The organism is Streptomyces sp. HUAS 31, from assembly GCF_028198125.1.
Taxonomy (GTDB): Bacteria; Actinomycetota; Actinomycetes; order Streptomycetales; family Streptomycetaceae; genus Streptomyces; species Streptomyces chartreusis.
In genome coordinates, this window is the sequence record NZ_CP116353.1 from 5,009,725 (window position 1) to 5,236,535 (window position 226,811).

Consider the following 226,811-nt stretch of genomic DNA (forward strand, 5'->3'; position numbering starts at 1 on the left):
TCGCGCCGTTCCGCCTCCGTGCCCGGCGCCGTCCTGCCGAGCCTGCGGCGAAGGCCGCCGCACGTCTGCGTCGTCATCGACACCTCCGCCTCGGTCAGCGACGCCGAACTGGGCAGCGCGCTGCTGGAGGTCGCCGCGATCTCCCGTGCCGTGGGCGGGCGTCCCGACCTGGTCAGCGTGGTGTCGTGCGACGCGGCGGCTGGGGGCGTGCACCGGGTGTGCCGCGCCGAGGGGATTCCGCTGGTCGGGGGCGGCGGCACGGATCTGCGCGAGGGCTTCGCGACGGCGCTGCGGGCCCGGCCCCGCCCCGATGTGGTCGTCGCCCTGACGGACGGTCAGACCCCGTGGCCGAGCACCCGGCCGCCGTGCCGGACGGTCGTGGGGCTCTTCCCCCGCTTCCCGCGCTCGCACGGCCGCACGCGTGACGAGGACGCTCCCGAGTACGCGCCGGACACCCCGCCGGCCTGGGCACGGGTGGTCGAGATCGGGGCGGGTGCCACGGGCAGGTGAGACCTGGGTCCCATCGGGCGCTCGTACTCCCGGCGGACCCAGCACCCGCCCGTACTGCATTCTCAGTACCGGCGATTGTCGGCAGCCGCACGACGACACGGCACCCCCCTCCCCGAGAGCCTGGGCACACGTTCGAGTCCCAGATGTGGAGACCCCTTGCCGTGGCTACTTTCCTGTATCGACTGGGCCGTCTGGCCTTCCGGCGGCGCTGGTACGTCGCTCTGGTCTGGGCGGCCGTCCTGGCCGCCGTCGGCCTGGGTGCGCTGAAGGCCCCGGGCGCCGCCGACGAGGGATTCTCCATGCCGGGGATCGAGTCGCAGAAGGCGTTCGACCTGATGGAGGAGCGCTTCCCGGGGGCGACGGCCGACAGCGCGACCGCGCGGGTCGTCTTCGTCGCGCCGGGCGGCGAGAAGGTCACCGCCGCCGACAACAAGAAGGCCGTCGAGGAGGCCGTGGCCGAGCTGGCCGACGGCTCGCAAGTGGCCTCCGCCGTCGATCCGTTCCAGGCGAAGGCCGTGAGCAGGGACGGCACGACCGCGTACGCGACCGTCACCTACAAGGTCGCCTCCAACGACCTCACCGACGCCGGCCGCAGCCACCTGGAGAAGGCGCTCGACGACGCCCGCGACAGCGGACTGACCGTCGAGGCCGGCGGCAGCGCCATGGACGACGGCGGCGGCGCGGGCGGGGCCGCCGAGGTGATCGGCATGGCGATCGCCGCCGTGGTCCTCCTCGTCACGTTCGGTTCGCTCGCCGCCGCCGGGCTGCCGCTGCTGACCGCCGTCGTCGGCGTCGGCGTCAGCATGGCCACGATCCTCGTCCTGGCGGAGGCGCTCGGCCTGTCCACCACGACCGGCACCCTCGCGATGATGCTGGGCCTCGCGGTCGGCATCGACTACGCCCTGTTCGTCGTCTCGCGCTACCGCGAGGAACGCGCCAAGGGACGCACTCCCCAGGAGGCCGCCGGACTCGCCGCCGGCACGGCCGGCTCCGCGGTCGTCTTCGCCGGACTCACCGTCGTCATCGCGCTCGCCGGGCTGTCGGTCGTCGGCATCCCGATGCTCACCAAGATGGGCCTGGCCGCGGCGGGCGCCGTCGTCGTCGCCGTGTTCATCGCGCTCACGCTGGTCCCCGCGGTCCTCGGCTTCTGGCCCAACGCCGTGCTCCCGAGGCGGGCCCGCAGGAAGGGCCGTATCGAGGAGAGCGCCGACAGCAACGGCGGCACCCGCTGGGCGCGGTTCGTGCTGCGCCGGCCCGTACCGGTGCTGCTGCTCGGCGTCGTGGGCCTCGGCGCGCTCGCCGTACCGATGACACAGCTCCAGCTGGGCATGCCCGGCGACGAGGCGAAGGCGACGTCCACCACCGAGCGGCGGGCCTACGACGCGCTCGCCGACGCGTTCGGGCCGGGCTTCAACGGGCCGCTGACCGTCGTCGTGGACGCCAAGGGCGACAGCGACGCCAAGGGCGCCGTCACCACCGTCTCCGAGGAGATCGCCGGCACCGCGGGAGTCGTGTCCGTCTCCCCCGCCCGCTTCAACGAGGCCGGGGACACCGCCGTCTTCTCCGTGGTGCCGTCCACCGCGCCCACCGACGAGAAGACCAAGGACCTGGTGACCGCCATCCGGGACGAGCGCCCGGCGACGGAGGCCGAGACCGGGGCGACCTTCGAGGTCACCGGCACCACCGCGATGAACATCGACATCGCCGACAAGGTGCAGGCCGCGCTGGTGCCGTACCTGATCGTCGTCGTCGGCCTCGCGGTCGTGCTGCTGCTGGTCGTCTTCCGTTCGCTGCTCGTCCCGCTGAAGGCGGCCGCCGGCTTCCTGCTGTCGGTGCTGGCCTCCCTCGGCGCGGTCGTCGTGGTCTTCCAGCAGGGGCACGGCGCCGAGCTGCTGGGCGTGGAGCAGACCGGGCCGATCATGAGCCTGATGCCGATCTTCCTGGTGGGCATCGTCTTCGGACTCGCCATGGACTACGAGGTCTTCCTCGTCTCCCGGATGCGGGAGGCGTACGTCCACGGCGAGTCCGCCACACAGGCGGTCACGTCCGGCTTCCGGCACAGCGCCCGCGTGGTCGTGGCCGCCGCCCTGATCATGATCGCGGTGTTCGCCGGGTTCATCGGGGAGAGCGACTCGATGATCAAGATGATCGGCTTCGGGCTCGCCACCGCCGTCCTGCTCGACGCGTTCGTCGTCCGGATGGCGATCGTGCCCGCCGTGCTCGCCCTGCTCGGCGACAAGGCGTGGTGGCTGCCGAAGTGGCTGGACCGGATCCTGCCCCGCGTCGACGTGGAGGGCGAGGCCCTCAGCCGCGGGTCCGAGGAATCGGATCCCGCACCGGCCGACCTGGAAGTGGCGCGCACCTGATCCGCCCGTCCGCCCCCGGGGACCGTCCGTGACGAAGGACACGGGCGGTCCCGTCGGCCGTTCCCGGCCGGGGCGGACACCATGGACCCAGCCCACCGACCGGAGAGCACGATGACCACCACCCCGGAGCGGCGCTACGTGGACCGCCTCGACGAGTTCGCGGGCCGTCACCCCTTCGTCGTCGACCTGGTCCTGGTCGCGGCCCTGATGGGCTGCGCCACCCTCGGCGCCATGCTCACCCTGCCCGGCGCCGAACCGCCGGACCAGGACGGGACGGCCTCCTGTCTGCTGGGCGTCGCCTGCCTCGCCCTGCTGAAGCACCGCAGCCACCCGCGGTTGGCGGTCGTCGTGTCCGCGGTCTGCGCCGCGATCGTGGTGGCGTTCGGGTACCTGCTCACCCCCCTGCTGCTCGCCCCCGTCATGGCGGCGCTCTACTGGCTGGCCGTCCTGACCGACCGCAGGACCACCCGCGCCTACGGCATCGCCACCTTGGTGGCGGTGATCGTCGCGGCGGCCATCTCCGACTCCATGGAGCATGTGTCGCTGCTGCTCAGGACCATCGGCCCGTTCTTCTGGCTGCTGCTGCCACTGGCCGTCGGCAACATGACCGGGCTGCGCCGCGCCTACCTCAAGGCGGTGCAGGCCCGCGCCGAGCACGCCGAACGCACCCGCGAGGAGGAGGCCCGGCTGCGGGTCACCGAAGAGCGCATGCGCATCGCCCGTGAACTGCACGACGTCGTCGCCCACCACATGGCGCTGGCCAACGCCCAGGCCGGCACGGCCGCGCACCTCGCGCTCACCAACCCGGAGCAGACGCAGAAGATCCTCACCGACCTCAACGCCACCACCTCCTCCGCGCTGCGCGAGCTGAAGGCGACGCTGGGGCTGCTGCGGCAGAACGGCGACCCGGACTCCGCGCCCCTTGAGCCGTCGCCCGGACTGACCCGGCTGCCCGAGCTGGTGTCGGCCTGCGCGTCCGCGGGCGTCACCGTCACCGTCGCCACGGAAGGAGACCCGCAGCCGCTGTCCCCCGGCGTGGACCTGACCGCGTTCCGCATCGTGCAGGAGGCCCTCACCAACGTCACCAAGCACGCCACCACGGAAGCCGCCTGCGTACGGCTCGTCTACTCCGGCTCCCGCCTCCAGATCACCGTCATCAACGACGGCCCCGCCACCACCCGGGCCCTCCTGAACGGGACCGCGGAGAGCCACGGCTTCGGGGTCATGGGCATGCGGGAGCGCGCCCAGTCCATCGGCGGCGAACTCAGTGCGGGCCCCCGCCCCGAGGGCGGATTCGAGGTCACCACCGCCCTGCCGTTGCAGCCGCACGGCGCCGGGCAGCAGGAGGCGACGGCCTGAGCGGTGCGGACCCCGCGTGCGAGAATCCGCGTACACCCGTCCGCATCCGATCCATCGAGGTTCCCGTGACCAAGCCCGTCGCCCGCGAGCCGCTGCGGCGCAATTCGCGGGCCAACCGGGAGCGCATCCTCGCCACGGCCCGCCAGGAGCTCGGCCGCAACCCGGACGTCACGCTGGAGGAGCTGGCGCGGGCCGCGGGTGTCGTACGGCGCACCCTGTTCGGCCACTTCCCGGGGCGCGAGGCGCTGCTCGAAGCCCTCGCTCAGGAGGCGTCCGAGGCGTTGCGCAGCGCGCTGACGGAGGGGACGGCGTTCGCGGAGACCGAACCGGCCGAGCGGGCGTTCGCCGGGTTCGTGTTCTCGCTGTGGCCGGTCGGCGACCGCTACCGGCTGCTGCTGGCGCTGGCCAGGCGCGATTTGGGCGTGCAGCGGGTGGCCGAGGTGCTGGCCCCGGCCCGTGCGACGGCCACGGCGATCCTGGCGCGCGGGCAGCGCGACGGCGTCTTCCACACGCATCTGCCGGCCGAGGCGATGAGCGGCGGCCTGGAGGCCATGACGGTCGCACTGCTGGAGTCGGTCAACGACGGGCTGCTGGAGGACGACGGGACACGGGTCGCCGTCTCCCTGCTGATCGCGGCCGGCGTGCCGGAGGAGCGGGCGAAGTCCGTGGTCGAGGCGGTCGCGCCGGCCTTCGAGGCGGAGCGGGACGCGGCCGACGACTGAGCGGGTCGGGAGGACGAGCGGGCCGGGACGGGCGGCGGCTCGGCGCTGGGCGCGTCCCTTCCGGTGGGGCCCGATGAGCGGGGCCGTAGGACGACCGGAGCCGGACGCCGGAGCCGGACAGAAGGAAGGACGGTGCCGGGCGTCCCCTCCCGGCACCGTCCGGGGCCGTGCGCCGCTCAAGGCACGGCCCGTTCCGGGGTGGCTGTCGCTCAGGCGGTGCCCGTGCGCGCCTCCTGCGGCTCGGTCGACTCCGTCGACTTCTCTGCTTTCTCTGACTCCCGCGACCGCCCGGACTCATCGGTCGTGCCGGCCGCGGCCCGCTCCGGCCGCGCCGCCCTGCGGCCCGGCAGGACCGCGAGGACGATCAGCGTGCCGGCGGCCATGATGATCCCGCCGATCAGACTGGTTTGGGCGACGCTGTGCGCGAAGGCCTCGTGGACGGCGTCGACCAGGGCCTGGGCCTGCTGGGCCCCGCCCGCCGGGTTCTTCGCGACCTCCTGGGCCACCGCGAGCCCGCCGCCCACCGAGTCCCTGGCGGCCTCCAGCGCGGTGTGCGGGAGCTGCCCGCCGACCAGGTCGGTGAGCTTGTCGCGGTAGGCGGTGCCCAGCAGCGAGCCGAGGATCGCGATGCCCAGGGCGCCGCCCAGCTCCAGCGAGGTGTCGTTGGCGCCGCCGCCGACGCCCAGCTCGGACTCCGGGAAGGAGCCCATGATCGTGTCGGTGGCCGGGGACACGCTCAGCCCGATCGCGAAGCCCAGCATGAGCAGTGACGCCAGGAAGTCGGTGTACGTCGAGCCCGACTCGATCCGGGTGAGCAGCAGGACGCCGGCCGTGCCGATCAGCATGCCGGTGGCGACCATGGCCTTCACACCGAGCTTCGGCGTCAGCCGCCCGGTCACCGCGGCGCCGACGAACACGGCACCGGCCAGCGGCAGCAGTCGTACGCCGGTCTCCAGAGCGTCGTAGTCCAGCACGAACTGGAGGTACTGGGTGGCGTAGTAGAGCGCGCCGAACGTGCCGAAGAAGAAGAACAGCACCGCGAGCATCGAGCCGCCGAACGGCCGCTGGGCGAACTTGCGCACGTCGAGCATGGGGTGCGGGTGGCGCAGCTCCCAGGCGACGAAGGCCAGCAGTCCGACACCGGCGGCCACGGCCGCGGCGACCGGGCCGGGGCCCCAGCCGAAGTGCGGGCCCTCGATGGCCGCGTAGACGAGCGAGCCGACGGAGACGATGGACAGCAGACCGCCGACGTAGTCGATCCGGCCCATGCCCTGTGCCTTCGACGGCGGCACCAGCGCCAGCGCGCCGACGGCGGCGACGACCGCGATGGGCACGTTGATCAGGAAGGTCGAGCCCCAGGCGTGGTCCCCGAGGAGCCAGCCGGCGACCAGCGGGCCCACGGCGATGGCGAGGCCCGAGGTGGCGGTCCACCCCGTGATGGCCTTGGCGCGCTCCTTGCGCGGGAAGATCGCGACCAGCAGCGACAGCGTGGCCGGCATGACGACGGCGGCACCGACGCCCATGACCGCGCGGGCGGTGATGACCAGGGCCGTCTCGTCGACGAGGCTGCCCATCACCGAACCGCCCGCGAAGATCAGCAGACCGGTGACCAGCGCGCCGCGACGGCTGTACTTGTCGCCGATCGCGCCCAGCACGAGCATCAGCGCGGCGTACGGGACGGTGTAGCCGTCGATGACCCACTGGAGGTCGCTGCTGCTCAGGTTCAGATCCCGGGTCATGTCCGGCGCGGCCACGATCAGTGACGTGTTCGCCATGACGACGATCAGCAGGCTCAGGCAGAGCACGAGCAGGGCCCACCAGCGCCGGGTGTACGGCCCGGTCATCTTCTCGACGGGTGTGTTGGCAAGGAAGGGCACGGGGACTCCCAGGGGGCTGCGAGTTAATTGCACATCGATGAGCAGACTAGTTTCTTGCTCGCCGATGTGCAAATATCTCGGTCAGCCCCCTTGAACCCCTCCCCTCGTACCGAGGTGCCGCCGTGAGCAGCCCCACCGACCGGCCACCCGCACCACAGCGCCGCAGAACACGTGCCACGCGCGCCCGCATCCTGGACGCGGCCCTGCGGGAACTGGGCCGCAACCCCGACAGCAGCCTCGGCGACATCGCCGAGGCCGCCGGGGTGGCGCGGCGCACCCTGTACACCCACTTCGCGGGGCGCGCCGCACTGGTGAGGGGTCTGACCGAGGACGCGGTGCGGGCGATCGGCCATGCGATGGCCGACGCGAGCGCACCCGACGCCGGGCCGGGTTCGGGCCGCGGTGCGGGCGCGGGCTCCGGTCCTGGCTCGGCTTCGGGTCCTGGCTCGGCTTCGGGTCCTGGCTCGGCTTCGGGCCCTGGCACGGCCTCCGGTCCCGGCTCGGCCTCCGGCCCTGGCTCGGCCTCCGGTCCCGGCTCGGCCTCCGGCCCTGGCTCGGCCTCCGCCCTCGCCTCGGACCACGACCCCGCGAGCGCCCTGGCCCGCTTCGTCCTCACCCTCTGGCCGGTCGGCGACGCCTATCGCACGCTCATCGGGCTGGCCCCCCAGGACCTGGGCCCCGACCACCTGAGCGAACTCCTCGCCCCGGCCCGCGAGACGGTCGCCGGCATCCTCGCCGAGGGGCAGCGCCGGGGCGTCTTCCACGCCGTCGTCCCGCCCGGCCCGCTCAGCGCCGCCGTCGAGGCCCATCTGCTCGCCCTCCTCGGCACCGTCAACGCCGGGATCTGGGCCGACGACGGTTCGGGCGCCGCGACCTCCGCGCTGATCGCCGCCGGCGTCGACAGCGCCACCGCCACCGCCACGGTGCGCCGCCTGCACGACCCGGGCCGCCTCCCCGCGGCCCGCCGACACCACTGACCACGCCCCGAGGAGGGCAACTCCCATGCACCGGACGCAGTACGGACACGACGACCACGCCTATGACGACCACGCCTATTACGACCGTGGCTACGACGGCCACGCCTACGACGAGCACGCCGGTGACTACGAGCCCTCACGGGACGAGCCGTACCTCCCCGGGGCCCGACCCCGACTCCGACCCCGCCGACGACGGCTCGCCCTCGGCGCCGCCGCCCTCGTCACCCTGGCCCTCCTCCCCGTCGCCGTCGACCGGGTCGTCGCCGCGCGCATCGAGTCCCGTACGGCGAAGGCGTTCCAGCAGGGCATGGGCACGCCCGAGGCGCCGGAGGTCGAGGTGCGGGGCTTCCCGGTCGTGACGCAGGCGGCCTCCGGCGCCCTCCGCCATGTCGACATCACCGCCCACGACATACCGGCGCACGGCAGTGCCCGCCCGCTTCCGGTGTCCGAACTCTCGCTCCGCCTCGACGGGTTGACCAAGGCCGACGACGACAGCGAGGCCCGGGCCCGCAGCGCGCGGGCGAGCGCGTTCCTGTCGTACCCGGACGTCTCCGGAGCGCTCGGCCTGGAGATCTCGCAGGGTGACCGCCCGGGCCGGGTGAGCGCGGTCGTCCTGCTGCCGCTGAGCCGGCAGGTCACGGTGACCACGACCGTCTCGGCCGTCTCCGGAAACCGCATCGCCTTCGAGGACTTCGAGGTCACCGGCGGTTCGCTGCCCGCCGCCGGGAGCGCGATCCTCGACAGGATCTTCGAGCGGCCGATCCGGCTGCGGAACATCCCCGACGGCCTGCGACTGCGCTCGGTCACGACCACGGCGGACGGTCTGGACGCCGAATTCACCGGCCGCTCGGTCACGTTCCGGCCCGAGCAGGCGTGAGCGGCCCGCGCCGCCACCCTTGACCGGGTGGCGGCACGGTCGGCACTGTGTGCACTGTGGGAGCGCTCCCGCAAGCGCCCCCCTGCCGCTCCCCCGTCCGAAAGCGTGCCGCCATGCAGAGCCTGACCAAGCGCCACCTGTCTCCCGAGGACCTCGACGCCCTGCTCCTCGGTTCCCTCGGGAGCGGGTGTCGGCTGGAGGCCGAGCTGACCGACGGCTGGTTCAACACGGCGTACCGCGTCCGGCTCGACGACGGCCGCCGGGCCGTCGTGAAGGTCGCCCCGTTGCCGGACACCACGGTCCTGCGCTACGAGCGCGGCATCCTCGCCACGGAGGCCATGGTCTACCGCCGGATCGCGGGGCTGCCCGGCGGTGGCGTGCCGACGCCCGAACTGCTGCACGCGGGCGCGGAGTTCATCGCCGTGTCCGTCCTGGACGGCACTCCGTGGGACAAGGCCGGCGACGGGTTGCCCGCGGCCACGCAGCGGGCGCTGCGCCGTGAACTCGGCGCCGTCGCCGCCCGGCTGCACACCCTGGCCCCCGAGGACGGCCGGTTCGGCTACCCGGCCGCCGAGTCCGCGCTGTCCGCCCCGGACTGGCGGACCGCCTTCACGGCCATGGTCGACGCGCTCCTGGACGACGCCGAGCGCTGGCGGTCCCCGCTGGGCGTGCCGCCCGCCGACATCCGCACCCTGCTCGCCGAGGGCGCCGACGCGCTCGACGAGGTGACCGAACCCCGGCTGGTCCACTCCGACCTGTGGCCCGGCAACATCTTCGTCCACGTCCCCGGCGACGCGGAACGGCAGCCGGGGGACGCCGGTGACGCGCGGCCCCGCATCACCGGACTCATCGACCACGAGCGGGCCTTCTGGGGAGACCCGGCGGCCGAGCTGGTCTCCCTGGCCTACGGCGGCCCCACCGGCCCGGACAGCGACCTGGTCGCCGGCTACACCGAGGCCGGCGGCACCCTCGACTTCACTCCCGCGCTGCGGCACCGCCTGGCCCTGTACCACCTGTATCTGGGCCTGCTGCTGGTCGTGGAGTGCGGCCCGCGCGGCTACGGCTCCGACCATCTCGCGTACTGCCGCCGCACGCTCGACGACAACCTTGCCGGGGTGCGGGCGCTGGGGTAGCGCCGAAACCTTCGGGGGGTAGCCGCCGACCGGGGGGTTGGCGGCGCTCGGGTAAGAGGTGTGCTCACCTCGACGGAGTACCGTGCGGCGAGAGCAACCGGCGGGGCGTCCGCCGTCGCTCGCAAGGACTCGTAATGCCCGGAAGGACCCGACGCTGAACACCCCGCTCGCGGAGACCCTGTCCGTGGCCATGCTCGTGCTCGTGCTGGTCTGTGCCGTCGTCCGTCCCTTCGGCTGGCCGGAGGCCGTGGTCGCCGTACCGGCCGCGGCGCTGGTGATGGCCACCGGGGCGATCTCGGTGGGCGACGCGCTGGACGAGGCCGAACGGCTCGGACCGGTGATCGGCTTCCTCGCCGCCGTACTCGTCCTGGCTCAACTCTGCGACGACGAGGGGCTGTTCCAGTGGTGCGGCGCCTGGATGGCGCGTACGTCGGCGGGCCGGCCGCGCCGGCTGCTGGCGCAGGTCTTCGTCGCCGCGTCGGCGATCACCGCCGTACTGAGCCTGGACGCCACGGTCGTACTGCTCACCCCGGTCGTGTTCGCCACCGCGGCCCGACTCGGCGCCCGCCCGAAACCGCACGTCTACGCCTGCACCCACCTGTCGAACACGGCCTCCCTGCTGCTGCCGGTGTCCAATCTGACGAACCTGCTGGCGTTCGCGGCCAGCGGGCTGAGCTTCACCCGGTTCGCCGCGCTGATGACGCTGCCGTGGCTGGCGGCGATCGCCGTCGAGTACGTCGTCTTCCGCCGCTTCTTCGCCACCGACCTGGACGCCGGAGCGCAGGCCCCGGCCACCGGCGACGCCCCCGAACTGCCGCTGTTCGCCCTGCTGACGGTGGCCGGCACACTCGCCGGGTTCGTGCTGACCTCGGCCCTCGGCATCGACCCGGCCTGGGCGGCGCTGGCCGGCGCGACGGCGCTTGCGGTGCGGGCGCTGCTGCGCCGCCGTACGACGCCGAAGGCGCTGGTGAGTTCCGCGTCGGTGCCGTTCCTGGCCTTCGTGCTGGCGCTCGGGATCGTGGTCCGCGCGGTCGTGGACAACGGGCTCGACACGGCCCTCGGGAAGCTGATCCCCGACGGCACCGGGCTCGCGGCCCTGTTCGGGATCGCCGCGCTGGCCGCCGTACTGGCGAACGTCATCAACAATCTGCCGGCGGTGCTGGTGCTGCTGCCGCTGGCCTCCGGCTCCGGGCCCGGCGCCGTACTCGCCGTGCTGCTCGGCGTGAACATCGGACCCAACCTCACCTACGCCGGATCGCTGGCGACCCTGCTGTGGCGGCGTATCGTGCACGCCCATGACGCGGAGGTGGAACTGCGGGAGTTCACGCGGCTCGGCCTGTTCGCGGTACCGGCGAGCCTGTGCGCCGCGGTGCTGGCACTGTGGGCCTCACTGGCCGTGATCGGAGGAGGCTGATCCCATGGCGGTGGTCGTCTGGGTCGTCGAGGGCACCTGGCCCGCCTGTGTGGACGCCGCGCGTGCGCACGCCCCCGAGGACGCCGAGGTCGTCCTGCTGCACGTCACGGGGCACGATGTCGCGGACGCCGCGCACGGTGCGTTCGCGGGGCTGCTGGGCCGCGGCCACCCGATGGGGCACCGCCCGGCCGAAGGCTGGGGGAGTGATCCCGGCACGCGCGTCGAACACCTCGCCGCGGCCTCCGCCGAGAGCCTCCTGCAAGCGGCCGCCGAGCGTCTGGGCAGGCCCTGCACCCGCGTCGAGCGCACCGGCCGCGTCGAGCGTGAGGTCGTCGCCGCGACGGACGGCGCCGGTCTGCTGGTCCTGGCCCGTGACGGCGACCGTGCCCGCCTCGGCCCGCACAGCCTCGGCCCCGCGAGCCGGTTCGTCGTCGACCACGCGGCCTGCCCGCTGCTGCTGGTGTGGCCCGAGCCCGCCCCGGGCCTGACGACCATGCCGCCCCCGCCGCCGCACCACCGGTGAGGGAAGGGGCGGCAGGGGTAGGGGCGTTGCGGGTCAGCCCGCCTGCGACGGGGTCTGCTTCATCTCGTCGACCACGGCCCGCTTCATGATCGCGTTGGTGAACAGCACCGTGCCGGGCGTGATCAGGGCGTCGTCGCCGGTGCCCTTGCGGACCTGGACGGAGCGCTCACCGAGGAAGACATGGGTCTTCCGGTCGAAGATCCACTCCTCGCGCTCGCCGCTGGTCTCGTCGAGCCGGGCCACCGCGATGCCGTGCCGTCCGGCGGCGTCCACGGCGTCGTCGACCACGACCACACCGGGGATCTTCGAGGCGGCCTTGAACAGCGCCGGGTACAGGTCCGCCGGCGGGTAGCTCTCGATGAGCAGGTCACCGATGGTGGTGAACGCCTGCTGGTCGGGGGTGTTGCCCATCCCCTCGGTCTCCTTGTAGATCTTCGCGAGGAGCTCGTCGGGGTCGGTGGTGAGCTTGGCGAGGTAGTCGAAGGAGGGGGCGTTCAGCGTCGCCTCGGGGGTGTTGCCCTGCTCGTCGGGCAGGCTCAGGGTCTCGCCCTCGGAGCTGTCGTTGACGGCGGGGTCGATCAGCCAGCCCTCGGTGCCGTCGGCGGACTCCCACACCTGACGGGTGTGCAGGGCGTGACTGGCCAGGCTGGACTCGTCGCCGACGTGCTTCACGAAACTGTCGGCGGTCTTGGACTCGATGTAGATGAACTGCCCCGGCTTGACGTCCGGGTGGGAGGTGTCGGCCGCCGCCAGCGAGATCCGGTCGATCAGCTGGGGCACGCCCTTGGTGGTGGCCGTGCCGATCTTCGTCGTCAGCGCGGGGCCGGTGGCGACGCCGCTCTCCCTGACGCCGCCACTGCCGGTCTGCCACACCCCGGCGACGACCGCCGCGGCCACGGCGACCGCCGTCAGGGGCAGCGTGATCGCCGGGCGCGGGAGGCGCAGGCGGCGCTTCCGCGCGGGTGCCGGCGTCGCGGTGCGCTCGGGGCGCTGCATGTCGTGGATCTGGGCCATCAGACGCTCCTTGTGGAACTCGTGGCGGCCCGACGGCAGGTCACGCGCCGTTCCCGAGAGCAGTTCGGAGGTGCTCCGGTCGGTGTCGGCCGGGTGCGGCCGGGGCGTGTTCGCGTTCATCGGTGTCCCTCCTGTGCGGGCCGGATCACGCTCGTGTGATCACCTCTTGTCTGTCGGGCGGGCCTGCCGCCTTCCCGATTTCCACGAACTTTTTCGTACGGCGTCCCGGCCGCGGGGCGGGCCGCCGCGTCCTCGGCGTGTGCGCGCAGCTTCTTGCGGGCCCGGGACAGCCGGGAGGCCACCGTGCCGACGGGGATCCCCAGCGCCAGCGCGGCGGCCTCGTAGTCCAGTCCCTCGCCCAGACAGAGCGTGACGACCTCGCGTTCGGGTCTGCGCAGCTTGGCGAGGGCGGACAGGGCGAGCGTCAGCCGGTGCCGGTCGTCGACCCGGTCGGCGACCTCGTCGGCGTGGTCGGGCACCGAAAGCTCCGCCGCCGCGGCGGCGTTGGCGGCGGCCCGGTAACGCCGGTTGCTGCGGTACTGGTTGCGGGCCGTGTTGGTGGCGATGCCCAGCAGCCAGGGCCGCAGCGACCCGCCCTCGGCGTCCACCCGGTCCCGAAGCCGCCATGCCTCCAGGAAGGTCGCGGCCATCACGTCCTCGGCCACGGACCAGTCGGCGGTCAGCCGGAAGGCATGGTTGTACACCGCACGGGCGTAGCTGTCGAAGAGCTCCGCGAACGCGCTCGATTCCCCGGCCCGTACCCGGGTTCGCATATGAGTGCTCACTTCAATGAGCTGTCCGGCACCACGGGCCGACTTCCCGTGATCTGGGTCACAGCTGGTATCCATCCCGGGCGCTCGATCGGGGGCTCCGGAGCCAGGGCCTCAGGCCCGGCGCGCAGGGCCGTCAGGCCACATGACGTCCACGGGGAGACCGGCGTCGCGTGCCTCCAGGACGGTGTCCGCGGTCAGGTCCATGTGCCCGGTGACGGCGACGGGGGTCATGTCGCTCCTTCGGCGTCGGCGGGGCGCCGCCCGACGGCCAGCAGGTGAGAGCTTGCCGCCAGCAGCTCCGGATAAGGCTCAGCCATGCGGGCCGCGGTGAGCGCCGATTCGAAGAGCGCGGAGTTCCGGAAGTCGTCACCGGTGTTTCGTTCGGCCGCGGCGAGCATGGACCAGGCCGGGCCCTCGATGCCGAACACCGCGGCGGCGTCGAAGCCCGCCGCGGCCACCTCGTCGCGCAGTTGCTCGCCGCTGTGGAAGTAGGCAGCGGTGAACGCCTTCTTCCCGTCGTGAATCTGGGCGGCGAGGATGCCGCCGATGCTCCTGCGCATCGCCTCGGTGTGCAGGTGCGCGTAAGCGGCGTGCTCGAACAGGCTCGAGTACCGGTTGATGCCGGCTGCGGCCAGTACGCCGCCCGGCTTGAGCACGCGATGGGCCTCGGCAAGGGCCTGGTCGCGGTCGGCGCGCTCAAGAAGGTGATAGAGCGGGCCCAGCATGAGCACGACGTCGTAGGAGGCGTCTTCGGCGGTGAGCCGGCGGGCATCGCCGAGTTCGACGGTGGCGCCTGTCTGCTCGGCCTGCTCGATGTGTCGGGCGATCGGGTCGACGAGGTGCAAGGCGTAACCGGCCTCGACCAGCCATCGCGCGTGAGTCCCGGGTCCGCCGCCGATGTCGAGGACGCGGGCGGGCGGCGGAGGCAGGTACCGGCGGAGCAGTTCCTGCGTGCGCACCATCTCGAGCCGGCCGTCAGCCGTCTTGCTCAGCCGCTGGGCCTCGTCGATGGTCTCGGTGTAGAACCTCACGATCTCCGGAGCTACCTCGGGGCTCGTCATGGAGGGCATTCTGGGGGCTTACCGGTGGACCAGTCCAGTGATCGGAAGTGCGCACCGATGTCGTTGCTCAAGTACGAGCAGATTGCCGAGGACCTGCGGACCCGGATCGCGGGCGGTGAGTTCGGTCCCGGCGAACTGCTGCCGTCCGGCCGTGACCTGGCAGAACAGTGGAATGTGTCCAGGGCGACCGTGGTCAAGGCGTACGACGTGCTCCGCAATGACGGCCTTGTCGTCGCGCGCCAGGGCGCGGGCTTCATCGTGGCGGAGACACCGGTCGCGCGGCCTGCCGGTGGGCGCCGGGCAGGCTCCGCCCGGGTGTCGGGCGGCGCGCCTTTTCGGCGGCTGGGCGTACCCGACCGGGTCGTGCCGCCGGACCATGTGAGAGACGTCCTTGGGCTGAGCGCCGGCGCGACCGCATTGCGCCGGGCGCGGTTGGTCCTGCTGGACGACGGAACTCCGGGCACGCTGGTCACCGCCTGGTTCCCACCGGATATCGCGGATGCCGCTCCCCGGCTGGCCATGGCGGGCCCGATCGCCGAGGGAACGACCCACTACGTGCGGCGTGAAACGGGCCGCTCTCCTTTGGAAGGCGTTGACGTCAAGACGGTGCGACTGGCTGCCGCGGAGGAGGCGCGGCTGCTCGACGTGGACCAGCCGGTTGCCGTCTCTGTCGTGCTGCACACGGCGTATGACCAGGGTGGACGTCCGCTGGTGTGCGAGGAGGGCGTTACTGCGGCGCATGTGTTCGAGGAAACCGAGACGTACCCGATGGTGTAGTACCTCTCTCGATTCGCTTGACTGGACCGGTCCACCGGTCCAGTCTCTGGTTGTGCCGTGCTCGTCGGCCGCGTCTGCGGTCGCGCTGTGCCCGGCTGTGGAAAACGCGGGCCCCGGCGACCGCTGGCACGGTCCCGGGGCGTGGCCAACCTGAGAGAGCAGGTCGACATGACGAACGCTACTGTCCCGCGAGATTACGGGGTCAAGATGACGCTGCGGGTGTGCACCGTCAACCGTTTCGGCGCCGTGACCGAGGACCGGGGCACCGTGGAAATCCTGCACGACACCGAACCTCCACTGATGTCCCGGACCCTGCCCTGCGCAGGCTCCCGCTGCCGGACGGAACAGCCGGTGGTGACCCGGTGAGCACCGCCCATGAGGACACGGACACCCCGGCGCGCGGCCCTGCCGCGATGCGCGCCGCGGTGTCCTGGTTCCTCGACCAGCGGACGTTGCCGCGGCACGAGACGCTGAAGCTCTGGGACCAGGACCTCGCCGGCTTCCTTCGGCAGCTGATCCCGGCGATCGAGGCGCTCGCGGCGAGCCTGCCCCTGGGCGACGTGTCCGTGCGCGTCGCGTCGGTCGCCGTACGAGAGCGAGAGCGCGGCTGCACGAGCCGGAAGAGGCGGGCCTGCACGGCGAGACGGAGCGCGTGAAGCGGTCCGGCCGCATCCACGCCTCGTGCGCAAGCACAGGGCGTCCCCGCCGCTGACACCTCGCCGCCTGCCCGGCGCAAGGGCCCCGTGGCGACCACCGGGTCAGGGTCGCACCGATACACCCGTTCCGCCGGGGGACCACAGTCTCGGCGGTACGGGTTCCACAACTCCCGCCTCCAGTCATCGCCCTGGGCGGGCCGAGCCTGGGGCGGGTCTTCGTACGGCACGACAACCCAGAAGGGATGGTCCATGACCGTCGCACTCGAACTACCCGCGAGCACCGATACGCGGGATCCACAGGAACTTCTCAACGCCGTCGCGCCGCACATCTCGGAGCTGACGCTCAACGTCTTCGACTCCGGCATGAGTCTGTGGGACCGCGAGATCGCGTTGTTGCTGCGGGACCACACCATGGTGCGCGACATGGCCGAGCGGATCCTCGGCAACGCCGTCATGTACACCGTCGGCTGCATGGAACATCCCGAGGTTCACCTCGGCGTCGGCAAGCTCGTCGACATCGGCGTCCATCAGCTGATCCTCGACACACCCGTGTGGTGGGGCATCTGCCGTCTGTACAACGAGGGCGCCTACAAGCACCACGCGCCCTTCATCGCGCGTCGTCGCGACGGCTTGTGCCTGCGAACCGCGGACTACCTGAAGTCGATCGGCTTCGCCGTCGACGAGGAGCTGTGGGCCATCGACGGTGTCGACTGCTCGCCCTGCGGCAACAAGGTCCCTGACAGTCACTGAGCCACTACAGTCACCCCCGCCCTCGCATTCCCTGGAGGGCGGGGCCCGCGGCCGACACCACGCAGAGGAACACGCTGTGCCCGTACCGCACGACATCGCAGCCGAGACGGAACTCTGGGACGCCTTCGCCGAGTCCGCTTTTAAGGACGACGCCGAGCCGGTGTTCTGCTGGACCCAGTACGCCGGGCACGGACCCGGGCCGGAACTGCTCGGCAGCCCGCGCCGGGTTCTCGAGATCGGGTGCGGCACCGGGCGGGCACTTGCACACCTGGCCCAGCAAGGGGTCCGGGCCCATGGTGTCGATCTGTCCCCGGTCATGGTGAAGAAGACCAGCGAGAGGTGGGCCCGCACCGGCGCGACGTTCGACCGCGGCGAGGTCCTGGAGTGGCTCGCCGCGTGCGAGGAGACCTTTGACGCCGTGTACTCGATCTTCGGGGCGGCCTGGTTCACCGACCCGGGCCGCCTCTTCCCTCTCGTACGAGCCCGGCTTACCCCTGGGGGCCGTTTCGTGTTCTCCCAGCCGCCGGCGATTCCCGGAGCGTACGGGCCTCAGGGCATGTACAAGGGTGGCTTTGCCGGGAAGGCGATGTTCACGTACCGCTACAGCCACAAGCCCCGGGTGTGGGAGCGGCACCTGCTGAGCGCCGGCTTCGCCACGGCCGAAGCCGTAGTGCTGGACGCCCCGAAGGAAGGGCACATCGGCACGCTGATCGTGCGCGCCCGGGCCTAGCGCACCGAGGACGATTGCCAGGCACGGCCGCGGCAGCCATTCGCCGCCGCGGCCGGTGTGTCAGTGGACGAAGGGCCCGTGTGTCAGAGGCCGAACTCCTGGGTGGGGAGGCCGAGTACCGAGCATGCCTCGCGCAGGACCTGTTCCTCGGCCGGGGCGATGTAGCCGTCCGCGCCCGCCACGACGAAGCCGGTCTGTACGACCGCGCGGGCCTCCGTGGGCTTCTTCGCGGCCTTGGCGATCTCCTGGAGGGCCTCGGCCTTGCCCTGCTGGAAGTTGAAGGACATCTGGTCGACGTGCTTGTTGAACCGCTGGCGCAGCTGCTCGGACGGGAAGTTCTGCAGGACGTCGTTGTTCAGGATCAGCGACTCCACGTGCTGCCGCTCGGCCGGGTCCACGTTCCCGTCGGCGGCGGCGACCAGGGCGCACATCGCCATGCTGGCGTCACGGTAGGCGCCGCTCTTCAGCTCCGTCTTGAGCGAGGTGAGCTGGGACTTCAGCGTGCTGACCAGCTGGGCCTTGGATCCGCCGCCCGATCGTCCGTGTCCGCCGGAGCCCGTCCCGGGCCGCCCGTGTCCACCGGCTCCCCGTGCGCCCTGGGCCTGCTGCTGCAGCCCCTTGGCCTGGTCCTTGATCCGATCCCACATCGCCATCAGTGCCACCTCGGCTTCAGCCCGGTCGTTCCGGTAGTCCTCGTGCGCTTCGCGTGTCATCCCGCCAACGTCCGCCCCGCCCCAGGAGTTCCACCCCGTCCCGACGCCGTCCGGCCGCAGGAGGCGGCGGCTCTACGACCCCGGCGCGCGGAACGCGACCTGGCGGCGGGACGCCTCGTCGATCTCGTCGACGGTGAGCAGTGGCGTGGCCCGGGTGTGGAGGGCTCCGCTGGCCTTGACGGTGAGGCTGACGGCGGCCATGGACACCGGGTCGGGGAAGTCGATGATCATGACGAGGTCGTCCTGCCCGAACGCGAAGTACATGGCCTCGACCTTGCCGCCGAGGCCGCTGACGACCTGGTCCACGGCGGCGCGGCGGCCGCTCGCGCCCTCCTTGAGCAGCCCCTTGGTGCCCTCGGACGTGTAGGTCGCCTGGATGAGGAACTTCGGCATCGGGACGCTCCCTGCCCGTCGCTGGTCCGGTATGCGCAAGGGCCTTCCCGCTCCCGGACCGGCCGCCACCGCCCGCCCGTCAGGTTCACCCGTTGGCAGCCGCACCTCTTTCCAGGACCCCCGTCACCAGGTCACGGGCGTAGGCGGCGTCCAGCCCGTCGGGGCGGAACAGGACGCGGTACATCAGGGGCGCCACGACGCTGTCGATCACCGTCTCGACGTCGGGGGTGTCCTCCCCGCGGTCCTTCGCGCGGCCGACGATGACGTCGATCTGCTCGGCCGCGTAGGCGGAGCACCGGCCCGCGTTGCCGCCGTCCGGGTCGCCGAGCAGGGCGTCGCGGATGTGGGCGCGGCCCGTGGGGGAGGCCATCTCGTCCAGGAACTGCTCGGCCCAGGCCGCCAGGTCGGACGGCAGGTCGCCGTGCTCCCGCGGCGTCGTCTCCGGGCGCAGCCGCTCGACGGCGACGTCCGAGAGGAGTTCGTTCAGGTCGCCCCAGCGGCGGTAGATCGTCGACGGGGTCACTCCGGCGCGCTGGGCGACGAGCGGCACGGTCAGGGCGTCGCGCCCCACCTCGGACTCCAGTTCGCGTACGGCGGTGTGGACCGATGCCTGGACCCGGGCGCTGCGCCCGCCCGGGCGCACCATCTGTCTGCGAGCCATCGTCTCCACCTCGAACGACTTTTTTCCGGCCTAGATTCCGGCCCTTGTTCAGGCCACCGGCGCGAGCTCAGGGGCGGGCCTCGTCCGCTCGTACGCGTGCCCCACCCGCAGCAGCAGCGCCTCCCCGAGCGGGTGCCCGAGAAGCTGCATCCCTATCGGCATCCCGGCCCGGTCGTGGCCGACCGGCACGTTCTCGGCACCCACTTCCCGCCGCCCACGGCCGGCCGCGTGACCGTGGGCGGCGGCTGCCGACTGCTGCCCGTCGCGCCGTCCGTGCAGCCGACGGCAGCGGACGGACCCGGTCAGACCGCCGTCGCGTTGATCGTGACCGGGATGTTCCCGCGGGTCGCCTTGGAGTACGGGCAGATCTGGTGCGCCGCCGCGCCCAGCTCGCCGGCGGTCTCCCGGTCCACGCCGCCGAGTTCGAGGTTCAGTACGGCGGCCAGGCCGAACTCGCCGTCGTCGCCGTGGTGCAGGGTGACCTCGGCGGTGATGGCGGTGCTCGTCAGCCGCACCTTGCGCTCGGCGGCGGCGCGGCGCACGGCACCCAGGAAACAGGCCGCCCAGCCCGCCGCGAACAACTGCTCCGGGTTGGTGGCGTTGCCGGCGCCGCCGAACTCCTTCGGTATGGCCAGCGTCGTCTGAAGGATCCCGTCCTCCGAGCGGACGCGGCCCCCGTTGCGGCCCTCTCCGTCGACGTTCACCACGGCTGTGTAGCTGACGGCCATGACTGATCTCCATCTCGTAAGTTGATTGGTGCGTCACCGGTTCAAGCGGTGATGTTAGATCAAGCTAGCGCATGCCCAGCAGGATTTGCCATCGATCCTCAAAATTCGTCACCGTCTTGACTGGTGACGAAATCGCGTGTGAAAGTCAGTCGTCACATCAGCCGGTACACGCACCCCTTGGAGGACCCGCATGATCAGCAGGCGTAGCTTCGGCAAGGCACTCGGGTTCGCTACGGGCGCGGCCGCCGTGTCATCGGCCGGGCTGGGGAGTGCGCAGACCGCGTCCGCCGCATCCGGCGCGCCCCTCGGCACCCCCGCCGCGCACACCGGCTTCCCCCGGCTGAAGCAGGTCAGGGCCGGTCTGCTGGACGTCGGCCATGCCGAGTCGGGCCCCGCGCACGGTCCCGTCGTCATCTGTCTGCACGGGTGGCCGTACGACATCCACAGCTATGTGGATGTGGCCCCGCTGCTGGCCGCGCAGGGGTATCGAGTGATCGTCCCGTATCTGCGCGGGCACGGCACGACGCGGTTCCGCTCCGCCCGGACGTTCCGCAACGCCCAGCAGTCGGCCATCGCCCTCGACGTCATCGCCCTGATGGACGCCCTGAAGATCGAGAAGGCGGTACTGGCCGGCTTCGACTGGGGCTCGCGCACCGCCGACATCGTGGCCGCGCTGTGGCCCGAACGCTGCAAGGCGCTGGTGTCGGTGAGCGGGTACCTCGTCACCAACCGGGAGGCGAACCTGAATCCGCTGGCGGCGAAGGCCGAGTACGCCTGGTGGTACCAGTACTACTTCGCCACCGAGCGCGGCCGGCTCGCCATGCAGGACAAGGACCTGCGCCGCGACCTCACCCGGCTCGTCTGGGACACCGTCTCCCCGACCTGGGACTTCGACGACGCCACCTTCGAGCGCACCGCCGCGGCCTTCGACAACCCCGACTATGCGGCGATCGTCATCCACAACTACCGCTGGCGGCTGAGCCTCGCCGACGGCGAGCGCCGCTACGACGCACTGGAGAAGCGGCTCGCCGCCCGGCCGGTCATCGGGGTGCCCACCGTCACCCTCGACGCCGAGCGCGACCCCTTCACCGCGCCGGGCGACGGCGCCTCGTACCGGGACCGGTTCACCGGCGCGTACGAGCACCGCACCCTCGCGGGCGTCGGCCACAACGTGCCCCAGGAGGCACCCGCCGCCTTCGCTCAGGCCGTCATCGACGCGGATCACCTGCTGGGCAAGTGATTCAGGAACTGGAAGGGAGTCCGGTCATGGAGAACACGAACGGCATGGACAACGCCTCGGCGGCGCGCCGGGCACGGTTCGGCGCGCTGCCCGAGCGGATCCGCTACGAGGACATGGTCGAGGAGAAGGAGGCCACGCCGGACGACCCGGCGCGGTACACGCACGACCCGGAGGGGTCCTGGAGGTTCTACTCCTGCCTCGCCGTCGATCTGGGCCTGTGAGCGGCAGTGGTTGCCCGGGAGGGCGGTCACCGGTCAGAATGGTGATGTGAATCTCGACCATGTCTTCGTCTGCGGCAACCCGGCCCTCGACTTCGCGGCGACGCTCAGGGCACGCCGTACGGTGCGTTTCGAGATGTTCGTGACGCCGGACAGGCTGAACGCATGGTACGTGGAGTCGGGCCTCGTCGACGCGGTCTCCCCGGGCCGGGAGGCCGACGTCGAGCAGGCGAGGGCCGTACGGGAGGCCGTCTACGGGCTGATCACCGCCCGCCGGGTCGGTGAGGAGTACGACGGTGCCGCGCTGACCGTCGTCAACAACGCGGCCCGCAAGCCGCCCGCGGTGCCGCAGCTCACCCCGTCGGGGCGGTGGACGCAGGCGACGCCGGAGGAGGCCCTGTCGCTGGTGGCCCGGCACGCCGTCGAGCTGCTGAGCGGCCCGGACGTGCCCCTGCTCAAGGAGTGCGGCAACCCGGAGTGCACCCGCACCTACATCGACCGCTCGCGCGGCATGCGCCGGCAGTGGTGCGGGATGGAGTCCTGCGGTAACAAGATCAAGGCGGCTGCCTACCGCGCCCGAAAGAAGACTGCGCCGGTCGACTGATCCCCCCTCGGCCCGCGGCAGCGCCGAGCCCGCTCAGCCCTGCGGCGCCGCACTCGCCCTCAACTGCGCGATGGCGTTGTCCAGCGCCGCCCTGAGGTGGGTCGAGTCGCCGGTGGACATCATGATCGTCACGCCGCCCTGGATGCCCGCGAGCAGCGCCGCGGCCGTGCGGTCCACATCGAGTGCCGGTGACACCAGGCCGTTCGCCCGGAGTGCGCGGATGCCGTCCGCGAGCTGCCGCTGCCACTGCCGCATCAGCTCCGTGACGATCGCCCGCGCACCCGGGCGGGAGCGCCCGACCTGGAGGAACAGCGAGCCCAACGGGCAGTGGTCGCCCTGGAGTTCGTAACGCTCCACGACCACGTCCCGCCAGCGCTGCCAGGACTCCCACGAGTCCAGCTCCCCGAGGTGCGGCTGCTGGTCCGCAAGGACGCGGTCCGCCTCGAACCGGGCCACCGCCAGCAGCAGTTGGTCCTTGCCGTCGGGGAAGTAGTGGAAGAGCTGGCTCTTGCTGGTGCCCGTGCGGTCGCGGATGTCGTCGAGCGTGGTGAAGGCGACGCCGTGCTCGCGCAGCACCTCGGCCGCCCCCTCGACGATGCGGGCCCGGGTGGCCCGGCCTTTCGCGGTCAGTGTGTCCGTCATTCCGCTCAGCCTCCTGGCTCCCTCTTTCTGGACTTGCCGGTCCATTTTCCACGACGCACTGTTGGTCCGCACGTACACCGCCAGGCAAGGAGAGCTCGCCATGAGTGAACGACTGCGGAACAAGACGGCCCTGGTCACGGGGTCGACCAGCAACATCGGGCAGGCGATCGCCGAGGCGTTCGCCGCCGAGGGGGCCCATGTCCTCGTGTCCGGCCGCAACGAGCGGCGGGGAGCGCAGGTCGTCGAGGGGATCCGGACCTCCGGCGGCCGGGCCGACTTCGTCGCGGCGGACCTCGACGGCAGCGCGGAGGCGTCCCGGGACCTGGCCGAGCGGGCCCGCGCCGTGCTCGGCGGACGCATCGACGTCCTGGTCAACAACGCGGGCGTCTACCCGGCCCCGGACACCGCGGGCACCGACGAGGAGACGTTCGACCGGGTCTACGGCGTGAACGTCAAGGCGCCCTTCTTCCTCACGGCCGCCGTCGTCCCGGCCATGACGGAGGCGGGCGGCGGGGTGATCATCAATCTCGGCTCGTGGATCGCGCGCCTGGGCGTGCCCCTGGGTTCCCTGTACAGCTCCACCAAGGGGGCCGTGGAGACGCTGACCCGGGCCTGGGCCGCGGAGTTCGGCCCGCTGGGCGTGCGGGTGAACGCCATCTCGCCCGGCGTGATCCTGCCCCCGGCGCCGGAGGGCGGCGAGCCCCACCCCGGCGAGGTCATGATGAAGGGCACCCCGGCCGGCGGCGTCGGCACCCCGGCCGCCGTCGCGCACGCCGCGGTCTGGCTGGCCGGCGACGAGTCGGCCTTCGTGCACGGGACCGTGGTGGACGTGGACGGCGGCAGGACCGGGGTCGCCGTCATCGCCGCTTAGCGCGCGGACCCGAAGTACGACACCGGTGAGGAGTTCTGGGGCGACAACCCGCCCTTCCGCACCCCGGTGTTCGTCCTCACCCACCGCCCCCGCCCCACCCTCGTGAAGGAGGGCGGCACCGCCTTCACCTTCGTCACCGACGGCATCCACGACGCCCTCGACCGGGCGAGGGCCGCGGCCGGGGACCGCAACGTCGACATCGCGGGCGGCGCGGGCACCGTACGGCAGTACCTCGCGGCGGGCCTCATCGACGAACTCCAGATGCACGTCGTACCCGCACTCCTCGGCGAGGGCCTACGGCTGTTCGAGGGGCTCGGCCCCGGCCGCCGCGACCTGGAGCCGGTCAGGGTGGAGGCGACTCCCCTCGCCACGCACCTCAAGTACCGCTTCGTGCGCGGCTGAAGTCCTCAGGTCATCGCCGACGGGACCGCCACCCGCAGCGGGCGGGTGGCGGTGCCCGTCGGCAGGGCGTCCAGGTGGGGGCGCGTGCCGTCGTGGCGGTCCAGGTCGGCCCACCAGTCGGCGCCGTCCTCCAGGTAGCGCAGGAGGATGCCCTCGCGCAGGGCCCACGGGCAGATCATCAGGGACTTCACGGCGCTCAGCTTCATCGCGGCGTGGCCGATGATCGCGCCGGCCAGGCTCTGCCGGGACCGCGGGCCGGAGATGCCGGGCAGCGCGGCCCGCTCGTCGGCGGTCAGCCCGGACAACTGCTCGATCGCCCGGCGCAGATCCTGCCGGCGCACGGCGCGTTCGACGAACGGACCGTGCCGGCCGGGAGCTGCGCCGCACAGCCGCGCCAGTTGCTGGAAGGTGCGGGAGGTAGCGACGGCGGTGTGCGGATGCTCCCAGCGGATCCGGGCGGAGACGTCCCGCAGCTGGTGGCGCACCTTGCGGCGCACGGCGGCCATGTCGGCCTGCGAGGGCGGGTCCGCGGAGCCGAAGAACTCGTTGGTGAGCCGGTTGGCGCCCAGTGGCAGCGAGGCCGCGAAGTCCGGCGTCCGGCCCCGGCCGAAGGCCACTTCGAGGGAGCCGCCGCCGATGTCGAACAGCGCGAGCGGGCCGGAGCGCCAGCCCATCCAGCGCCGGGCGCCCAGGAACGTCAGCCGGGCCTCCGCCTCGCCCGGCAGTACGCGCAGGGGCAGGCCGGTGCGGCTGTGCACGGCTGTCAGGACGTCCGCCCGGTCGGGTGCGTCGCGCACCACGGCGGTCGCGAACGCCAGCGGTTCGGGGGCGTCCCACTGCCGGGACATCTCACAGGCCGCGCGGAGCGCCTTGACCAGACGGTCCGTGGCCTCTTCGCCGAGGCAGCCGTCGGCGCCGACCTGTTCGGACAGCCGCAGCTTCCACTTGGCGGTGTGCACCGGAAGCGGCACCCCGTCCCCGACGTCGCACACGGCCAGTCTGACCGTGTTGGAACCGGCGTCCAGCACACTTATTCTCATGGCTCCGGCGTACCCCGGACGGCCTATCTGATGCACCGTCAACGGGATGTCGCGCCCCGAGCGGTGTCCCTCGATGCCCTCAGTCCTCACCCCGGACGATGTTCCACTCGGCACTCGAACGGGCCGAGCGCGAGGAACCGCGGTCCTCGACGGGTGCGAGGCAGGTGCGTATCGCCTTGCCCTGCCGGCGACGGGCCGCCTTCGTCCAGCCCGTCTCGGGCACGTGCAGGACATCTCTCTTCACGGTCGGCGCGGTCACGGCGCTTCAACTTCTCTCTCAGTGCGAAGGGGCCGGTTCGGCCCCGATGACGCGGGGGCGGGTTCCCCTCGGCGCGGGTCGCAAAACATCCGGTCACCGCCCTCCGCTGTCCGACTGCTGTCAACCCGTGCAGCACCGTTGACACCCGGCAGCCCCGACCCGAGACTCATGGTCCGTCGTCTACGAAAGAAACTTCACCTAGCGAACAAGGACGCTGATGTCCCGCTCCCTCACACCTCCCGCGCCCCGTCCCCCGCACACCTTCCGCACCGTGTTCCCGGTCCTGGCCCTGTGCTGGCTGGCCGTGTTCTTCGACGGCATGGACGTCAACATCTACGGCGCCGTCATGCCGCACATGCTCGACGACACCGGCCTCGGACTGACCCCGGACAGCGCGGGCACCATCGGCAGCTGGACCACGTTCGGCATGCTCATCGGCGCCCTCACCGCCGGAAACCTCACCGACTGGCTCGGCCGCCGGCTGATGCTGGTCGCCAGCGTGAGCCTGTTCTCCGCCGGGTCCGCGCTGTGCGCGATGGCCGGCGACATCGGCCTCTTCGGCGCCGGACGCTTCGTCTCCGGACTCGGCCTCGGCGGGCTCATGCCGCTGTGCCTGGCCATGGTCCTGGAGTTCGCGCCGCCGCGCCGGGCGGCCCTGACCACCGGCCTGCTCATGACGTCGTACCACTTCGGCGGCATGGCGGCGACCGGCCTCGGCCTGACCCTCGCCCCGGCCGCCGGCTGGCGCTGGGTGTTCTGGGCCGGCGTGCTCCCGGCCCTCGTCGCCGTACCGCTGCTGCTGCGGCTGCTGCCGGAGTCGCCGGGTGTGCTGCTGGCGCGCGGCGAGCGGGACAAGGCCGACGCCGTCGCCGACCGCTTCGGGCTGCCCCGGCCCACCGAGGTCGCCGCCCCGGCCGCCGGCGCGGCGGGCAGGCTCGCCGCCGTACGGGAACTCTTCCGGCCCGAGTCGCGCTGGGCGACCCCGCTGCTGTGGCTGGCGTCCTTCTGCGGACTGCTGCTGGTCTACGGCATCAGCACCTGGCTGCCGCAGATGATGCGGGCCTCCGGCTACGGCCTGAACTCCTCCGTCAGCTTCCTGATGGTCATCAACGCGGGCGGCATCGTCGGCCTGCTGATCGCGGGCCGGGTCGCCGACCGGTTCGGCGCCGTACGCGTGTCGGCGATCTGGTTCCTCCTGACCGCCGCCGGCGCCCTGCTGCTCAAGGCCCACCTGCCGCTCGGCGTGACCTACCTCGTCGTCGCCGTCACCGGTGTCTGGCTGTTCAGCGCGCAGGTCATGGTCTACGCCGCCACCAACACCGTCTACCGCGACAGCGAGCGGTCCGCGGGCCTCGGCTGGGTCACCGGCGTCGGCCGTACCGGAGCCGTCGTCGGCCCCTGGCTGATCGGCGAGCTCGCCGCGAGCGGCAACGAGAGCTGGGGCTTCACCACCTTCGCCCTGGCCGGACTCGGCGGCGCGCTCGCGATCTGCCTGGTCCCGGCGGCCCGCAGGTTCGGCCGTGGCGGCACGACGGCTCCCGCACCCGTGACGGCCAACGCCGGGTCGTGACACGGGTGGTGGTCGGAGGGAGCGCCCGGTCCGGGGCACTCTCCCTCCGGCCGCCGCCCCCCGACACACTTCCCCTGGCCGCCGCACCTCCCGCGACACTTCCCTCCGGCTGCCGCCCCTTGCGCGACTCCCCACCGGCCGCCGCTCCTGCCGCGACACTTCCCTCCGGCTGCCGCCTCTTGCGCGACTCCCCACCGGCCGCCGCTCCTGCCGCGACACTTCTCTCCGGCTGCCGCCTCTTGCGCGACTCCCCACCGGCCGCCGCTCCTGCCGCGACACTTCTCTCCGGCTGCCGCCCCTTGCGCGACTCCCCACCGGCCGCCGCTCCTGCCGGGGTCACTCTCCCCGGCCGCTGCCCTTTCCCGGGTCACTCCCCCTTCGCCGCCCCGTCCCGCACGTCCTGCGCGGCAGCGTCCTTCGCCCCGCCCTCGGTCGCCGCCTCCCAGACCCCCGTGGCCACCTGCTCCGCGAACTCCGTCGGCGGCGGGTCGTTCGGCAGCTGGGCCGGGACGGTCGTGCCCTTCCGGGGGCCCGCCCGGTCGGCGAACAGGCTGACGGTCAGAGCGAGCCGGGGGTCGTAGCCGGTGGTCCACACGGTCCGCCGGGTGGAGCCGCCGCCCGCCCCGCCGGTGGTGAAGACCGCCGGCCCCACCGGAACGGAGCCGGCGCCCGGCTTCGCGCCGACGGCGACCGGCGTGGCCCCGTCCCCCGTCCGCAGGCCGGCCAGGAACACCTCCTTCTCGTCCAGCACCCGCGACACCTCGGGCCGGGCCCGGTAGACGGTGCGGCCCTCCCGCGTGATGCGCGAGACGGTGTACGGGGCGGCGTACCGGCCGTCCGCCGCGACCGTCGCGTACGCCGAGGCCAGGTTCAGCGGCGTGGGCGCCGCCGTCCGCAGCAGCCGGCCCAGCGGGTCGCCCACCTTCACCCTGCCGAACGGCTCCAGGGCGGTGCCGCCCTCCACCGCCCCGCTCACCGCGTCGTTGAAGGGCTGGCGGGCATAGTCCGAGCCTCCGTACAGCAGCCGTACCGCGCCGTCGCCGGGCACCATCCCCACCACGGCGGTGTGCACCCGCACCCCCCGCTCGCCGCCGGGACGGTCCTGCGCCAGCTGTGTGGCGCGGTCCTGGAGGGCCAGGTCGAAGGTGGTCGTCACGTTGTAGCCGCCGCTCGCGAGCTGGTCCTCGGTGATGCCGAGCCGGTCGGCGGCCTCCTTCGCGGCGACGTCGATCAGATACTGCCGCTGCCCCTCCGTCTCGCCCGGCGGATAGAACCGGAACGCCGGGAACCGGGCCTCGGCCCGCTGCTTCGCGGTGATCGCGCCGCTCGCCACCATCGCGTCGAGCACCCACTCCCAGCGGTCCGCCAGCTTGGTGGTGACCTTCGTGTCGGAGCCCGCCTTCTCGTAGTACGACGGGATGTTGACGATGGACGCCAGCGCCGCGCCCTGCGCGATGGTCAGGTCCTCGGCGTCCACGCCGAAGTAGTTGCGCGCGGCGGACTGGATCCCGGCCGCGCCCCGCCCGAAGTACACGGTGTTGAGATAGCCCTCAAGGATCTCGTCCTTGCCGCGGGTGCGGTCCAGCTTGATCGCGATGAGCGCCTCGCGGGCCTTGCGGGTCAGCGAACGCTCCGGGCTGAGCAGGGCGTTCTTCACGTACTGCTGGGTGATGGTGGAGCCGCCCTGCTGGTCGCCGCCGGTCAGCGTGGCCAGCGCGGCCCGGGCGATGGCCCGCGGTGAGATCCCCCGGTCGGTCCGGAAGGACCGGTTCTCCGCGGCGATCACCGCCTCCTGCACATGCCGGGGCACCGCGGACAGCGGGACGTCCTGCCGGTCGACCGGCCCGCGCCGGCCCAGATAGTCGCCGCCGGAGTCGAGGAACACGGTGCTCTGGGTGACGGTCTCGGGGTGCGGCTTCGGAATGGTCGTCAGCTGGTACGCCACGACGGCCGACGCGCACAGCAGCGCGACCAGGGCGAGGAAGGCGTACAGCAGCCGGCGCAGCCGCCTGCCCCGGGTGCGCCGGAACCTGATCCGCAGCGGGGTGCGCTCACGGTGCCGCCCGCCGGACGGGGACTGCGGTGTCGTCGTCTCGTTCATATCCGCCACCACTCACGGGCCGAGCGGGCGGCGACCTTGCCGGAGGCGTCGTACACCGTGACGATCCGCTCGTCGCTGCCGCCCCTGCCGAGGGAGAGGACCGCTTTCATGTCGTCGTCGGACACGGGCGCGCTCGCGTACCACAGGCCCCAGCCCGGACTGCCCGCCAGGACAAGGACCTTCGCGGTGCTCCTGCGGTCGCCGGTTCTGACCTCGACGCGGTCCGGTTCGCCGTCCAGCCCGTAGAAGACGCCCGACAGCAGGAATCCGCCTCTGACGCCGTCCATCCGCAGCGAGACGCCGGGTTCGTCGCGCGGTACGCCGGTGTCGTCCTGTCCGCCGGGGCCGACGGTGGGGACGGGCACCGCCCAGTGCGCGCCGTCGGCCGTCAGCCACACCCGCACGCCGTCACCGGCGGTCACCCGCTCGCCCGGCGCCACGACCCGCACCGGACTCGCCGCCCCGCCCTCGTCCCGCACCCCGTACGCCCCGTCCTGCTCCATGCCGGCGCCGATCCGGTCGGCGGCGAACAGCGCGCCGGGCACGAGGACCGCAGTGCACGCGACCGCGGCCACGGCCAGGCGGCGGCGCCCCAGCACCCTGCCTCGCGCCTGGGCTTCCGTCAGCGGCACCTCGCCCGGGACGACGTCCTCGGCGGCACGGGCGTACACCTCGCGCAGCCGTCCCGCGTCGGCGCCGGCCGCCCGCAGCCCGTACCGGACCTGGGCCCGCACCGCGCCCACCGAGCAGCCCAGCAGCTGCGCGATCTCCGCGTCCGTCAGCCCCTCCCAGAACCGCAGCACCAGCACGGTCCGCCGCCGCGCGGCCCGCCGTCCGCGCAGCCGGCGCAGATGGCCCCGCACCAGAGCGCGCCGGACGTGGAAGTCCACGTCGTCGCGGGGCACCCGGCGCCAGGACGCGCTCATCCGCGCCAGCGTTCTCCGCACCAGTTCCCGAGCCGCGGCGGAGTCGTCGGTGAGCAGCCGCGCGGTCACCACCAGCCGGGGCCAGTGGGCGCGGGCGTAGGCGGCGAAGTCATGGCCGGCGGGGAGTACGTCGTGGGTCGGGGGCACGTGGGGGGTCCTTCGGTCCGGGAACACGGTCGTGGCCGCACGCACGGGCGTGCGGCCTGGTCGGCACGGGCAAGTGCCCGCCCGTCCCGGTAGGTTGAGCAGCCGTCGGGCCGGCAACGCCGCGGATGTGGCCAACACCGCCTGCGGAAGAGGGAGCCGGGAACCCGTGTGCGCCGTCTTCCTGGTGGGGTTGTTGTCTCGCGTGGTGCGACCTGAGTGGATGGAGCGACCTACGGGACCTGTACGCACGGCGGAGGTGGCCGGGTTGCACGAGAAGACCGGCGAATCCGGTGGGGGCATGACCGACGAGGAGTTCGACGCGTTCTACGCCGCCGCGTTCCCCCGGCTGACCGGCCAGCTGTACGCCTTCACCGGGGACCACGGCGAGGCGCAGGACGTCGTGCAGGAGGCGTTCGTCCGGGCCTGGGACCGGCGCCGGCAGTTCCTGGCGGACAGCGCCCCCGAGGCATGGATCCGCACGGTGGCCATGCGCCTTGCGGTGAGCCGCTGGCGGCGGGCGAGGCGCTGGCTGGAGCTGGTGCGGCGCACTCCGCCACCGGATTCCACCCCGGGGCCGGGGCCCGAGTACACCGCGCTCGTCGCCGCGCTGCGCGAACTGCCGGAGGCACAGCGGATGGCGATCGTCCTGCACCATTTGTGCGACCTGAGTGTCGAACAGGTAGCCTCCGAGACCGGTGCCCCCGTGGGGACGGTCAAGGCGAGACTGTCGCGGGGGCGAGCGGAACTGGCGAAGCGTCTTGCGGGGGACGAGGCCGACGGGCCGGTCCGGAAGGAGAGCGGCCGTGTCCGATGAACTCTCCGCCGCACTGCGCGAGTTGGCTGCCACACAGGCGACCGCGCCGGTCGTCGACGGCGCCGGGATCCGGGCTCGCGCGATGCGCCGCAGACGCCGTCGCCGTACGGCCGTCGGCCTCGGCGCGGGGGCCGTGGCCCTGGCCGTCGTGGGCTTCGCCGTCGATCTGGACCTCGGCGGCGGGCCGGACGACACGCCCGCGAACCGCATCCCGCCCGCGGCGTCGCACTCCGGCTCCACCCCGCCGTCCACGGCGACACCGACGCCCACGGTGACCCCGACGCCCGCCGCCGGCACGCTCGACCTGCTCCGGTTCACCCTCACCGTCGACGGCCAGGACCTGCCGGTGGTGTCGAAGTACGCCGACAGGACCGGGTTCTCCGGGCCGCTGACGGTCGTCGCCAGGCACGCCTCGCGCGACCTGCCCTTCGAGGTGCGCACCAAGCGCCCGGTCAAGGTGAACGTGCCCTACGTGGTCGAGCTCCGGGACACCGAGGACCGGCCTTTCTACATCGGCGCCTTCACCAAGTCGCTGGCCGTGGGCGACTTCGAGCCCCGCAGCGACTGGATCGGTCTGGGGACCGAGGACGCCGAGTGGTTCTACGCCCGGACCCGAGTCGGCGACGCCCTCGCGGTGACGACCTTCGACTCGCCGGCCGGCACGCCCTCGGTCACTGCCCCGGACGCCACGTCGGGAGCGGTCCGGTCCCCGGGCGGTTAGAGGAAGGCGCCCAGACCGTCGAGGAAGCGGTCCACGTCGTCCTCGGTGTTGTAGGGGGCGAGGCCCACGCGCAGCGCGGGATTGACCAGCTTCAGCGCGGTGAACGGCTCGTACGCGTAGAACGACCCCGCCGGTGCCACCACACCGCGCCCGGCGAGATGCACCTGGGCCTCGCGCGCGTCGCGGCCCTCCAGGGTCATCAGCAGGGTCGGGGTGCGGTCGGGCGCCTTCGAGTGCAGGGTGACCGCGTCGCCCAGGGCCGCCAGGCCCTTCTGGAGCCGCGCCCGCAGAGTCCGCTCGTGCTCGTGCAGGGCGCCCAGCGAATGCGTCAGCCGCTCCCTGCGCCCGGTCCCGGTACCCGGGTCCATCGCGGCGAGGAAGTCCACGGCGGCGGTGGTGCCCGCGAGGACCTCGTACGGCAGGGTGCCGAACTCGAACCGCTCCGGCACGGTGTCCGGCGAGGGCAGCAGCTTGTCCGGGCGCACCCCGGCGAGGAGTTCGGGTGCCGCCGCCAGCACCCCGCAGTGCGGTCCGAGGAACTTGTACGGCGAGCAGACGAAGAAGTCGGCGCCGAGCGCGGGAACGTCCACCAGGTGATGCGCGGCATAGTGGACGCCGTCCACATACACGAGCGCGCCGGCCTCGTGGGCGCGGTCGGCGATCAGGCGCACGGGCGGCTTGGTGCCCAGCACGTTGGAGGCCGCCGTGACCGCGACCAGCCGGGTCCTCGGCGTCAGCGCCCGCTCGTAGGAGTCGAGGTCCAGCTCGGTCGTCGCCGGGTCGATCTCGATCCAGCGGACCGTCGCCCCGGCGCGTTCGGCGGCCTGCACCCAGGGGCGGACGTTGGCGTCGTGGTCGAGCCGGCTCAGCACGATCTCGTCGCCCGCCCTCCAGTCCTTGGCCAGGTGACGGGCGAAGTCGTACGTCAGCTGGGTGGCGCTGCGCCCGTGGACGACGCCGTCCGACGGCACGTTCAGCAGGTCGGCGCAGGCGGCGCGGAACCCGGCGACGGCGTGCTCGGCGTTGAGCTCGGACGGGCTGACGGTGCCCCGGTTGGACAGGGGCCCGGTGAGCGTCGCGGCGATGGCGTCGGCGACGGGCCGGGGGGTCTGCGTGCCGCCCGGACCGTCGAAGAAGGCGAGGCCGCTGTCCAGGGAGGGGAAGTGGGCCCGCAGGGCGGTGACGTCGATGGCCATGGTCTCGGCTTTCTGTCGGGCGGTGTTCCGGGCGTCGGGTGCCTTTACTCTGGCGGCGACCTCGCTGCACGTAAAGCGATGGATTCCGAAGAGAAAGTTCATGTCCCGTGAAGTCCTTCCCGTGAAGCCCCAGCCGGATCTGAAGCTCCTCGCGACCTTCCTGGCCGTGGTGCGCCGGGGCTCGATGGCGGACGCCGCGGCGGAACTGGGCTATGTGCCCTCGGCGGTGTCCCAGCACATCGCCGCGCTCGAACGCGACATGGGCGTCGAGCTGATCGTCCGCCGCCCCGGCAGCCGGCTGATCCTCACCGCGGCCGGCCGCTCCCTGGCGCGGGCGGCCGAGACGCTCTTCGACGCGACCGCCCGCTTCCAGGACGCCGCCCACGGCATCGCGAGCCGTGAGATCGCCGAACTGCGCGTCGGGATCTACCCGAGCGCGATGACGTATCTGCTCCCGCCGATCCTGGCCACGCTCAGGGACCGCCGGCCGGGGCCCCGGATCCGGCTCGTCGTCGTGGAGACCGACGAGGGCGTGCCGCGGGTCAGGTCGGGGGACATCGATCTGCTCGTCGCCTACCGCTATCTGCCCGAGGACCCGCCGGCCCCGTCCACCGCGCTGACCGTCACCGCCCTGGGCCGCGAACCGCTGCTCCTGGTCGCCGGTGCCGAGCCCGGCCGGCGGCGTCCGGTGGAGCTCGCCGAGTGCCTGGAGGGGGAGTGGGTCTCGGGCCATGTCCACAACCCCGACCGGCGGTTGCTGCTGCGCTGGGCCGGAGAGCTCGGGATCGCGCCCCGGGTGACGCTGGAGACCGACGACCTGCACAGCATGCTCGCGATGATCCGGGCCGGTCTCGCGGTGGGCCTGATCCCTGCCACGCTGCTCGGCCGGGGACAGGACGCCGGGGTCGAGCGGGTGGTCCTGCCGCCCGGCGTCGCTCCGCTGTACCGCGAGATCCTCGCCGTCGGCAGACCGGGCGGGCGTCCGCCGGTCGTCGACGAGCTGGTCACACTCCTGCGGGCGGCCGTGCGGGACCTGCGGTCGCGGCACTGACGGCGCCGCCACTCGCTAGTGCAAAGTTCATCCGGTGGGGCTCGCTCCACATTTCGGGATCGATTGTCAGGCCCGCCGAGAAAAACCACGCTCGTCCGGGGTCCGTGGGATCCGGACGGTACTGCTGCACCCGCGAACGCTCGCGTTGACTCAAGCGACGCCTATCACATGACGTTGCTCGCGTCGCCCCTCGAAGAAAACATTCCCGATCGTTCTGTCATGCAGCATCGCAGGTGACAGCACGCAGACCCTGGAGTAGCCTTCACGGCAGTCCGGCGGCATTCTTGTTGCTCTGCTTCACGGCAAAAGAGAAGTGGCACGGCGAGTGAGATCCGTATTCCAAGGAACAGCGCAGGTGGGAGCGTTGGCGATTTCTCGGGAGAGGATTCTGCAGTGGATTACACGGGGGAGGCTCTTGTTGATGAAGAGGGTCAAGCGGATGGTGATGAGATTCCCGGTCGGCAGTCCGAGTCGCGGCACGGTTTATCGGTTGAATTGAGTCCGGTCGAATCCGTCCCGACGAAATCGATCCGACCCGGTGACTCTCCCCGTCTGGAAGGGGAGGATCATTCGCATGCCCAGACTCTTGCGGATGTCGAACACTCGCTGCCGCCGATAATTGTGCACCGTCCCTCGATGCGGGTGATCGATGGATCACATCGCCTCATGGCGGCGTTGATGAAGGGCCAGGAGACCATTGATGTCCGGTTCTTCGAGGGTCCCGAGGAGCTGATGTTCCTCATCGCGGTGCAGGAGAACGTCACGCACGGCCTGCCGCTTTCCCGGGCCGACCGCGAGGCGGCGGCGCGCCGGGTGCTCGCCGCGCAGCCCCACTGGTCCGACCGGGCCGTCGCCGCGGTGACCGGACTCGCCGCGAGAACCGTGGCCGCGCTGCGCAGGACGATCATGGAGCGTTCAACTGCGAACCAGACGCAGTTGAACGTGCGTTTGGGCCGGGACGGCAGGTACCGGCCGGTCAACTACAGCCAGGGCCGGCTGCGCGCCAGCGAGGTGGTCGCGGCCTATCCGGAGATGCCGCTGCGTGAAGTGGCACGTCAGGCCGGTGTTTCGGTGGCCACCGCACGCGATGTCCGCCAGCGGATCCAGCGCGGTGCCGATCCGCTCCCGCCGAAGCTGCGCCTGGCCGGGCAGGATGCCGTGTCCGAGGACGAGGGCACACTCGAGCCACCTGCCGACCGAACGGTCGGTGAGCAGCAGTCCGCCGTCCGCCAGCGGCCGCCCGTCTTCGTGCCCGCCGACTGGCCGGTGCTGCGCGCCAAGCTGCTCCAGGACCCCCTGCTGCGGTACTCGGAATCGGGCAGGACCCTCTTCCGCTGGTACGACACGCACACGATCGGCACGCGGGACGTGGTGGCCGGCGTCGAGGGGGTGCCCCCGCACTGGGTCAATGAGATCGCGGCCGTGGCTCGATCCTGCGGGGAAATCTGGCTGAATATAGCGAGAGAGCTGGAAGGCCAACGAAGAGAGGCGTGATGCGCGCCCCCGGGGAATGCCGGTGGCCGGGACCCGAATAGGTTCCCGGCCACCGGCATTCTTATGCTCTCCTTGACGCTCGAACCGGGTCGTACGACGATTCTTTCGCCTCTCGCGAAAGGAAGGTCGTATGCCAAGTCTGACCCGCGAGGAAGCACGGGAACGCGGTTCTCTGCTTCTGGTCCGCGCCTATTGTGTCGACCTCGATCTGACTTCCGGATCGGACACTTTCCGCTCGACGACGAAAATCCGCTTCGACGCCCGGGAGCCCGGGTCGGAAACCTTCTTGGACATCGAGCCGAAGTCGCTTCGGTCCATCACGCTCAACGGCCGGGAACTGGATGCCGCAAAATTGTCGGACGGCAGGTTTCCGCTGACCGGACTCGACGCCGAGAACGAACTCGTCGTGGTGGCCGACATGAGCTACTCGAATGAGTGCGAAGGGCTCCACCGCTATGTCGATCCGGCCGACGGCGAGACCTATGTGTATTCCTTCGTCTACGTCGACAACGCGCCCCGCGTCTTCGCCTGTTTCGACCAGCCCGACCTGAAGGCCCCGTACGAGTTCGAGCTGACGGTCCCCGAGACCTGGCAGGTGCTGGGCAACAGCGAGGCCGCCCGGACCGGTCCGGGCCGCTGGCGCCTCACCGAGTCACCGGCGCTGGCCACCTATCTCACCGCCCTCGTCGCCGGGCCGTACGCCTCCTTCCGGACCGAGCACAACGGCATACCGCTCGGGCTGCACTGCCGGGCCTCGCTCGCCGACTCGCTGAAGACCGACGTCGACGAGGTCTTCGAGATCACCGCCCAGTGCCTGGACGCGTACACCGCGCTGTTCGGCGTGGGGCACCCCTTCGCCAAGCTCGACCAGGTCTTCGTGCCCGAGTTCAGCGTCCTGTCGCTGGACCACCCCGGCTGCGTGCTGCTGCGCGAGCAGTACCTGTTCAGCTCGGCCGCCGCCGACAGCGAGCGCGAGACCAGGGCCGTCGTCCTCGCGCACGGGATCTCCCTGCTGTGGCTCGCCGGACTGGTGACCAACGCCTGGTGGAACGACCTGTGGCTGGGCCAGTCCCTCGCCGACTACATGGCGCACCGCGTCACCAGCGAGGTCACCCGCTTCCCCGGGCCGCCCACGACGTTCGCCGCACGCCGCAAGGGCCAGGCCTATCTGCCCGACCAGCGGCCCTCCACCCACCCGGTCAGCATCGAGGGCCCCGACGTGCGCACGGTGCAGCTGGAGCTGGACCGGATCTCGTACTTCAAGGGCCACTCGGCGCTGCGCCAGCTCGCCGCGCACATCGGCGACGACGCCCTGACCGCCGGACTGCGGACCTACTTCGACCGGCACGCCTACTCCACCGCGACCTTCGCGGACTTCCTCGCCGCGATGGGCGAGGCGGCCGGCACCGACCTGACCGACTGGGCCGAGAAGTGGCTGCACACCCCCAACGTGAACACCCTCACCCCCGAACTCACCGTCGCCGACGGCCACATCACCGCCGCAGCCGTCCTCCAGGGCGCCCCCGACAGCCACCCGGTCCTGCGCCCGCACACCATGGACGTGGGCCTCTACTACGCCGACGACAGCACCACCGTCCGGGTCCGGATCGACGGCGCGCGCACCGAACTGCCGGAACTCGTGGGCCGCCGGGCGCCGGTGTTCCTCCTCCTCAACGACGGCGACCTGACCTACGCCAAGATCGGCTTCGACCCCGTCTCGCGGGCCGCGCTGCCGGACACGCTGCCCGGGCTGTCCCCGCTGAACCGGGCGATGGTGTGGTGCGCGCTGCTGCTGGGCGTCCAGGACGGGACGTACCCGGCCTCCGCCCATCTGGCCCTGGTGAGCGGCATGGTCCGGCAGGAGACCGAGCTGTCGATCCTGGCCGAGGTCCTGGAACAGGCCCGGCACGACGTCGCCGACCGCTTCCTCGCCCCGCACCAGCGGCCCGCCGCGACGGCCCGGGTCGCCACCGCCCTGCGCGAACGGCTCGCCCGCACCGACGCCGACGACGAGCGGCTGATCACCCTCTTCCGGGGGCTGGTCGACTTCACCGCGGACACCATGGAGCTGTCCGGCTGGCTGGCCGGCGACGGACTGCCCCCGGGGCTGGAGCTCGACACGGACATGAGCTGGCGCATCCGCTACCGGCTCGCCGTGCTGGGCGGGATGGACACGGCCGACATCGCCGCGGCCCTGGAGGCCGGACCGGGCGCCGTCGCCGAGCAGTTCGCCGCGAAGTGCCGGGCGGCGCTGCCCGAGGCGTCCGCCAAGGAGGCGGCGTGGCACGCGATCATGCGCGGCACGGACCTGTCCAACTACGAACTGTGGTCCCTGGCCGAGGGGTTCTGGCAGCCCGAGCAGAGCGCGCTGACGGAGCCGTACGTCGAGCGGTTCTTCCGGGACATGCCCGCCGCCGCCCGGAGCCGCGGCGATCTGGTGCTGGATCTGCTGCTGCGCTTCCTCTACCCGCGCTACGCCGCCACCCCCCGCACGCTCGAATCGGCGCAGCGGATGCTCGCGCTCGACGGGCTCCCGGTGACGCTGCGCCGCCGGGCCGCGGACCACACCCACGATCTGCGGCGGGTGATCGCGGCGCGGGCGGCACGGGCGGATGAAGGGTGACGACGTGAGGGTCGCGATCGTCGGCGGCGGGGTCGCGGGCGCCCTGCTCGCCTGGCGGACGGTGCGGGCTCCGGGCGGCGCGGCGGTGGACCTGTTCACCGACGGCACCGGGGGGCGGGCGGACGCCTCCAGGGTCTCCGGCGGGCTGGTGCGGGGGTTCGAGCCCACCGTGGCGGCGACCGGCCCGGCCGCCGAGAGCCTCGCCGAGATCAGGGGCAGCGACGTCCTGCGCGAGTGGTCCGGGTACCGGGAGACCGGAGCCCTGTACGTCCTGCCCGCGGGCGCCGACGCGCGGGAGCCGGCCGAGGTCGTGGACGCCTACCTGCCGGGCTCGGCCGAAGTCGTCGGCCGGGACGGGGTGATCGGCGCGTTCCCCTTCCGCACCCTGCCCGCCGGCTCGGTCGCCGTGGTGGAGCGGCACGCCGGGCACATCTCCCCGCACCGGCTGCGCACGGCGGCGCTGCGGGCGGCGGCCGGGGCGGGCGTCACCGTCCACGAGGCGCCGGTCGGCGAGGTGACACGGGACCCGGCGGTGCGTACCGCGGACGGCCGTACCCTGCGCTACGACCGCGTGGTCGTCGCCGCGGGCGCCTGGACGCCGAAACTGCTGGCCCGCAGCCGGCTGCCGGTGGCGGGGCTGCGCACCAAGCACATCCAGTACAGCCTTTGCGAGGCGCCGCTGGAGGGGCTCGGGCCGTTCGTCGACGAGAACTCCGGCCTGTACGGCAGGCCCCACGAGGACGGTGGCTTCCTGCTCGGGCTGCCCTCCGACCGGTGGGGAGTCGACCCGGACGCGACGGCCCCGGACGAGGCGCTGGCGCGGCGGGTCGCCGAGAGCGCGCAGCGGGTGTTCGGTGTGCGGGTCGCCGTGGGGCGCACCGTCTCCTCCTGCGACTGCTATCACGACCCCGCGGGGCTGGAACTGCGTTCTCTCGGGCCGGGTCTGCACACATTCACCGGGGGCAGCGGTGGCGCGGCAAAGACCGTTGTCGCCGCCAGCAGGAAGGCCGCGGCGGCGCTGTTGGCCTGACTTCCGTACGCGATATCGAGGCAGTCCGCAATGAGTGCGGGCCGGGAGATCTCCCGGCCCGCACTCTTTTTTTGCGCTTGTTCAACTTCCCTGATCTACGCGCGTTCAACTTAGGTTTTCCGTTCAACTCCGCCCGCCCCGAGCGCTGTTGATTCGGCCATCCGGACCCGCGAAGATTTCACGCGGCCGCAGGAATCGCAGCGAGAGAGAGATATCAATGGCGCAGCTTCCGCATGGCTTCGGAATTACTGGTTTCGGTTACTCCTTCGGGGCGGACCAGAATGTCGAAGAAGTAGCGGGAACTTATGTCCCCGACCCGGAACGCATTGTGCGGTGGGGTTACCACACCTTTCACCGGGCTCCCGACGACATCACCACGACCGACCTCGCGGCACAGGCCGCGCGTGACGCCCTGTCCCGCACCTCGATGACCGTCGACGACATCGACCTGCTGGTGCTGGCCACCTCCGAGCACCCCGAGTACCCGCACTGGGACGGGTCGGCGGCGCTGGGCCGGGCCCTGAAGATGGAGAGCCGGCAGACCCTGCTGCTGAACGAGGGCTGTGCCTCGGGCGTCACCGGACTGGGCATCGTCGCCGGGGTCCTCGCCGTACAGCCGGAGATCAGCACCGTGCTGTTCGTCGCGGTGAACAGGGTCAGCGAGTTCCACCGCAACCGCATGACGGTCAACAACGCGGTGCACAGCGACGGCGCCGTCGCCGCGGTCCTGCGCCGCGGTCACGAGCGCAACGCCTGGCTCGCCACCGAGCAGTTCACGATCCCGGACCTGTGCGACTGGTTCCGCACCGACTACGGCGGCGCGGTGGCACCCGTGCCCCCTCAGGGCTGGTCGAGCAGCACGGCGCCGGCCGGTCATGTGCGCGTGCAGGAGCACTTCCGCAAGGACCCCGCGCGGCTGCGCGAGTTCGGGCAGGCGGCCATCACCCGCACCCTCGACGTCATCGACGGGGCCTGCAAGCGGGCCGGGGTCGGCCGCGACGAGGTGCGGCACGTCATCTACATCAACGACCCGGACGGCATCGCCGACATCGCCGAGCCGCTCGGCGTGCCGCTGGAGCGCACCAACACCGAGATCGCGAAGGCCCACGGCCACATGGGCTCCGCCGACCAGCTCACCGCGCTCGGCGAGCTGATCGAGCAGGGCGTCGTCGCCCCCGGCGACCTGGTCGCGCTGACCGGGATCTCCATCGGGATGCGCTGGTACTGCTCCCTCGTCCGAGCCTGACCCGCGTCCCACAGGAAGGCATCGCACCGTGAGCGAGAGCGAGAACCCGGCGGCGGCGCTGCGCGCGGCCGTACGGGAACGACGCATGCCGGGCCACCGCACCCGCAGGGCACTGCTGGAGAGCGGTGACCCGGCCCTGGCCCGGCAGGCCGGCCGGATCCTGAAGGACCTGGCCGTGGACGGGGAACGGCCCCGCGAGGTCGACGTGGCCGTCCTGGCCACCTGCACCGTCGGCCCGTTCGAGCCCCTGCTGCGCGCCCAGTTGGTCGGTGCCGGACTGCTGCCCGCCCTGCGCAGCGCGGACTACGGCACCTTCGGCATGGCGCTGGCCACCGGGTCGTTCACCCGCGACGGCGACCCCGGACTGGTCGCCGTGCTGCTGGACGCCGGGTACTTTCTGCCGGGCGACCTCGGCGCCGCCGAGCCGGACGTGCTGGCGAAGTACGTGGACGCCCGGCTGGAGGAACTGCGCGGACTGCTGACCGGCGCCCTGAAGCACACGGCCGCCACCGTCGTCGTGCACACCGTCCCGCTGCCCGCCCAGGTCCGCAACGGGATCATCAGTGTGCGGGCCCGAGCCCAGGTCGCCCGCTCCTGGTACCGGCTGAACGCGGGCCTCCTCGCCCTCGCCGAGGAACACGACCAGGTGGTCGCCGTGGACCTCGTCGGCGAGCTGGCCGAGGCACCGGTCCAGGCGTGCGACGTACGGCTGCACCGGTACGGCGATCTGCCCTACAGCGACGACGCGTTGCTGCTGCTGGCCCGGCTCGTGCGCCGGGTCGCCCAGGCCCGCGCGGGGCTGTCCCGCAAGGTCCTCGCCCTCGACCTGGACAACACCCTGTGGGGCGGCGTCCTCGGCGAGGCCGGGCCCCAGGGCGTCCAGGTGGGCGGCCTGTACCCGGGCAACTGCTACTCCGAACTCCAGCGCACGGTGGCCGGGCTGCGCGAGCAGGGCGTCGTGCTGGTCCTGGCCAGCAAGAACGACCGGGACCAGGTGGAGAAGGTCCTCGCCGAGCACCCGGACGTGCTGCTGCGGCCCGAGGCGTTCTCCGCGCGGATGGTCGACTGGTCGGCGAAGGCGGGCAATCTGCGCCGGGCCGCCGAGGCGCTGTCCCTGTCGACCGAGTCGTTCGTCTTCATGGACGACTCCGACTTCGAGCGTGCCCAGGTCGGTGACGAACTGCCCGAGGTCGCCGTGGTCTCCGCGGCCGGTGACCCCGCCCACCTGGTGGACTCACTGCTGCGGCACGGCTGGTTCGACGTCATGGCGCTCACCGACACCGACCGCAAGCGCCCCGAGCTGTACCGCAACCGTGCGCTGCGCGGCGACTTCTCCTCCGGGTTCGACTCCTCGGAGGACTTCCTGCGGGCGCTGGACCTCAAGGTCGAGGTGACGCCCGCGACCGAGTACACCGTCGGCCGGATCGCCCAGCTCGCCGCCCGCACCAACCAGTTCAACCTCACCGGGATCCGCTACGACGAGGCGGCCACCCGGCGGATGAGCGAGGACGCCGGGCAGCTGGTGCTGTCGGTGTCGGTCGCCGACCGCTTCGGCGACGAGGGCATCGTCGGCGCCCTGTGGGTCGAGCGCACCCCCGACGTGTGGCGGGTCCTCAACCTCGTCCTGAGCTGCCGGGTGCTCAGCCGCGGCGTGGAGCGGGCGGCCGTCGGCCGGCTCGCCGACCTGGCCGCGCGGGCCGGTGCCCGCAGCGTCGAGGGGCACTACCGGCCCTCGGACCGCAACGGCGTCGCCGCGTACTTCTGGACCGGCGCCGGATTCACCCCGGCCGCATCCCCGCAGGAGACGGAGACACAGGTCTTCACCCTCGACGCGGCCACCGCGAAGGAAATCGCACCGGAATGGATCGCACTGAACGAAAGGAATGGATCCCCGCATGAGTGAAACGGGCTCGATCGAGGAGTCGGTGAGGGAGATCATCGCCGACGTACTGGGCGCCGACCCCGCGGACATCCCCGCTGACCAGGCACTGGCCGCACTCGGCTGGGACAGCATGAATTCGATGGAAGCCCTGGTGCGCCTGGAGAAAGAGTTCTCCGTCGATCTGGACCTGCGGTCCTTTCACGCCGCCTACACCGTGACCGACATGGTCGCGCTGGTCGAGAAATTCTAAGAATTCAGGGAGGGACCAATTGCGGCACCAGGAAGTCGAAGTCCTCGCCATCGGCGCAGGGCCGGCCAACCTCGCGCTCGGCATAGCGCTGGAGGAGCTCGCCCCCAAGGAGCTCGCGGCGGGCACACTGATCATCGAGCAGCACGACGACACCGTGTGGCAGCGCGGCATGCTGCTGCCGTGGACCCAGAGCCAGGTCTCGTTCCTCAAGGACCTGGTGACGCTGCGCAATCCGCGCAGTGAGTTCTCCTTCGTCAACTACCTCCACTCCATCGGCAGGCTCGACGAGTTCATCAACCTCGGCACGTTCACGCCGTACCGCTCGGAGATCTCCGGGTACCTCCAGTGGGTGGCCTCCTCGCTGCGCGAGGTGCAGGTCGAGTACGGGCGGCGCTGTGTGTCGATCGAGCCCGGCCCGTCCCGGGGCGGCGAGGTCGACCACTGGCTGGCGCGCACCGCCGACGGCGCCGTGATCTCCAGCCGCAACCTGGTGATCGGCGCGGGCCGGGACGCGTTCGTACCCGCCGAGCTCACCGCGCTCCCCGAGCGCCGCGTCATCCACAGCACCCGGTACTCGCACCGTATCGAGGCACTCGACCCGGGTGAGGTGCGCCGGATCGTGGTGATCGGGGGCGCGCAGAGCGCCGCCGAGCTGCTGTGGGCCGCCTACCAGCGGTTCCCCGAGGCGCAGTGCACGATGCTGATGCGCTCGATCGGCCTGAACGCCTACCAGACCAGCAAGTTCACCAACGAGCTGTTCTACCCGTCCTTCATCGACGACTTCTACGCCACCCGCGCCGAGACCCGCCGCCAGGTCCTCCGCGAGATGCACGTCACCAACTACGCCGGGCTCGCCCCGAACATGCTGGAGACGCTCTACCGCGAGATGTACCAGGAGCGCCTCCAGGGCACCGAGCGGCTGCGCATGCTCACCCTGACCGACCTGGCGGGCGCCCGCATGGACGGCGACGAGGTCGTCCTCGACACCGTCGACCGCAAGTCCGGCGAGCGCACCGAACTGCGCTGCGACGTCGTGCTGCTCGGCACCGGCTTCGTACGGGACATGCCCGCCATGGTGCGCGAGCTGGCCGTCACGACCGGCGCCGGCGAGGCGACCGTCGACCGCAACTACCGCATGCGGCTGCCCGGTTCGTACACCGCCAACTGCTACCTCCAGGGCGTCAACGAAGCCACCCACGGCATCGCCGACTCCCTGCTCAGCGTGCTCGCCAGTCGCTCCCAGGACATCGTGACCGACCTGCTGGCCCGCCGCGGCGCCGCGTCCGACGAGGCCCTGCTCGCCAAGGCCCTGTGACCGGGGCCCCGCCGAACCCGTCAGCGCACCCAGCGGCAGAGGAGACACACGTGACTCCACCCACGCGTAAACGCGCGGGCTTCCTGCGGCGGTGGCTAGGCCACGTCGCAGAGGGCCAGCCCGGCCCTGTTCAGGACGTTCGTCGCGCCGACGTGGTCCGCGTTCGCCGCGAACCCGCACGCCGTGCACTGGAACTTCGCTTGGGTGACACGGTTCTCCTTCGCGATGTGCCCGCAGGACGGGCACGTGCGGGAGGTGTTGCGGGGATCCACGGCGATAACGGTCCGACCGGCGCTTTCAGCCTTGTTGGCGAGGATCGCGAGGAACAACCCCCAACCCGCGTCGAGGATGCTGCGGTTGAGCCCGGCCTTGGCGGCGGCCCCGTTCGGGAGGAACGCGCCGTCGCCTGCGGGGGCGGGCTTGGGTGCGCGGGTCATGCCCGCCGTGTTCAGACGCTCGTGCGCAATGACGTCGTGGTCGCGCACGAGGGTGAGCGCGCTCTTGTGCGCGTGGTCCAGGCGCTGCCGCCGGATCTTGGCGTGCAGCTTGGCGACCTTCCGCGCGGCGGCCCGGTGGTGTTTGGTGCGCTGCCGCGTCCGCTTGGGGAACGTCGCGAGGTGCCGCTGTGCTTCGGCGAGTTCGTCGGTCATCTCTTGGAGGAAGCGCGGGTTGGCGACGTGTTCGCCGTCGGAGGTGGTCAGAAAGCGGGTGACGCCCATGTCGATGCCGACCACCGCGCCGGTGAGCGGAAGCGGCTCGGCGGGGATCTCGTCGCAGGAGAGGACGACGTACCAGCGGTTTCCTTCGCGCTTGACCGTGATCGTCTTGACGCGCCCCTGGACGGCGCGGTGCTGGTGCACGCGGATGTGCCCGATGCCCTGGAGGCGGACACGGGTGACGGTGTCGTGGGGGGTGGAGTCCCAGCGGCAGCCGTCGCCGTCCTTCGGGAAGGTCACGGTGTCGAAGTGCCCGACGCCCTTGAACCTGGGGTAGCCCGGCGTGAGACCGGCCTTGACCCGGCGGAAGAACGCGGCGAATGCCTTGTCGAGGCGGCGCAGGGTGGCCTGCTGGGAGGAGAACGACCAGCGGCCCTGGCGCTCGGGGTCGAACGCGCGGATCTCCTTGAGCTGCGCGGACTGGTCACCATAACGGACGGTGGTCTTCGAGGTGTGCCGCCAGGCGTCCCGGCGCTCCTGGAGGGCGGCGCTGTACAGCGAGCAGTGGTCCCGCAGCATCTCGCCCAGCCCGGCCGTCTGACTGGCCGTGGGGCGCAGGAGGAACTTGTACGCGCGGATCACCGCTCACGCCTCCGCTCGGCGCGGAGTCCTTCAGCGAGCAGCACGCAGGCGGCGGCGTTGATCGAGATGCCTACGCGATCGGCGTATGCCTCGATCTGCCGCTTCAAGTCCGGTGAGACGCGTAGGTTCAGCGACTCCCGGCGATCACCTCTCGCCACAACCAAGATGCTACCACTTTGTGATGCGCTGCAGCCCCGTGCACACCGTCAAGGTCAGAGCGGCGCTGAGAAGCAATTTCCCCACCGGCTAAAGCCGGTGGTCCCCTTGCTAGGAGATCTGATGGAAATCCGAGAGCTCGACCGGGACAACCTCGCACCGGACAACGGACTGCGCGCGCAGCGCCTGTTCCCCTGGCCGGCCCTGAACGCGCCCTTCGAGGGCTCCTGGTGCGTCGTGCCCCCGGGCGCGGCCTCCGGCCCGCACAGCCACCACGAGTACGAGGTCTGGATCGCGATGACCGGGGAGGCGGCGATCCTCAGCGAGGGGAAGAAGGTGCCGTTCATCGCCGGTGACGTCGTCCACTTCCGCCCCGGCACCCGCCACCAGGTCGTCAACGACTCCGACGCCGACTTCCAGATGTACGCGGTCTGGTGGGACGCCGAGCTGGCGGAGAAGTTCTCCGTCCGACACCGGGAGGAGACGGCATGAGCGGGCGCAGCCGGCGCCGCGCCGTCGTCGTCGCGGCGACCCCCACCCCCAACGGGGACCTGCACATCGGTCACATGGCCGGCCCGTATCTCGCGGGCGACGTCTACAGCCGCTACCTGGCGGCCGACGGCCGGGACGTGATCTACACGACCTGCACCGACGACAGCCAGACCTACGTCACCACCACGGCCCGCCGACTCGGCGTGTCCGCCGAGCAGTTGTGCGCCGAGTCCACCGCGAAGATCGAACGGAGCATCTCCGCGATGGGCCTGTCGATGGAAGGGCTGCCGCCCATCGACGACCGCTACCGCGCCACGGTCCTGGAGTTCTTCACCCGCCTGCACGAGACGGACCGGCTGCGCGAGCGGACCGTACGGCTGCCGTACGCGCAGGAGTCCGGCCGGTATCTGTACGACGGCCTGATGACCGGCAGCTGCCCGGTCTGCCTGACCGGCAGCGCGGGAGGCGTCTGCGAGGGCTGCGGGCACCCCAACAACGCCGACGAGCTGCTCGGCGCGCGCTCGGTGCTGGAGCCGGACTCGCCGGTGACCACCCGCGAGGTCACCATCCTGGTGCTGCCCATGGAGGAGTACCGCGAGCGGCTGACCTCCTACTTCGCCGAGCGCCTCGGACGCTGGCGGCCGCACGCCGCCCAACTGGTACGCGAGTTGCTGGCCCGGCCGCTGCCGGAGATACCGGTGACGGTGCCCGGCGACTGGGGCATCGCGGCGCCCTTCCCCGAGACACCGGGGCAGATCCTCTACCCGTGGGTGGAGGCCATGCCGGCCGTCATGTACAGCACCTGGTGGTCCGCGGACCGGCGCGGCGAGCGCACCGAGGCCGTCGACGACCTCTGGCGGGCCGGCAGCGGGACGGAGCTCGTGTACTTCCACGGGTTCGACAACGTCTACCACTGGGGTCTGCTCGACCTCGTGCTGCTCATGGCGCACGGCGACCGCTATGTGCTGCCCGAGGCCAACATCAGCAACGAGTTCTACGACCTGGAGGGCGAGAAGTTCTCCACCAGCCGCAACCACCTGATCTGGTCCGCGGACCTGCTGGCGGAGGTGCCGAGGGACCTCGTGCGCTTCTATCTGGCGCTGACCGCACCGGAGTTCCAGCGCACCGACTTCAGCACCGCCGCCCTCACCGAGGTGACCGAGCGACGGCTGATCGGGCCGTGGAACCGGCTGGCCGAGGCGCTGCACGCGCTCGCTCCGGCCGGTGCGGGGAGCCCGCTGCCGACCACCGCCACGGGCCGGGACCGGGCGGCCGGGATCATCGAGCGGTTCCGGCTCACCTATGAGCTGGACGGCTTCAACCTGGGCCGGAGCGCCGAGAACGTCGTCGCGGCCCTCGACCGGCTGGCGGCTGCGGCCCGGGAGCCGCGCGAGCGGGACGACGCGCTCGGCACCGGGGACCTGCTGCTGCAGGTGCGGGCGCTGCTGGCCTGCGCCGCCCCGCTGCTCATCGACGCCGCCGCCGAGGCGACGGCCGCGGGCGTGGACCTGGCGCTGGACGCCGAACAGCCCGAGAAGATCACCCCGTTCGCCCTGCCCCGGCTGCCGCGGGCCGCCCGGGCCGGCGCCGCACGCACGGAGGTGGCGGCATGAAGCTGCTCACGCTGGAGACGGTGCAGTACCTGAACTACTACCACGGCCGCTACGGGCAGGTGGAGGACCTGGGCGTCGACCTCTACGTGCTCAACGGGGAGGGCACGGACGACTTCTGGCGGGCGGACCGCTATCGCACGGCGGGCTCCCGGAAGATCGACGACATCGTCGACCGGGCCCGCGCATGGCATGCGGAGGAACGTTTCGACGGGGTGATCACCTTCTCCGAGTCCTCCGTCATCACCGTTGCCGCGGTCGCCGAGGCGCTGGGCCTGCCGGGCATCGGGGTGCCGGCCGCCGTGTGCAGCAGGAACAAGTACCTGATGCGCCAGGCCTACGAGCGGGCGGGCGCCCCGATCCCCTCGTACCGGCTGGTGGAGAGCCTGGACGAAGCGCTCGGGGCGGCGGCCGACTTCGGCTACCCGGTCATCCTGAAGCCGACCCTGGGCGCCGGCAGTCACTTCGTCTTCCGGGTCGACGGCCCCGAGGAGATGGCGCTGCGGCACGCCCAGGCCGCCGAGGGCATCCGTGACCTGTTCTGGGTCAACTCCGAGGCCGAGGGCGTGGACCTCGGCCCGAACGGACTGCTGGTCGAGTCCTTCCTGGACGGCCGAGAGTTCCTGATGGAGGCCGTCGTCTGGGACGACGAGGTCTACCTCGGCTCGATCGTGGACCGCATCACCGCCGAGGGCGGCACCTTCGACGACGACGTCCACCACGCGCCGACCTCGCTCGGCCCCGAGGACATCGAGAAGGTGCACCGGGCGGTGCGCGCCGGTGCCCACGCCCAGGGACTGCGGCGCAGCGTCATGCACGCCGAGGTCAGGTTCCACGACGGCGAGCCGCACCTGCTGGAGATCGCCGCCCGGGTCGGCGGCGGCGGCCTCGACCTCATCGCCCGCAAGACCGCCGACCACGACCCGATCAAGGCGGTGGTGGACATCGGGCTCGGAGTGCGCCCCGATGTACGGCACTTCACGCCGACCGGCGTCCACATCACCGCGATGTGCCTGATCAGCGAGGCGGGCGTGGTCGAGAAGGTCGACGTGCCGGCGGAGGTCGCCGAGTCCGACAAGGTCTTCCTGCTCAAGATCACGGCCCGGCCGGGCGACGTCATCCGCCGGCCTCCGGACGGCAACACGATCCTCGGCTTCCTGGGGACGACCGGCACCTCCCAGGAGGACGCGTTCCGCACGATGAACGACTTCGCCTCCCGGATCGAGGTGACGTTCCGGCAGCAGACGCCGGCGCTCACCGACGCCGCCACGGCCTCCTGACCTCGCACCGCCCGACCCCTCCCGCCCCCTTTCCGCGCAAGGAGAATCGACAGTGCAGCAAGACACCTCGTCCGCACGCCGGAACACCGCGGCCCCGGGCGGCCGCCCGGTCCGGACGGTGCGGCCCCGGCGCTATCTGATGTGCTCGCCGGTCCACTTCGACGTCGTCTACTCCATCAACCCCTGGATGGAGCCGGAGAAGCCCACCGACGCCGCGCTGGCCGTCGCCCAGTGGGAGCGGCTGCGCAGCCTCTACCTGGGCCTCGGCCACGAGGTCGAGCTGATCGAACCGGTCGCGGGACTGCCCGACATGGTCTTCGCGGCCAACGGCGCCACCGTCGTCGACGGCCGTGTGCTGGCCGCCCGGTTCCGCCACGAACAGCGCGCCGCCGAGGGCCCGGCCTACGCCGACTGGTTCCGTGCGCGCGGTTACGACGTCCACGACGCCTTCCACGTCAACGAGGGCGAGGGCGACTACCTCGTCACCGGCGACCGGATCCTCGCCGGCACCGGCTTCCGCACCGACCGGCGCTCGCACGCCGAGGCGGAGCACTTCCTCGGCCTGCCGGTGGTGACCCTGGACCTCGTCGACCCGCGCTTCTACCACCTCGACACCGCGCTGGCCGTCCTCGACCACGAGGAGATCATGTACTACCCGGCGGCCTTCACCGCCGAGAGCCGGGCGACCCTGCGCGAGCTGTACCCGGACGCGATCGAGGCGACCGAGGACGACGCGGCGGTGTTCGGCCTGAACGCCGTCTCGGACGGCCGGCACGTGCTGCTGCCCGAGCAGGCCACCCACCTCATCGACGCGCTGTGGGCGCGCGGCTTCGTGCCGATCGGCGTGGACCTGTCCGAGCTGCTCAAGTCCGGCGGCAGCTCCAAGTGCTGCACCCTCGAGATCCGCGACACGGAGCCGGAGGCCGGCACGTGATCAATTACGACGGACGCAGGTTCCGCCCCGCCGAGGCGGACGCCCAAGGCCGCACGGCCCTCTACCGGCAGGAGGGCGACCTGCTGTGGGGCACCTTCTCCGGCGGCAGGGCCCGGCGCGGCTCGCTGACCGGGGTGTGCGCCCCCGACGGCTCGCTGGACTTCGCCTACTCCATGGTCCTGGACGACGGCGAGGTCGTGTCCGGCCACTGCCGCAGCACCCCCGAGCTCCGCGAGGACGGCGGCATCGATCTGCGCGAGGAGTGGGAGCGCTTCGGCGCCCACGCCGCGAAGGGCGTCTCGTATCTGAAGGAGGTCAAGTGATGTCGTCGTCGACGGCCCCGTCGCCCACCCCCAGGAAGGGTGGCACGGTGACCTGGGCGTGCGCGCCCGGGTTCCCGCCCGCGGTGATCTTCCCCTTCACGCCCGCCGAGCGGATGGGGACCCGGAACATCTACGAGTTCCAGATGCTGATGTACCGGCCGCTGTACTACTTCGGCAGCCAGGGCACCCCGGACGTGGACTACGACCAGAGCATCGGCGAGCCCCCGCGGTGGAGCGAGGACGGCTTGACCGTCACCGTGAAGGTCAAGCCGTGGAAGTGGTCCAACGGCGAGACGCTGTGCGCGGACAACGTCCTGTTCTGGGTCAACCTGATGAAGGTCAAGGGCGACCGGTACGGCGAGTACGTCCCCGGCTACTTCCCGGACAACCTGACCTCCTACGGCAAACTCGCCGAGGACACCGTCTACTTCACCTTCGACAAGGCCTACTCGAAGAAGTGGGTGCTGATGAACCAGCTCAGCACCATCACCCCGCTGCCCAGGGCCTGGGACCGCACCGCGGAGGGGCCCGCGAACGCATCCGGCGGCGTCGCCGACGTACCCGCCGTCTACGACTACCTGATGGCGGAGCAGGGCGACATCATCGACGAGGGCAACGCGCACCGCACCCGATGGGCCGACAGCCCCGTGTGGAGCGTGGTCAGCGGACCGTGGCGGCTGAAGAGCTACACGCTTCAGGGCCTGGTCACCTTCGTCCCCAACGAGCACTACTCCGGGCCCAACAAGCCCTACCTGGACGAGTTCCGCCAGGTGCCGACGTTCTCGGACGACGAAGAGTACGAGATGCTCAAGGCCGGCCCGCACGCCGAGGGCGGCATCCAGGTCGGCTACCTGCCGCTGAGCTTCGCCTCGGAGCCGGCCACCGACCCCACCGTGGGCGGACCCAACCCGCTGGCGGACACCTACACGCTGGTGCCGCAGGTCGCCTTCTGCATCCGCTACTTCTGCCTCAACTACAACAACCCCACGGTGGCCGCGAAGATCTTCCGGCAGACCTACTTCCGGCAGGCCCTCCAGAGCACCCTCGACCAGGACTCCGCCGTACGCGACATCTACCAGGGCTACGCCTACCGGCAGAACGGCCCCGTGCCGATGGTCCCGGCGACCGACCTCGTCTCCCCGCGCCAGCGCGACGGGGCCTGGCCGCTGCCCTTCGACGTCGACCGGGCCCGTGAGCTGCTCGCGGCCAACGGCTGGGACACCACCACCACTCCGGCCGTCTGCGTGAACCCCGGCACCGGGCCCGGCCAGGCCGGCGAGGGCATACCCGCCGGCACCAAGCTGAGCTTCTCGCTGCGCTACGTGGAGGGGCGCCCGGCGCTGACCCGGCTGATGGAGAAGTACCGCAAGGACGCCGCGGCCGCCGGAATCGAGCTGCGGATGGAGGAGGTGTACGGCTCGGTGCTCGTCGCCGAGGACGCGCCCTGCGCCGCGGGACCGGACTGCCTGTGGGAGATGACCTGCTGGAACGGCGGCTGGGCCTACCACTACCCGAGCGGCGAGATCCTGTTCCAGACCGGCGCCGGCGGCAACTTCGGGCACTACAGCGACCCGCGGGCCGACCGGCTCATCGAGGCGTCCGTCACCTCCGACGACCTGGAGGCGCTCTACACCTACCAGGACTTCATCGCCGAGCAGGTGCCGGTCATCTTCACGCCGAACTTCCCCATCCGGCTCTTCGAAGTCGCCAACAACCTCGGCGGATTCGGGCCCGTGAACCCGTTCGGGATGATCAACCCCGAGAACTGGTACTACCGCGAGGACGCGTGACGTGAATCTGTCCGCGACTCCCGTGGCGCCCCTGGGCTCCCATGCGCTGCTGATGTTCCTGCTCCAGGTGGCGGTCCTGCTCGGCACCGCCGTACTCCTGGGCCGGCTCGCACAGCGGCTCGGGCTGCCCTCCATCGTCGGCGAACTCTGCGCGGGCGTGGTGCTGGGGCCGTCACTGCTCACCCCGCTGGCCCCCGCCTTCTCGGCCTGGCTGCTGCCCCAGCAGCCGGAGTCCATCCACCTGCTCGACGCGGCGGGCCAGCTCGGGGTGCTGCTGCTGGTGGGCATCACCGGCATGAACATCGACCTCGGGCTCGTCCGCCGCAAGGGCAGGGCCGCCGTCCTGGTCAGTACCGGCGGCCTCGTGGTGCCGTTCGCCGGCGGGGTCGCCGTCGCCCTGGCGATCCCGGCCGCCCTGCTCGTCGACGGCGTCGACCGCACCGTCTTCGCCCTGTTCGCCGGTGTCGCGCTGTGCGTCAGCGCGCTGCCGGTCATCGCCAAGACCCTGCTCGACATGGGGCTGCTGCACCGCAACATCGGGCAGCTCATCGTCGGCGCGTCCGTGGTGGACGACATCGCGGGCTGGCTGCTGCTGTCCGTCGTCTCCGCGATGGCCACCACCGGCGTGCACGGCCCGGACGTCGCCTGGTCCGTGGTGAACCTGATCGCGATGCTCGCCTGCGCCTGGTTCGTGGGCCGGCCGCTGGTCCGCCGTCTGCTGCGGTGGGCCGCCCGGGCCGGCAACGGCGAGTCGGTGCCCGCCGTGTGCACCGTGCTGATCGTCCTGGGGGCCGTGGCAAGCCACGCGCTGCGCATGGAGGCGATCATCGGTGCCTTCATCGTCGGTGTCCTGATCGGCTCGTCCGGGGAACTGGACCGGGAGCGGCTCGCCCCGCTGCGGATCATGGCCGTCACCGTCCTCGCCCCGCTGTTCTTCGCGACCGCCGGGCTGCGGATCGACCTGACCGCCATGGCCCGCCCCGAGGTCGCCCTCTCCGCCGTGCTGGTGCTGACGGTCGCGATCGTCGGCAAGTTCGCCGGGGCGTACGCGGGGGCCAGGGCCGGCCGGCTCGGCCACTGGGAGGCGCTCGCGCTCGGCGCCGGGATGAACTCCCGCGGGGTGATCGAGGTGATCATCGCGATGGTCGGCCTGCGGCTCGGGATCCTGACCACCGAGATGTACACGATCATCGTCCTGGTCGCGATCGTGACCTCCGTGATGGCCGCGCCCCTGCTGCGCATGTCCGTGGGGCGCATGCCCGTCACCCGCGAGGAACGGGTCCGCGAGCGCGTCATGGCCGGTGGCCCCGCGCCGGAGTCGAATTCCTGACGCATACGCACTGAATTTCCGCCGCTCCGGATTTCCCCCGGTGAACCGGCACTAACGTGAGGCCGACCCGTCCACCTGTGCGCGCTCGGCCACCCTCAACTCCTCGAAAGGCAAGGTGACATGAGAGAAGTGCAGAAGGCGACGGGAGAGCGGCCGCTGCTGCTCGTGGTGGCCACGGGCATGCGGACGTACCGCGAGTATCTGCTGCGCTCCATTCGCGGCGAGTTCGACATCCATCTCTTCCATGTGGACGAACCCACCTGGGAGAAGGAGTACATCTCCGGCTGGACGGTCCTGCCCAGCACCCTGGACGGCCCGGCGATGGCCCGCGCGGCCCGGGAACTGCACGCCGCGACGCCCGTCGCCGGTGTCCTGTGCTGGGACGAGGGACGCATCCACGCCGCCGCCTACGTCGCCGAGGCCCTCGGCCTGCGCAACGGCGAACCGGACGTGATCTGGCGGCTGCGCGACAAGGGCCAGACCAGGGCCGCCCTGGACGAGGCCGGCGTCGCCCAGCCCCGCTCCGTCGCGGTCAAGACGCTCGACGAGGCGCTGGCCGCCGCCGACCGCGTCGGCTACCCCGCGATCCTCAAGCCGCGCGGCCTCGGCGCCAGCCTCGGCGTCGTACGCGTCGATGACGCCGGCGAACTCGCGGAGAGGTTCCCCTTCACCGCCGGGATGAAGGGCCCCGACCCGGAGCCGCTGCTCTACAGCACCGATCAGCCGGTCCTCGTCGAGGAGTTGGTGACCGGCGAGGAGATCAGCGTCGACGCGGTCGTCCAGGACGGCAAGGTGGTACCGCTGTTCATCGGCCGCAAGGTCGTGGGCTATCCGCCGTACGCGGAGGAGATCGGCCACTTCGTCGACGCGGACGACCCGTTGCTCACCGACCCGCCGCTGCTGGACGCCCTCCAGGACACCCACACCGCGCTGGGCTTCCGGGACGGCTGGACGCACAGCGAGTTCATGCTGACCGCCGCCGGCCCGCGGCTGATCGAGGTCAACGGCAGGCTCGGCGGCGACATGATCCCCTACCTGGGCATGCTGGCCACGGGCATCGACCCGGGGCTCGCCGCGGCGCGCGTCGCCTGCGGCATCACGCCCGGCACCACCCCGGCCCACCGGCGGGTCGCGGGCATCCGCTTCTTCTACGTCGAGCACGACGACACCCGTATCGAGTCCGTCTCGTTCCACGAGGCGGGTCTGCCCGCCGCGCTCGAACAACTGGTGCCGGTGGCCAGGGCCGGTGCCGTCGTGTCCCCGCCGCCCAAGGGCACGGTCTGGGGGCGGATCGCCTTCGCCATCGCCACCGGCGGCGCCGTCGAGGAGTGCGGCGCGGCACTGGACGCCGCCGAGGCGGCACTGCACGTGCGCAGCGGTCAGGACGCCACCCATGCGAGAGAAGAGTGAACGTGCATGGCAACTGAGGAGAAGAAGGACGACAACGTGGCGATCTGGGCCACGTTCCGGGATTCGTCGGCGGCGGTGAAGACCATCCTCGCGGGCGTGCTGCTGAGCAAGCTCGGCGGATTCCTCAACGTCTTCATCGTGCTGTACCTGACCTACCGCGGTTACTCCGAGAGCGAGGCGTCCTACGCGCTGGGCGCCTACGGAGCGGGCGGCGTGGCGGGTGTGCTGCTCGGCGGCACCCTCGCGGACCGGCTCGGGGCCCGCAACGCGACGATCCTGGGTATGGCCGGCACCGCCGTGCTCACCGCGGCGCTGCTCTACCTGCCGAACTATCCGACGCTCGTCGTGGCGGTCGTCCTGGCCAGCCTCATGACCCAGCTCTACCGGCCGGCCGCCGCCGCGCTGCTCTCCGAACTCACCTCGGGCAGCAGCCAGGTCGTCGTCTTCGGCATGTACCGCTGGTGCCTGAACGTGGGCGCGATGGCGGCGCCCATGGTCGGCCTCGGGCTCTACCACCTCGACGGGGAGAGCTACACCCTGCTGTTCTGGGGCGAGGCGGTGATCGCGCTGGCCTACGCCGTCGTCGCGGCCGCCGTCCTGCCGCGCCGGGCCGTGCAGGGCACCGCTCAGGCGACCCCTGCCGAGGAGGAGAGCGGTACGGCGGGCGGCTACCGGGCGATGCTCCGCGACCGCCGGTACGTGCTCTATCTGGCGGCCACCCTGTTCAACGCGATCATCTACGTGCAGTACCTGTCGACGCTGCCGCTGGACGTCGAGGCCCATGACCTCGACCTGTTCTGGTACACGGCCGCGGTCTCCCTCAACGGCTTCATGGTGATCGCCTTCGAACTGCCGCTCACCAAGGTGACCGGGCAGTGGCGCACCAGGCTCGTCGTGGGCCTGTCCTTCGGACTGGTCGGCCTGGGCGTGGCCCTGTACGGCATGCCCATGGGCGCGGCCGTGATCATCGGCGCGACGCTGGTGTGGACCCTCGGCGAGATCATCGGCGGTCCCGCGGTGTTCGCCCACCCGGCGACGGCGGGCCCCGCGCACCTGCGCAGCCGGTACATCGGAGCCTTCCAGTTCATGCACGCGCTCGGCACGGCCATCGGCCCTGTCCTGGGCGGTCTGCTGTTCGTGCGGCTCGGCCACGACGTGTGGCCGCTGCTCGGTGTGATCGGGCTGGCCGCGGCGGGGCTGGGTGTCGCCGCGATCCGTACCCCGGCTCCGGAGCAGAGCGAGCCGACCGGCGAACCGGCCGCGCAGCCGGCCGACGCATAGCGGATTCCCCCCACACGAAACGGCCGCCGTCCCCGCGAGGGGCGGCGGCCGTCGTGCTGCCGTCGGTGCCGGTCAGCCGAGGGCGAGGCTCCGGGCGAACTCCTGGAGCGCCGGGCCCGGTACGGGGACCACGGAGGTCTGGTAGCCGGCGATCATCGGCGGCACCACGTCCTCGTACTTCCGCAGCCAGACGTCGGTGGCGTAGACGGACTGGGACAGCTCCACGCGCTCCTGTTCGGAGCGGAAGGCGCGCAGCAGGTAGTAGCCGTCCTCGTCGTTGAGGGAGGGGCCGCCCGCGAGCACGGTGATCCCGCACTCGCGCATGAGCGGCACCGTGCCCTCCTCGCTGATGCGGTGGAACTCCGGCCTGAGGCCCGGCTTCACGGTGAACAGCCGGATCTCCAGCAGCCATGGTGCGTCGGCGCCGCTCATGTCGTCTCCTTCGCTTCTCACTTGACCCGGACTCCGGCCTTCCAGACCCCGGTGATGTGCTCGGGCTGCGCGATGACCTCGATGTCCACGAGCGGGTCCTCGTCGAGGACCAGGACGTCGGAGTCGTATCCCTCGCGCAGCTGACCGGAGAGCGGTGCCTGCGGTCCGAGGGTGGAGGGGCCGATCGCGGTGCCGGACTCGATGGCGTCCAGCGGGGTCAGGCCGCACTTCACCAGCAGGGGCAGCTCCCGGCCGTTGCGGCCCCAGGAGTCGGGCATCTCGGTGCCGGTGAGCGCCACGTCGGTGCCTGCCGCGATCGTCACGCCCTGCTCGCGGGCGATGGCGACGGCCTCCGCGTGCCGGCCGGCCGTGGCCTGGAGCTTCTTCAATGCGTACGCCGGCAGCATGTGACCGTTGTCGAGGAGTTCCTGGAAGATCGTGCGGGTGGTGACGAGGATGGCGCCGCACTCGCGCATGGCCACGGCGGCCTCTTCGTCGATGTAGGTGCCGTGCTCGATGGTTTTCACCCCGGCCTCCAGCGAGGCCATGATGCCGGGCTTGCCGTGGCAGTGCGCGGCGACGATCCGGTCCGCCATCCCGGCGACCTCCACGATCGCGCGCAGCTCCGCGTTCGTGAACTGCTGGTGGATGGGGTGGTCGACCTCGGACAGCACACCGCCGGAGGCGCAGACCTTGATGAGTTTGGCGTTGCGGCGCAGCTGTTCGCGCGCGGCGCGGGCGCACTCGGCGGGCCCGTCGGCCAGCCGCAGCTCACCGCCGAGGTGCCCGAAGTCCTCCACCCACGACGTCGGATAGCTGTGCAGGTCGGCGTGGCCGCCGGTGGTGGAGAGCGTGGTGCCGGCCGGGTAGATCGAGGGGCCCTGCACGGTGCCCTCTTCGATGGCGCGGACGAGATGGATGCCGAGTCCGCCGGTCTCGCGCACCGAGGTGACTCCGGCGTTCAGCGCGTTGCGCAGGTCGGTGGTGATCCGGGCCGCCCGCAGGGCGATCGGTTCCTGGGGCAGCAGTGAGAGGTCGGCCGACCGCAGCCCCATGAAGTGCCCGTGACAGTCCCACAGTCCGGGCATCACGGTGCGGGCGCGGACGGTCTCCGCCTCCGGTGTGTCGGGGGCCTCGGCGAGAGGGCCGGCGTAACCGATGGCCTCCTCGTCGAATATGACGCAGCCGTTCTGAATCGGCTGGCCACGGCCGGGAATTAATTGTTCCGCTTCGATTCGCTGCAACATGCAAGGAGCAAATCAAAGTGGTGTTCCGGCGACAACAGGTGTTCGGGCGGGCCAAGTTGTCGCCTGCGGCCGTGCCGAATTCAGGGTGTCAGAACGGTCTGCGCGGCCTGGGAATTGCCGGCCTGTTGCGCGGCCCGGTGCCGGAACACATGGCGATATGTCTGCGGGGACACGGTGGTGACCCGGCCGAAGTGATAGCGGAGATTGGCGGCCGTACCGAACCCGGTGCTGCGCGCGATCTGTTCCACCGGCTCGTCCGTGGTCTCCAGCAGCTCCTGCGCGAGACGGACCCGCTGCTGGAGCAGCCACTGGAGCGGAGTGATGCCGAGCCGGTCCCGGAACCGCCGGGCGAAGGTGCGCTCGCCCAGGTGCGCGGCGCGTGCGAGCTGCGGCACGGTCAGCGGCTCGTGCAGCCGCTCCTGTGCCCATTGCAGGACCGGCGCGAGATCGTCGCTCGTCTCCGCCCGCACCACCGGCTTGGTGTACTGCGACTGGCCGCCCTCGCGGTGCGGCGGTACGACCATCCGGCGGGCCACCTCGTTGGCGACGGCCGCGCCGTGGTCCTGACGCACCAGGTGCAGACACAGGTCGATGGCCGAGCCGGTGCCGGCCGAGGTGAGGATGTCACCCTCGTCGGTGTAGAGCGCGGAGGGGACGAAGTCGACCTCGGGGAAGCGGTGGGCGAAGTCCCCGGCGTTCATCCAGTGCGTGGTCGCCGTGCGGCCCGTCAGCAGCCCCGCCGCGGCCAGGACGTAGGCGCCGGTGCAGATCGAGACGATCCGTCTGCCCTTGGCGTGCGCCTCGCGCAGCACCTCGACGAGCCGCGCGGGCGGGTCGAGCTGGACCGGCCGGGCGCACGCCGTGACGAGGATGGTGTCGGCGTCGAGCAGGTCGTCGAAGCCGTAGGGGGTGTGCACGGCCAGGCCGGTCGCGGTGCGCAGCGGACCGGAGGAGTCCCCGCACATGCGCAACTCGTACCAGGGGTCGATGAGATCGGAGCGGTCGGTCCCGAACACCTCGCAGGGAACGGCCAGTTCGAACGTCGGTGTGGCATCCGTAATGGCGAGCGCGATCACGTGGGGACGCATGTCGGTAATTTAGCGCACGATGTCAAAACTGCCGATGGTGCCGGTGAGAGCCCGCGGGCGATGCTGGCCGGCATGAGCGAAGCCAAGACAGAACCCTCCGGGGGAACCCTCAGCGCGGTCCAGGGCACCGCGATGTATGTGGGCGCCGTGCTCGGCACCGGTGTCATCGCCCTGCCCGCACTCGCCGCCGAGGCGGCCGGCCCCGCGTCACTGCTCGCCTGGCTGGCCCTGGTCGTCCTGTCGGCCCCCCTGGCCGCTGCCTTCGCCGCTCTGGGAGCCCGCTACCCGGACGCCGGCGGCGTCTCCACCTACGCCATGAAGGCGTTCGGCGAGCGTGCCTCCGCCGTGGTCGGCTGGTGCTTCTACCTCGCCGTGCCGCCCGGCGCCGCCGCGGCGGCGCTCTTCGGCGGCGCCTACGTCTCCTCCGCGGTGGGCGGCGGCACCACCACCACGACCGTGACCGCCGTCGGCCTGATGGTGGTCGTCACCGCCGCCAACTCGCTGGGCCTGCGTGTGACCGGGCGGTTCCAGTTCATGCTGGCCGGCCTGCTCGTCACGTTGCTGCTGATCGCGGTCGCGCTGTCGCTGCCGAAGGCGGACACGGCCAACCTCGAACCGTTCGCCCCGCACGGCTGGTCCGCGGTGCTGCCGGCGGCCGCGCTGCTGGTGTGGAGCTTCGCGGGCTGGGAGGCGATCACACACCTGGCGGGCGAGTTCAAGCGCCCGGCGCGGGACCTGCCCCGGGCCACCTACTCGGCCGTCGTGATCGTGGGCGGGCTGTACCTGCTGGTGGCCTTCGCCGTCATCGTCGTCCTCGGCGCCAAGGCCGCGGAGTCCGACGCGCCGCTCGGCGACCTGATGGCCGCGGGCCTGGGCGGCGACGCCCGCTACCTCGCCGCGGGCGCGGCACTGCTGCTCACCACGGGCGCCATGAACGCCTACTACGCCGGTGCCGCCAACCTCGGTGCCGCCCTCGCCCGGGACGGCGCGCTGCCCGCGTGGATGTCCCGGGGCAGCGTCGCCGGCGAGGTGCCGCGGCGCAGCCTCGCGGTGGTGTCCGGCCTGTCCTTCCTGGCCCTGTTCGCCGTGGTGGCCTCCGGCCTCGGCACCGAACCGCTCGTCCTGCTCACCACCGGCTCGTTCGTCGCCGTCTACGCGATCGGTGTCGCCGCCGCGGTGAAGCTGCTCCCGAAGGGCACCAAGGGCCGCGCCTCCGCACTGGGCGCGTGCGTCGCCGTCACCGCACTGCTGATCATGGCCGGTCTCTATCTGCTCTGGCCGCTGGCCGTCGCCGGCGCCGCCCTGCTCTACCTGCGGCTGAACCGGCGCCGCCGGGCCGGCGAGCAGGCGCGGGCCGCCGTGCCCGCGACACCGCCGCTGGAGACGGCCTCCGACGCCCGGGAATCCGGCTCGTGACGGCGGACGTCGCGCCGGCCGTGCGGTCCGCGCCGACCGCCCAGAGCCTGCGGGCCGCCGTGGTCACGTTCCTCGGACTGGACGCCGGCACCTCGGCCCCGCCCGCGCCGGCCTCGTACGAACCCCTCGCGCACGACGACCCCGCAGCCGCGCTGAAGTGGCTGAACTCCTGGGGATGCAGGATCCGTTACCCCCGTACCGGGGAGCCGGACCTCTTCGGCCCCGCCCTGCACGAGTGGACCGCGCGCTGGTACAAACTCCTCCCGGACCCTGGCACCCGGCTCGGCGAACTCACCGACGACGACATCGCGCCGCTCGGCGACTGCTACGCCGACCTGTGCGTACTCGCCGCCGGGACCCCGGGCCGCCCCCGGACCCTGGGCGCGACCGCCGCCTCGAAGCTGCTCCACGGCCTGCGCCCGTACTCCCTGGTCCCCTGGGACGAAGCCATCGCCCGCAAGCTGCACGGCGCCAGGGACGCCGCGGCCTACCTCTCCCACCAGCGCCTCAACCGTGACTGGGCCCGGCGCGTGCTCGCCGACAGCGGCCTGGACGAGGAGGCGCTGGCCAACTTGTACGGGTGTCCCGGCAGACCGCTTTCCAAGATGCTGGACGACTACGCGTACATCACATTGACCCGATCGGACACACGGTGATCCTTCGCATAGACCACATCGGGCTGGCCACCGAGGACCCCGAGGGCGTGGCCGCCTTCATGACCACGCTGGGCATGCGCAAGTACGACGAAGGGCATGCCGACGACTACGGAGTGGCCTGCGAGTTCTGGCAGTTCGGGGGCGGTCTCGGGAACCCGGCCGTGGAGATCGTCTCCCCGACCCAGCAGCGCTCCGCCATCGGCGGCCGTCTGGAGCGCCAGGGCCCGGGGCTGTACCACCTCGCCTTCGAGGTCGACGACCTGGAGAGCGAGACGGCCCGGCTGCGGAGCCAGGGCTTCACGGCGATCGACGCGGAGCCCTGCAAGGGCGCCCGCGAGGGCATGACCGTGGCCTTCCTGTACGCCCCGGCCCCGGCCAACCTGCTGCTCGAACTGGTCCACTACACACCGGACCTGGGGAGGGACGTGTGATCACCCTCGACGACGTCCGGGCGGCGGCGCTGCACCTGCCCCGCACCGAGGAGCACCTGATCCGGGAGTACGTGAAGTTCAAGGTCGGCCGCATCGTGTACGCCTCGGTCTCCCCGGACGAGACGACCATGGGCTTCGCGTTCCCCAAGGAGGAACGCGAGTCGCTGATCGCCGCCGAGCCCGAGAAGTTCCAGCTGCCGCGCACCTCGGACATGCGCTACAACTGGGTCCACCTGCGGATGCCGGTGCTCACCCCGCGGGAACTGGTCCCGCTGGTCCTGGACGCGTGGCTGATGGCGGTGCCCCGGTCGGTGGGCGACGCCTACCTGGAGTCGCTGCCCGCTCAGCCCTGACGGGCGGCGTCCTGCCGGCGCACCATCTCGTTGATCCAGTCGGGAGCGAACGGGGACGTGCAGCCCGGGGAGGTCGGGTAGTCCTTGAGCACCTCCAGGCGCTCACCGATGGCGAGGGCCCGGGCCCGGTGCTCGGGGTGCTCGATCCCGATCTGCGCCAGGCAGTGGTTCATCGCCCACTGGAGCCGGTCCGGGGCGTCCTTCATCTCCGCCTCGATCACGTCGAGCAGTCCCACGAGATCGAGGCCCGCGGGCTTCTTCGCCACGCGCTCGGTCGTCAGCGCCCAGCCGGCACTGGCGACCACCGGGTCCGGGTCGGCGAACCAGGCCAGGCGCAGCTCTTCGGCGTGCGGGTTCTTCTTCACGACGTAGTTCACGAGCCAGTCGTGGACCTTGGGCGTACGCGCCTCGCGCAGCATGACGTCCAGCTCGTCCCGCTCGAACGCCCGGGGCCGGCAGATCAGCAGCGCCAGCAGGCGTGCCGCGGTGTCCCCCGTCGCCCACAGCCGCCGGGCGAGTTCCTGCTGCGTCCTCAGCCGCTTGGCGACCGCCCGCAGCTTGCTGAGATTCACCCCGTGATCATCACCGTGCTTCTCGTTCACGGCCCGCACCTTGGGATCCTCCAGCCCGGCGAGCTCCGCCATCACCTCGGCCACGGTCGCCTCGGTCACCGTCGTCCCGGCCACGTCGGCCTCCTGTCGCTCGCGTGTGCTGCGGATGTGCCCCGCACGGCCCGAGCGTAATGTGGGCCGGGTACATCCGGACCGCGCCCGCAGGGCGTGAATTCGTAGGTCCCGGGTGGCTCCCCCACACACTTTTCCGTGGCCGGGGTGTGCCCGGACGAGCGGAGGATGAGCGATGGGTACAGTCACCACCGACGACGGCACCACGATCTTCTACAAGGACTGGGGTCCCCGCGACGGTCAGCCGATCGTCTTCCACCACGGATGGCCACTGAGCGCCGACGACTGGGACAACCAGATGTTGTTCTTCCTGGCGCAGGGCTACCGGGTCATCGCCCACGACCGCCGTGGCCACGGCCGCTCCACCCAGACCGCGGGCGGCCACGACATGGACACCTACGCCGCGGACGTGACCGCCCTCACCGACGCCCTCGATCTGCGCGGCGCCGTCCACATCGGCCACTCCACCGGCGGCGGCGAGGTCACCCGCTACGTCGCCCGCGCCAAGGCCGGCCGCGTCTCCAAGGCGGTCCTGGTGGGTGCCGTACCGCCGCTGATGCTGAAGACGGAGGCCAACCCGGGCGGCCTGCCGATCGAGGTCTTCGACGGCTTCCGCGAGGGTGTCGCGGGCAACCGGGCACAGTCCTTCATCGACATCCCCTCCGGACCGTTCTACGGCTTCAACCGCCCGGGTGCGAAGGTGTCGCAGGGCCTGATCGACAACTGGTGGCGACAGGGCATGACCGGCGCGGCCAACGCCCACTACGAATGCATCAAGGCGTTCTCCGAGACCGACTTCACCGAGGACCTCAGGCAGATCGAGGTGCCCGTGCTGGTCGCGCACGGCACCGACGACCAGGTCGTCCCGTACGAGGACTCGGCGCCCCTGACGGTCAAGCTCCTCAAGAACGGCACGCTGAAGACGTACGAGGGCTATCCGCACGGGATGCTGTCCACGCACCCGGAGGTCCTCAACCCGGACATCCTCGCGTTCATCCGTTCCTGACCCCGGCGGATCCGGACGCGTCGTCCGGCTCCCTCGCCCCGGACCGTGAGCGGAACGTCCGGCGGTAGGCGTCCGGCGGCACGCCCAAGGTCCGGTTGAAGTGCCGGCGCAGCGTCGTGGCGGTACCCATGCCGGTGGCCGCCGCGACGGCGTCGACCCCGTCGTCGGTGTTCTCCAGCAACTCCTGGGCGCGCCGGATGCGTTGGGTCAGCAGCCATTGCAGCGGGGTCGTGCCGGTCACCGCCCTGAAGTGGCGGCCCAGATGGCGTGAGCTCATCCCGGCCCGGCGTGCCAGGTCCGCCACGGTGAGCGGCCGGTCCAGCCGCTCGATCGCCCAGGGCAGCAGCGCGGCCAGCGGATGGTCGTCCCGGCTGGGCACCGGGGCGGCCACGAACTGGGCCTGGCCGCCCGCCCGGTGCGGCGGCACGACCAGTCGCCGCGCCACCGCGTTGGCGACGGACGAGCCGTGGTCGAGCCGGACCAGGTGCAGACAGAGATCCATCGCGGCGGCCTTGCCCGCCGAGGTGAGCACGCTGCCGTTGTCCACGTAGAGCACGTCCGGGTCGACGGCGACCCGCGGGAAGCGCTCGGCGAGTACGTCGGTGTGCGCCCAGTGCGTGGTCGCCCGCCTGCCGTCCAGCAGTCCGGCGGCGGCCAGCACGAACGCCCCGGTGCACAGCGAGGCCACCCGCGCCCCCGCCTCGTGCGCCGCCCGCACCGCGTCCACGAGATCGCCGGGCGGATCCACGTCGACGTCCACCCAGCCGGGGACGATCACGGTGTCTGCGTGCCGGAGACGGTCCAGTCCCTGGTCGGCCTCCAGCCGGAACCGTCCGACCCGCACGGCGCCCGTCCCGCAGACCTCGACGTCGTACCAGGGGACGCCCACACCGTCCGGAGCGGAGCCGAACACCTCGTAGGCCAGGGACAGTTCGAAGTGCAGCATGCCCTCGGTGACGGCCAGCGCCATCGAGTTACCCATGTCCGAAAGTGTACGGGGCTCGTCGTTCCGGACACTCACGAGGAGCCGCCGGCCCCCGCCAGGATGTCCGCACAGGACGAATTCAGCGGATCGTTTCGAGCACGGGGGAGAACCCATGACATCGGCATCGGCGTCGGCAACCGGATCGGCAGCGGGGACGGGGCGGACGGTCGCGGTGTTCGGCGCGTACGGCCACACCGGACGCTTCGTCGTGGCGGAGCTGCTGGAGCGCGGGTTCGTCCCGCTGCTCTCCGGCCGCGACGCCGACAAGCTGCGCGCACTGGCGGCCGGCGTTCCGGGCGCGGAGATCCGTCCGGCCCCGGTCGACGACCCGGCCGCGCTCGACCGCGCCCTCGCGGGAGCGGACGCCGTGATCAACTGCGCCGGCCCGTTCGCCCTGACGGCGGCCCCCGTGATCGAGGCGGCCCTGCGTGCCGGCATCCCGTACGTCGACGTGGCGGCCGAGATCGAGGCCAACGCCGACACCTTCGCGCACTTCGCGGACCGGGCCCGCGCGGCCGGAGCGGTGATCGTCCCCGCGATGGCCTTCTACGGCGGTCTCGGCGACCTCCTGGCCACCGCCGCGATGGGCGACTGGACGACAGCCGACGAGGCGACGATCGCGTACGGCCTGAGCGGCTGGCACCCCACCGAGGGGACCCGCGCCGCGGGCACGGTCTCCCGGGACCGCCGGGCCGGCCGCCGAGTCCGTTACACGGAAGGCCGGTTGGAGTACCACGACGGCGGGTCGACGCTGCTGAAGTGGCACTTCCCGGACCCGATGGGCACCAGGGAGGTCGTCGGGGAGTTCACGATGGCCGACGTGGTCACGATCCCCAGCCACCTCGCGATTCCCGAGGTGCGCACCCATATGGCGACCGAGGCGGCCAGGGACCTCGCGGCCCCGGACACCCCGGCGCCGGCCGCCGCCGACGACGAGGGCCGCTCCGACCAGACCTTCCTGGTCGACGCCGTCGTCCGCTCCGGCACCGCCGAGCGACGCGCCACGGCGAGCGGCCGGGACATCTACGCCGTCACGGCACCCCTCGCGGTGGAGGCGACCCACCGCATCCTCACCGGCCGCACCCGCGCGACCGGAGTGGCCTCCGCCGGCGAGATCTTCGACGCGCCGGACTTCCTGCGCGCCCTGTCCCCGCACATCTCCGTCGAACTGCCCGGGTTCTGAACCCTGGAGCGGGGGCCGGGAACCGCCCGTCCCTCACCCGGTCCCGTCGCGAAGGCCCTTGTCGATCTCGCCCAGTGCGCTGATCAGCCGCGTGTAGTCGTCGGCCGGCAGCGGCCTGACGAAGCGCTCCTCCACCACGTGCGCGTGCACGGCGGCCGCGCGCAGGAACACGGCACGTCCCTCGGCGGTCGCCTCCACCAGGGTCACCCTCCGGTCGCCGGGGGACGGCTCGCGGCGGACCAGGCCGGCGTCCTCCATGCGGTCGATGAGGCGGGTCGTACCGCTGCTGGTGAGCGTGAGGTCGTCGGCGAGCTGCCGCTGGGAGACCTCCTCGCCGGGCCGGCGGCAGAGCCGCATCAGCACCTCCAGCATGGTGTGGCTGATGCCGCACTCGCGCCGCAGCGCGCTGTCGATCCGCTGTTCCAGGCGGGTGGCGGACTTGATCAGCAGACCGAAGTCCCGCACGAGCTCGCTGCCGGCGGCGCGGGCGGCGGCACTGACGTCGGCTTCGTCGCCGGGCTGGGGCGTGGCGTCCATGACGGACCAGTTTACTGCCGGGTCACTTACTGCGCCCTCAACCACTCCTTTCTCAATTACTGAGCAATCAATTGCTGAGTAGTCACTGAAATTGTACGGTGAGGCCCTCCGCGAGCGAGAGGGAGTTCAGTGGATCTGCAGCACTGGCTCGGCCGAGCCACCCACGCGATACAGGACTGGGCCGACACCTTCGGCCCCTACCGGCCGCACCCGTCCCTCCAGGTGGACGACGACCGCTTCGGCGCGGTCTTCGAGGAGTTCACGGCCCGGCTGGCGGACAACTACCCCTTCTTCCACCCGCGCTACGCCGGTCAGATGCTCAAGCCCCCGCACCCGGCGGCCGTGGTCGGCCACCTCACCGCGATGCTGATCAACCCCAACAACCACGCCCTGGACGGCGGCCCGGCCACCGCGGCCATGGAACGCGAGGCGGTTGCCCGCCTGGCCACGATGTTCGGCTACGACACACACCTCGGCCACCTCACCACCAGCGGCACGATCGCCAACCTCGAAGCCCTCTTCGTCGCCCGCGAACTGCACCCCGGCCGGGGCGTCGCGCACAGCGCCGACGCCCACTACACCCACGGCCGCATGTGCCACGTCCTGGGCCTGACGAGCCACCCGGTCCGCACCGACGACCGGGGCCGGATGGATCTCGACGCGCTGGAGGACGTACTGCGCACGGGCCAGGTCGGCACCGTGGTCCTCACCACCGGCACCACCGGACTGGGCGCGGTCGACCCCGTCCACGAGGTCCTGCCCCTGGCCGAGCGCCACGGCGTCCGCGTCCATGTGGACGCCGCGTACGGCGGCTTCTTCACCCTCCTCGCCGGCGCCGAAGGCCCCGAGGGGCTGCCACCGGAGCCGTGGCGGGCGATCGCCCGGGCGGACTCGATCGTCGTGGACCCCCACAAGCACGGCCTCCAGCCCTACGGCTGCGGCGCGGTGCTGTTCCGTGACCCGGAGGTGGGCCGCTTCTACCTCCACGACTCGCCCTACACCTACTTCACCTCCACCGAGCTGCACCTCGGTGAGATCAGCCTGGAATGCTCCCGCGCCGGCGCCGCCGCGGCCGCCCTCTGGCTCACCTTCCAGCTCCTGCCGCCCACCTCCGACGGCCTGGGCCGGGTCCTCGCGGCGGGGCGGCGGGCGGCGCTGCGCTGGGCCGACCTGATCGAGGCGTCCGACGCCCTGGAGCTGTACCAGCGGCCCGAGTTGGACATCGTCACCTACTTCCCCGCGGTCGCCCCCGCGACCCTCACCGGCATCGACGCGGCCTCGGCCCGCATCCTCGCCGACGGCATGACCGGCCCCGACCCGGTCTTCCTCAGCACCCTCAGGGCCGACCGCGAGTCCTTCGCGGCCCGCCACCCCGGGACCGTCGCGGACGCGGACGGCGCCCGCATCCTGCGCAGCGTCCTGATGAAGCCGGAGTCCGAGGACCACGTGGAGCACCTGCACAACCGCCTCGAACGGCTGGCGGGTCGGGCCTGAACGCGCGCGTGGCGCCACCCGTCCGTGGAGGGGACGGGCAGCGCCACGCGGTGCAACCGGCGAGAACCTTCAGGTTCAGCCCGGGAAGGGCTTGCTCGCGTCGTTGTCGGCCTTGATGCAGGCGTCGAGCTTCCGCTGGAGCGCGGCCGCGTCGGCCAGCGCCTTCCTGGCCGCCGCGGTCTCCCCGAGCTGCTTCAGCTTCGCGGCCTTGGACTTGAGGCCCGCGATCTGCTGGCGCAGCTGGCCCTGGTTGCAGGTGACGGCGGCCTTTGCCGACGCGACGCTCTGGCCGGCCGCGGTGGCGGCCTGAGCGGGCATCGACGTGACGAAGAAACCGCCGATCACGGCCGCGGAGACGGCCAGCGCGGAAATGCGCTTGGTCATGAGTTGTTCCCCCAGATAGGGCTTGCAATGGTCGAAGTCGATCTTACAAACCCCTACTGGAAGGCGTTTCAGTGGTGGTGGCCCTGCCGGCCGAGCGTCTCCACGGGGTCCGCGCCGGGGCGCGTCCACTGCGGTACGGGGCGGCTGGTCGGCCCCCAGGTGGGGTTCCCGTCCGCGTCCGAGCGCCAGGTCCAGCACGCGTCACGACCCTCGGGCCAACCGTCGGGGTTGTCCTCCCACGCCTCGCCGCGGCCGTACGGCGTCATGTCGAGCAGGCCGAGGGCCGGGTTGACCCGTTCGTTGCCGCGGCCCGTCGTGGAGTAGGTGAGGAACACGCGGTCGCCGTCGCGCAGGTAGGAGGTGAGGAAGCCCATGTGGCCGCCGGCCGGACCCTCGACGCCTCGCACCGAGTACCAGGGCTCGGTGTAGCCCATGAACTCGACGAAGGCGGCCACCTCCTCCCATGGGCCGGTGGTCAGCACGGCGTACGAGACGCCGCGGGCGTTGAGATAGACGGCGTCCTTCAGGTGCCAGGCCGTGGTGGTGCAGCCCTCGCACTGGCCCTGGTGGGGTGCGCCGTCGTACCACATGTGCTTGTAGACCACGAGCTCGTCGCGGCCCTGGAACAGATCGAGGAACGGGACCGGTCCGTCGGGCCCGACGACCTCGACGGTCCCGTCGAACTCGACCATCGGCAGCCGGCGCCGGGCCGCGGCCAGCGCGTCGCCCTCACGGGTGTGGGCCTTCTCGCGGACCAGCAGCTCGTCACGGGCGGTCTGCCAGGTGGCCAGGTCGACGACGGGCGGCCGCCCGGGCCCAGTGGTGCTCGGATCGCTCGGCGTGTTCGTCATGACTTCCTCCGTGGTGTCCGCGTACAGGTCAGTGGAGGGTCGGCCGGTAGGTGAGCTCCTGGATACGGCCGTCGAGCGTGCGGTGCTCGACCAGCTCCAGGTCGAAGTCGGCCGCACCCCGGAAGATCGGGTCGATGCCGGTCCGGCCCGTGATGACGGGGAAGAGCGTCACCTGCACGAAGTCGACCAGCCCGGCGGCCATCAGCGCCCGGTTCATCGACAGGCTGCCGTGCGAGCGCAACGGCACCTCGGACTCCTTCTTGAGCCGGGCGACGACATCGACGGCGTCACCGCTCACGAGGGTCGCGTCCGGCCAGTCGAGGGGGCCTTCGAGCGTCTTCGACACCACCGTCGCCGGCATGTTCCGCATCCGGGTGACCCACGGGTCACGCACGGACTCCTCGGTGTTCGAGGCCAGGATCTGCACGAAGGCCCGGTAGGTGTTGGCGCCGAAGACCATCCGCTGCTCCGTGTCGTACAGCGCGAGGCGGTGTTCGAGCAGCTCGGGGCCCTGCTTGCCCCAGTATCCGGACCAGTCGGCACTGGCCGCGCCGTAGCCGTCGAGGCTGGAGAAGACATCGAAGGTGTACGTGGCCGTCATGGCGTTCTCCTCGGTGCGGTGGCTCGAGGCGGGTTCGGACCGGCGGTCTCCCGGGGTGGGTCTCGATGACCGTCACACCCATAGACCCGACCCGCCTCCGAAACTCATCGTTGTGCCCACCGCGCCCGGGGAGCGGAGCGACTCGCCCCGAACGCCCGGATCGGCCGAGGGCTCAGCGCACCGGGAAGCCGAACGAGTAGCCCTGCTCCTTGAGCCAGGGCAGGACCCGGCGCAGGGCCTCGACGGTCTGGGAGCGGTCGCCGCCCGCGTCGTGGAAGAGGAGCGTCGGCCCGTTCGGCAGTTCCCGCTGGACGGTGGCGACGATGGCGTCCGCGCCGGGCCGCTCGAAGTCCTTGGTGTCCACGTTCCAGCCCAGCGGGCGCATGCCCCGGTCGGCGGCGAGCTTGCGGCTGTAGGGGGTGAAGGCACCGCCCGGCGCCCGGTAGTACATCGGCCGTACGCCCCCGGACGCCTTGGTGATCATCCGCTCGGCGTCGAGGATCTGCTGCGACTGGTAGGCCTGGGTGTTCTTGTCCATGGCGGTGTCGTGCGACACCGAGTGGTCGCACAGCCGGTGCCCCTCCGCGACCACCCTCTTCACGAGGTCGGGGTGGGCCTGCGCCTGCGTCCCCACCATGCAGAACGTCGCCTTCACCCCGTACTCCCGCAGCACGTCCAGCACTTGGGGGGTCCAGTTCGGGTCGGGGCCGTCGTCGATGGTGATGTTGACGCCGCGCGCACCCTTGTCCGAGGCGTGCACGATGCTCACGTCGACCGGCTTGACCGCGGGCGCGGCCGACGCGGACGCCTTCGGCGAGGAGCCGCCCGCGGCACCGGCCTGCGCGGTCCACACCGAGGCACCGGTGGCCAGCACGGTCACCCCGAGCGCCGCCCCGATCAGCTTGCCGTACCAGCCCCGCCCACCACCGTGCCGCGCCATGTCCGCCCCACCTTCGCTCAGTTCATCGCCGATCCCCCGGCCGCGATGCGACCACCTGGCAGGACGAGCGAAATCGGCCCCGGGATCCGTCCGTTACCGATCAAGGACAATTCCGGGGAGGTTCGCGGACAACCTGACGACGGGACCCCGGAAAACCAGCCGTGTCCGGTCAGCTGAAGGGGACGGCGTCGGTCGGGGCGGTGTGCCAGTTGGTGACGACCGGCTTGTCGACGGTGATGGTGCCGACGGGCAGGGAGACGGGGTCGGGGTCGTTGTCGCCGACGGCGACGATGATGCTGTCGAGCTCCTTGCCGCCGTCCGTGTTGGTGGACTTGGGGTTGACGCCGGCGTAGGCGGCGGTGCCGCCGCTGAGCTTGATCTGCTCGCCCACGGACTGCTCCACGGGACCGGCCTGGGTGCCGTCGGAGCCGAAGGCCACGGTGGGGAGTTCGGCGGGCAGGTAGCAGGTGATGCCGGGCTTGGCCTTGGCGATGACGAGGATGTATCCGCCGGCCTGGGTCTCGGACCTGGTGCTCCAGGAGATGTCGTTGGCGCCGCAGCTCTGCTCGACCTGCTCGCGCCCGCCGTTGCCGGTGTCGACGCCGGACCCGGCCCCGTCATCGGTCCCCTTGCCCGAGCCGCCGTCGCCCTTCGCGGTGTCCTTGCCGCCGCCCGTGCTCGACGAGCCGGACGAGGAGCCCGAGTCACCGGCCTTGCCGGGGGAGGAGGAGGACCCCTTGGCGGCACCGGTGTCCTTCGTCGCGTCCGAGTCCTGGCACGCCGTCATCAGCATGGCGCCGCCCACGAGGGCCGCGGAGACGAGGAGGGCCTTGCGACGGTTGCCGAACATGAAATCCCCTTGGTGATCGGTTGGTTGAGGCCGAAGCGGTTTCGGCGGCTCGGTGCTGCTCGATCACTAGGAAGGCGTCGCGAGCCTGGGGGATCCCGGTGCCTTCGTTCCAGGACATCGCTGTCACAGAGTGGTGACATGATCACGAAGGCGTGGCTCGCCCGACTCAGTCCGTCGGTGTGCCGGTCAGGTCGTCCAGTTCGGCGGCGAAGAGCAGCGCGGGGTCGAGCCCCATGCCGGTGAACTGGCCCGCGAGTTCCAGGGACAGCACCCCGTGCAGCCGGGTCCAGAAGGTCAGGGCGCGGTGGAGGGCCGCGGGCGGAGCGGGATGGTCGCGCGCCCAGTCCCGGTGACCTTCGAGGTGCGCGTCGAACGGCGTCGCCGGGCGGTCCGCCGGAAGCGCGGCGCAGGCGTCGAGCAGCGTCGCCATGATCTCCGACGAGATCGCGGTGGTGTCGTCGGGCGCGTGGTAGCCCGGGACGGGCGTGCCGTAGATGAGGAAGTAGCGCTGGGGGTCCTTCAGGGCCCACCCCCGCAGTGCGTGCGCCAGCCCGGACAGGTCGGCACCGGCCTCCGCGGCGGCGCGGAAGGTGTCGGCGAGGCTTCGATACGCGTCTCTGACGAGCTCGGTGATCAGCTCGTCGCGCCCGCTGAAGTACCGGTACAGCGCGGGTCCGCTCATGCCCATCTGCTTGGCGATCGCGTTCAGGGAGAGCGCGGAGGCGCCGGCCGTGGCGATCTGCTCCCACGCCCGTTCCTTGATCTCCGTACGCACCTGGGCGCGGTAGCGCTCGCGCGGGGTCTTCGCTTCCGGGTTCACCATAGTTAGAGGTTATCACTGAAGTTATTGACACTCTCGAACTCATCGAGTTATAACTTCTAACGAACGCGAAGCCGAGTAACCCAATGGCCCTGTGGAGGTCGTCGCCATGAACACCGAAGGACTCGTCGAGGTCGTGCTGCCGGGCAAGGTCGAGCCCGAGGGGCTGCAGATCCGGCACGGGGCGGTGCCCACCGCGGGCCCCGGCCAGGTCGTGATCCGGATGGAGGCGACCGGCGTCTCCTTCGCCGAGCAGCAGATGCGGCGCGGCCGCTACTACGACCAGCCGCCCTTCCCGTTCGTGCCCGGCTACGACCTCGTGGGCACGGTGCTGGCGACCGGCGAGGGCGTGGACCCGGGCCTGGCCGGCACCCGGGTCGCCGCGCTGCTGAAGGTCGGCGGCTGGGCCAGCCATGTGCTCGTCGACGCGGCGGACGTGGTGCCGGTGCCCGCCGGGATCGGTGCGGCGGAGGCGGAAACCCTCGTCGTCAACGGCATCACCGCCTGGCAGATGCTGCACCGCAAGGCGCGGGTCCGTGCCGGGGACACCGTGGTGGTGCACGGCGCGAACGGCGGTGTCGGATCGGTCCTGGTCCAGCTCGCCCAGGCCGCGGGTGCGCGGGTGATCGGTACGGCGTCCGAACGCCACCACGACGCCCTGCGGGAACGGGGAGTCGCGCCCGTCGACTACCGCGCCGGCGATGTCGCCGCCCGCATCCGCGAACTCGCCCCGCGCGGGGTGGCCGCCGTCTTCGACCACGTCGGCGGCCGCGGCATCGTCGACTCCTGGCGGCTCCTCGCGCCCGGCGGCACGCTCGTCTCGTACGGCAGCGCCTCCACCCGGGACGACGAGGGCTCCAAGCAGTGGCCGGTCCTCAAGCTCCTCTTCCGGGTCTGGCTGTGGAACACCCTCCCCAACCGCCGCAGCGCCTACTTCTTCAACGTCTGGGCCGGCCGGGCCCTGGCCAAGAACCGCTTCCGCGCCCGTCTGCGCACCGACCTCACCCAGGTCTTCGCCGCCCTTCAGCGCGGCGAGGTCAGCGCCCAGATCGCCGCGCAGCTGCCGCTCACCCGCGCCGCCGACGCCATGCGACTGGCCGAGTCCGGCACCGTCGCCGGAAAGGTCGTCCTGAACCCGTAACCGGCCCGCCGGCCCTGTTCGTACCCACCACCGAGAGGAACACCATGTTCGCCCACAGCCCTTCCGCCTCCTACTCCCGGCAGCCGCGCCGCTCGCGGGCCCGCACGGCAGCGGTCACGGTCGCGCTCGCCGTCACCGGCGTCCTCGCCGGGACCGTCCCGGCCGCCCAGGCGACGCCGCAGAGCACGACGTCCCGGTGCGGCGGCCGGGGCGTCGACGGGGACGTCGTCATCCGCTACGAGTCCGACATCGTGATCAAGGCGCCCCTGAGCAGGATCTGGAAGCTCCAGACCGACGTCGAACGCTGGCCGTCCTGGCAGCCCCCGGTCACCACGGCCGAACGCCTCGACCACGGCCGCCTTGGGCCGGGGTCCCGGTTCCACTGGACGACGCCCGCGCCGGCCACCCCGACGACCCCCGCGACCACCCTCTCCATCACCTCCACCGTCCAGGAACTCCGCCGCAACGACTGCGTCCTGTGGAGCGGCCCCGCGATCGGCGAGGGCCTGCGCATCGACGAGGGCGTCCACCTGTGGACCTTCCGCAAGGTCAAGGGCGGCGTCCAGGTCCACACGGAGGAAACCTGGAGCGGCGACCAGGTCGAGTCGGACATCCCCACCGCCACAGCGGCTCTGGGCACGGGCCTCGAAGCCTGGCTCCAGGACCTCAAGGTCGCCGCCGAGTCCCCCACCACCTGACCGAAACACCCCTCCCGACCACCAAGAAGGCCCAAGTCTCCGGGACTTGGGCCTTTTGCTGCTCGGCGCATCGCGGTTTCGTAGGGTCCGATCACTAGGGACCGGCTCTGGAGGGGCGTTGGCTGTTCCGGCGGCTTGGAAGCGTGTCGTGCGCGTGATCGGGGGCGCAGCCCTCTCGTCGCCGAGGGCGTGGGCGGTGACTTGTTGGCTTTTCTCGGTTACGGAGGCTGGGAGTTGCGTCGTCCCGCCAAGCCGGGGCGACGCGGCCGCCACCACGCTCACCGTGGCCGTCGTATTCGTTGCCTACGCCTCGTCCTGCAATTGCTCCTGACCATTCACCGCAGCGCGCTCATCCCCTGCCACTCGCTCCAGGAGACATTCCACGCGCCGAAGCCGTTCCCCGGTGCGACCACTCCCTTTGTGTCCTTGCCCTTGATCTCGAAGGGGTCGCCGGGGTGGACCTGGGCGTAGAACCAGGACGCGTTCGCGTCGCTCATTCCTATGCAGCCGGAGCTGTGGTTGGAGTTGCCGAAGTAGCGGGCGTTCCAGGGGGCCGCGTGGGCGTACATGCCCGACCAGGTCAGGCGCATCGAGTAGTCGACCATCTTGTCGTAGGCGTCGGCGAGGCCCACCGTCTCGGAGTTCATGTTGATCGTGCCCTCCTTGGCCATCAGCACCGCGGTCCCGCGCCAGGACCGCTTGTCGCCGCCGGGCGTGCCGCCGGAGACGGGTATGCGGCGGACCGTCTCGCCGTCGCGGACCAGGGTGAGCCGATGGTCGTCGAGGTCGACCTTGACGATCTGCCGGGCGCCGATGGTGAACGTGGTCGTGTAGTCCCGTACGAACCAGCCCCCGGCCGCGCCCGAATCGGTGCCGTTCAGGCGGGCGTTCAACGTGACCTTGGTCCCGGGCTTCCAGTACTCCTTCGGCCGCCAGTCGACCCGGTCCCGGCCCGACCAGTCGCGCATCCAGCCCCAGGAACCCTCGGTGTCGTTCGAGGTGGTGATCTTCAGCTGCTTCTCGACCTCGGCCCGGTTCTTCACCGGATTGTCGAAGACCAGGGAGATCGGCTGGGCGACGCCGACGGTGGTGCCGGTGCCCGGCCGCCAGTCGACCTTGTTGACCTTGCCGGCCTCGGCCGTCGTGAAGGCGGCCCTGGTGCTCTTCGCGGTTCCGCCGTCGCTGCGGGTCGCCGCCGTCACCGAATACGCGGCGCCGGGCACGGACTTGCGGTCGGAGACCCACGAACGACCGTCGGCGGCGACCTTGCCGGCCAGCCGGTGTCCCTCGCCGTCGGTGACCGTCACCGAGGTGAGCCTGCCTCCCGAGGCCGTGACCTTCACGGGCTCGCCCGCCGTGACCTTCTCCCCGCTGGGCGTGACGGTGACCGTGACCGGGCGGTCGTCGGCACCCGGCTTCTCCCCGGCGCCCGACGAACCGGGCGAGCCGGACGAGCCCCCCGACGAGCACGCGGCGAGCGGCGTCAGCAGCGCGGCCGCGGCGCCGGCCACGACGGCGGCCCGGACGCGGGCATGGATAACTGCACGAGAGCGCGACAACAGAACCTCCGGAGAACTGGAAAAGGAACATGAACGGGAACGGGCCGGACCAGTCGGCGATGTCGTGACTGTAGAGCCGTAAAACCCGAGGTCAGCCGCCATAGGGCTATGTGACGGCGACTGGTGAGGAACGGTCATGGTCCGGTCACATTCGCCGGACGCAGCGGTCATGGGCCGCTGTGAATCTCCTGAGTGTCCCCGCGACAGGCCCGGGGAGAAGGAGAGGCTCAGACCGTGTCAGCGCTGCTCGTTCCGCCCAGCCGCTCACGCCCCGCCCCGCAGCCGGGCTTCGCTCTGCGCACCGTCACCGCGGAGACCTACCGTGCCTTCCTCGCGACCCCCGCCGGCGCGGCACTCGGCGCCGGATTCCTCCAGTGCCCCTCCTGGGCCGACGTGAAGGAGGGCTGGCGCGCCCGGCTGATCGGCTGGGGACCCGACCCGGAGGCCGGGCAACTCACGGGCGTCGCACTGGTGTTGCTTCGCCAGTTCCCCGGCACCCGCAAGTACTTCGCCTACCTCCCCGAAGGCCCCGTCGCCGACTGGAGCGACCCCGACCTCGACGGCTGGCTCGACCCGCTCCTGGAACACCTGCGCGGCGCGGGCGCCTTCGCCGTACGCATCGGCCCGTCCCCGGCCTACCGGCGCTGGGACGCCGCCCGGCTGAAGTCCCTCACCGGCCCCGGCCGGCGCCTCGGCGACGTCCTCGCCAGCGAGGTCGACCCGCTCGGCACCGCCGTGGCCGAACGGCTGCGCGCCCGGGACTGGCGCCGCTGCGGCGGAGACGGCACCGGCGAGGACGGCGACGCCCAGCCCCGGCACGTCTTCCACGTGCCGCTCGCCGGACGCACCACCGAGGACCTGTGGTCCGGGCTCAACCAGGAGTGGCGCCGCAATGTCCGCCGGGCCCAGAAGGAGGGCGTGGAGATCGTGGTGGGCAGCGCGGCCGAACTCCCCGAGTTCTACCGGCTGCTCGGCATCACCGAGCGGCGCGACGGCTTCCGGCTCGGCCGCTCACTCGCCTACTACGAGCGTCAGTACGCGGCGCTCAACGCAGAGGAGCCGGGCCGCATGAAGCTGTACCTCGCCCGTCACCGGGGCGAGATCCTGGCCGCCCACACGCTGATCACGGTGGGCCGCCGTGCCTGGTACCAGACGGGCGCCTCGGCCGACCACCGCCGCGAGGTCCGGCCCTCCAACGCCCTTCAGTGGCGGATGCTGCTGGACGCCCACGCGCTCGGCGCCGACGTCTACGACATGCGCGGGGTACCCTCCACTCTCGATCCTGACGAACGTGCGTACGGACTGCTGCGCTGGAAGCTCGGCACCGGGGGACAGGTCGTCGAGACGCTGGGGGAATGGGAGAAACCGTTGGGCGGCAGCGCCAACCACACGCTTTACCGCGCCTTCCAGGCGTACCTGAACCGCCGATGAGGCAGACCACGATGCCGGCGGGTACGAAGACGAAGACCAAGACCTCCACCGCCCGCGGCAGCGCCGTCATGGCCGCCGGCTCCCTCGTCTCCCGCGCGACCGGATTCGCCCGCTCCGCCGTCGTCGCGGCGGCGATCGGCACCATCGGGCCGGTCCCCGACGGCTACGCGGTCGGCAACGCCCTGCCCACCATCGTCTACATGCTGCTCCTCGGCGGCGCGATGAACGCCGTCTTCGTCCCCGAGCTGGTCAAGGCCGCCAAGGAGCACGACGACGGGGGCGTCGCGTACACCGACCGGCTCGTCACCGTCTGCGTCGTCGCACTGCTGGCGATCACCGCGACCGCCGTGTGGGCGGCACCGGCGATCATCGACGCGTACACCGACTACACCGGCGAACAGGCGGCCATGACCACCGCGTTCGCCCGCTACTGCCTGCCCCAGATCTTCTTCCTCGGACTGTTCACGCTGCTGGGGCAGGTGCTCAACGCCCGCGGCAGGTTCGGCGCCATGATGTGGGCGCCGGTCCTCAACAACCTCGTCGTCATGGCCGTGTTCGGCCTCTACCTGGCGCTGGCCATGGGCGGCGGCGACACCCTCACCGCGACCGAGACCGCCGTGCTCGGCTGGGGCACCACCGCCGGAATCGCCGCCCAGGCCCTCGCCCTGGTCCCCGCGCTGCGCGCCGCCCGTTTCCGCTGGCGGCCCCGCTTCGACTGGCGCGGCAGCGGACTGACCCGCCCGCTGCGCTCGGCCGGCTGGCTGGTGCTGCTGGTCCTGGCCAACCAGGGCGCCTACTGGGTCACCACCCGGCTGGCCACGACCGCGGGCCTCGACGGCGGCCCCGGCTACGGCGCGTACAACAACGCCTATGCCCTGTGGGTCGTACCGCACGGCATCATCACCGTCTCCGTGGTGACCGCGCTGATGCCCCGGATGAGTGCGGCCGCCGCCGACGGGGACACCGCCGCCGTGCGACGCGACGTCTCGCACGCCCTGCGCGTCAGCGCCTGTGCCGTCGTACCCGCCGCCTGCGCGCTGTTCGCCCTCGCCCGGCCGATGATGGCCCTCGCCTTCGGATACGGCCGGACCAGCGCCGCCGACACGGCCGCCATGGCCGGCATTCTGATGGCCTTCGCGCCGGGACTCGTGGCCCTGTCCGGCCAGTACGTCCTCTCCCGCGCCTTCTACGCGCTGTCCGACACCCGTACGCCGTTCCTGCTCAACCTCGTGATCGTCACCGTCAACGCGGGACTGTCCCTGGCCGCCGCTCATCTGCTGCCGGCCCGCTGGGCGGTGACGGGCATGGCGGCGGCGTACTCACTGGCGCTGTGCGCGGGCTGGGCGCTGACCGGCCGGGTGCTGAGCCGCCGGCTCGGCGTCGTACGGCCCCTGCGGACGTCCGCCGCGGGCGCCCACGCGAGGCTGCTGGTGGCCGCGGTGCCCGCCACCGCGCTGGGTTGCCTCGCGGCGCTGGGAACCGCGGCGGCGGGGCCGGTGGTCTCCATCGTTGCCGGCGCGACCGCCGTCGTCCTCACCTTCGCCCTGCTGGCCCGTCCGCTGCGGCTCGCCGAACTCGACGCGCTGCTCGCCGGCGCCCGCCGCAAGCTGACCCGCACCCGTACCTGACCAGCACCACCACTGACCCGTACGCGCCCCTTACCTTCACCGAGGGAGAACCGCCGATGTCCCGCGTGCTCCTCATCGAGGACGACCCTTCCGTACGCGAGGGGGTCGAACTCGGTCTGCGCCGCCGCGGCCACGAGGTACGGGCGGCCGCGACCGGCGAGGCCGGCCTCGCCGCGATGGCCGAGTTCCGCCCCGATCTGCTGCTGCTGGACCTGATGCTGCCCGGGATGAACGGCGTACAGGTCTGCCGTCAGGTCCGCGAGCACAGCCAGCTGCCGATCATCATGCTCACCGCGCGCGGCGACGACTTCGACGTGGTCATCGGCCTGGAGGCCGGTGCCGACGACTACATCGTCAAGCCCGCCCGCACCGAGGTGATCGAGGCCCGGATCCGTGCCGTGCTGCGCCGCCTGGACGACGGCGGCCAGGGCCGCGCCGCCATCGAGGTCCACGGCGAGCTCACCGTCGACCGGGTGGGACTGACCGTCGCCAAGGCCGGGCGCCCGCTCGCGCTGGCCCCCTCGGAACTCAAGCTCCTGCTGCACCTGTCCGCCGCCCCCGAGCAGGTGTTCAGCAGGCAGCAACTGCTGGAGCACGTGTGGGACCACAGCTACCACGCCGACGCCCGGCTGGTGGACGCCTGCGTCGCCCGCCTGCGCGGCAAGATCGAGGACGAGGCCGGCAGCCCCCGCTACGTCCAGACGCTGCGGGGCTTCGGCTACCGCTTCGGACCGCTGTGATCCGCGGTCCCCGGTCCGGCCGAGGACGGGGCGGTACGACCGCCCGCGAGCGACGGGGCGGTACGACCGCAGGCGAGCGGTCCGCGTTCCGGGCGTTCGGCCTGCGCACCCGCCTCCTGCTGGCCTTCCTGCTGGTCGCCGCCGTCAGCGCCGGCACGACGGCCGCGCTGACCTACCGCGAGGCGCGCAACGCGGTGCTGAAGACCGCCCAGGACACGGCGGTCGCGTCGTTCCGTGAGCAGGTGCAGCAGACGGGGTTCGGGCTGCCCGTGCGGGAGACGGGCGGCGGCCTCCAGGAAGTCCTGCGCGACGTCGCCCGCAAGGCCAAGCCGCACCCCTGGGTGGTGTTCGCCGAGTACGGCTCGGTCCGCGCCTCCTCGGGCGAGAACCGCGTCTCCACGGTCATCACCCCCGAACTGCGCCGCGCCGCGCGGGCCAACCCGCACGGCGCCTTCGAGCGGGTCGTCAAGGACGGCGTCCCCTACCTGACCATCGCCATGCCCATGGTCTTCAAGACGGGCCCGGACAGCGAGCTGCCCAGCGGACTCGTCCTCTACGCCGTCATGCGGATGACCGACGAACAGGTCAACGTCGACGCCCTCCTCATGGCCGCCCGGGACGGCGCCCTCCCCGGCCTCGCCGTCGCGCTGATCCCCGGCCTGATCGCCGCGCGCAGCGTACTGCGCCCGGTGCGGGAACTGCGCCAGGCGGCCCGCAGCATGGGCAGCGGCAAGCTCGACACCCGCATCCGGGTGCGCGGCAGCGACGAACTCGCCGACCTCGCCCGCACCTTCAACGAATCGGCGGCCCAACTGGAGCAATCCGTACGTGAACTGCGCGAGGCCGAGGCCAGAGCGCGCCGCTTCGCCTCCGACGTCTCCCACGAACTGCGCACGCCGCTCGCCGGAATGCTCGCCGTGACCGAGGTCCTAGACGAGGACGCGGACGACCTGGACACGGACACCGCACGGGCGGTCCGCCTGGTCAGCGCCGAGACCGGGAAGCTCGCCGTACTCGTCGAGGACCTGATGGAGATCTCCCGCTTCGACGCCCGCGCCGCCGAACTGAACGCCGACGAGGTCGACGTGGCCGAGACCATCCGCAAGACCCTCGACAACCGCCACTGGACCGACGCGCGCCTGCGCACCGAACTCCCCGACGGCATCCGCGCCCGCCTCGACCCCCGCCGCTTCGACGTCGTCATCGCCAACCTGGTGGGCAACGCGCTGCGGCACGGCGGCGCACCCGTGGTGATACGGCTGCGCACCGAGACCCGCGCCGAGGGCGCGCCCGTGCTGATCACCGAGGTCATGGACAGCGGCCCCGGCATCCGCCCCGAATCCCTCCCGCACATCTTCGACCGCTTCTACAAGGCCGACGCGGCCCGCACCCGCTCGGCCGGCAGCGGCCTGGGCCTGGCGATCACGCTGGAGAACGTGAAGCTGCACGGCGGAACGATCCGCGCCGGGAACCTGCCCGGGGGCGGTGCCGTCTTCACCGTGGAGATACCGCTGCACGCGGAGGGGGCCGGGGGATGAGGCGTGGCCGGACGCGCCGGTTTGCGGTGGCCGTTGCCGCCGCGGTGGCCGTACCGATGCTCGGGGCCTGCGGAATCCGGGGGACCGACGTCATCGAGGCGGGCGGCCCGGCCAGCTTCCAGGCGTTCCTCAACCGCGAGACCGACATGCTGCTCTTCTTCCGCGCCTCCGGCGGGGGCCTGGCGCCCGTGATCCGAACGGTCGAGTCCTCCACCGAGTTCGGCGACGGCTACTCCGAGTCGGGCTCCGGAGACGCCGGGGAGGACCCGATCCCGACGGAGAAGGTGGTCCTGGCCCTCCTCAGCGGCCCCCGGACCGAGGACAGAGCCGCCGGCCTGACCAGCACCCTCCCCACCCCCCGCCGCGGCACGACCATCGAACTCGACCGCTCCCGGGACGACAGAATCAAAGCCGGCCTCCCCTTCGCCCTGGCGCCCCTGGACAGCACGGCCGTCCGCCAGCTGACCTGCACGATCGCCTACGGAGAGGAAGCCGACGGCGACATCGTGGTGGAACTGACGGGCCAGGACGGAACATCGAGATCCGGCACCTGCGGACTGGACCCCGACGCCGAGACGGCACCCGAGGTGCGGGCGCCCGCCGAATGACGGGCACCCGCGTGCATGCCCGGTCTCAGCCGAGAGCGGGGTAGTCGGTGTAACCGCGGTGGTCGCCGCCGAAGGAGGTCGCGCGGTCAGGGGTGTTGAAGGGGCCGCCGGCGCCCAGCCGGGCGGGCAGATCGGGGTTGGCGAGGAAGAGGCCGCCGTAGGCGATCAGATCGGCGGTGCCGTCCTCGACGAGGGCGAGCGCATCGGGTCCGGTGGGCTCCATGCCGGTGAAGGGGTTGCGGATGAAGGTCCCCGGCCACGCCTTGCGCAGCCGCACCATCAGGTCGCGCACCTCGGGTGCCTCCATCTGGTGCAGATGGACGAGGCCCAGCGGGGCGAGTGCGTCGACCAGGGCCTGAGCGATGCCGGCGGTGTCAGGGTGCGCGTCAGGGCGCGTCAGGGCGCGTCAGGGCTACGGGAGAAAGCCGTGTCGCCGGCCGTGGCCACGATCGCGTCCTTGACGAGCAGGACTCCAGGCGGAGTGCCCTGCGCCTTGTCCCCGGGATCGTCCAGCGCGGATGTGCGCCAGACCTCCGCCCCGGTACGGGCGTCCAGGGCCAGCAGACGGCCGAAGCGGTTGGAGAAGTAGACCCGTTCGTAGGTCTCCGAGAACGCCGGCGCGGACAGGCTCTCCATGTCCGTCGACTTGTGCCAGAGCTGCTTGCCGCTGGTCGCCGACACCGCGGTGATCGAACCGTTGGCCCGCACGAAGTGGACGACGCCGTCCACGAGGGTGGCCGCACCGGTCAGCGGGCGGACCAGCGGCGTGCGTCTGATCTGCCCCGTTTCAGGGTTCACCCGCAGCAGCGCGTTGTACGGCCGTTCGTAGCCGGATTCATAGACGTCCTTCGCGGTCTGGGGGGCGAGGAACAGGGGCTGCCCGTCGACGGCACCGAGCGCTTGCGCCTTCTTCGGCAGTGTGGCGATCTCGGTCAGGCTGCCGCGGCCGAGTCTCATCAGGTCGACAGGGGCCTGGCCGGGCTCGGTGGCGGCAGTGCACAGGGCGTAGGGCGTGCCTCCGAGCACCGACGGGGTGCAGTACTCGTCCAGCGACGGCGCCTGCCACAGCTCCTTGCCGGACCGCCCGTAGGCGACGAACGACGAGTGGTCGGAAGACAGGGTCAGCAGTCCGCCGTCGTACAGGATGGCGTCCTCGGACTTGCTGATGTCGCGTTGCCACCGCCGCTGCCCGGTTTCGGCGTCGAGGGCCACCACTCGCCTGATCGAGTCGTCCGGATCCTCGTACACGTAGACCAGCCCGTCGCGTACGCCGATCGGCTGCACCCCTTGCGGGCGGGTCCCGGTGCGCCACAGGGTGCGGCCGGAGGCCGTGTCGATCCTGGCGACCGTGAAGCCCGTCCCGCCGCAGAACAAGGCGTTCCCGCCCGTCACGCAGCCGAGGGTCTGGTAGTCGAGCGGGACACCCTTCGCGTCGTGGCGCAGGGCCGTGCGCCACGGCCGCCAGCCGTCGGGCAGTGACGCGCGGCGCTCGGGGGACGCGGCCGTGGTGGTCGTGTCGTCGCCGGACACGAATGCAGCCGCACCGACGCTCAGCCCCGTGACGGCCAGCGCGACGGCGAGCGCGGCGAGCAGCACCCGGGGGCGGCGTGCCCTGCCGGTGCGGGTCGCGGCGCTCGCGGCTGCGGTGGCCGTGCCCCAAGAGGCGGGCCGGGGACGGGGTTTCGCGGAGTCCGTGGTCCTCGGGGGCGCGACGGCGTCGGATTCCGGCAGCGCCCGGAGCACGCCGTGCAGATCCGCCAACTCCGGCCGCGCGGACGGGTCCTTGTCGAGGCAGCGCTCGACGACGGCGAGGAGCGGTCCGGGTACCCCGTCGAGGTCCGGGGGCTCGTGCAGGACCTGATAGCCGGTCATGTAGGGGCTGTCGGAGTCGAACGGCCCCGTGCCGACGGCCGCGAACACCAGCAGCGACCCCAGCGAGAACACGTCCGAGGCCGGGGTGACCTCGCGCGGGGAGGCCAGCTGTTCCGGCGACATGAAGGGCGGGGTGCCGATGATGCGCCCGGTCACGGTGAGGCTCTGGTTGTCGGAGGCCCGGGATATGCCGAAGTCGATGACGCGGGGCCCGTCCTCGGTCATCAGGACGTTGCCCGGCTTGAGGTCCCGGTGCACCAGGCCCGCCCGGTGGATGTCGCGCAGCGCCTCGGTGAGGCCCAGCCCCAGCGTGCGCAGTTCCCGCAGGTTCAGCGGGCCGTCCTTCTCGACGACCTCGGCGAGGGTGGGCCCCGGCACGTACAGCGTCGCCATCCACGGCCGGTCGGCGTCCGGATCGGCGTCCACGACGGGCGCGGTGAACGCGCCGCTCACTCTGCGCGCGGCGGCGATCTCCTGCCGGAAGCGCGTCCGGAACTCCTCCTCCTGGGCATACGACTCGCGTACCAGCTTGACCGCGACCTGCCGCCCCGAGGCGGAGACTCCCAGATAGACGACACCCATGCCGCCCGCCCCGAGCCGGCCGAGCAGGGTGTACCCGCCTATGGACTCCGGGTCCCCGGTGCTCAGGGGCGTCATCGCCGATCATCCTTCCCAGCGTCGGCCTGCCTCACGGGGATCAGCGTAGGGCCTGCCGTCCCGGAGACGGAGGGGCACCTGCCGTGCATCGGTGTCCGTGTCCCTCCGCCTTCGCCGCTCGGGTCAGGCCGACGCCGGCGCCGCCTTCCTGACGTGCAGCACATGGCCGTCCAGCGGCAGCGGCGCCCGGTCCACCAGGGCGAGTCCGGCGTCGGCGAACAGCCTGCCGTAGTGGTCGGCCTGCCGTTCGCGCCCGCCGACGTTGCACATCATGTGCAGGTCCCAGGCGGTGGCCAGCGATACCGAACCGTCCGAGGGAAGCACTCGCTCGACGACCAGCAGATCGGCGTGGCCCGGCATCGCGCGGGCGCAGTGGCGCAGGATCTCGCGGCAGCGCTCGTCGTCCCAGTCGTGCAGGACGCGCGACAGGACGTAGACGTCACCGCCCGCGGGCACGTCCGCGAAGTCACCGGCCAGGAAGGCGCATCGAGTGCCGTGGCCGGCCTCCTCCAGCCGGTGGCGGGCGGCCTCGACCGCGTGCGGGCGCTCCAGCAGGATCCCGTTCAGGCGCGGGTGCGCGGCGAGGACACGGCCGAGGAGTTCCCCGTTGCCGCCCGCGACGTCGACCACGGTGGCCCCGCCGGGTGCCTTGGCCGCCGCGGTGAGCACCGGGTGGGTGGGGACCGGGTCGAACATGGCGGACCCGGCCGCCATGGACTGGTCGAAGAGTTCCGCGAGTCGGGGGTCACGGGCGAAGTGGTCGAAGTGGTTCTCGCCGAAGAGGTGCTCGAAGGCGACCTGCCCCGTGCGCACGGTGTGCCCGAGCCCCGCGAAGGACTGGTAGAACGGGCCGCCGTACATCAGCGCCAGCGCCCGCATCGACCCCGGGGCGTCCGCGCGCAGCAGTGCGCCCGGCGCGGTGAGCCGGAACCCGTCGCGGCCCTCCGTCACCGCGCCCAGCATCACGAGATAACGCAGCAGGGTCGCCAGGTTCCGCGGCTTCGCGCCGACCTCCCGCGCCAGGTCCTCGACGCCGATCCCTCGCTCGCTGTCCAGGGCGTCGGGCACCCGCAGCTGCGCGAACGCGGCCAGCGCCTGCGTCGTCCACGCCCCGGTCAGCAGGCGAAGGAGCGTTTCGGCGGGTTGCCGTGCGCGATGCTCGTCGAGGTGGGCGGAGAGTACGTCGCGGTGGTCGCCTGGGACGTACAACTCCACGCGCCGGTAACCGACCTTGGCCTCGTCGGGTGCCGCGAAGTAGAAGACCGTGCCGTTCTCGTGCGGGTTGTAGCCGCCGCCGTCCGGGCGGGCCCCGTAGCGCGCGAAGGTCGCGCACAAGCCACGCAGCACCAGCGGGTCGGGCACCGGCACCTCGAAGGCGACGTGCGCCTCGTGCTGATGCTCCCGCTCGTGCGCGGCGATCGAGTCCAGGTCCGACCCCGGCGGCACGGTCAGCGCGAACACCTCGACCATGCGCTGCGCCCCGTCCGCGCCGGCCACGGCGGGGCGCAGGATACGGACGTCCAGTTCGTCGGCCCGTCGCCGATGACGCTCGGCCAGCCGCCCGCGTACGACGACGCTCGGCTGCGCCGGCAGGGCCGCGGGAAGCCCGCAGTCGGCGAGCATGGCGTCCAACTCCGCCTCGTCCGACGGAAGGACGAGCAGCGCGGCATGGGAGAAGCGGCAGTGCTCCACGAGCGTCCGCAGCTCCGGACCGTCGAGTCCGGGCAGCAGCAGCGGGAGCAGCGTGGCGGTGTCCTGCTCCTTGACGAAGTCGACCGTCGCGAGCAGGCGGGACGTGTCGCCCGACAACGTCGTGATCATTGCGGGGATCCTCATTCGGGTGTGCGGATGACGCAGGGGTGGGGAGAGAAGTGGGACGGGCGGAAAGTGGGGCCGGACCTCAGACGCCGACGTAGTGCTCGGCGAACCAGTCCTGCCGGCTGCGCGAAGTACGCAGCGAAGTGATGCGGGAGCGCCGCAGCGAGTTGTGGAACGACGCCGTGCCGTCGGAGCCGGACGGGCCGTGCAGCAGCCCGATCATCCAGTGCGAGAACTCCTGCGCACGCCAGATGTACGACAGACACTGCGCCGAGTAGGCGTCGAGGCCCTCGGAGTCGTCGTGGACGAGGGCGTCGATCAGGGCGCGGGCGAGGATCGACGCCTCCAGGACCGCGAGGTTGGCGCCCTTCGCCGCGGACGGGCTGATGAGGCCGGCGGCGTCGCCCACCAGGAACAGCGAGCCGTGCCGCAGCGGTTCGAGCACGTCGGACTCCAGGTCTACGACGGCTCGCTGCATGACACGGCCGCGGTGCAGCGGGCCGTACTGGGCTGTCCGCATCCGCAGCTCCAGTTCGTCCCAGATCCGCTCCTCGGACCAGGCGTCGGCCGGCGTGCCGCGCTCGCACTGGAGGTAGTAGCGGGTGACCTCGCTGGTCCGCGCCATGTGCCCGGCGAAGCCCCGCTCGTGCACGGCGTACCCGACGGCGTCCAGACTGGGCGGCGCCTCGGCGAGCAGCCCGAGCCAGGTCACGCCGTGGTCGCAGTGCTGCCGGCGCACGGAGCCGGCCGGCAGCGAACGCCGGGCGACGCCGTGCCGCCCGTCGCAACCGGCCACGTACCGTGCCCGCCACTCGCCGGGCCGCCCGTCCGCCTCGCGCACGGTCACGGAGGGCCGATCGGTGTCGGCGTCACGGACGGCCACGGCCTCGGCACCGAATTCGACCTGCCCGCCGGCGGCCAGGAACCGCGTCAACAGGTCGGTGACCAGCAGCTGTTGGGGATAGACGGTGTGCCGCTCACCGCGCCCGAGCGTGCTGTAGTCCAGCCGGAACCGCCCGTCCTCGGTACGGAACTCGCAGGTGCTGTGCGACTGTCCGTGCCGGTGCAGCCCCTCGGCGAGCCCGTGCCGCTCCAGGATCCGCACGGTGCCGGCGGCCAGGAACCCGGCGCGCGCCCGCGTCTGGATGTGCGCGCGCTCGGCCCGCTCCAGGATCACGCAGTCGATCCCACTGTCCTGGAGAACATTCCCCAGCACGAGCCCGGCCGGTCCGGCCCCGAGGATGACCACATCGGATGCACTCCGGGTCTGCCTGTCTGTCACGAAACGGGATAATAGGTCGCGTCAAGTGGCCTACCGTACCGAAATCACCTGATCGGGGAGGGTCGTGGCAGTGCGGTGGGGCGTGAGGGCGGGGGAGCGCGCTGCGGGAAGCGCCGCAACTCGTGAACGGACGGGAGTCTGAACCGAGTTCGCGTCAGGACAGGACCTGCACCGCGTAGAGGAGGCCGACCCCCGTGCCGAGCCCTCCCGGCAGGGGTCGTAGCGCGGTCTCGGCAGGCGCGGTTGCGGATGGGTGCCCAGGGCGGCCGGGCCATCACGGCGACGGGCAGGCCCAGGCCGACCAGGATCGGGCCCGAAGTCGAGCCGCCGCCGATGCCGTAGATCCCGCCGACCACGCCCACGACGTGGTGAGCGGCCCGGTCGGGCCGCCGTTCCCGGCGTACCGGATCAGTGCGCCGGGGCCGGCCACCACGTTGCAGAGGCTCAGTACCCGCGAGGAGTGTGCCGTCCATCGGCCGGGGCGTCCATCGGCAGCCCGGGTCAGCTCCGGCAGCCGCACCCCGAGTCGGCCTTGGCCTCCGCCACCGTGGTGGAGGGGTCGGTGGCTCGTTCGTCCGACGTGCAGCAGGCGGTGACACCGCAGCAGGCGTCCGTGGCCGCGGCCGAGTCGCCGGGGTCATCCTCGACGGAGGGCTTGACCGCGCGGACGATGGCGGAATGCATGCCGTCGGCGACGGGGTGGGTCGGTGTGATCTCGACCCCGGTGAACCCGGCGGCCTCCAGCCCTGCCCGGTACTCGGCGAAGGACAGCGCGCCGGCGATGCAGCCGACGTAGTCGCCGCGTTCGGCGCGCTGTTCGGAGGTGAGGGCGTCGTCGGCGACGACGTCGGAAACGCCGATACGGCCGCCCGGCTTGAGCACGCGGAAGGTCTCGGCGAAGACGGCGGCCTTGTCCACGGACAGGTTGATGACGCAGTTGGAGATGACGACGTCGATGGTGCTCGCGGGCAGCGGGACGGCCTCGATGGTGCCCTTGAGGAACTCCACGTTGGTGGCACCGGCCCGCGCGGCGTTGGCCAGGGCGAGGGCGAGCATCTCGTCGGTCATGTCGAGCCCGTACGCCTTGCCGGTGGGGCCGACGCGGCGGGCGGAGAGCAGTACGTCGATGCCGCCGCCGGAGCCGAGGTCGAGGACGCGCTCGCCCTCGCGGAGCTCGGCGACGGCGGTCGGGTTGCCGCAGCCGAGGGAGGCGGCGAGGGCCTCGGCGGGCAGCGCGTCGCGCTCGTGGGCGGCGTACAGGGTGGAGCCGAAGTTCTCGTCGACCTCGACGGGCTGCGGCCCGCAACAGTCGGTGCCGCCCTCGGTGACCTTCACGGCTGCGGCGGCATAGCGCTGCCGGACGGTTTCACGCAGGTCGGTGGTCTGCTCGCTCATAGCGTCGCTCCTTGGAGAGACGGGGCACGGTGGCGCCCCGAACGGCCTGTATTGAAGTTCGTTGATGCAACCTTGCGCCTTGTATCGAAGGATGTCAACATAGAGAAATGTCGAAACAACAGCTCGAGGTGCTCGGCCAGGACGGCGGCTGCTGCGCCGGAGTGTCCGAGGCCCCTCTCGACGACGAGCGGGCGGCCGAACTCGCCAAGGTCTTCAAGGCCCTGGGCGACCCGGTCCGACTGCGCCTGCTGTCGATGATCGCCTCGCGAGGAGAAGGCGGCGAGGTGTGCGTCTGCGAGCTCACACCGGCCTTCGACCTCTCCCAGCCGACGATCTCCCACCACCTCAAGCTCCTGCGCCAGGCGGGCCTGATCGACTGCGAGCGGCGGGGCACGTGGGTCTACTACTGGGTCCTGCCGCCCGCTCTCGACCGGCTCGCGGCGTTCCTCACGACCCCGACTGCGGCCGAGGCGCCGGCGCGAGCGGGTCTCCGGGCCGCGGAGGCTCTCGGGTGAGCGCATCCCAGGGCCGCGAAGACCCTCATGTGACCGCATCCCTGGGCCGCGAAGACCCTGACGTGACCGCATCCCTGGGCCGCGAAGGCCCTGAGGTGACCGCATCCCTGGGCCGCCGTGCCTTGGCTGAGGCCGTCGGTTCGGCGGCGCTCGTCGCGGTGGTGGTCGGTTCCGGCATCCAGGCCACCGAGTTGTCGCAGGACGTCGGCGTGCAGCTGCTCGCCAACTCGCTGGCCACGGTCTTCGGCCTGGGCGTGCTCATCCTCCTCCTCGGCCCTGTCTCCGGCGCGCACTTCAACCCCGTCGTCACCCTCGCGGCGTGGTTCACCGGCCGTCGTGCGGGCGAGGGACCAACCGCCCGTGATGCGGCCGCGTACGTCCCCGCCCAGATCGGGGGCGCGGTGGCGGGCGCGATGCTGGCCGACGCCATGTTCGGCAAGCCCCTGGTGCAGTGGTCGACACACGACCGCTCGGCCGGCCACCTCCTGCTGGGCGAGATGGTGGCCACCGCCGGCCTCGTCCTCCTGATCTTCGGCCTGCCCCGCGCGGGCCGCGCCCACTTCACCCCGATCGCGGTGGCGTCGTACATCGGGGCGGCGTACTGGTTCACGTCCTCCACGTCTTTCGCGAACCCGGCGGTGACGATCGGCCGGACCGTCACGAACACATTCGCAGGCATCGCGCCCAGCTCGGCGGCCCCGTTCATAGCGGCGCAGGTGGTGGGCGCCGCAGCCGGACTGGCGCTCGCGGCGGCTCTCTTCGGCCGCCCGACTCCAGTGCGGGCCGATTCCCGGACCTCAGCACAGGCAGACGCCGAGGCCGTTCACGACAGCTCCGATCTCCCCGCGCCCACCCTCCCCTGACTTCGACCCTGACCCACTTCAGGAAGACGCCACCATGAGCAGCAGCCCCGCCGCGGACCGCCCGGCCCCCGCCCGCCCCTCCGTCCTCTTCGTCTGCGTCCACAACGCCGGCCGCTCCCAGATGGCCGCCGCCTTCCTGACCCACCTGGCGGGCGACGCCGTGGAGGTCCGCTCGGCCGGCTCGGCCCCGGCCGAGACGGTCAACCCGGCCGTCGTCGAGGCAATGACCGAATCAGGCATCGACATCTCCACCGAGACCCCGAAGATCCTCACCACCGAGGCCGTCCACTCATCGGACGTGGTCATCACCATGGGCTGCGGCGACACCTGCCCCGTCTTCCCCGGCAAGACCTACCTGGACTGGAAGTTGGACGATCCGGCAGGCCAGGGCGTCGACGCCGTACGCCCGATCCGCGACGAGATCGAGAACCGCGTGAGGGGGCTGCTCGCCGACCTGGGTCTGACAGCGCGCTGACCAAGACGTGATCTCGTAGGGGGCGGCCGGCTTGGAGTCGTTCCCCCTTGGCATCGGCTTGGTCGGGAACGAAGAGATTTGAGTACGACTTGTCCGGTCGGTGGTGGCCTTGTGCGGTCACTTCGACGCCCTCAGCCGGGGACGGGAAGTGCTCTGCGTGGGACCGGCAAATCAGGCACAGGGAGGCGGCGGCCCGGAAACCGCGCCATGGCTCTGACCGGCACGGATGGCCGGGCGATGAACGGCGGACGGAGCCGGGTCCCACCGGACTCCTTTGATTGTCTCGGCCGGACGGCGAGTCCGGCCTGACGCACGGGTGCACACCCAATTGACGAGGCACGCACCCGACGGTTCCCCGACCGCATCGGGACGTACCCACGTTTGGCCGATGACCGGATGCGGGAGCTCGGTGAGTTGTACGCGCACCCTTGTCGAGCGAGCCGGCCCGACGTCTGCACAGGCGCCTGCTGGGAGACCGCACCGACGCACTCGGCGTCACTCTGGTCGACCGCGGTGACGTTGAGACCTACCGGGTGCTGCCGGCCTGGGGTTGGAGCTGTCTGTCGGCCGAGTACGGCAAAGCCTCCCGTTTCGCTCCACGCCGCCTCCTGGTGCTCCGCTGAGGGCGGTGGGCATGCCGCGCCCACCGCAAGTGGTGCGCCACACGCTGCCGTATCCCTGTCACCGTCCGGCGGCTGCCAGCAGCCGGGCGGCTGTATGGGCGGGTTCCCCGGGCGGGACGACCAGGAGTACCCAGTGCTCCGCGGTGTCGCAGTCCAGGGTGATCGTGCGCGCCTCGTCGGCCGATCCGGTGCGCTCCACTGTGATCACGCGGCCGGGTGCCATGACCGTTTGTGGTGCGTCGGGCCATTGGGCGGCGTCCACGGTGACGCGTACGGCCGTGCCTCGATCCAGCTCCAACGAGGCGACGAGCGAGGGAAGCTCCAGCTCCAGCGCGTCGCAGCGAGGCCACCAGGCTCCGTCCAACAGGCCGTGGCTGACGCCCTGGTTGAGGGTCAGGCGGGGCAGAGGCATGCGATAGGTGTGCGCGTCGTCCGCCGACGCGGCCTCGGCCGGGGTACGGCTGGGTTTCATCGTGCGGTCCCGTCCCGGGAGCCGATGCCGGCTGCCCGTCGCGTCATTCGCCGGGAACGGCATCGCCGGGCGCGTTGCGCGAGAAGCCCTCGGTTTGTCCAGGCTACTCCCGGTCTGAGAGTGCCGCCCGGGAGCCCGTGACGTCGCGTGCGCACCATCAGGCCCCGCCAAGTCGCCCTCCGGTGTGAGGAGGGCACCCTCGCGTTGCCTGATGGCAGCTCGTCCGGCACGTTGGCTGAACCGGAGAGGCCTGGACCGGGCCAGTCCCCAGGGGACGTTGCTGAACCGGCCTTGCACACCAAGTCCCCTGCCTGGCCGAGAGCACACTTTCTGGGCGCGGTTCTCTCAGATCTTTCTGATTCTGCCGCGCGAGCCGTGTGCGGGGCGGATCACCGGCGGCCGGGTGTACCGGTGATCATGACCGATGGGCGTTCGGTCACCGGCCTTCCAGGCGATGGTCGTCGACGGCCCCCGGCTCGGTCGGGCGGGCTCGGCCCGCGCTCGTGTCGATGAGGATCTGCACGGCCTGCTTGGGGTTGTCGGCACTGACTGCTTCGGCTATCGCGGCCCGTGCCGCGTCGGGAGGCGTGTCCGGCGGTACCACGAGCAGGGAGAAGTAGTCCTGGTCTCCGCGGGTCACGAGCGCGGTGTCGTCGCCCTCGGAGAAGGAGTCGATGTGCACGACACGGTGGTCGACGGTCATCCGCGTCGGCATCTCGTCCCAGGCCCCGGTGTCCAGGCCGATCCGGGTGACCGGCCCGAGGCGCTCGGTCAGTGCGCTGATCAGGCCGGGCAGTTCGGTGGCGAGATGCCTCGAACGAGGCCACCACGCACCGTCGAGAATGCCTTGGCGGTCGTGGGTGGTGGTGAGCCGCAGGAGAGCCGTTCCGGGGCGCACCGACTCGTGTACGCCGTCCGTCAGGAGCCTTTCGGGATGCGAGGTAGGGGAGTCCGACATCGCGCTCACCTGCCCTTTCGCGTGGGCCGAGCCGTCGGCTCGCGGTGCCGACGGTGGCCGAGCGGCTGTCCGGAGGAGAGTGTCCTGCGCCCTGACTCTCCTGCTGTTCACGCTACTCCTGCCGGTCTCGGCCGCGGTCGTCCACTGCCGCGGTCATGAGCGGCTCGGCTTCTTCGGCGGTGGTGTCGGGTGGCACGACCAGCAGGTCCCAGCGGCCGTGGCCGGGGGCGAGCAGGACGACGGTGTCCGGCGCGTGCGGTGCGACGGCCCTGCGCAGCCGTACGACCTGGTTGCAGACGAACATGCGGCCGGGTGCCGCGGACCAGGCCCCCGAGTTCACCGTGACACTGGCGATGTGTCCCCAGCCGCGCGGCAGCGCCGCGAGCAACGGGGGAAGCTCCGCCAGGAGATCGTAGGAGTGGGGCCACCACGCGCCGTCGAGGCGGCGGGGCAGGGTGCTGTCGGGGGCAAGGCGCAGCCGGAGGAGGGGATGAGCGGGCGGCGCGGGCGGGCCTGTGGTGATCATGAGTTTCCTTCGGTGGGCGGACTTGCTCCGCGGGCGATCCCCGCCGGGCACGGCGGGCGGTGCGGCGGTCCGAGGTGGGCGTGCTCCGCGGCCCGCACCGGCCGAGGTGTGCGAGGACGCGGATCGTGGTGGGCCGACGGGGTCGGCCCGGCCGGGTGCCCGGAAGCCGGGACTTGGCGGCGAACAGAAAGGGTCGCCCGCCTGCGGCAGGTGTCAGACGGTGCCGCGTACGGATCGAGGGCGTCGAGGGCGGGCAGCGGAGGCTGTCATGGTGCGGCACCTGTCCCGGGCGTCGAGCCGCCCCGGGTGTCGTCGTGCGCCGGGAGCGAAACCGGTCCGGTCACCGGTATGCGGTGGGCCCTCGGTCATTTCACCCTACCGGGTGTGGAGCGAGAAGGCGGTCACGGACCGTAACAGTTGTTGAAGAAGGAAAGGCCGGCCGAAGGGTACGACGGTGCACCGCCCTCGCTTTCCCACTGCTCCACCTGCTCCTGCTCCCAGCCGGTGCCGTCCTGGTCGTGCCGGCTCTGTTCGGCCGCGACGAGCGCGCCCGCCGTGAGGCTGAGCGCGGGGTCGGCCGCTGCCGTCATCAGCCGTGCGGCCGAGGCCGCACCCGTCCCGGGCGGGACGACCAGCAGGTCCCAGCGGCCGACACCGTGGGAATAGAGCCGGATCGTGTACGGGTCGAACCTGGACGCGAACCACGCGGCCCTCACCGTGTGACCGGTGGCAGGCGGCGCGCAGGGCGTCTCCGGCCAGGTGCCGCTGCGCACGGCGGAACTTGTCACTCTCCCCCGCAGTGCGTCGAACGCGTCGGTGAGCATGGGCAGTTCGGCCATCAGATCTCGGGAACGGGGCCACCAGGCACCGCACACGGGGCCGGGCGGAAATGTCGGCGGACGCAGCGTGAGCCGGGCGGGCAAGGAGGGGGAAGAGTGTTCCCGCTCGCGGGTCGCACGGTCATCGGCGTGCGATTCCATGTCGCGGTCCTGTCCCCGGATCGCCTTGCGACGGACCGGTGCCGTGGTGCGCCAGGAACGACGCCGACGCGGCGCGGGCGTACGGGGAACTCCCGGTGCCCGACACGCTACTCCGCCCCGGCGTTCCCGGACCGGACGGCGGACGCCGCGTCCGAGTATGGCGGAAAGCGGGCCTTCCCCCGGGGGTTCCCACCCTGGGGGAAGCGGGCCTAGGCTGTCGCCGTCCGGCCGTGGACCAGGAGTCCGGCGGAACGTACACCGTTCCGGCAGTCCATGTGCCGGTTGCTCCCCGGCATACCGGGCAAGGACCGATTCGCCGCCACCGCAAGACAGTTGGCCCTGGCTTTCCTCGCCCTCCGGCAGCCGGCTTCGGTCACCTTCGCCTCCCCTCGTCGCGAGATCCGCGCGGTGACCTCCCGTCTGCCGTCGTGGGTCCGATGTGGGGCACAAGGCTCCCGACCGCGCGCCCGAGAAGGGGGGAGCGGCCGCCAAGGGAGCCTCGGGCGGCCGCCGTCGGGGCCGGACGACCGGCGGCGGCCGTCGGAACAGGCACAGGTGACGAGGATGACAGCCGCGGGAAGGGCCGTTCCCGCACCGGTGAGAACACGAGGCGGGGCGGCGGGAGCCCCCCCCCACGGTCCTCCGTCCGAGGGGCGGGCCGACGGGGAAGGACCCGTCGGCCCGGCATGATCCGTTCCGGGTACGTCCGCCGTACGCTCGCGAGCTGCGGAGCCGCCGGCGTCCGCGGGCCCGGGCGTAGGCTGAAGGCACCGAGGGTTCCTCGCGCGTCGGCGCCACACCGGCGCCGTTCTCGGCGAGCGACGACGCCGGGCCGGACCCGTCCGGACTCGGGGCAGGGTCCTTCCTCATGACTGTGAACGTGCCGGCCCGGCCGACGACCGCGGACCCGGATCCGGCGCCGAGCGCCGTTCTGAACCCGACGCCTCCGGAAGAGACCGCCCCGCCCAGGGGCCGTAAGGGCCCGTCGCCCCTGGCGGGCGAACGCCTCCGCGCGCTGACCCGCCTCCAGGTGGAGGACCATATGCCGGAACTCGGCGACCTCTTCGCGCAGACCTCCGGCGGCGAGCCATGGGCGTGGAACTGGGCCCGCTCCGCCTTCCTGGAGCGGCTCGCGACCGACGTACGGCGACCGGGATTCGCCCTGCTGACAGCGGAGACCACGCTCTCGTCCGGTACCACGCTGCTGACGGGATGCGCCCACGGCTTCCCCGTCAGCAGCGACGGGCCCTGGTGGCAGGGCCTGGACGGATACCTGCCGCGCGGCCTGCTCCGTGTCGCCGCGTCGGGGAGGCTCTTCGCGATCTCCGAGATCCTCGTCGGGCACCGGGTGCGCACACAGAACCAGAGCCGCGACTGGAATCTCGCCCGGCGCCTGCAGAGACGGCTGCTGGCCGACCACGCCGCCGCGCTCGGCGTCATGCTGGTGAAACGCACCGATATTCGGACGATCAAGGCGCTGCGGTCCTGGGGATGGCAGTACGCCCTGGCGGACGTGGCGGACGCACGGGGGAGGCCCCTCTTCGCTCCTCCCAACCGAATTCTGGTCCTGCGGTGAGGGTGAAGTCGACCGGGGGGGGGGGCGAGCGGCAGAGAGCATCTGTGTCGGCGACGGCAGGATTTCCGGCAGGACGACTAGAGTTCTTGTAAGGGGACCCGCTCCCCTGGTGCGGGCCGCGACTTCGGCGGCCCGCGGGAAGGCGCAGATGCCCTCGCAGGACCGGCCGCATGCCGCCGACCGGCTCGACGACGACAACCACCCGGCGTACACCATGGGCCGTGCCGCCGAGGTGATCGGTGCGACGCCAGGCTTCCTCCGGGCCCTCGGAGAGACGGGGTTGATCACCCCGACCAGGTCGGAGGGTGGCCACCGCCGCTACTCGCGTCATCAGTTGCGACTCGCCGCCCGGGCCCGCGAGATGGTCGATCAGGGAACGCCGATCGAGGCGGCCTGCCGGATCATCGGCCTTGAGGACCGGCTGGAGGAGGCCCTGCGCGCCAACGCGGAATTGAGCCGTCCGGAAGAGCGGGCGGACAGCGGCGGCGCGTAAAAAATGTGCCGCCGCCGGAGCAGGAATTCAATCAGCTTCGCAAGAGTCTTTTCCATGCATCCGGCAGATGGTTTTCCGACGGTTTCCACTCATCTTTTTTGCAATGCATTTCGTGCTATTCTGAAAGTGAATTGCAGTTGTGGTTGCCGTTTTCCGGATTCTCGGGCGGGTGATCATCGCGGCGATGAGGGGCCCGCGAGGTGCGGGTCTCCAGCACTGTCCCAGGAGAATTGACATGACCACCGGCACTGTTAAGTGGTTCAACGCGGAAAAGGGCTTCGGCTTCATCGCGCAGGACGGCGGCGGCGCCGACGTCTTCGCCCACTACTCGAACATCGCCGCCCAGGGCTTCCGTGAGCTGCAGGAAGGCCAGAAGGTCTCGTTCGACCTCGCGCAGGGCCAGAAGGGCCCGCAGGCCGAGAACATCGTTCCCGCCTGACACCCGCGAACGACGCGTCGAGCGCATGCGAAGGGGCCCGCACCTTGGGTGCGGGCCCCTTCCCTTTCCGGCAACGGATCCCCCGAAGGCACCCGCCGCTGAATCACCCACCCCCGACTTCTGGTGAGGCACCATGCGCTGCGTGATCGCCCGATATCCCTTCGACCTCTTCAAGGCCGATGTCGAGACATCGATGGAACGCGTCCGGCCCGAGCCCGTCACAGGGGTCGGCGTCGTCATCGAGGGCCGCGTGTTTCCGGTCAAGCAGGTGGGTGAGGTGATCACAGGCCAGGACCGCCGTGACTTCACCACCGGTGAGGTGACCAGGGCGCTGACCCGCCTCGGCTTCGCCTGCCGTGCCGCGCCCCCGCAGTCCCCGCCCGCCGCCGGCCCGTTGTACGGACGGCGTCTCCTGTGGGGCGGCTGACCGACCTGGAATTCGCCGGGTCACAGCGCCGGCATGCGCACGGCGAGCAGAGCCACGTCGTCGGTGCTGCCGGGCGGCATACGGGCGAGCAGCTGGTCGCACAGTGTGTCCAGCGGTGCGTCGGCGAGCGCGAGGGCGTGCCGGCGCAGCTGGTCCAGGCCGGTGTTGAGGTCGCTGCCGGGACTCTCGATCAGGCCGTCGGTGTAGAGCAGCAGGGTGGCACCCGGCGGCAGTGACTGCGTGGCGTTCGGCCGGCCCGCGCCGGTGCCCAGGGGGACGGGGGCGCCGAGGACCAGTCCCTGTCCGGCTTCGAGGTACCGCGCGTCTCCGCCGGGGGTCAGCAGGAGGGGCGGCGGATGTCCGGCGCTGGTCCACCGCAGGGTCCACGGTCCGGTGTGCGGGTGGCCTTCGACCCGAGCGAGGACGAGCGTGGCCATGGGAACCGTGGTGATGGCGGGCATGGCGTCGTCGAGGCGGTCGACGACGACGCCGGGCGGTCCGGTGTGGTCCCAGGCCAGGGACCGCAGGATGCCGTGCAGTTGGGCCATCCCGGCGGCCGCGGTCAGGTCGTGGCCCACGACGTCGCCGATGACCAGCGCGAGCGTGCCGTCCTTCAGCTCGAAGGCGTCGTACCAGTCACCGCCGACCTGGGAGCCGGCCGGGGCGGGCTGATAGCGGGCGGCCAGCCGCAGACGGCCGGGCTGGGGCAGCGGAGCCAGCAGGTTGCGCTGCATGGCCTCGGCGACGGCGCGCTGGCGGCCGAACCGCCGTGCGTTGTCGATGACCAGACCGACCCGGCGGCCGACGTCGCTCACCACCGCCAGGTCTTCGGTGTCGAAGGGGTGCGCCGGGTCGGTGCGCACCAGCGTCAGGGCGCCGGTGATCTGCTCCCTGGTGCCCAGCGGCACCGTGATGGCGGACGTCGCGTGCACCGTCCGCAGGAAGTCGCCGTGGACGGCGGCCAGGGGAGAGCCGGGCGGTGCGGCCGTCTCCGCCTCGTCCCGCTCTCCCAGCAGCACGGGATCACCTCCGGCGAGCACCTGGACCAGAGGTGAGCGGTCTGCCTCGCTCGTCCCGGGAAGGCGCTCGCGCCCACCCTCCAGCGCGGCGACCCGGCCCGCGGGTCCGGTCACCGCCATCCGGTGGACCTGCCCGGAACGGGTCCGGAGATCCACCGCCGCCCAGTCGGCCAGGCGGGGAACCAGCAGGCCGCACAACCGGGCGAGGGCCTCGTCGGTCTCCAGGGTCTGCCCCAGTACGTCGGTGATCTCCGCGACCAGAGTCAGCCGCTCGTTGAGGTCCTCCAGAGCACTCGTATAGGCCGCACGTTCCCGGCGCGCGCTGCGGTCGGCCGTGATGTCGGTGAACAGCACGGCCATGCCCTTGAAGGAGCCGCCGTCCGTCAGGGGAGAAGCGGACCAGGAGATCGTGACCAGACGACCGTCACCCCGCAGATAGCGGTCCCCCTCCCCGCGCGCGGCGACCCCCTCGGTCAGCGACTGGAGCAGCGGGCACCGCTCTCGCAGGAGCGTGCCGCCGTTCGTGTCCCGGTGCAGCAGCTCGTGCGCGTCCTGCCCCCGCGTCGCAGCGGCGGTTCGCCCCAGCAGCCGTTCGGCGGCCGGGTTGACGGCGAGGATCCGTCCGGCCGGATCCACCACCATCAGGGCTGTGCTCAACTGCTCGACGACCTGTTGCCAGAAACCCGACTCGGCCGCCGCCGGCCGCGATCGCTCCTCACCTCTCGCACCGGGCTCCGCATCCTCCACCATGCCGCCCTCCAGTCATGGCGGCCTCCCACCGAAGACCGCGGGCGCGTCAGCATCAGGGGCTCTGACACATCCCTGATCCGATGGTCTCCTGACAGGAACCCGCTCGCATGGCCGGAACGAGAACCCGGTCGCCCGCCTCCGCCGCGCCGCCCGCCTGCGCGTTTCCCCGGGTGGTGCAACGGCCCCGGCGTCGGCGTGCCCCGGTCAGCCCTGGTCCTCCTCCTCGGCCTCCATGAGCCGTATTCCCTGATGCGTCAGCATGACCGTGGCGGGTGTGTCTCCGTGGGCCCAGCGGACCGTGACAAGTCCTTCCTCCACCAGATAGGTGCAGGCCGCGGTCAGATCCTGCTCGGGGATCGCCAGATCGTCACGGAGCTTGGCCCCGGAGGCGTCAGGGAGGCCGCTGCCCTCCATGCCCTCGTACAGGGTCTTCATGATTGCTTCGCGGTACGTTTTCCGCTCATGCAGTGTTGCCATGGTCGCCGCCACTCGTGCCAAGCTCAGAACCCGTCGCCCCAGGCAAGGAGCAGGCCACAGGTCACCGACTGACTCCCGGAATTCACTTTACTCCCGGCCTTGCCATGAGGACCTGCCCACGAGCGGCTCACGAACCGTGCCCCCGACCAGCGGTTTCGTCAGGGTCTGCCTATGTCGGCACGGTGCCGGAAGACCGGGTCATCGCATGCCGGAATTCCGGCCGCCCCCGGGACCTCACAACCCCACAGCGTGCGGCTGCTGCCGGCCGTGTGACGAGAGGGTGCCGTCGACACCGTCCTTGCCGGCGCTCACCCTGCTTCCACGGCGGGCCCGTTCCGCCGTCATGAGCTCGGTCGCGGTCACCGGCGGGCCGGTGTCCGCGCTCGCGGTGGCCATCAGCCGGGCGGCCGAGGGGGCGTCGGTCTCCGGGGGGATCACCAGGAGGTCCCAGCGGCCCGCCGTGTAGGACAGCAGAACGATCCCGTGCGGATCCAGCTCAGAGGTGAACCAACCGACCTTCACCACATGGCCGTTGACGAGGATTCTGGGCGGGAGGATCGGCCAGTGGCGGGGGTTGACCGCGATACGGGTGATCCGTCCCCACAGCGGATCCAGCACGTCCGCCAAGGCGGAGAGTTCGCTCGGCAGGTCACGTGAACGGGGCCACCAGGCACCGTCCAGTTCGGTGAGCCCTGCGGAAGGGGCCTTCGACCGCAGCGCGAGGCGTGCGGTCGGGACGCGGAAGGGAACGGCCCGCAGCGGGGGATGAGAGGTGGTCGCGGACATGGTGCAAACCTGTCTCCGGACTCCCGCACGGGGGCAGCGGCCCGGTGTTGTCGCGCACCGGGAACGACGCCGGCATCGGAGCCGATGTACGAAATACTCCCGATGGGTTCACGCTACTCCCCGAAGGAGCCGAGCGGACCGGACAGTGCGCGCAGGAAATTGTTCCTCGGCAGTCGTCGGTCGGCCCTTTCTTCTGTCTGGCGAATACCTGCTCGTTCGGACCGCTGCCTCTGGGACGAGAGTCCCCGGCAGGGGCGCACGGGACCGTTTCTCCGTCGGCCGTCCGATCCGTTGGGCATTTCCGAGGAGTATCCTTAAATCACCGAGGATATTTCGTGCACCGGCTTCCAGGCTCGTGTCGTTTTCGGCGATCGAATACGCCGGGCCGGTTGCGGCCGGCCCGGGGCAGGGTTCGCGTCATGACTGCGACCATTCCCCTCCCGCCGACAGCCGAAGCCGATGACCATTCGTTGTCCTCGTCCTCTCTCCGTCTGTCGCTGGCTCCCGCCGGTCCCGCACCGGCTCTGCTGGACGGCGCATGGTGGCCCCGCTCCGGCGATCTCGGGGCCGAACTCCCCTCCCTGGCCGCCGTACTGGATCCGTTGTGGGGGCGGATCACCCGGGTCACGGTTAATCCCACCCACTGGCCGGTCGTTCCCCGCAAGGTGCCTGTCGCCGGGCACATCGTGAAGGTGGGCTGGTTCCTGTCCGAGCAGGACCCGCACGAATTGCTCCTGCTCTCCTACCGCACGGGCCGCTGGAACCTCCTGGTGGTCCCGCCGCAGACGACCCCTGTCTCGGCCGCCTGGCTGATGGCCGCCGCGAGCGACCCGCTGGGCACGTCGACCGCGAGCGGGCTGATGGAGGAGGCGGCGCGCCGTCGGACGCTGTACGAGGCCGACCGGACCGTGGAAGCGGTCTGGGACTCCGAAGGAGGCCATGAGGCACGCGATCCCGCCGCACGTCCCAGGATCCCGGGCATGGCCGCCCCGACGGCACATCAGCCGATGGGGAGGTGAGGACCGTGGAGACGTTCGTGACCGCGATCGTGGTCCTTGCGATGATCGCCTTCGGGGTGCTTCTCATCCACATGCTCAACTCGCAGCACAGTGGCCGCATGACCGCCTTCCATTACGGCCGTACCGGGATGCCTGCCCCGGGCCCGGCCCCGTCGGCTCCACGGAAGACCCACGGCCGGGTGGGATTGAGCCGCACCGCAGGCCGCCCCGACCGTCGCGACGACGACTCCCACGGGCCGAGCCGACCGAACCAACGGCATCGCCCGAACTGACAGCACCGCCCGCAGCCCAAGACCCCGGCCGCAGCACGATGCCCGCCAGGCGCGGACCTTGCGTCCGACCCGGTGGCGCATCCCGACGGCCGATCCGTCATCCACCACCGTGCTCGCCAACCCAGGCTGCCGGACCGGCCGTTCACCCGTCACTGCACCCCCCGTATCGGCGGCATGCCGCGAGAGCCGAACCCGGACCCGACTCGGCCCGACCACGCTGCGCCCTGCGACGGGTACTTCGTACGTCAAGAACCGAGGAGCCATGCCCCTTCCACAACTGAACATCCACCGGCACGACCAGGCCACCCGCGCGTTGATCACCCTCGCTGGAGAGATCGACCGGGCCACCGCCCCGCTCGTGCTCGCCGCAGTCACCGCATGTCTGCGCGACGGCATCCACATCGCCGACGTCGATCTCACGGCGGTCACCTTCTGCGACGTCGGCGGACTCAACGCCTTCCTCACGGCATCAGGGCTGGCCGCCGATACCGGAACGACCCTGCGGCTGCACCACCCGCCGCCCAGCCTGGTCCGCATCATCGAGATCACCGGCTCCGGATTCCTGCTCCACGAGTTCCGGGCCGTTCGACCACTGTCACCTCGCATCCCCGCCGCCGTCGGCGGTGCGCGGTGACGGCCCCGCCACGCCGTGGGCAGCCAGGCAGTGCGGCAGGCGCACCGACTCCCGCCCCCGCGGTACGACTGCGCCGGCTGAACCGCTGGCAGGCGGAGACCCTGCGGGAGGACCTGGCCGACCTGTACGTGGAGTCCTCCCACGCGCAGGCGGGCCAGGAGTACCGAGGCCGGGAGGCGTTTCTGCGCCGGCTCACCGGTGACATCCGGCGGGCGGGATTCGCCCTGTTGATCGCAGAGGACAGTGCCTTCGCCGGGTGTGCCTACGGGTTCCCCGTACCGCGCGAGGGGACCTGGTGGAGGGGGTTCGACGGAGTCCTTCCCCAGAGCGTCGAACAGCTCACCGCGTCCGGCCACGTCTTCGCGATCACCGAGATCGTGGTGCATCCCCACACGGACGAACAGGACCTCGCCCGCCGGCTCCAGCAACGCCTGCTCGCCGACCACCACGCCTCGCTCGGGGCGACGCTGGTCGACCAGGCCGACGTTCCGGCCTGCGACGCCTTCCGGTCGTGGGGGTGGCAGGACATCGGGGCCATCCGCCGGCCGTCGGATTCCACGGTCCCCCGGCCAAGGGCGCCTGTGCCGCTGCGGGCCATGGTCCTTCCCCTAGGCCCACGCACGATTGCCCGCCCGGACGGCCTCGCTCATGAGAACCGCACCCAACGTCCCGACTGACGACCAGCCCGCCACCGGGCCGGGCCGGCTGGACACCACTCGCCACGTCGGCGCTGCCTCAAGGTCCCGTCCCGAGATCCTCCGGCGACGGCGGTGGCGCGGCCCACTCCACCCGGCGGGCGCGGCTGTCGCGTGCGGTGCTGCGAGGGCGCTGACCGCTTGGACCCGGGAGGCGTCGGGCCGCATCACCTGCCCCGGTTCGGCGCGCCTTCACCGCCGGCTCAATCGAGGGTGGCGAGATGATCGGCGTCGCCGCCTCGCCACTCGACCAGGAAGATGGTCGCGTCGTCACTCGTACTGCCGCCACGTTCCTGCTTCAGGGCGTGGGAGAGTGCTCGCACCACCGCCCGTACCTCGTTGCGGTCGCGGAGGACGCGGTTGGTCCACTCGACGAGCTGCTCCTCACCGAATTGTTCCCCGCCGGTCTTGTGCTCCTCGATCAGGCCGTCGGTGAAGCACAGCAACCGGTCCCCGGGTTGCAGCATCCGCTCGCTGACCACCGGCTCCTCACCGCCGAAGCCGACCGGCAACGTGGTCGGGCTCTCCAGCCGGTCCACCACAGCGCGGTCACGGATCAGGAGCGGAGCCGGGTGGCCGGCGTTGACCCAGTGCAGCCGGCCTGTGGCGATGTTCAGAACCATCATCTGTGCGGTGACGAAGTGGTCGTGGCCGAACTGCTCATTGATCGCCCTGTCCATGAACGCGTAAACCTGGGACAGCTCGGTATTGGCCCGTCGCGTGTGGCGATAGGCGCCGATGGCCACCGTCGCCATGGTCGCCGCGTCCAGCCCGTGGCCCATCGCGTCGATCATGGCCATGTGGAGGGTGTCGCCGTTGAGGGCGTAGTCGAAGCTGTCGCCGGCCACGTCGTAGGCGGGCTCCAGGATTCCGGCGACCTCGACCTGCGGAACAGTCATCGACAGCGGGGGCAGCAACGACCACTGGATTTCCGCGGCCACGCTCATCGGGGCGCTGCGGCGGGCCTGGAAGAACAGGTCGGTGTAGGCGTCCTTGGTGACGATCATGTCCGCGACCAGACCGGCGAGTCTGCGGAGCAACCGCCGGTCGTCGTCATCGACCCTGTCCAGGGTGACGGCCATCGCCCCGATCTGGTCGCTGCCGTCCAGCAGTGGCAGGTACATCCGCACGCTGCCGTCCTGCGGCACCTCTACCGTTCTGCGGCTCAGGAACGCCTCGCCGGCCGGGGAGTCCTCGACCGTCTCGGGGCTGCCGACCCTCAGCCTCCGGCCCGGGAGCGGCACCAGCAGGACCTGTTCGTAGTCCTGCAGGAGGATGGAGACCTCCCGCCCCCCGACCCTGGCCACCTCTTCCGCGACGAGTGGGGCGATCAACTCCGGCGGCATCTCGTGGGCCCGGTCCAGCAGCACCCCCAGCAGTCGTTCGCCAAAGCCTTCCGACCGGTCCAGCCCGATCCTGTCCGGCTTTCGCCCACTGTCCGTCATTGCTGTGCTGCTTTCCTCGTCCCGGGCGCATGAAGAACCGCAGCCGGTGCGGGCGGTACCGGCCGGAACGGCGCCTTCAATATCCCGACCACATGCCCCGCCGTAACGCACAGCCGACCTGCTCGGATCAAACCGGCGGTCAACGGTGATCAGCGTGAGCCGACGCGCGCCGACCGGCACAGGCTTGCATCGCCGACCGTGCAGCGAGCCGATTACGCCACAGGCGGCATGTCACCCCCAAACGCCTGTCGCCACAAGAGGCTTGGGCCGACGGCTGCTCCTGGCGCAGGATCGTTCCGTTGCGGCTGAGGTGGCACATCTGCGGCAGAGCGAATCCGTCGGCTGATGATCGACCCGCCCCGCACCTGGTACAGGCCCGCGGACCCGTAGGTCAGGGTCCCCCGGGAAACACGGAGGCGACGCCCCAACGGCCCCGGCGTATGCACACCGGGGCCGCCCTTCCGGGCCCTGGCACGTGAGAGTGCACTGGCCCGCTTGTTATCGTATGCCTGATAAGCATGAAATATCCGTGCATCTTCCCGGCGCATCAGCAACTCACCGCGGCTGTCGTGAATGCCGGCGCGGGCGTCGACGCAGAGTAAAGGCGCAGGCCAGCATGCCGAGGCCCCAGGCGATCAAAAGGGCACCCCACAGCGGCATGGTCACCTCTGGGATGAGAAGTCGGATCTCGACGCTCGTGCGGTTCTCGAAGATGAAGACCAGAGCGATCGCGGTGATCAGAACGAACGGTATGAGGCGGCGGACGCCGGGGCGGGAAAGGAACGGCGTGTGAGCCTTGTGATCTGTGCCGGTCTCGGCCATGGGGTGCCTCTCCATCACGTACCCGTGAATCCAGCGTCCTCTTCTCCCGCGCGGCGTGCCACCGAAGGGACGGTGCCGAGCAGGACGACGCCCATGCCGAGGCTGGTCAGGGGGCCATGGCCGCTGCTGTAGCGCAATCCGACGGTGACGGTTCTGGCACGGGTATGCAGCCCTCGGATGTCTCGGGGCCGGGGGCGCTTGGGGCCATGAGCGGCTCGCTCGTGGTCAGTTGGCCGGCAAACCCCGTGGTGCGGATCTGGTGCTGGCGCGCCTCCGGCACGCGCCGCACGGGCAGCGGCGGAAACAAGAAGACCCAGGTCGCCGACCTGGGTCTGAATCATGGAGCGGGTGACGAGAATCGAACTCGCGCTCTCAGCTTGGGAAGCTGATGTTCTACCATTAAACTACACCCGCGTAAGACGCCCGATTCGGCGTGATCCGGAGTCGGTGTCCGATTGCCTGGTCACTGTACCTCATCACCGGCCCCCGGCGCTGAAGCCGCGGGGCCTGAGTGCTTTTCAGGGGTGGGATCCTGGTGTGGGGCACCGGAGTTGGGGCGTACGGTGGAGACGTCGGAGAGGGTCCGCGCCGGGTCGGAGTGCCGCCTGGAGGGCCGTCCCTTTGATCCCGTAATGTGGCCTCTCGTCGTCAGGCAGGCAGCAGCCAGACGCGGCTCTTGGGGAAGGGACTCTAGGACTTGATGGAGCGCACCGTCGTCCGTTGTGCCGATGGGCACGTGTTCAGCACCGCTTCGTTCCCGATGCAGCAGGCCGAGCGCCTCGGCCCCGGCCGGCTCGTTCGATGTCCCCGCTGTGCCCGGCTCCGCAGTGTGGTGCCGGTGCAACTGGAGAAGCAGTAGCGGAGCGGACGCACACGCAGTACCAGCAGTGACAGCCCGGCGCGCGGGCGGCGCGATTGTCGTCGTCCCGCGCGCCTTGCGTATCCTCGGGGCGTGCTTCTCTCAGACAAGGACATCCGGGCCGAGATCGACGCCGGGCGGGTACGGATCGATCCCTACGACCAGACCATGGTGCAGCCGTCCAGCATCGACGTACGGCTCGACCGGTACTTCCGGGTGTTCGAGAACCACCGGTACCCGCACATCGACCCCTCGGTCGAGCAGGCGGACCTCACGCGGCTCGTCGAGCCCGAGGGCGACGAGCCGTTCATCCTGCACCCCGGGGAGTTCGTGCTCGCCTCGACGTACGAGGTCATCACGCTTCCCGACGATCTCGCCTCGCGGCTGGAGGGGAAGTCCTCGCTCGGGCGGCTCGGGCTCGTCACCCACTCCACCGCCGGGTTCATCGACCCCGGGTTCAGCGGGCACGTCACCCTGGAGCTTTCCAACCTCGCGACGCTCCCGATCAAGCTCTGGCCCGGCATGAAGATCGGCCAGCTGTGCATGTTCCGGCTGACGTCGCCGGCCGAGTTCCCGTACGGCAGTGAGCGCTACGGGTCCCGGTACCAGGGGCAGCGCGGGCCCACCGCCTCCCGGTCCTTCCAGAACTTCCACCGGACCCAGGTATGAGCGCCGGCCAGGCACGCGAGAACCTGACCTACGAGCGGTTCGGCGTCGCCGTCCGTGAGCTCGCGCAGGCCGTCGCCGACGACGGGTACGAGCCGGACATCGTGCTCAGCATCGCCCGGGGCGGCGTCTTCGTCGCCGGCGGGCTCGCCTACGCCCTCGACTGCAAGAATCTGCATCTGGTGAACGTCGAGTTCTACACGGGTGTGGGGACCACGCTCGAGATGCCCGTCATGCTCGCGCCCGTGCCCAACGCGATCGACTTCACCGACAAGAAGGTGCTGATCGCCGACGACGTCGCCGACACCGGCAAGACGCTCAAGCTCGTCCATGACTTCTGCGTCGAGCATGTCGCCGAGGTGCGGTCCGCCGTGATCTACGAGAAGTCCCACTCGCTCGTGAAGTGCGAGTACGTGTGGAAGCGCACCGATGAGTGGATCAACTTCCCGTGGAGTGTCGAGCCCCCGGTGGTGAAGCGGGCGGGGCAGGTTCTCGACGCCTGAGTCGAGCACGTACGGGAAGGCCCCGGCGGGAACGCCGGGGGCTACCGGCTGTCGTCGTCCGCCGTGTGGGACGACGGCTCCTCCGGTTCCGGGCCGAAGGCGTGGTGGCGCAGGCCCTCGATGTCGGTCACCACGATCCGGGATCTCGTCGGGGCGTCGCCGAGGAGCCCCAGCGCCTGTAGTTCCCGTACCCGCCGGCCTGCCGCCTCCCGGCCCATGCCCAGCCAGTCGCCCAGGTCCTCCTGCGTCACCTGCCTGATCTCGATGCCGAGGGCGGTGGTCTCGCCCTCCGCCTCCGCCAGCCGTAGCAGCAGCCGGGCGAGTCTGAGCCTGGCGGGAGCGCACGCGACGACGACGCGGTGGTGGTCGGACTCCTTCAACCGCGCGCACACGGTCATGAGCACCTTTCGCAGGATCCCCGGATGCTCGGCGAGCAGTCCTTCGAACGTCTCCCGCCCGTACCAGCGGATGTACGTCCGATTCAGCGCCGTCACCGTCGCGTTGCGGGGGCCGTTGTCCAGCAGGCCCATCTCCCCGATGAGCTCGCCGCGCCGCCGGGAGGCCAGATAGGTCGTGCGCTCGTTCTCGCCGTGCCAGAGCACACGGCATGCGCCGCTGATGATCAGAGCGACCCGGTCGGCGAGGTCGCTCTGCCGGAGGATCGTCCCGCCGGTTTCGACCGGATCCCGCGGGGCTCGCCCGACCTGCTCCATCGCCTTGCGTTCGTCGCCGTCGAGGGTGTCCCAGAACGTCTTGTGCCTCACACCGGGAGCGTCCCAAACTCGGGCCTCCTTACGAGGCAGTTGCATCCTTTTGGCCACCTTGGTGCTGCTCTTATGTGCCTTGCAGACACATGAGTAGACAGGTATGACAAATGCTCGAAGAACGGGAGCCGCCGCGTGGTCCGGATCCACGCCAGGGACAGGACGCACGCGGCGCGCAGAACCGGGTGAACATCCGGTCCGGGGGCAGTACGACCATCAGTGGCGGCGCGGTCGTGGCCGGCGGTGACGCCCATGTCGGGGACGTCGTGCACGGCGACAAGATCACCATCGTCGAGAAGGCCAAACAATGGGCCTTCGCGAACCCCCTGTTGGCGGTCGGCCTGGCGATCGTCGTCCTGTCCGGTTCGATCTGGACCGGCGTCTCCCTGGGCTCCGACCCCGCGGTCGACGTGTCCGTGGTGGAGGAGCCCGGACTCCCCGGTGCCCTGCACACGGTCGAGCAGACCCGGCTCGCCGAGCGGCTCGGGGACGCCGCCTCCTGGTGCCACCTCGTGCAGCCCGGCGACAGCAGCTGTGAGACCACCATGAACTCGGCGTTCGCCGCGAAGTCGCAGTCGTACCGGGACCGCGTCGAGGAAGTGGGGCTCGGCGAGCCGGAGAAGATCGACTCCGGCGCCCAGGTCGCGCTCAGCTGGCAGGGCATCAGCCAGGGCACCGCACGGCTCGTCCAGGCCGGCGGGCGCTGGCAGTTGAACACCTCCGACTACGGGCTGCTGAAGCTCTGCGGCGCCGGGCTGTTCCTCTCGCTGGTCGACGCGAAGAGCCAGGAACTGAAGTGCGGCATGTTCCAGCTCCCGACGTCGTAGCCGGCCACCCGGACCCGTCGGGCGTTCCTGCCGCCGCTCGGTCGGCCGGTCGCCCGGACCCGTCGGGCGTTCCTGCCGTCGCTGCGTCGGCCGGTCGCCCGGACCCGTCGGGCGTTCCTGCCGCCGCTCGGCCGGCCGGTCGCCCGGACCCGTCCCGCGTCCCCGCCGTCGCTGCGTCGGCGGCCCGGACCGCTTCGGTGCCCCTGCCGCCACCCCGTCAGCCGTTCGAACCCTCGGGCGCCCCCGCCGTCGCTCCCTCTGTTGCCCCACCCCAACTCAGAAAGTGAAATCCGCCGTGTTCCCCCATGCCCAGCATGTGCCTTTGCTCTTCGCCGACATCAAGGGATTCAGCTCGCGCAGCGACCGTGACCAACTGCGCAGCCGCGAGGACCTCTACGCCGAGTTACGGGCCGCCTTCACCGACGAGTTGTGGCGGCTGTGCCCTCAGGAGGACCGGGGGGACGGCGTGTTGCTGGTCATACCGCCGGATCTGCCGGTGCAGGCCCTGTTCACCGCTGTGCTGCCCCGGCTGGAACAGGGGCTGGGCGGGAGACGGCGCAGCGACCCGCTGCTGCGGCTCAGGATCGCCGTGCACGCCGGGGCCGTCCATCGCGACGGTCACGGCTTCGCGGGGAACGCGGTCAACCATGTCTTCCGGCTCTGCGACGGCGAGCCGCTGCGGCAGGCGCTCGACGAGGCCGCGAGCGACACAGCACTCGTGGTGTCCGAGGTGATCCACGACTCGGTGGTGCGGGCCGGTCTCCCGGGAGTGGAACCCACGACGTTCCATCCGATCACGTTCCAGGTCAAGGAGACCCGCGCCAGGGCGTGGCTGCACGTGCCCGGCGACAACGCCTGCGCGATGCGGATCGCCCGCGAGTCGGCGGCCGGGACGGACGAGGGGCGGGACCGGGACGGGCGCGGCGGGGTGTCCATCAGCGCCGGGCACAGCGTGCACATGAACGGCGCGGTCGTGGCGGGCGGCGACGCCCGGGTGAGTTCGCCGCCCGCCCCGCGTTCGCGCCGGTGGCGCGGCGGGCGGTGACGGTCACCGGGCCGGGGGGTCGGCCCGTGACGGGACGCGAGAAGTAGCAGGCAGTAGCAGAGAGAGGGGGAGGCGGATGACTCGCCGAGCCGGGGGTCCACGACGGATCGCCGCAGCCGTGGTGGCCGTCGGGCTGATCGCACTGACCACCGCCGGGTGCGCCACGGGGCCGACGTCCAGGAAGGAGGTCTGTGAGCGGTACGACTCGCTGAGCGACCGGATCGGCATCGGCACGGTGTTCGGCAACCCGGTGTTCTGGGCGGCCGGCGAGCTCGCGGACGTGGCCGACCGCTACGAGGGGCCGGAGGACCTCTCGTCCGACGCGGAACGGCTGGACTCCATCTCGGACGCCGACGAGACCTCCCTCCTGGAGCTGAGCGAGGCCACGGAGAGCGTCGCCGCGCTCTGCGGCCATCCGCTCGGGATGGGCTCGACCCGGCCCTTCGGGTGAGCCACGACACACGGATCAGTTACTTGGCAATGGCCGGGAGCCGGTGACCGCCGTGCTCCCGGCGCGGATCGAACAGTGAGGACGGGCAGCCGGGTGAGCGTGGAAAAGGTGTTGATGGGGGCGGGCACGGCCCTGTTCGTGGTGATGGCCGTGCTGCTGAAGGTGGGCACGACGAGCATGGGTCTGTTCGTCACCTACGGAGTGCTCGCGATGATCGGCGCGGGCGCCGCACTCGCGGGCAAGAAGCTGCGCGACCAGAGCCGCGGCCGGTGAACGGGACGTCGCCCGGCACGACGGACGGGATCTCCGGAACGCTGATGGGCGTACTGGCGCTGGTGGTCCTGGTGATCTTGGCCGTCCTGTGGGGGAAGCTCAAGGACTACGGCCGCGCGAAGGCCAAGCAGCACGTGTTCGCCCGGCGTGACCACCGGGACGGGCAGCAGCTGGTGGCCGAGGAGCTGCACTTCACCCTGGCGGCCGACCCGGGGCGGATCCGGGACGTGGTCCTGTCGTCCGTGCGGCTCGCTCCGCAGTGTCCGGCGGTCCTGGCCGACGCGTACGTACTGGAGGCGTCGGACTCCGAGGTGGTCGTCGCGTACGGCAGTGCCCTCTCGCGCCGGAACTTCACCGCGTCGCTGCGGCTGAGTCCGGCCGGGGCCACGGGCGATGCCGGGCGGGTGGACGCGGTGTGGGGCATCCGTACCTGGACGCTCTCGGACGGGGTCACGGACGGTGTGAGCGTCATGCGCCGTCTGCGGGAGGACGTCGAGGCCGCCCTGCGGGGCCTCGACCCGGGCCTTCACCGCACCGTCCGGCGCACACGATGAGAAGAGGCCCCTGCCGCACCGGCAGGGGCCTCTTCCTCCGTGGACCGCCGTCCGCTAGAACGTGCCCAGCTTCACGATCGACAGCAGTGCGATCAGCTGGATCGCGCTCGCCCCCAGGGCCTTCGGCCACGGGAGGTCGTGGGACTTGGAGACCATCAGGGTGAGCAGGGCGCCGCCGGCCACCCAGGTCGCCCAGCCGAGGGCCTGGACGAGGGTCGCGTCGCCGCCCGCGAACATGGCGAAGACCAGGCGGGGGGCGTCGGTGAGGGACATGATCAGCATGGAGAGGCCGACGGTGGGCTGCCAGGCGCCGTCGCCGCCGAGCTGGCGGGCCATGGTGTGGGTGACCACGCCCAGGACGAAGGCGGAGACCGCCATCGCGACCGCCGTGGTCAGGACGATCGGGACCGCGTTGGAGAGGGTCGCGTTGATCGCGTCCTCACGGGCCGTGTCGAAGCCGAAGACGGCGAGCAGGCCGTACAGGAGCGTCACGATCAGGGCCGGGCCCCACATCGTGTAGTCCCGCATCTGGAGGAAGGTCTGCGAGGGGGAGAGGATGATGCCGCGCAGCAGGGCCTTCCAGTGCAGACGGGGGCCGATGGGGCCGGCCGGGGCCGAGCCCGCCCGGTAGGTCCCGCCCTGGGTGTAGGGGTCCTCGCCGACCGAGAAGGCCTGGGTGTGGCCCGGGTTGTTCGCCGCGTACGGGTCGTGGGCGCCGCCGGGGCCGTGCGGGTGGTCACCGTCGCCGAAGTACTCCGGCTCGCCGTGCCCCCCGTGCCCTCCATGACCACCGTGGCCGCCGCGACCGCCATGGCCGTAACCGCCTTGGCCACCGCCCCTGTTGGCCTGCGGCCAGCCGCCACCGCCGCCGCCCGGGCCGCCGTACGGCTGCTGCGGCGGCGGGGGATAGCCGTACGACTGTCCCTGGGGCGCCTGCTGCCCGTACGGAGGTTGTTGGGGGCGCGTCTGCGGGGTGCCGTTGTTCCGGCTGCCCCGTCCGATCCTGAATCCAGCCACGTCTTCGAACGTACCTGGTCCCGGAGATCGGTGTGCCGGGCCCTGCGGTCAGGGCCCGGCTTTGCGGCCGACCTGTGACATCCCCTAGGGGGTGCGGCGGCTCTCCTGCGGGTGTCCCGTCGGGGTTCCGCCGTACGGGGAGGGCCGGCCGGGTGGATCAGGATCCTGGTCCTGATCCGGGTCGGGATCAGCGCAGCATTACCTGGCCCAGTCGCAGATAGCCCGACGGCAGGCCCAGTGAGCCGGGGCCGAAGCTGATCGCCTTGCTGGTGGTGATGCCGGAGGCGGCGCCGCGCAGATTGTAGATCGACCCCGCCGGGTGGTTCTCGCCGTCCGCGCCGACGGACAGGTCGGCCCTGCCGTCGCCGTTGACGTCGGACAGGCGTACCGAGGCGCCGAAGCGGTCGGCGGTCTCGGCGGTGCCCGGGACGCCCGCCGTGTTCTGGGTGAAGGACTGGGCGCCGGTCGCGGTCAGGCCGGCGGCCGAGCCGCGCAGCACCGTGACGCTGCCGGCGATCTTCGCGGCGCCGATGGTCTCGTGGATCGTGCCCACGGCCAGGTCCGCGTAGCCGTCGCGGTTGATGTCGGCGATGGACAGGGCGTTGCCGAACCAGTCGCCTTCCTCGTCCGAGCCCGGGACGCCGGGGGTGTCCTGGGTGATCGTGGCCTGCGGCGAGGTGCGCACGCCGCTCGCGCTGCCGAGGTAGGCCCTGACGACGCCGCCGAGGCTGGTCGCGCCGTCGTCGCCGAACGTGGAGGCGACCACGTCGGCGTAGCCGTCGCCGTTGAGGTCACCGACGGTGGCCAGCTCGTAGGCGCCGTTCTTGAGGAACGCCTGGCGGGTGAGGCCGGAGGCGGAGCCCAGGTAGACGAAGGTGCCGTCGTCGTAGGTCTCTGCCTGGGTGCCGCTGACGACCAGGTCGGCGGTGCCGTCGCCGTTCACGTCACCGGCGGCCAGACTCTGGGAGCCGTAGATGGCGCCCGTGTACAGGTCGGTGGAGAGCTGGTAGCGGGACGCGGCGCCGGAGGCCTTGAGGAAGCCGCCCTTGTGGATCCAGATGTCGCTGCCGGTGCTGCCGACGGCGAGGTCGGCCTTGCCGTCCCCGCTGAAGTCGCCGACCGCGAGGGACATGCCGTACTCGTCGTGGGCCGAGGTGGCCGGGTCCGGGACGACCTGGCCGCCGGACAGGCCGCTGCTGCCGCCCCAGACGATCACGACGGCGCCGGCGTCGGCGTTCTCGCCGGTGGAGGCGACCACGAGGTCCGCGTAGCCGTCCCGGTTCAGGTCGCCGGAGGTCAGGGCCTGGCCGAACTCGTCGCCCTGCTCGGCGGTGCCGGGGATGCCGGCCGTGTTCTGGGTGATGACGGTCCGGCGGGTGGCGCTGATGCCGTTCGCGGAGCCGTAGTTGACGACGACCGCGCCCGCGTCGGTCTTGCCGCCGACCGGGGTGTACGGGGCGGCGGTGGCCAGGTCGCGGTAGCCGTCGCCGTTGAAGTCGTCGGCGTACTTGGCGGGGGCCGCGGCGGCCGGTGCGGCGGTGAGCAGCGGCGCGGCCGTCAAGGTGGCGGCGACGGTGGCCGTGGCCAGGGCCAGTGATTGGAGGCGGTGGCGGTTGCTGTTGCGGTGGTGCCGCAGCATGTGGGGTTCCTCCCGCGATGGTGTGGGTGGGGTGGGGGCGCCCGCCACCCGCGCGTCCGTGTGTCCGCGCGGGTGGCGGGCAGGGGGTCAGCCCGCCAGTACGTCACCGAAGTAGGTGAGGCCCGACGGACCGCCCAGCGTCGTGCTGCCGAAGGCCTTCGCGCCGGTGGCGGTGATGCCGGAGGAGCTGCCGCGCAGGGCCCAGGCGGAGCTCGCGCCGTCGTTCTCGCCGCGGGCGCCGGAGATCAGCTCGGCGCGGCCGTCCTTGCTGACGTCGGTGAGCAGCACGGAGTGACCGAAGTAGTCGTACGACTCGGCGGTGCCCGGCACTCCGCTCGTGTCCTGCGAGAACGCCTTGGAGCCGGTGCCGGTCAGGCCGGAGGCGGAGCCGCGCAGGATCACGACCGAACCGGCGTCTGTCTTCCCGCTCAGGTCCTCGTTGGCTACGCCGACCGCGATGTCGGCGTAGCCGTCGCCGTTGGTGTCACCGGCGTCGAGGCTCCAGCCGAAGGCGTCGTTGCGCTCGGACGCGCCCGGCACCCCGGTGGTGTCCTGGGTGAAGCGGACGGGGGTGCGGGTGCTCAGGCCGCTCGCGGCGCCGTACGTCACGGTCACCGCGCCGCCGGAGCCGCCGTTGGGCTCGTCCGTCGACTTCTCCATGAAGTTGCCGGTGACGATGTCGCCGTAGCCGTCCTTGTTGACGTCCGCGATGACCGCCGCGTAGCCGCCCGCGACCTTGCTGGACGGCGTGAGGCCGGTCGTCGTTCCCTTGTACAGGACGCTGCGCGTGCGGTAGCCGCTACTGATCTCCTCCTGGCCCATGACCAGCAGGTCCGACTTGCCGTCGCCGGTGACGTCACCCGCGACGATCTGGTCGGTGTTGATGCCGGTCTGCTCGGAGGTGTCGATGCCGACGAGCCCCGTGGCCTGGCCGGTGCGGGTGATGGGGCCCTTGAAGACGTTCAGCCCCGGGAAGGCGTTGTTGGCCGCCGCGAGGTCGGTGTCGCCGTCGCCGTCGAAGTCGCCGGTCGCGACGGACCAGCCCAGCTCATTGCGGTTCTCGGGGAGCGGGGAGGAGATGTCGGTGCCGGACTTGATGCCGGTCGCGCCGCCCCACAGCACCGTCAGGGCGCCGAAGTCGTCGGTCGAGCCGATCCGCTCGGAGTGCACGCCGACCACGATGTCGGTGTAGCCGTCGTCGTCCAGGTCGCCGGTGGTCGCACGGTCGCCGAAGTAGTCGCCGCTCTCCGGGACGCCGGGGATGCCGGCCGTGTCCTGGCTGATGATCTGCCGCTTGGTGGTGTCCAGGCCGCTCGCACCGCCGTAGACGACGGCGACGTAGCCGGCGTTGCTCTTGCCGGCGACCTTGGCGAGGGGCGCGGTGATGACGGCGTCGCGGTAGCCGTCGCCGTTGATGTCGCCGGCCAGGCCCGAGGGCGCGGCGGCGGCGTTGGTGGCCGGGAGGGCGGTCAGCAGGCCCGTGGTGAGGGTCGCCGCGAGCAGCAGCGTGCGCTTGCGCAAGGTGAAGTCCCTTTCGGAATGCCGGAGATCAGGAGTTGAGGGCCGTGCCGTAGCCGGGGCCGCCCGCCGTGGAGACGCCCGTCGTCGCCGGGCCGAAGCTGATCGCCCCGCCCGTCGTCACCCCGCTCGTCGCGCCGCGCAGCGACCAGACGGCGCCGTCGCCGTTCTCGCCGGTCGCGGAGACGGTGAGCTCGGCGCGGCGGTCGCCGGAGTGGTCGGCGAGCAGGACGCGGGCGCCGAAGCGGTCGTTCGCCTCGGAGGTGCCGGGCACACCGGCCGTGTTCTGCGTGAAGGACTGGACGCCGCTGGTGCGCAGGCCGGACGCCGAGCCGTACAGCACCGTCACCGAGCCCGCGCCGGAGTTCTCGCCGGACGCGCCGACGGCCAGGTCCGCGTAGCCGTCGCCGTTGACGTCCCCGAAGGAGACGCCGCTGCCGAAGCGGTCGCCCGTCTCGGCGGCGCCGGGCACACCGGCGGTGTCCTGGGTGAGGACGAGCGGGGCGCGGGAGGAGTCCCGGCCGTCCGGGCCGCCGTACACGACAGTGACCTTGCCGCCTTTGGCGCCGGCCGGGTCGGCGGAGGTCTCGCGGTCGTTGCCGACGGCGATGTCCGCGTACCCGTCCTTGTCGATGTCGCCGATCGCGGAGACGTATCCGGCGGGCAACGTCTGCATCCAGTCGGTGTAGTTGCCGATGCTCGGATCGGTCACCAGGTGGGTGATCGCGGCACCGTCGCTCTTGCGACCGTGCACGACCAGGTTGGTGTGCCGGGCGGCCGTGACCGGCCCGACGGACAGGGACGTGATGCCGTACGTCGAGGAGTACGGCGCGGGGAAGCCGGCGCCGGAACCGCCCTGGGAGGAACTGGTCCTGGTGAACGGGCCGTTGATGAAGCTGAGCTTGAAGGGCCCGTTGGAGCCGACCACGATGTCCGGGTCGCCGTCGGCCTCGACGTCGCCGGCCGCCAGGGACTGCCCGAACCGGTCCGCGTCCCGCTCAAGGAAGTTCGGCACCGAACGGGCCCCGGACAGACCCGACTTGGTGCCCCACACGACGACGGCATAGCCGTCGTTGGTGTCCCCGTCCACGTCCTCGCCGGGCGCACCGATCAGCAGATCGGCGTAGCCGTCGGTGTCGAGGTCGGCGGAGGCCACGGCGGTCCCGAAGACGTCGTCGGCCTCCGCGGTGCCGGGGACGCCGGCCGTGTTCTGGGTGATGAGGGTGCGCGTGGCCGTCTGCAGGCCGCCGGTGCCGCCGTACACCACCGACACGGCACCCGCCTTCGCCTTGCCGCCGACGGTGGCGCCGGGCGCGCCGATCGCGAGGTCGACGCGGCCGTCGCCGTTGAAGTCGTACGGCTTGGCGGCCGTCGCGGCGTGCGCGGCCGGGGCGGTGAGGGCGAGCGCGAGCGGGGTGAGGGCGGCCGCGAGGAGCGTGCCGGTCAGTCGGCGGTGCGTCACTGGGCGATCACCGAACCGAAGTAGTACGTGGACTTCAGGGAGACCGCGGCGGCGGTCAGGCCCTGGGCGCCGGACGTGGTCAGGCCGGTGGAGGAGCCGCGCAGGGTCCAGACGCCGCCGGAGCCGTTCTCGCCGTCGACGCCGACGGTCAGGTCGGCCTTGCCGTCCTTGGTGATGTCGGTGAGGTCGACCGCGGAGCCGAAGCGGTCCCAGGACTCGGCGGTGCCGGGGACACCGGCGGTGTTCTGCGTGTACGACTTCGAGCCCGACGTCTTCAGACCGGACGCCGAGCCGAACAGCACGGTCACCGAGCCGGCCTCCTTCGCCGTGCCGATGTCCTCGCCCGGGGCGGCGACCGCGACGTCGGCGAACTTGTCGCCGTTGATGTCGCCGGTGCTCAGGAACATGCCGAAGCCGTCGTCGGTCTCGCCGGAGCCGGGCACGTTCGCGCTGTCCTGGTGGATGACGGTCGGCGTCTGCGCGGGGTCGGGGCCGTTCGGGCCGCCGTACCAGACGGTGATCTGGCCGCCCTTGTGACCGCCGGGCTTGTCGCTGTTCGGGTCGGAGGAGTCGCCGAGGACGAGGTCGCCGTAGCCGTCGCCGTTGATGTCGGCGATGGAGCCCGACAGGCCGTCCGCGTTCGGCAGATTCGTGAACTTGTAGCCGCTGGTGGTCCAGCGGTAGTAGTCGACCTCGCCGCCGGAGTCGCCGTCCACGCCGAACGGGTAGACACGCTCGGCCGCCCCGTCGCCGCTCAGGTCGCCCGCGATCACGTCGTAGGTGGTGCCGAGCTCGCCGACCCGGTAGTTGCTCAGCGGGCCGTTGGCGCGGGTGAAGGGGCCCAGGTACAGGCGGGTGTGGTTCTGCCCGGTGAGGGTGACGTCCATGTCGCCGTCGCCGTCGAAGTCCCCGGTCGCGGCGCCGCGCGAGAAGCCGCCCCACTCGGAGAGCCCGGACGGCTGCGGCAGGCCCTTGCCGCCGGACAGGCCGGACTTGGAGCCCCACAGCACGGTGCCGGCGCCGACGCCGTCCCGGTCGCCGACGGTCTCGCCGGAGGAGCCGACCACGAGGTCGGAGTAGCCGTCGCGGTCGAGGTCGGCGGTGGCCAGGGAGGAACCGAAGAGGTCGCCCTCCTCGGCGGTGCCGGGCACGCCGGTGGAGTTCTGCGTGATCACGGCCTTGCGGGTGGCGGACACTCCGGTCGAGGAGCCGTACAGCACGACGACGGCGCCTGCGCAGGACGCGGAGCCGACGGTGGTGCACATGGCACCGACAGCGACATCGCGGTACCCGTCGCCGTTGAAGTCGCCGGCCAGGCCCGAGGGCGCGGCGGCGGCGCTGTTGGCCGGGAGAGCGGTGAGCAGGCCGGTGGTGAGAGCGGCGGCGAGGAGGAGGGGGCGCTTGCGCAAGGTGGGTGCTCCTGGGAGGAGGGGCGCGCCCGTTGCCGGTGGGGGCGGGTCCGGGGTGCTTCGGGTGTCAGGGGGCCGGGCCCGTGCGGTGACGGGCCCGGCCGGGTCGTGCGGTGGGTGGTGCGGTGGCTCAGTCGGCGAAGTTGGCGCCGAAGTACGGCTTGCCCGTCGTCGAGACGCCCGAGTTGCTCGGGGCGATGGAACGGGAGCCGGTGGTGATGATCTTCGAGCCGTTGGAGGGCAGGTAGGTGACCCCGCCGTTGCCGTCGTTCTCGGCGGAGCCGGCGATCAGGTCGGCCTTGCCGTCGCCGGTCACGTCGTCGAGCTTGACGTCCATGCCGAACATGTCGCCCTTCTCGTCGTTGCCGGGGACGCCCGCGGTGGACTGCGCGAAGGACTGGGTGCCGGAGGTGGTGTTCAGGCCGGAGGCCGAGCCGTACAGGACGGTGACCATGCCGGTGTCCGTGGCGCTGCCGATGTTCTCGCCGGCGACGCCCACGGCGAGGTCCTGGTAGCCGTCGCCGTTGATGTCGCCGAGGTCCAGTTCGTAGCCGAAGTAGTCGTTCTTCTCGGCCGTGCCGGGCACGTTGCCGGTGTTCTGGGTGATTCCGGTGGTGGAGCCGATGCCGCTCGCGGCGCCGTAGGTGATCCACACCTTGCCGCCGTCCTCGGCACCGGGGAAGGTCACGCCGTCGTCGGCCTTGTTCCAGTACATGCCGGTGACGATGTCGCCGTACCCGTCGCCGTTGACATCGCCGATCCCGGTGATGACGCCGCCCTTGAGGGGCCGGGCGTCGCCGGCGGACAGGCCGCCGTCGGTGCCGGGCACGAGGTAGTTGGTGTTCCAGCCGTACTGGGTGTCGGTCTCGTAGCCGTCGACCACCATGTCGGTGCGGCCGTCGCCGTTCACGTCGCCCGCGTGGAGGTTGAGCGGGCCACGCGCCGAACCGCCGGACATGATCTGGGGCTTGACGGTGTAGCGGCCGCCGAGCGCGGTGCCGGAGGTGTTGAAGCCGCCCTTGAAGACGTAGATGGTGCTGGAGGTGCTGCCGACGGCCAGGTCGGTCTTGCCGTCGCCGTCGAAGTCACCGGCGGCGAGGTTCTTGCCCCAGGCGTCGTGCTGGGTGGGGGCCGGGTCGGCGACGGTGACGCCCTTCCCGGTGATGCCGGAGGCCGAGCCCCACAGGATGGCCAGGCCGCCGCCGTCGACGTCGCTGCCGACGTCCTCGCCCCCGGCGCCCACGGCGATGTCGTCGTAGCCGTCGCCGTTGAAGTCGGCGTAGGCGGTGTCCCAGCCGAAGCGGTCGCCGGCCTCGGCGGTGCCGGGGGCGCCGGTGGTGTTCTGGCTGATGGTGTGGCGCTTGGCGGACGAGACGCCGGTGGCGGTCCCGTACAGGACGATGAGCTGGCCGGCGTCCTTCTTGCCGCCCACGTAGGCGCTGTCGGCGGAGAAGGCCACGTCGCCGATGCCGTCGCCGTTGAAGTCGGCGTGCGGGACGGTGGCCGAGTCGGCGGCGGTCGCCGGCGAGGCGGCGAAGCTGAGCAGACCGCCCGTCAGCGCGGCAGCGGTGGCCGTCGCGAGGGCGAGTCGCAGCTGGTGCTTGTGCATGCGGGTTCTCCTGCTGCATGCGGGGATGCCTGGCCGGCATCCACAGTCGGTGGGGTGCGACCGGCGGCGTTCTCCGGGAGTTGTCCTCGGGTTCACCGGGCGGTCGGCGATCAGGAGACCTGCGATGGGGCGGAAGGGTTGTACGTGAGTTCGAGAAACTTTTGAGGCGGCTGCGGGTATCCGGCATTGATGCCGATACGGCACTTAAATCACCTGTGGTTGCACTCGCCGCGGCCCGTGCCGGAGGCGAAGCCCAGCCAGGTGTGCCGGTTGCCCCACCAGCACCAGCCGACCTTGGGCGCGTCGCGCCGCTCACGGCCGTCGCGACCCGTGCCGTTGCTGATCCAGATCGCCGGGGTACGGGCGTCCAGCGTGCCGTTGGCCTTCCGGAGCCGGGAGCCGATCGTCATGAAGCAGTGGTTGCGTTCCAGAGCCGCGGGCTGCTGGAGCACCCAGTGGATGCCTTCGCCGAGCACAAGGGGAGTCCGCCCCTCTCCGGCGAGCGCGGGCAGCGCCTCCTCCGGACTCCAGTTGGCCATGCGGTCACCGCGGTCCAGGCCGGTGACGACGTAGAGGGCCGAGTCGGGCAGCTCGACGCCGGCCGGGGCGAAGTCGTCGACGTCCGGCATGTCTACGACGACGAAGCCGGGCTTGTCGCCGCGGCGGAGCAGAGGGGTGAGGGCGGAGGCGGGGACACGGTCGGGGTGGACGGCGAGAAGGGCGTCGCCGCAGCCGGGTCGGCCGGGGCCGCTGCCGTCGCCGGGGCCGTTGCCGGCGCTCGCGCTTCGGGCGTAGGCCCGGATCTCGTCGGCGGGTATCCCGGCGAGCTCGGGCACGCCGAGGGCGATGAGTCGCTCCGCCTGGTCGGTGAGCGGTGGGAGAGCGGGCAGGGCGGCGTTCGACGAGGTGTCGGGCAAGGCACTCCTTGGTCGGGGCCGGTGAGTGGAGGTCGCGTGGGGCCAACGCGGTGTCCGTGCCGAAGGTTCCCGTTCGGGATGTGCCACCCCGCTGAGCGGCCGACATGTGTTTCGTGTGGATTCCGTGACCCCGGACCGGCCCCTTTGCCCTCCCGTGGCATGATCGGGCCGATTCGGCCGCTGGCTGCAATTTGCCGGTGCGACCGCGAAGCGGGAACGGGGAGGACGTGCGTGGGAGATCACTTCAGGGTCGATATCGAGCAGCTTGCCGCCTTCACCAAGGACCTCGACGAGGCCGGCGAGTCCCTTGAGCAGGTGCGAACGGCCCTTGGGCACGTGCGGGCCGACCAGCTCGGGACCGCGGAGCTGGACGAGGCGTGCGACGAGTTCCAGGAGCGCTGGAAGTACGGCGGCGAGCAGATCGCGGAACGCATCGGCAAGCTCACCGAGGGCCTCCGCAAGAACACGGACAACTACCGCGAAGTGGAGACCTCCCTGGAGGAGAGCTTCAAGCGGGCCGCGGCCGCGGGGAAGTGAGCACGATGGCCCAGAACCCGTATCCGCACCTCGGCTGGAACCCCGTGCCCGGCGAGCCCGGCGAGGTCGAGAAGCTCCGTACCCAGCTGGTGAATTCGGCGAGCGCGCTCCGGACGGCGTACCGGAAGATCGACAAGCTGCTCGGCGAGTCGAGTTTCTGGGAGGGCGACGCCGCCGCGGCCTTCCGCGAGGCCCTCGACGGCGATCTGCCGAAGTACATGAAGGACGCCCACAGGTCGCTGACCCAGGCCGCAGGTCACCTCGGTACCTGGCACGGCGGGCTGACCGGCCGACGGGAGCTGGCGCACAGGTACGACGTCGAGGCGGGCGAGCACAGGAGCGCGCTGCGGGCCGCCAACTCCCGGCACGAGAAGGCCAGGCAGGACCCGGACCTCGGGCTCGCGGAGCAGGCACTCGACGAGGGCCCCGAGCCCCGGGCCGCGCAGACCCGGCTGACCGCGGCCGACGCCCGGCTCGGCGAAGCCGTCGCCGCCGTGCACAACGCGCAGGCCGCGCTGGACGAGGTGATGCGCAAGGCGCGGGAGCTGGAGGGGACGCACGAGGACCAGGCACGGGACCTCGCGAAGAAGCTGAAGGACGCCACGCGGGACCTGGCGCCCGAGGAGCCGGGCCGGCTGGGCAAGGCCCTCGGCTGGATCGGGGACGACCTCACCGACACCCTGAACACGGTGGCGGCGGTGTCGGGGTTGCAGGCGCTGCTGTGCACGGGACCGGTCGGGATCGCGATGCTGCTGACGTCAGGTGCGCTGAGCCTGGCGACGACGGGTTCCCGGCTCGCCGACCCCGAGGTGCGGGCCTCGCTCGCCGACGGGTTCACCGAGGGCGAGCTCGACGCGGACTTCTGGGCGAACTCGGCGTTCCTCGCCGGTGACGCGGTGGCCGCGGTGCCGGAGGTGCGGGCCGTGAGCCGCGGTCTCCGCAGCGCGGTCAAGTCGAAGAAGTACGCCTCCCGGGCCGCGAGCGCCGGGCAGTTCCTCGGCCGATTCGCCGACGACTCCGTCACGGGCGGGAGCCGGACCGCGCGGCCCGGTTCCCTCGACCCGGCCGGATACCTGGTGGTCAGGGCCGCGGGCGGCAGCCGGACGGGCAGGGGCCCTGTCCCGCCTGCCACGGGTGTGGTCATCGCCGGCCACGGACCGGCCGGCGAGAACGTCGACGCGTCGAAGAGCGACGGCGACAGGAGCACGGCCACCGGCGGAGCCGCGGCTCGCACGGGCCTGTTCGACGGCCCCGGCGCCCGAGGGATCGTCGGCGACGTCGCGCGGGTGCTGCGATGACGGAGATGACGGAGAAGTCCGCCGAGGTCCCGAGGCGCCTGTTCATCGACGACTCGGCCAGGGATCCGAGCTCGATGATCTGGTACGCGCTGCCGGGCGGGTTCTTCGACGTCCCCGTCGACGCGCTCGACCCCGAGCCGGGCTCCGGGCAGGAGGCCCACCTCGATCAGGCGCTGGCGCTGGTCCTCGACCTCGCGCCCGGGGACCGGCGTGACCGGTACGCGGGCGCGCTGCGGGACGTGCGGTTCATGGCCGGGCAGATGCGGAGCGAGGGCGTCATCGGCTGCTCGCTCGGCATGCACTACGCGGACGACGGATCCTCCGCCTCGTCGGTGTTCACGGTGGCGCTCACGGACATCGAGTGGGCCCCGGCCAAGGTCACGGCGGTGCGCGCGGTGTCGCTGCGCGAATCCGCCGAGAACGTGGCGCTGTTGACACTTCCGGGCAGCCGCCCGGCGGCGATCTCCGACACCGTGATCACCATGCCGGCCCTGGAGGGGGTGCCCAGCCACGAGGTCTACCAGTGCAACCTCTACATCCCGGCTCCCTCGGGCACACAGCTGGGCGTCCTGACGCTGAGCACCACGGCCGTGGGTTCCCGGAAGCACTACCGCGAACTGATGCAGGGCATCGCGCACACGGTGTCCTTCCACGATCCACTCCCCGAGATCGAACGCACCGCACGCGACGACAACGCCACCGGCCCCGACGGCGGCGCCATCGCCTCTGACTTCGGCTGACCGGAACGGGCACATGATCACGAACGGCGCGTCCTCGCCGTCCATTCCTGGCGTCGGCAGCAGGGGGCCGTGCGGATCGACCAGGGCAAAGCGGTCTTTGTGCGGCCTGACCCCGACCGTCCGGAGAAGACGGCATCGCTGAAGCACGCGGCCGTCATGTTCGGGTCCCGGACCCAGCAGGCGCTGAAGGACGACGACGAGGAGCTCTGGTACGCGGGGGACCCGCGCACCGCCGCCCGCCGCAACGGCCTCAGCCCGGAGGCGCGTCGACGGGCTCGGGCGATCGGCGCGCGGGTCGGACCAGGGCCTGCCTGCCGGACACACGCCCTGCCGGACACACGCCCTGCCGGACACGCCCTGGCGGGCCCGGCCCGCCAGGGCTCAGCCGGTCAGCCCCGCCCCGAATCCGCCGTACGTCCGCGGCTGCCCCAGGCTGCCCGGCCCGAACGTCCGTGACCCTGTGGTCGTGATGCCGGTCGCCGAACCCGGCAGGGCGCTGAGCGCGCCGACGCCCTCGTCCTCGAAGCCGGCCGTCACCGTGAAGTCGGCGTGGCCGTCGTCGTTGACGTCGGAGAGGACGGTGTCGGAGCCGAAGTAGTCCGTGGGCTCGCCCGTGCCGGGGACGCCGGCCGTGTTCTGGGTGAAGGTGCGGGCGCCCGTGCGGGACACCCCGGTGGACGCGCCGTTCATGACGATCGTCGCACCCGCGTCCTCGGTCGTGCCGAGGTCCTCGAAGACGACGCCGATGGCGAGTTCGCCGTACCCGTCGCCGTTGACGTCGGCGATGGAGACAGAGCTGCCGAAGCCGTCGTTCGCCTCGTCGGCGCCCGGAACTCCCGCGGAGTCCTGGGTGAGGTCGGCCATGGGTGCGTCACCGTTGACCGGGCCGCCCTGCGAGCCTCGGATGACGACGACCCTGCCGCCGAGGCTGCCGCTGTGGTCGTTCTCCGCCGTGAAGACGTTGCCGAGGGCTATCTCGTCGTACCCGTCGCCGTCGATGTCGCCCAGGGCGATCGACGTGCCGCCGTGGAGGATGCGGGGGACGGTCGTGTCGGGGCCCGAGGGCGAGCCCAGGTACGCCACACCCTTGGACCAGCTGCCGGACGGGTCCGTCGTGCGGTCGGTGCGGTAGGTGAGGACGAGGTCGGCGCGGCCGTCACCGTCGGTGTCGCCCGAGTCCATGGCGTCGATGGCGTATGCCTGTTCCGGGACGTCGATGCGCTGTGCCGCGCCCGTCGTGCCGTCGGTGCCGAAGCCGCCCTTGATGACGTACGCGTGCGCCTCTCCCGTGCCGACCGCCAGGTCCGTCCTGCCGTCGCCGTCGAAGTCGCCGGCGGTCAGGAGCTTGCCCCACTCGCCGTGTGCGGCGGGCGCGGGGTCGGCGACCTCGGTGCCGTTCGCGAGGCCGCCGGCCGAGCCCCACAGGATCGTGACGGAGCCCTCGCCGCCGTCCTCGCCGGCCGCGCCGACCGCGAGGTCGGTGTAGCCGTCGCCGTTGAGGTCCGCCACTGCGAGCGCGGAGCCGAAGGAGTCTTCTGTCTCCACGGTGCCGGGGACGCCGGGAGAGTCCTGGTTCACAACTGTGCGGCGGGCCGGGTCGATGCCGTTCGCGCCGCCGTACAGGACGGCGGCGTAGCCGGCGAAGCCCTTGTCGCCGAGCTTCACATAGGGGGCGGCCAGGGCGACATCGCCGTAGCCGTCGCCGTTGAAGTCCGCTTTGTACGGGCGGTTTCCGGGCGCGGCCGACGCCGGCGCGGTCACGAAGGTGAGCAGGCCGCCGGTGAGCGCGGCGGCCGTGGCCGTCGCGAGCGTCAGTCTTGCCGTGCGGGGGTTCGGCTTGGGCATTCGGCTTCTCCTGTGGGGGAGTTGATCGATCCGGTGATCAGGAGACCGATCGGCGCCCGGCATGGTTGTACGCCCCGAGCCCTCGCCCGCCGGGACTACTTCACCAAGAACTCCGGGACTACTTCACCAAGAACTCCGGGACTACTTCACCAAGAACTCCGAGCTGGAGAACGTGACCGACGGCTTCGCTGTCACCAGGCCCTTCTTCGTTCCCGGATACACCGCCACCGTGTCCTCGGTCTCGCCGATGTACGTCCGTACCACCAGGTCGGCGCGGCCGTCGTCGTTGAAGTCGGCGGTCGTCACGACGCGGGTGGTGCCACGTGCGGGCGGCTGGACGGTCACCATGCCCGTGGTCGTGAGTCCGGCCGTGCGGCCGTGGAAGACGCGCAACTGGGAGCCGCTGGAGAGGAGTTCGCTCAAGCCGTCGCCGTCGAAGTCGGCCGCGTCGAGCTTGGAGCCGGGGGACTGAAGGGTCCCGCGTGCGGCCGTTGCCGTGACGTCGTAGCGCAGGGACGTTTCGCCCATCGTGCCGACCGCCGCGTCGAGCGTCGCCCTGCCCTTGCCGAAGGCGCCGAGGGCCACGTCGATGCCTGCGGGGAGGGTGGCTCCCGTGCGGGTGGGGCCGGCCGGACCGCCGAGGACGATCGCCGAGGTGCCCCGGCCCTCCGCCGTACGGACCACCAGGTCGTCGTATCCGTCGTCGTCGACGTCGGCCGCCGGGCCCGTGGGGACGTTGCCGGGGGCCTGGATCGGGGCGCCGGCCTTGCGCGGGCTGCCCTTGCGGGTGAACGGGCCGCGCAGGAAGCTCAGCCGGCCGCCGGACGCGTGCACGACCAGGTCCTGCGCGCCGTCCCCGTCGAAGTCGCCGCACACCGGCTGGTCGGGCCAGTCGTTGCCGAAGCGGGCACCGTCCGGGATCGCGAGCTTGACCGCCTGGCCGGCGAGGCCCTTCGGGGAGCCGAACAGGAGCTGGAGCGGCACCGGCGGCGGGCCCTGCCCGTCAAAGGGCGGGTCGGTGGACACGACCAGGTCGGTGAAGCCGTCGCCGTCCAGGTCGCAGGTCGTCTCCGCGTCGAAGACGGCCGGACGCTGCCCCTTGGTCGGGGCCGCCTGCCGCCCGGGGCTGAGCAACTGCCGGGCGCCCGGGGCAAGTCCGCGCTCACCGCCGTAGACGATGCCGATGCCCGCGTCGTCCGCGTGCGCCTGCGCCTTGACCAGGTCGTTGAGGACCAGGTCGCGACGGCCGTCGCCGTTGAAGTCGTCGGGGGTCTTGCTGCCCTTGCCCTGCGGGACCGGAAGAAGGGCGGGGGCGTCGGCCACCTGGACGGGTGTGTGCCGGGCCGGCTCCGCGTCGTCGTGCGAGGTGGGTCCGCAGGCGGCGATCGCGAGGGCGAGTGCGCCGAGGGTGCCGGTCAGGGCCGCCGTACACTTCCCGCTTCTTCGCGCGCGCACCGCTCACCTCGTCGACATCAGGGGAAACAACTGGGTAATGATGCACGCGTTCGAGGGGTGGCGACAGCCCTGTGCCGGGGTGCGCGGGCCATCGGCCGAGGCGTAACCGCCCAATTGGTTTCAATCGATACCGTATCGATTGAATGGACAGCGGTAATCTGGCCACATGACCGCCGACGTTCCGCACGCAACCACCGCCCCGCGGGCGACCGACCGCCCCGGTGACACCTCACCCTTCGCGCTCGGCCTGCTGCTGCGCCGGGCGCACTGGCGGGCGCACACGGCGATGACGGAGGCGCTCCGGCCGCTCGGCATCGAGCTGCGTCACTTCTCCGTACTGATCGTGCTCGTCAACCGCGGGCCCACGATGCAGCGTGATCTCGCCGCGGCGACGGGGACCGACAAGGCGGGGATCATGCGGGTCGTGGACGACCTGGAGCGCAAGGGGCTGGCCGTGCGCAAGGCCGTGCCGGGCGACCGGCGGGTGCGGCAGGTGGAGATCACGCCCCGGGGCGTCGAGCTGTTCGACGCGGCACACGCGGCGGCCGAGCAGCCGGCCGAGGGCCTGGCCGCCGTGCTGGGACCCGGTGAGACCGAGCGACTGAGCGCGCTGCTGACCCGGTTCGCCCACCCCGAGGGCTGACGACGAATTCCGAGAAGACGTACGCCGTGTGAGACCTGAAGGCGAGGTCCCGCACGGCGTACGCGTGCGTCGAGTCACGCGGCGAGCCGCTCCGCCAGCTCCTTCGCCTTGCGGGCCGCCTCCTCGAATGCGCGCCGGCGGGAGGTCTCGTAGAGCGGGATCAGCTCGGCCATGGCCGGGTTGCGGGGAGCCATCGTCAGCTCCGGCACGATGAAGTCGAGGTCCATGCCGAGAGTGCGCCCGAGGACGGCCTCCAGATAGTTCCGGACGAACTCGAAGCCCTCGCGAGGGGTGCCCGGCGCGTAGGACCCGCCGCGGCTGGCGATGACGGTGACCGGCGTGCCCTGCACGGAGGAGCTCTCGCCGCTGGTGCGGCCGGGCAGGAGGACGTTGTCCAGCCAGGCCTTCAGGGTCGAGGGCACCGAGAAGTTGTGCATGGGGGCGCCGATCAGGACCGCGTCCGCCCGCTCCAGCTCCTCGATGAGCCGCACCCGCTCGCCGAACGCGGCCGCCTGCTCCGGGGTGCGCTCGTCCGGAGGGGTCTGACCGGCCGACCAGCCCGCGGCGGTGATGTGCGGGACCGGGGCCGCGGCCAGGTCCCGGTGGATCACCCTGCCCTGCGGGTGCTGCTCCCGCCAGGCATCGAGGAAGGCGGCGGCGACCGCACGGGACGAGGACGCTTCGCCGGGGAGCACGGACGAATCGATGTGCAACAGCGTGACCATCGGTTTTCTCCAGGAGGTCGGCGCCCAACGGCCGGGCCGAGGGCGTGACTTGTTATCAACCATAGTTTAACTCGCGATGGTATCGATTGATACCATCGCGGATGCAACGATGATAGCCATGCTGAGCAAACGGAGGCGGAAGACCTTGGACGTCTACGAAGCGGTCCGGACCCGGCGGGCCGTACGCGGGTTCACCGACCGGCAGGTCCCTACGGAGGTGCTGGAGCGCGTCCTGGCCACGGCGGCCTGGGCCCCGTCCGCGTCCAACCTCCAGCCGTGGCACGCCTATGTGCTGACCGGTGAACCGCTGGCCGGGCTCAAGAAGCGGGCCTGCGCCCGCCTGGCCGCGGGCGAGCCCTGGGACGAGCCGGAGTACGAGCAGTACCCGGCCGACCTGAAGTCCCCCTACCGCGAACGCCGGGCCGCCTTCGGCGAGCAGCGCTACGGCGCGCTCGGCATCCCGCGCGAGGACATCGAGGCGCGGCAGCGGGCCGCCTCCGCGAACTGGGACTGCTTCGGCGCGAGCGCCGCCCTGTTCTGCTACATCGACCGCGACCTGGGGCCGGCCCAGTGGTCCGACCTCGGGATGTACCTCCAGACCGTGATGCTGCTGCTTCGCGCGGAGGGGCTGCACAGCTGCACGCAGATGGCGTGGGCGAAGTACCACAGGAGCGTCGCGGAGGTCCTGGTGCCGCCGGACGACCTCGTCCTGTTCTGCGGCATGTCGATCGGCTTCGAGGACGACACGGTCCACCACGCCCGCACAGGCCGGGCGCCGCTCGAGGAGACGGTCACGTTCGTCACCGCCCACTGACGTGCTGATGTAACGGCTGCTACATTCCAAAAGGTGACTGCGATGGAGTACGGCGGCGGGGGCGACGACGCGCGTGACGGAACGCGCTGGATCGTCCTCGTCGTCAGGGTCCCGGCCGAGCCCTCCCGGCACCGGGTGGCCGTCTGGCGCGAGCTGCGCAAGACCGGCGCGCTCTCCCTCGGGCAGGGGGTGTGGGCCGTACCGGACGTGCCGCTGTTCGCCGACGGGATCGGCCGGGTGCTGGAGCTGACCGAGCGCGCCGGCGGCGAGGCCGTCTCGCTCGTGGCCACCGGGCGGGGCAGTCAGGACGGGCGGCGGCTGCGTGCCATGTTCACGGCCGCCCGCTCCGCCGACTGGGCCGAGTTCATAGCCGACTGCGGCAAGTTCGAGGCGGAGCTGGCGAAGGCCTGCGGCGGGGCCGCTGTCGGAAACAGTCGCATCGCCAAGTTCACGCTCGCCGAGCTCGAGGAAGAGGAACAGTCGCTGGAGCGGCTGCGCCGCTGGCACCGGGACCTGACCGCGCGGGACGTCTTCGGCGCCCCCGAGGCCGCCGAGGCCGGCGAGCGGCTCAAGGCATGCGTGGCCGCCTGCGAGGACTACGCCGAGCGGGTCTTCACCGCACTGCACCAGGTGCCGGAGCAGCGGATGCCGGAAGAGGGCAGGCGGGAGCCCGGGGAGGAGTCCGGCCGATGACCACGACCCGGCCCCGCGAGGCGGCCCCGCGTGGCGGCCCCGGCCGCGGCAGCCTCGCCGACCGGATCGGCGCCCGCCCGGTGCTGCTCGGCGGACTGATCGCCTTCGCCCTCGCCACCCTCACCCACGGCTACGCCGCCCTCGCCCTGCTCATCGCCGTCGGCCCCGTCCTCGCCCTCCTCAAAAGCGCCCGGAACACCGCCGAGAACACCGCGTAAAAGATCTTCTGAATTTCTTCGGCAGTCCCGGTCATTGGATCTTCCAGATAATCACCGTTGACGCGTATTCCCCCGAATGCCAGATGTCCGGCCCAGTGTTGTGCTCGTTAGGTGAATGTGACGTGGCGGGAAAAACATGCGGCTGAGGACAGTTCTATGAGCCCGTTCCGGGCAGCTGATCGGACCACTGCGGAAAGCATCACCGGGTGCTCTGATCTGCTCGAGGACTTCCTCAGAGCGATCAGCCGGATGGAGAGTGAATATCTCCGTGCGGCTCTGGAGGGGGAGAAGATCTAGAAATGAGGTCCGACTATGACGCGGTAGAGCAGCAGCCTCATTACGCTCAGCGGCTCGACATGCAGAACCTCTGGCAGGCCCCTGAACAGGGGATCTCCCCGTCGGGTGGCTGGGATCTGGACGCGGAGCTGGCTCACATGCTGAGCACGACGCAGGGCCTGGATCTCGCCGATCTCGCGCCCCCTCCGCCGCCGCCCCCGCGGAGCGACGACAGGCCCCCGCCCCGCCCGGTCCATCGGAAACGACCTCAGACGGGCGCCCGGGTCTTCGGCGGAAATCCGAAGATCGTGAGCGTCTCCGTTCTGGTCACGTTAATCACCTTGTGTGCGGTGACGATGCTCACATGGTCCATCTCGTATTCGTACGATCAGCTTCGCGACATCGCGCTTCTCGTCGTTTCGGAGAAGCTGGCGCAATGGTGGCCGCTGACGGTGTACGGACCCTGGCTGCTGGCCGGCCTGTCCATCCTGCGGGCCTCCGTCCAGCGCCGTACCGCCCGGCGGTCCTGGGCCGTCATGCTGATCTCCTCCGGCACCGCGGTCGCCCTGTGCATCGGCCAGTCGGCGGACTCCCTGCTCGCGATGGTGATCGTCGGAATTCCCCCGATCACCGCCCTGGTCTGCTTTCGCGAGCTTGTCGGCCAGTTTTCGACGCGCCCCGGCCCGAAGCACGCCGCCGACACGATGAACAACCCCAAGCAGCCCAAGTCGTAGACCGCCGCCCGGGGTTCCGGGACCCGGGTCCGGTCAGGACCGGTACGGCTGCTGAGGCTGTCCGTACGGCTGCTGACCCCCGGGGCCCCCGGCGGCGGCCTGCGCCTGGAGCTGCTCGGCCTGTTCCTGGGGCACCTTGTGCTCCGCACCGCAGAAGGTGCACTGCGTCGCGTACTTGGTCGAGACCGGGAACAGTGGCACGAAGAACAGCGTGAACTTGGTGACGCGCTTGCGCAGCGTGTGCGCCGCGGGGTTGCCGCACTGACCGCACACCAGCGTGAGTATCGCGAGCTGGTAGAGGTAACCCTTGGTGCCGAAGATGATCACGCGGTGATCCTTTCCGATCAGTTCCTGCCTCAAGCCTGCCTCACGACGACGCCCCCTGTCCCGTGTCGGGGGCAGGGGGCAGGGGGCGTCGGACGCAGGGCCGTGACGGCTACTTCACCGGCTCGGGCTCCGGCTCGTTCTCCGTCTGCGCGGTGTCCTCGGGGTCCACCGGCGTCCTGACCGACTCCAGCAGCAGCTGGGCGACGTCGACGACCTGGATCGACTCCTTGGCCTTGCCATCGTTCTTCTTGCCGTTGACCGAGTCGGTCAGCATGACGAGGCAGAACGGGCAGGCGGTGGAGACGATGTCCGGGTTCGTGGAGAGGGCCTCGTCGACGCGCTCGTTGTTGATGCGCTTGCCGATCCGCTCCTCCATCCACATCCGCGCACCACCGGCGCCGCAGCAGAAGCCGCGCTCCTTGTGGCGGTGCATCTCCTCGTTACGGAGGCCCGGGACGCTGGCGATGATCTCGCGCGGCGGCGTGTAGATCTTGTTGTGCCGGCCCAGGTAGCACGGGTCGTGGTAGGTGATGATGCCCTCGACCGGGGTCACCGGGACCAGCTTGCCCTCGTCCACCAGGTGCTGGAGCAGCTGGGTGTGGTGGATGACCTCGTAGTCGCCGCCGATCTGCGGGTACTCGTTGCCGATCGTGTTGAGGCAGTGCGGGCAGGTGGCGACGATCTTCTTCGCCGTGCGCGGCTTCTTCGACTCGGGCGTGACGTTGCCCTCGTCGTCCATCTCCTCGCCGAACGCCATGTTCAGTGCCATGACGTTCTCCATGCCGAGCTCCTGGAAGAGGGGCTCGTTGCCGAGGCGGCGGGCGGAGTCACCGGTGCACTTCTCGTCGCCGCCCATGATCGCGAACTTCACGCCCGCGATGTGCAGCAGCTCGGCGAAGGCCTTGGTGGTCTTCTTGGCCCGGTCCTCAAGGGCGCCGGCGCAGCCCACCCAGTACAGGTACTCGACCTCGGTGAGGTCCTCGATGTCCTGGCCGACGACCGGGACCTCGAACTCGACCTCCTTGAGCCACTCCAGGCGCTGCTTCTTGGCCAGGCCCCAGGGGTTGCCCTTCTTCTCCAGGTTCTTGAGCATCGTGCCCGCCTCGGACGGGAACGCGCTCTCGATCATCACCTGGTAGCGGCGCATGTCGACGATGTGGTCGATGTGCTCGATGTCCACCGGGCACTGCTCGACACAGGCGCCGCAGGTGGTGCAGGACCACAGGACGTCCGGGTCGATGACGCCGTTCTCCTCGGCGGTGCCGATCAGCGGACGCTCGGCCTCCGCGAGGGCGGCCGCCGGGACGTCCTTGAGCTGCTCCTCGGAGGCCTTCTCGTCGCCCTCCATGGTCTTGCCGCCGCCGGCCAGCAGGTACGGCGCCTTGGCGTGCGCGTGGTCGCGCAGCGACATGATCAGCAGCTTGGGGGAGAGGGGCTTGCCCGTGTTCCAGGCGGGGCACTGCGACTGGCAGCGGCCGCACTCGGTGCAGGTGGAGAAGTCCAGCAGGCCCTTCCAGGAGAACTGCTCGACCTGGGAGACGCCGAAGACGTCGTCGTCACCGGGGTCGGTGAAGTCGATCGGCTTGCCGCCGGAGGTCATCGGCAGCAGGGCGCCGAGGGCGGTGGAGCCGTCCGCGTTGCGCTTGAACCAGATGTTCGGGAAGCCCAGGAAGCGGTGCCAGGCCACACCCATGTCGGTCTTCAGCGAGACCACGATCATCCAGATGAACGAGGCCGCGATCTTCAGGGCGGCGAAGAAGTACGTGAGGTGCTGGAGCGTGGAGACGTCCATGCCCTCCAGCCAGTGCACCACCGGGTACGAGATGAAGAACGAGGCCTCGTAGCCGTCCACGTGGTGCTGCGCGCCTTCCAGCGCGTGCAGCATGAAGATGCAGACACCGACGATGAGGATGATCGTCTCGACGAAGTAGGCCTGGCCGGTGTTCGAGCCCGCGAAGCGGGACTTGCGGCCCGCCCGTCCCGGCCGGGACAGCTGCCGGATGACGACCAGCGTCGCGATGCCGACCACCGTCATGGTGCCGATGAACTCGACGTAGATGTTGTACGGCGCCCAGTCGCCGATGATCGGCAGGATCCAGTCGGCCTTGAAGAGCTGGCCGAAGGCGTTGACGATCGTCAGCAGCAGTGTGTAGAAGCCGATCGCGACGAACCAGTGCGCGATGCCGACGATGCCCCAGCGGTTCATCCTGGTGTGCCCCAGGAACTCCTTCACCAGGGTGACGGTGCGCTGGTACGGGTCGTTGGTCCGCAATCCCGCGGGCACGGGCTGGCCGAGCCGCATGAAGTTGAAGATCTGGAGGAGGGCGCGGCCGAACAGTGCCGCGCCGACCACGATCAGGACCAGCGACACGATGATCGCGGCGAGTTGCATTTCGGGGCTCCTCGGGCCTGCGAGGCGACATTACTAAGCGGTAACTTATGCAGTCCTCTGAGACTACCCGCATCCTCGGTCGCACTGTAGCCAGGCGCGGGGTGATCTGAATCGCTGAGGCTTGCCTTAAGTGCGCATCGGGGTTCACTTCCGAACGAATCGTGTTACTCATCCCGAAATGGTATATACGCCACTAATCTAGGCCCGTGCTTTACGGGATCGCCGCCGCCACCACCGCCCTCGTCGTGACCGCCCTCCTCGCGATGCTGCTCCGCCTGCCCGCCCTGCGCTTCGGCATCGTCGACCGCCGGCGGCAGCGGCCGCTGCCCCTGCTGGGCGGGGTCGCCGTCGCGCTCGTGACCTGCCTGGTCGCCGCCGCCGGCGAGTGGACCCGGTTCGCTCCGCTGGGCTCCGAGATCGGACGCCTGCTGATCGCCGCCGGCGCCGTGGCCTGCCTCGGGCTGGTCGCCGACGTGCGGCGGGTCAAGGCGCGCTTCCTCGTCGGCGGCACGGCCGTCGCGGCCGCCTGCGTGGTGCCGTACGGCGACACGGGCATCCTGCTCGGGCTGGTGGCCGTCGGCTGGATCGTCCTCGTCGCCGTCGGCTTCAAGGCGCTGGACCACGCGGACGCCCTGGTCGGCACCGTCGGGGTGCTCACCGCCTTCGGCGTCGGCATCTGCGCGGCGGCCGAGGTGATGGACGAACTGGCCGTGCTGCTCAGCGTGCTGGCCGCCGCCCTGACCGGGTTCCTCATGCACAACTGGCACCCCGCGCGGATCGGCCTCGGGGCCACCGGCTCCCTGTTCGTCGGGTTCGTGCTCGCGTCGTCGGCCGTGATGACACGCGCCGGCCACGATCCGGTGTCGAGCGCGGGCGTGCTCTACTCGCTCACCGCCCTGGCCACCGCCGACGTCGTACTGGTGGCGCTGTCGCGCAGGCTGGCCGGACGCCCGCTGCTGCGGCGCGGACCCGACCATCTGGCCCACCGGCTGCGCCGCGTCGGGCTCACTCCGCAGGGCGTGACCGTACTGCTGGGTGTCGCGGCCTTCTGCGGGGTACTCGTCGGCGTCCTCGTGCACATGGGATGGATGGCGCGCTCAGGGGCGTTCTGGGTGGGGGCGGTCGCGCTGGTCGCCGTGTTCGCGCTGCTGCACATCAAGACCTACGGGCCTCGGCGTCAACCGAGGGTTCCGGTGCAGGACTCCGCGAGAGCCTCCGACCGTGTGGCGTCCTCGCAGGTCGGAGCCCCGTTGCGTGTAAGAAACGGATAAGAGTTGAGCGGGGTCGACTCAGCTCTGTTGACCCATATCGAGCCGTCGTGCACACTTGAGTCCGTTCCACTCAAGTCAGCTGGAGGAATCAACCATGGCACGTGCGGTCGGCATCGACCTGGGCACGACTAACTCCGTCGTCAGCGTTCTGGAGGGCGGCGAGCCCACCGTCATCACCAACGCCGAGGGTGCCAGGACCACGCCGTCCGTCGTCGCCTTCGCGAAGAACGGCGAAGTGCTGGTCGGCGAGGTCGCCAAGCGTCAGGCGGTCACCAACGTGGACCGCACCATCCGGTCCGTGAAGCGCCACATGGGCACCGACTGGAAGACGGAGCTGGACGGGAAGCCGTTCAACCCGCAGCAGATGTCCGCCTTCATCCTGCAGAAGCTGAAGCGGGACGCCGAGTCGTACCTGGGCGAGAAGGTGACCGACGCGGTCATCACCGTCCCGGCGTACTTCAACGACTCCGAGCGCCAGGCGACGAAGGAGGCCGGCGAGATCGCGGGCCTGAACGTCCTGCGCATCGTCAACGAGCCCACCGCGGCCGCGCTCGCGTACGGCCTCGACAAGGACGACCAGACGATCCTCGTCTTCGACCTCGGTGGCGGCACCTTCGACGTGTCCCTCCTGGAGATCGGCGACGGCGTCGTCGAGGTGAAGGCCACCAACGGTGACAACCACCTCGGTGGTGACGACTGGGACCAGCGCGTCGTCGACTACCTGGTCAAGCAGTTCCAGGCCGGTCACGGCGTGGACCTCAGCAAGGACAAGATGGCCCTCCAGCGCCTCCGCGAGGCCGCCGAGAAGGCCAAGATCGAGCTGTCCTCGTCCACCGAGACCTCGATCAACCTGCCCTACATCACCGCCTCCGCCGAGGGCCCCCTGCACCTCGACGAGAAGCTCACCCGCGCGCAGTTCCAGCAGCTGACCGCGGACCTCCTGGAGCGCTGCAAGACCCCGTTCTTCAACGTCATGAAGGACGCCGGTGTCTCCATCAACGAGATCGACCACGTCGTCCTCGTCGGTGGCTCCACCCGTATGCCCGCCGTCGCCGAGCTCGTGCGCGAGCTGACCGGCGGCAAGGACGCCAACAAGGGCGTCAACCCGGACGAGGTCGTCGCCATCGGCGCGGCCCTCCAGGCCGGTGTCCTCAAGGGTGAGGTCAAGGACGTCCTGCTCCTCGACGTCACCCCGCTGTCCCTCGGCATCGAGACCAAGGGCGGCATCATGACCAAGCTCATCGAGCGGAACACGACGATCCCGACCAAGCGGTCCGAGATCTTCACCACCGCCGAGGACAACCAGCCCTCCGTGCAGATCCAGGTCTACCAGGGCGAGCGCGAGATCGCGGCGTACAACAAGAAGCTCGGGATGTTCGAGCTGACCGGTCTGCCGCCGGCCCCGCGCGGTGTCCCGCAGATCGAGGTCGCCTTCGACATCGACGCCAACGGCATCATGCACGTGACCGCGAAGGACCTCGGCACGGGCAAGGAGCAGAAGATGACCGTCACCGGTGGCTCCTCGCTGCCGAAGGACGAGGTCAACCGGATGCGCGAAGAGGCCGAGAAGTACGCGGAGGAGGACCACGCCCGCCGCGAGGCGGCCGAGTCCCGCAACCAGGGCGAGCAGCTCGTCTACCAGACGGAGAAGTTCCTCAAGGACAACGAGGACAAGGTCCCCGGCGAGGTCAAGACGGAGGTCGAGGCCGCCGTCGAGGAGCTGAAGACCGCGCTCAAGGGCGAGGACACCGCCGAGATCCGCACCGCCACCGAGAAGGTCGCCGCGGTCTCCCAGAAGGTGGGCCAGGCCATGTACGCCGACGCCCAGGCCGGTCAGGCCGCGGGCGGTCCCGAGGGTGCCGCCGGCGCCAAGGCCGACGACGACGTCGTGGACGCCGAGATCGTCGACGACGAGCGCAAGGACGGTGTCGCGTAATGACGGAGGAGACCCCGGGCTTCGAGGAGAAGCCCGACGTCCCCTCCGGCGCGACCCCTGACGACGCCGAGCCGAAGGCCGCCCCTCAGGAAGGGGCGGCCCCGGCCGGGGACGGAGCAGCAGACGCCGGTCTGGTGGCCCAGCTGGACCAGGTCCGTACGGCGCTCGGCGAGCGCACGATGGACCTCCAGCGGCTCCAGGCCGAGTACCAGAACTACCGCCGCCGCGTGGAGCGCGACCGGATCACGGTCAAGGAGATCGCCGTCGCGAGCCTCCTGACCGAGCTCCTGCCCGTGCTCGACGACATCGGCCGCGCACGGGAACACGGCGAGCTCGTCGGCGGGTTCAAGTCCGTCGCGGAGTCGCTGGAGACCGTCGCGGCCAAGATGGGCCTCCAGCAGTTCGGCAAGGAGGGCGAGCCCTTCGACCCGACGATCCACGAGGCGCTGATGCACTCCTACGCGCCGGACGTCACCGAGACGACCTGCGTCGCGATCCTCCAGCCGGGGTATCGCATCGGCGAGCGCACCATCCGCCCCGCGCGGGTGGCCGTCGCCGAGCCCCAGCCGGGCGCGCAGACCGTCAAGGACGAGTCTGCCGCCGAGGCGGCCGACGACAAGGAGAGCGGTGGCCCGGACGAGGGCTGACGTTTCAGACACGATGGGGAAGGAGGGACGTCGGGGATGAGCACCAAGGACTTCATCGAGAAGGACTACTACAAGGTCCTCGGCGTCCCCAAGGACGCCACCGAGGCCGAGATCAAGAAGGCGTACCGGAAGCTCGCCCGCGAGTTCCACCCGGACGCCAACAAGGGCAACGCCAAGGCGGAGGAGCGTTTCAAGGAGATCTCCGAGGCGAACGACATCCTCGGCGACCCCAAGAAGCGCAAGGAGTACGACGAGGCACGCGCCCTCTTCGGCAACGGCGGCTTCCGTCCGGGGCCGGGCGGCGCGGGCGGCGGTTCCTTCAACTTCGACCTGGGCGACCTCTTCGGAGGCAATGCGCAGGGCGGGAGCCAGCAAGGAGCCGGCGGCTTCGGCGGCGGACTCGGTGACGTCTTCGGGGGCCTGTTCAACCGCGGCGGTGCGGGCACCACCCGTACTCAGCCCCGGCGCGGCCAGGACATCGACACCGAGGTCAGCCTCAGCTTCACCGAGGCGATCGAGGGTGCGACGGTCCCGCTGCGGATGTCCTCGCAGTCGCCGTGCAAGGCGTGCGCGGGCACCGGCGACAAGAACGGCACGCCCAGGGTGTGCCCGACCTGCGTCGGCACCGGCCAGGTGGCCCGGGGTTCGGGCGGCGGCTTCTCGCTGACCGACCCCTGCCCGGACTGCAAGGGGCGCGGCCTGATCGCCGAGCACCCGTGCATGGAGTGCAAGGGCAGCGGCCGGGCGAAGTCGTCGAGGACCATGCAGGTCCGCATCCCCGCCGGGGTGTCGGACGGTCAGCGCATCCGGCTGCGCGGCAAGGGCGCGCCGGGCGAGCGTGGCGGCCCGGCCGGCGATCTGTACGTCACCGTGCACGTCGACGCCCACCCGGTGTTCGGCCGCAAGGAGGACAACCTCACGGTGACCGTCCCCGTGACGTTCACGGAGGCGGCCCTCGGCGGCGAGGTCAGGGTTCCCACCCTGGGCGGACCGCCGGTCACCCTGAAGCTGCCGCCCGGCACGCCCAACGGCCGCACCATGCGGGCGCGGGGCAAGGGCGCGGTCCGCAAGGACGGCACCCGCGGAGACCTGCTGGTCACCGTCGAGGTGAGTGTCCCGAAGGACCTTTCGGGGAAGGCTCGTGACGCGCTTGAGGCGTATCGCGAGGCCACCGCGGGCGAGGACCCGCGGGCGGAGCTGTTCCAGGCCGCGAAGGGAGCATGACGGAGATGGACGGTCGTCGACGCGGTGACAATTTTCGCGGGCCTTACGAACTGACCGAGGAAACCCCGGTCTACGTCATCTCGGTGGCGGCCCAGCTCTCCGGCCTGCACCCGCAGACACTGCGCCAGTACGACCGTCTGGGCCTGGTGTCCCCGGACCGCACGGCCGGCCGCGGCCGCCGCTACTCGGCCCGCGACATCGAACTGCTCCGCCAGGTGCAGGCGTTGTCGCAGGACGAGGGCATCAACCTGGCCGGCATCAAGCGCATCATCGAACTGGAGAACCAGGTCGCCGCGCTCCAGTCCCGGGTGGCGGAACTCCAGTCCGCCCTGGAGGGCGCGGCGGCGGCGATGCAGCAGCGCGAGGCGGCGGTACACGCGTCGTACCGCCGCGACCTGGTCCCGTACCAGGAGGTGCAGCAGACCAGCGCGTTGGTGGTCTGGCGCCCGAAGAAGCCGAAGGACTAGACGGCCGCGCACGGAAAAGGGGCCCGGAGAATTCTCCGGGCCCCTTTCCTGTGCGGTCGGTGGCCGACCGTCAGCGGCCGACGAAGAACTCCAGCGAGGTGCTCTGTGTGCCCTGGCGGCCGTACGCGTCCACGGCGTACACCTCGGCGATGCAGGGGCCGTTGTAGGGGGCAGTCCAGGAGAGGGACCCCGTGGTGGAGAACCGGGTGCCGCTGCTGCCGCAGGCGCCCGAGATCTCCCAGGAGTAGCCCTTCAGGACGCGTGCCTCGTCGCCCGCGCCGGGGGCAGCCGTGACCTGGATCGGACTGCGCGCCGGTATGCCCGCGGTGACGAGGGTCAGCTTCGGCGCGGCCGGTCCGCTCGCGGTGGCCGGTGTCAGGCGGTCGACCGTGGTCTCCGCGGAGGGCGCGGAGTCGGCGTCCTGGGCGTCGGCGGAGGCCACGTAGTAGTACGCCTTGCCCTTCGGGGCGGAGGTGTCGGCGTACGACGTGCCGGACGTGGTGCTCAGGAGGCTCCAGGCGCCGGTGGGGGTGGTGCGGCGGTAGACGCGGTAGCCGGTGACCCCGGCGTCCTCGGCCGCGGTCCACGCCACCTTCGTGGAGGCGTCGGCGGCTGTGCCGGTGAGACCCGTGGGGGCGGCGACGGCCGATGCCACGGGGCGGGTGACGACCGCGGAGTCGGAGACCGGGGCGGTGTTCCCGGCGGCGTCGACGGCCACCACCTCGTAGTTGTAGGCGAGGCCCGCGGGTGCCACGGAGTCCGTCCAGGACGTGCCGAGGACGATCTGCGGGCCGTCCATGTCCGACTGGCCGCCCTCCGCGCCCCACACCAGGTAGTGGTGCACGTCCTTCGACGTCGAGGCCTTCCATGTGAGGGCGTTGCCCGCCGTCGTCCCCAGCGCCGACACGGTCTCGACCCGCACCGGGGCCGTCCGGTCGACCGTGGCCACGGCCTGGTCGGTCGTACCCGACGAGGAGTTGCCCGCCTTGTCGTAGGCGCGGACCTCGTAGTAGTACGTGTCGCCGGTCAGCGGGAGGGTGGCGTCGGTGTACGTGGTGGAGGTGGTCGTCGCGAGGGGCGCGCTGCCGAAGGAGGCGCCCTTGAGGCGGCGGTACACGCGGTAGCCCGCGAGGTCCATCTCCGGGCTCTTCGACCAGGTCAGCTTTGCCTTGCCGGTGGTCGTGTCGTACGTGACCTTCGCACCTGTGGGGGCGAGCGGCTTGACCTTGTCGACGGTCGCCGTGGTCCTCGGGGTGTAGCCGAACTTGACGCGGGCGCTGCCTGTCCAGTTCACGTAGTCGATGCGCAGGGTGTGCTTGCCCGCGGGGACGGTCACGTTGACGGTCTTCGAGACGGTCGTGGAGGTGTTCTTCCACAGGTCGACCTTGCGGGAGCCGTCGAGGTAGACGCGGATGCCGTCCAGAGCGGAGGCGGAGAGGGCGAAGGGGCCGCCGGAGCCGAAGTCGCGGGTCAGGGTCCAGCGGACGGCGAAGTTGTCCTTCGGGAGGCCCGTGGCGGGGGCGTTCGTGCCCCAGTTCTGGTCGATCGCGGTGTCGCAGTCGGTCTTCTTCGGCGTACCGGAGAAGGCCGTGTTCGCGAAGAACTGCCGCTTGAAGACCGGTGAGTTGCAGGTCACGGCGGCGGAGGCGGGCGTGGCCAGGGTGGTGAGCAGGCCGCCTGCGGTGGCGAGCACGAGGGCGGTCGCGGTGGCCGCGGTCGTGCGTCTGGCTGGGGTCATGGGGTCCTCTGGAATCTGAGACTGGACGGCGCGGTGGTGCTACCAGGTCTCCTCTGGGGGAGCCACCGGTTCCGTCACGGTGACGTACGAGAAGTCCTCACCGCTGAGGGGGAGGGAGTTGCCGGCGGAGTCCTCGGCGACCACGGCCCAGCGGACCTCCGTGCCCGTGGGGTTGAAGACCTCGTGGGAGTAGTACAGCGGCTCGTCGCGCCAGGTCTGGTGGACTTCCTCCCACTCCTCGTACTCCCACGCACCGTCGACGAGCTGGCCGCGGTAGACGCGATAGCTGTCGACGTCCTCCTCGGAGCTGGGCTGCCACCGCAACTCGATGTCATAGCCGTCCATGGCGCCGCTGAGCCCACTGACGGCCGCCGGGGCCAGACCGGTCGCCGGGGCGGTACCCGTCGCCGGCGCCGACGCGGTGGACTCCTGGCCCAGGGTGTCCACGGCGGTCACGGTGTAGGCGTACGAGGTGCTGTGCCGCACATCGTTGTCGGTGTACGAGGTCTGCCCGGCCCGGAGTTCCTCGACGAACCGGCCGTTGCGGTAGATCCGGAACCTCGACAGGTCCTCGGTGACGGGCGTGGTGGCGGGCTTCCAGGTCAGCGCGACGCCGCCGCTCGTCGTTGTGGCCGTCACACCGATCGGCGCTGAGGGCGCCCAGTCGCCCCGTGCGACATACACGCCCGGCGATTTCGCGGACGCGTTGCCGACGGCGTCGACGGCCGTGACCCAGTACGAGTACTCCAGGTTCTCCCTGGCCGTGGTGTCGAGCCAGGAGGTGGCCGTCACCGTCGCGACCCGCACGACAGGATCCTCGCCGTCCCACTCCCAGCGCCGGTGCACCAGGTACTTCGTCGCCCCCGGAACCGCGTTCCAGGACACCTTGATTCCCGGCTGGGCGGAGGTCGCGGCGACGCCGGAGGGGGTCGCCGGCGCGGTGCGGTCGGGGGTGCTGACGGGCCGGTCGGCGGTGCCGGTCGATTCGTTGCCGGCCCTGTCCACCGCCCGGATCTCGTAGTAGTACGTCTGTCCGGTCGGGGGCGGGGTGTCGGTGTACGAGGTCGCCGTGGTGGTCGTCAGCTTCTTCCAGGTGCTGGTGTCCTTCAGGCGGCGGTACACGCGGTAGCCCGCGAGGTCCATCTCCGGGCTCTTCGACCAGGTCAGCTTTGCCTTGCCGGTGGTCGTGTCGTACGTGACCTTCGCGCCCGTGGGGGCGAGCGGCTTGATCTTGTCGACCGTTGCCGAAGTCCTGGGGGTGTAGGTGAGCTTGACGTTCGCGGCTCCGGTCCAGTTCACATAGTCGATCCGCAGCGTGTGCTCACCCGCCGGGACGGTGAGGTCGACCGTCTTCTTCGCGGTCGTCGACACGTTCTTCCACAGGTCGACCTTGCGGCTGCCGTCGAGGTAGACGCGGATGCCGTCCTGGGTGGAGGCGGCGAAGGTGAACGGGCCGCCCGAGCCGAAGTCGCGGGTCACGGTCCAGCGGACGGTGAAGTTGTCCTTCGGGAGGCCGGAAGCGGGGGCGTTCGTGCCCCAGTTCTGGTCGATCGCGGTGTCGCAGTCCGTCCGCTTCGGTGTGCCCGAAAAGGACGTGTTCGCGAAGAACTGCCGCTTGAAGACCGGCGATGCGCAGGATACGGCGGCGGATGCGGGGGCCGTCGAGAGCAGGGTGCCCGCGGTGGCGAGCACGACCGTCGCCGCGGCCGCGGCGGTCGTGCGTCTGGCTGGGTTCATTCGATCCTCTGGTCGAGTGCGGGACGGCGGTGGGCGCCGTCCTCATCTGGACCCGCGAGGAATGGGGTTGGTTGTACGGATCTTGGTCGCGCGCCGGATCAAGGTTTGGTGACGGGGTTGTAAGGGGTGTTTGGAGGCGTTCCGCTCCGTCTTCACATGATCAGCGGAGCGTGGTGTTGCGCACTCGTTAAGTGATTCCGCTTGACGCTGGGGGCCGTCGGCGCGTTGGCTTTTCAGTCATCTGGGCGCGTTGGCGCGCCCGTGTCCCGATGGCACCAGAAGTGAGCTTCTCTATGCGTCCCTTGCGCCCCCTGCGCCGCACCGCCACCGCCGTGGCCGCCGCGTCCACGATGACCCTCTCGCTGGCCGCGTGCGGGGCGCTGGGCGTCACCGGGGACAGCAGTGAGGCGAGTCCGACCAAGGGCAACGACGTGACCGTCGGGCTGCTGCTGCCGGAGACGGCGAACACGCGCTACGACAAGTTCGACTACCCCATCATCAAGAACAAGGTCGAGGAGCTGACCGACAAGCAGGGCAAGGTCGTCTACCGCAACGCCGACGCGGAGGCCTCGAAGCAGGCGGAGCAGCTCCAGCAGATGATCGACGACCAGGTGGACGTGATCCTGCTGGACGCCGTCGACTCGCACGCCATCGCCGGCGGTGTGAAGAAGGCCAAGGACGCCGGGATCCCCGTCATCGCCTACGACCGCCTGGCCGAGGGACCGATCGACGCGTACGTCTCCTTCGACAACGAACTCGTCGGCGAGGTCCAGGGCCGCACGCTCCTGGAGGCGATGAACCCGGTCGACTCCTCCGACAAGATCGTCATGATGAACGGCTCGCCCACCGACCCGAACGCCAAGCAGTTCAAGGCGGGCGCCATGTCCGAGCTCAAGGGCGCGGTGGACATAGCCAAGTCCTTCGACACCAAGGACTGGAAGCCGGAGAACGCCCAGGCCAACATGGCCGAGGCGATCAAGGCCGTCGGCGTCAACAACATCAAGGGCGTCTACTCCGCCAACGACGGCATGGCCGGCGGCATCATCAAGGCGCTCCAGGCGGCCGGCGCCGCCGAGCTGCCGCCGATCACCGGGCAGGACGCCGAACTGGACGCCGTGCAGCGCATCGTGGGCGGCGAGCAGTTCATGAGCGTGTACAAGTCGTACCCGCAGGAGGCCGAGAGCGCCGCCGAGATGGCCGTGGCGAAGGTCCAGGGCCACGACATCCAGTTCGACTCGCTCACCCAGGACCAGGTCGACAGCCCGACCGACAAGGACATCCCGGCGCTGCTGGTCCCCGTGGTCGCCCTGACCGAGAAGAACATCAAGGAGACCGTCGTCGCCGACGGGATCTACACGGTGGGCGACATCTGCACCACCAAGTACAAGGCGGACTGCAACTCGCTCGGGCTGAAGTAACGCCAGTAGCACCTTCACCGCGTCAAGTGCCGCCGGGGCCGGGCCCCGGCGGCACTTGGCCGTTCGCGCACCGTCCGCCGGCCGGGCCGTACCGGTCGCCCGCGCGTTGACGTCGTATGCGATTTCTTGTTCGCGAACTCCCCCGGGGACGCCCCGCCCTTCCACGTGCCCGCCAAGGGCCGGAAATGCACCATCAGCTTGTTGCAAGTCGACGTGCGGAGGCCCGTTGATAACGGGGCGAACCGGTATCTTACGGCGGCCGTCCCGGTAGGAGCCGTGTTGCGGAGCAAGGCCGGTCCGCGCATAGTTGCGCTGCGGAAGCGCGAGCGAACCGCGGGGCCGACACGGCCGAGCACGATGGGTCCGTCGACCAGGCCCCGCCCGGCCGGTGTGTCCCGGCAGGGGTGTCGACACCGCGCTCCGGAGGCGAGCGAGCCGGCGACAGAGGCAGGAACCGGGGGTGGATGGGCGATGGCCGGGCACGGGGCGCAGGAGCATCCACACGGTGCCGACCGGCTGTGCGAGGCCGGGGACCGGGTGTACTCCCGGGCCGTACGACGCGGCCGTGTGCCGCGCCACGACGCGGATCCGGTGCCCTGCCTGCTGGAGTTGGCGCTGCTGCACCCGGACCCCGACGACATGGACTGGCTGGTGCCGACCTCCCCGCAGGAGGTCATGACGCGGCTGCTGCGCGGGGTCTACGACGAGGTCAGCGCGAGCCAGCGGCGGATGGGCTCGGCGGTCGCGGCCTTCGAGTGGTACTCCGCGCTCGGCCCCCAGCCGTCACCCGCGTCCGGCACCGACACCGCCGTACCGGCCTCGGCGATCCGGGTCCTGGAGGGCGACTCGCGCATCCAGGGCGCGTTGGACGAGGCGACGCAGGCGTGCACGACCGAGGTGCTGACCGTGCAGCCCGGTGGCATCCGGCCCGAGCACGAGCTGACGGAGGGCCTGCACCGGGCGATGGCGCTGCGCGGGCGGGGCGTGCGGATGCGCGACCTGTACACGCATGTCGCCCGGCACGGCCAGGGCCTGCTCAACTACCTGGAGCTGATGGGCGATTCGGTGGAGGCCCGCACGCTGGACGAGGTGATCGACCGGCTGATCCTCTTCGACCGCACGGTGGCCTTCATCCCGGCGAACGCCGACCGCACGCTCGCCCTGGAGCTGCGGCATCCCGGGCTCGTGCACTACCTGGTGACGGTCTTCGAGCGGCTGTGGCGCCTGGCGATCCCGCTGACCGCACCGCTCCCCGACACCGGCATCGAGGGCATCTCGCACCGCGAGCAGTCCATCGCCGCGCTGCTCGCGGAGGGGCACCAGGACGCGGTCATCGCGGAACGCCTCGGGATAAGCGTGCGCACGTGCCGCGCCCACATCGCCCGCCTCTCGGAGACACTGGGGGCGGCCAGCCGTACCCAACTCGGGGTGCGGATAGCGCAGGTGGGGCTGGACCGCTCCCGCGTGTCCTCGTCGGAGGCCGCCGTGATCAGGGTTGCCGGGGTGCCCGGGATTCCTGGAGGGCACGGGGTTCCTGGTCAAGAATCCCCGACCGGCCGATGAGATAGCCGAGTTGGGCCCGGCTCTCACTGCCCAGCGTCGCCGCGAGCTTGGCTATGTGGACGCGGGCGGTACGGACGTTCATCCCCAGGCGGTCGGCTATGGAGGCGTCGGTGTACCCCTCGACCAGCAGGCTCGCGATCGCCCGCTGGCGCGGGCTGACCCCGTTCAGGGTCGGCGGCTGGACGGCCTCGGGGTACATCGGCGTCGCCAGCCGCCACAGCCGGTCGAACGTGGTGGCCAGGTAGTGCAGCAGCGAGGGGTGGCGGACCTCCAGCGCGAGCGTGCCGGCCTTGTCGGCGGGGATGAAGGCCACCGTGCCGTCGATGAGCAGCAGCCGGTCGGTGACCTCGTCGAGGGTGCGGGCCATGACGTCGCCCCGCAGCTCCTCGTAGCGGGCGACCACGGCCGGGGAGTGCCGCTGCGTGTGCTGGTAGAGGGCGCGGATACGGCCGCCGCGGTCGAGCAGGGCCTGGTCGCGCTCCAGAGCGACGGCACGGGCCGCCTGGGCGTGCGGGTCGTTGTAGCGGACGTTGGGCTGGATGCAGAGCAGTTCGCCCGACGCCTGCGCCATGGCCTCGGTGATGGCCTGGTTGATCCGCTCCCTGGGGAGCACATGGACGGCCGGGCTGTCCGTGGCCGCCGTACGCCTGCCGTCGATCTGCATCAGCTCGGCGAACGAATCCGCGAGCAGCTCCTCGCGCCGGCGCTCGCTCGCGATCCGCTCCCCGGACGCGCGCAGCAGCCGGTGCAGGGCCACGGCGGGTGCGACCGGCTCCAGCCGGTCCGGGTCCTCGACCGTGGGCTGGAGCAGTCCGAACTCGGCCAGGCACGGCGCGCCGTCGGCGTCCCGCGTGGGCACGCGTCCCTCACGCAGAGCGCGGGCGTACAGGTCCATGCCGGCCTCGCACAGCTCCTCCACCGCGTGCGTGTGCCCCTGGGTCACAGGTGGCCGTCACCTCCCGACGACTGGTCCGCCTCCAGGATCCCCGACTGCGCGATGAGGTAGCCGAGCTGGGCCCGGCTGCCGCTGCCCAGGGCGGAGGCGAGCTTGGCGATGTGGGCCCGGCAGGTGCGCACGTTCATGCCCAGACGCCGGGCGATCGCCTCGTCGACGTGGCCCTCCACGAGGAGCTTGGCGATGGAGTGCTGGATCTCCGTGATGCCGTCGGGTGCCGTCTCGTACGGCGCGTGCTCGCTCAGCGGTACCGCGCGGCTCCACATGAACTCGAAGACCTTGATCAGGTAGCGGATCAGCCCGGGGTGGCGCAGTTCCAGGGCGACCTGCTGGTCGTCCCGGGTGGGGATGAAGGCGACCGACTCGTCGCAGATGATGAGCCGCTCCACCAGCTCGTCGATGGTGCGGTACTCCACCTTGCCGTTGGAGAGCTGGGCGACGTAGGCGAGCTTGCCCGGGTTGTAGCGCACGGTGTGCTGGTAGAGGGTCCTTATCCGCACACCACGTTCGATCAGCGGCCGGTCCCGCTCCAGGCCCTGGAGCAGGCTCTGCTCGGAGATGCGGTTGCTCGGCTGGACCGTGAGCATCTCGGTCTGGCACTGGGCGGTGGCCAGATTGAGGGCGGCGTTGATCCGCTCGCCGCCCTCCAGCACGGTGATGGAGTGCGTGCTCCCCGTCACCTGGGTACTGAGGTCCATGAAGGGCTGGAGTGCCTCGGCCAGCTCCACCGACAACCGCCTGCGCTCGGTGATCTCCCGCTCGATGGGATTGAGCCGCTGAGCCAGCGCGACCGAGGCGGGAACCGGGATCAGCCAGTTCGCGTCGTCGGGGTCGGGGTACAGCAGGGCGAACTCCATCAAACAGGGGGCCGCCTCCGCCTCCGCGCGTGCGATACGCCCCGTGCGCAGCGCGTTCGCATAGAGACGGCCACCTTGCGCGCACATCTCGGTCATCGCATGGGGATGTGTCGCTTTAGTCGGATTCGCTGCCAAATCTCCACCCCCCAGGGTCCTGAACATGCAGGAACATGATGCACCGATCGTGTGGCCATGAAGTGCCCGAATGAGCCATCGTCTTACTCGACGGGGGAAGAGGGGACCTTCAAGTGAGGACGAAGCCGACTATGCGGAACAGAATGCTTCGCTCGATTCTTGTCGCCGCCTTCTCCACCGTTGTGGCCGTCGGAGTCCTGAGTGGCCTCTCGGAATCGAAGAGCGACAGAGCGGACAGCAGCTGGCCGACCGGGGTCAAGACGGTCACGATCGCCGGAGACAGTTCCTGGCCGACGGTCGCGCAGAAGAGCAGCGGCGGGCAGGAGTAGGCATGACCACCCCACCCGACGACCGCTCCTTCCGCCGCGAAATGGCCACCGCCTACCGCTCCGGCTGGCACTTCATCGACCTTGTCACCGCGATCCCCCACCCCGGTGACTCGTTGATGGTGACGGTGTTCGGAGAGCCGGTGGTCGTGACGCGGGACGAGGACGAGGACGTCAGGGCGTACCGGTGTCTGCGGCGGCCTCGGGGGGCGCCGCAGCCCGTCCGGTGTGCCGTCCGGTATGGAATGATCTTCGTCAACCTCGACCAACGAGACCACCGGCTGGTGGAGCCGGAGGCCCCGGCCCCAAGGACCATCTCAGCCACCCCCCGCAGTGCCTGACGCGATTCCCCCGTCGTAACAGATCGCTCAGGTGCTTCCCCCCGCAGCGGCGTCACCGTGACCTGAACACGGTGACGCCGCTGCAGTTTTACGGGGACATTTCCCCGTATCCGCCCGTTCCGCGGTGGCTGAAACCGGGCGACCGGTATCCGGCCACCCGAGCCGCCATCCGAGCCGTCACTCGCGCCCGCGCCCGCCCCGCCGTCCGGCTCCGGGGCCGGCGCCCCTCGCCCGCTCACCCGCGCCCCATGGCCCGGGTCAGTTCGATCTCGATCACTACCCGGTGGGGATTGGGTGCCGGAGTGCGGCCGTAGCGCACCGCGTACCGTCGCACCGCCTCCGCGACCCGCTCCGGCTCCGCGCTGACCCGCGCCCGCCCCTCCAGCGTGGCCCACCGCCCGCCGTCCACCTGGCAGACCGCGACCGTCGCCCCGTCGGGGCCGGCGGCCAGTACATGGCCCACCTTGGCGCTGGACTTGTTCGTGATCACCCGAGCCAACCCCGCCTCGGGGTCGTATGTCACTCCGACGGGTACCACGTGCGGGGTGCCGTCCGGGCGCAGGGTCGTGAGGGTGCACAGGTGCCTCTCCTGCCAGAAGGTGAGGTACGGCGCGTCCGGCGCGGCGGGATCCTGGGGGTATGCGGCCATGGCCCTGGAACCTAGTCGCCCCAAGCCTCCCCGCACTACCTTGAGTGGAATAGACTCAACTTTGTGTACGCTGACTCAGTCAGTACTGAGCGCCGCTGACATCAGGAGGAGAACGGACACGTGGACGCAGAGCTGACCAACAGGAGCCGGGACGCGATCAACGCGGCCAGCAACCGAGCCGTGACCGAGGGCCACCCGGATCTCACCCCCGCCCACCTGCTGCTGGCTCTGCTCCAGGGCCAGGACAACGAGAACATCATCGATCTGCTGGCGGCCGTCGACGCCGACCAGGCGTCCGTGCGGGCCGGCGCCGAGAAGGCGCTCGCCGCGCTGCCCAGCGTCACCGGGTCCACCGTGGCACCCCCGCAGCCCAGCCGTGAGCTGCTCGCCGTGATCGCGGACGCCCAGACCCGGGCTCAGGAGCTCGGGGACGAGTACCTCTCCACCGAGCACCTCCTCATCGGCATCGCCGCGAAGGGCGGCGCCGCCGGTGACGTGCTCACCCAGCAGGGCGCGAGCGCGAAGAAGCTGCTGGAGGCGTTCCGGAAGGCCCGGGGCGGGCGGCGCGTGACCTCCGCCGACCCCGAGGGGCAGTACAAGGCGCTGGAGAAGTTCGGCACCGACTTCACCGCGGCGGCCCGCGAGGGCAAGCTCGACCCCGTCATCGGCCGCGACCAGGAGATCCGGCGGGTCGTCCAGGTGCTCAGCCGCCGTACCAAGAACAACCCGGTCCTCATCGGTGAGCCCGGCGTCGGCAAGACCGCCGTCGTCGAGGGGCTCGCCCAGCGGATCGTCAAGGGGGACGTGCCCGAGTCGCTGAAGGACAAGCGGCTCGTCGCGCTCGACCTGGGCGCCATGGTCGCCGGGGCGAAGTACCGCGGCGAGTTCGAGGAGCGGCTGAAGACCGTGCTCGCGGAGATCAAGGACTCCGACGGGCAGATCATCACGTTCATCGACGAGCTGCACACCGTCGTCGGCGCCGGTGCCGGCGGCGACTCCGCCATGGACGCCGGCAACATGCTCAAGCCCATGCTCGCCCGCGGTGAGCTGCGCATGGTCGGAGCCACCACTCTCGACGAGTACCGCGAGCGGATCGAGAAGGACCCCGCCCTGGAGCGGCGCTTCCAGCAGGTGCTGGTCGCCGAGCCGACCGTCGAGGACACCATCGCGATCCTGCGCGGGCTCAAGGGCCGCTACGAGGCCCACCACAAGGTCCAGATCGCCGACAGCGCGCTGGTCGCCGCGGCCGCCCTCTCCGACCGGTACATCACCTCCCGCTTCCTGCCCGACAAGGCCATCGACCTCGTCGACGAGGCGGCCTCCCGGCTGCGCATGGAGATCGACTCCTCGCCGGTCGAGATCGACGAGCTCCAGCGGTCGGTGGACAGGCTGAAGATGGAGGAGCTGGCCCTCGACAAGGAGACCGACGCGGCCTCCCTGGAGCGTCTGGAGAAGTTGCGTCGCGACCTCGCCGACCGGGAGGAGGAGCTGCGGGGCCTGACCGCCCGCTGGGAGAAGGAGAAGCAGTCCCTCAACCGCGTCGGCGAGCTGAAGGAACGGCTCGACGAGGTGCGCGGCCAGGCCGAACGCGCCCAGCGCGACGGCGACTTCGACTCCGCCTCCAAGCTGCTCTACGGCGAGATCCCCGCCCTGGAGAAGGAGCTGGAGGCCGCCTCCGAGGCCGAGGAGGAGGCCGCCAAGGACACCATGGTCAAGGAGGAGGTCGGCTCCGACGACATCGCCGACGTCGTGGGCGCGTGGACCGGCATCCCGGCCGGCCGGCTCCTGGAGGGCGAGACGCAGAAGCTGCTGCGCATGGAGGACGAGCTGGGCAGGCGGCTGATCGGCCAGCAGGAGGCCGTCCAGGCGGTCTCCGACGCCGTACGCCGCACCCGCGCCGGCATCGCCGACCCCGACCGCCCCACCGGCTCCTTCCTCTTCCTCGGCCCGACCGGCGTCGGCAAGACCGAACTCGCCAAGGCCCTCGCCGACTTCCTCTTCGACGACGAGCGGGCGATGGTCCGCATCGACATGTCGGAGTACGGCGAGAAGCACAGTGTGGCCCGGCTGGTCGGCGCGCCCCCCGGGTACGTCGGCTACGAGGAGGGCGGCCAGCTGACCGAGGCCGTGCGCAGGCGGCCGTACAGTGTCGTGCTGCTCGACGAGGTGGAGAAGGCGCACCCCGAGGTCTTCGACATCCTGCTCCAGGTGCTGGACGACGGCCGGCTCACCGACGGGCAGGGCCGTACGGTCGACTTCCGCAACACGATCCTGGTGCTGACGTCGAACCTGGGCAGCCAGTTCCTGGTCGACCCGATCACCAGCGAGCAGGAGAAGAAGGAGCAGGTCCTGGAGGTGGTCCGCACCGCCTTCAAGCCGGAGTTCCTCAACCGGCTCGACGACCTGGTGGTCTTCTCCGCGCTGAACAAGGACGAGCTGAGCCGGATCGCCCGCCTTCAGATCGACCGGCTCGCCAAGCGCCTCGCGGAACGCCGGCTCACCCTGGAGGTCACCGACGCGGCCCTGGCCTGGCTCGCCGACGAGGGCAACGACCCGGCCTACGGCGCCCGACCGCTGCGCCGCCTCGTCCAGACCGCCATCGGCGACCGCCTCGCCAAGGAGATCCTGGCGGGCGAGGTCAAGGACGGCGACACGGTCCGGGTGGACGCCTTCGGCGACGGCCTGATCGTGGGACCCGCCACCGGCAAGACGCTCTGACGCCACGCCCGACGGCCCGCCCCGGAATCACGGGGGCGGGCCGTCGCCGCTCAGAGGGTGAACGCGGCGAAGCGCACGAGTGCGGTGCCGCCGTCCTCGTACTCGACGTCGACCCGCACGGCGTGGGCGTCCACGGGCGGCTCGTGCCCGGTGACGTCCACATCCAGACAGAGATCCACGTCCGAGCCGGCGCAGAACTGCGTTTCGGGCGCCCCCGCGTCCGGATACGTGGACGTGAGCCACTCCCGGACATCGGCGCGCGGCATCCGGAAGGCGGCGCTGTAGTGGATGTCCTGGAAACCCTGCACCTCGCACGCCCCGACGGCCTGCGCGCCGTCCGGCAGCGCGGCCCCGCCGAAGCGCAGGGCGTCCGCGCAGGGGACCTTCTCGGGGCCGGAGCGGGACAGCTCGTCGTCCGACACCACCCACACGGCCACCATGGCCACGAAACCGGCGAGCAGCAGCGCCGGCACGGCCGTGATCGCGGCGACGATCCACCATTTCGTAAGGCCGCGAGCCGCCCCGGCCCCGCCCTGTGTTCCGGACATGTCCCCACCCTCCGTGCGCGGTCCGTCGCGACAGGCCAGATCCTGTCAGCCGAGGGCTGACAGGGCCTGTCCGGGGTTGCCACCCCCCTCCCCGCATGGGGGAGGATGGCGGAATCCGTACGAAGGGAAAATCACGGTGAGCATCGACCCGTCCTCGATTCCGAACTTCGGGGGCCAGCAGCCGCAGCCCGGGCCCCCGCCCGGCCCCGTTGTCCCGGATCAGGACCTCGTGAAGCAGCTCCTCGACCAGATGGAGCTGAAGTACGTCGTCGACGACGAGGGTGACCTCGCGGCGCCGTGGGAGCAGTTCCGTACGTACTTCATGTTCCGCGGCGAGGACGACCAGCAGGTCTTCTCGGTGCGGACGTTCTACGACCGGCCCCACAAGATCGACGAGAAGCCCCTGCTCCTCGAGTCGATCGACGACTGGAACCGCCGGACCCTGTGGCCCAAGGTCTACAGCCACACGCACGACGACGGCACCGTCCGCCTGATCGGCGAGGCACAGATGCTGATCGGCACGGGCGTGAGCCTGGAGCACTTCGTCTCGTCGACGGTCAGCTGGGTGCGGGCCGCCATCGAGTTCGACAAGTGGCTCGTCGAGCAGCTCGGCCTTGAGCAGGAGGTCAACGACGCGGAGAAGCCCGAGGACGACGAGGAGTAGTCCTCGACAAGCAGGAGCCCGGCCAGGGCACCGGCCGAAACGGCCGGGTGCCGGGCCGGGCTCACGCCGTTTTGGGCGCCCGTTCGAGTGCCCGCCGCGCTACATGGCCCGCAGCCGCTTGGCCGCCTCCTCCAGCACCTCCGTGCGCTTGCAGAACGCGAACCGCACGAACGGCGCCCCCGCCTCCCGGTGGTCGTAGAAGACCGCGTTCGGGATGGCGACGACCCCGGCCCGCTCCGGCAGCGCGCGGCAGAACGCGAAGCCGTCGCTCTCGCCCAGGGGGCGGATGTCAGTGGTGATGAAGTAGGTGCCGGCGGGCCTGAACACCTCGAACCCGGCCTCCGCAAGCCCCGTCGCCAGCAGGTCCCGCTTGGCCAGCATGTCCTCGCGGACGGCCGTGAAATAGCTGTCGGGCAGCGCGAGCGCCTCCGCGACCGCGTACTGGAACGGCCCCGACGAGACGTACGTCAGGAACTGCTTCGCCGACCGCACCGCCGTGACCAGGCCCGGCGCCGAGGTCACCCAGCCGACCTTCCAGCCGGTGAACGAGAAACTCTTGCCGGCCGACCCGATCGTCACCGTCCGCTCGCGCATGCCCGGGAAGGTCGCGAGCGGCAGGTGCTCGGCGTTGTCGAAGACCAGGTGCTCGTACACCTCGTCGGTGACCACCAGCAGATCCCGCTCGACCGCCAGCTCGGCGATCGCCGCCAGCTCCGCACGGGTGAGGACGGTGCCGGTGGGGTTGTGCGGGGTGTTGATCAGCAGCAGCCGGGTGCGGTCGGTGACGGCGGCGCGCAGCTCGTCCAGGTCGAGCCGGAAGCTTCCCTCGTGCGGGCGCAGGGTGACCGGCACGCGCGTGCCGCCCGCCATGGCGATGCAGGCCGCGTAGGAGTCGTAGTACGGCTCCAGGGCGATGACCTCGTCGCCGGGCTCCAGCAGCGCCAGCAGGGTGGCCGCGATGGCCTCGGTGGCGCCCGCGGTGACCAGTACCTCGGTGTCGGGGTCGTACGACAGCCCGTAGCGCCGCTCCTGATGCGCGGCGATCGCCGTGCGCAGCTCGGGGACGCCGGGGCCCGGCGGGTACTGGTTGCCGCGCCCGTCGCGCAGCGCCCGCACGGCCGCCTCACGGATCTCCTCGGGCCCGTCGGTGTCGGGGAAGCCCTGACCCAGGTTGATGGACCCCGTACTCAGGGCCAGCGCGGACATCTCGGCGAAGATCGTCGTCCCGAACTCGGCGAGCCGGCGATTGAGCAGCGGGCGGGAGGAGGAGGTCATGCGCGCCATCCTCCGCCCAAGCTCTGGAGTTCCTCAACTCTGCTTTGGGCAGTGAGACCGCCGGGCATCTCACTGCCACGCACCGAGCGGGAGGCGCCCACGGGGGGACGCCCGGGTCCGCTTCGGGGGAACGGAAGGAGGCTGACGCCATGGTTACAGGGTTTGTGGTGGCGCTGGTCGCAGTGGTCTTTGTGGTGATCCTCGTGTCGGCCGCGCGCAGCGGCGCACGGTCGTCCCGTCGTACCCACAGCCGCAGGGGGAGCAGCTCGCACAGCAGCGGCGGCAGCTGGTGGGCCGGCGGGGGCGACAGCGGATCGTCCTGCGGAGGTGGCTCCTCCTCCTGCGGCGGGGGCTCGTCATGCGGAGGCGGGTCGTCGTCCTGCGGAGGGGGCGGAGGCGGATGCGGTGGCGGAGGCAGCTGACACGGGGCAGCTGAGCTCCCCGAGCAGGGGGAATCGCATCCGCGTGGAGCGGGGCCGGTGCCTGGGACCGGTCCCGCTTCTGTGCGTCCGGCGCCCGCATCGGTGTGCGAGCGCCAGCGCACCGGCGTACGCCCCGTGCCCATCGGCGTACGCCGGAGTTGAACAGTTGAGCTGATAAGCCCTCTGAGGGATGGAAACCCTACGAACTTGGGTAAAAACACTGTGTCGGCGCCACAGTTCATGATTCAGTGAATTTCGCCGACGCAGCCCATCGGACGTCCCGCGGACACCCATCTGACCTGCCGATCAATGAGCTGACCGGGCCGACCTCGCAGCGTCGGCCGGGGCGCGCCGGAGCCCCACCCTCCCTTTGTTCGCGTAGCGGAGCCGACCCATGCTCACGACCCTGAACACCGCCTACACCGACACGCGCGCGGCCGACCTCGCCTGGGCCCTGGGGCGGGAGCCGCTGCCCGCGCTGGCCGCCCTCGACCTCGAACTGACCGGCACGAAACTTCAGTTACGACTGCTCGGCGCGTCCCACCAGGTGCTGTTGGAGGAGGAGCGGGGCATGTGCTCGGAGACGGTGGCCTGCATGCCCGGCAGCAGCACCCCCCTGCCCCTCGGCGTGGCCAAGCGCACGGACGACTGGGAGTACGAGTTCGCCGCCCGCGTGGAGATCCTCTCGCCCGGTCAGTTCGCGGGCCGCGCCCAGGAGTTGCTGGCACTGGTCGCCGACCATCCGCACGGCCTCGCCGGTGTCTTCCCCGGCAGCCCGCACGCCTTCACCGCGCTGCTGGCCCAGCACCACGAGGGGCAGGTGCACTGGCGTACATGGCACGCGTACCCGCAGGAAGGGCAGTTGGTGTCGACGCGTACGAGGGTGGGCGTACGGGTGGCCAAGGGTGCGGCCCGACGGCGGACGGCGCCGTTCAGACCGTCGGGGGTCTGACTGCGACGCAAACGTCCGCCGCCTCAACAACACCCGTGTGGGTGACGAAGCGTGCCCGTGCCGTAACGTACCGTCGGCAACGTGATCGAGCCGCACGCCCCCGCCCCACCCGGCACCAGGCCGCCCTGGGCGGGTCCCCCGCGGCTCCCGGTCCGGCCGGGCACCGGGCGATTCCTGGTCCTCGCGGGCGTCTTCGTGTGTGCCGCCTGCGGACTCGTGTACGAACTCGAACTCGTCGCCCTCGCCTCCTACTTGATCGGTGACTCGGTCACCCAGGCCTCCGTCGTGCTGTCCGTCATGGTGTTCGCGATGGGCATCGGCTCCCTCGCCGCGAAGCGCCTGCGCCCGCACGCCGCGGCCGGCTTCGGCGCCATCGAGGCCGTGCTCGCCCTCGTCGGCGGGTCCAGCGCGCTCGCGCTGTACGCCGTCTTCGCCTGGACCGGCGACTGGGGCGGGATGTGGGCACACGGCCCGCGCGCCCTGCTCGTCGCCTTCTCCCTCACCATCGGCCTGCTCATCGGCGCCGAGGTGCCACTGCTGATGGAGCTCATCCAGCGCATCCGGCGCCAGGACGCGGGCGGCGCGGTGGCCGACCTGTTCGCCGCGGACTACGTCGGCGCGCTGGTCGGCGGCCTCGCCTTCCCCTTCCTCCTGCTGCCCCTGCTGGGCCAGTTGAGCTCAGCCCTGATCACCGGCGCCGTCAACGCCGTCGTCGGCGGCGCGCTCGTCCTCGGCCTGTTCCGCGGGGACCTCAGCCGCCGCGCCCGCTGGCTGCTGGTGATCGCCAACATCACCGTGCTCGGCATCCTCGCCTCCGCCGCCGTACTCGTCGACGACTTCGAACGGGCCGCGCGGCACGCGGTGTACGGGCGGGACGTACGCGTGGCGATCCAGACGGACGTCCAGGAGGTCGTCATCACCGGCGGCACCGACGGCCGGCCCCTCGACCTCTTCCTCGACGGCCGGCTGCGGGTCGGCGGGCGCGACGCCCGCCGCTACCACGAGGCGCTGGTCCACCCCGCGATGAGCGGCGAGCACACGCGCGTGCTCATCCTCGGCGGCGGGGACGGGCTGGCGGCGCGCGAAGTGCTGCGCCATCCCGGGGTGCACCGGGTCGACGTCGTCGAGGTCGACCCCGAGGTGGTGCGGCTGGCACGCGAGGACCCCGCGCTGTCCCGGCTCAACGGGGACGCGTACGGCGACCCCCGCGTCCATGTCATGACCGATGACGCGTTCCGGTGGCTGCGGCTGGCTCCGCCGGAGACGTACGACGTCGTCATCTCCGATCTGCCCGACCCCGGCATCACCGCCAGCACGAAGCTGTACTCCCAGGAGTTCTACGGCCTCGCCCGCCGCGCCCTGACACCGCACGGGCGCCTCGCGGTGCACGCCGGGCCGGTGTCGTCGCGGCCCCGTGTCTTCTGGACGGCCGATGCGACGCTGCGTTCGGCCGGCCTGCGCACCGCGCCGTACCGCGTCAGCGGCCGCGACTCCGGCTTCACGGCCGGCCCCGACCGCTCCACCCGCCCGACCCGCGCACCGCAGGACTGGGGCTTCATCCTGGCGGCCCGGGAGGAACGGCCGGTGCTGCGGCTCGGCAAGGGGGAGGGCGCACCGCGCCCGGAGACCCTGACCCAGACGGGTCTGACGGCGGATGCCAGGGCAGCGGAGGGGACGAGGATCGGAGGGCTGGGCGCTTCCACGGTGCTGCATCCACGGTACTGAGCGGGGGCGGGCGGCGGCGGGGAGTGGCGGGCGCGGCGAGGATACGCCCGGCGGGCGGGTGTCCGGTGAGAATCCAGGGATGTGTGGGTGCGGTTCACGCCATGCTGGGTAGGCTCGATCGGCATGGAGCATGAGGTGTTCGTTCCGGTTACGGCGGAGCGGCTCAGGGAGGTGCTGGCCGATCCCGTGCGGGTCGCCCGGGCGGTCCCCGGGCTCCAGCAGGACGCCGGGGCCGAGCCGGTGACCGGGCGGCTGAAGGTGCGCGTCGGCGGTCACACCATCACCTATCGCGGTGCCGTTCGGATCTCCGCCCGGGAGGACGGCTCCTACGCCGTCGCGGGCGACGCGACCGAGGCGCGCGGGAACGGGTCCGTGAAGCTGGCGCTCACCCTGCGGGTCGCCGAGGCCGAGGGCGGGGCCACGCTGCGGTTCGAGGGGACCGCGTCGGCCGACGGGCGGGTCACGGAGTTCTCGGCGGAGGCCGTGGGGTCGGCCGTCTCCCGGCTGCTGAATCGGTTTGGTGGGCAGTTGGGGGTGGTGGCCGGGGAAGGCGCGGCCGCGGCGGAGTCCGGGCCCGAGTCGGGGCCCGACGCGGATGTCGAGGCCGTTGAGGAGGCCTTGGCGCCCGGGGAGTTCGAGACTCGGGTGACCAGTGACTTCGAGACGACGCCGGATGCGGATGACGCGGCCGTGCCGGAGCCGGGGCGCGATGCTGCCGCCGGTGAGGCGGACGGCGCGGACGACGGGGCCGAGTCCGGTTCCGTCTTCGACAGTGAGGTGCCGCCGCCGTCGTTGGATCCGCGGGCCGAGGAGGACGACTCCGAGGACGCGGACGAAGACGGGGAGGATTCGCCTGTGGCGGAGGCCGCGCATGCTCGGCGGACGATGATCGGGCGTAGTGCGGAGGAAGTGGATCACGCACCGCCGCGGGGGCGGTACGCGCCTGTCCCGGCGCCGCAGACCGTTGCGCCGAACTCGACGCTTCGGTGGGCCGCGCCTGCGGCGGCGCTGGTGCTGGCTTCGGCGATCGTGGTGGGGCGGATGCTGCGGCGTCGGCGCTGAGCGATCGTCCCAGTAGGGTCTTCCCGTGAGTAACGAACACATCACGCTGACCGCGGGTGACGCGGAGGTGGACGTGCTGCCGGGGAACGGCGGGCGGGTCGGGGGGCTGCGCGTCGGGGGCACCGAGTTGCTGCGGCAGGGGGAGCGGTTCGGGTGCTTCCCGATGGTTCCCTGGTGCGGGCGGGTCAGGGACGGCCGGTTCCTCGACGGCGCCCGGGTGCGGCAGATGCCGCTCAACGCCCCGCCGCACGCCATCCACGGCACCACCCGCGACGGCGCCTGGAAGGTCGCCCGGGTCGCCGACGGGGAGGCCGTGATCACGTACGACCTGGTCGAACCGTGGCCGTACGCCGGTCGTGTCACGCATGTCGTCGCGCTCACGCCGGACAGCCTCAGTCTCACCATGTCCGTCGAGACGTACGAGGACTCCTTCCCGGCGCAGATCGGCTGGCACCCCTGGTTCAACCGCAACCTCGGCGGCGAGGGTGCCGAGGACGTCCGGCTCGACTTCAGCCCCGCCTGGCAGGAGGAGCGCGGGGACGACCACCTGCCCACCGGGAACCGCGTCGAGCCGCTGCCGGGCCCGTGGGACGACTGCTTCGGAATGCCCGACGGCGTCGACGTCACGCTCACCTGGCCGGGGCGGCTGGAGCTGAAGGTGAGCAGCCGCGAGGAGTGGGTCGTCGTCTACGACGAGCAGGAGGCCGCGGTCTGCGTCGAGCCGCAGACCGGGCCGCCCAACGGACTGAACACCCTGCCCCGCCTGGTCACGCCCCTGGAGCCGCTGGAGGCCACGACCGTCTGGAGCTGGCGGCGCCTCTAAGCTGGGCGGCATGACTGACGTACGTGGCGAGCTGCTGAACCAGATCAAGGACAAGGCCGTGGTGCACGGCAAGGTGACCCTGTCGTCGGGGCTCGAAGCCGACTACTACGTCGACCTCCGGCGCGTGACCCTCGACGGCGAGGCCGCTCCGCTCGTCGGGCAGGTGCTGCTCGATCTCACGGCGGAGCTGGAGTTCGACGCGGTCGGCGGGCTCACCATGGGCGCCGACCCCGTCGCCGCCGCGATGCTGCACGCCGCCTCCGCGCGCGGCAGGCGGCTCGACGCGTTCGTCGTCCGCAAGGCCGCCAAGGCGCACGGGCTGCAGCGCCGGGTCGAGGGGCCGGACATCGCCGGGCGCCGTGTCCTCGTCGTCGAGGACACCTCCACCACCGGCGGCTCCCCGCTCGCCGCCGTCGAGGCCGTGCGCGAGTCCGGCGCCGAGGTCGTCGGTGTCGCGACGATCGTCGACCGGGCCACCGGCGCCGCCGAGAAGATCGAGCAGGGCGCCGGAGTGCCGTATCTCTTCGCGTACTCCAAGGACGAACTCGGCCTGGACTGACGCCGGTCCGCACGGGCGCCCGTCTCGGCTGGTGACAGGCGCTCGGAGCATCCTGGTTCGTCTGGAAAGATGGGGCCGACGATGACGTCGCATCCCTAGGTCTAGGTCAGGGCCGTAAGCCAGAACGCCGTACGCAGTACGCCGACCCGCACACTCCAAGGAGCGGACAGATGCCCATCGCAACCCCCGAGGTCTACAACGAGATGCTCGACCGGGCGAAGGCAGGCAAGTTCGCCTACCCGGCCATCAACGTGACCTCCTCCCAGACCCTGCACGCGGCCCTGCGCGGCTTCGCGGAGGCGGAGAGCGACGGCATCATCCAGATCTCCACGGGTGGTGCGGAGTTCCTCGGCGGCCAGCACAGCAAGGACATGGTCACCGGCGCCGTCGCCCTGGCCGAGTTCGCGCACATCGTCGCCAAGAAGTACGACATCACCGTCGCCCTGCACACGGACCACTGCCCGAAGGACAAGCTCGACGGGTACGTACGTCCGCTGCTCGCCGTCTCCGAGGAGCGCGTCGCGCGCGGTGAGAACCCGCTGTTCCAGTCGCACATGTGGGACGGCTCGGCGGAGACCCTCGCCGACAACCTCTCCATCGCGCAGGAGCTGCTGGAGCGCGCCCGCGCCGCGAAGATCATCCTTGAGGTCGAGATCACCCCGACCGGCGGTGAGGAGGACGGCGTCACGCACGAGATCAACGACTCGCTGTACACGACCGTCGACGACGCCATCCGCACCGTCGAGGCCCTCGGCCTGGGTGAGAAGGGCCGCTACCTGCTCGCCGCGTCTTTCGGCAACGTCCACGGCGTCTACAAGCCGGGCAACGTCGTCCTGCGTCCCGAGCTGCTGAAGGAGCTCAACGAGGGCGTCGCCGCCAAGTACGGCAAGCCGTCCCCGTTCGACTTCGTCTTCCACGGCGGCTCCGGCTCCACCGAGCAGGAGATCGCGACCGCGTTGGAGAACGGCGTCGTCAAGATGAACATCGACACCGACACCCAGTACGCCTTCACGCGTCCGGTGGCGGCCCACATGTTCCAGAACTACGACGGCGTCCTGAAGGTCGACGGCGAGGTCGGCAACAAGAAGACCTACGACCCGCGCACCTGGGGCAAGCTTGCCGAGGGCTCCATGGCCGCGCGCGTGACCGAGGCCTGCGGCAACCTGCGTTCCACGGGCACGAAGATCAAGTAAAGCGAGATCCACGACGAGCCCGGTGCCACGGCACCGGGCTCGTTGTATATCTGGGGCATGCCCGATGTCAGGTTGGCCTCGCCGCAAGGCAAGTGGATCCTGCTCACCACCGTCCTCGGCTCCAGCATGGCGATGCTGGACTCGACCGTCGTCAACGTGGCCCTCCCACGCATCGGCGAGGACCTCGACGCCGACCTCGCCGCGCTCCAGTGGACCGTCAACGCGTACATGCTGACGCTGGCCGGGCTGATCCTGCTCGGCGGCTCGCTGGGCGACCGCTACGGGCGGCGCCGGGTCTTCGTCATCGGCGTCGTGTGGTTCGCCCTGGCCTCCCTGCTGTGCGGGATCGCACCGAACGTCGGCGTGCTCATCGCCGCCCGCGCGCTCCAGGGAATCGGCGGCGCCCTGCTCACCCCGGGGTCGCTGGCGCTGATCCAGGCGTCCTTCCATCCCGACGACCGGGCCCGTGCCGTAGGGATGTGGTCCGGGTTCGGGGGCATCGGGGCGGCCGTCGGCCCGTTCCTCGGCGGCTGGCTGGTGGACGGGCCGGGCTGGCGCTGGGTGTTCCTGCTGAACGTTCCGCTGGCGCTGCTGTGCGCGCCGATCGCCGTACGGCATGTGCCCGAGTCCGGCGACGGGACCAAGCACGGCCGCTTCGACGTGCTCGGTGCCTTCCTCGGCGCCGCGGCCCTGGCCCTGGTGACGTATGCGCTGATCGAGGCCCAGCAGGTCTCGGTGACCGTGTGGATCACCGCGATCGCCGGCGTGGCGGCCGCGGTCGCCTTCGTCTACGTCGAGCGTCACCGGCCCGACCCGATGATGCCGCTCGACATCTTCCGCTCCCGCCAGTTCACGGCCGTCAACCTCGTCACGCTCTGTGTCTACGCGGCCTTCAGCGGCTTCTTCTTCCTCGCCGCGCTCCAGCTCCAGGTCGTCTCCGGCTACTCGGCGCTCGGCGCCGGTACCGCCCTGCTGCCGACGACCGCCCTGATGCTGCTGTTCTCGGCCCGCTCGGGCGCCCTCGCCGCCCGGATCGGCCCGCGCATCCCGCTGACCGTCGGCCCGCTGCTGTGCGCGGCCGGGATGGTGCTGATGCTGCGGGTGGGCGAGAACGCCACCTACGTCACCGATGTCCTGCCGGCCCTGCTGGTCCTGGGCCTCGGCATGGTCACGCTGGTGGCGCCCCTGACCGCGACCGTCCTCGCCTCCGTCGACACCGCCCGCGCGGGCCTGGCCAGCGGCGTCAACAACGCGGCGGCCCGGGCGGCGGGCCTGGTCGCGGTGGCCGCGCTGCCGCTGCTCGCCGGAATGGGCGAGGAGGCCTACCGCTCGGCCGACGCCTTCGACGCCGCGTTCGACCGGGCGATGCCGATCTGCGCCGGGGTGCTCGTCCTGGGCGCGCTGATCGCCTTCGCGACGGTACGCCCACTGCCGCCGGACTGCCGCAAGCCGGAGTGCCTGCACCACGGCAGCGTGACGACACCACCGCTGGAGGGCGTGCGGAGCCGGGGGCGGCTGGAGGTGGACGGCAAGGGGAGTGGGGGAGGCTGAGCGCCGGTCCAGGTAATTCAGCCCGTTCTGGGGGTCCCCCCTGCTCGTAGAGCTTGGGGGAGTTTGAGGACGAGGCCGTTCAGGCCGATGCGGGGTCTGGGGCGGCAGCCCCAGGAGGGCGAGGTCGAAGGGGCGGTGCCCCTGGGGGATGGGACGGGTAGGGGCGGCGGGGGCGAGGAAGGCCCGCCGTCCCGCAAGGGCGCCCTCGAGCTGCCGTACTCCTCCCATGGGCCAGACTGGACCTCATGGCCATTCACGAAGACCTTCTCGGGGGACCGCCCCCGACCCACCTCCCCGACGACCCCGAGCCGCGCGAGCTGCTCGCCGGCGGCACCGCCCCCGCGGATGTCGCCGCGAAGTACCCGACCTCCTCGCTGGCCTGGGCCCAGCTGGCCGACGAGGCGTTCGAGCGGGGCAGCGTCGTGGAGTCGTACGCCTACGCCCGTACGGGCTACCACCGCGGCCTGGACGCCCTGCGCCGCAACGGCTGGAAGGGCCACGGCCCGGTCCCGTGGGAGCACGAGCCCAACCGCGGCTTCCTGCGCGCCCTGCACGCCCTCGCCCGCGCCGCCGGCTCCATCGGCGAGCAGGAGGAGTACGAGCGCTGCTCGCAGTTCCTGAAGGACTCCTCGGCGACCGCCGCCCAGACCCTGGGCTAGCGGCGCGGCTCCGCGCGTGAGGCCCGCCCGCCGATGTGACCAGGCGGGCCTTGCGCCACCCGGGGCGATCCCTGAGGATGCCGGGTGGGGACCGGGGCCCCTTTGCCGATAACGGCAGGGCGGACCGCTACCCGAAGTTACACAGGAGACAGCAATGTCCCAGCAGGCTCACCGGTCCGCGGAGACACCCCCGGAAACCTCCCCGGAGACTCAAGAGCCCGAGACCCCCAATCTCGACTTCGCGGGCACCACGCCGTACGAGGACTACGTCAAGGCGGATGTGCTCACCCACCTCCAGCACACCCTCTCCGACGACCCCGGAGAGATGGTCTTCCTGGTCACGACCCAGGTCATGGAGCTGTGGTTCACCGTCATCGTCCATGAGTGGGAGACCGCCGCGCGGGCGCTGCGCGAGGACCGGCCGGGCGTGGCGATCGACGCCCTGAAGCGTTCCGTCCGGGAACTGGACGCCCTGAACCACTCCTGGAAGCCGCTCGGCCAGCTCACGCCGGCCCAGTTCAACGCCTACCGCAGCGCCCTCGGCGAGGGCTCCGGCTTCCAGTCGGCGATGTACCGCCGGATGGAGTTCCTGCTCGCCGAGAAGTCCGCGTCCATGCTCGTCCCGCACCGCGGCGCCCCGCGCGTCCACGCGGAACTGGAGAAGGCGCTGCACGAGCCCAGCCTCTACGACGAGGTGCTGCGCTTCCTCGCCCGGCACGGCTGCGCGATCCCCGAGGCGGTGCTCAAGCGCGACGTCTCGCGCCGGTACGACCCCTCGCCGGAGGTCGAGGCCGCCTGGACGGCGATCTACTCGGGCGACCAGAACTCCGAGCTCGCCCGACTGGGCGAGGCCCTCACCGACGTCGCCGAACTCGTGTGGCGCTGGCGCAACGACCACCTGGTCGCCACCCGCCGCGCGATGGGCGCCAAGGCCGGCACCGGCGGCTCGGCCGGTGTGGCCTGGCTGGAGAAGCGCGCGCAGAAGAACGTCTTCCCCGAGCTGTGGACGGCGAGGTCCCATGTCTGAGCTCACGACACGGGCGGGGGCGCTGGACGCCGCCGACGAACTGGCCGGCGTCCGCAAGCAGTTCGTGCTCGACGAGGTCGTCTACCTCGACGGGAACTCGCTGGGCGCCCTGCCCGCGAACGTGCCGGGACGGGTCGAGGACGTCGTACTGCGGCAGTGGGGCCGGATGCGGATCCGCTCCTGGGACGAGAGCGGCTGGTGGACCGCGCCGGAGCGGATCGGCGACCGGATCGCTCCGCTGGTGGGCGCGGCGCCGGGCCAGATCGTGGTCGGCGACTCCACAAGTGTCAATGTCTTCAAGGCACTTGTGGCCGCCGTACGCATGGCCGACGCGGACCGCGACGAGATCCTCGTGGACGCGACGACCTTCCCCACCGACGGCTACATCGCCGAGTCGGCGGCCCGGATGACCGGCCGTACGCTGCGGCCCGTGACCCCGGCCGAGGTGCCGGGCGCCCTGAGCGACCGTACGGCCGCCGTCCTGCTGAACCACGTCGACTACCGCACGGGCCGGCTGCACGACCTGCCGTCCCTGACCGCCGCCGTGCACGCGGCGGGCGCGGTGGCCGTCTGGGACCTGTGCCACAGCGCGGGCGCGCTGCCGGTCGGGCTCGACGAGCACGGGGTGGACCTGGCGGTCGGCTGCACCTACAAGTACCTGAACGGCGGCCCCGGTTCACCGGCGTACCTGTACGTCCGCCGGGACCTCCAGGACCGCTTCGACTCCCCCCTGCCCGGCTGGAACTCGCACGCCGAGCCCTTCGGCATGCGGCCCGCCTTCGAACCGGCGGCGGGAGCGCTGCGCGGCCGCGTCGGCACGCCCGACATCCTCTCCATGCTCGCCCTGGAGGCGGCGCTGGAGGTCTGGGACGGGGTGCGGATCGAGGCGGTGCGGGCCAAGTCGCTGGCGCTGACGGACTTCTTCCTGGAGTGTGTCGCGGCGTATGTGCCCGAGGGGCGCGTGGAGTCGGTGACGCCGGTGGCGCACAGCGAGCGCGGCAGCCAGGTGGCGCTGCGGTGCGCGGATGCCGGGGACGTGATGAAGCGGCTCATCGAGCGGGGGGTCGTCGGCGACTTCCGGCATCCCGATGTGCTGCGGTTCGGTTTCACGCCGCTGTATGTGGGGTTCGCGGATGTGAAGCGGGCGGCTCGGGTGTTGGGAGAGGTCTTGCGCTGACGTCGGGGCCGGTCGGGCGACGCCTTCACAGGGGTGCGGGGCTGTGTCGAAGCAGCCTTGAGACGGCATGCCACGGCACTCCCTGCGGAGCGCCTACGTGACGTACACCCCCGCCACGGCAGCCGCATGCGCCGCCCGCGCGGCGCGCTCCGCGGCGGGGGTGTCGGGGATCTCCCCGGTCGTCAGCAACTGGTAGTAGAGGGGCGCCGACACCGCCCGTACGACCGCCTCGGCGTCCGTACCGGCGGGGAACTCCCCACGGGCCACGCCCTGTTCCACGCACGGCGACCACTCCGCGACCCGTACCCCGTAGAACCGCCGCAGCGCCTGCGCCGTACGCGCGTCGCAGGTCGCGGCGGCGATGACGGCACGGAACAGGGCGCCCTGCCGGGAATCGGCCAGCGTGCGCCGCACCAGCGCCGCGTTGGCCCGCAGGTCGCCCAGCGCGGAACCGGTCTCCTCGCGCGGCAGCGACTGCTCGGCCATGTCGTCGAGCAGGTCGGCCACGAGCCCCGTCACCGAGCCCCACCGCCGGTACACGGTCGTCTTGCCGACGTCCGCGCGGCGGGCGACGTCCGCGAGGTCGAGGCCGTCGAATCCCTGCTCCGCCAGCACGTCTCCGGCCGCCTCCAGGACGGCCGCACGGACACGCGCGGTACGCCCTCCGGGACGGACGGTGCCGGGTTCGGCGGACATATCGGCCTCCTTGGTGCAGGTGTGCGCCGTGGCGTGATCCACGGTTCCAGCGTAACGAAACGGCAGGACCGTTTAACCCTCACCGAGCGTGACATCCGCGTGTCCGCGCACGTGACGGGCCTGGTACCGTCCCCGCCAACGGCCGAAGTCGCACATGGTCCGCACCCTGTCTCCTCTTTCGCCCGCCATCCTGTCCTGCCCTTCCCCCCACCCCGCATTCGTCCAATTCCGTTTCTTCGCTGAGAGGTTGGAGCATGCCGGACGACGCCGCAGCTGCCCGGGACGCCGCCGAGGAGCAGTCGGCCTTCTCCCACCCGCCCGTCGATCCCGACGCCATTGCCTCCTACGGTGACCATCCCGACCAGGTGATCGACTTCTACGCGCCCCGCGGTGAGACCGCGCCGGGCGTCCTGGTCCCGCTGGTCGTCCTCCTGCACGGCGGGGCGTGGCGTGCGCCGTACGACCGCCGGCATGTCACGCCGCTCGCGGACTTCCTCGCGCGGCGGGGGTTCGCCGTGGCGAATGTGGAGTATCGGCGGGGGGCGGAGGAGGGGGCGGCCGGGGCGGGTGGGTCGGGTTCGGGCGGTGCCGGTGCGGGTGCCGGTTCCGGCTCGGGTGCGGGTGCGGGCTCCGGTTCCGGTGCGGGCTCGGGTTCCGGTCCGGGTGCGGGCTCGGGTTCCGGTCCGGGTTCGGGCTCGGGTTCCGGTTCGGGTTCGGGCTCGGGTTCCGGTTCGGGCGAGGGCACTTCGGTGGCCGGTCGCTGGCCCGGGACCTTCGACGATGTCGCCGCCGCTCTGGACGCACTGCCCGCGCTGGTACGGGAGGCGCTTCCGCCGGCCGACGCCCGCCGGATGGTGCTCACCGGCCACTCGGCCGGCGGCCATCTCGCCCTCTGGGCGGCGGCCCGCCATGTCCTCCCGGCGGACGCCCCCTGGCGCACCGACAGGCCCGTGCCCCTGCGGGGCGTCGTCGCCCTGGCTCCGATCGCCGACTTCACGGTCGCCGACAAGCTGGACGTGTGCGGGGGTGCCGCGCGGCAACTGCTCGGCGAAGGCGAGGAGTTCGCGGAACGCCTGCCGTACGCCGACCCGGCCTTCCTGCTCCCGACGGGCATCGCGACGACGATCGTCCAGGGCCGCACCGACATCGTGGTCCCGCCGGCGGTCGCCGAGTCGTACGCGGACGCGGCGGCGAAGGCGGGAGAGATGGTCGGTCTGACGCTGCTGGAGGACGTCGGCCACTTCCCGCTGATCGATCCGGCGGCGGATGCCTGCGCTGTGGTGGTGGAGGAGATCGCACAGCTGGCGTGGTGACGCCTTGGGGCGTTTCTTTGGGGCGTTTCTTTGGGGCGTCTCCTTAGTCGTCCTGGTGACCCCTCATACCCGTAGTACTTGAGAGCTACGTTGCAGGTGAGCTCCCTGGCGTGACGCGGACGACCATGCCGGATCCGTAACTTCCCAACCAGGCAAGCCCGATGGCCGGGCGGACTGGGAGGGAAGACGACCATGGGGCGTTCGACGGGGGCCGGCGGGCTTGGGCCGGGAGAGGCGGGTCCGGGGCAGCGGCGTCCGGGGGAGGCGTTTTCGGGGCAGGCCTGTCCGGGGCAGCCGAGTCCGGGGCCGGCGTGTCCGGGGGAGCCGAATCGGGGGGAGCGGAGTCCCCGGCAGGCGAGTCCGGGCGGGGCAGGCGCGGACGGACGAGAGGGCGGGCGGAGCAAGAGCCGCCGTACACAGCGATGGCGCCGGGCGCTGCTCGCCGGGGTGATCACCGGTGCCGTGGTCCTCCCGCTGTCCGGTGCCGCGCGCGCCGAGATCCCCGCGCCGCCCCCCGCCGTTCTTTCCCCGGTGACGGCGGCGACGCTGGAGCAGACCTACGAGGCCAACCGGGCCAACGCCGCCGAGGCGTCCCGCATGGCCGCGGAGTACGGCGACCGGGAACGCGCCGAGGCGGACCGCGAGATGGCCGACCCCTCCCGCCGGTTCCTCTCCTTCGACGGCCGTGGCTTCGGCCTCGCGACGGAGGTCTTCGGCGACCTGGCCCACGCCGACCGCATCGCGGTCCTGGTCCCGGGCTCCGACACGTCCATCGACACCTACGACCGCTTCCGTGACACCGCCCGCGCCCTCCACCAGCGGCTCACCCGGGAAGCCCCGCAGGGCACCCGCACCGCGGTGGTGGCCTGGCTCGGCTACCAAACCCCGGGCACGGTCAGCACGACGGTCACGACGACGGCCCGAGCCGAGGAGGCGGCCCCGGAACTACGGGATTTCATACGGCAGTTGCGCGCACTCACGGCCGACCAGGGGAACGGGGCGGCCGGCGAGGGGTCGCGTACACCCGGGCAGAGACCACGCATCTCCCTCCTCTGCCACTCCTACGGCTCCGTGGTCTGCGGCCGTGCGGCCCCCGGTCTGGACGTGGACGACATCGCCCTGATCGGCAGCCCCGGCACCGGCGTGGACACCGCCGCGGCCCTGCGCACCCGGGCCCGCGTCTGGGCGGGACGGGGCGGCGACGACTGGGTGGCGGAGGTACCGCACGTCCGGATCGACGTCCTCGGCACGACCGTCGGCTTCGGCACCGACCCGATGTCCCCGTCCTTCGGCGCCCGAGTCTTCGCGGCGGGCGACGGCGGCCACAGCGACTACTTCCGGCCGGGCTCGCCGTCCCTGGCGAACCTGACCCGCATCGTGCTGGGCGAGACCTCGGAGATGACCCATGACTGATCCGACGCGGGCCGCCCGCCCGAAGGGCATATGGAGGGGCATACGTTGGAGCGCCGCCCAGGTCGACGCCGCAACGCCGGCCGACCGGGACCGGGCCGTCGACGCGCTGCGGGCCTTCGCCATCCTCGGCGTGGTCCTCGGGCACTGGCTGGTCACGGCCCTGGTCGCGGACGGCGACGGAGGCGGCCTGCACACCGCGAGCCCACTGCACCACATGCCCTGGCTGGCCCCGATCTCCTGGGCCTTCCAGACCCTCGCCGTGTTCTTCCTGGTCGGCGGCCATGTGGCGACCCACGGCTACACCTCGGCCCGTGAACGTGGCACCACGTACACGCAGTGGCTGGCATCTCGGCTGTCCCGTCTGTTCAGACCGGTGGCGGCCGTCCTCAGCCTGTGGACGGTGGCATCGGTTCTCCTCCTGCTCTCGGGCACGGAGACGGACACGATCCGCACCCTCCTCAAACTCGCCCTGTCCCCCTTGTGGTTCCTCCTCGTCTTCGCGGCGCTGACGGCGGCGACACCACTACTGCGCCGCCTCCACCCGCTGTGGCCGCTGGCCGTCGTCCTCCACGTCGACCTCCTGCGTTTCGGCCTCGGCGCCCCCGACTGGGTCGGCTGGGTGAATCTGGCGGCGGGCTGGATGGTGCCGTTCACCGTGGGCGCGGCCTGGACCCGGGGCGAGTCGGAGCGCCGGAGGGCGGGCTGGATCCTGCTGACGGGCGGTACCGCGGCGACGGCGGCGCTCGTCGTCCGGGCGGGCTATCCGGCGTCCATGGTCGGCGTCCCCGGCGCCGGAGTCTCCAACCTCAACCCACCGACGCTGGCCGCGGTGACCTTCGGCCTGGCCCAGTGCGGCCTGGCCCTGCTCCTGCGGGAGCCTCTGCGCCGCGCGATGCGCCGCCCCCTGGCCTGGGCCGCGGTGGCCCTGCTCAACCTCTCCGCGATGACGATCTTCCTCTGGCACCAGACGGCCCTGATGGCCACCACGGCCACGTCCCTGACGGCGGGTCATCTACCCGGCCTGCACACCGCACCCGACAACCTCGCCTGGGTGGCGGCCCGCCTGGCCTGGCTCCCCGTCTTCGCGGCGGCACTGGCCCTGTGCTGGACCGCATTCCGCTCCTACGAACAGGGCCCCCGCCGCCCGAAGGGCCACGCGTCCCGGGTGGTCCTCACCCACCGTTCCCACGAAAGCCACAAAACGAAGGCCCAGAACCATGCTTAGGGTGACCCACGTGAACGAAGAGGAGGCCGCAACCCCCCGACCGGTACTCGCCGATGGCGCCAAGCCCCCACAGGGGCCACCCGCACCCGACGACGATGCCCGCACGAAGCAACCCCTTCGCACCCGCCTTCGCACCCACCTCCGCAAGCCCTTCGGCACAACCTGGCTCCGCTGTCTGACGATCCTCCTCACCGTCTGGATCGCCCTGGGCGTCTCCCTCGCCGGCGGCAACGAACTCAGCGCCGACTACGACCTGAGCACGGCCCACGGCCTGGTCGCCGGCTTCTCCCTCGGCCTGACCCTCGTCCTCGCCCTGTGGCGCCCCACCGAGGCCTGGGCCCTCAACCTGTCGGCCGCCGCAGTCATCGCCCTCGTCGCCCGCCCCCACCTCATGGAGACCCCACCGCCCGGCCCCAACTGGCCCTGGAGCACCCCCGCGGTACTCGCCCACGCCACGGCCCTGCTCCTCCTGGCCCTCCGAGTCCGTACCCGCACCGCGGTGTCGGCGCTCGCGGCGACGGCCCTCGTCACGTTCCTCCTCCAGGGCGTCATAGGAGGCCAGCGCTACTCCGGCACCGGCACCACGGCAGTGGCCGTCTTCGCGGTGGCCGTCCTCGTCGGCACCGCACTGCGCGGCCGCAAGGAGGCCCGCACCCAGCTCGTCGAGCAGGAAACCCTCACCGCGTCCGAACGAGCCCAGCGCACCCTCCTTGAGGAGCGCAGCCGTATCGCCCGCGAGCTGCACGACGTGGTCGCCCACCACATGTCGGTCATCTCCATCCAGGCCCAGGTGGCGCCACACCTCGTCGAGAACCCGTCAGAGGAGCTGAAGGAGAACCTGGAGGGCATCCGGCAGAACGCCCTGGACGCCCTGACCGAACTGCGCCGAGTCCTCGGGGTGCTCCGCTCGGAACACCCCGACGTCCCGGACGTGTTCGACCCGACGGGTACGGACGCCGGCGCCACCGGAGCCCCGCACGCGCCTCAGCCCACGCTCGACCGGCTGGAGGCGCTGGTGGACAACATCCGCGGCGCCGGGCTGGAGGTGACCCTCGACATCACCGGGCGACACCGCCCGCTGACACCCGGCGTGGAGCTGTCGGCGTACCGGATCGTGCAGGAGGCGCTGAGCAACGTCCTGCGGCACGCCCCCGGCGCGACCGCCCGCGTCTCCGTCGCCTACGAGCCGCGTGCCGTGAGCCTGCGGGTCGTCAACTCGGCGCCGCAGCGGCCGGCGCCCCCGTCGCACGGCGCGGGCCACGGGCTGCTCGGCATGCGGGAGCGGGCCTCGATGCTCGGCGGCTCCCTCTCGGCGTACCCGGCACGGGAGGGCGGCTACGTGGTGAGCGCCTACCTCCCGGCACACTCCCGCATCGAAGGCCTCGCCTACGACCCGATCCCCCACGCCCCCAACCCCCCGCACCCCGACAAGGACGGCACCGCATGACGAGCAGCCCCATCCGCGTAGTGATCGCCGACGACCAGCAGATGGTCCGGCAGGGATTCTCCGTGCTGCTCAACACCAAGCCCGACATCGACGTGATCGGTCAGGCGGTGGACGGCCTGGACGCGGTCGTGAAGGTCGCCGAGCTCGTGCCGGACGTCGTCCTGATGGACATCCGCATGCCGGAGCTCGGCGGCATCGAGGCCACCCGCCGGATCACCACCGCGACACCGCACATCAAGGTGCTGGTGCTGACGACGTTCGACCTCGACGAGTACGTCTACGAGGCGCTGCGTGCGGGTGCCTCCGGCTTCCTGCTGAAGGACGCCTCCGCCGATCAGCTGGCCGAGGCGGTACGGGTCGTGGCGGCCGGCGACGCCCTCCTCGCACCGGTCGTCACCCGCCGTCTGATCGCCGAGTTCGCCCGCCTGGACGGCCGGCCGCGTGCCCCGCTCAAGGAACGTGTCGGCGACCTGACCGAACGCGAGACGGAGGTCCTCGCCCTGATCGCGCAGGGCCTGTCGAACGCGGAGATCGCCGAGCGCCTCGTCGTGGCCGAGCAGACCGTGAAGACCCACGTGAGCCGGATCCTGGTGAAACTGGGGCTGCGGGACCGAACGCAGGCGGCGGTGTTCGCCTTTGAGTCGGGTGTGGTGCGGCCCACGGGCTACTGACCCGGCACCGGCACGACCAGCGGTGATACCCGTAGTACCTGAGATGGACCCGCAGGAACCCCTCTCCATGGGGACGACCGCGAGACCCCTCGACGCCTACCGTTCTGTACGTGACCGAGACGACTCAGATGCCGACCCCGCCCCCGGGGGACGCGGCCAAGCCGCGCAGCCCGGAGTTCCGGCTGGCCGCGGACGCCCTGCGCGGGCTGCGGCAGGACCTGTTCCACGACGCCTTCGCCTACCGCCCGCTGCCGCGCAGGGGTGTCGACGGCCCCGTGACCCGTCGGCTGCCGGGCCGGCTGCGCGAGTACGCGGCCTGGCTGCCGCACGCCCTGCTCGTCGGGGTCGCCCTGCTCACGCTGCTCATCGCGACCGTCGACACCGGCGGTGCGGCCCTGGTGCTCGGTCCGATCGCCGTCATTCCGATCCTGCTGACCATGATCAGGCCGGTCGGAGCGTTCTGGGCGTCGATGGCGGCCACCCCGCTCACCGTGCTCTTCGGCGGCTCGATGGGCGACTGGCCCTGGCCGCCCGCGGCCTTCGTCTGCCATCTGACGGTGCTGACTGTGGTGGCGATACGCACCCGGCCGCGCACGGCGGCCTATATGTGGGCCGTCACGGGGGCGTACGGCTTCCTGGGGGAGGTGGTGTTCGGTCCGGGTCACTACTACGGCACCAACACCGGCCCGATGATGGTCGTCTCCGCGCTGTTCCTGCTCGTCGTCGCGGTCTGGCACACCCGCCGGGAGGCCCGTCAGGAGGTGACCGCGCAGCAGACGGTGACCGCGCACGAGCGCTCCCGGCGCACCCTGCTGGAGGAGCGTACGAACATCGCCCGTGAGCTGCACGACGTGGTCGCCCACCACATGTCGGTCGTCGCGATCCAGGCGGAGGCCGCGCCCTACCGGGTGGAGAACCCGCCGCCGGAGCTGGAGCGGGCCTTCGCCACGATCCGGGAGAACGCGGTGGCGGCGCTGACCGAGCTGCGCCGGGTCCTGGGCGTGGTCCGCGCCGAGGACTACGAGGCCCCGGAGGCCCCGCAGCCCACCCTCGCCGACCTGGAGGCGCTGCTGGCGAACGTGCGGGACGCGGGGCTGGACGTGGAGAAGGCGGTCACGGGTGCGGCCCGTGAGCTGCCGCCCGGGGTGGAGCTGTCGGCGTACCGGATCGTGCAGGAGGCGCTCAGCAACAGCCTGCGGCACGCGCCCGGCGCGTCCGCCCGGGTGGAGGTCGCCTACGTCCTCGGCGGTCTCGGCCTGCGCATAGTCAACGGCCCGCCGCCCGCGCCCGACCTGGTGAAACCCTCACCGGGCGCCGGGCACGGCATCACCGGGATGCGGGAGCGGGTCTCGATGCTGAACGGCGAGATGACGGCGGGCCCGGCGCAGGACGGCGGCTATGAGGTGACGGTGTTCCTGCCGGTCACCACGACCTCAGAGGACGGATCATGACCATCCGCGTGCTGATCGCGGACGACCAGATGATGGTGCGCGAGGGCTTCTCGGTCCTGCTCAACGCGATGCCGGACATCGAGGTCGTCGGCGAGGCGGTCAACGGACGCCAGGCGGTGGACCGGGTCCGTGAACTGGCCCCGGACGTAGTGCTGATGGACATCCGCATGCCGGAGCTGAACGGCATCGAGGCGACCCGCGAGATCGTCGCGGCGGACGGCGCCGCCAAGGTGCTGGTGCTGACCACCTTCGACCTCGACGAGTACGTGTACCAGGCGCTGCGCGCGGGAGCCTCCGGCTTCCTGCTGAAGGACGCCTCGGCGCGCCAGCTCGCCGACGGTGTGCGGGTGGTGGCGGCCGGCGAGGCGCTGCTCGCCCCCTCGATCACCAAGCGGCTGATCACGGAGTTCTCGAAGATGTCCGACTCGCCGCGCCTGATGCCCTCGGCGCACGCGGCGTACGGGGATCTGACCGAGCGGGAGACGGAGGTGCTGGTGCTGATCGCGCAGGGCCTGTCGAACTCGGAGATCGCCGAGCGGCTGGTGGTCGCGGAGTCGACGATCAAGACCCATGTGAGCCGGATCCTGGTGAAGCTGGGGCTGCGGGACCGTACGCAGGCGGCGGTGTTCGCCTACGAGGCACGGCTGGTCACGCCGGGCTGAGCCGGCAGGCCCTACGGTGAGGGGCATGGAACAGCGCATCACACTGATCACGCTGGGAGTCTCCGACCTCGCCCGGTCGAAGGCCTTCTACGAGGCCCTGGGCTGGCGGGGGCAGGAGGTCGAGGAGACCGTCTTCTTCCAGGCGGGCGGTCTCGGTCTGGTGCTGTGGGGCCGGGGGAAGCTGGCGCGGGACTGCGGTCTGGAGCCGGGTGCGGTTAGCGGGTTCGGCGGGATCGCCCTCGCGCACAACGTCCGGTCCGAGGCGGAGGTGGACGCCATCCTCGCGGTGGTGGAGCGGGCCGGCGGGACGGTCACCAAGCCCGCGGCGGTCAACGCGATCGGTTTCTACTCCAGCGCCTTCGTCGACCCCGACGGCCACGCCTGGGAGGTCGCCCACAACCCCGGCTTCCCGCTCGCCGAGGACGGCTCGGTCACCCTTCCGGACTTCGGCACCGCTTAGGCCCCTGGTCAGACCGGGGGAGGCCGGGCTAACGTCCGGACATGGCAGCTCCCTCCGCCCTCGCCTTCGACCCGTGGGACCCGGCGTTCCTCGCCGACCCCTACCCGGCCTACGCCGAACTGCGGGCCCGGGGCCGGGTGCACTACTACGAGCCCACCGACCAGTGGCTGGTCCCGCACCACGCGGACGTCTCGGCGCTGCTGCGCGAGCGCAGGCTGGGGCGGACGTACCAGCACCGGTTCACGCACGAGGACTTCGGGCGGACGGCGCCGCCGCCGGAGCACGAGCCGTTCCATGTGCTCAACGATCACGGGATGCTCGACCTGGAGCCGCCGGACCACACCCGCATCCGCCGGCTGGTGTCGAAGGCGTTCACGCCGCGCACGGTGGAGCAGCTGAAGCCGTATGTGCGGCGGCTGGCCGGCGAGCTGGTGGCGGGGCTGGTCGAGGCGGGCGGCGGTGATCTGCTGACGGACGTCGCGGAGTCGCTGCCGGTCGCGGTGATCGCGGAGATGCTGGGCATTCCCGAGTCGGACCGCGGGCAGTTGCGGCCGTGGTCGGCGGACATCTGCGGGATGTACGAGCTGAATCCGTCGCCGGAGACCGCCGAGAAGGCGGTGCGGGCGTCGGTGGAGTTCTCGGACTATCTCCTGGAGTTGATCGCCGCCCGCCGCAAGGAGCCGGGCGAGGACCTGATCTCCGGTCTGATCGCGGCCCACGACGAGGGCGACCGGCTCACCGAGCAGGAGATGATCTCCACGGCGGTCCTGCTGCTCAACGCGGGCCACGAGGCCACGGTGAACGCGACCGTCAACGGCTGGTGGGCGCTGTTCCGCAACCCCGGTCAGCTGTCCGCGCTGCGCGCCGATCACTCCCTGATCCCGTCCGCGATCGAGGAGCTGATGCGCTACGACACCCCGCTCCAGTTGTTCGAGCGCTGGGTCCTGGACGAGATCGAGATCGACGGCACGACGATCCCGCGCGGTGCGGAGATCGCCATGCTCTTCGGCTCCGCCAACCACGACCCCGAGGTCTTCGAGGCCCCGGCCGCCCTGGACCTGACCCGCACGGACAACCCGCACATCTCCTTCAGCGCGGGCATCCACTACTGCATCGGCGCCCCACTGGCCCGCATCGAACTGGCGGCATCCATGTCGGCACTCCTGGAGCAGGCACCGACCCTGAGGGCGGCGGCGGACCCCGACCGCAAGCCGAACTTCGTGATCCGGGGCCTGGAGGGTTTGCGCGTCGAGCTGAGGTGATCACCCGTTCGGCTGATCGCTGAGCGAATCCCGATCGAGGGCAGTCGGCGGCTCGTCATCCTGGTGCATGCCTGCGAAGGGAGGCACCATGACGGTTATGGCAGAGCGTGCGTCGTCTCAGTTGTCGGTGGACATGTTCGAGCGGATCACCGAGTTCGCCGAGCGGGAGGACGAGACCGTCAGGTTCGAGTTCATCGACGGACGGATCGGGCTCCAGAAAGTGACGAACGGCAACCACGGCGCGATCACCATGTGGCTGATCCGGCAATGCATGCGTGCCAGGCCCGAGCTCGACCTCAATCCATTGCAGGGTCTCAAGGTGGAGGCGTACCGCCAAGGGCGGGCTCGACCTGACGGGGTGCTCGCCCCGGTTGATCACTTCGTGGGCCAGGGGGACTGGGCCGATCCCCACGGCGTGTTGATGGCGGTCGAGATCACGTCGTACGACTCGGACACACACAACCGCGACCGGGTCGAGAAGCCTCGCGCGTACGCCGAGGCAGGAATCCCGGTCTATCTGCTGATCGACCGGGACAACCTGTCCGTCCTCGTGCACAGCGATCCGGACCTGGAGGACGGCTACCGGGACATCCATGTGGTCAGGCTCGGCGGCAGGGTCGCCCTTCCCGACCCGGTCGGCATCGAACTCGACACGGAGGAACTCAAGCTGTACTTCGACTGACCCGGATCAGGTCGTCATGTCCCGGCGCCGCAACCCCGCCAGCCCGGCCGCGACCAGTGCCGTTGCCAGCGCCAGCAGGATCAGTACCGGCGACCACTCCATCCCGCCGCCCGGCAGCTTCGGCAGGTGTCCGAACGGGGACAGGTCCAGTACGGCCTGTGGCACGTCCAGTGCCGGGCCCACCCAGCCGATCAGCAGGACCGCGCCGGCCACCGCCCACGCCGCCGTCGCCGCCCGCGGGAACAGGCCGTACAGCAGGACCGCCAGGCCGCCGACGACCCAGACCGCGGGGAGCTGGACCAGGCAGGCGCCCAGGATCGGGCCGGTCTCCTTGCCGTAGCCGACGGCGAAGCCCAGGCCGGCGAGGAGCATGATCAGGGCCGAGCCGGCGAAGGCGATCACCAGGTGACCGGCCGCCCAGCGCAGCCGGCCCACCGCGTTGGCGAGGATCGGCTCCGCCCGCATCGAGGTCTCCTCGCCGTGCAGCCGCAGGACCGACGCCACCACGTACAGGGCCGCGATCAGGCCCAGCATGCCGACCATCGACGCCAGGAACGCGTCCGTCAGCCCGTCCTGGCCGCCCATGCGCTCGAAGATCCGGCGCGCGTTGTCGTTGTCGCCGACCAGGTCGGCCACCCCGTCGGTCAGCCCGCCGTAGACGACCCCGGCGAGGAAGAAGCCGATGCTCCAGCCGAGCACGCCGCCGCGCTGGAATCGCCAGGCCAGCGCGCCCGCCGTGCCGAGGCGGCCGAGCGCGGGGCCCGGACGGGCCGGCAGGAAGCTCATCCCCACGTCCCGGCGCCCGGCGAGTTCGTACGCCACCACGCCCTGCACCAGGGCCGCCCCCGCGAACAGCAGCAGCACCCACCAGCGTTCGCTCGCGAACGGCCGCAGGTTCTCCAGCCAGCCCAGCGGCGACGCCCACGTCAGCGCGGACGAGCCGTCGTCCGACGCCGAGTCGCCGGCCGCGCGCAGCACGAACGCGGCGCCCAGCAGCCCGGCCGTCAGCCCCCGCGCCAGCCGGGCGCTCTCGGTGAACTGGGCGACGATCGCCGCCAGCGTGGCGAAGACCATGCCGACCCCGGCGAGTCCGAGTCCGAGCGCCAGCGCCCCCGTGGCGCCCTGGCCCGCGAGTCCGGCGGTGACCAGCAGGGCCAGTACGGCGTTCGCGACCACGGCCGTCAGCAGGGCGGCCGTCAGGGAGGCCCGGCGCCCCACCATCCCGGACGCGACCAGCTCCTGACGGCCGCTCTCCTCCTCGTCCCGGGTGTGCCGTACGACGAGGAGCATGCTGACCACGGCCGCGAGCGCACCGGCGTAGACGCCGACGCGCCAGGCCGTCAGGGCGCCGATCGAGTCGTCGAAGACGGGGCCGATCAGCGCGCGGAAGGAGGCGTTGGTCGCGGTGTCCTGCACCAGGTTGGCGCGGTCGGCCGGGGTGGCGTACAGGTTCTCCAGCGTGTTCGGCATGGAGAGGATCATCAGTGCGTTCACCGCCACCCAGACCGGGATCATCACCCGGTCGCGGCGCAGGGCGAAGCGCAGCAGGGTTCCGGTGCCGGCGAGCTGGCGCGAGCCGCCGGGCCGTACCCCGAAGGCGGTGGCGGTCATCGGGCCGCCACCTCGTCCGTGTCGGCCTGGTAGTGCCGCAGGAACAGCTCCTCCAGGGTCGGCGGCGTCGAGGTCAGCGACCGTACGCCGGACTCGCTGAGCGAGCGCAGGACGGCGTCGAGCTTGTCGGTGTCGACCTGGAGGCGCACGCGGTGGCCCTGGACGTCGAGGTCGTGGACGCCGGGCAGCCGCGAAAGCCCGTTGGGCGGACCGGCCAGCTCGGCGGTGACGCTCGTGCGCGTCAGATGCCGCAGGTCGGCCAGTGAACCGCTCTCGACGGTACGGCCCTTGCGGATGATGCTGACCCGGTCGCAGAGCTCCTCGACCTCGCTGAGGATGTGCGAGGACAGCAGGATCGTCCGGCCGCGGTCGCGCTCCTCCTCCACGCAGCGCTGGAAGACCTCCTCCATCAGCGGGTCCAGGCCCGAGGTCGGCTCGTCGAGGATCAGCAGGTCGACGTCCGAGGCGAAGGCGGCGACGAGGGCGACCTTCTGCCGGTTGCCCTTGGAGTAGGTGCGGCCCTTCTTGGTGGGGTCGAGTTCGAAGCGTTCGACGAGCTCGGCGCGGCGCCCCGCGTCCAGTCCTCCGCGCAGTCGGCCGTAGAGATCGATGACCTCACCGCCCGACAGGTTCCGCCACAGCGTCACGTCCCCCGGCACGTAGGCGATCCGGCGGTGCACCTCCACCGCGTCCGTCCAGGGGTCGCGGCCGAGCACCTGGGCGCCGCCGGAGTCGGCCCGCAGCAGGCCGAGCAGGACGCGGATGGTGGTGGACTTGCCGGCGCCGTTCGGGCCGAGGAAGCCGTGGACCTCGCCCGTCTCGACGTCCAGGTCGAGGCCGTCCAGGGCGTGCGTCTTACCGAACGACTTGTGCAGTCCGGATACCTCAATGGCGGGGTTTGCCTGCGTCATGGTTCAGAACGTACGCTTCTTTCAGAAATTTGTGAAGTTAAGGAAGCGTATAAATCATGCATAGACTCGGGGGCAGCGCGCGAGCTGGGCGGACGCAGGGGAGATGATCTACGAATGATGGAACCGAGTGCGGCGGGGCGGGACCCCGAGGCGGTGTCGAAGTTCGTGGAGGCCTTCGCCGCGCAGCTCGTCGAGGCCGGGATGCAGCGCATGGCGGCACGGGTGTTCGCCGCGCTCCTCGCGTCAGACTCCGGCACCATGAGCTCCGCCGAACTCGGCGAACAGCTCCAGGTCAGCCCCGCCGCGATCTCCGGCGCGGTGCGCTACCTCGCCCAGGTCCACATGGTCTCCCGCGAGCGCGAACCGGGCTCACGGCGCGAGCGCTACCGGGTGCACAGCGACCAGTGGTACGAGGCGCTGACCAACCGCGACGCCATCCTCAGGCGCTGGGGCCTGACCCTGCGCGAGGGCGTCGACAGCCTCGGCCCGGCGACCCCGGGCGGGCAGCGCATCGCCGAGACGCTGGCCTTCTTCGAGTACCTGGAGGGCGAACTCGGCAAGCTGATGGAACGCTGGCGCGAACACCGAGACAAGACCTTCGGTCCGAGCGCCCCGTAGAACCTCACCGGCCCGGCAGCACCGGCCAGGGCATCCGGTAGCGCCTTCCTCGGCCCGGCGGCAACCGGCCACGGCGTCCGGCAGAGCCTTCCTCGGTCCGGCGGCAACCGGACAGGGCGTCCGGTAGAGCCCTCGCCGGCCTGGTGGTACTGGCCAGGGCACCGGGTGTAGCCGTTAGCGGCCTGGTGGCACGGGCCCGAGCGCCCCGTAGAACCTCACCGGCCCGGCAGCACCAGTCGCAGTGCGCCCTCGCCCACCGTCCACGTCCGTCTGCGCACCGGACCGGAGACCGCCGTGTCGGCGCGGTAGCGGAAGTGCGCCCCCGACACCGTCACCGTGCGGCCCTCGGCGCGCAGCGGGGACGCCTCCGCGCCCACCGACACCGGTCGTACCTCCACCTCCGCCAGGCCCGCGATCCCCGGCGTCACCGACACCGCCTCCACCGGCTGGTCGAGATCCACCAGGGTCGCCCCGTCGACCTCGACGCGCAGCCGCGACGGTCCGGGGGAGGCGTCCGGGGACGGGCCCCGCGGCGGCACCAGCGTCCGTACCAGCGACTGGCACGTCCGCAGCCACGGCCGTCCACCCGGGCCCACCGCGGTGGCCCCGTCCGGCGCGGCCGGGTCCCGTATCGGAGGGATGCGCAGCCCGCCCAGCACCACGCCGTCGCTGTCGTCCACGAGCAGGTCCAGGCGCCGCTCCACGCCGTCCAGCACCGCCCGCGCCGCCGCGACCGCCCCTGTCGGCACCCCGAGGGATCCGGCCAGCGACAGGGCTCCGCCGACCGGCACCACCGACAGCGCGCATTCGGCCAGCTGCCGCTGCCGGTGCAGCAGCGCCACCGCGCGCGTCAGCGCCCCGTCGTCGCCGACGACCACCGGCCGGCGCGACCCGCGCTTCGCCAGTGCGCGGGCGAATTCGTCCGGACCCTCCGGCAGGCACACTTTGGTCACCGCACCCGCGCTGAGCACGTCTTTCGCGATCCTGACGGACTCGCCGTCCGTCCTCCGGGCGATCGGATCGATCACCACCAGCAGCTGATCGGACATCGCGAAAGTCGCCACCTCGGCCATGCCTCGCTTCCTCGGGTAGCATCTTTGTGCAAGAGCCCCTTGCGCTATTGCGCCAGGGGCTTCGTCTATTCCGGGGCCATCCGGTCCGACGGTTCGCGGCCAATGACGGTCGCAGCCGGTAGTGGTGCACGCGGCGGCATACCTTACGCGTGCGCCCCTGACCTTGGACATGCCCCGCCCGGAAGGGGTGTACGCGCGTGCCCGCACTTGTGCTGCTCGGTGCTCAGTGGGGTGACGAGGGTAAAGGTAAGGCCACTGACCTGCTCGGCGGATCCGTCGACTACGTGGTCCGCTACCAGGGAGGCAACAACGCCGGCCACACCGTGGTCGTCGGCGACCAGAAGTACGCCCTCCACCTTCTGCCCTCCGGCATCCTCTCCCCGGAGTGCACTCCGGTCATCGGCAACGGCGTCGTCGTCGACCCGTCGGTCCTGTTCTCCGAGCTGAACGGGCTGAACGAGCGAGGCGTAGACACGTCCAAGCTCCTGATCAGCGGCAACGCACACATCATCACGCCGTACAACGTCACCGTGGACAAGGTGACGGAACGCTTCCTCGGAAAGCGCAAGATCGGCACCACCGGGCGCGGCATCGGTCCGACCTACGCCGACAAGATCAACCGCGTGGGCATCCGCATCCAGGACCTGTACGACGAGTCGATCCTGACCCAGAAGGTCGAGGCGGCTCTCGACGGCAAGAACCAGCTCCTGACCAAGGTCTTCAACCGCCGCGCCATCGAGACCGGCAAGGTCGTCGAGGAACTGCTGTCCTACGCGGACCGGCTCAAGCCCTACGTCGCCGACACCGTCCTCGTCCTCAACCGGGCGCTGGAGGACGACAAGGTGGTCCTCTTCGAGGGCGGCCAGGGCACGCTCCTCGACATCGACCACGGCACGTACCCGTTCGTGACGTCGTCGAACCCGACCGCGGGCGGTGCCTGCACCGGCGCCGGTGTGGGTCCCACGAAGATCAGCCGGGTCATCGGCATCCTCAAGGCCTACACGACCCGGGTCGGCTCGGGCCCGTTCCCGACCGAGCTGTTCGACGAGGACGGCGAGGCGCTGCGCCGCATCGGCGGCGAGCGGGGCGTGACCACCGGCCGTGACCGGCGCTGCGGCTGGTTCGACGCCGTGATCGCCCGCTACGCGACCCGTGTCAACGGCCTGACGGACTTCTTCCTCACCAAGCTGGACGTCCTGACCGGCTGGGAGCAGATCCCCGTCTGCGTCGCCTACGAGATCGACGGCAAGCGCGTCGAGGAACTCCCGTACTCGCAGACCGACTTCCACCACGCGAAGCCGATCTACGAGACCCTGCCGGGCTGGTCCGAGGACATCACGTCGGCCAAGTCCTTCTCGGACCTGCCGAAGAACGCCCAGGCGTACGTCAAGGCGCTGGAGGAGATGTCCGGCGCCCCGATCTCCGCGATCGGCGTGGGCCCGGGCCGGGACGAGACGATCGAGATCAACTCGTTCCTGTAGTCCCGCAGTTCTGCACGGTGTACCGCGAGCGGAGCCAGGCGGCTCCGCTCGCGGTACACCGCTTTCACCGCCTCCCGGTTTCCCCGCCCCGGGCACCCTGACATCTGTCAGTACCGGCCCCGACCGTCGGCTCCGTACGGTTCCCGGCGGAAAGGGGAAACACACATGAGGCATTCTCTGAAGGTCGCCGCCGCGACCATGGGATCCACCGTCATCGCCGCCACCGGCCTCGTCTTCGGCACGGCCGGCTCCGCCCACGCGACCGGTCATGGTCCGGGCAACTACGGAGTCTGGGCCTCCGGCGTGAACGTCCGGGCCGGTGGCGGGGAGCAGTGCTATCTGTACCCGTCGGCCGCCAACTGCCCCGACATCCAGACCACCGTGAGCAATCCGACCCAGGTGTGGGTGTACTGCCAGCAGGAGGGCGCGCAGAGCGTCGGCGGCAACCCGTACTGGGTGTGGGTGCTGACCCCGAGCGGCCACCGGGGCTACATGGCCAGCTACTACATCGACAACGTCACCAACTCGATCGACGGCCTCGAGCGCTGCTGACGCAGCCATGACGACGTCCGCGCCCGGCCGGAAGCATCCGACCGGGCGCGCGTGAAAGGAGATGGCGTGGCCGACCAGATGGTCGTCGAGGCACAGAAGTTCATCAATTCCTACGACGTTGCCGGAATCCCGAAAGTGGAGGAGAACGGCCGCACCGGCTGGGCCGTGATGTTCGCCCTGACCCGGGCGCTCCAGTACGAGCTGGGCATCACCTCGCTGTCCGACAGCTTCGGCCCGACGACGCTCGCCACGCTCCAGTCCCGCCACCCCGTCATCGGTGCGGGCACCGGGCACGAGAAGATCCTCAAGATCGTGCAGTCGGCCTTGTACTGCAAGGGCTACGACGGAGGCGGCATCGACGGCACGTACAACAGCTCCGTCGCGGCGTCGGTCCGTGAGCTGACGCAGAACATGGGCGTCGACGGCGTCTTTCCGGACGGTGTGTCGCCGAAGGTGTTCAAGGCGCTGCTCACCATGGACGCGTATGTCGTCATCGAGGGCGGCAGCGAACTGACCCGCGCGGTGCAGCAGTGGATGAACGGCCGGTACGTGGGCCGCCGCAACTTCTTCATCGTGCCGTGCGACGGTCACTTCTCACGGGACGTGCAGAAGGCACTCATGTTCGCGATCCAGTACGAGATCGGAATGAGTGACGACGTCGCGAACGGGGTCTTCGGCCCCGGCACCCAGCAGGGCATCAGGAACAACCCCTTGTCGGAGGGCTCCTCGGGGACGTGGGTGAGTCTCTTCACCGCAGCCATGATCTTCAACAAGCGCGGCGGGGTGTTCTTCGACAGCCACTTCGACGCCGACCTGGCGATCCGCGTGCGCAGCTTCCAGAACTTCGCGAAGCTCCCGGTCACCGGCCGCGGCGACTTCCAGACCTGGGCCTCGCTGCTGGTGTCCACCGGTGACGCCACCCGCCGGGGGACCGCGGCCGACTGTGTCACCGAGGTCACCGACGCGCGGGCGGCGGCGCTCAGGGACGCGGGCTATCAGATCGTGGGCCGCTACCTGTCCAACGTCCCGGGCACCTCGCTCGACAAGAAGATCAAGTCCGGCGAGCTGACCCGGATGGCCTCCTACGGTCTGAACTGCTTCCCGATCTACCAGACCTGGGGCGGGGAGGCGGCCTACTTCCACCGCGAGCAGGGAGTCGCCGACGCGTTCGCCGCCATCGAACAGGCCAAGCGCCACGGCTTCAAGCCCGGTACGCGTATCTACTTCGCCGTCGACTTCGACGCGCTCGACCACGAGGTGACCGACAACATCCTTCCGCATTTCCGGGGGATCCGGGACATCATGAACGAGCACGGCCAGGGGTATCTGACGGGCATTTACGGACCCCGGAACGTATGCAGCCGGGTCGCCGCCGCAGGCTGCACCTCGGCGAGTTTCGTGTGCGACATGTCCACGGGCTTCTCCGGGAATCTCGGCTATCCCCTGCCCAGTGACTGGGCCTTCGACCAGATCTCCACGATCTCGGTGGGATCGGGCAGCGGTCTCATCGAGATCGACAACAACATCGTGTCGGGCCGTGACGCCGGCCAGAACTCCTACAGCCCCGAGCACATCACCGGACAACTGGACGTCGATATGGACATGTCCAGGCGGGGCTCCCTGCTCGCGGACGTCCAGTCGTATCTCCTCAACAGCATGGGCGTACCGGAGAAGGGCGGAAACCAGGGCGCCCAGGTTCTCACGTACCGCACCACCACCGAGGCGTTCGACATTCTGATGCGCTACGACGGGCTGGTCACCCAGCTCGCGCGCACCTTCAGAATGCGCAAGGCCATCATCCAGAGCCCGCTGCTCTGGGAGATGCGGATGTACAACAGCCTGGACGTCGTCGGCGACGAGGCGGTCATCGACCATTACGACGGGACAGGGCTGAGTACGAAGAACGACTCCAGCACCGGTCTCGCGCAGATCTTCGGGGCCACCGCCATCCGCGGCCGCAACCACTGCATCCGGGCGGGTCTGATCGGCGGCACCGTCATGGACTCCGCCAACGAGAACGATCTGTGGAACGTCTGGCAGAAACTGCACAACGACCACGACTACAACGTCAGCACAGTGCCCGCGGTCCTGATCGAGGGCGCCAACGACGTCGGCGTTCCCCGGCCGTCCATGTTCACGGCCGAGGAGGACACCCGCCGCACGCTGGCCCGCTACAACGGCGATGACACGGAAGGGCGGGCCGAGGCCTACGGCACCGCGATGCTCGGTCTCCACCGGGTGTTCGAGAAGTACAACGCGCCCCTGCGCGGCCTGTGACTCATTCTCAGAGAGGACGGACGGGCATGACCGTCTCATCCATACGTCTGCCGCGCCGATCCGTACTGCGCACAGGCGTCGGCCTGACCGCGGCGGCGGGCCTCGCGACGCTCGCGGTCCCCACCCCGGCGTCCGCGGCCGGGTCCGCATCCGGACGCCCGACCAGTGCCAACGGCTGGCAGACGGAACCGGATGCCGACGAGTCGGGAACGATCTGGACCCGCCAGGTGCCGGGCAGTTCGGTCTCCGTGGCCCTGCGGCTCGGTGAGGCTGCCACCGTGCTCATCCATGTCATCCGGCGCTACCACTACGAGGTCGACACTCTCGCCCACGGAGAGGTGATCGGCTTCCGCCCGGCGGACAGGAAGCTGAAGGGGTACGCGACGAACTACGCCTCGGGGACGGCGGTCGCGATCCGCCCGACCTGGTACCCGGTGGGCGCCAAGGGCGGTCTCTTCCCCCACCAACTGGCAACGGTCCGCGACATCCTCAAGGAATGCCAGGACGTGGTGGCCTGGGGCGGCGACTACCGCCGCCCCGACGAATCCCACTTCCAGATCGACGTGCCCCCGTCGGACGCCCGCCTGAAGCGGCTCGCGGACAGGATCCGCGGCTGGGAGGACATGCCCGGCCAGGGAGCGGGGACGCTCGGCCTGGGCGCCTGACATCACGTCGGCCAAGTCCTTCTCGGACTTGGCCGACACGATCGAGACCGACTCGTTTCCCGTAGGACCCGCTCGCGCGGGCCGGCTCACTCCGTGCGCAGCGCCCTGGCCGGGTCCGTCCTGGCCGCCCAGCCCGCCGGGAGCAGGGCACCCGCCACCGCGATCGACAGACCGCCCAGCAGGAGCAGGGCCAGGACCGGTGCGGCGTAGACGGCGATGTACGAGCCGGGCAGGTTCATCCCCACCGCGTCGCCCATCAGCGGCGTCACGTAGTGGTGCAGGGCCACTCCGAGCGGAATGCCGGTGACCGAGGCGAGCAGGCCGATACCGGCGACCGACGTGAGGACCATGCCCACGGTCTGGCGGGGTGTCATGCCCAGGGACTTGTACACGCCGAGGTCGTGGACGCGGTCGCGGGTGTCGAGGACGACCGTGTTGAGCACCCCCAGGCCCGCGACCGTGACGAGCAGCAGGGTCAGCATGCCGATCAGCGCGTCCATGGCCGCGATCACGCTGGAGGAGTCGTCGCCGCCCGGGTGGGCGTACGCGCCGATGGCGTCCAGGGTCTCGTTCAGCGAGTTCAGGTAGGCCGACTCGGAGGTTCCCGGGTCCGTGTCGACGTGGAACCGGGTCGGCTCGGCGTCCAGGCCCAGGGCTGCGAGGGTGGTGGCCGGGGTCAGCAGGGTCATGCCGTCGTCCTCCGTGAAGAACGCCTCGCCGACGATGCGGACGGTGGTGCGGCGGCCGGCCTCCGTCAGGGTCAGACTGTCGCCGACCGTGATTCCGGCGGCATGCAGGAAGCGCTCCGTGACCACCGCCTGGCCGGGGCCGGTGAGCCAGGTGCCCGAGACCAACTCCGGGGCGGCCCAGGACGTGTCGCCCTCGTACGCGGTCACGGTGGTCCGGCCGGTGACGCCCGACGCGCCGACCTGGGCCTGGGCGGTGCCGTAGAAGCGCCGGGTCCCCTCCTGCGCGCGCAGGGCGGCGGCGACCTCGGCCGGGTCGGCCGCCGGCTTCTCCGGCTGACCGGGGGCGCGGACGACCTGGGCACCGGGCGGACCCTGCCCGCCGCCGGTGTCCACGACGACCGGAGCGGTGGAGTCGAGCATCCGGTTCGACTGCACCGCGCCGAGCGTCAGGGCCAGCCCGACCGCGAAGGTGACCGTGACGGCGGCGAAGGCCACCGCGGCCGCCGTCGTGAGCGAACGCGCGGGGCGGGCGAAGGGGTGCGCCAGACCGAGACCGACCGGGCGCGGCAACGGCAGCCGCCCGGTGAGCCGACGGGCCACGCGCCCCCGTGCGGTGCCCGCCGCACGCCCCACGGAGATCGCCTCCACGGTGCGCAGCCGGCCGGCGCGCAGCGCGGGCACGAGAGCGGCGACCGCGACCAGCGCGAGGGCGACGGCGGGTGCCGCCACGTCGACCCACCACGGCACCGAGGCGGGCGCGCCGCTGTAGACGTCCTCGACGTCACCGAGGACCGGGCCCGCCAGCACGTTGCCCAGGGCCACACCCAGGGCGCAGCCGAGCGCGGCCGGGACCAGTGCCTGGGCGACGTACGCCCGCACCACCTGGGCCGGAGTGAAGCCGAGGGACTTGAGGATGCCGATGCGCCGGGTGGCGGCGCCCACCGCGCCGCTGACGACGATGCCGATGATCAGCACCGACATGGCCAGACCGAGCACACCGAAGGCGGCCACGAAGGGCACGAACGCCAGCGCGTTGGCGAGCTGTTCCTGCCGGACGACGAGGTGGGACCGGGTCGCGGTCAGCGCGCCCGAGGGCACGGCGGCGGCGATCGCGGCACGCGCGGTGGACAGCTGCGCGTCGGTGCCGGCGTGCCGGAAGCGGTAGAGCATCTCGTACGTGGGAGCACCGGACTTCGTGGTCAGCGCCTCGGCCTGGGCGGGGGTCACCCACGCGTCGGTGGTGCCGGTGACCGACCGGGCCAGACCGACCACGGTCAGCGTGGGGCTGCCCGGCAGGTCGGGGAAGGTCAGCCGGGCGCCCGGCCGCAATGGTGAGTCGACCTCGGCCAGCACGATCTGGCCCGGCCGGGTCGCCCAGTCGCCCGCGACGAGTTGGAGCCGGTCGACCGGCCCGAGACGGTCCGCGCGTCCGGCCACGGTCAGCGCGGGCAGCGTGACACCGGCCGGGATCGCGGCGGACGCCGACACCGTGCGCGGGCGCAGTTCGAGAGTCCGGAAGGGGCCGGCCGCGGCCGTCACGCCGGACGCGCCCGCGGTCGCGGCGAGATCCGACTCGGTGACCTCGCCGCCGTCGAACTGCGCGGCCAGATGGGCGCCGCGCTGCTCGGCCATCGCGTGCTCGAACGGCGCCCGGGACGCCGTCAGCACCCCGGCGGCCACGACGGACGCGGTGACCGCGACGAGCGTGGTCAGGATCATCACCACGGTCTGCATCCGGCGCCGCCCCACGCCCGCGCGCACCACCTTCCCCAGGGCGCTCACCGGGCCACCGCCGGTGTGCCCCGGACGTCCTCGGAGTCCCGGACGATCCGCCCGTCGACCAGCTCGATGGTGCGGCTCGCACAGGACTCGGCGAGCCCCAGGTCGTGGGTGACCAGCACGATCGTCTGCCCGTCCGCGTTGAGCGCGGTCAGCAGCTGCCGTACGTCCTCGCCGGAGGCGGTGTCCAGGGCGCCGGTCGGTTCGTCGGCCAGCAGCAGCGCCGGACGGTTCATCAGGGCGCGGGCAACCGCCACCCGTTGCCGTTCCCCGCCGGACAGCGTGCCGGGGTGGGCGTCCGCGTGCCGGTCGATGCCGAGGTGGGCGAGCAGGTCGGCGGCGCGGCGGCGGGCCTCGGCGCGGGGGGTGCCGGCGAGCTGGGCGGGCAGCAGGACGTTGTCGGCGACCGTGAGGTCCTCCAGCAGGTTGAAGAACTGGAAGACCATGCCGATCCGTGCCCTGCGGTACTTCGCCGACGCGGCCTCGCCGAGCCGGTCCACCCGCTGCCCGTCGACGGTGACGCTCCCGCCGCTCGGCCGGTCAAGGCCCGCGATCAGGTTGAGCAGCGTCGACTTGCCGCTGCCGGACGGCCCGAGGACGGCCAGCGCCTCCCCGGCCCGCACGCTCAGGCTCACGCCGGCCAGCGCCGGAGGCCCTTCCCCGTACGTCCTGCTCACGTCGCGGATGTCGATCACAGGTGGTGCGGTCGTGGTCATGGGCCCTCCCCGGCCGGCGGTTGACGGTTCGGCGCGACGCTAGGGGCGGGGCCGGGTCCGGGGCGTCGCCCGCGGCGGCGAGAGCGACTGCCGTGCCGGGGCGACGTGGCGGGAACGTCATCCCTGAGATGTACGAGGAAGATGTACGGCCCGTCAGCGGCGGTCGGCGGCGGGAGGGATGTGGCCGCGCCGTGCCCTTGCCAGACTGGGCCCATGAGCGGGGCGGCCGGGACAGCCGGGGTGGTCGGGCGGGCAGGCGTATCGCGGTGGAGGGCCGTCGGCACGGCGCTGCCGCGGCCGTCGCGGTGGATGTGGACGGCCGACGCGGCCCTCGCCCTCGTCCTGGCCGTGTGCACGGTGAGCGCCTCGCTGGATCAGGACGCGGCGATGAAGGTTCCGCAGCTCGGCGTGGGGGAGACCGCTCCGCCGCCGCCCGGGCCGCCGGCCGTGCTCGTGGGCCCTCCGGCCGACCCCCGGGAGCTGGCTCTCGCCGCCCTGACCGCGTTGCCGCTGATCGTGCGCCGGCGCTATCCGCTGGCCGCGTTCTGGGCCGTGCTCGGTGTGACCCTGGTGTTCGGCCAGCGCTCGGGCGCGACGGGCGCGACCGTGTACACGTTCCTGTCGTGCGTGGTCGCCGCCTACAGCGCCGCCGTGCACAGCCCGCGCCGCGTTCCGGCGCTGGTCGGTGTGGTTCTCGGCGCGGTGCTGATGGCGGTGTTCCACGAGGAGTACTTCCCGTACTTCACGCCGGGCTTCGTGCCGTTCCTGGTGCTGCTCGGCGTCGGACTCGGGGCGAACGCGATCCACACCTGGCAGCAGCGTGTCCGTGACCTCCAGGAACAGCAGGAGACCGCCACCCGTCTCGCGGTCGAGTGCGAACGGGCCCGCATCGCCAGGGAGTTGCACGACGTCGTCACCCACAATGTGAGCGTGATGGTGATCCAGGCGGGGGCGGCCCGCAAGGTGATGGACGCCGCGCCCGACCGGGCCCGCGAGGCGCTGCTGGCCGTCGAGGCGGGCGGGCGCACCGCGATGGCCGAACTGCGCCATGTGATGGGCCTGTTGACCATGGACGGGGACTCCGGCCCGGACCCCGCCGCCGATGCCGGCCTGGCACCGCAGCCGGGCCTCGCCCAGGTGACCGCGCTCGTGGACCGGGTCCGCGCGACCGGCGTCCCCGTCGAACTGACCGTCACGGGCGCGCCGGCACCGCTCGTCGCCGGCGCCGACCTGGCCGCCTACCGGGTGGTGCAGGAGGCGCTGACGAACGTCGTCAAGCACGCCGTCGGGTCGAGCGTGCGGGTGACCGTCGGCCACACGCCGGACGCCGTGCACGTGGAGGTGTCCGACACCGGCGGCACGGCCGCGACCCCGGCCGGTCCCGGGGGCGGCCGGGGCCTGCTCGGCCTGCGCGAACGGCTCGCCGTCTACGGCGGCACGCTGGAGGCGGGCGTACGGCCTACGGGAGGCTTCCGGGTGCGCGCGGTCGTACCGGTTCAGAAGCCGGTGGAGGGGGTGTCGTGACCGACGCGCCCCGCGTGGTGATCGCCGACGACCAGGCCCTCGTCCGCACCGGCTTCAACATGATCCTGACCGCCGACGGCATCGACGTGGTGGCCGAGGCGGCGGACGGCGAACAGGCGGTGGCGGCCGTCGAGCGCACCCGCCCGCACCTCGTCCTCATGGACATCCGGATGCCGGGCCTCGACGGTCTTGAGGCCACCCGCCGGATCCTCTCCGGCACGATCCCCGACCCGCCCCGCGTCCTGATCCTCACCACCTACGACCTCGACCGTTACGTCTACGCCGCCCTCACGGCGGGCGCCAGCGGCTTCCTGCTGAAGGACGTCACACCGGAACACCTCGTCGCCGCCGTCCGGCTGGCCCGCTCCGGCGACGCGCTGCTCGCCCCGGCCATCACCCGCCGCCTGGTCGAACGCTTCGTCACCCAGGACACGGCGACCGCCGCCCTGCACCGGGACCTGGCGGTCCTGACACCCCGCGAACGTCAGGTCCTCCAGTGCCTGGGCACGGGCCTGAGCAACGCCGAACTCGCCTCCCGCTTCACCCTGAGCGAGGCCACGGTGAAGACACACGTGGCCCGCATCCTGTCCAAGCTCCGCCTGCGGGACCGCGCGCAGGCGGTGGTGGTGGCCTACGAGACGGGCCTTGTCACCCCTGGGGGAGACCCGAGGTGAAGGCGGCCCAGGCCCGACCGGAGACGGTGAGGTTCGGGCCGTCGGGGTTCTTGGAGTCGCGTATGTGGATGGTGGGGGCGGGGTGGGGGCTGGGGGCGACTTCGAGGCAGTTGCCGCCGCTGCTGTCGCTGTAGCTCGACCTGAACCAGCGAAGGCTTCCGGTGCCGGTCATCGTTCCTCTCCCGCCAACTGCTCGATGAAGGCCAGTGATTCGTCGGGACTCAGGGCCTGTGAACGGATCCTCGCATAGCGCTGTGCCAGTGGGGACACCTCGGTTGGATCGCTGACCAGAATGCCTTGGTCCTCTACTTCCAGGTAGATGACGTGCTGATGGTCCTCGGTCTCCACGAGCTTCATCGGGCCGCAGGCGCCTGCATACGTTCCACGCAGTCCACGCTCCAGTGGTAGGACCTGCACACAGACATTGTCCCGCCGGGCATCTTCGGCGAGGGCGCGCAGTTGCCCGCGCATGATCGCCCAGTCGCCGAACGGCCGCCGCAGCACGCCCTCTTCAAGGATCAGCTCCACCATCGGAGCCGGATCACGGTCGAAGAGCGCCCGGCGAGCCACCCGCGCTTCGACCAGTTCCTCTCGCTTCCGCTCGGACACCGGCGGATAGCCGCCGCCGATCAATGCCCGCGCGTAGTCCTCCGTCTGGAACAGCCCGTCGACCACCAGCGTCTCGTACGAACAGATGGTGACCGCCCCGGCCTCCAGCTCCGAGAACCCCCGGAAACGGGCGGGGTATTTCTCCAGCAGTATCCATTTGCGGGCCTTCTCGAAGACTCCGAGCCCACCCCCGATCTCCGCCTCCAGCTTCACCAGCATCTGATCGCTCGCGGGCTGCGCGCACGTCTCCATCGCGCTCACCGCCGCTGCCGTGTACCCGAGCTTGTCGCCCAGCTGCGGCTGGGTCAGCCCGTGTTGCTCCCGCAACGCCTTCGCCAGGGCGGCGACCAAATGGGCCGTACCGCCTGCCTCTGTCTTGTTCTCCGCCCGCGCCATTGCGGTCACCTCCGAACTCAACCGAACTCAACCGGTCACAACTCGCGGACGCCGGTCATTAACCGTGTTCAACCAGCGACTCAGAGTTATGGATCACGCTAGCTCTGCCCACTCAGACTGACCCCGTGAATACGCAAAGTGACCTGGCCTGGGTCCCGCCGGACGGTGTTCAACTCCGCAAGGCAGGCGTCCAGTTCGACGCGATCAGGGTCGACGGCGAGGAGGGGCGGGACGTCGCGGACCGGCTCGCCCGCATGACCGGCGGTGATCCGGGGCCGATCGTCGAGACGGCGACGGGGCGGCGCGGCGTGTACTTCCTGGTGCCCGTCGGCAGTACGTCCCACCGCGCCTGGCTCGACGGAGTGACCCGTTTCGTCGCCGGTCCGGGGCATGTCTCGTACATCCCGGTGCCGGCCCTCAATGGCCTGACCTGGCCCTTGAGTTGGCGCTACCGCCCCACAGCCCCCGACCGCCTGGTCCATGCGCTGCTGCTGTGCACCGCCTTGGGGTCGCAGCAGTGAGGGACGACCTTTCGGCGCGTGCCGGGCGGGTGTCGCCGGTGGTGGGTGCAGTCGCGGCGGCGCGGCTGCTGCTCACCTTCGGGGACTACGACCGGCGCCTCACGCTCGACGGAGCCGAGGCGCTGCGGCTCGCGCCGCTGGTGGAGGCGTGGTGGCGGCGGGGGGCGAGCAGTGCCGAGGTGCGGGCGGCCGTGACGTGGGGTGCGCCGCGGACACACCGGTCGGCCTTCGGCCACATCGAGGCTCGGCTGCGGGAAGGGTTCCGCCCTTCGGGGGTGCCAAATGCTGCTCCCGTCAAGGCAGTTGAAGTTGATTTCCGTACGTCGGGCGGACGTGTCCGGCGGTTCCTTCGAGAGAAATGGAGCGTGTTCGATGACCGTATTACTGGAGCGGCCTGAGATGGTATACCGCCGGTATACTCTGCTCATGGCTGACACCACGATCAAGGTCGACCCCGCCGTTCGCGACCGGCTGCAGGAGCTGGCCCGGGAGCGCGGGATGAGCATGCGGGACTTCGTGGCGGAGCTGGCCGGGGCCACGCCCACCAAGGAAGAGCTGCGGAAGCGGTACGAGGAGACCAAGGCGTACGTCGAGGAGCACTTCCTGGGGCGGCCGTACACCGAGGAGGACGAGCGGGCCGGCGAGAAGCTGTGGGCGGACCTCGAAGCCGGGCGGATCGGAGAGGTCCAGTGACGGACGAAGAGAGGTATCCGCTGCCGCGCGCCGTCATCTTCGACGACACCGCCGCACTCGCCCTCGGCGCGGGGAACAGCATGGCCTCGCGGCTGGTCGTCGAGGCGGAGAAGGACCCGGCGCTACGGGTCTACATCCCGGCACTCAGCCTCGCCGTCGCAGAGCGTGAACGGGCCGGGGTCGCCGAGCACCTGGGTGCACTGCCGTCGGTCAATGTCGAGGCGCTCGACTTCTCGGCAGCTGCTGCCGTGGGCAAGCGCCTGCGGACGGCCGGTGTCGACGACGAGGGCAAGGACGAGCCGGACTGGAGCGGCGCGCAGGTGCTCCATCTCGCGCTGCCCACGGTCGAGTGGCCGCGCGGACGTCCGGTCCTGACCAGGACGCCGACCCGCTACCGGGGTACGGGCATCCGCACCATCCGTATCGTCGAGCAGCACTGACGAGTCCCGCAGGGGGGCGCCGGCCAGGTGTCCCCCCTTGCGCCCCGCCTCCGATGGAGTACTGAGCGGGCGGCGCCCGCGCGGCGCCCCTAGCGTGAGATCGCAGGGGGCGACCGGAAGAAGGTGAACGTCGTGCGTGTACTGCTTCAGGCCCATCTCGACACCGAGAAGACGAACGAGCTCATCCGCAGCGGCAAGATGCCCCAGGTGATGCAGGAGATCGTCGGGGCCTTCAAGCCGGAAGCCTCCTACTACACGGCCACCGGCGGGGTCCGCACGATGTTCGTGGTCTTCGACATGCAGGACTCCGCCCAGATGCCCCCGCTCACCGAGCCGCTCTTCGAGAAGTTCGGCGCCGAGGTGGACTACACGCCGGTGATGAACGCCGACGACCTCCAGAAGGGGCTGTCCCAGATCAAATAGGTCAGCTGAAGACGATCATCGAGCCCTGCGCCAGACTCCGGGTCGCCGCCGCGTGCAGGCCCAGCCAGACGTGCCGTTCACGGGCGAAGGGGCTCGGGTCGTAGGGCGCGGCGACGGCCGGTTCCTCCAGGGCCGTGGGCGCGAGCGGGGCCTGCGGCGCGGCCGGCGGGTTGGCCGGGTCGATGCCGATCACCGGGGCCACGAACTCCAGCTCGCGCAGGAGCGCCTGGGCGGAGCCCAGGGGGCCGCCGCCCGCGAGGAGTTCGTCGTTGGAGAGCGGACCGGGGAAGTCGACCGGGACGTAGGCGCCCGCGTGGTCGTAGTGCCAGACCAGGTGCGACTGCTTGGCCGTCGACTCGAACATCTCCAGGAGCTGTTCGTAGTCGCCGCCCAGTTCGTCGACCGGGGTGACGGCGAGCCCGCAGACCTGGAGCAGATAGGCACGGCGCAGGAAGTGCAGCGCGTCGTAGTCGAACCCGGCGACCGGGGCGACGTCGCCGGACAGGCCCGGCATGTACTGGTACACCGGCACCGGCGGCAGCCCGGCCTCGGCGAGCACCTTGTTGTATTGCGCGAGTTCCTCGGCGAACGGATTGTCGGGGGTGTGGCACAACACATCGACAAGCGGTACCAGCCACAGGTCACAGGCCAAAAGAGGGCTCCTCGCACAGCTCGGCGTAGCACGTCGGTCAGGGCAGGGTAATCGGTGCGGCGCGAGGACGGGTCCCCTCGTGCAGGTCCCATACCCATACTCCGCCGACCCACTTACCGGACTCGCCCAACAGCTTTTCCACGGTCGCCCGCAGGGCGGAGTCGTTCGGCTGCGGGGCCAGGACCAGCACGCCCGCCTTCCAGTACGCCAGGTCCACCCGCGCCTGCTCGCGCCAGGAGTCGTTGACGGGCGGGATCACGCCCGTGTTGCGCACCTCACGCAGCAGGTTGGAGGTGAAGCGGGGCTCGGCGCCGTAGGTGCCGACGCGTTCGTCGCCGTAGGGGCCGTTGAAGTAGCCGCCCGGCAGTCGGAAGCCGAGGCCGGCCTCGGTCTGCCAGTGCAGCGCGTCCGCGTCGGAGGGGTCGGGCAACGGCACCGGCACGAGCGAATCGCCCTCGCGGACGTACGACGTCCAGGTCCCGTCCGTGATGAAGCGCGGCACCTCGGCACGGTCGACGGCCCTGAGCGGGGCCGGGATCAGCGGGAGCAGCGCGAGCGCGACGGCGAGCAGGCCGGCGTACCGGATGGCCGGGGGCCGTACCGCGAGCAGCCGGTCCACGGCGACGGCGAGCAGCATGCCCAGCGCGGGCGCGCAGATCATCGCGACGCGGCTCTCGATGACCGCCTCGAACAGCGGCTTGTCGGCGAGGAGTTCCCAGGGACCTGGGAGGACGACGCCGGTCAGCGGGATGCGGAACTCCCGCCCGAGGGACAGGAAGGCCGCGGCCACCGCCGTGAACGCCAGCGCTGTGACCGGGGCACGCTTCCGGAGCAGTACGACGATCGCGAGGGCGAGCAGGGCCAGCGGCCAGCCGTAGAAGGCGTTCTGCTCGGTGGTGTTGAAGGCGAGGGCCTTCGCGGTGTCGGCGTCGCCCGCCAGCCATGAGCGCTCGGCGAAGGAGAGCAGGGCGAGCGGGCTGTTGAAGGAGCGGGGGTTGTGCTCGATGTCGGTGTAGCTCTGCGGCCCGGCGAACTGCCACACCAGCGGATAGACGATGAGTGGGAGGCAGACGGCGGCGCCGATGAGGACGCCCCGCAGCAGCGGCCGCCAGGCCGCCCGTGCCGCGTCCCGGCGCAGGACGGCGTAGGCGGCCGCGAACAGCAGCATGCCCAGCGCCGTCAGCAGCAGCGGCTCCTCGCCGAGGAAGACCTGGTAGGCCGCCATCAGACCGAGGACCACGCCGTCCCGGACCACGCGGGTGCCCGCGCACAGGCGCAGGGCGCGGTCGATGATCAGCGGGACCATGAACAGCACCACGAAGTTGGGGTGCGCGTGGGCGTGGCTGACCATCGGCGGCGCGAACGCGGCCAGGGCGGCGCCCAGGAAGGCCGCGACCCGGCTGCGGACCAGGTACTTGACGATCAGCCAGTACCAGGCGGCCGCGGTGGCGGCGAGGCCCAGCGTCATGACCAGGCTGAGGGTGACCGCGGGACCGGCGGCCAGGGTGAGGGGCGCCAGCGGCACGGACATGCCGAGCATGACCGTGTTGGCCATGAGGTTCACGCCGTCGGGGAAGCCCTGGAGGTCGGTGAAGAGGGGGTTGCGGAAGTGGGCGACGTTGTCGGCCGTGACCGCGAAGAACCACTCCCACTGGTTCTGGTCGCGCAGCGAGTCGGGGAGATAGCGGTCGGCCGGGGCGAAGAAGCGGCCGGAGTACAGGGCCACCGACATCAGCAGGAACAGGAAGGGCGCGAAGACGTCGGCCGGGCGTACGGAGCGGGCGGCGATGCGGGTGATCTCGGTCAGTGCGCGGACGTAGTCGAGGGGGCCGACCTTCGAGCCGGGCCGGTGGGACCAGCGGACGGGGACCTCGGCGACGGACAGCCCGGCGTCGCGCAGATGCCGCAGCACCTCCACGTCTATGCCCCAGCCGTTGACGCGGGAGGCGGCGTACGCCTCGCGGGCCCGGTCGCCGTCGTAGAGCTTGAAGCCGCACTGGGTGTCGTGGATACCGGGCAGGGCGGTACGGCGTATGAGCGCGTTGCCCGCGCGGCCCAGCAGTTCGCGCACCCGGTGCTGGCGGGCGCCGATCGTGGCGCCGGGGACCGAACGGGAGCCGATCGCCGCGCAGTCGCCCTCGCCGAGCGCCTTGTCCAGCCGCTCCAGTTCCTCGATCGGCGTCGCGAGATCGGCGTCGGTGACCAGCACACGGCGCCCGCGGGTGACGGCGACACCGAGGCGCAGGGCGTGGCCCTTGCCGCGGTTGCCCTCGCCGGTGACCAGGCGGAGACGGGGGTCCCGGCGGGCGGTGACGAGATCGCCGGTGCCGTCGGTGGAACCGTCGTCGGCGACGACGATCTCCCAGGAGCCCCAGCGGGGTTCGTCCGCCGACAGGTGGTCGGTGAGGGCGTCGAGGGTGGGGGTGAGACGGTGTCGTTCGTTGTAGGCGGGGATGACGACGGAGAGATCGGGAGCCTCGGGCAGACCGGGAGCCTCGGGCAGGTCGAGGAACTCCGGCAGGCCGGGTTCCTCGGGTCGGGCGGGGGTGTTCGTCGGCTCCCGCTCGTGGCTCACCCGGCCGCCAGTCGCTCGATCAGCGCGACCGAGTCCGCGTCGTGGGTGGCGATGATCTGGCGGGCCGTGGGCAGGTCGCGCTGCATCAGCGCGTCGACCAGATCGGTGTGCCGGGCCCACAGATGGCCGCGCAGATCGTCCAGTCGGCGCAGGTACTGGACCGCGCAGACCCAGGACTGCACCCGCAGCCGGTGCAGGAAGTCGGCGAGGTAGGGGTTGCCGAAGAGGGCGCCGAGCTCACGCCAGAAGCGCAGGTCGTAGCCGATGAGGACGGTGAGGTCGCCGGCCGTGGCGGCGCGCTCGGCCTCCTCGGCCCGGCGGCGTACGCCGACCACGGCGGCGAGGACGCGCGGGTCGTCGGGGTCGCGGTGGCCGGCGCGGTCGGTGGCCAGGACCTGGAAGATGCCGTCGGTGACCAGGCCGCGGGCCTCGACGATGTTGCGGTAGTCCGCCACGGAGTACTCGTGGACCCGGAAGCCGCGGTGCTGGTCGGCCTCCAGCAGCCCCTGCGCGGCGAGGTCGACGAGTGCCTCGCGGACCGGGGTCGCGGAGACGCCGTACTGCTCGGCGATCTCCTTGACGGTGAATTCGCGGCCCGCCTGGAGCCGCCCGGCGAGTACCTCGTCCCGCAGCGCGTCCGCGATCTGCTGGCGCAGGGTGCTTCGCGTGACCGAGCCGTTGCCGCCGGTGCCGGGCATGGTCGGGGCGTCTCCCGTCGTCGCGATGAGGTGGCGTGCACGTATATGTCTACGAGCACGCCACCTTAGTCGTTCGGATTTCGGGTGACCTTTCTGCGGCGACCTCGATCTTCCGCCTCGCCGGACCTACTCCGTGTACTCGTCCGCCACGGCGAGGGCGGTGTCCAGGGCCGCCAGTCCTTCCTTGAGCTCCGCCTCACCGACGTTGCAGGGCGGCACGACATGCGTGCGGTTCATGTTGATGAACGGCCACAGCCCGGCGGCCTTCGCGGCGGCGCCGAACGCCGCCATCGGGGCGTTCGCCGCACCGGCCGCGTTGTAGGGCACCAGCGGCTCCCGGGTCTCCCGGTTCCGCACCAGTTCGAGCGCCCAGAACATCCCGACGCCCCGCACCTCGCCGACGGACGGGTGCCGCTCGGCGAGCTCCCGCAGCGCCGGGCCGACCACGTCGGCACCCAGCCGCGCGGCGTTCTCGACGACGCCCTCCTCGGCCATGACCTGGATCGTCGCGACGGCGGCGGCACAGGCCAGCGGGTGGCCCGAGTACGTCAGACCGCCGGGGTAGGGCCGCTTCGCGAACGTCTCCGCGATCGCGCCGGAGATGGCGACGCCGCCCAGCGGCACGTATCCGGAGTTCACGCCCTTGGCGAAGGTCATCAGGTCCGGCGTCACGTCGAAGAGGTCCGCGGCGAACCATTCACCGGTGCGGCCGAACCCGGCCATGACCTCGTCGAGGACGAAGACGATCCCGTACTTGTCGCAGATCTCCCGGACCCCGGCGAGGTAGCCGGGCGGCGGCACCATGATCCCGGCCGTCCCCGGGATCGTCTCCAGGACGATCGCGGCGACGGTCGCCGGCCCCTCGAAGGCGATAGTCGTCTCCAGGTGCTCCAGCGCCCGCGCGCACTCCTGCTCCTCGGTCTCGGCGTAGAAGCGGGAGCGGTAGAGGAAGGGCGCCCAGAAGTGCACGACACCGGCCGCGGCGCCGTCGGAGGCCCAGCGGCGCGGGTCACCGGTGATGTTCACGGCCTGCTGGGTGCCGCCGTGGTACGACCGGTACGCCGACAGCACCTTCGGCCGCCCGGTGTGCAGCCGGGCCATCCGTACGGCGTGCTCGATCGCGTCGGCGCCGCCGTTGGTGAAGAAGATCTTGTCGAGGTCGCCCGGTGTCCGCTCGGCGATCAGCCGGGCCGCCTCCGAGCGCGCCTCGACCGCGAACGCGGGCGCGAACGTCGTCATGCGCGCGGCCTGTTCCTGGATCGCGGCGACGACCTTGGGGTGCTGGTAGCCGATGTTGGTGTAGACGAGCCCGCTGGTGAAGTCGAGGTACCGCTTGCCGTCGTAGTCCCAGAAGTACGACCCCTCCGCACCGGCGACGGCGAGCGGGTCGATGAGTTCCTGGGCGGACCAGGAGTGGAACACATGCGCACGGTCCGCGGCCTTCACGGCGGCGCCGACCTCGGGATCTGGCTGAGGGGTCATGCGCCCGAGGGTAGGGAGCGGCGACCGGGAGGCGGTATCGGCGTCCTGTCTGCGGTCGGCGGGTTTCCGCGACAGGTTGTCGACGTGGGCGCACAACTTCATTGACAGCAAGCTGTCCAAGTGTCAGGATACTGTCATATCGAAGAGCGACGCCGAAGCTTCTAGGGGGAAGCCATGAACAGCAAGCCCGTGCACCTCGCCGTCTACGACACCTTCGCCGACTGGGAGACGGGGCACGCCACCGCCCACCTCGCCCGCGCCGGCCACGACATCCGCACCGTCGGCCCGGCCACGCGGCCCGTGCGGAGCATCGGCGGACTGAGCGTCCAGCCCGACCTCGCGCTGGACGACGTACGGCCCGAGGACAGCTCCCTGCTGATCCTCCCGGGCGCCGACCTGTGGGACGCGGGCGACGAACTGGCGCCCTTCGCCCGCAAGGCCCGCGAGTTCCTCGACGCCGGTGTGCCCGTCGCCGCGATCTGCGGTGCCACCGCCGGCCTCGCCCGCGAGGGACTGCTCGACGACCGCGCCCACACCAGCGCCATCTCCTTCTACCTCGCGGCCACCGGCTACGGCGGCGGCGAGCGGTACGTCGACGCCGACGCCGTCACCGACGGCGCGCTGATCACCGCAGGGCCGACCGAGCCGGTCGCCTTCGCCAGGGAGATCCTCCGGCTGCTCGGGGTGTACGAGGGCGAGGTGCTGGACGCCTGGTACCGGCTGTTCCACGACTCCGACGCGGCCGCGTACGCCGTACTGGAGAAGGCGGGAGCGGCGTGAGCCGGGAGCGACAGGACCTGCTCAGCCGCAGCGCGCTCGGCGTCTTCCGGCTCAACGGTCAGTTCCTCGGGATCGCCGAGGAACTGGCCCGGCCCTCCGGTCTGACGGCGGCCTGGTGGCAGGTGCTGGGCGCGGTGCTCGGCGAACCCCTGCCGGTCTCCGGGATCGCCCGCGCGATGGGCATCACCCGGCAGAGCGTGCAGCGCATCGCCGATCTGCTGGTGGACAAGGGACTCGCGGAGTACCGGCCCAACCCGGCCCACCGCCGCGCCAAGCTCCTCGCGCCGACGGACGAGGGGCGGGCGGCGATCTCCCGGATCGACCCCGGTCACGCGGCCTTCGCGGAGCGGCTGGCGGAGGCCATGGGGGAGGCCGAACTCGCCGACGCCGTAAGGGTTCTGGAACGGTTGTCGAAAGTGCTCGACCAGATCACCGTTCCTGTTACGGAACCGTAGGCACCGCCCCGCTCACCTCCATGTATGCCGCACTATCGTGGGGCCGACGCATAGGCGGGGGCTGGTTGGGGGCGTGCGATGGAGAAGCTGGGGCCGGGGGATCCGCAGCAGATCGGGGTGTATCGGCTGCTGGCGCGGCTGGGTGCGGGCGGCATGGGGGACGTCTATCTCGCCCGGTCGGATCGCGGCCGCACGGTCGCCGTGAAGCTGGTGCGGCGGGAGCTGGCCGCGCAGGAGGAGTTCCGGGCCCGGTTCCGGCAGGAGGTGCAGGCCGCGCGGCAGGTCGGCGGGTTCTGGACCGCGCCGGTGCTCGACGCGGACACCGAGGCCGACGTGCCCTGGGTCGCCACCGGGTACGTCGCCGGGCCCAGCCTCCAGCAGGTTGTCGGCCAGGACCACGGGGCGTTGCCCGAGCGGTCGGTCGGCATCCTGGCGGCGGGGCTGGCGCACGCGCTCAAGGACATCCACGCCGCGGGGATCGTGCACCGGGATCTGAAGCCGTCGAACGTCCTGGTCACCATCGACGGGCCCCGCGTCATCGACTTCGGCATCGCGCGCGCCCTGGAGACCGTCGACGAGAGCGGGCTCACGCGCACCGGCGCGCTCGTCGGGTCGCCGGGGTTCATGGCGCCCGAGCAGGTGCGCGGCGACCGGATCACGCCCGCGTGCGACGTGTTCTGCCTGGGCTCGGTGCTCGCCTACGCCGCCACCGGCCGGCTGCCCTTCGGGTCCGTCGACAGCGGCCCGCACGCCGTGATGTTCCGGATCGCCCAGGAGGAACCCGACCTGGAGGGCATGCCCGAGGGCATCGCCGAGCTGGTGCGGGACTGTCTGCGCAAGGACCCCGGCGCCCGCCCGACGCTCGACCGCGTCCTGGAGCGCACGGGGGCCGAGGACACCGTCTCCGACGGCCGCTCCCGCGACCCCTGGCTGCCGAGCGCACTGGTGGCCCAGCTGGGACGGCATGCGGTACGACTGCTGGACGCGGAGAACCCGGTGAGCGGTACCGGGTCCCGGCCGCCGACGAACCCGCCGGGCTCCGGCACGCCGGGTTCGGCCGCGCCGGTTCCGGGTGCGCCGGGTTCCCGAGGCCCGGGTGCCGGTGCCCCGGTATCTGCCGCGCCGGGCCCTGGTGCCCCCGGCGCCGCCGGTGCGGCGGGCTCAGGCGGTGCGGCGGGCGCAGGCGGTGCTGGTTCCCCTGCCCCCGGCTTCCCTGCCCCCGGTTTCCCCGCTTCCGGACCTCCCGGCCCAGGTGTGCCCGGCTCCCATAACCCGGCCTCTGGAGCCCCTGGTTCCGTGGAGCCCACCCCCGAGCACGCCCCGGCCGCCCCGCCCACGCCGCCGGATCAGCTGCCCACCATCGCCGCGACCGGGAACGGCCCGACCCCGCCGCCGGGCCCCGGCAGGCCCCCCGGCGGTGCCTTCGGGGACGCCGCCGCTCCCGGCAGTGCCCCGGCGCACCCGGCGTACGGGTCGCCGCAGCAGCATCCCCAGCAGCACCCGCAGCAGCCGGCGTACGGCTATCCGCAGGCCGGGCCCGGCGGGCCCTACGGAGCCGCTCCCGGGTACGGGGCGTACGGCCCGAACCCGAACTACCCGAGCCCGAATCCGGCGTACGCCACCACCCCGCCCTACGGCCCGCCCGGGCCCTACCTTCCGGCGCCGCAGCCCGAACCGCCCCGGCGCAGCGGGCGGTCCACGGCGGCGCTGGTCGTCGTCGCGCTGGTCGTCGCGCTCGGCGCGGGCGGCTCGGTGTACGCGCTGATGAGCGGCGACAACGACGACTCGGCCGGTGGCGGCCCGACCGAAAGGCCCACCGCCACGTCCACCCCGACCGACTCCCCGACCTCCGACCCGACGACCCCCACCCCGTCCCCGACCCCCTCGGCGTCCGCGGACGGCACGATCCCGGCGGGCTACCTGGGCACCTGGACGGCCACCATCGACAGCGGCACCGGCGAGAACACCCGCCGGCTGACCATCCGGCAGGGCGAGGTGGGCGACACGGTCCTCTCGCTCGTCGCCGACGGCCCCGCCGGCAACGGCACCTACCACTGCGAGTTCGAGGCTGACCTCTCCGCGGCGCCGGGCGGCGACGGCCCGTTGCGGATCGGCCCGTCCACCGTGACCGTGGGCGAGGCGCCCACCTGTTCGCCGGGCAAGGCCACCGAGATCACGCTGCTCCCCGACGGCAGGCTGGAGCGGGTGACAGTCGGCAGCGGCGAGAGCCTGACGTACGACAAGCAGTGACCGACCTGGCTGACGCCAGGGGGCGGATGTCGGGCGAGGCACCCTTGCCGTTGGTTGCCATGTACACAACCATTGCGGGGTCGGCCGGCATCGGCAGCACCGGGAGGACCCATGCGCCCCAGCCCCACCAGACGAACGGTCCTGACGGCCACGGCGGCGGGCGCGGCGGCGCTGACGGCGACCGGCACGGCCGAGGCGGCCCCCGCGTCGGCGGACCGCCCTCCGGCGACGGCCCAGCGCCCCAGCCGTGAACTGCGCGCCCTCCTGCGCGAGATCGACGCCGCCCGCATCGAGGCCACGGTCCGCAGACTCGTCTCCTTCGGCACCCGCCACACCCTCTCCGTCCAGGACGACCCGGACCGGGGCATCGGCGCGGCCCGCGACTGGCTGCTGGCCGAGCTGAACTCGTACGCGGCGGCCTCCGGCGGCCGGATGACGGCGGAACTCCAGTCGTACGTCCAGGAACCGGCGCCGCGCATCCCCACCCCCACGAAGATCGCGAACGTCGTCGCGACCCTGCGCGGGTCTGTGACCCCGGAGCGCGTCTACGTCGTCTCCGGGCACTACGACTCCAGGGTCACCGACGTCATGGACGCCACGTCCGACGCGCCGGGCGCGGACGACGACGCCTCCGGGGTGGCCGTGGTCCTGGAGCTGGCACGGGTGATGGCCAGGCGCCGCCCGGCGTCGACGATCGTGTTCGCGGCGGTGGCGGGGGAGGAGCAGGGCCTGTTCGGATCGGCGTACCTGGCACAGCAGTTGAAGGCGGCCGGCACGGACGTCCAGGGCATGTTCACCAACGACATCGTCGGCAGCGCCACCGCGGACGACGGCTCCCGCGACCCGTACGCGATCCGCCTGTTCACCGAGGGCGTCCCGTCCTCCGAGACCCCCGAACAGGCGGCGCTGCGCCGCTCCGTGGGCGGCGAGAACGACTCGGCGACCCGGCAGCTGGCCCGCTTCGTGCGGGACGTGGCGGACAACGACGCGACCGGCATGCGGGTGCGCGTGATCTACCGCCGCGACCGCTATCTGCGCGGCGGCGACCACATTCCCTTCCTGGAGCGCGGCTACCCGGCCGCCCGCTTCACCGAGCCGGCCGAGGACTTCGCCCACCAGCACCAGAACGTCCGCGTCGACGACACCGGCAAGCAGTACGGCGACCTGCCGGAGTTCTGCGACTTCCCCTTCACGGCACGCGTGGCCAAGGTCAACGCGGCCGCCCTGTGGACGCTGGCCCAGGCCCCCGGCACCCCGAAGAACCCGCGCGTCATCACCAGCAACCTCACCAACTCCACCACTCTGACCTGGGCCAGAGGCCCGGAACCCGACCTCGCCGGCTACGAGGTCGTCTGGCGCGAGACGACGTCCCCGGAGTGGACCCACGTCCTCCCGGTCGGCGACGCGACGACCCACGAGGTGGACCTGTCCAAGGACAACGTGTTCTTCGGCGTACGAGCGGTGAACCGATCGGGCCTGCGCAGCCCGGTGGCCTTCCCCTCCCCGCAGTCGTGAGCGCGGCGGGCGCTCCTCAGCGCGGCTCGGGCGGACGCTGACGCGGCATGTTCGGGCGGGTGCCGTTCGTCGGGGGCACCGCGAAGCGGCCGAGCGCCGCGGTCGCGTCCGGGCGGCTCGCGCCGGGCACCGCCGACTGGATGCCCAGGGGCGCGGACCCGGTGCGGAACTCCACCATCCAGTCCGCGGTCTCCGCCCGCATCAGCTCGGTGACGTCCTCGGAGAACCGGCGCAGCACGGCCAGGCAGCGCTCGGCGGCCTCGCCGGCCGTGCCCTCGGCCGGGCCGAGGACCTCGCGTACGTTCTCCGTCGCCCAGTCGAACTGCAGCATCTGAAGCCGCCGCTGTACGGCCTGGGCCGTGGCGACGTCCCTTATCCACCCGGACGTGATCCCGAAGAACCGGTCGACCGCCACACAGGCCACGGCGATCAGCAGCGCCAGATACCCCCAGGGGGCCACTCCGCTCACGACGCCCGTCAGGTCGAGCAGCGGCAGCGCGGCTCCGACCACCGCCCCCGCGGCGGCCCCGCCGCGCAGCGCCCGGGCCCCGCGCCGCTTCCACACCCGGTCCGCGAGATACCACGCCGCCGTGTTCAGCGCCCCTCGCTCCACCCACCGGTACAGCTCGTCCAGCCGTACCGCCGGCTCCCCCCAGTCCCCGTGGGGGAACGCCCGCCCCGTCAAGTCGCCCGGCCGCAGCCCGGCCGCCCCTTCGCCGCCCCGCCCGTCCTTCGGCGACCTGTCGGGCTGCATCTCCGGCTGACCCACCCGGCACTCCCTACTGTCACGGTGCGTGACATCACGTACGACATACGACGTGGATGCGACCCCCGCAGCGCACGGAACGTCACGCAACACCTGAGGCTGACGCGCCGGACCCTTCCTACCGCCCAATGGGTGGCGAAGAGATGCCTTTCGCCTCTTTTCCGCCCGGAAGTGGGCCTTGATCAGGTATAGGACGCCCATTCCTCCGGGTTCTCTCTCACTCGAAAGAGTGCTGGGGCGACGGCCACGCAGACCACGTAGGCTCGTGCTGAACGGGAAACGCGTACACACGCAAGGAGCTGATCGTGATCCCCGGTGGTGGCCAGCCCAACATGCAGCAGCTGCTCCAGCAGGCCCAGAAGATGCAGCAGGACCTGCAGCGGGCGCAGGAAGAACTGGCGCAGACCGAGGTCGACGGACAGGCGGGCGGCGGCCTGGTGCAGGCCACTGTCACCGGCGCCGGCGAGCTCCGCGCGCTGAAGATCGACCCGAAGGCGGTCGACCCCGAGGACACCGAGACCCTCGCCGACCTGATCATCGCGGCCGTCCAGGCGGCCAACGAGAACGCGCAGAACCTCCAGCAGCAGAAGCTGGGCCCGCTGGCCCAGGGCCTGGGCGGCGGCAGCGGAATCCCCGGGCTGCCCTTCTGACGCTCCGGGCGTTGCCCGCCTCGTCTTTCTAAGAGGGGGCACCGCCAACTACCGTACGTACCGTAAGGAACCCCAGGAAGGACGGCAGTCCGTTGTACGAAGGCGTGGTTCAGGACCTCATCGACGAGCTGGGTCGGCTGCCCGGCGTCGGTCCCAAGAGCGCGCAGCGGATCGCCTTCCACATCCTCCAGGCGGAACCGACGGACGTACGGCGCCTCGCCCAGGCCCTCATGGAGGTCAAGGCGAAGGTCCGCTTCTGCGCGACGTGCGGGAACGTCGCGCAGGAGGAGCTGTGCAACATCTGCCGGGACACGCGCCGTGACCCGGCGGTGATCTGCGTGGTCGAGGAGCCCAAGGACGTCGTGGCGATCGAGCGGACCCGTGAGTTCCGCGGCCGCTACCACGTCCTCGGCGGCGCGATCAGCCCGATCGAGGGTGTCGGACCGGACGACCTGCGTATACGAGAACTTCTCGCGCGGTTGGCCGACGGGACGGTCACGGAGCTGATCCTGGCCACCGATCCGAATCTCGAGGGCGAGGCCACCGCCACGTACCTCGCGCGCATGATCAAGCCCATGGGCCTGAAGGTCACCCGCCTGGCCAGCGGCCTCCCGGTGGGTGGCGACCTGGAATACGCGGACGAGGTCACCCTCGGCCGCGCCTTCGAGGGGAGACGACTCCTAGATGTCTGACGCCACGCTGCACGCGACCGGCCAGAACCCGGACGACTTCGCGGTCCAGATCGCGGACCAGATCGAGAGCTTCCTGGTCGCGGTGACGGAGGTCGCCAAGGGCGACGAGCCGGGCTCCACCGTGCCCTTCCTCCTCCTGGAGGTCTCTCAGCTGCTGCTGGCCGGCGGCCGTCTCGGCGCCCACGAGGACATCGTCCCCGACGAGCGCTACGAGCCCGACCTGGGCCCCGAGGCGGACGTGGACGAGCTCCGCGAGAACCTCGCCCGCCTGCTGGACCCGGTCGACGTCTACTCCGAGGTCTTCGACCCCTACGAGCCCCGCAAGGCCCCGGTCCCGGCTCGGATCTCCGACGACCTGACCGACGTCATCACCGACCTGCGCCACGGCATGGCCCACTACCGCGCGGGCCGCACCGCCGAGGCCCTGTGGTGGTGGCAGTTCTCCTACTTCTCCAACTGGGGCTCGACGGCGTCCGCGACGCTGCGCGCGCTGCACTCCGTCCTGGCCCATGTCCGCCTGAACCAGCCCCTGGAGGAGCTGGACGGCCTGGACACGGACCAGGGCGTGATGGGCGACGAGACGCTGGAGTTCGAGGCCGGCAAGGTCATGCAGCAGGAGATCGGCGATCAGCTGGGACTGCGGACGGCGAAGTAACGCCGGCCTCCCGCCGCAGCTCGGTCTCAGATCCGTACGGCCGTCCCGGTCACGCCGATCCCGGTGCCCGGCCCGGCCGGAATGGTGACCGTGATCGTGCTCGGCCTGCCCATGTCCACGCCCTGATGGATCGTCACCGTGGCGGGCGTCGCGACGAGTTCGAGCTCCCTCAGGTAGCCGCCGAACGCGGCCGCCGCCGCGCCCGTGGCCGGGTCCTCCACCACACCGCCCGGCGGGAACGGGTTGCGGGCGTGGAACACCGTCGGGGACTCCCGCCAGAGCAGGTCGACGGTCGTCCAGTCCTCGCGGGCCATGAGCGCGGCCAGCGGCTCCATCGCGTAGTCCAGGTCGGCCAGCCGCTCCCGGGTGGCGGCGGCGAGGATCGGGTGCCGGGCGCCGGCGAAGGCCACGCGGGGCGGCAGCGCCGGGTCCAGATCGGCGGCGCTCCAGCCGAGGATCCCCAGCAGCTCGGCCAGGTCGGCGTCCGCGAGGGGCTCCGTGTGCGGGGCCACGCTCACCAGGGTCGCCGTCAGCGTGCCGTCGGCCGTCCGGTCGGTGGTCACGGTGACCGGGCCCGCCTTGGTCCGCAGCAACAGCTCTCCGGTGCCGTGAAGTTCCGCGTGGGCGACGGCCGTGGCGATCGTGGCGTGGCCGCAGAACGGCACCTCCGCGAGGGGGCTGAAGTACCGGACGTCCAGCGTGCCGTCGTCGGCCGGCACCACGAACGCCGACTCCGAGTAGCCGACTTCGGCCGCCGTCGCCAGCATCTCCTTGTCGTCGACACCGGTGGCGTCGAGCACCACACCTGCCGGATTGCCCCCTGCGGGGTCGCTGCTGAAGGCCACGTAGCGCGAAATCTCCATTCGTGGACCGTAACCGCGCGCCGGGAACGGGGCGAGGGGATTACCCGGGACCGGGCGAGGTCCTTGCCGGGCACGGGGAGCCGGTCCCGGAAAGGTGACGCAGGTTACACAGAAAGACCCCGGTAGTCGCGTAATGCACGGGGGACTCGTGCCGTCTCACCGGCACAACGGCCACACCGGGCCGCTGCCCCCGCCCCGAATCGGAGCCCGCCCATGCACGTCACCCTGGAGCAGCCGACCGGCGCCCGCCTGATCACCGCCGGCCAGGAGATCGCCCTCCCGGCGACCCTGCGCTACACCTCCGGCGACCCGCTCGCCGTGCACCTGGACTTCCCGGCCCACGCCACCCTCGACGGCGAGGCCGCGACCTGGACGTTCGCCCGTGCACTGCTGGACGAGGGGCTGCGGGCCCCCGCCGGGCTCGGCACCGTGCGGGTGCGGCCGTGCGGGACGTCCCACACCTACGTGGAGTTCCACATGCCTCAGGGCGTGGCCAGACTCCGGTTCGTCACCGCGGACTTGAACCGCTTCCTGACCCGCACCTACACCGTGCTGGAGCCGGGCGAGGAAACCGTGGGCGCGGAACTGGACCGGGGCCTGGCGACGCTGTTCGGCGGGCGGGTGTGATGTGCGGTTTCCGGGGAGCCCTCCGTCGTACCGCCCGGACTGCCCCATGATGAGCCCATGGCGACTCGGTCAAGTGCATTGGTGTGGACGGGAGTCGGGCTCTGCGTGGCAGGGGCCGTGGGGTTGATCGTCGGCGGTGTGCTGGATGTCGACGCCGCGGACCCCTGGGCGAGCGTGGCCGGGGGAGCGGCGGGGCTGATCGGGCTGGCCGTGACGCTGTACGCCCTTCTCGGCCCGGACCGTACACAGGCCGCTGGGGTGACCGCGAGCGGCGCACGCTCGGTCGCCGCCGGCGGCGGCATCGGGTCCGTGGCGACAGGCGACGGGGCCACGGCCGGCCCGCCGCCGACGATGCCCGCCTCGCCGTCCCGGCCGGCGAGCGGTCCCGTCACCGCCTCCGGGGAGCGGTCCGTCGCGGCCGGGGGCGACATCGGTTCCGTGTCGACGGGGGACGGCGCGTGAGCGGTGTGGTGGGCCCCGGCACGCTCACAGGCCCGCCAGGCCCTTCGCTGTCGTGACGACCCCGCCCGTCAGTGCCAGCGCCAACACCACCAGCCGCGCCCGCTGTTCGGGCGTGCGGCCGGCGAGCCAGGCGCCGATCACCCCGCCGACCGTCATCGCCGCGATCACCGTCCCCCACCGCGGGGCGCTCAGTTCCGGTACGCCGTTCGCGGCCAGCGAGAACGCGTTGACGACCGCTCCGTAGAACTGTGCGTTCGGTACGAACTCCCTGACCGTCCAGCCCGCGTTGACCGCGTACAGGGACACCGGCGGGCCGCCCACCCCGGCGGCCGAGTTCATGAAGCCGCCGACCGCGCCGGCCGCGACCGCGCCCTTCGTGCCGCGCAGGGCGGGGACCCGGGCGCCGCGCAGGACCAGCAGCACGGCGAGGGTGACGAGCCCGCCCATCGTCAACAGGAGTACCGGCTCCGGCAGTCGGTGCGTGATCCAGGTGCCCGCCGGGACCGTGCAGGCGGCGGCCGCGCACAGCGGGACCATCGCGCCCGGCCGCACCCGTCGCCAGCCGCCGGCCAGGCCCACCACGCTGATCGCGCCGCACGCGCAGTTGGCGAGGACGACACCCTCGGCGGGGCCGAGCAGCAGCACCAGCGCGGGGACGGCGACCAGTGCGAAGCCCATGCCCGTGAGCCACTGGACGGAGGATCCGAGCAGCACGATGCCCGCCAGCAGCGCGTCGCCCGTCCATCCGCTAGTCACGGCTCGGCATCCTCACCCGCGGCCGGGGTGCAGCGGGCTGCACCCCCTCTCCGGGAGCTCATTACCTCGTCGCTGACCTCGGGAAACGGAATCGTTGAATTGGAGCGGTGTTGTCCCCGGCCTGTACGTCCGCTGTACGGGCCCTAACCGGCCCGCGGCGAGTCTGGAGCCACTTGAACCAGACCTGTACGGGAGATGCGATGACTCGTCGTTCCATCAGCAAGCGCGTGGCCGTTGTCACCGCCACCGCCGTGATCGCCGTCGGCACGGTCGCCGCCGGTGCCGCGGTCGCCGGGCCCGGCTGGAGCGAGAAGAAGCCGAACAAGAAGGAGATAGCCGGCCTGTTCGACCAGTGGAACAGAGCCCTCGCCACCGGTGACCCGGAGCAGGTCGCCGACCTGTACGCGAAGGACGCGGTGCTGCTGCCCACGGTCTCCAACAAGGTCCGCGTCGACCGCGCCGGAATCGTCGACTACTTCGAGCACTTCCTCGCCAACAAGCCGGTCGGCACGAAGATCGAGACCCACGTCAACGTCCTCGACCGCGACTCCGCCATCGACACCGGCGTCTACGAGTTCGCGCTCACCGACCCCGCGACCGGCGAGAAGAGCACCGTCGAGGCCCGCTACACCTACGCCTACGAGAAGCGCGGCGGTGAGTGGTTCATCGTCAACCACCACTCCTCGAAGATGCCCGAAGGCTGATCGCCACCTTCAGCCCGCCCCGGGGAGCGTCCCCGAGCGCCACGGTCCCGCCGTCGTCGGTCACCAACTGCTTGACGACGGCGAGGCCGAGGCCCGAACCGGACCTCCCGGTCAGCCCCCGGCCGCGCCAGAACCGGTCGAAGGCACGGGACTTGTCGGCGTCCGGCATGCCGGGACCCTCGTCGAGGACCGAGAGCACCACCGAATCGCCCTTGGGCTCCACCTGGACGGTGATCGTGCCACCGTCCGGTGACACCTCCAGGGCGTTGGAGAGCACGTTGTCCAGCACCTGCTCCAGATGTCCGGGAGAGGCCAGCACCAGCGGCCGGCCGTCGGTACTCGCGGTCAGCGCGATGGTGACTCCGCGCTCGTCGGCGGCCGGCCGCCACACGTCCAGCCGCTCGCGCACGATGTCGACAAGCGCCAGCGGTTCCGCCGCCGTCACCTTGGCCTCCGCCCGCGCCAGCACCAGCAGCCCGCTCACCAGCCGGCTCATCCGCACGACCTCGGCCGTGGCCTGCTCCACGTCCTCCTTGACGAAGTCGTCGTCGACCCCGTCCGCGATGTTGTCCAGCGACAGCCTGAGTGCCGTGAGAGGGGTACGGAGTTGATGCGAGGCGTCGGCCACGAAGATGCGCTGCGAGGCGACCAGCGTGTCCAGGCGTTCCGCGCCCTGGTTCAGGGTGCGCGCCAGCGTCTGCGTCTCCGGCGGGCCCGTCACGGGGGAGCGGGCGGTCAGATCGCCGTCGCTGAACCTGCTCGCCATGTCGTTGAGCTGGCGCAGCGGCCGGGTGATACGCCGTGCCGCGGCGGCGCCGATCACGGCGGCCACGGCGAGGACGGCCACCGCGAGGACCGCGCGGAAACCCCAGATCGTCCACAGCCGTTCGGTCAGGTCGTCCGTCGAGTACACGATGCGGACCGCGCCGACGACCGGGCCCCGGTTGCGGCCGTCGAGGTCGACCGCGCTGGAGCGGGCGGGCACCGTGACCTTCAGCTCCGGCCCCCAGATGAAGGAGGAGCCCCAGTCGGTCGTGGACCTGCCGTCCTCAAGGGCTCCGGTCAGGGCCGCGTCCCGCTGCGGGCTCGGCAGGCCGGTGTCGCAGCGCCCGGTCGTCTCTACCTGGCCGGGGGTCTGGCCCGCGTACGCCCGGGCCATCTCGTCCAGGGCCGCGCACGAGGGGGTGTTGCCGTTGCCGAGGAGCAGGGCCATGGTGTCGGCCTCGCGCCGCACGGAGTCCGCGGTGTCGCCCCGTAGCTGGTCCGTGAGCGTGAAGGCCACCGGCACCGTGAACAGGGCGATCGCCACGGCCACCAGCAGGACGTAGCTGCGGATGAGTTGGCGGATCATGACGGGCCGCTGCCGTCGCCCCGGTCGGCGCCCACGACCTCCAGCCGGAAGCCGACCCCGCGCACCGCCTCGATCGTCACGGCCCCGGCGAGTTTGCGCCGCAGCGCCGCCACATGCACGTCGAGCGTCTTGGTCGGGCCGAACCAGTTCGCGTCCCAGACCGCCTCCATGATCTGCTCGCGCGACATCAGCGCCCCCGGCTCCTCGGTGAGGAAGGCCAGCAGGTCGTACTCCTTGGGCGCGAGCGCGACCTCCTCGCCGTCCAGCCGGACGCGGGCCGCCTTGCGGTCGACGGTGAGACGGTCGCCGTAGCGGTCCGGGCCGGTCCCGGCGGCCGTACGAGGCCGGCTGCGGCGCATGACGGCCCGTATTCGGGCTATGACCTCGCGGACGCCGAACGGCTTGGAGACGTAGTCGTCCGCGCCGAGTTCCAGCCCGACCACCCGGTCCGTCTCGTCGCTGCGCGCGCTGATCACGATGATCGGCACGTCACCGCGCTCGCGCAGCGCCCTGCAGACGTCGAGCCCGTCGGTGTCGGGCAGCCCGAGGTCGAGGAGCACGACGTCGTAGGGATCGCTGTGGCTCAGCGCCGCGCCGCCCGTCGTCACCCAGGCCACCTCGAAGCCGTAGCGCAGCAGTCCTCGCCGGAGCGACTCGGCGACCGGTTCGTCGTCTTCCACCAGAAGTACGCGCACACGCCGAACCCTAGTGGTTGAAACTTAAAGACGACCGGCCGTCGAGCCAGTGAGCAGGGGTTTCCCCGGTTTCGTCAGGTTTTCCCGACAAACGGGGCTACCACATGACCGGCAGCCGCTCCGGGATCCGCTTCATGAAGCCGGTGCGCCACACCAGTTGCTCGATCGGCACCGCGAGCCGCAGCCCGGGCATCCGCTCCAGCAGCGTCCGCAGCGCGATCTCGGCGTGCCCCCGGCCGAGGGCGGTGGCAGGGCAGTAGTGGCGGCCGCCGCCGAAGGAGAGATGCGCGGTGGCGTTCTCCCGGGCGAGGTCGACCCGGTGAGGGTCGGGGAAGGCCGCCGGGTCGAAGTTCGCGCCCTCGACGAGGACCAGCACCAGCTCGCCCGCCTTCACGTCCACGTCGCCCAGCCGCACGTCCTCGGTCGCCAGCCGCGGCAGACCGTCGCCGATGGACAGATTGATCCGCAGCAGCTCGTCCACGGCCGCGGGGATCTTCCCGGGGTCCGCGACCAGCTCGGCCTGGAGGGCGGGGTGCTGGATCAGCGACACCAGCGCCATGGTCAGGAAGCCCGAGGTGGAGATGACCCCGGCGCCGAACATCGTCACCCCCACCGTCGCGAGCATCTCGTCGGTGAGATGGCCGTACTCGGGATCGGCGCGCAGGGCGGCGAGCTCACCCATCAGGCCCGTCGTCGCCGGGTCGTCGAGGCGCTCCGTCATGAAGGCGATGTCCCGGTCCCAGTTCAGCCGGGCGCCCGCGACCGGGCAGGCCGAGTTCATGAACGCGATGTCCAGGCTCCGCATCAGCCGGGGCGCGTCCGAGGCCGGGATGCCGAGGATGCGGCAGTGCATGCCCGCCGAGTACGGATCGGCGAAGCCTGCCCGCAGGTCGGCCGGAGCACCCTCGCGCATCAGCCCGTCGACGAGTTCACCGGCACAGGACCGCATCCACTCCACCAGGCCGGGGCTTTTGGGGTTCAGCGCCTTCAGTACGGCCTTGCGCAGCCCTGCGCCGGTGATGTTCCCCATGTTGTTGACGACCTCGGGCGGGATCGTCAGCGCGTACTGCCGGGGCACGCCCGGCGCGGAGGTGTCCTTCAGGCTGAAGCGGGGATCGTCGAGGACCTGCTTGCACAGGGCGTACGACGACACCAGCCACGCCTCGTCGCCGGCGATGGTGCGCACGCGGCGCACCGGCCGGTCGGCGCGCAACTCCTCCACCTCGGGCGGGAGCTGGTCGCCCCGCCAGGAGAACGGGAAGTCGAGGGGGGTCTCAGTGAGCATCTGCGGTCTCCTCGGCGGGCGTGACGATGGCGTGCCCCTGGTTGCGGGAGGCGCGCAGTCCGGCGCCGCGGGAGTAGAGCAGCTCGGCCATCGGCAGAAGCTGGTGATAGCAGTTGAGGGAGGAGGGGACGCCGAGGATGGCGGGGGTGTCCAGGAAGAGCGGCGCCTCGGCGCAGACGTAGGAGAGGCAGACCTCGCGCTGGGCGGCGGTCGCCCCCTCGGCCCGGCCGGTCAGAAAGGAGTCGACGAGTTTCTCGCAGGTCGTGCGGAACTCGTCGTCGGTGGCGAGGCGGGCCCGGAGCCGGTCGTGGATCTCGCGGTAGGCCGCGTTGCCGTGGAAGTCGGACATGGCGTGGGCGTGCAGGCGGCCCCCGCCCGGGTCCGCCGCCCGGACGGCGCCCAGCACCTTGGCGCGCACCCCGCGCAGGTTCTTCACCGCCTTGCGGCGGGCGTCGTCGGGCGGATAGCCGGACGCCGCGTACATCTCGGCCACGTACAGGTCCGTGTAGACGAAGTCCACCCGCTCGAACAGGGCGAGGCCCCAGCGGGCCAGGTCATGGACCCGGTCGGCGGAGAAGTAGCTGTTGCCCGGGGAGACACCGATGACGGCGTGGTCGCCGGCGTCGCGGATGACCTCGCAGTGCGGGGTGAAGGGCCTGATCTCGAAGAGGGAGCCGGCCGTGGAATCCGTATCGGCCTCGGCTGATGTGACGTGCTGGATCTCGGAAGCGGTCGCAGTCGTCAAAGGAGGAGGATCCTTCGCGTCGCAAGTCCCGATGGAGCCTTGTGCCCCTGGTGTGGCGACGACGACGCGAAGTTAGCGGGCGACTACGGAGAGCGTCAATGGCCATTTGGCGGCCCACGCCACCCGCGAGTGACCTGCCCCACTTTCCGGAGTGCGGGGCTCCCCACCGGGCAGACACGACCCCGAGCGGCCGAATCTCACCATCTGGGAACCCCAAGGTCGAATTCGGACGCTCGGTAAACTGAGCCGACACACACGGACTGAGCGAGGAGCGCACGTGGGCCTTGTCGTGCAGAAGTACGGAGGCTCCTCCGTAGCCGATGCCGAGGGCATCAAGCGCGTCGCCAAGCGGATCGTGGAAGCCAAGAAGAACGGCCACCAGGTGGTCGCCGTGGTTTCCGCGATGGGCGACACGACGGACGAGCTGATCGATCTCGCCGAGCAGGTATCCCCGATCCCTGCCGGGCGCGAGCTCGACATGCTGCTGACCGCGGGAGAGCGGATCTCCATGGCCCTGCTGGCCATGGCGATCAAAAACCTGGGCCACTCCGCCCAGTCGTTCACCGGCAGCCAGGCAGGTGTCATCACCGACTCGGTCCACAACAAAGCCCGGATCATCGACGTGACACCGGGCCGGATCCGTGACTCGCTGAACGAGGGCAACATCGCCATCGTCGCCGGGTTCCAGGGCGTGAGCCAGGACTCCAAGGACATCACCACGCTGGGGCGCGGCGGGTCCGACACCACCGCCGTGGCGCTGGCCGCCGCCCTCGACGCCGAGGTCTGCGAGATCTACACCGACGTCGACGGCGTGTTCACCGCCGACCCGCGCGTGGTCAAGAAGGCGAAGAAGATCGACTGGATCGCCTTCGAGGACATGCTGGAGCTGGCCGCGTCCGGCTCGAAGGTGCTGCTCCACCGGTGTGTGGAGTACGCCCGTCGTTACAACATCCCGATCCACGTGCGGTCCAGCTTCAGCGGGCTTCAGGGCACGTGGGTCAGCAGCGAGCCGATCGAGCAAGGGGACAAGCAGGTGGAGCAGGCCATCATCTCCGGTGTCGCGCACGACACCTCCGAGGCCAAGGTCACGGTCGTCGGTGTGCCGGACAAGCCGGGCGAGGCCGCCGCGATCTTCCGCGCGATCTCCGACGCCGAGATCAACATCGACATGATCGTGCAGAACGTGTCCGCAGCCTCCACCGGTCTGACGGACATCTCCTTCACGCTGCCGAAGTCCGAGGGCCGCAAGGCCATCGACGCCCTGGAGAAGAACAAGGCCGGCATCGGCTTCGACTCCCTGCGCTACGACGACCAGATCGGCAAGATCTCCCTGGTCGGCGCCGGCATGAAGACCAACCCCGGTGTCACGGCGGACTTCTTCAAGGCGCTGTCCGACGCGGGCGTGAACATCGAGCTGATCTCCACCTCCGAGATCCGCATCTCGGTCGTCACCCGCGCCGACGACGTCAACGAGGCGGTACGCGCCGTGCACTCCGCCTTCGGCCTGGACTCCGACAGCGACGAGGCTGTCGTGTACGGGGGCACCGGGCGATGAGCAGGCCTTGCCGTCACCTTCCCGTCGTCCGCCCGGAGGGCGGGCCCCGCGGCGTCTGGTGCGTGCGATCGCAAGGCGCCGGAGTGCCCGCGTGGCGGAGCCACGTGGGCGGTTCGGCAACGCGGCGAGCGTGCGTGCCAGACGCCGCGGGGCAGGCGGGAAGGTGACGGCAAGGCCTGGACCGACGCTCGCGGTCGTGGGTGCGACCGGAGCCGTCGGCTCGGTCATGCTCCAGATCCTGTCCCAGCGCGCGGACGTCTGGGGTGAGATCCGTCTGATCGCCTCGCCGCGCTCGGCCGGCCGAAAGCTGGCCGTGCGCGGCGAGGAGGTCGAGGTGGTGGCGCTCACCGAGGAGGCCTTCGCCGGGGTCGACGTCGCGATGTTCGACGTCCCCGACGAGGTGGCCGCCCGCTGGGCGCCGATCGCCGCCGCCGCGGGCGCGGTGGTGGTCGACAACTCGGGCGCCTTCCGGATGGACCCGGAGGTGCCCCTCGTCGTGCCCGAGGTCAACTCGCACGTGGTGCGCAGGCGCCCGCGCGGGATCGTGGCCAACCCCAACTGCACGACCCTCTCGATGATCGTGGCGCTGGGCGCGCTGCACGCCGAGTTCGGCCTGCGCTCCCTTGTGGTGTCCTCCTACCAGGCGGTGAGCGGGGCCGGCCGGGCCGGCGTCGACACCCTGCGCCAGCAGCTGTCCCTGGTCGCCGGTACGGACCTGGGGACCAGCCCCGGTGATGTACGGCGGGCCATCGGCGAGAACACCGGCCCGTTCCCGGAGCCGGTCGCGCTGAACGTCGTGCCGTGGGCCGGGTCGCTGCGCGAGGACGGCTGGTCCTCGGAGGAGATGAAGGTGCGGGACGAGTCCCGCAAGATCCTCGGCCTGCCGAAGCTGCCGGTCGCGGTGACCTGTGTGCGGGTGCCGGTGCTGACCGGGCACTCGCTGACCGTGCACGCCCGCTTCGAGGGCGAGGTCACCGTCGCCAAGGCCCGCGAGATCCTGGCCACCACCCCGGGGGTCGTGCTGTACGACGACCCGGGCGCCGGTGAGTTCCCGACGCCCGCCGATGTCGTGGGCACGGATCCGACCTGGGTCGGCCGGGTGCGGCGCTCGCTGGACGATCCCACGGCGCTCGAACTCTTCGTCTGCGGGGACAACCTGCGCAAGGGCGCGGCCCTCAACACCGCCCAGATCGCGGAGCTGGTGGCGGCGGAGTTTTCGTGAGACTGCCGGTGCCGCAGGAAATCCCCTGGGCTGCGACGGATTCGTTTGTAGGATCTGTGTGAAGAATGTGAGCTGAACGATGGTCCGGACCACTTGAACCGGACCGGGTCGGCATCCGAAGATTTTTCTCCCCGCCTTCTGCAACCGCTTGCAGGGCGGGGAGCGTCTTTGCGGTCGCCCTTATGGGCGTGGAGACGCGTTTTTTCTGGCGTGGGGACGCCATGAGCTGGGCGTGGGGACGCCCGTTCATGTGGGACATAAGGGAAGAGCGGGTAGGCATGTGGGCGTTTGACGCACAGTCGGTTGTGCTGCCTCGGGTGAGAGGAGCTGCGGACGTCGGCGCAAAAGTGACGTCCGGCACGTACAACCCTCTCGGGGGTACGCGTGTCCAACAGGCGTGGCAGAGGTACTCGACTTCAGTGCGGCGACCCGCGGTACGGCCCTACGGCCGCCCCGCCGGCCCGTCAGATCACGCATGCCCGGTGCGCCCGGCGGCATGCCGGTGATCGCGCCCATGCCCGCAGCGCGGCCCACCCGCATCCCGAGTCAGCGTGACGGTGCCGATCACGCCGAGAACACCGCGGCGGCCGGCACCACCGTCGATCACCTCACCGAGACCTACCGGGCGCACTACCGCTCCCTGCTGGGTCTCGCGGCCCTTCTCCTCGACGACACCGCCTCCTGCGAGGACGTCGTCCAGGAGGCGTTCATCCGGGTCCACTCCGCGCGCAAGCGGGTGCGGGATCCGGAAAAGACACTGGCGTATCTGCGCCAGACCGTCGTGAATCTGTCCCGCTCCGCCCTGCGCCGCCGCATACTCGGCCTGAAGCTGCTGTCCAAGCCGATGCCCGACATGGCGAGCGCGGAGGAGGGGGCCTACGACCAGCTCGAACGGGACTCCCTCATCAAGGCGATGAAGGGCCTTCAGCGCCGCCAGCGCGAGGTGCTCGTCCTGCGCTACTTCGCGGACATGACCGAGGCGCAGGTCGCCGAGACGCTCGGCATCTCGCTGGGCTCGGTGAAGGCGTACGGCTCGCGCGGCATCGCGGCGCTGCGGGTCGCCATGGAGGCGCCGGCATGAGCGGGGACCAGGACGAGCGGCGGGAGCCGGCGGAACTGCCGGACAAGCAACAGCCGAAGCAATCGCACGCTGGGAACGGAACTGTGAACCACGGCCCCGACGACCAGGGCCCCTCCGGGCTCGACTCGGACGAGCTGGTACTGCGCCGCTTGCTGCACGACGCGGTCCAGGAGATGGAGCCGCGCGACGGCACCCTGGACCATCTGCGCCGGGCGGTGCCCGCACGCCGGGCGCGCAAGCGTCAGGCGCTCGTCGGCATGGCCGCCGCGGCCCTCTTCGTCGGCACCGCCGTCCCGGCGCTGGTGCATGTGTCCAACGCCACCGACGCCAACGTCAACTCGTCGAACGCCGGTCACGGTGAGCAGGCGCAGGGCGGCGTCGGCCAGGGCAAGGAGACGGAGGGCGGCCAGAGCACCTCGGGCGGCTCCTCCGGCAAGGCCCAGGACCAGGGCAAGGACGGCGACAAGGACGAGGACAAGGGCTCCGGCACGGGCCCGGGCAGCGGCTCCGGCAGCCCCGACGGCCCCCAGGCCACCACCGCGGCCGGCGTCGCGGCGTGCACGGTCAACCAGCTCGGCACGTCCGGCGGGGCCTCCGACGCCCCCGACACGGCCGGCGCGGTCTACGGCACCTTCCGCTTCAGCAACATCTCCGCGGCCGACTGCACGGTGAGCAGCCCCGGCACCGTGAGCGCGCTCGCGGGCGGCGCGGCCGACCAGGCGAAGATCACCCCGATCCGGCACACCGCCGGGGACGCGGCGGCCGGACTGCCCGACCCGTCCCAGGAGCTGACCTCGCTCATCCTCAAGCCGGGCGAGTCCTACGCGGTGAAGTTCGCCTGGATACCCTCGGAGACCTGTCCCACCACCGGTGACAACACCGGCGGCAGCACGGGCGGCGGGGAGCCCTCGCCCGACCCGACGCCGACCGACACCACCAGCGGCAGCACCGATGGCACCTCCACCGGCGGCGACACGGGGACCTCCACCCAGCTGCTGACCGAGGACACCACCCTCGACGGCAGCGTCACGATCGCCAACACGACGGAGGCGGGAGGCGCGACGGCCACGGTGGTCGTGTCCAACGCCTGCGCGGGGACGGTCTACTGGACGGGCGTGCTGGCGGGGGCGTGACCGCTCCGTCGCCGCCGCCTCGCGACCTCTTCGATCACACGCCGGACGGGCTGGAGACGCGTTCCTCGTCCGGCGTCAGCCCGAGCTCCGCGTCCCGTACGGACTCCACCTCGCGGCGCAGCAGCCGGAACCACATGAAGACCACGAAGCCGGCGAAGACGAACCACTCGCCGGTGTAGCCGAGGTTCTGGAACGCCTTCAGGTCCAGGCCCGTGTCGGCGGTGGCGGCCGCCGGGACCGCCTTCATGCCCGCATCGGCCTTGGCGAGGGTGATCCAGGCGTCGTAGACGTCGTACGACACCAGGTTCACCAGCGACGCCGCGCTGATCGCGCCCGTCTGGCCGGACGGCAGGCCGCCCTGCGCGGGCACGCCGTTCTCCCCGGGCTGCTCGGAGGCCTGGAGCGCGCCGGTGACCTCGACCTCGCCCTTGGGCGCGGCGGGGGCGTCGGCGCGGTCGGCGTCGCCCGGCAGCCAGCCCCGCACGACCGGCAGGGCCTTGCCGGTGTCGGTGCGCAGCAGCGTCAGGACGTAGTAGCCGGGCTTGCCGTCCAGCTCGCGGCCCGGCACGAGCAGCTGCTCGGCGTACCGGCCCTCGGCGGTGGCCTGCCGGCCCGCCGTCGCCTTGTCCACCGGCAGCAGGTCGGCGAGCGGCCGGGCGGCCTCCCGCTTGTTCTCCGCGGCCTGCTCACCGGCGTTGCGGTGGTCGTCGACGCGTGCCTCGAACCGGCTCAGCTGCCACGACCCCATGAACACGCAGAAGGGGATGGCGAGCAGCACGAAGACGTTGATCCCCCACCAACGGGGCGTCAGCAGAAACCGGTACACGCGATTAAAGGTACGGGGCTGCCCGGAAGGTCCCGCTCGCGGGGGTCAGTACCGCCAGGCGTCGGCGCCGGTGCCGGCGTCCGTGCCCGTGGGGACGGTGGGGTGCGAGGGCGGGAAGTTATCCACAGGCTGGGGACCTCGCCAGCGGATTGTCCGCCGGGCCAGGCACTATGGGGCCATGACTGAGAGCCACGGGTCGGATTCGCCCGATCACCAGATGCAGGACAAGGCCATGCCGGACTGGGAGAAGCGCTTCCGGGCGCCTCGGGTGTCGCTGCCCGACTGGGCGGAGGACGCACCGGACCGCTCCTTGTTCGTGTCGAACGCCACGGGGACGTACGAGCTGTACGCCTGGGACCGGGCGACGGGCGAGCAGCGCCAGGTCACCGACCGGCCGAACGGCACGACGGACGGCGTGCTCTGCCCGGACGGCACCTGGATCTGGTGGTTCGACGACAAGGACGGCGACGAGTTCGGTGTCTGGCGCCGGCAGCGTTTCGACGGCGGCGAGGACGAGCTCGCGGCGCCGGGCCTCGACCCGTCGTACCCGGCGGGCCTCGCCCTGGGCCGGGACGGGCGGACGGCGATCGTGGGCCGCTCCACCGACGAGGACGGCACCACGATCCATCTGGCCCGCGCCGGGGAGTCCCCGGTAGAGATCTACCGCCACCGCGAGTCCGCGGGCGTCGGCGACCTCTCGCACGACGGCACGCTGATCGCCGTCGAGCACACCGAGCACGGCGACGCGATGCACTCGGCCCTGCGCGTCCTGCGCCCCGACGGCACGGCGGTCGCCGAACTCGACGACACCAAGGGCGGCACCGAGGAGCTCGGCCTGGAGGTCCTCGGCTTCGCCCCGGTGGACGGCGACACGCGGCTGCTCATCGGGCATCAGCGGCGGGGCCGCTGGGAGCCGCTGGTGTGGGACGTGGCGACGGGGGAGGAGACCGACCTCGCGCTCGAGCTGCCGGGCGACGTGAGCGCCGAGTGGTATCCCGACGGCACCGGTCTGCTGATCGTGCACAGCTTCGAGGCGCGCAGCGAGCTGTTCCGGTACGACCTGGCCCGCCGCGCGGCGGAGCGGATCCCGACCCCGGCGGGCTCGGTGTCCGGTGCGACGGCCCGGCCGGACGGCAGCGTGGAGTACCTGTGGTCGTCGGCCGCGGAGCCCTCGGCGGTGCGCTCGACGACGGGGCGGGTCGTGCTGGACCCGCCCGGCATGAAGTCCCCCGGCTCGGTCCCGGTCGAGGACGTGTGGGTGGAGGGCCCGGGCGGCCGTATCCACGCCCTCGTCCAGCGCCCGGCGGGCGTCGAGGGGCCGCTGCCCACCGTGTTCGACATCCACGGCGGCCCGACCTGGCACGACAGCGACTCCTTCGCGGCCGGCCCGGCGGCCTGGGTGGACCACGGCTACGCGGTGGTCCGCGTCAACTACCGCGGCTCGACGGGCTACGGCCGTGCCTGGACCGACGCGCTCAAGCACCGGGTCGGCCTGATCGAGCTGGAGGACATCGCGGCGGTCCGTGAATGGGCGGTCACCTCCGGCCTGGCCGACCCCTCCCGCCTGATCCTGACCGGCGGTTCCTGGGGCGGCTACCTCACCCTTCTCGGCCTCGGCACCCAGCCGGACGCGTGGACGGTGGGCATCGCGGCGGTCCCGGTCGCCGACTACGTCACCGCGTACCACGACGAGATGGAGGCCCTGAAGGCGATGGACCGCACCCTCCTGGGCGGCACCCCGGAGGAGGTACCCGAGCGCTACGACGCGTCGTCCCCGCTCACCTACGTCGACGCGGTCACGGCCCCCGTCTACATCTCGGCCGGTGTGAACGACCCGCGCTGCCCGATCCGCCAGATCGACAACTACGTCAAGCGCCTGGAGGCCCGCGGCGCGACGCACGAGGTGTACCGCTACGACGCGGGCCACGGCTCACTCGTGGTGGACGAACGGATCAAGCAGGTCGGCCTGGAACTGGACTTCGCGAACCGTCACTTGAACGGCGAGTAGGGCGCGCGGTTCCAGCCCGTCCGGCGTTTGAGGACAAGGCCCGTCAAGGGCCGGTGCGGGGGTTCGGGGGCGGCAGCCCCCGGAGACCGGCCGGGGTCGAAGGGGCAGCGCCCCCGGGGATGGGACGGGTAGGGGCGGCGGGGCGAGATGACCCCGCCTAAGCCCCCGCCCGCTCCCGGGACCGTCTGCCCAGCAGGTCCGCGAGTCCCTGCCGGGTGGCGGCCAGTACGACGCGGTCCTCCCTCTGGAGGACGTAGTTGTCGGGCAGGTCCCACACCCACCCCGTCGGGCCACCCGCCCGGGTGTCGTCGTAGGCCTCCTCCGTCGCGGGCTCCTCGCGTGCCGCGCCGTCCCGGCGTTCCTCGGCGGGCGTGCGGTCCAGGGCCAGTACACGCCAGGCGCCGGGGCGGAAGGCCTGTCCGACGGTGCGGTCCTCCAGCTGGGGATGCCCGCCCACGTCCACCGCGGCGAACAGCAGCACCCGCCGCTCCACCGGGATGGCGCCCAGGATCTGCCGCCCCATCATCGCCCCGGCGAACGCGGGCGCGGCGAGATGGGTCACGCTGCGGCTGCGGGTGGAGGCGTAGGGGTGGGCGGCACGCAGGGTGCGGTAGACGGCGGTGGCGAAGTCGTCGTCGTAGAGGCGCAGCACCACGCGCAGGTCGGGGCGCACGGAGCGGGCGTACAGCGCGGCTTCGAGGTTCGTGGTGTCCGCGCTGGTCACCGCGAGGAGGGCGTGCGAGCGGTGGATCTTCGCGGCCTCCAGGACGCCTTCCTGGGTGACGTCCCCGAGCACCACCGGCACCCGCAGCCGGCGCGCCGTGGCGAGGCCGCGTGCGTCGGGGTCGGCCTCGACGCACACCACGGGGATGTTCAGTTCGCGCAGCCGGGTCAGCACCCGGGTGCCGATCTTGCCCAGGCCGAGGAGGACCACATGTCCGCCCAGCCCGCGGGGCGGCTTGCGCAGGGCGGAGGCGGAGCGGAAGGTGCCGAGGGCCTCCAGCACCGCCGCCAGCAGCACGGGGAGGAGCAGCAGGCCCATCAGCCCCGACAACAGCTGGAGGATCTGGCGGGCCAGGGGCTGGTGGAGGGCGGGTTCGTTGATGGCGAAGAGGTCGAGGAGGGTCATGTACGTGGCGTACAGCGGGTGTTCGCCGGTCACCACCGTCAGTGCCACGGCCAGCGCCGCCACACAGCCCACCACACCGGCCAGCGACCACCGCAGCCGCCGCGAGAACAGCGAGCCGAACCCCGGCACGATGCCTCGCCCGCCACGGTTCGCCGGCATCGACGTACCCGCGTACGACACCTGCTCCAGGACGACCCTGCCCCGGTTCCCGGCGTCCCGCACGGTCGTGTCGTCCGGCAGCAGCAGCGGCGCCTGCTCGGCGTTCTCCGAACCGTCGCCCGCGCCCGGTTCATGGCCGTTCACGGACAGCAGGGCCAGTGTGACCAGCCCGGACGGGGGCGTCTGCCCCGCGCGCAGGGGCGGGCGCTCGACCGCGCGCAGCAACAGGCCGTCGGTCTGTACGACCTTGGTGGTGCCGGCGACCGCGGCGGCGGCCAGCGCGGGGGCGGCTGTGTCGGCGTCGGACAGGACGGTGGTGGAGGCGTCGAGACCGGCGTCGTCCGCGCCCGTCGCCAACGTGGCCGCCTGGTCCAGGAGTTCCTCGATGTGCTGGCCCAAGCGGCGGTTGTACAGCCGCAGGACGAGCCGGAGCCGGGGGTTGAGGCGTCTGGCGGTGAGGGCGGCACGGATGTTGGTCTCGTCGTCGTCATAGACGAGGGCGAGCGCGCCGGCCCGTTCCACGCCCGCGTCGGCGAGCGCGGCCTCCGTCGCCTCGGCGGTCTCCACCACCCGTATGCTGCCCGCCGGTTCGGTGGCGGCTGCCGCGCCGCCCGCTCGGCCCACGGCCGCGTTCACCACCCGGTCCAGCAGCGCCGCCGACGCCGCGCGGGCCCGGCCGACGACCGGTGGCCGCACCGTGCGTTCGGAGGGTGGCACGACGAGCGTGACCTGCTCGCCGTACACCCCGCGCAACTCGGCGGCCAGCCGGTGCGCGAGCCCGTCGTCGCCGCACACGACCATGTGCGCGACCGTGTCACTCCCTAAGCCCTGATTCGGAACGCTCCCCACAAGGGAAAAGAGTGCCTCATGGTGACGGGTGGTTCCAGGAGCGGCCCTGCCGATGTTGAACGCCCGTGCCCCCGCGACCGTATGGGAGGGGAGGGAAACCGACGCCTGGACCGGCGCCGTTCCGCACCACCGGAGGTACCTCGCCCGTGGCGATCACCAAGCCCGCCCCAGAGCGGACCGACGACGACGGGCAACCGGCGAAGCCCAGCGAACGGGCGAAGCCGCAGGACGCGGCGAAGCCCGGCGCATCCGTGAAGCCGGGGGAAGAGGGCCGGCATCTCAACTCGCCGCTCCTGCTGACCATCCTCATGCTCGCCCTGGTCCTGTTCCAGGGCCCGATCCGCGGTGCTCTCGCCGCGCCGGTCATGCAGAGCTGGACCACCGTGTTCGTCGCGGTGATGGTGCAGGCGCTGCCCTTCCTGGTGCTCGGCGTGCTGCTCTCGGCGGCCATCGCGGTGTTCGTGCCGCCGTCCTTCTTCGCCCGCGCCCTGCCGTCCCGCCCCGCCCTCGCCGTCCCGGTCGCGGGCGCGGCGGGCGCGGTGCTGCCGGGCTGCGAGTGCGCGTCGGTGCCGGTGGCCGGGGCGCTGGTGAGGCGCGGTGTCACCCCGGCGGCGGCGCTGACGTTCCTGCTGTCCGCCCCGGCGATCAACCCGATCGTGCTGACGGCGACGGCCGTGGCCTTCCCCGGCAACCCGGAGATGGTCCTCGCCCGCCTGGTCGCGAGCCTGCTGGTGGCCTGCGCGATGGGCTGGCTGTGGCTGCGTCTGGGCCGCACCGACTGGCTGAAGCCGCCGTCGCGCCCGTCCCACGACGGTCAGAGCAGGGGCGAGGCCTTCTGGGGCTCGGTCCGGCACGACGTGATGCACGCGGGCGGGTTCCTGGTGGTCGGCGCGATGGCCGCGGCGACCCTCAAGGCGGTGGCCCCGGAGAGCTGGCTGCGCGCGGCGGCCGACAACCCCGTACTGGCGGTGCTGGCACTCGCGGTCCTCGCGGTGGTGCTGTCGATCTGCTCGGAGGCGGACGCGTTCGTGGCGGCGTCGCTGTCGCAGTTCTCGCTCACGGCCCGCCTCGCCTTCCTCGTCGTGGGCCCGATGATCGACCTCAAGCTCTTCGCGATGCAGGCGGGCACCTTCGGCCGCTCCTTCGCCCTGCGTTTCGCCCCGGCCACGTTCGCGCTGGCCGTGGTGGTGTCGGTGCTGACCGGATGGGTGATGCTGTGAACCGCCAGGCCCAGGCCGCAGTTCTGTTCCTGCTGGGCGCGTCCCTGCTGCACGCCGCCACGACCGACCTCTACCTGCGGTACGTCAAACAGGGCCTGCGCCCGCTGGTGCTGGTGTCCGGCGCGGTGCTGATCGCGGCGGCGCTGGCGACGGCCTGGTACGAGCGCAGGCGGGCACGAAGCCGCAAGCAGGCCCAGGCCCGACACCCGGACGCCGAGCACCCCGACGCCGACCACGCCCACCCCGAACCCCGTATCTCCTGGCTCCTGGTCCTCCCCCTCCTCGCCCTCATCCTGGTCGCCCCGCCCGCCCTCGGCTCCTACAGCGCGACCCGCACCGGCACGGCCCTCCAGGAACCCCTCGCCTACCCCGACCTGTCGGCGGCCGACCCCCTGCCCCTCGACGTCGTCGACTACGCGGGCCGCGCCGTCTACGACCACGGCCGCACCCTGCGCGACCGCCGGATCCAGCTCACCGGCTTCCTCGCCCTGGACCGCGACGGCACCCCCTACCTCGTCCGCATGGCCCTCAACTGCTGTGCCGCCGACGCCCAGCCGGTCAAGGTCGCCCTGACCGGCCAGGTCCCGCCGGTCCTCCAGCCGGACACCTGGCTCCGCGTCACCGGCACCTACACCCCGCGCCGCACGAAGGACCCGGTCAACGGCGGCCCGATCCCGTTCATCGAGGTCACGGAGGCAAAGCCGGTGGCAGAGCCGACGGACCCGTACGACGAGAGCTGGAACGGCTGACGAGCCCTCACTCCCGACGGCTCCCCGAAGCGCTTCCCGCACGGCCTCCCCGAAGCGCCTCCCTCACGACTCCCCACAGTGCCTCCCCACGGCTCCCGCAGGCGCTCTCTCTTGCCGCCCCCCGACCCGCCCCCTACCCTGAATCTGATGGGTCGTCAGATTCGGGAGGCATGGCGTGGCCAGTACCGAGAGCGGCACGAAGGACCTGCCCAGGGTCATCAGCGTGGACGATCATGTGATCGAGCCCGCGCATCTCTTCGAGACCTGGCTCCCGGCCAAGTACCGGGACCGGGGACCGAAACCCCTCACCGCCGGGATCGGTGAACTCGAGTACATCGGCGGGAAGTACCGGTTCACCACGGACCCGGACGGCCAGCTCACCGACTGGTGGGAGTACGAGGGCGACCTCTTCCCGTACAAGCGCATCATCGCGGCCGTCGGCTTCTCCCGGGACGAGATGACGCTCGACGGGATCACGCGCGAGCAGATGCGGCGCGGCTGCTGGGACCCGAAGGCCCGGCTGGCGGACATGGACATCAACCATGTCGAGGCCTCGCTCTGCTTCCCGACCTTCCCGCGCTTCTGCGGCCAGACCTTCGCGGAGGCCAAGGACAAGGAGGTCGGCCTGGCCTGCGTACGCGCCTACAACGACTGGATGGTCGAGGAGTGGTGCGGCGACAGCGGCGGCCGGCTGATCCCGCTGTGCCTGATCCCGCTGTGGGACATCGACCTCGCGGTCGCGGAGATCCACCGGAACGCGGCTCGCGGGGTGCGTGCGGTGACGTTCAGCGAGATCCCCACCTATCTGGGACTTCCGTCCATCCACTCCGGCTACTGGGACCCGTTCTTCGCGGCCTGCGAGGAGACCGGCACGGTCGTCAACATGCACATCGGGTCCTCCTCGCAGATGCCGGCCGCGTCCCCCGACGCCCCGCCCGCCGTGCAGGCCTCGCTGAGCTTCAACAACGCGATGGCGTCGATGATGGACTTCCTCTTCTCCGGAGTCCTGGTGAAGCACCCCCGGCTGAAACTGGCCTACAGCGAGGGCCAGATGGGCTGGATCCCGTATGCCCTGGAGCGCGCGGACGACGTCTGGGAGGAGCACCGGGCGTGGGGCGGCGTGAAGGACCTGATCCCCGAGCCGCCGTCGACGTACTACTACCGCCAGATCTTCTGCTGCTTCTTCCGGGACAGGCACGGCATCGAGGCGATCGAGACCGTCGGCGTCGACAACGCCACCTTCGAGACCGACTATCCGCACGTCGACTCGACCTGGCCGGAGACGAAGCGGGTGGCGCAGGAGCACGTC

221 protein-coding genes, 1 tRNA gene and 3 pseudogenes (2 of these 225 only partly in view) are annotated in these 226,811 nt (G+C 71.5%); 139 read left to right on the top strand and 86 right to left on the bottom strand.

Going from position 1 to position 226,811, the window contains the following annotated elements; translation table 11 throughout:
- The 4 genes from PGH47_RS22250 to PGH47_RS22265 form a co-directional block, all read left to right on the top strand.
- Positions 1–510: the end of a vWA domain-containing protein gene (locus PGH47_RS22250; RefSeq protein WP_271664895.1), read on the top strand. Its footprint begins 1,026 nt before the window's first position; 510 of the gene's 1,536 nt are visible here — the last part of the coding sequence; the start codon falls outside the window, past its left edge; its stop codon occupies positions 508–510.
- Positions 511–671: 161 nt separating this feature from the next.
- A complete protein-coding gene (locus tag PGH47_RS22255) occupies positions 672–2,876 on the top strand; it encodes an MMPL family transporter (protein WP_271664896.1) in 2,205 nt (734 codons plus the stop codon).
- A gap of 111 nt (positions 2,877–2,987) precedes the next feature.
- Entirely contained in the window at positions 2,988–4,235 is a 1,248-nt protein-coding gene (locus tag PGH47_RS22260) for a sensor histidine kinase (protein ID WP_271664897.1), read from the top strand.
- Between the two features lie 65 nt (positions 4,236–4,300).
- Positions 4,301–4,957, top strand: a complete 657-nt coding sequence (locus tag PGH47_RS22265) for a TetR/AcrR family transcriptional regulator (RefSeq protein WP_271664898.1) — start codon at positions 4,301–4,303, stop codon at positions 4,955–4,957.
- A gap of 209 nt (positions 4,958–5,166) precedes the next feature.
- On the opposite strand, the gene PGH47_RS22270 is transcribed toward PGH47_RS22265, so the two are convergent.
- On the bottom strand, positions 5,167–6,834 hold the full coding sequence (locus PGH47_RS22270; protein WP_271664899.1) for an MFS transporter: 1,668 nt from the start codon (positions 6,832–6,834) through the stop codon (positions 5,167–5,169).
- Positions 6,835–6,956: 122 nt separating this feature from the next.
- On the opposite strand from PGH47_RS22270, the gene PGH47_RS22275 reads away from it, so the two are divergent.
- From PGH47_RS22275 to PGH47_RS22295, 5 genes are all read left to right on the top strand, one after another.
- Positions 6,957–7,811, top strand: a complete 855-nt coding sequence (locus tag PGH47_RS22275; protein ID WP_271664900.1) for a TetR/AcrR family transcriptional regulator — start codon at positions 6,957–6,959, stop codon at positions 7,809–7,811.
- Positions 7,812–7,836: 25 nt separating this feature from the next.
- The gene (locus tag PGH47_RS22280) at positions 7,837–8,688 is read left to right on the top strand and encodes an LmeA family phospholipid-binding protein (protein ID WP_271664901.1); all 852 of its coding nucleotides are present in this window, start codon (positions 7,837–7,839) and stop codon (positions 8,686–8,688) included.
- A gap of 113 nt (positions 8,689–8,801) precedes the next feature.
- Positions 8,802–9,821: a phosphotransferase family protein gene (locus PGH47_RS22285; protein WP_271664902.1), complete on the top strand. Its 1,020-nt coding sequence runs from the start codon at positions 8,802–8,804 to the stop codon at positions 9,819–9,821.
- A 154-nt stretch (positions 9,822–9,975) separates the two neighbouring features.
- Positions 9,976–11,235, top strand: a complete 1,260-nt coding sequence (locus PGH47_RS22290; protein ID WP_271668122.1) for an SLC13 family permease — start codon at positions 9,976–9,978, stop codon at positions 11,233–11,235.
- A 4-nt stretch (positions 11,236–11,239) separates the two neighbouring features.
- Positions 11,240–11,758 (top strand): universal stress protein, encoded by a 519-nt coding sequence (locus tag PGH47_RS22295; RefSeq protein WP_271664903.1) that lies wholly within the window; start codon positions 11,240–11,242, stop codon positions 11,756–11,758.
- A gap of 33 nt (positions 11,759–11,791) precedes the next feature.
- Here the strand turns inward: PGH47_RS22295 and PGH47_RS22300 are convergent, their stop codons facing one another.
- The 3 genes from PGH47_RS22300 to PGH47_RS22310 form a co-directional block, all read right to left on the bottom strand.
- On the bottom strand, positions 11,792–12,892 hold the full coding sequence (locus tag PGH47_RS22300; RefSeq protein WP_271664904.1) for a CU044_5270 family protein: 1,101 nt from the start codon (positions 12,890–12,892) through the stop codon (positions 11,792–11,794).
- Positions 12,889–13,545 carry an RNA polymerase sigma factor gene (locus tag PGH47_RS22305; RefSeq protein WP_125529020.1) on the bottom strand — a complete coding sequence of 219 codons (657 nt, stop codon included), beginning with the start codon at positions 13,543–13,545 and terminating at the stop codon, positions 12,889–12,891. The genes PGH47_RS22300 and PGH47_RS22305 overlap by 4 nt, the downstream gene beginning before the upstream one ends.
- Positions 13,546–13,772: 227 nt before the next feature.
- On the bottom strand, positions 13,773–14,606 hold the full coding sequence (locus tag PGH47_RS22310; RefSeq protein ID WP_271664905.1) for a class I SAM-dependent methyltransferase: 834 nt from the start codon (positions 14,604–14,606) through the stop codon (positions 13,773–13,775).
- A 57-nt stretch (positions 14,607–14,663) separates the two neighbouring features.
- On the opposite strand from PGH47_RS22310, the gene PGH47_RS22315 reads away from it, so the two are divergent.
- From PGH47_RS22315 to PGH47_RS22335, 5 genes are all read left to right on the top strand, one after another.
- On the top strand, positions 14,664–15,383 hold the full coding sequence (locus tag PGH47_RS22315) for a GntR family transcriptional regulator (RefSeq protein ID WP_271664906.1): 720 nt from the start codon (positions 14,664–14,666) through the stop codon (positions 15,381–15,383).
- Positions 15,384–15,551: 168 nt separating this feature from the next.
- Entirely contained in the window at positions 15,552–15,749 is a 198-nt protein-coding gene (locus PGH47_RS22320; RefSeq protein WP_271664907.1) for a hypothetical protein, read from the top strand.
- Entirely contained in the window at positions 15,746–16,039 is a 294-nt protein-coding gene (locus tag PGH47_RS22325) for a DUF6415 family natural product biosynthesis protein (RefSeq protein ID WP_271664908.1), read from the top strand. The genes PGH47_RS22320 and PGH47_RS22325 overlap by 4 nt, the downstream gene beginning before the upstream one ends.
- A gap of 249 nt (positions 16,040–16,288) precedes the next feature.
- On the top strand, positions 16,289–16,789 hold the full coding sequence (locus PGH47_RS22330; RefSeq protein WP_271664909.1) for a hypothetical protein: 501 nt from the start codon (positions 16,289–16,291) through the stop codon (positions 16,787–16,789).
- Between the two features lie 76 nt (positions 16,790–16,865).
- Entirely contained in the window at positions 16,866–17,519 is a 654-nt protein-coding gene (locus PGH47_RS22335) for a class I SAM-dependent methyltransferase (protein WP_271664910.1), read from the top strand.
- Positions 17,520–17,602: 83 nt separating this feature from the next.
- Here the strand turns inward: PGH47_RS22335 and PGH47_RS22340 are convergent, their stop codons facing one another.
- The 5 genes and pseudogenes from PGH47_RS22340 to PGH47_RS22360 form a co-directional block, all read right to left on the bottom strand.
- Entirely contained in the window at positions 17,603–18,172 is a 570-nt protein-coding gene (locus PGH47_RS22340) for a tellurite resistance TerB family protein (protein ID WP_107905318.1), read from the bottom strand.
- Between the two features lie 132 nt (positions 18,173–18,304).
- A complete protein-coding gene (locus tag PGH47_RS22345; protein ID WP_093866284.1) occupies positions 18,305–18,625 on the bottom strand; it encodes a GYD domain-containing protein in 321 nt (106 codons plus the stop codon).
- 85 nt (positions 18,626–18,710) lie between these two features.
- Positions 18,711–19,271: a TetR/AcrR family transcriptional regulator gene (locus tag PGH47_RS22350; RefSeq protein ID WP_443048616.1), complete on the bottom strand. Its 561-nt coding sequence runs from the start codon at positions 19,269–19,271 to the stop codon at positions 18,711–18,713.
- A 63-nt stretch (positions 19,272–19,334) separates the two neighbouring features.
- Positions 19,335–19,490: pseudogene (locus PGH47_RS22355) on the bottom strand (Asp-tRNA(Asn)/Glu-tRNA(Gln) amidotransferase GatCAB subunit A); the annotation flags it as partial.
- 98 nt (positions 19,491–19,588) lie between these two features.
- Positions 19,589–20,014 (bottom strand): organic hydroperoxide resistance protein, encoded by a 426-nt coding sequence (locus PGH47_RS22360; RefSeq protein WP_271664912.1) that lies wholly within the window; start codon positions 20,012–20,014, stop codon positions 19,589–19,591.
- A 190-nt stretch (positions 20,015–20,204) separates the two neighbouring features.
- On the opposite strand from PGH47_RS22360, the gene PGH47_RS22365 reads away from it, so the two are divergent.
- Genes PGH47_RS22365 through PGH47_RS22375 form a run of 3 tightly spaced genes read left to right on the top strand, consistent with a single transcriptional unit; the run spans position 20,205 to position 22,076 of the window.
- On the top strand, positions 20,205–21,254 hold the full coding sequence (locus tag PGH47_RS22365; protein ID WP_271664913.1) for an alpha/beta fold hydrolase: 1,050 nt from the start codon (positions 20,205–20,207) through the stop codon (positions 21,252–21,254).
- 26 nt (positions 21,255–21,280) lie between these two features.
- Positions 21,281–21,475, top strand: a complete 195-nt coding sequence (locus PGH47_RS22370) for a hypothetical protein (RefSeq protein ID WP_271664914.1) — start codon at positions 21,281–21,283, stop codon at positions 21,473–21,475.
- 46 nt (positions 21,476–21,521) lie between these two features.
- Positions 21,522–22,076: a CGNR zinc finger domain-containing protein gene (locus PGH47_RS22375; RefSeq protein WP_271664915.1), complete on the top strand. Its 555-nt coding sequence runs from the start codon at positions 21,522–21,524 to the stop codon at positions 22,074–22,076.
- 33 nt (positions 22,077–22,109) lie between these two features.
- Here the strand turns inward: PGH47_RS22375 and PGH47_RS22380 are convergent, their stop codons facing one another.
- Positions 22,110–22,718, bottom strand: a complete 609-nt coding sequence (locus tag PGH47_RS22380) for a TetR/AcrR family transcriptional regulator (protein WP_271664916.1) — start codon at positions 22,716–22,718, stop codon at positions 22,110–22,112.
- A 100-nt stretch (positions 22,719–22,818) separates the two neighbouring features.
- Between PGH47_RS22380 and PGH47_RS22385 the strand changes: the two genes are divergently transcribed.
- Together PGH47_RS22385 and PGH47_RS22390 are read left to right on the top strand one after the other, a co-directional pair.
- Complete coding sequence (locus PGH47_RS22385) at positions 22,819–23,589, top strand: SDR family NAD(P)-dependent oxidoreductase (RefSeq protein ID WP_271664917.1); 771 nt, start codon at positions 22,819–22,821, stop codon at positions 23,587–23,589.
- Positions 23,590–23,604: 15 nt separating this feature from the next.
- Positions 23,605–23,991: pseudogene (locus tag PGH47_RS22390) on the top strand (dihydrofolate reductase family protein); the annotation flags it as partial.
- 5 nt (positions 23,992–23,996) lie between these two features.
- Here PGH47_RS22390 and PGH47_RS22395 read toward each other — a convergent pair.
- A complete protein-coding gene (locus tag PGH47_RS22395) occupies positions 23,997–25,031 on the bottom strand; it encodes a Ppx/GppA phosphatase family protein (protein ID WP_271664918.1) in 1,035 nt (344 codons plus the stop codon).
- A gap of 79 nt (positions 25,032–25,110) precedes the next feature.
- Positions 25,111–25,290, bottom strand: a complete 180-nt coding sequence (locus PGH47_RS22400; RefSeq protein ID WP_271664919.1) for a hypothetical protein — start codon at positions 25,288–25,290, stop codon at positions 25,111–25,113.
- Positions 25,291–25,507: 217 nt separating this feature from the next.
- On the opposite strand from PGH47_RS22400, the gene PGH47_RS22405 reads away from it, so the two are divergent.
- Positions 25,508–26,860, top strand: coding sequence for an MFS transporter (locus PGH47_RS22405; protein ID WP_271664920.1), 1,353 nt, complete (start codon positions 25,508–25,510; stop codon positions 26,858–26,860).
- A 367-nt stretch (positions 26,861–27,227) separates the two neighbouring features.
- On the opposite strand, the gene PGH47_RS22410 is transcribed toward PGH47_RS22405, so the two are convergent.
- Together PGH47_RS22410 and PGH47_RS22415 are read right to left on the bottom strand one after the other, a co-directional pair.
- Positions 27,228–28,961: a transglycosylase domain-containing protein gene (locus tag PGH47_RS22410; protein ID WP_271664921.1), complete on the bottom strand. Its 1,734-nt coding sequence runs from the start codon at positions 28,959–28,961 to the stop codon at positions 27,228–27,230.
- Entirely contained in the window at positions 28,958–30,034 is a 1,077-nt protein-coding gene (locus PGH47_RS22415; RefSeq protein ID WP_271664922.1) for a sigma factor-like helix-turn-helix DNA-binding protein, read from the bottom strand. Before PGH47_RS22415 ends, PGH47_RS22410 begins: the two co-directional genes overlap by 4 nt.
- A gap of 298 nt (positions 30,035–30,332) precedes the next feature.
- On the opposite strand from PGH47_RS22415, the gene PGH47_RS22420 reads away from it, so the two are divergent.
- Entirely contained in the window at positions 30,333–30,848 is a 516-nt protein-coding gene (locus PGH47_RS22420) for a SigE family RNA polymerase sigma factor (protein WP_271664923.1), read from the top strand.
- Positions 30,838–31,569, top strand: coding sequence for a hypothetical protein (locus PGH47_RS22425; RefSeq protein WP_271664924.1), 732 nt, complete (start codon positions 30,838–30,840; stop codon positions 31,567–31,569). The genes PGH47_RS22420 and PGH47_RS22425 overlap by 11 nt, the downstream gene beginning before the upstream one ends.
- On the opposite strand, the gene PGH47_RS22430 is transcribed toward PGH47_RS22425, so the two are convergent.
- A complete protein-coding gene (locus PGH47_RS22430) occupies positions 31,566–32,765 on the bottom strand; it encodes a cysteine desulfurase-like protein (protein WP_271664925.1) in 1,200 nt (399 codons plus the stop codon). The genes PGH47_RS22425 and PGH47_RS22430 overlap by 4 nt on opposite strands.
- 100 nt (positions 32,766–32,865) lie before the next feature.
- Between PGH47_RS22430 and PGH47_RS22435 the strand changes: the two genes are divergently transcribed.
- From PGH47_RS22435 to PGH47_RS22470, 8 genes are all read left to right on the top strand, one after another.
- Positions 32,866–33,816, top strand: a complete 951-nt coding sequence (locus tag PGH47_RS22435; RefSeq protein ID WP_271664926.1) for a LysR family transcriptional regulator — start codon at positions 32,866–32,868, stop codon at positions 33,814–33,816.
- A gap of 636 nt (positions 33,817–34,452) precedes the next feature.
- Positions 34,453–35,310, top strand: a complete 858-nt coding sequence (locus PGH47_RS22440; RefSeq protein ID WP_271664927.1) for a transcriptional regulator — start codon at positions 34,453–34,455, stop codon at positions 35,308–35,310.
- Positions 35,311–35,440: 130 nt separating this feature from the next.
- Positions 35,441–37,933 (top strand): aminopeptidase N, encoded by a 2,493-nt coding sequence (gene pepN / locus PGH47_RS22445; protein ID WP_271664928.1) that lies wholly within the window; start codon positions 35,441–35,443, stop codon positions 37,931–37,933.
- 4 nt (positions 37,934–37,937) lie between these two features.
- Entirely contained in the window at positions 37,938–38,963 is a 1,026-nt protein-coding gene (locus PGH47_RS22450; RefSeq protein ID WP_271664929.1) for an NAD(P)/FAD-dependent oxidoreductase, read from the top strand.
- Between the two features lie 217 nt (positions 38,964–39,180).
- On the top strand, positions 39,181–40,209 hold the full coding sequence (locus PGH47_RS22455) for a 3-oxoacyl-ACP synthase III family protein (protein WP_271664930.1): 1,029 nt from the start codon (positions 39,181–39,183) through the stop codon (positions 40,207–40,209).
- A 28-nt stretch (positions 40,210–40,237) separates the two neighbouring features.
- Complete coding sequence (locus tag PGH47_RS22460; RefSeq protein ID WP_271664931.1) at positions 40,238–42,112, top strand: HAD-IIIC family phosphatase; 1,875 nt, start codon at positions 40,238–40,240, stop codon at positions 42,110–42,112.
- Positions 42,105–42,341 carry an acyl carrier protein gene (locus tag PGH47_RS22465; RefSeq protein WP_271664932.1) on the top strand — a complete coding sequence of 79 codons (237 nt, stop codon included), beginning with the start codon at positions 42,105–42,107 and terminating at the stop codon, positions 42,339–42,341. The genes PGH47_RS22460 and PGH47_RS22465 overlap by 8 nt, the downstream gene beginning before the upstream one ends.
- A gap of 19 nt (positions 42,342–42,360) precedes the next feature.
- Complete coding sequence (locus tag PGH47_RS22470; RefSeq protein WP_271664933.1) at positions 42,361–43,656, top strand: lysine N(6)-hydroxylase/L-ornithine N(5)-oxygenase family protein; 1,296 nt, start codon at positions 42,361–42,363, stop codon at positions 43,654–43,656.
- A gap of 95 nt (positions 43,657–43,751) precedes the next feature.
- Here the strand turns inward: PGH47_RS22470 and PGH47_RS22475 are convergent, their stop codons facing one another.
- Together PGH47_RS22475 and PGH47_RS43275 are read right to left on the bottom strand one after the other, a co-directional pair.
- A complete protein-coding gene (locus PGH47_RS22475; protein ID WP_271664934.1) occupies positions 43,752–44,954 on the bottom strand; it encodes an RNA-guided endonuclease InsQ/TnpB family protein in 1,203 nt (400 codons plus the stop codon).
- Entirely contained in the window at positions 44,951–45,112 is a 162-nt protein-coding gene (locus PGH47_RS43275; RefSeq protein ID WP_443048515.1) for a toxin-antitoxin system HicB family antitoxin, read from the bottom strand. Before PGH47_RS43275 ends, PGH47_RS22475 begins: the two co-directional genes overlap by 4 nt.
- Positions 45,113–45,233: 121 nt before the next feature.
- Here PGH47_RS43275 and PGH47_RS22480 point away from each other — a divergent pair, with 121 nt between their 5' ends.
- The 9 genes from PGH47_RS22480 (at position 45,234) to PGH47_RS22520 (ending at position 55,560) form a co-directional block, all read left to right on the top strand.
- Entirely contained in the window at positions 45,234–45,602 is a 369-nt protein-coding gene (locus tag PGH47_RS22480) for a cupin domain-containing protein (RefSeq protein WP_271664935.1), read from the top strand.
- Positions 45,599–47,215, top strand: a complete 1,617-nt coding sequence (locus tag PGH47_RS22485) for a class I tRNA ligase family protein (protein ID WP_271664936.1) — start codon at positions 45,599–45,601, stop codon at positions 47,213–47,215. Before PGH47_RS22480 ends, PGH47_RS22485 begins: the two co-directional genes overlap by 4 nt.
- Positions 47,212–48,492, top strand: a complete 1,281-nt coding sequence (locus tag PGH47_RS22490; protein ID WP_271664937.1) for an ATP-grasp domain-containing protein — start codon at positions 47,212–47,214, stop codon at positions 48,490–48,492. Before PGH47_RS22485 ends, PGH47_RS22490 begins: the two co-directional genes overlap by 4 nt.
- Positions 48,493–48,544: 52 nt before the next feature.
- Positions 48,545–49,426 carry a dimethylargininase gene (gene ddaH / locus PGH47_RS22495; protein WP_333938097.1) on the top strand — a complete coding sequence of 294 codons (882 nt, stop codon included), beginning with the start codon at positions 48,545–48,547 and terminating at the stop codon, positions 49,424–49,426.
- Positions 49,423–49,749 (top strand): hypothetical protein, encoded by a 327-nt coding sequence (locus PGH47_RS22500; protein ID WP_030949736.1) that lies wholly within the window; start codon positions 49,423–49,425, stop codon positions 49,747–49,749. Before ddaH ends, PGH47_RS22500 begins: the two co-directional genes overlap by 4 nt.
- On the top strand, positions 49,749–51,539 hold the full coding sequence (locus PGH47_RS22505; protein WP_271664938.1) for an ABC transporter substrate-binding protein: 1,791 nt from the start codon (positions 49,749–49,751) through the stop codon (positions 51,537–51,539). Before PGH47_RS22500 ends, PGH47_RS22505 begins: the two co-directional genes overlap by 1 nt.
- Before the next feature lies 1 nt (position 51,540).
- Positions 51,541–52,869 (top strand): cation:proton antiporter, encoded by a 1,329-nt coding sequence (locus PGH47_RS22510; protein ID WP_271664939.1) that lies wholly within the window; start codon positions 51,541–51,543, stop codon positions 52,867–52,869.
- A 120-nt stretch (positions 52,870–52,989) separates the two neighbouring features.
- Positions 52,990–54,279 carry an ATP-grasp domain-containing protein gene (locus tag PGH47_RS22515; protein WP_271664940.1) on the top strand — a complete coding sequence of 430 codons (1,290 nt, stop codon included), beginning with the start codon at positions 52,990–52,992 and terminating at the stop codon, positions 54,277–54,279.
- Between the two features lie 6 nt (positions 54,280–54,285).
- Positions 54,286–55,560 carry an MFS transporter gene (locus tag PGH47_RS22520; RefSeq protein WP_271664941.1) on the top strand — a complete coding sequence of 425 codons (1,275 nt, stop codon included), beginning with the start codon at positions 54,286–54,288 and terminating at the stop codon, positions 55,558–55,560.
- Between the two features lie 72 nt (positions 55,561–55,632).
- Here PGH47_RS22520 and PGH47_RS22525 read toward each other — a convergent pair whose 3' ends face one another.
- The 3 genes from PGH47_RS22525 to PGH47_RS22535 form a co-directional block, all read right to left on the bottom strand.
- On the bottom strand, positions 55,633–55,992 hold the full coding sequence (locus tag PGH47_RS22525; RefSeq protein WP_271664942.1) for a hypothetical protein: 360 nt from the start codon (positions 55,990–55,992) through the stop codon (positions 55,633–55,635).
- Positions 55,993–56,009: 17 nt separating this feature from the next.
- Positions 56,010–57,239: a metal-dependent hydrolase family protein gene (locus PGH47_RS22530; protein WP_271664943.1), complete on the bottom strand. Its 1,230-nt coding sequence runs from the start codon at positions 57,237–57,239 to the stop codon at positions 56,010–56,012.
- Positions 57,240–57,319: 80 nt separating this feature from the next.
- Entirely contained in the window at positions 57,320–58,327 is a 1,008-nt protein-coding gene (locus tag PGH47_RS22535; RefSeq protein ID WP_271664944.1) for a GlxA family transcriptional regulator, read from the bottom strand.
- Positions 58,328–58,399: 72 nt separating this feature from the next.
- Here PGH47_RS22535 and PGH47_RS22540 point away from each other — a divergent pair, with 72 nt between their 5' ends.
- From PGH47_RS22540 to PGH47_RS22555, 4 genes are read left to right on the top strand one after another with little or no spacing between them, the layout of a single operon-like run.
- On the top strand, positions 58,400–59,743 hold the full coding sequence (locus PGH47_RS22540; RefSeq protein ID WP_271664945.1) for an APC family permease: 1,344 nt from the start codon (positions 58,400–58,402) through the stop codon (positions 59,741–59,743).
- Positions 59,740–60,399, top strand: a complete 660-nt coding sequence (locus PGH47_RS22545; protein WP_271664946.1) for a hypothetical protein — start codon at positions 59,740–59,742, stop codon at positions 60,397–60,399. Before PGH47_RS22540 ends, PGH47_RS22545 begins: the two co-directional genes overlap by 4 nt.
- Positions 60,396–60,830: a VOC family protein gene (locus tag PGH47_RS22550; protein ID WP_271664947.1), complete on the top strand. Its 435-nt coding sequence runs from the start codon at positions 60,396–60,398 to the stop codon at positions 60,828–60,830. The genes PGH47_RS22545 and PGH47_RS22550 overlap by 4 nt, the downstream gene beginning before the upstream one ends.
- Positions 60,827–61,183, top strand: a complete 357-nt coding sequence (locus PGH47_RS22555; protein WP_093597849.1) for an MmcQ/YjbR family DNA-binding protein — start codon at positions 60,827–60,829, stop codon at positions 61,181–61,183. The genes PGH47_RS22550 and PGH47_RS22555 overlap by 4 nt, the downstream gene beginning before the upstream one ends.
- Here PGH47_RS22555 and PGH47_RS22560 read toward each other — a convergent pair.
- On the bottom strand, positions 61,174–61,827 hold the full coding sequence (locus PGH47_RS22560) for a DNA alkylation repair protein (RefSeq protein WP_271668124.1): 654 nt from the start codon (positions 61,825–61,827) through the stop codon (positions 61,174–61,176). The two genes, PGH47_RS22555 and PGH47_RS22560, sit on opposite strands and share 10 nt — an antisense overlap.
- A gap of 214 nt (positions 61,828–62,041) precedes the next feature.
- On the opposite strand from PGH47_RS22560, the gene PGH47_RS22565 reads away from it, so the two are divergent.
- Positions 62,042–62,872, top strand: coding sequence for an alpha/beta fold hydrolase (locus tag PGH47_RS22565; protein ID WP_271664948.1), 831 nt, complete (start codon positions 62,042–62,044; stop codon positions 62,870–62,872).
- On the opposite strand, the gene PGH47_RS22570 is transcribed toward PGH47_RS22565, so the two are convergent.
- Entirely contained in the window at positions 62,859–63,854 is a 996-nt protein-coding gene (locus PGH47_RS22570) for a helix-turn-helix domain-containing protein (RefSeq protein ID WP_271664949.1), read from the bottom strand. The two genes, PGH47_RS22565 and PGH47_RS22570, sit on opposite strands and share 14 nt — an antisense overlap.
- Before the next feature lie 115 nt (positions 63,855–63,969).
- Between PGH47_RS22570 and PGH47_RS22575 the strand changes: the two genes are divergently transcribed.
- Complete coding sequence (locus tag PGH47_RS22575) at positions 63,970–65,040, top strand: saccharopine dehydrogenase family protein (RefSeq protein WP_271664950.1); 1,071 nt, start codon at positions 63,970–63,972, stop codon at positions 65,038–65,040.
- 33 nt (positions 65,041–65,073) lie between these two features.
- Here PGH47_RS22575 and PGH47_RS22580 read toward each other — a convergent pair whose 3' ends face one another.
- Complete coding sequence (locus PGH47_RS22580; protein WP_271664951.1) at positions 65,074–65,577, bottom strand: MarR family winged helix-turn-helix transcriptional regulator; 504 nt, start codon at positions 65,575–65,577, stop codon at positions 65,074–65,076.
- Between the two features lie 129 nt (positions 65,578–65,706).
- On the opposite strand from PGH47_RS22580, the gene PGH47_RS22585 reads away from it, so the two are divergent.
- The gene (locus PGH47_RS22585; protein WP_271664952.1) at positions 65,707–67,071 is read left to right on the top strand and encodes a pyridoxal phosphate-dependent decarboxylase family protein; all 1,365 of its coding nucleotides are present in this window, start codon (positions 65,707–65,709) and stop codon (positions 67,069–67,071) included.
- 75 nt (positions 67,072–67,146) lie between these two features.
- Here the strand turns inward: PGH47_RS22585 and PGH47_RS22590 are convergent, their stop codons facing one another.
- The 6 genes from PGH47_RS22590 to PGH47_RS22615 form a co-directional block, all read right to left on the bottom strand.
- Positions 67,147–67,455, bottom strand: a complete 309-nt coding sequence (locus tag PGH47_RS22590; protein ID WP_271664953.1) for a hypothetical protein — start codon at positions 67,453–67,455, stop codon at positions 67,147–67,149.
- A 68-nt stretch (positions 67,456–67,523) separates the two neighbouring features.
- Positions 67,524–68,306: a DUF899 family protein gene (locus PGH47_RS22595; RefSeq protein ID WP_271664954.1), complete on the bottom strand. Its 783-nt coding sequence runs from the start codon at positions 68,304–68,306 to the stop codon at positions 67,524–67,526.
- A gap of 28 nt (positions 68,307–68,334) precedes the next feature.
- The gene (locus tag PGH47_RS22600) at positions 68,335–68,907 is read right to left on the bottom strand and encodes a dihydrofolate reductase family protein (protein WP_271664955.1); all 573 of its coding nucleotides are present in this window, start codon (positions 68,905–68,907) and stop codon (positions 68,335–68,337) included.
- Between the two features lie 172 nt (positions 68,908–69,079).
- Positions 69,080–69,847: a polysaccharide deacetylase family protein gene (locus PGH47_RS22605; protein WP_271664956.1), complete on the bottom strand. Its 768-nt coding sequence runs from the start codon at positions 69,845–69,847 to the stop codon at positions 69,080–69,082.
- Positions 69,848–70,016: 169 nt separating this feature from the next.
- Complete coding sequence (locus PGH47_RS22610; RefSeq protein WP_271664957.1) at positions 70,017–70,697, bottom strand: DUF4232 domain-containing protein; 681 nt, start codon at positions 70,695–70,697, stop codon at positions 70,017–70,019.
- Between the two features lie 166 nt (positions 70,698–70,863).
- Entirely contained in the window at positions 70,864–71,520 is a 657-nt protein-coding gene (locus PGH47_RS22615; RefSeq protein WP_271664958.1) for a TetR/AcrR family transcriptional regulator, read from the bottom strand.
- Between the two features lie 106 nt (positions 71,521–71,626).
- Here PGH47_RS22615 and PGH47_RS22620 point away from each other — a divergent pair, with 106 nt between their 5' ends.
- On the top strand, positions 71,627–72,658 hold the full coding sequence (locus tag PGH47_RS22620; protein ID WP_271664959.1) for a medium chain dehydrogenase/reductase family protein: 1,032 nt from the start codon (positions 71,627–71,629) through the stop codon (positions 72,656–72,658).
- A gap of 44 nt (positions 72,659–72,702) precedes the next feature.
- A complete protein-coding gene (locus PGH47_RS22625; protein ID WP_271664960.1) occupies positions 72,703–73,356 on the top strand; it encodes an SRPBCC family protein in 654 nt (217 codons plus the stop codon).
- Between the two features lie 335 nt (positions 73,357–73,691).
- Here PGH47_RS22625 and PGH47_RS22630 read toward each other — a convergent pair whose 3' ends face one another.
- Positions 73,692–74,915 carry a L,D-transpeptidase gene (locus PGH47_RS22630; RefSeq protein WP_271664961.1) on the bottom strand — a complete coding sequence of 408 codons (1,224 nt, stop codon included), beginning with the start codon at positions 74,913–74,915 and terminating at the stop codon, positions 73,692–73,694.
- A 234-nt stretch (positions 74,916–75,149) separates the two neighbouring features.
- Between PGH47_RS22630 and PGH47_RS22635 the strand changes: the two genes are divergently transcribed.
- The 5 genes from PGH47_RS22635 to PGH47_RS22655 are packed head-to-tail and all read left to right on the top strand — an operon-like array spanning position 75,150 to position 80,860.
- The gene (locus tag PGH47_RS22635) at positions 75,150–76,346 is read left to right on the top strand and encodes a lipid II:glycine glycyltransferase FemX (protein ID WP_271664962.1); all 1,197 of its coding nucleotides are present in this window, start codon (positions 75,150–75,152) and stop codon (positions 76,344–76,346) included.
- Entirely contained in the window at positions 76,343–77,974 is a 1,632-nt protein-coding gene (gene murJ, locus PGH47_RS22640; RefSeq protein WP_443048519.1) for a murein biosynthesis integral membrane protein MurJ, read from the top strand. The genes PGH47_RS22635 and murJ overlap by 4 nt, the downstream gene beginning before the upstream one ends.
- A gap of 56 nt (positions 77,975–78,030) precedes the next feature.
- Positions 78,031–78,714, top strand: coding sequence for a response regulator transcription factor (locus tag PGH47_RS22645; RefSeq protein ID WP_271664963.1), 684 nt, complete (start codon positions 78,031–78,033; stop codon positions 78,712–78,714).
- On the top strand, positions 78,711–80,252 hold the full coding sequence (locus PGH47_RS22650) for an ATP-binding protein (protein ID WP_443048520.1): 1,542 nt from the start codon (positions 78,711–78,713) through the stop codon (positions 80,250–80,252). The genes PGH47_RS22645 and PGH47_RS22650 overlap by 4 nt, the downstream gene beginning before the upstream one ends.
- Positions 80,253–80,278: 26 nt before the next feature.
- Positions 80,279–80,860 (top strand): hypothetical protein, encoded by a 582-nt coding sequence (locus PGH47_RS22655; RefSeq protein WP_333938098.1) that lies wholly within the window; start codon positions 80,279–80,281, stop codon positions 80,858–80,860.
- A 25-nt stretch (positions 80,861–80,885) separates the two neighbouring features.
- Here PGH47_RS22655 and PGH47_RS22660 read toward each other — a convergent pair.
- The 5 genes and pseudogenes from PGH47_RS22660 to arsM all read right to left on the bottom strand — a co-directional run.
- Positions 80,886–81,215, bottom strand: a pseudogene (locus PGH47_RS22660) (alkene reductase); the annotation flags it as partial.
- A gap of 41 nt (positions 81,216–81,256) precedes the next feature.
- The gene (locus tag PGH47_RS22665) at positions 81,257–83,389 is read right to left on the bottom strand and encodes a protein kinase domain-containing protein (RefSeq protein ID WP_271664965.1); all 2,133 of its coding nucleotides are present in this window, start codon (positions 83,387–83,389) and stop codon (positions 81,257–81,259) included.
- Positions 83,390–83,512: 123 nt separating this feature from the next.
- Positions 83,513–85,210, bottom strand: a complete 1,698-nt coding sequence (locus PGH47_RS22670; RefSeq protein ID WP_271664966.1) for a methyltransferase — start codon at positions 85,208–85,210, stop codon at positions 83,513–83,515.
- 79 nt (positions 85,211–85,289) lie between these two features.
- On the bottom strand, positions 85,290–86,456 hold the full coding sequence (locus PGH47_RS22675; RefSeq protein WP_443048617.1) for a 4-hydroxybenzoate 3-monooxygenase: 1,167 nt from the start codon (positions 86,454–86,456) through the stop codon (positions 85,290–85,292).
- Between the two features lie 534 nt (positions 86,457–86,990).
- Positions 86,991–87,884 carry an arsenite methyltransferase gene (arsM, locus tag PGH47_RS22680; protein WP_271664968.1) on the bottom strand — a complete coding sequence of 298 codons (894 nt, stop codon included), beginning with the start codon at positions 87,882–87,884 and terminating at the stop codon, positions 86,991–86,993.
- A 107-nt stretch (positions 87,885–87,991) separates the two neighbouring features.
- Here arsM and PGH47_RS22685 point away from each other — a divergent pair, with 107 nt between their 5' ends.
- The 3 genes from PGH47_RS22685 (at position 87,992) to PGH47_RS22695 (ending at position 89,737) form a co-directional block, all read left to right on the top strand.
- Complete coding sequence (locus PGH47_RS22685; RefSeq protein WP_271664969.1) at positions 87,992–88,399, top strand: ArsR/SmtB family transcription factor; 408 nt, start codon at positions 87,992–87,994, stop codon at positions 88,397–88,399.
- A gap of 95 nt (positions 88,400–88,494) precedes the next feature.
- On the top strand, positions 88,495–89,262 hold the full coding sequence (locus tag PGH47_RS22690) for an aquaporin (protein ID WP_271664970.1): 768 nt from the start codon (positions 88,495–88,497) through the stop codon (positions 89,260–89,262).
- A gap of 34 nt (positions 89,263–89,296) precedes the next feature.
- Positions 89,297–89,737, top strand: coding sequence for an arsenate reductase ArsC (locus tag PGH47_RS22695; RefSeq protein ID WP_271664971.1), 441 nt, complete (start codon positions 89,297–89,299; stop codon positions 89,735–89,737).
- A 681-nt stretch (positions 89,738–90,418) separates the two neighbouring features.
- Here PGH47_RS22695 and PGH47_RS22700 read toward each other — a convergent pair.
- From PGH47_RS22700 to PGH47_RS43280, 4 genes are all read right to left on the bottom strand, one after another.
- On the bottom strand, positions 90,419–90,832 hold the full coding sequence (locus tag PGH47_RS22700; RefSeq protein WP_271664972.1) for a DUF5994 family protein: 414 nt from the start codon (positions 90,830–90,832) through the stop codon (positions 90,419–90,421).
- 436 nt (positions 90,833–91,268) lie between these two features.
- Positions 91,269–91,790, bottom strand: coding sequence for a DUF5994 family protein (locus PGH47_RS22705; protein ID WP_271664973.1), 522 nt, complete (start codon positions 91,788–91,790; stop codon positions 91,269–91,271).
- 112 nt (positions 91,791–91,902) lie between these two features.
- Positions 91,903–92,316, bottom strand: coding sequence for a DUF5994 family protein (locus PGH47_RS22710; RefSeq protein WP_271664974.1), 414 nt, complete (start codon positions 92,314–92,316; stop codon positions 91,903–91,905).
- A gap of 401 nt (positions 92,317–92,717) precedes the next feature.
- On the bottom strand, positions 92,718–93,296 hold the full coding sequence (locus PGH47_RS43280) for a DUF5994 family protein (RefSeq protein ID WP_271664975.1): 579 nt from the start codon (positions 93,294–93,296) through the stop codon (positions 92,718–92,720).
- An 868-nt stretch (positions 93,297–94,164) separates the two neighbouring features.
- Here PGH47_RS43280 and PGH47_RS22720 point away from each other — a divergent pair.
- The 4 genes from PGH47_RS22720 to PGH47_RS22735 all read left to right on the top strand — a co-directional run bounded on the left by PGH47_RS22720 (position 94,165) and on the right by PGH47_RS22735 (position 96,231).
- Entirely contained in the window at positions 94,165–94,872 is a 708-nt protein-coding gene (locus tag PGH47_RS22720; RefSeq protein ID WP_271664976.1) for a hypothetical protein, read from the top strand.
- A 148-nt stretch (positions 94,873–95,020) separates the two neighbouring features.
- Positions 95,021–95,365: a MerR family transcriptional regulator gene (locus tag PGH47_RS22725; RefSeq protein WP_107905309.1), complete on the top strand. Its 345-nt coding sequence runs from the start codon at positions 95,021–95,023 to the stop codon at positions 95,363–95,365.
- A gap of 235 nt (positions 95,366–95,600) precedes the next feature.
- Entirely contained in the window at positions 95,601–95,804 is a 204-nt protein-coding gene (locus PGH47_RS22730; protein ID WP_107904783.1) for a cold-shock protein, read from the top strand.
- A 133-nt stretch (positions 95,805–95,937) separates the two neighbouring features.
- On the top strand, positions 95,938–96,231 hold the full coding sequence (locus tag PGH47_RS22735; RefSeq protein WP_107904782.1) for an SCO5918 family protein: 294 nt from the start codon (positions 95,938–95,940) through the stop codon (positions 96,229–96,231).
- A 20-nt stretch (positions 96,232–96,251) separates the two neighbouring features.
- Here the strand turns inward: PGH47_RS22735 and PGH47_RS22740 are convergent, their stop codons facing one another.
- From PGH47_RS22740 to PGH47_RS22750, 3 genes are all read right to left on the bottom strand, one after another.
- Positions 96,252–98,000, bottom strand: coding sequence for a SpoIIE family protein phosphatase (locus PGH47_RS22740; protein ID WP_271664977.1), 1,749 nt, complete (start codon positions 97,998–98,000; stop codon positions 96,252–96,254).
- Positions 98,001–98,204: 204 nt separating this feature from the next.
- Positions 98,205–98,477, bottom strand: coding sequence for a hypothetical protein (locus PGH47_RS22745; protein ID WP_271664978.1), 273 nt, complete (start codon positions 98,475–98,477; stop codon positions 98,205–98,207).
- 234 nt (positions 98,478–98,711) lie between these two features.
- Positions 98,712–99,263: a DUF5994 family protein gene (locus tag PGH47_RS22750; protein ID WP_271664979.1), complete on the bottom strand. Its 552-nt coding sequence runs from the start codon at positions 99,261–99,263 to the stop codon at positions 98,712–98,714.
- Positions 99,264–99,682: 419 nt separating this feature from the next.
- Between PGH47_RS22750 and PGH47_RS22755 the strand changes: the two genes are divergently transcribed.
- From PGH47_RS22755 to PGH47_RS22770, 4 genes are all read left to right on the top strand, one after another.
- The gene (locus PGH47_RS22755; protein ID WP_271664980.1) at positions 99,683–100,282 is read left to right on the top strand and encodes a DUF5994 family protein; all 600 of its coding nucleotides are present in this window, start codon (positions 99,683–99,685) and stop codon (positions 100,280–100,282) included.
- 17 nt (positions 100,283–100,299) lie between these two features.
- A complete protein-coding gene (locus PGH47_RS22760) occupies positions 100,300–100,554 on the top strand; it encodes a hypothetical protein (RefSeq protein ID WP_271664981.1) in 255 nt (84 codons plus the stop codon).
- A 262-nt stretch (positions 100,555–100,816) separates the two neighbouring features.
- On the top strand, positions 100,817–101,188 hold the full coding sequence (locus PGH47_RS22765) for an STAS domain-containing protein (RefSeq protein ID WP_271664982.1): 372 nt from the start codon (positions 100,817–100,819) through the stop codon (positions 101,186–101,188).
- Positions 101,185–101,865, top strand: coding sequence for a hypothetical protein (locus PGH47_RS22770; RefSeq protein WP_271664983.1), 681 nt, complete (start codon positions 101,185–101,187; stop codon positions 101,863–101,865). Before PGH47_RS22765 ends, PGH47_RS22770 begins: the two co-directional genes overlap by 4 nt.
- Positions 101,866–102,086: 221 nt before the next feature.
- Here the strand turns inward: PGH47_RS22770 and PGH47_RS22775 are convergent, their stop codons facing one another.
- The 3 genes from PGH47_RS22775 to PGH47_RS22785 all read right to left on the bottom strand — a co-directional run bounded on the left by PGH47_RS22775 (position 102,087) and on the right by PGH47_RS22785 (position 104,564).
- Positions 102,087–103,328, bottom strand: a complete 1,242-nt coding sequence (locus tag PGH47_RS22775) for a PP2C family protein-serine/threonine phosphatase (RefSeq protein WP_271664984.1) — start codon at positions 103,326–103,328, stop codon at positions 102,087–102,089.
- Positions 103,329–103,883: 555 nt separating this feature from the next.
- Positions 103,884–104,150, bottom strand: a complete 267-nt coding sequence (locus tag PGH47_RS22780) for a hypothetical protein (RefSeq protein WP_271664985.1) — start codon at positions 104,148–104,150, stop codon at positions 103,884–103,886.
- Positions 104,151–104,490: 340 nt separating this feature from the next.
- Positions 104,491–104,564: transfer RNA gene (locus PGH47_RS22785), tRNA-Gly, on the bottom strand.
- Positions 104,565–105,102: 538 nt separating this feature from the next.
- Here PGH47_RS22785 and dcd point away from each other — a divergent pair.
- Positions 105,103–105,678 carry a dCTP deaminase gene (gene dcd, locus PGH47_RS22790; protein WP_271664986.1) on the top strand — a complete coding sequence of 192 codons (576 nt, stop codon included), beginning with the start codon at positions 105,103–105,105 and terminating at the stop codon, positions 105,676–105,678.
- Complete coding sequence (locus tag PGH47_RS22795) at positions 105,675–106,178, top strand: phosphoribosyltransferase (protein ID WP_271664987.1); 504 nt, start codon at positions 105,675–105,677, stop codon at positions 106,176–106,178. The genes dcd and PGH47_RS22795 overlap by 4 nt, the downstream gene beginning before the upstream one ends.
- A 41-nt stretch (positions 106,179–106,219) precedes the next feature.
- On the opposite strand, the gene PGH47_RS22800 is transcribed toward PGH47_RS22795, so the two are convergent.
- Positions 106,220–106,942 carry a Crp/Fnr family transcriptional regulator gene (locus PGH47_RS22800; RefSeq protein ID WP_271664988.1) on the bottom strand — a complete coding sequence of 241 codons (723 nt, stop codon included), beginning with the start codon at positions 106,940–106,942 and terminating at the stop codon, positions 106,220–106,222.
- A gap of 110 nt (positions 106,943–107,052) precedes the next feature.
- Here PGH47_RS22800 and PGH47_RS22805 point away from each other — a divergent pair, with 110 nt between their 5' ends.
- From PGH47_RS22805 to PGH47_RS22825, 5 genes are all read left to right on the top strand, one after another.
- Positions 107,053–107,769 (top strand): hypothetical protein, encoded by a 717-nt coding sequence (locus PGH47_RS22805; protein ID WP_271664989.1) that lies wholly within the window; start codon positions 107,053–107,055, stop codon positions 107,767–107,769.
- Positions 107,770–108,085: 316 nt separating this feature from the next.
- Positions 108,086–108,814 (top strand): adenylate/guanylate cyclase, encoded by a 729-nt coding sequence (locus PGH47_RS22810; protein ID WP_271664990.1) that lies wholly within the window; start codon positions 108,086–108,088, stop codon positions 108,812–108,814.
- A gap of 76 nt (positions 108,815–108,890) precedes the next feature.
- Positions 108,891–109,265 carry a molybdenum ABC transporter substrate-binding protein gene (locus PGH47_RS22815; RefSeq protein WP_126904073.1) on the top strand — a complete coding sequence of 125 codons (375 nt, stop codon included), beginning with the start codon at positions 108,891–108,893 and terminating at the stop codon, positions 109,263–109,265.
- A gap of 93 nt (positions 109,266–109,358) precedes the next feature.
- Entirely contained in the window at positions 109,359–109,538 is a 180-nt protein-coding gene (locus PGH47_RS22820) for a hypothetical protein (protein WP_150500931.1), read from the top strand.
- Complete coding sequence (locus PGH47_RS22825; protein WP_271664991.1) at positions 109,535–110,092, top strand: hypothetical protein; 558 nt, start codon at positions 109,535–109,537, stop codon at positions 110,090–110,092. Before PGH47_RS22820 ends, PGH47_RS22825 begins: the two co-directional genes overlap by 4 nt.
- Before the next feature lie 54 nt (positions 110,093–110,146).
- Here PGH47_RS22825 and PGH47_RS22830 read toward each other — a convergent pair whose 3' ends face one another.
- The 7 genes from PGH47_RS22830 to PGH47_RS22860 all read right to left on the bottom strand — a co-directional run bounded on the left by PGH47_RS22830 (position 110,147) and on the right by PGH47_RS22860 (position 119,663).
- Positions 110,147–111,109: a Yip1 family protein gene (locus PGH47_RS22830; protein WP_271664992.1), complete on the bottom strand. Its 963-nt coding sequence runs from the start codon at positions 111,107–111,109 to the stop codon at positions 110,147–110,149.
- A 187-nt stretch (positions 111,110–111,296) separates the two neighbouring features.
- On the bottom strand, positions 111,297–112,748 hold the full coding sequence (locus PGH47_RS22835; protein WP_271664993.1) for an FG-GAP-like repeat-containing protein: 1,452 nt from the start codon (positions 112,746–112,748) through the stop codon (positions 111,297–111,299).
- 87 nt (positions 112,749–112,835) lie between these two features.
- On the bottom strand, positions 112,836–114,269 hold the full coding sequence (locus PGH47_RS22840) for an FG-GAP-like repeat-containing protein (protein ID WP_271664994.1): 1,434 nt from the start codon (positions 114,267–114,269) through the stop codon (positions 112,836–112,838).
- Positions 114,270–114,297: 28 nt separating this feature from the next.
- Positions 114,298–115,728: an FG-GAP-like repeat-containing protein gene (locus PGH47_RS22845; protein ID WP_271664995.1), complete on the bottom strand. Its 1,431-nt coding sequence runs from the start codon at positions 115,726–115,728 to the stop codon at positions 114,298–114,300.
- Positions 115,725–117,137, bottom strand: a complete 1,413-nt coding sequence (locus PGH47_RS22850; protein ID WP_271664996.1) for an FG-GAP-like repeat-containing protein — start codon at positions 117,135–117,137, stop codon at positions 115,725–115,727. Before PGH47_RS22850 ends, PGH47_RS22845 begins: the two co-directional genes overlap by 4 nt.
- 130 nt (positions 117,138–117,267) lie before the next feature.
- A complete protein-coding gene (locus PGH47_RS22855) occupies positions 117,268–118,746 on the bottom strand; it encodes a VCBS repeat-containing protein (protein ID WP_271664997.1) in 1,479 nt (492 codons plus the stop codon).
- A 209-nt stretch (positions 118,747–118,955) separates the two neighbouring features.
- On the bottom strand, positions 118,956–119,663 hold the full coding sequence (locus PGH47_RS22860; protein WP_271664998.1) for a DUF5701 family protein: 708 nt from the start codon (positions 119,661–119,663) through the stop codon (positions 118,956–118,958).
- Between the two features lie 231 nt (positions 119,664–119,894).
- Between PGH47_RS22860 and PGH47_RS22865 the strand changes: the two genes are divergently transcribed.
- The 3 genes from PGH47_RS22865 to PGH47_RS22875 are packed head-to-tail and all read left to right on the top strand — an operon-like array spanning position 119,895 to position 122,238.
- A complete protein-coding gene (locus tag PGH47_RS22865) occupies positions 119,895–120,200 on the top strand; it encodes a hypothetical protein (protein WP_271664999.1) in 306 nt (101 codons plus the stop codon).
- Positions 120,201–120,205: 5 nt separating this feature from the next.
- Positions 120,206–121,498, top strand: a complete 1,293-nt coding sequence (locus tag PGH47_RS22870) for a hypothetical protein (protein WP_271665000.1) — start codon at positions 120,206–120,208, stop codon at positions 121,496–121,498.
- Entirely contained in the window at positions 121,495–122,238 is a 744-nt protein-coding gene (locus PGH47_RS22875; protein ID WP_271665001.1) for a hypothetical protein, read from the top strand. Before PGH47_RS22870 ends, PGH47_RS22875 begins: the two co-directional genes overlap by 4 nt.
- Before the next feature lie 381 nt (positions 122,239–122,619).
- Here PGH47_RS22875 and PGH47_RS22880 read toward each other — a convergent pair whose 3' ends face one another.
- Positions 122,620–124,083 (bottom strand): FG-GAP repeat domain-containing protein, encoded by a 1,464-nt coding sequence (locus tag PGH47_RS22880; protein ID WP_271665002.1) that lies wholly within the window; start codon positions 124,081–124,083, stop codon positions 122,620–122,622.
- Positions 124,084–124,224: 141 nt separating this feature from the next.
- The gene (locus tag PGH47_RS22885; RefSeq protein WP_271665003.1) at positions 124,225–125,538 is read right to left on the bottom strand and encodes an FG-GAP repeat domain-containing protein; all 1,314 of its coding nucleotides are present in this window, start codon (positions 125,536–125,538) and stop codon (positions 124,225–124,227) included.
- 166 nt (positions 125,539–125,704) lie between these two features.
- On the opposite strand from PGH47_RS22885, the gene PGH47_RS22890 reads away from it, so the two are divergent.
- On the top strand, positions 125,705–126,181 hold the full coding sequence (locus PGH47_RS22890; protein WP_271665004.1) for a MarR family winged helix-turn-helix transcriptional regulator: 477 nt from the start codon (positions 125,705–125,707) through the stop codon (positions 126,179–126,181).
- Positions 126,182–126,255: 74 nt separating this feature from the next.
- Here PGH47_RS22890 and PGH47_RS22895 read toward each other — a convergent pair whose 3' ends face one another.
- The gene (locus PGH47_RS22895) at positions 126,256–126,906 is read right to left on the bottom strand and encodes an FMN-dependent NADH-azoreductase (RefSeq protein ID WP_271665005.1); all 651 of its coding nucleotides are present in this window, start codon (positions 126,904–126,906) and stop codon (positions 126,256–126,258) included.
- Between the two features lie 145 nt (positions 126,907–127,051).
- Here PGH47_RS22895 and PGH47_RS22900 point away from each other — a divergent pair, with 145 nt between their 5' ends.
- From PGH47_RS22900 to PGH47_RS22915, 4 genes are all read left to right on the top strand, one after another.
- The gene (locus PGH47_RS22900; protein WP_271665006.1) at positions 127,052–127,720 is read left to right on the top strand and encodes a nitroreductase; all 669 of its coding nucleotides are present in this window, start codon (positions 127,052–127,054) and stop codon (positions 127,718–127,720) included.
- Positions 127,721–127,762: 42 nt separating this feature from the next.
- On the top strand, positions 127,763–128,413 hold the full coding sequence (locus tag PGH47_RS22905) for a Chromate resistance protein ChrB (RefSeq protein ID WP_271668127.1): 651 nt from the start codon (positions 127,763–127,765) through the stop codon (positions 128,411–128,413).
- Positions 128,410–128,631, top strand: a complete 222-nt coding sequence (locus tag PGH47_RS22910; RefSeq protein WP_271665007.1) for a hypothetical protein — start codon at positions 128,410–128,412, stop codon at positions 128,629–128,631. The genes PGH47_RS22905 and PGH47_RS22910 overlap by 4 nt, the downstream gene beginning before the upstream one ends.
- Before the next feature lie 299 nt (positions 128,632–128,930).
- Positions 128,931–129,641 (top strand): DUF2637 domain-containing protein, encoded by a 711-nt coding sequence (locus PGH47_RS22915; protein WP_271665008.1) that lies wholly within the window; start codon positions 128,931–128,933, stop codon positions 129,639–129,641.
- 33 nt (positions 129,642–129,674) lie between these two features.
- On the opposite strand, the gene PGH47_RS22920 is transcribed toward PGH47_RS22915, so the two are convergent.
- On the bottom strand, positions 129,675–129,968 hold the full coding sequence (locus PGH47_RS22920; RefSeq protein ID WP_030956327.1) for a zinc-ribbon domain-containing protein: 294 nt from the start codon (positions 129,966–129,968) through the stop codon (positions 129,675–129,677).
- A 109-nt stretch (positions 129,969–130,077) separates the two neighbouring features.
- The gene (locus PGH47_RS22925; protein WP_271665009.1) at positions 130,078–132,360 is read right to left on the bottom strand and encodes a (Fe-S)-binding protein; all 2,283 of its coding nucleotides are present in this window, start codon (positions 132,358–132,360) and stop codon (positions 130,078–130,080) included.
- 206 nt (positions 132,361–132,566) lie between these two features.
- Between PGH47_RS22925 and PGH47_RS22930 the strand changes: the two genes are divergently transcribed.
- The 5 genes from PGH47_RS22930 to PGH47_RS22950 all read left to right on the top strand — a co-directional run bounded on the left by PGH47_RS22930 (position 132,567) and on the right by PGH47_RS22950 (position 137,905).
- A complete protein-coding gene (locus tag PGH47_RS22930; protein WP_271665010.1) occupies positions 132,567–133,631 on the top strand; it encodes an MraY family glycosyltransferase in 1,065 nt (354 codons plus the stop codon).
- Positions 133,632–133,725: 94 nt separating this feature from the next.
- Entirely contained in the window at positions 133,726–135,567 is a 1,842-nt protein-coding gene (gene dnaK / locus PGH47_RS22935; protein ID WP_030956411.1) for a molecular chaperone DnaK, read from the top strand.
- Positions 135,567–136,214 (top strand): nucleotide exchange factor GrpE, encoded by a 648-nt coding sequence (gene grpE / locus PGH47_RS22940; protein ID WP_271665011.1) that lies wholly within the window; start codon positions 135,567–135,569, stop codon positions 136,212–136,214. Before dnaK ends, grpE begins: the two co-directional genes overlap by 1 nt.
- A gap of 36 nt (positions 136,215–136,250) precedes the next feature.
- Positions 136,251–137,438, top strand: coding sequence for a molecular chaperone DnaJ (gene dnaJ, locus PGH47_RS22945; protein ID WP_271665012.1), 1,188 nt, complete (start codon positions 136,251–136,253; stop codon positions 137,436–137,438).
- A gap of 5 nt (positions 137,439–137,443) precedes the next feature.
- Positions 137,444–137,905 carry a heat shock protein transcriptional repressor HspR gene (locus PGH47_RS22950; RefSeq protein ID WP_107905303.1) on the top strand — a complete coding sequence of 154 codons (462 nt, stop codon included), beginning with the start codon at positions 137,444–137,446 and terminating at the stop codon, positions 137,903–137,905.
- A gap of 70 nt (positions 137,906–137,975) precedes the next feature.
- On the opposite strand, the gene PGH47_RS22955 is transcribed toward PGH47_RS22950, so the two are convergent.
- Positions 137,976–139,643: a fibronectin type III domain-containing protein gene (locus tag PGH47_RS22955; protein WP_271665013.1), complete on the bottom strand. Its 1,668-nt coding sequence runs from the start codon at positions 139,641–139,643 to the stop codon at positions 137,976–137,978.
- 39 nt (positions 139,644–139,682) lie between these two features.
- Entirely contained in the window at positions 139,683–141,380 is a 1,698-nt protein-coding gene (locus PGH47_RS22960) for a PA14 domain-containing protein (protein WP_271665014.1), read from the bottom strand.
- Between the two features lie 293 nt (positions 141,381–141,673).
- Here PGH47_RS22960 and PGH47_RS22965 point away from each other — a divergent pair, with 293 nt between their 5' ends.
- Positions 141,674–142,798 carry a sugar ABC transporter substrate-binding protein gene (locus PGH47_RS22965; protein WP_271665015.1) on the top strand — a complete coding sequence of 375 codons (1,125 nt, stop codon included), beginning with the start codon at positions 141,674–141,676 and terminating at the stop codon, positions 142,796–142,798.
- 471 nt (positions 142,799–143,269) lie between these two features.
- A complete protein-coding gene (locus PGH47_RS22970) occupies positions 143,270–144,361 on the top strand; it encodes a helix-turn-helix transcriptional regulator (protein ID WP_271665016.1) in 1,092 nt (363 codons plus the stop codon).
- On the opposite strand, the gene PGH47_RS22975 is transcribed toward PGH47_RS22970, so the two are convergent.
- Together PGH47_RS22975 and PGH47_RS22980 are read right to left on the bottom strand one after the other, a co-directional pair.
- Positions 144,288–145,304, bottom strand: a complete 1,017-nt coding sequence (locus tag PGH47_RS22975) for a helix-turn-helix transcriptional regulator (RefSeq protein WP_271665017.1) — start codon at positions 145,302–145,304, stop codon at positions 144,288–144,290. The two genes, PGH47_RS22970 and PGH47_RS22975, sit on opposite strands and share 74 nt — an antisense overlap.
- Positions 145,301–146,269, bottom strand: coding sequence for a helix-turn-helix transcriptional regulator (locus PGH47_RS22980; protein ID WP_271665018.1), 969 nt, complete (start codon positions 146,267–146,269; stop codon positions 145,301–145,303). The genes PGH47_RS22975 and PGH47_RS22980 overlap by 4 nt, the downstream gene beginning before the upstream one ends.
- A 370-nt stretch (positions 146,270–146,639) precedes the next feature.
- Here PGH47_RS22980 and PGH47_RS22985 point away from each other — a divergent pair, with 370 nt between their 5' ends.
- On the top strand, positions 146,640–146,975 hold the full coding sequence (locus tag PGH47_RS22985) for a hypothetical protein (RefSeq protein WP_030945423.1): 336 nt from the start codon (positions 146,640–146,642) through the stop codon (positions 146,973–146,975).
- Between the two features lie 235 nt (positions 146,976–147,210).
- On the opposite strand, the gene PGH47_RS22990 is transcribed toward PGH47_RS22985, so the two are convergent.
- Positions 147,211–147,624 carry a pyridoxamine 5'-phosphate oxidase family protein gene (locus PGH47_RS22990; RefSeq protein WP_126903541.1) on the bottom strand — a complete coding sequence of 138 codons (414 nt, stop codon included), beginning with the start codon at positions 147,622–147,624 and terminating at the stop codon, positions 147,211–147,213.
- Positions 147,625–147,744: 120 nt separating this feature from the next.
- Between PGH47_RS22990 and clpB the strand changes: the two genes are divergently transcribed.
- Positions 147,745–150,342 carry an ATP-dependent chaperone ClpB gene (gene clpB / locus PGH47_RS22995; RefSeq protein WP_271665019.1) on the top strand — a complete coding sequence of 866 codons (2,598 nt, stop codon included), beginning with the start codon at positions 147,745–147,747 and terminating at the stop codon, positions 150,340–150,342.
- A 50-nt stretch (positions 150,343–150,392) separates the two neighbouring features.
- Here clpB and PGH47_RS23000 read toward each other — a convergent pair whose 3' ends face one another.
- Entirely contained in the window at positions 150,393–150,890 is a 498-nt protein-coding gene (locus tag PGH47_RS23000) for a hypothetical protein (RefSeq protein WP_271665020.1), read from the bottom strand.
- A gap of 136 nt (positions 150,891–151,026) precedes the next feature.
- Here PGH47_RS23000 and PGH47_RS23005 point away from each other — a divergent pair, with 136 nt between their 5' ends.
- Positions 151,027–151,554 (top strand): YbjN domain-containing protein, encoded by a 528-nt coding sequence (locus PGH47_RS23005; protein WP_030945435.1) that lies wholly within the window; start codon positions 151,027–151,029, stop codon positions 151,552–151,554.
- Between the two features lie 99 nt (positions 151,555–151,653).
- Here PGH47_RS23005 and PGH47_RS23010 read toward each other — a convergent pair whose 3' ends face one another.
- Positions 151,654–152,838 (bottom strand): pyridoxal phosphate-dependent aminotransferase, encoded by a 1,185-nt coding sequence (locus PGH47_RS23010; RefSeq protein ID WP_271665021.1) that lies wholly within the window; start codon positions 152,836–152,838, stop codon positions 151,654–151,656.
- A gap of 807 nt (positions 152,839–153,645) precedes the next feature.
- Here PGH47_RS23010 and PGH47_RS23015 point away from each other — a divergent pair.
- From PGH47_RS23015 to kynU, 10 genes are all read left to right on the top strand, one after another.
- On the top strand, positions 153,646–154,203 hold the full coding sequence (locus tag PGH47_RS23015; RefSeq protein WP_271665022.1) for a DUF2617 family protein: 558 nt from the start codon (positions 153,646–153,648) through the stop codon (positions 154,201–154,203).
- Between the two features lie 81 nt (positions 154,204–154,284).
- Positions 154,285–155,928: a polyamine aminopropyltransferase gene (locus PGH47_RS23020; RefSeq protein WP_271665023.1), complete on the top strand. Its 1,644-nt coding sequence runs from the start codon at positions 154,285–154,287 to the stop codon at positions 155,926–155,928.
- A 123-nt stretch (positions 155,929–156,051) separates the two neighbouring features.
- The gene (locus PGH47_RS23025) at positions 156,052–156,990 is read left to right on the top strand and encodes an SRPBCC domain-containing protein (protein WP_271665024.1); all 939 of its coding nucleotides are present in this window, start codon (positions 156,052–156,054) and stop codon (positions 156,988–156,990) included.
- 25 nt (positions 156,991–157,015) lie between these two features.
- On the top strand, positions 157,016–157,813 hold the full coding sequence (locus PGH47_RS23030) for an aldose epimerase family protein (protein WP_271665025.1): 798 nt from the start codon (positions 157,016–157,018) through the stop codon (positions 157,811–157,813).
- Positions 157,814–157,823: 10 nt separating this feature from the next.
- Positions 157,824–158,372: an orotate phosphoribosyltransferase gene (gene pyrE, locus PGH47_RS23035; protein ID WP_271665026.1), complete on the top strand. Its 549-nt coding sequence runs from the start codon at positions 157,824–157,826 to the stop codon at positions 158,370–158,372.
- Between the two features lie 170 nt (positions 158,373–158,542).
- Entirely contained in the window at positions 158,543–159,565 is a 1,023-nt protein-coding gene (gene fbaA, locus PGH47_RS23040) for a class II fructose-bisphosphate aldolase (protein WP_271665027.1), read from the top strand.
- Between the two features lie 57 nt (positions 159,566–159,622).
- A complete protein-coding gene (locus PGH47_RS23045) occupies positions 159,623–161,116 on the top strand; it encodes an MFS transporter (RefSeq protein WP_271665028.1) in 1,494 nt (497 codons plus the stop codon).
- Positions 161,117–161,361: 245 nt separating this feature from the next.
- Positions 161,362–161,775, top strand: a complete 414-nt coding sequence (locus tag PGH47_RS23050; protein ID WP_107904719.1) for a DUF3151 domain-containing protein — start codon at positions 161,362–161,364, stop codon at positions 161,773–161,775.
- Between the two features lie 154 nt (positions 161,776–161,929).
- Positions 161,930–162,802: a tryptophan 2,3-dioxygenase family protein gene (locus PGH47_RS23055; RefSeq protein ID WP_093746770.1), complete on the top strand. Its 873-nt coding sequence runs from the start codon at positions 161,930–161,932 to the stop codon at positions 162,800–162,802.
- Positions 162,795–163,979: a kynureninase gene (gene kynU / locus PGH47_RS23060; protein WP_271665029.1), complete on the top strand. Its 1,185-nt coding sequence runs from the start codon at positions 162,795–162,797 to the stop codon at positions 163,977–163,979. The genes PGH47_RS23055 and kynU overlap by 8 nt, the downstream gene beginning before the upstream one ends.
- A gap of 93 nt (positions 163,980–164,072) precedes the next feature.
- Here the strand turns inward: kynU and PGH47_RS23065 are convergent, their stop codons facing one another.
- Complete coding sequence (locus PGH47_RS23065) at positions 164,073–164,675, bottom strand: TetR/AcrR family transcriptional regulator (protein WP_271668128.1); 603 nt, start codon at positions 164,673–164,675, stop codon at positions 164,073–164,075.
- Positions 164,676–164,929: 254 nt separating this feature from the next.
- On the opposite strand from PGH47_RS23065, the gene PGH47_RS23070 reads away from it, so the two are divergent.
- From PGH47_RS23070 to PGH47_RS23115, 10 genes are all read left to right on the top strand, one after another.
- Positions 164,930–165,988 carry an alpha/beta hydrolase family protein gene (locus PGH47_RS23070; protein ID WP_271665030.1) on the top strand — a complete coding sequence of 353 codons (1,059 nt, stop codon included), beginning with the start codon at positions 164,930–164,932 and terminating at the stop codon, positions 165,986–165,988.
- A gap of 447 nt (positions 165,989–166,435) precedes the next feature.
- Entirely contained in the window at positions 166,436–167,401 is a 966-nt protein-coding gene (locus tag PGH47_RS23075; protein WP_443048521.1) for an alpha/beta hydrolase, read from the top strand.
- Complete coding sequence (locus PGH47_RS23080; protein ID WP_271665031.1) at positions 167,394–168,626, top strand: acyltransferase family protein; 1,233 nt, start codon at positions 167,394–167,396, stop codon at positions 168,624–168,626. The genes PGH47_RS23075 and PGH47_RS23080 overlap by 8 nt, the downstream gene beginning before the upstream one ends.
- A gap of 10 nt (positions 168,627–168,636) precedes the next feature.
- Entirely contained in the window at positions 168,637–170,073 is a 1,437-nt protein-coding gene (locus PGH47_RS23085) for a sensor histidine kinase (protein WP_271665032.1), read from the top strand.
- A complete protein-coding gene (locus PGH47_RS23090) occupies positions 170,070–170,744 on the top strand; it encodes a response regulator (RefSeq protein ID WP_271665033.1) in 675 nt (224 codons plus the stop codon). Before PGH47_RS23085 ends, PGH47_RS23090 begins: the two co-directional genes overlap by 4 nt.
- Positions 170,745–170,854: 110 nt before the next feature.
- On the top strand, positions 170,855–172,195 hold the full coding sequence (locus tag PGH47_RS23095; RefSeq protein WP_271665034.1) for a sensor histidine kinase: 1,341 nt from the start codon (positions 170,855–170,857) through the stop codon (positions 172,193–172,195).
- A complete protein-coding gene (locus PGH47_RS23100; RefSeq protein ID WP_126903199.1) occupies positions 172,192–172,857 on the top strand; it encodes a response regulator in 666 nt (221 codons plus the stop codon). The genes PGH47_RS23095 and PGH47_RS23100 overlap by 4 nt, the downstream gene beginning before the upstream one ends.
- Before the next feature lie 25 nt (positions 172,858–172,882).
- Positions 172,883–173,317, top strand: coding sequence for a VOC family protein (locus PGH47_RS23105; RefSeq protein ID WP_271665035.1), 435 nt, complete (start codon positions 172,883–172,885; stop codon positions 173,315–173,317).
- Between the two features lie 41 nt (positions 173,318–173,358).
- On the top strand, positions 173,359–174,579 hold the full coding sequence (locus PGH47_RS23110; protein WP_271665036.1) for a cytochrome P450: 1,221 nt from the start codon (positions 173,359–173,361) through the stop codon (positions 174,577–174,579).
- An 88-nt stretch (positions 174,580–174,667) separates the two neighbouring features.
- The gene (locus PGH47_RS23115) at positions 174,668–175,261 is read left to right on the top strand and encodes a Uma2 family endonuclease (RefSeq protein WP_271665037.1); all 594 of its coding nucleotides are present in this window, start codon (positions 174,668–174,670) and stop codon (positions 175,259–175,261) included.
- A 6-nt stretch (positions 175,262–175,267) separates the two neighbouring features.
- Here the strand turns inward: PGH47_RS23115 and PGH47_RS23120 are convergent, their stop codons facing one another.
- Positions 175,268–176,872, bottom strand: coding sequence for an ABC transporter permease (locus PGH47_RS23120; RefSeq protein ID WP_271665038.1), 1,605 nt, complete (start codon positions 176,870–176,872; stop codon positions 175,268–175,270).
- On the bottom strand, positions 176,869–177,783 hold the full coding sequence (locus PGH47_RS23125) for an ABC transporter ATP-binding protein (RefSeq protein WP_271665039.1): 915 nt from the start codon (positions 177,781–177,783) through the stop codon (positions 176,869–176,871). Before PGH47_RS23125 ends, PGH47_RS23120 begins: the two co-directional genes overlap by 4 nt.
- A 114-nt stretch (positions 177,784–177,897) precedes the next feature.
- Here PGH47_RS23125 and PGH47_RS23130 point away from each other — a divergent pair, with 114 nt between their 5' ends.
- A complete protein-coding gene (locus tag PGH47_RS23130; RefSeq protein ID WP_376058029.1) occupies positions 177,898–178,401 on the top strand; it encodes a GbsR/MarR family transcriptional regulator in 504 nt (167 codons plus the stop codon).
- A 215-nt stretch (positions 178,402–178,616) separates the two neighbouring features.
- Here the strand turns inward: PGH47_RS23130 and PGH47_RS23135 are convergent, their stop codons facing one another.
- Entirely contained in the window at positions 178,617–179,474 is an 858-nt protein-coding gene (locus tag PGH47_RS23135; RefSeq protein WP_126903192.1) for a diacylglycerol kinase family protein, read from the bottom strand.
- A gap of 197 nt (positions 179,475–179,671) precedes the next feature.
- Here PGH47_RS23135 and PGH47_RS23140 point away from each other — a divergent pair, with 197 nt between their 5' ends.
- The 4 genes from PGH47_RS23140 to PGH47_RS23155 all read left to right on the top strand — a co-directional run bounded on the left by PGH47_RS23140 (position 179,672) and on the right by PGH47_RS23155 (position 184,449).
- Complete coding sequence (locus tag PGH47_RS23140; RefSeq protein ID WP_271665040.1) at positions 179,672–180,955, top strand: adenylosuccinate synthase; 1,284 nt, start codon at positions 179,672–179,674, stop codon at positions 180,953–180,955.
- Between the two features lie 165 nt (positions 180,956–181,120).
- Positions 181,121–181,507: a hypothetical protein gene (locus PGH47_RS23145; RefSeq protein WP_271665041.1), complete on the top strand. Its 387-nt coding sequence runs from the start codon at positions 181,121–181,123 to the stop codon at positions 181,505–181,507.
- 66 nt (positions 181,508–181,573) lie between these two features.
- Complete coding sequence (locus PGH47_RS23150) at positions 181,574–183,784, top strand: glycoside hydrolase domain-containing protein (protein ID WP_271665042.1); 2,211 nt, start codon at positions 181,574–181,576, stop codon at positions 183,782–183,784.
- Positions 183,785–183,810: 26 nt separating this feature from the next.
- The gene (locus tag PGH47_RS23155) at positions 183,811–184,449 is read left to right on the top strand and encodes a hypothetical protein (protein ID WP_271665043.1); all 639 of its coding nucleotides are present in this window, start codon (positions 183,811–183,813) and stop codon (positions 184,447–184,449) included.
- Between the two features lie 86 nt (positions 184,450–184,535).
- Here PGH47_RS23155 and PGH47_RS23160 read toward each other — a convergent pair whose 3' ends face one another.
- Together PGH47_RS23160 and PGH47_RS23165 are read right to left on the bottom strand one after the other, a co-directional pair.
- On the bottom strand, positions 184,536–186,920 hold the full coding sequence (locus tag PGH47_RS23160; protein WP_271665044.1) for an ABC transporter permease: 2,385 nt from the start codon (positions 186,918–186,920) through the stop codon (positions 184,536–184,538).
- Entirely contained in the window at positions 186,917–187,633 is a 717-nt protein-coding gene (locus PGH47_RS23165; protein ID WP_271665045.1) for an ABC transporter ATP-binding protein, read from the bottom strand. Before PGH47_RS23165 ends, PGH47_RS23160 begins: the two co-directional genes overlap by 4 nt.
- 213 nt (positions 187,634–187,846) lie before the next feature.
- Here PGH47_RS23165 and PGH47_RS23170 point away from each other — a divergent pair, with 213 nt between their 5' ends.
- Both PGH47_RS23170 and PGH47_RS23175 read left to right on the top strand, forming a co-directional pair.
- A complete protein-coding gene (locus PGH47_RS23170) occupies positions 187,847–189,157 on the top strand; it encodes a sensor histidine kinase (protein ID WP_271665046.1) in 1,311 nt (436 codons plus the stop codon).
- Positions 189,154–189,831, top strand: a complete 678-nt coding sequence (locus PGH47_RS23175; protein ID WP_271665047.1) for a response regulator — start codon at positions 189,154–189,156, stop codon at positions 189,829–189,831. Before PGH47_RS23170 ends, PGH47_RS23175 begins: the two co-directional genes overlap by 4 nt.
- On the opposite strand, the gene PGH47_RS23180 is transcribed toward PGH47_RS23175, so the two are convergent.
- Both PGH47_RS23180 and PGH47_RS23185 read right to left on the bottom strand, forming a co-directional pair.
- A complete protein-coding gene (locus PGH47_RS23180; RefSeq protein WP_271665048.1) occupies positions 189,806–190,003 on the bottom strand; it encodes a DUF397 domain-containing protein in 198 nt (65 codons plus the stop codon). The two genes, PGH47_RS23175 and PGH47_RS23180, sit on opposite strands and share 26 nt — an antisense overlap.
- Positions 190,000–190,836, bottom strand: a complete 837-nt coding sequence (locus tag PGH47_RS23185; protein WP_271665049.1) for a helix-turn-helix domain-containing protein — start codon at positions 190,834–190,836, stop codon at positions 190,000–190,002. The genes PGH47_RS23180 and PGH47_RS23185 overlap by 4 nt, the downstream gene beginning before the upstream one ends.
- A gap of 125 nt (positions 190,837–190,961) precedes the next feature.
- Between PGH47_RS23185 and PGH47_RS23190 the strand changes: the two genes are divergently transcribed.
- The 5 genes from PGH47_RS23190 to PGH47_RS23210 all read left to right on the top strand — a co-directional run bounded on the left by PGH47_RS23190 (position 190,962) and on the right by PGH47_RS23210 (position 192,913).
- A complete protein-coding gene (locus PGH47_RS23190; RefSeq protein WP_271665050.1) occupies positions 190,962–191,357 on the top strand; it encodes a hypothetical protein in 396 nt (131 codons plus the stop codon).
- Positions 191,354–191,755, top strand: coding sequence for a hypothetical protein (locus tag PGH47_RS23195; protein ID WP_271665051.1), 402 nt, complete (start codon positions 191,354–191,356; stop codon positions 191,753–191,755). The genes PGH47_RS23190 and PGH47_RS23195 overlap by 4 nt, the downstream gene beginning before the upstream one ends.
- Before the next feature lie 28 nt (positions 191,756–191,783).
- Positions 191,784–192,050 (top strand): hypothetical protein, encoded by a 267-nt coding sequence (locus tag PGH47_RS23200; RefSeq protein ID WP_261989235.1) that lies wholly within the window; start codon positions 191,784–191,786, stop codon positions 192,048–192,050.
- Positions 192,047–192,490: a hypothetical protein gene (locus PGH47_RS23205; RefSeq protein ID WP_271665052.1), complete on the top strand. Its 444-nt coding sequence runs from the start codon at positions 192,047–192,049 to the stop codon at positions 192,488–192,490. Before PGH47_RS23200 ends, PGH47_RS23205 begins: the two co-directional genes overlap by 4 nt.
- A 132-nt stretch (positions 192,491–192,622) precedes the next feature.
- Positions 192,623–192,913: a hypothetical protein gene (locus PGH47_RS23210; RefSeq protein WP_271665053.1), complete on the top strand. Its 291-nt coding sequence runs from the start codon at positions 192,623–192,625 to the stop codon at positions 192,911–192,913.
- A gap of 1 nt (position 192,914) precedes the next feature.
- On the opposite strand, the gene PGH47_RS23215 is transcribed toward PGH47_RS23210, so the two are convergent.
- The 4 genes from PGH47_RS23215 to PGH47_RS23230 form a co-directional block, all read right to left on the bottom strand.
- Positions 192,915–193,565, bottom strand: a complete 651-nt coding sequence (locus tag PGH47_RS23215; protein ID WP_030948417.1) for a hypothetical protein — start codon at positions 193,563–193,565, stop codon at positions 192,915–192,917.
- A gap of 37 nt (positions 193,566–193,602) precedes the next feature.
- On the bottom strand, positions 193,603–196,068 hold the full coding sequence (locus PGH47_RS23220; protein WP_271668131.1) for a dolichyl-phosphate beta-glucosyltransferase: 2,466 nt from the start codon (positions 196,066–196,068) through the stop codon (positions 193,603–193,605).
- Between the two features lie 68 nt (positions 196,069–196,136).
- Entirely contained in the window at positions 196,137–196,838 is a 702-nt protein-coding gene (locus tag PGH47_RS23225; RefSeq protein WP_107904696.1) for a GntR family transcriptional regulator, read from the bottom strand.
- 126 nt (positions 196,839–196,964) lie between these two features.
- Positions 196,965–198,320, bottom strand: coding sequence for an aspartate aminotransferase family protein (locus tag PGH47_RS23230; protein WP_271665054.1), 1,356 nt, complete (start codon positions 198,318–198,320; stop codon positions 196,965–196,967).
- A gap of 174 nt (positions 198,321–198,494) precedes the next feature.
- Here PGH47_RS23230 and PGH47_RS23235 point away from each other — a divergent pair, with 174 nt between their 5' ends.
- From PGH47_RS23235 to PGH47_RS23250, 4 genes are all read left to right on the top strand, one after another.
- Positions 198,495–199,100: a type 1 glutamine amidotransferase family protein gene (locus tag PGH47_RS23235; RefSeq protein ID WP_271665055.1), complete on the top strand. Its 606-nt coding sequence runs from the start codon at positions 198,495–198,497 to the stop codon at positions 199,098–199,100.
- On the top strand, positions 199,097–199,555 hold the full coding sequence (locus PGH47_RS23240; protein ID WP_271665056.1) for a MarR family winged helix-turn-helix transcriptional regulator: 459 nt from the start codon (positions 199,097–199,099) through the stop codon (positions 199,553–199,555). The genes PGH47_RS23235 and PGH47_RS23240 overlap by 4 nt, the downstream gene beginning before the upstream one ends.
- A 78-nt stretch (positions 199,556–199,633) precedes the next feature.
- Positions 199,634–201,805 (top strand): serine/threonine-protein kinase, encoded by a 2,172-nt coding sequence (locus PGH47_RS23245; protein WP_271665057.1) that lies wholly within the window; start codon positions 199,634–199,636, stop codon positions 201,803–201,805.
- 111 nt (positions 201,806–201,916) lie between these two features.
- The gene (locus tag PGH47_RS23250) at positions 201,917–203,320 is read left to right on the top strand and encodes a M28 family metallopeptidase (RefSeq protein ID WP_271665058.1); all 1,404 of its coding nucleotides are present in this window, start codon (positions 201,917–201,919) and stop codon (positions 203,318–203,320) included.
- A gap of 16 nt (positions 203,321–203,336) precedes the next feature.
- Here the strand turns inward: PGH47_RS23250 and PGH47_RS23255 are convergent, their stop codons facing one another.
- Positions 203,337–204,089, bottom strand: a complete 753-nt coding sequence (locus tag PGH47_RS23255) for an SLATT domain-containing protein (RefSeq protein WP_107904690.1) — start codon at positions 204,087–204,089, stop codon at positions 203,337–203,339.
- Positions 204,090–204,391: 302 nt separating this feature from the next.
- Between PGH47_RS23255 and PGH47_RS23260 the strand changes: the two genes are divergently transcribed.
- From PGH47_RS23260 to PGH47_RS23270, 3 genes are all read left to right on the top strand, one after another.
- Positions 204,392–204,736, top strand: a complete 345-nt coding sequence (locus tag PGH47_RS23260; RefSeq protein WP_030956117.1) for a YbaB/EbfC family nucleoid-associated protein — start codon at positions 204,392–204,394, stop codon at positions 204,734–204,736.
- Between the two features lie 92 nt (positions 204,737–204,828).
- A complete protein-coding gene (gene recR, locus PGH47_RS23265; RefSeq protein ID WP_030053254.1) occupies positions 204,829–205,428 on the top strand; it encodes a recombination mediator RecR in 600 nt (199 codons plus the stop codon).
- Positions 205,421–206,083, top strand: a complete 663-nt coding sequence (locus tag PGH47_RS23270; RefSeq protein WP_269641648.1) for a DUF5063 domain-containing protein — start codon at positions 205,421–205,423, stop codon at positions 206,081–206,083. The genes recR and PGH47_RS23270 overlap by 8 nt, the downstream gene beginning before the upstream one ends.
- 26 nt (positions 206,084–206,109) lie before the next feature.
- On the opposite strand, the gene PGH47_RS23275 is transcribed toward PGH47_RS23270, so the two are convergent.
- Positions 206,110–206,946, bottom strand: coding sequence for a PhzF family phenazine biosynthesis protein (locus PGH47_RS23275; protein WP_271665059.1), 837 nt, complete (start codon positions 206,944–206,946; stop codon positions 206,110–206,112).
- Positions 206,947–207,159: 213 nt separating this feature from the next.
- On the opposite strand from PGH47_RS23275, the gene PGH47_RS23280 reads away from it, so the two are divergent.
- Both PGH47_RS23280 and PGH47_RS23285 read left to right on the top strand, forming a co-directional pair.
- Positions 207,160–207,573, top strand: a complete 414-nt coding sequence (locus tag PGH47_RS23280) for an SsgA family sporulation/cell division regulator (protein ID WP_271665060.1) — start codon at positions 207,160–207,162, stop codon at positions 207,571–207,573.
- A 105-nt stretch (positions 207,574–207,678) separates the two neighbouring features.
- Positions 207,679–208,035: a hypothetical protein gene (locus PGH47_RS23285; protein WP_271665061.1), complete on the top strand. Its 357-nt coding sequence runs from the start codon at positions 207,679–207,681 to the stop codon at positions 208,033–208,035.
- 24 nt (positions 208,036–208,059) lie between these two features.
- On the opposite strand, the gene PGH47_RS23290 is transcribed toward PGH47_RS23285, so the two are convergent.
- Positions 208,060–208,791, bottom strand: coding sequence for a sulfite exporter TauE/SafE family protein (locus PGH47_RS23290; protein WP_271665062.1), 732 nt, complete (start codon positions 208,789–208,791; stop codon positions 208,060–208,062).
- 200 nt (positions 208,792–208,991) lie between these two features.
- Between PGH47_RS23290 and PGH47_RS23295 the strand changes: the two genes are divergently transcribed.
- Positions 208,992–209,495, top strand: coding sequence for an SgcJ/EcaC family oxidoreductase (locus tag PGH47_RS23295; protein ID WP_271665063.1), 504 nt, complete (start codon positions 208,992–208,994; stop codon positions 209,493–209,495).
- Here the strand turns inward: PGH47_RS23295 and PGH47_RS23300 are convergent.
- From PGH47_RS23300 to PGH47_RS23315, 4 genes are all read right to left on the bottom strand, one after another.
- On the bottom strand, positions 209,461–210,846 hold the full coding sequence (locus tag PGH47_RS23300; protein ID WP_271665064.1) for a HAMP domain-containing sensor histidine kinase: 1,386 nt from the start codon (positions 210,844–210,846) through the stop codon (positions 209,461–209,463). The genes PGH47_RS23295 and PGH47_RS23300 overlap by 35 nt on opposite strands.
- A complete protein-coding gene (locus tag PGH47_RS23305) occupies positions 210,843–211,541 on the bottom strand; it encodes a response regulator transcription factor (protein ID WP_271665065.1) in 699 nt (232 codons plus the stop codon). The genes PGH47_RS23300 and PGH47_RS23305 overlap by 4 nt, the downstream gene beginning before the upstream one ends.
- A gap of 97 nt (positions 211,542–211,638) precedes the next feature.
- Entirely contained in the window at positions 211,639–212,826 is a 1,188-nt protein-coding gene (locus tag PGH47_RS23310; RefSeq protein WP_271665066.1) for a cytochrome P450, read from the bottom strand.
- The gene (locus tag PGH47_RS23315) at positions 212,816–213,571 is read right to left on the bottom strand and encodes a tRNA-dependent cyclodipeptide synthase (protein WP_271665067.1); all 756 of its coding nucleotides are present in this window, start codon (positions 213,569–213,571) and stop codon (positions 212,816–212,818) included. The genes PGH47_RS23310 and PGH47_RS23315 overlap by 11 nt, the downstream gene beginning before the upstream one ends.
- A 277-nt stretch (positions 213,572–213,848) precedes the next feature.
- On the opposite strand from PGH47_RS23315, the gene PGH47_RS23320 reads away from it, so the two are divergent.
- The 4 genes from PGH47_RS23320 (at position 213,849) to PGH47_RS23335 (ending at position 218,562) form a co-directional block, all read left to right on the top strand.
- Entirely contained in the window at positions 213,849–215,126 is a 1,278-nt protein-coding gene (locus PGH47_RS23320) for an aspartate kinase (RefSeq protein ID WP_030946921.1), read from the top strand.
- 163 nt (positions 215,127–215,289) lie between these two features.
- The gene (locus PGH47_RS23325) at positions 215,290–216,348 is read left to right on the top strand and encodes an aspartate-semialdehyde dehydrogenase (RefSeq protein WP_107904680.1); all 1,059 of its coding nucleotides are present in this window, start codon (positions 215,290–215,292) and stop codon (positions 216,346–216,348) included.
- 397 nt (positions 216,349–216,745) lie between these two features.
- Positions 216,746–217,429, top strand: a complete 684-nt coding sequence (locus PGH47_RS23330; RefSeq protein WP_167537730.1) for a SigE family RNA polymerase sigma factor — start codon at positions 216,746–216,748, stop codon at positions 217,427–217,429.
- The gene (locus tag PGH47_RS23335) at positions 217,426–218,562 is read left to right on the top strand and encodes a hypothetical protein (RefSeq protein WP_271665068.1); all 1,137 of its coding nucleotides are present in this window, start codon (positions 217,426–217,428) and stop codon (positions 218,560–218,562) included. The genes PGH47_RS23330 and PGH47_RS23335 overlap by 4 nt, the downstream gene beginning before the upstream one ends.
- Before the next feature lie 34 nt (positions 218,563–218,596).
- On the opposite strand, the gene PGH47_RS23340 is transcribed toward PGH47_RS23335, so the two are convergent.
- Positions 218,597–219,388 carry an SURF1 family protein gene (locus tag PGH47_RS23340; RefSeq protein ID WP_271665069.1) on the bottom strand — a complete coding sequence of 264 codons (792 nt, stop codon included), beginning with the start codon at positions 219,386–219,388 and terminating at the stop codon, positions 218,597–218,599.
- A gap of 178 nt (positions 219,389–219,566) precedes the next feature.
- Here PGH47_RS23340 and PGH47_RS23345 point away from each other — a divergent pair, with 178 nt between their 5' ends.
- A complete protein-coding gene (locus PGH47_RS23345) occupies positions 219,567–221,396 on the top strand; it encodes a S9 family peptidase (protein ID WP_271665070.1) in 1,830 nt (609 codons plus the stop codon).
- A 157-nt stretch (positions 221,397–221,553) separates the two neighbouring features.
- Here PGH47_RS23345 and PGH47_RS23350 read toward each other — a convergent pair whose 3' ends face one another.
- Positions 221,554–223,485: an NAD-binding protein gene (locus PGH47_RS23350; protein ID WP_271665071.1), complete on the bottom strand. Its 1,932-nt coding sequence runs from the start codon at positions 223,483–223,485 to the stop codon at positions 221,554–221,556.
- A 194-nt stretch (positions 223,486–223,679) separates the two neighbouring features.
- On the opposite strand from PGH47_RS23350, the gene PGH47_RS23355 reads away from it, so the two are divergent.
- The 3 genes from PGH47_RS23355 to PGH47_RS23365 form a co-directional block, all read left to right on the top strand.
- Complete coding sequence (locus PGH47_RS23355; protein ID WP_271665072.1) at positions 223,680–224,753, top strand: permease; 1,074 nt, start codon at positions 223,680–223,682, stop codon at positions 224,751–224,753.
- Positions 224,750–225,502, top strand: coding sequence for a TIGR03943 family putative permease subunit (locus PGH47_RS23360; RefSeq protein WP_271665073.1), 753 nt, complete (start codon positions 224,750–224,752; stop codon positions 225,500–225,502). The genes PGH47_RS23355 and PGH47_RS23360 overlap by 4 nt, the downstream gene beginning before the upstream one ends.
- Before the next feature lie 175 nt (positions 225,503–225,677).
- Positions 225,678–226,811 carry the 5' portion of an amidohydrolase family protein gene (locus PGH47_RS23365; RefSeq protein ID WP_271665074.1) on the top strand. The gene runs 87 nt beyond the window's last position, so the window shows 1,134 of its 1,221 coding nt (coding positions 1–1,134); the start codon lies at positions 225,678–225,680; the stop codon falls past the right edge of the window.

Bases quoted from the DNA above. Each gene is read 5' to 3' on its own strand.
- PGH47_RS22260 (WP_271664897.1), top strand. From the start codon at position 2,988: ATGACCACCACCCCGGAGCGGCGCTACGTGGACCGCCTCGACGAGTTC.
- PGH47_RS22280 (WP_271664901.1), top strand. From the start codon at position 7,837: ATGCACCGGACGCAGTACGGACACGACGACCACGCCTATGACGACCAC.
- PGH47_RS22285 (WP_271664902.1), top strand. From the start codon at position 8,802: ATGCAGAGCCTGACCAAGCGCCACCTGTCTCCCGAGGACCTCGACGCC.
- PGH47_RS22295 (WP_271664903.1), top strand. From the start codon at position 11,240: ATGGCGGTGGTCGTCTGGGTCGTCGAGGGCACCTGGCCCGCCTGTGTG.
- PGH47_RS22300 (WP_271664904.1), bottom strand. From the start codon at position 12,892: ATGAACGCGAACACGCCCCGGCCGCACCCGGCCGACACCGACCGGAGC.
- PGH47_RS22305 (WP_125529020.1), bottom strand. From the start codon at position 13,545: ATGCGAACCCGGGTACGGGCCGGGGAATCGAGCGCGTTCGCGGAGCTC.
- PGH47_RS22310 (WP_271664905.1), bottom strand. From the start codon at position 14,606: ATGACGAGCCCCGAGGTAGCTCCGGAGATCGTGAGGTTCTACACCGAG.
- PGH47_RS22315 (WP_271664906.1), top strand. From the start codon at position 14,664: ATGTCGTTGCTCAAGTACGAGCAGATTGCCGAGGACCTGCGGACCCGG.
- PGH47_RS22320 (WP_271664907.1), top strand. From the start codon at position 15,552: ATGACGAACGCTACTGTCCCGCGAGATTACGGGGTCAAGATGACGCTG.
- PGH47_RS22330 (WP_271664909.1), top strand. From the start codon at position 16,289: ATGACCGTCGCACTCGAACTACCCGCGAGCACCGATACGCGGGATCCA.
- PGH47_RS22340 (WP_107905318.1), bottom strand. From the start codon at position 18,172: ATGGCGATGTGGGATCGGATCAAGGACCAGGCCAAGGGGCTGCAGCAG.
- PGH47_RS22345 (WP_093866284.1), bottom strand. From the start codon at position 18,625: ATGCCGAAGTTCCTCATCCAGGCGACCTACACGTCCGAGGGCACCAAG.
- PGH47_RS22350 (WP_443048616.1), bottom strand. From the start codon at position 19,271: ATGGTGCGCCCGGGCGGGCGCAGCGCCCGGGTCCAGGCATCGGTCCAC.
- PGH47_RS22360 (WP_271664912.1), bottom strand. From the start codon at position 20,014: ATGGCCGTCAGCTACACAGCCGTGGTGAACGTCGACGGAGAGGGCCGC.
- PGH47_RS22365 (WP_271664913.1), top strand. From the start codon at position 20,205: ATGATCAGCAGGCGTAGCTTCGGCAAGGCACTCGGGTTCGCTACGGGC.
- PGH47_RS22370 (WP_271664914.1), top strand. From the start codon at position 21,281: ATGGAGAACACGAACGGCATGGACAACGCCTCGGCGGCGCGCCGGGCA.
- PGH47_RS22380 (WP_271664916.1), bottom strand. From the start codon at position 22,718: ATGACGGACACACTGACCGCGAAAGGCCGGGCCACCCGGGCCCGCATC.
- PGH47_RS22385 (WP_271664917.1), top strand. From the start codon at position 22,819: ATGAGTGAACGACTGCGGAACAAGACGGCCCTGGTCACGGGGTCGACC.
- PGH47_RS22395 (WP_271664918.1), bottom strand. From the start codon at position 25,031: ATGAGAATAAGTGTGCTGGACGCCGGTTCCAACACGGTCAGACTGGCC.
- PGH47_RS22405 (WP_271664920.1), top strand. From the start codon at position 25,508: ATGTCCCGCTCCCTCACACCTCCCGCGCCCCGTCCCCCGCACACCTTC.
- PGH47_RS22410 (WP_271664921.1), bottom strand. From the start codon at position 28,961: ATGAACGAGACGACGACACCGCAGTCCCCGTCCGGCGGGCGGCACCGT.
- PGH47_RS22420 (WP_271664923.1), top strand. From the start codon at position 30,333: ATGACCGACGAGGAGTTCGACGCGTTCTACGCCGCCGCGTTCCCCCGG.
- PGH47_RS22430 (WP_271664925.1), bottom strand. From the start codon at position 32,765: ATGGCCATCGACGTCACCGCCCTGCGGGCCCACTTCCCCTCCCTGGAC.
- PGH47_RS22435 (WP_271664926.1), top strand. From the start codon at position 32,866: ATGTCCCGTGAAGTCCTTCCCGTGAAGCCCCAGCCGGATCTGAAGCTC.
- PGH47_RS22440 (WP_271664927.1), top strand. From the start codon at position 34,453: ATGCGGGTGATCGATGGATCACATCGCCTCATGGCGGCGTTGATGAAG.
- pepN (WP_271664928.1), top strand. From the start codon at position 35,441: ATGCCAAGTCTGACCCGCGAGGAAGCACGGGAACGCGGTTCTCTGCTT.
- PGH47_RS22455 (WP_271664930.1), top strand. From the start codon at position 39,181: ATGGCGCAGCTTCCGCATGGCTTCGGAATTACTGGTTTCGGTTACTCC.
- PGH47_RS22465 (WP_271664932.1), top strand. From the start codon at position 42,105: ATGAGTGAAACGGGCTCGATCGAGGAGTCGGTGAGGGAGATCATCGCC.
- PGH47_RS22480 (WP_271664935.1), top strand. From the start codon at position 45,234: ATGGAAATCCGAGAGCTCGACCGGGACAACCTCGCACCGGACAACGGA.
- PGH47_RS22485 (WP_271664936.1), top strand. From the start codon at position 45,599: ATGAGCGGGCGCAGCCGGCGCCGCGCCGTCGTCGTCGCGGCGACCCCC.
- PGH47_RS22490 (WP_271664937.1), top strand. From the start codon at position 47,212: ATGAAGCTGCTCACGCTGGAGACGGTGCAGTACCTGAACTACTACCAC.
- PGH47_RS22505 (WP_271664938.1), top strand. From the start codon at position 49,749: ATGTCGTCGTCGACGGCCCCGTCGCCCACCCCCAGGAAGGGTGGCACG.
- PGH47_RS22515 (WP_271664940.1), top strand. From the start codon at position 52,990: ATGAGAGAAGTGCAGAAGGCGACGGGAGAGCGGCCGCTGCTGCTCGTG.
- PGH47_RS22520 (WP_271664941.1), top strand. From the start codon at position 54,286: ATGGCAACTGAGGAGAAGAAGGACGACAACGTGGCGATCTGGGCCACG.
- PGH47_RS22525 (WP_271664942.1), bottom strand. From the start codon at position 55,992: ATGAGCGGCGCCGACGCACCATGGCTGCTGGAGATCCGGCTGTTCACC.
- PGH47_RS22530 (WP_271664943.1), bottom strand. From the start codon at position 57,239: ATGTTGCAGCGAATCGAAGCGGAACAATTAATTCCCGGCCGTGGCCAG.
- PGH47_RS22535 (WP_271664944.1), bottom strand. From the start codon at position 58,327: ATGCGTCCCCACGTGATCGCGCTCGCCATTACGGATGCCACACCGACG.
- PGH47_RS22540 (WP_271664945.1), top strand. From the start codon at position 58,400: ATGAGCGAAGCCAAGACAGAACCCTCCGGGGGAACCCTCAGCGCGGTC.
- PGH47_RS22560 (WP_271668124.1), bottom strand. From the start codon at position 61,827: ATGGCGGAGCTCGCCGGGCTGGAGGATCCCAAGGTGCGGGCCGTGAAC.
- PGH47_RS22565 (WP_271664948.1), top strand. From the start codon at position 62,042: ATGGGTACAGTCACCACCGACGACGGCACCACGATCTTCTACAAGGAC.
- PGH47_RS22570 (WP_271664949.1), bottom strand. From the start codon at position 63,854: ATGGGTAACTCGATGGCGCTGGCCGTCACCGAGGGCATGCTGCACTTC.
- PGH47_RS22575 (WP_271664950.1), top strand. From the start codon at position 63,970: ATGACATCGGCATCGGCGTCGGCAACCGGATCGGCAGCGGGGACGGGG.
- PGH47_RS22580 (WP_271664951.1), bottom strand. From the start codon at position 65,577: ATGGACGCCACGCCCCAGCCCGGCGACGAAGCCGACGTCAGTGCCGCC.
- PGH47_RS22590 (WP_271664953.1), bottom strand. From the start codon at position 67,455: ATGACCAAGCGCATTTCCGCGCTGGCCGTCTCCGCGGCCGTGATCGGC.
- PGH47_RS22595 (WP_271664954.1), bottom strand. From the start codon at position 68,306: ATGACGAACACGCCGAGCGATCCGAGCACCACTGGGCCCGGGCGGCCG.
- PGH47_RS22600 (WP_271664955.1), bottom strand. From the start codon at position 68,907: ATGACGGCCACGTACACCTTCGATGTCTTCTCCAGCCTCGACGGCTAC.
- PGH47_RS22605 (WP_271664956.1), bottom strand. From the start codon at position 69,847: ATGGCGCGGCACGGTGGTGGGCGGGGCTGGTACGGCAAGCTGATCGGG.
- PGH47_RS22610 (WP_271664957.1), bottom strand. From the start codon at position 70,697: ATGTTCGGCAACCGTCGCAAGGCCCTCCTCGTCTCCGCGGCCCTCGTG.
- PGH47_RS22615 (WP_271664958.1), bottom strand. From the start codon at position 71,520: ATGGTGAACCCGGAAGCGAAGACCCCGCGCGAGCGCTACCGCGCCCAG.
- PGH47_RS22620 (WP_271664959.1), top strand. From the start codon at position 71,627: ATGAACACCGAAGGACTCGTCGAGGTCGTGCTGCCGGGCAAGGTCGAG.
- PGH47_RS22625 (WP_271664960.1), top strand. From the start codon at position 72,703: ATGTTCGCCCACAGCCCTTCCGCCTCCTACTCCCGGCAGCCGCGCCGC.
- murJ (WP_443048519.1), top strand. From the start codon at position 76,343: ATGAGGCAGACCACGATGCCGGCGGGTACGAAGACGAAGACCAAGACC.
- PGH47_RS22645 (WP_271664963.1), top strand. From the start codon at position 78,031: ATGTCCCGCGTGCTCCTCATCGAGGACGACCCTTCCGTACGCGAGGGG.
- PGH47_RS22665 (WP_271664965.1), bottom strand. From the start codon at position 83,389: ATGACGCCCCTGAGCACCGGGGACCCGGAGTCCATAGGCGGGTACACC.
- PGH47_RS22670 (WP_271664966.1), bottom strand. From the start codon at position 85,210: ATGATCACGACGTTGTCGGGCGACACGTCCCGCCTGCTCGCGACGGTC.
- arsM (WP_271664968.1), bottom strand. From the start codon at position 87,884: ATGAGCGAGCAGACCACCGACCTGCGTGAAACCGTCCGGCAGCGCTAT.
- PGH47_RS22685 (WP_271664969.1), top strand. From the start codon at position 87,992: ATGTCGAAACAACAGCTCGAGGTGCTCGGCCAGGACGGCGGCTGCTGC.
- PGH47_RS22695 (WP_271664971.1), top strand. From the start codon at position 89,297: ATGAGCAGCAGCCCCGCCGCGGACCGCCCGGCCCCCGCCCGCCCCTCC.
- PGH47_RS22700 (WP_271664972.1), bottom strand. From the start codon at position 90,832: ATGAAACCCAGCCGTACCCCGGCCGAGGCCGCGTCGGCGGACGACGCG.
- PGH47_RS22705 (WP_271664973.1), bottom strand. From the start codon at position 91,790: ATGTCGGACTCCCCTACCTCGCATCCCGAAAGGCTCCTGACGGACGGC.
- PGH47_RS22710 (WP_271664974.1), bottom strand. From the start codon at position 92,316: ATGATCACCACAGGCCCGCCCGCGCCGCCCGCTCATCCCCTCCTCCGG.
- PGH47_RS43280 (WP_271664975.1), bottom strand. From the start codon at position 93,296: ATGGAATCGCACGCCGATGACCGTGCGACCCGCGAGCGGGAACACTCT.
- PGH47_RS22720 (WP_271664976.1), top strand. From the start codon at position 94,165: ATGACTGTGAACGTGCCGGCCCGGCCGACGACCGCGGACCCGGATCCG.
- PGH47_RS22725 (WP_107905309.1), top strand. From the start codon at position 95,021: ATGCCCTCGCAGGACCGGCCGCATGCCGCCGACCGGCTCGACGACGAC.
- PGH47_RS22730 (WP_107904783.1), top strand. From the start codon at position 95,601: ATGACCACCGGCACTGTTAAGTGGTTCAACGCGGAAAAGGGCTTCGGC.
- PGH47_RS22735 (WP_107904782.1), top strand. From the start codon at position 95,938: ATGCGCTGCGTGATCGCCCGATATCCCTTCGACCTCTTCAAGGCCGAT.
- PGH47_RS22740 (WP_271664977.1), bottom strand. From the start codon at position 98,000: ATGGTGGAGGATGCGGAGCCCGGTGCGAGAGGTGAGGAGCGATCGCGG.
- PGH47_RS22745 (WP_271664978.1), bottom strand. From the start codon at position 98,477: ATGGCAACACTGCATGAGCGGAAAACGTACCGCGAAGCAATCATGAAG.
- PGH47_RS22750 (WP_271664979.1), bottom strand. From the start codon at position 99,263: ATGTCCGCGACCACCTCTCATCCCCCGCTGCGGGCCGTTCCCTTCCGC.
- PGH47_RS22755 (WP_271664980.1), top strand. From the start codon at position 99,683: ATGACTGCGACCATTCCCCTCCCGCCGACAGCCGAAGCCGATGACCAT.
- PGH47_RS22765 (WP_271664982.1), top strand. From the start codon at position 100,817: ATGCCCCTTCCACAACTGAACATCCACCGGCACGACCAGGCCACCCGC.
- PGH47_RS22775 (WP_271664984.1), bottom strand. From the start codon at position 103,328: ATGACGGACAGTGGGCGAAAGCCGGACAGGATCGGGCTGGACCGGTCG.
- PGH47_RS22780 (WP_271664985.1), bottom strand. From the start codon at position 104,150: ATGGCCGAGACCGGCACAGATCACAAGGCTCACACGCCGTTCCTTTCC.
- PGH47_RS22795 (WP_271664987.1), top strand. From the start codon at position 105,675: ATGAGCGCCGGCCAGGCACGCGAGAACCTGACCTACGAGCGGTTCGGC.
- PGH47_RS22805 (WP_271664989.1), top strand. From the start codon at position 107,053: ATGCTCGAAGAACGGGAGCCGCCGCGTGGTCCGGATCCACGCCAGGGA.
- PGH47_RS22815 (WP_126904073.1), top strand. From the start codon at position 108,891: ATGACTCGCCGAGCCGGGGGTCCACGACGGATCGCCGCAGCCGTGGTG.
- PGH47_RS22835 (WP_271664993.1), bottom strand. From the start codon at position 112,748: ATGCTGCGGCACCACCGCAACAGCAACCGCCACCGCCTCCAATCACTG.
- PGH47_RS22855 (WP_271664997.1), bottom strand. From the start codon at position 118,746: ATGCACAAGCACCAGCTGCGACTCGCCCTCGCGACGGCCACCGCTGCC.
- PGH47_RS22870 (WP_271665000.1), top strand. From the start codon at position 120,206: ATGGCCCAGAACCCGTATCCGCACCTCGGCTGGAACCCCGTGCCCGGC.
- PGH47_RS22875 (WP_271665001.1), top strand. From the start codon at position 121,495: ATGACGGAGATGACGGAGAAGTCCGCCGAGGTCCCGAGGCGCCTGTTC.
- PGH47_RS22880 (WP_271665002.1), bottom strand. From the start codon at position 124,083: ATGCCCAAGCCGAACCCCCGCACGGCAAGACTGACGCTCGCGACGGCC.
- PGH47_RS22890 (WP_271665004.1), top strand. From the start codon at position 125,705: ATGACCGCCGACGTTCCGCACGCAACCACCGCCCCGCGGGCGACCGAC.
- PGH47_RS22895 (WP_271665005.1), bottom strand. From the start codon at position 126,906: ATGGTCACGCTGTTGCACATCGATTCGTCCGTGCTCCCCGGCGAAGCG.
- PGH47_RS22905 (WP_271668127.1), top strand. From the start codon at position 127,763: ATGGAGTACGGCGGCGGGGGCGACGACGCGCGTGACGGAACGCGCTGG.
- PGH47_RS22910 (WP_271665007.1), top strand. From the start codon at position 128,410: ATGACCACGACCCGGCCCCGCGAGGCGGCCCCGCGTGGCGGCCCCGGC.
- PGH47_RS22915 (WP_271665008.1), top strand. From the start codon at position 128,931: ATGAGGTCCGACTATGACGCGGTAGAGCAGCAGCCTCATTACGCTCAG.
- PGH47_RS22925 (WP_271665009.1), bottom strand. From the start codon at position 132,360: ATGCAACTCGCCGCGATCATCGTGTCGCTGGTCCTGATCGTGGTCGGC.
- dnaK (WP_030956411.1), top strand. From the start codon at position 133,726: ATGGCACGTGCGGTCGGCATCGACCTGGGCACGACTAACTCCGTCGTC.
- grpE (WP_271665011.1), top strand. From the start codon at position 135,567: ATGACGGAGGAGACCCCGGGCTTCGAGGAGAAGCCCGACGTCCCCTCC.
- dnaJ (WP_271665012.1), top strand. From the start codon at position 136,251: ATGAGCACCAAGGACTTCATCGAGAAGGACTACTACAAGGTCCTCGGC.
- PGH47_RS22950 (WP_107905303.1), top strand. From the start codon at position 137,444: ATGGACGGTCGTCGACGCGGTGACAATTTTCGCGGGCCTTACGAACTG.
- PGH47_RS22955 (WP_271665013.1), bottom strand. From the start codon at position 139,643: ATGACCCCAGCCAGACGCACGACCGCGGCCACCGCGACCGCCCTCGTG.
- PGH47_RS22960 (WP_271665014.1), bottom strand. From the start codon at position 141,380: ATGAACCCAGCCAGACGCACGACCGCCGCGGCCGCGGCGACGGTCGTG.
- PGH47_RS22965 (WP_271665015.1), top strand. From the start codon at position 141,674: ATGCGTCCCTTGCGCCCCCTGCGCCGCACCGCCACCGCCGTGGCCGCC.
- PGH47_RS22970 (WP_271665016.1), top strand. From the start codon at position 143,270: ATGGCCGGGCACGGGGCGCAGGAGCATCCACACGGTGCCGACCGGCTG.
- PGH47_RS22980 (WP_271665018.1), bottom strand. From the start codon at position 146,269: ATGACCGAGATGTGCGCGCAAGGTGGCCGTCTCTATGCGAACGCGCTG.
- PGH47_RS22985 (WP_030945423.1), top strand. From the start codon at position 146,640: ATGACCACCCCACCCGACGACCGCTCCTTCCGCCGCGAAATGGCCACC.
- PGH47_RS22990 (WP_126903541.1), bottom strand. From the start codon at position 147,624: ATGGCCGCATACCCCCAGGATCCCGCCGCGCCGGACGCGCCGTACCTC.
- PGH47_RS23000 (WP_271665020.1), bottom strand. From the start codon at position 150,890: ATGTCCGGAACACAGGGCGGGGCCGGGGCGGCTCGCGGCCTTACGAAA.
- PGH47_RS23010 (WP_271665021.1), bottom strand. From the start codon at position 152,838: ATGGCGCGCATGACCTCCTCCTCCCGCCCGCTGCTCAATCGCCGGCTC.
- PGH47_RS23015 (WP_271665022.1), top strand. From the start codon at position 153,646: ATGCTCACGACCCTGAACACCGCCTACACCGACACGCGCGCGGCCGAC.
- PGH47_RS23025 (WP_271665024.1), top strand. From the start codon at position 156,052: ATGGAGCATGAGGTGTTCGTTCCGGTTACGGCGGAGCGGCTCAGGGAG.
- pyrE (WP_271665026.1), top strand. From the start codon at position 157,824: ATGACTGACGTACGTGGCGAGCTGCTGAACCAGATCAAGGACAAGGCC.
- fbaA (WP_271665027.1), top strand. From the start codon at position 158,543: ATGCCCATCGCAACCCCCGAGGTCTACAACGAGATGCTCGACCGGGCG.
- PGH47_RS23045 (WP_271665028.1), top strand. From the start codon at position 159,623: ATGCCCGATGTCAGGTTGGCCTCGCCGCAAGGCAAGTGGATCCTGCTC.
- PGH47_RS23050 (WP_107904719.1), top strand. From the start codon at position 161,362: ATGGCCATTCACGAAGACCTTCTCGGGGGACCGCCCCCGACCCACCTC.
- PGH47_RS23055 (WP_093746770.1), top strand. From the start codon at position 161,930: ATGTCCCAGCAGGCTCACCGGTCCGCGGAGACACCCCCGGAAACCTCC.
- kynU (WP_271665029.1), top strand. From the start codon at position 162,795: ATGTCTGAGCTCACGACACGGGCGGGGGCGCTGGACGCCGCCGACGAA.
- PGH47_RS23065 (WP_271668128.1), bottom strand. From the start codon at position 164,675: ATGTCCGCCGAACCCGGCACCGTCCGTCCCGGAGGGCGTACCGCGCGT.
- PGH47_RS23070 (WP_271665030.1), top strand. From the start codon at position 164,930: ATGCCGGACGACGCCGCAGCTGCCCGGGACGCCGCCGAGGAGCAGTCG.
- PGH47_RS23080 (WP_271665031.1), top strand. From the start codon at position 167,394: ATGACTGATCCGACGCGGGCCGCCCGCCCGAAGGGCATATGGAGGGGC.
- PGH47_RS23090 (WP_271665033.1), top strand. From the start codon at position 170,070: ATGACGAGCAGCCCCATCCGCGTAGTGATCGCCGACGACCAGCAGATG.
- PGH47_RS23100 (WP_126903199.1), top strand. From the start codon at position 172,192: ATGACCATCCGCGTGCTGATCGCGGACGACCAGATGATGGTGCGCGAG.
- PGH47_RS23105 (WP_271665035.1), top strand. From the start codon at position 172,883: ATGGAACAGCGCATCACACTGATCACGCTGGGAGTCTCCGACCTCGCC.
- PGH47_RS23110 (WP_271665036.1), top strand. From the start codon at position 173,359: ATGGCAGCTCCCTCCGCCCTCGCCTTCGACCCGTGGGACCCGGCGTTC.
- PGH47_RS23115 (WP_271665037.1), top strand. From the start codon at position 174,668: ATGACGGTTATGGCAGAGCGTGCGTCGTCTCAGTTGTCGGTGGACATG.
- PGH47_RS23120 (WP_271665038.1), bottom strand. From the start codon at position 176,872: ATGACCGCCACCGCCTTCGGGGTACGGCCCGGCGGCTCGCGCCAGCTC.
- PGH47_RS23125 (WP_271665039.1), bottom strand. From the start codon at position 177,783: ATGACGCAGGCAAACCCCGCCATTGAGGTATCCGGACTGCACAAGTCG.
- PGH47_RS23130 (WP_376058029.1), top strand. From the start codon at position 177,898: ATGATGGAACCGAGTGCGGCGGGGCGGGACCCCGAGGCGGTGTCGAAG.
- PGH47_RS23135 (WP_126903192.1), bottom strand. From the start codon at position 179,474: ATGGCCGAGGTGGCGACTTTCGCGATGTCCGATCAGCTGCTGGTGGTG.
- PGH47_RS23145 (WP_271665041.1), top strand. From the start codon at position 181,121: ATGAGGCATTCTCTGAAGGTCGCCGCCGCGACCATGGGATCCACCGTC.
- PGH47_RS23155 (WP_271665043.1), top strand. From the start codon at position 183,811: ATGACCGTCTCATCCATACGTCTGCCGCGCCGATCCGTACTGCGCACA.
- PGH47_RS23165 (WP_271665045.1), bottom strand. From the start codon at position 187,633: ATGACCACGACCGCACCACCTGTGATCGACATCCGCGACGTGAGCAGG.
- PGH47_RS23170 (WP_271665046.1), top strand. From the start codon at position 187,847: ATGAGCGGGGCGGCCGGGACAGCCGGGGTGGTCGGGCGGGCAGGCGTA.
- PGH47_RS23180 (WP_271665048.1), bottom strand. From the start codon at position 190,003: ATGACCGGCACCGGAAGCCTTCGCTGGTTCAGGTCGAGCTACAGCGAC.
- PGH47_RS23185 (WP_271665049.1), bottom strand. From the start codon at position 190,836: ATGGCGCGGGCGGAGAACAAGACAGAGGCAGGCGGTACGGCCCATTTG.
- PGH47_RS23200 (WP_261989235.1), top strand. From the start codon at position 191,784: ATGGCTGACACCACGATCAAGGTCGACCCCGCCGTTCGCGACCGGCTG.
- PGH47_RS23225 (WP_107904696.1), bottom strand. From the start codon at position 196,838: ATGCCCGGCACCGGCGGCAACGGCTCGGTCACGCGAAGCACCCTGCGC.
- PGH47_RS23230 (WP_271665054.1), bottom strand. From the start codon at position 198,320: ATGACCCCTCAGCCAGATCCCGAGGTCGGCGCCGCCGTGAAGGCCGCG.
- PGH47_RS23235 (WP_271665055.1), top strand. From the start codon at position 198,495: ATGAACAGCAAGCCCGTGCACCTCGCCGTCTACGACACCTTCGCCGAC.
- PGH47_RS23245 (WP_271665057.1), top strand. From the start codon at position 199,634: ATGGAGAAGCTGGGGCCGGGGGATCCGCAGCAGATCGGGGTGTATCGG.
- PGH47_RS23250 (WP_271665058.1), top strand. From the start codon at position 201,917: ATGCGCCCCAGCCCCACCAGACGAACGGTCCTGACGGCCACGGCGGCG.
- PGH47_RS23270 (WP_269641648.1), top strand. From the start codon at position 205,421: ATGTCTGACGCCACGCTGCACGCGACCGGCCAGAACCCGGACGACTTC.
- PGH47_RS23275 (WP_271665059.1), bottom strand. From the start codon at position 206,946: ATGGAGATTTCGCGCTACGTGGCCTTCAGCAGCGACCCCGCAGGGGGC.
- PGH47_RS23280 (WP_271665060.1), top strand. From the start codon at position 207,160: ATGCACGTCACCCTGGAGCAGCCGACCGGCGCCCGCCTGATCACCGCC.
- PGH47_RS23295 (WP_271665063.1), top strand. From the start codon at position 208,992: ATGACTCGTCGTTCCATCAGCAAGCGCGTGGCCGTTGTCACCGCCACC.
- PGH47_RS23300 (WP_271665064.1), bottom strand. From the start codon at position 210,846: ATGATCCGCCAACTCATCCGCAGCTACGTCCTGCTGGTGGCCGTGGCG.
- PGH47_RS23310 (WP_271665066.1), bottom strand. From the start codon at position 212,826: ATGCTCACTGAGACCCCCCTCGACTTCCCGTTCTCCTGGCGGGGCGAC.
- PGH47_RS23335 (WP_271665068.1), top strand. From the start codon at position 217,426: ATGAGCGGGGACCAGGACGAGCGGCGGGAGCCGGCGGAACTGCCGGAC.
- PGH47_RS23345 (WP_271665070.1), top strand. From the start codon at position 219,567: ATGACTGAGAGCCACGGGTCGGATTCGCCCGATCACCAGATGCAGGAC.
- PGH47_RS23350 (WP_271665071.1), bottom strand. From the start codon at position 223,485: ATGGTCGTGTGCGGCGACGACGGGCTCGCGCACCGGCTGGCCGCCGAG.